Consider the following 229,515-nt stretch of genomic DNA (forward strand, 5'->3'; position numbering starts at 1 on the left):
AATCTCAGTTTATTGAGAAAAGGCCATTCGCTAGCTGTCATCCCTCCCCAAGCACCTCTGTGCTTGTGCTTGTGGAGTAGCAGGCGCCCCCTCCGAAAATAAATGGATATGCAGCTAATTGTTGTCATGATTCATTTGATAAATAAATCAAGCCGCCTGAAGGCGGCCTTGGATCGGCTCAGCCTGTACGGCGGCGCAGGCGCTGCCTGCCCAGCAGTGCAAGCAGCGCTCCCAGGCCGATGGTGGCCCAGGGCACCAGCGCTGGCACAGCCTGTGGCGTGAGGGGCGGTGGTGGTGGAGGGGGCGGCACGACCACCGCTTGCACGGTAAAGCTGCCCACGCTCGATTGAACGCCTGGCTGGTCGCTGAGGTGGGCAATGACCTCGTAGTGGCCGGGCGCCAGGCCAGCCGGCCAAGTCAGTGAATATGCGCCACCACTGCCGATGACGGTGGTGGTCTGGCTGGTGCTAAATGGTGCTAAATCCATCAGGGCCGGAGAGTTGCAAGGTGAAGGTGGTGCCCGGAGGCAAGGGCGTGGATGCGCTGCCGCCTGGTGCCGCCGACGTTGCGATGCCGCTCAGGTCCTGCGTCTGCGCGGTGGTGATGCGCGGTGCCTGCACGGCCAGCGTCACGGCCAGGGTTTGCAGAATGCAGGCAGGCTCGGTGGCGCCGCCCACGACCCATATTGGATCTCTTCAGCCAGGAGCTCCTTGCAAAACACCTTGGTTTTGTCTAAACATCGACTTCGGGAGTTCTCCGTGACTGCGCCCTGCTGCGGAAGAAATTCTGTAGCGCCGCTTGCCATGAGGCGCACAAAAAAGGGAGCTAGGCTCCCTTTTGGACGCGGTGGTCTGGATGGCCGGTGCCTAGCCCTGGTGCCGCTTGCGTGCAAAGAGCGCGCCTGCAGCTGCCAGCAGCATGCCCATCAAAGCCAGTGCCCATGCGCTCAAAGTAGGCACACGCTTGGCATCGCCGACATCGATAGGCAGGTCGTCGTCGTTGACTTGCACGCTGGCCTGGCTGTCGGGCCCGAGCGTATAACCGGGCCCGGCCAACAGCTGTAACAACGCGCTGACGCTGCCATCGCCTATGACGGTATTGGGCGTTGCGGTGATCGTGCAGTTGCTCTGCGTCGCCCCTGCTGCGACGAGCACGGGAGAGGTGCAACTGCTGGTGTAGCGGCTGCTGCCGGGTGGCGGGCTGAGGCTGATGCTGCTACCGCCGGCGGGTGCGGGCGCGCTCAGATTGATGATGCAGGTAGAGACCTGGCCTGCAGCGTCCACCAAGCTGCTGGGTGTGCAGCTGAGGTTGACCACGGGCGTAATGGGGATGTCAACGTCGTCGTTGCGGATGCGGACCTCGGCCCCTGACGGGGTGCCCAGCACATAGTCATCTGTTGCGGCAGGTGTGGCCAACGCCAGCGCTGCGGTCACATCGCCATCACCGGGCGTGGTGTTGGGCGTGGCGGTGATCGAGCAACTGGCCGTTGTCTGCCCGGCTGCTACCACGATGGAGCTGCCGCAGCTGCTGGTGTAGCGTGGGTTGGCTGCTGGTGGGGTCAGAGCAATGGCCATGCCGCCCGCCGGCGCAGCCTGGTCCAAGGTGACTGTGCAGTTGGAGATATTGCCCGCCGCATCGACCAGCGCATCGGGGGTGCAGACCAGGGTCGCGGTCAGCTTGGGCAGGCAGGCGGCGGCATCGCCACTGGTGGCGCCTGCGGTGCTCTGGCTGGGTCCTACGGTGCCTGCAGGGATGCTCATGATGCGTGTGCCCAGGCCATAAAAGGCCAGCTTGTCAGTTGCATTGGGCAGCCGTGCTGCTGCACCATACGGGCTGTTGAACGGGGCTGGTGATACAGCTGCCAACGTCTCAACGGCACCGGAAGACAGGTTGAATCGGTAACTCACCGATGTTCCCGTGATCACATTCCCCGTCGTTGCGATGCCATAGGCCCATTGCCCGCTGGCGTCAATCGCAAAGTCGCCCGATTGCGCGCCGGGAATATTGCTGGCCAGGTTCAAGGTGCCCACATAGAGCGGCGGGGTCTGCGTCACATCGATCTTGAAGACGCGGTTGAGTGCGCCGCCGGTCTGGAAGTTCGCCAGGTACATGATGCCGGTGACCGGGTCAATATCGGCGGCGTTGAAATTGGGCCCCAGGCGCAGGTCAATCGCACCGCTGACCAAGGTGCTGGGATCGGTGGGGTCGGTCTGGTAGGTTCCCAGTCCGCTCACGATGCCCAGGTTGTCCACGCCATTGCGGCCATAGCGCAGCATCTCGTAATAACGAGTATGGCTGCGCCATCCACCGCCCGCTGCACTGCCCCAACCCGCTGCCGGGCTGGTATCCCAGTTGTTGTCCCCGTCGACGGCGCGCATCGTATAGATATAGCCATCCTTGCCCATGCCGCCGGCGACGGAGGCGCCCGCCGGCAATGGCGGATTGGGCGGCGTCAGTCCAATTTCGCGCGCGGACACGGTGGGCGCTGCGGCACCACTCCAGATGGGAGCAATGGCAACCGCGCCGGTGGCGGGGGCGGTCGCCAGATCCAGGATCGCCGTGGGCGGTGTTCCGGTGGCGGCCGGGCCGGTGTAGCGGGTCAGATAGAACGATTGCCCGCTGGCATCGCAGCGCGGAAGCGGAGCGCCCGATGCTGCCATGGCCACCGGGGCCAGAGAGGCCGCAGCTATTGTGACTAATCCTGTTTTGAGTATTTTTATTTTGTTATTTAACAACATGGACAATCTCCTTTTTCAAGGATTACATCGTAAACAGCCTTTCTGTGAATGCCAGTGGCGTATTGTCAATGAATGTTTAAACACCCTTGCTGGTGATTTTTATTAATATTAAAGTAATCTATTCTGATAGTTGTCTGGTAAATCTCTGAATAGAGTTTGTAGTATACCTTTTGATTTGCAAGCCTGCGATGCTATGTTTTTTATGGCTTTAAATGTCAAATGCAATCTATAAATAATAAACATTTGTTCAAAACTATTGAATTTATTTGCAATTGTTTAAATTAGGAGCATCGTGCCCCGGAAAAATGCTTACCCTTGCATGAAAATAAACACTGAAAATCACTAGATGCTTACATGGTCATAAACCCTGGGCAGAAATGAAACGACCCGATGGACCAGGTCGGGTCCATCGGGTTGGAGGGTCCAGATCGGCTGAGTGGCGGGCTCAGGACTTGACCAGGGGACACTTGCCCTCGGACAGCGGCCGGAAGGCCTGGTCGCCCGGGATGGTGGCGATGATCTTGTAGTAGTCCCAGGGTGCCTTGGATTCCTCGGGCTTCTTGACCTGCACCAGGTACATGTCATGCACCATGCGGCCGTCCTCGCGGATCTTGCCGTCGTCGCTGAAAAAGTCCTTGATTGGCATCTTCTTCATCGCGGTCATCACTGCGGCGGTCTCGTCGGTGCCGGCCGCTTCGACTGCCTTGAGGTAGTGCATCACTGCCGAGTAGGTGCCGGCCTGGGCCATGGTCGGCATCTTGTTCATGACCTTGAAGTACTTTTGCGACCAGGCGCGGCTCTCGGGCGTGCGGTCCCAGTAGAAGGCGGTCGTCGCATACATGCCCTGGGCGGTCTTCAGGCCCAGCGCATGCACGTCCGAGATGAACATCAGCGCAGCGGCCACCTTTTGCTTGTCGGTGATGCCGAACTGGCGGGCGCTCTTGATGGAGTTGATGGTGTCGTTCACGCCATTGGCCAGCGCAATCACATCGGACTTGGAGGCCTGCGCCGTCAGCATGTAGGACGAGAAATCGGGCGCATTGAGCGGGTGCTTGACCGTGCCGATCACCTTGCCGCCGTTCTTGTCGACGGCGGCCGTGATGTCGTTCGACAGCGCCTGGCCAAAGGCATAGTCCACCGCCACGATGTACCAGCTCTTGGCGCCGCCTTCGGTTACCGCTTTGACGGTGCTGTTGGCCGTGGCATAGGTGTCGTAGGTGTAGTGCACGATGTTGGCCGCGCAGTTCTCACCGGTGATCGAGCTCGAGCCCGCCTCGGTGTTGATCAGCACCTTGTTCTTTTCCTTGGCCACGGTGGCGACTGCGTTGTGCACGGCGGTGTTGCCCAGGCCGATGACCATGTCCACGTTCTCGCGGTCAAACCATTCGCGGGCGCGGGTGGCGCCAATGTCGGCCTTGTTCTGATGGTCCACCGACAGCAGCTCGATGGGCTTGCCCAGCACCGTGCCGCCAAAATCCTTGATCGCCATCGTGGCCGCCGCGACCGTGCCCTTGCCGCCAATATCGGCGTAGGCGCTGGAGGTATCGCTGATCACGCCAATGCGCACGGCGTTGTCGGATATGCCCTGCGCCCATGCGCCAGAGGCCAGGCCAACAGATGCAAGCAGGGTCGTCAAACAAGTGGTTCTGAACTTCATGGAAATGGTCTCCTGGTATTTTTATCGTTGGCCCCGGCCAGGTGGGTTTGCCCCGCAGTCAAAGGGTTCAGGGCAAGGGGTTGGGCCTGGTGGGCACGGCGTAGCGGGTCGCACAAAGAGGGGGCAAAGGGGTTGGCGCAAAGCCAGGTGGGGCAGGGCGGAGGTGTCAGGTCATGCGGCGCTCCTTGGTGGGTGGTGTCTCGTTGGCATGCTGGCCCTGCAGCTCGGCCAGGATCATCGCCTTGAGCTTGAACTTCTCGATCTTTTGCGTCAGCGTGCGCGGGAACTGCTCGACCACGCGGATATGGCGCGGGCGCATGAACTTGGGCATCTTGCGCTCGCACCAGTCGTGCAGCGCCTGGCGGTCGATCAGCTGCTGCTCGCGCGCCACGACATAGACGACGACATCGTCCTCATCGCCCTCGTGCGCGGGGATCGCAAAGGCGGCCGTCATTTCGACGGCCGGGTACTGGTTGACCATGTCCTCGATATGGAAGGATGAGATGTTCTCGCCCCGCACCCGGATGCGGTCACCCATGCGGTCGACAAAGCTCAGGCTGCCATCGGCATGGCGCAGCGCCGAGTCGCCGGTGTGGAACCAGAGATTGCGAAAGGCCTTGGCGGTGGCCTGGGGCTTGCCCAGGTATTCGACCAGCAGGTAATAGGGAAGCTTGGACCGAAAAGCCAGCTGCCCGGCCACGCCCACGGCGCATTCACCATCGCGCTCGTCCAGCACCGCTGCCTCTACAAAGAGGCTCGGATGGCCCAGGTAGCCCTTGCCCACCTGGCCGGCCTGCGCCGGGCCCAGCCGCTCCAGGCCCAGGGCGGCCGCCTGCGCGCGGATGGCCTCGCGCGTCTGCCCGCGCCGGTAGGCGGGCGGGGATTCGCAGCTGGCGTCTGTCTCTTCGATGATGGTGAAGCAGGACATGCCCGACTCCGTCTGGCCAAAGCCGGCGGTCACAAAGTCAAAGCCAAAGCGGCGCGCAATCTCCGCATGGCGCTGGGGCAGTGGCTGCATGTAGACCTTGTTGAGGCTGTTGTGGTGGTCGGTGGCCGCTGGCGGCGCCTTGGCCAGCCAGGAGATCATCGTGTCCACCAGCACCGCGCTGGTGGCGCCACTGAGCGCAATGCGGCGCCAGAAGTCATTGGGGCTGAAGCGGTCCCAGCAGGCCAGGCCACTGCCGGCCCACACCGCCCGCACCACATTGAACACCGCGCCGCCCACGTGGTACATCGGCAGGTCGTTGTAGACCACGTCGTGGCCGTTGAGCATCTGGCGGAACAAATAGGTGTACTGGTTCATCCAGCGGTGGCTTTGCACCACGCCTTTCGATGGCCCGGTCGTGCCCGAGGTGTAGATGATGTTGCACAGGTCGTCATAGGCCAGGGCCACATCCGGTTTGGCTGCGGGCTGCAGCAGCGCGGCCCAGTCCGTCTCCAACTGCGGGCCGCGGTAGGCAAGGCCGCCCGTCACCGCATCATGGCTGCCGGCGGGCGGCTCGTAGACCACCACATGGGCCAAGGGCGCGACCTGGCTGAGCTCTTCGCTAATGGCATTGAGGGCCGGCACCAGCGCGCGTTCGGCCAGCAGCATCACCGGCTGGGTGTCGCCAATCTGGTAGGCCAGCAGGCGCTCGGTCAGCCCAAAGTTGATCGGTGCAAAGATGGCGCCGGCCTTCCAGATGCCAAACATGGCCAAGGCGCTGATGAGCTGGTTGCGCATGAACACCGACACCGGCATGCCCCGGCCGATACCGGCAGCGGCCAGGTTGCCGGCGATGGCATCGGTGATGCGGTCAAACTCGGCATAGCTCAGGCGCACATCGTCTTCGCCATACAGGTAGAAGAGCTGCTCGCCCTTGGTACGCGCCCAGTGCGCCAGGCGCTCGGTGACCAGTTCGCCATCGCGCTGCAAGAGTTCCAAAAGCGCCTGGTTATCCAGCGCCGCAACGGGGTGGGCTTGCGCGTTCATGCGGCGCTCGCTTTCTGCGGGTCCTTCAACAGGCGCCGCAGCACCTTGCCGGTACCCGTCGTCGGCAGCGCCTCCCGAAACTCGATCTCGCGCGGTGCCTTGTAGACCGACATCTGCTCGCGGCACCAGTCGATCAGCTGCTGCGCGCTCACCGCCGGCGCGCCCTTGCGGGCAATCACCACCGCCTTGACAGCCTGGCCTTTGCTTGGGTCATCGATGCCGATCACTGCCACCTGCGCGACCGAGGGGTGCTTGATCATGATGGACTCGACCTCCTCGGGGAAGACGCTGTAGCCCGAGACCTTGATCATCTCCTTGAAGCGGCCGGCAAAGGTCAGGTAGCCATCGCTGTCGATCTTGGCCATGTCGCCCGTGTGCACCCAGCCGTCCTTCAAGGTGCTGGCCGTCGCCTCGGGCTTGTTCCAGTAGCCCTTGAAGTTACCCGGGCTGCGCAAGACCAGCTCGCCGACCTGGCCGACGGGCAGGTCCTGGCCGGTGCCCGCGTCGATCACGCGGCATTCCACCCCGTCGATCGGAATGCCGTGCGCGCCCCATTTGATGGCATCGACGGGCATCGAGGTGTCCCAAGTATGGGTTTCGGACATGCCATAGGTCACCTCGAACAGTTGGCAGTTGGGCGCAAAGCCGCGCCACTGCTCGGCCAGCGCCTGGTTGATGGTGATGCCAAAGCTGGTGCTGGGGTTGATGCGCAGCGCGCTGAGGTCGTAGCTGTGTGCAGCGTCAACCTGCATCACCGCTGCATTCATGCTCGCCACGCTGTACCACCAGGTCACCCGGTAGCGCGCCAGCGCCTGCAGCACCTGCACGGGGTCAAAGCGGTACAGCAGCACGCAGCGGATGCCGGTGTAGAGCGTGACATTGAGGCCGATCAGCATGCCCGCGATGTGGTTGAGCGGCGCGACGGCCAGCATGGTGTCGTCATCGCGGATCGGGTTGTTGTCGGCCGCGGCATGCGCCTTGAACAGGGCGTTGCGGTAGCTCAGCATCGCCCCCTTGGGCAGGCCGGTCGTTCCCGAGGTATAGGTCATCAGCGCCACATCGTCCATGTCCAGCGGGCCCACATCGGGCGCGCGCAGAGGCGTGCGCAGGCAGTCCACAAAGTCGGTCGTGCCATCGACATGGCGCTTGGGCGTGCCGATCTCGGCGGGCAGGTCGATCGTCGGCTGGGCCGGCAGCAGGTCGGCGTAGTGGGTGAGGAACACATGTTCAATCGCCGTCTTGGGGCGCGCCGCCTGCACGATCTCGTAGAGCACATCGGCCGCGACGATCACCTTGGCGCCCAAGTCGGAGAGCTGGTACTCCAGCTCATGGCCCTTGAACAGCGGGCTGCAGGGCCCCACCACCGCGCCCAGCTTTTGGATGCCGATATGCGCAATCACATACTGCGGGCAGTTCTGCATGAACAGGGCCACCCGGTCCCCCTTGCCCACACCGCGCTGCTGCAGCTGGTGCGCAAAGGTGTCGCTCATCTGGTCCAGCTGCGCCCAGCTGATGGAGGCTCCGTACCAGATAAAGGCCGGCTTGTCGGGCTGGGTGCGCGCATGCTGGCGCAGGTACTCATGCAAGGGCTTTTCTTGTTGCCGGTATGCGATGGGGCTCATGGTGTCTCCTACGGTCCTGGTGTTTTTGGGGATCTCGGTCGCAGTGTTTGGGTGAGGCGGGGGCGGGTTGGCTACCAGGGCGATACACCCGATGCCGCCCGCCCCGGGCTGGCCGCTGGCAGGCTGGCGAGCATGCTGGCCAGCCAGTTGCGGGTCTGCGCCGGGTCGATCACATCGTCGATCTCGTTGTAGCTGGCCACATTCAGCGCCTTGCCCTGGGCATAGATCTCATCGGTCTTGGCCTGGAAATAGGCGGCCTTCTCGGCGGCGTCCTCCAGTGCTTCCAACTCGCGCCGGTAGGCCAGGCGTACCGAGCCTTCAATGCCCATGGGCCCCAGCTCGCCGGTGGGCCAGGCCACGGTGGCCACCGGCACAAACAGGTTGCCGCCCAGCATGGCCTGCGCGCCCAGCCCATAGGCCTTGCGCAGCACAATGGCCAGCACGGGTACCTTGATATGGCTGGCCGTCACAAAGATGCGGGCAAAGTGCCGCACGGCTGCAGCCTTCTCGCTCTCTGGCCCCACCATAAAGCCCGGCGTATCGCACAGCGACACGACCGGCAACCCGTAGTTGTCGCACAGCTCCAGAAAGCGCGATATTTTGTCTGCGCTGTTGGCATCGAGCGCGCCGCCCAGGTGGCTGCCATCGTTGGCCAGCACGCCCACGGCCTGGCCTTCCAGCCGGGCAAAGCCGGTGACGACGCTGCGGCCAAAGTGCTCGCGCAATTCCAGAAAACTGCCGCTGTCAAACAAGGTCTGCACCACCGCGCGGATGTCGTAGCCCTTGACCCGGTTCTCGGGCACCAGCGCGCGCAGCAGGCGCTGGTCGGCACATGCGCCTGGTGGCAGCTTGCCCTGCACAAAGCCCAGGTAGGTCTGGGCCAGCGTCACCGCCTCGGTCTCGTCGCGTGCCAGCAGGTCGATCACGCCATTGCGGGTCTGCACGCTCACTGGCCCAACGTCATCGGCCGCCACCACGCCCAAGCCGCCGCCCTCGATCATCGCCGGCCCCGCCATGCCGATGCTGGCATCCTGCGTCGCGATGATCACATCGCAGCAGCCCAGCAGGGCGGCATTGCCGGCAAAGCAGCGGCCCGAGACCACGCCAATGGTGGGGACCTTGCCCGACAGCCGCGCCATGTGCGTGAAGGTCGTGAACTCCAGCCCCGACACGCCCACATAGTCGGTGTCGCCGGGCCTCCCGCCGCCGCCTTCGGCAAACAGCACAAAGGGCAGGCCCAGGCGTTCGCTGGTGTGCACGATGCGGTCCATCTTGCGGTGGGCCATAAAGCCCTGGGTGCCGGCAAACACCGTGTAGTCATAGGCCATCACCGCGCAGCGCGCCTGCTCGGGTCCAAACTGCTGGCCGTTGATACGGCCCAGGCCGGTGATGGTGCCGTCGGCGGGGCTGACGCGAATCAGCTCTTCCTCGCTGCGACGGCCGCGTTGCATGGCCAAGGTCAGGCCGCCGTATTCCACAAAGCTGCCGGCATCGAGCAATTGGTCGAGGTTCTCGCGTGCGGTGTTCTTGCCGTGGCGCCGGCGCTTGGCCACCGCTTCAGGGCGGGCCGCATCCATCAGGCCCTGCTGGCGCTGCAGCACCTTGGCCAGGTCGGGGCGTATCGCATCGAGGTCGGCCTGTTGCTGCTCTGCGGCCATCGCATTGGCCGATGCATCGGGCAGCACCCAGCCGAGCAGGGTGCCCGCCGCCACCACCTCGCCCAGCAGCGCCGCGCGCGCCACAAAGCGGCCGCCTTGGGCCAGGTACACGCTGTGCTCGAGCTTCATCGCCTCCAGCACTGCCACCGAGGCACCCCTGGCCTGCACGGTATCGGCATCCCGCTCTAGCGCAATCAGCCGCCCGCGCATCGCAGCGCGCACCGCATGGGCGCCTTCTGGCAAAGCGGGCTCGTCGTTGGTGCCGGTCTGCGCGGCGTTCTCGCTGGTGCGCTGCGGATCAGGCTGGCGCTGTGCTGCCAGCACCGTGGCAGCCGCATGCAACGCCGGGCCTTGGCGTTCCACATAGGTGGTATCGATCTCGCCGCGTAGCACCTGCGCATCGCGCAGCAGCGCACGCAGGTAGTCCAGGTTGGTCTCCAGGCCCTGGATATGGAACTCGGCCAGCGCCCGGTCGGCCTTGGCGCAGAGCACCTCAAACTGGCTGGGACCGCTGACGATCACCTTGGCGAGCAGGGAGTCATAGTTGCCCGAGGTCTCGTAGCCGGTATAGCCAAAGCTGTCCACGCGCACGCCCGGGCCGGTGGGCGGTTCAAAGCGCGCCAGGGTGCCGCCCGTGGGCAGGGCCTGGGCATCGGGCTGCATGCTTTCCATGTTCACACGCGCCTGCAGCGCAAACTGGCAGGGCAGCGGCCGTGCCTGGTCCAGGCCCAGGTCTTGCAGGCTGGCGCCATCGGCCAGCGCAAACTGCAGCGCCACCAGGTCCAGGCCGGTGATGGCCTCGGTGATGGTGTGCTCCACCTGCAGGCGCGGATTGCATTCGATAAAGATGTACTGGCCGCTGCGGCTGTCGACGAGGAACTCCACCGTGCCCAGGCCTTGGTAGTGCATCGCGGCGCCCAGGCGGCAGGCATGCTGCAGCAGCTGCGCGCGCAGCGCGGCGCTGATGAAGGGGCTGGGTGCAATCTCCAGCAGCTTCTGGTGGCGGCGCTGTAAAGTGCAATCGCGCTCAAACAGGTGCTGCACCGCGCCGCTGCCGTCGCCCACGATCTGCACCTCGATATGGCGGGCGCCGCCGATGAGCTGCTCCACATACAAATCGCTGCGGCCAAAGGCGCTGAGCGCTTCGGAGCTGCAGCGGTCAAAGGCTGCGCCCAGGTCTTCCACGGCCATCACCGCGCGCATGCCCCGCCCGCCGCCGCCTGCCAGCGCCTTGAGCATCACCGGCCCGCCCAGCTGCTGCATGAAGGCCTGGGCCTGTGCCAGGCTGGTGGCGCTGTGCGTGCCTTGCGCCACCGGCACCTGCACGCGCTCAGCCAGTGCGCGCGCCTGGGCCTTGTCGCCGAAGGTCTCCAGCGCCTGGGCCGAGGGGCCGATAAAGCGCAGGCCCGCTGCCCTGCAGGCTTGCGCAAAGGCCGCGTTCTCGCTCAAAAAGCCGTAGCCGGGGTGGACGGCGTCGCAGCCCTCCTGCCGGGCAATCTCGATCAGATGCGCGCCGTTCAGATAGGCGGCTGCGCCCTGGGCGCCCAGCGCGCGGGCGTGGTCGGCCGCGCGCCGGTGCAGGCTGGCTGCATCGTCGCTGGCGTAGACTGCAACGCTTGCGATGCCCCGGTCTGCGGCCGTGCGCGCAATGCGCACCGCAATCTCCCCCCGGTTGGCGATCAATACCTTGTGCATGGAACTCCTTTGTCTCTTCAATCGCGGTGCGCCGCGCAAGGGGCCCGCAGGCTGCGGGCCCGCGCGCTCAGATGGTCTGGCTGACAAACTTGCTGCTGAGGTAGAAGGCCAGCGCATCGGCGCCGCCTTCGCTGGCGTAGCCCGAATCCTTGACGCCGCCAAACGGCTGCTCGGGGTAGCCCAGCGCGATCGAGTTGATGCCGACCAGGCCGCTTTCGATTGCGTTCTTGAACCACTCGCCGCGTGTAGCCGAGCCGGTGAACACATAGGCCGCCAGGCCCCAGGGCAGGCGGTTGGCCTCTTGCAGCGCCTGCGCATCGCTGTCAAAGCGGGCAAAGGCGGCAATCGGGCCAAAGGGCTCTTCGTTGAAGATGCGCGCGTCCTGCGGCACATCGGCCAGCACGGTGGGCGCAAAAAAGTAGCCTTGGCCATCCGGCGCCTTGCCGCCCGTCACCACACGGGCGCCCTTGGCCACCGCGTCATCCACCAGCGCCTGCATGGCGGCCACACGGCGCGGGTTGGCCAGCGGGCCCATGCGGGTGGCCTTGTCCAGGCCATTGCCCAGCACATAGCCCTCGGCAATGCGCTGAAAGCCGGCAATGGCATCGTCATACAGGGGTGCCTGCACCAGAAAGCGCGACGGCGAGATGCAGGCCTGGCCGGCGTTCCAGAACTTCTGCACGCCCAGGAGCTTGAGGCTGCGCGCCAGGTCGGCGTCGTCGCAAATGATGGCGGGCGCATGGCCGCCCAGCTCCATCGACACGCGCTTCATCGCCGCGCCCGCTTGCGCGCTCAAGAGTTTGCCCACCGAGGTGGAGCCGGTGAACGAGATCTTGCGCACCACGGGTGAGGCAATCAGGTGCTCGGAGATATCACCGGGCACGCCATAGACCAGGCCGAGCACGCCTGCGGGCAGGCCGGCCTGCTCCAGCACCTGGACAAAGCGGGCGAGGGCCACCGGCGTCTCTTCCGAGCCTTTGACGATGATCGAGCAACCGGCCGCCAGCGCGGCCGCGATCTTGCGCACGGCCTGGTTGATCGGGAAGTTCCAGGGCGTGAACGCTGCGACCGGGCCCACCGGCTCATACTGCACATACTGGCGCAGCTCGGGTGAGCGCGGCGGGATCATGCTGCCATAGCAGCGGCGCGCCTCTTCTGCAAACCATTCCAGCACCTCGCTGGCGCCTGAGAGCTCGATGCGCGCCTCGGTCAGGCGCTTGCCTTGCTCGTGCACCAGCATCAGCGCCATTTCCTCGGCATGCTCGCGCACCAGCGCGGCGGCCTTGCGCAGATAGGTCGAGCGCTCCATCACCGAGGTTGTGCGCCAGGCGGCAAAGGCGGTCTGGGCGGCGGCCAGCGCGGCATCCAGGTCGGCGCGGCTGGCCTTGGCCACGCGGCCAATCGTGCTTTCATCGGCGGGGTTGGTGATGTCCAGCCATTCCTGGCTGCTGCTGTCGCGCCACTGGCCGTTGATCAGCAATTGGACTTGGTAGTACATGCGGTGCTCCTTATTCTTTCTGGCTTCAGCTTTGCAAAATGGCGCGGCCGGTGACCTTGCCGGCACGCAGCTCGTCCAGCACGGTCTGCACATCGCCCAGCGGGCGGCTGCTGAGCGGCAGGGACGGCAGTACCCCTTGCTGGGCCAGCGCCACCAACTCGCGCAGCTCGGCCAGCGATCCCACATAGGAGCCGCCGATGGAGATGGCGCGCATGGGGATCAGCGGAAGCTGGATGCTGGCGCTGCCGCCAAAGAGGCCTACGATCAGGATCTTGCCGCCCTTGCCGACGACGGCATTGGCAAACTCGAACGTGCGCGTGGAGCCGACAAAATCGAGCACAGCCGACACGCCTTCGGCGCTGGAGCGCGCCAGGGTCTTGGCGGCATCCGCCTCGGCTGGGTCCACCACACGGCTGGCGCCGGCATCCAGCGCAGCCTGGCGCTTGGCCAGGTCGATATCGACAACGATGGGCCCCAGGCCATGCAAGGCCTTGGCCAGCGCCACGGCCGCCAGGCCCACGCCGCCCGCGCCGATGATGACCAGTGGTGCCTGCTCGGTCGCTGGTGCCACTTTTTTCAGGGCCGAGTAGGCCGTCAGCCCCGAGCAGGCCAAGGTGGCGGCAAAGGCGGCATCAATGCCGGCATGGTCGATCAGGTAGCGCGGATGGGGCACGCGCACATGGGTGCTAAAGCCCCCATCGCGCGTGGTGCCCAGGCTCTCGGGGCGGGCGCACATGTGTTCATCGCCCCGGGCGCACAGCGCGCACTGGCCGCAGCCAATCCAGGGGAAGACGATGACCGAGCGGCCCAGCGTGCCTTGGGCATCAGGCCCGTTGGCGGCCACGCTGCCGACGATTTCGTGGCCCAGGGTGCGCGGCGGCTTGAGCACTTTTTCCAGCCCGAAGTGGCGGCCATCGCCCAGGTCAAAAAAGCCCTCGGCCATGTGCAGATCGCTGTGGCAGACGCCGCAGGCGCTGATGCGCACCAGCACCTCGCTGCGCTGGAGCGGGGCAATGGCGCGGCGCGCCAGTTGCAGCGGTTGGCCAAAATCGACGACCTGGTAACTCAGCTGTTCGCCAGGGCTGGCGGTTGCGTTCGACATGCGCTTGTCTCCTGTATTCAAAGGGCTCGGTGGCTGCAGGCGCGGCGCGTCGGCAGGGGCCTGGCGCGAGCTCAGCGTTGGAAAAGTCCAAAGATACTGATCAGTATCGTTTGGTACTATTGGGGATTTCACGCATGGATGCTGCTTGGCATCTTGTGCAAAACCGCCCGCCTTTCCACTATGCTGGGGCCATGCGTACAGCGTGCCGGCGCGCGTCACCACCGCAGCCCCCACGCCCACCAGGAGATATTCAGCAGTGCAGCTTCAACCCACCGACACCAACGCAGGCGATGCCAAAAACCAGATCCAGGAATACAAGGACACCTTGATCATCAATGCCGCCGCCGAGCTGTTCTACAAACGCGGCTTCAAGAGCGCGACGCTCGACGAGATAGCGGCCTCGATCGGCGTGACCAAGCCCTTTATCTACAAGCGCTTCAAGTCCAAGCACGAGCTGCTCGAGCGCCTGTTTGACAAGGTGTTTGCTGGCCTTTACGAGGCGGTGAGCCAGTGCGAGCAATTGGAGGACAAGGACCCGGTGCGGCGCTTCGAGTTTTTTATCGACACCTACACGCGCCGCAAGATCGAACTGAGCACCTTCTCGGTCATCCTGCTCGAAGAGGAAAAAAGCCTGAGCCCGGAAAAAATCAGCGATATCCGCAGCAAGTACCACGGTTTTGATGCGCTGGTGACGCGGCTCATCGTCAACGGCGTGGAGGCCGGTGTTTTCCAGGTCGGCAACCCCAAGGTGACCGCCTTTGCGATCAGCGGCATGGTGCAGTGGACGCACCGCTGGTACCAGCCCAATGGCAAGCTGTCCATCGAGGCGCTGTGCCAGGAGATGACGCAGATGGCGCTGCGCCTGGTCGGCTGGACGGGGCAGTATGTGCTGCCGGTGCCGCCTATTGCGCAGCGCTGATCTACCCGCGCCACTGGCGCGCCAGGCAGCCGCCAATGTCCTGCGTAAAGACGGTCTTTACATTTGAATATAATTGAGATTCATTCTCAACTATTCACTGTGGCACCAGGGCGCGGACATCGCATGGCATCTCCCGGATACTCGGCTTCGCCCATCGAAGCGCTCTACAAGAACCACCATGCCTGGCTGCAGTCCTGGCTGCGGCGCCGTCTGGGCAATGCAGGCGATGCGGCAGACCTGGCCCATGACACCTTTTTGCGGCTGATGCTCTCGCCCCGCCACCTGGGCGCTGCTGACGAGCCGCGCGCCTTCCTGACCCATGTGGCCAAGGGCCTGGTCGTCGATCTGTGGCGCCGGCGCGAGATCGAGCGCGCCTACCTGGAGACCTTGCAGGCCTTGCCCGAGCCGCATGCGCCATCGCCCGAGACCCAGCTGCAGGTCATCGAAGCCTTGGTGCAGATCGACCGGCTGCTGGCAGGCCTGGCGCCCAAGACGCGCCAGGTTTTTTTGCTGGCGCAGCTCGAAGGCCTGAGCCTGCAGCAGATCTCCGACCAGGTCGCGATGCCGGTGATCACCGTGCGCCGCCATATCCACAAGGCCTTGCTGCTGTGCCTGGAGGCCGCGTGATGGCCGGTGTTGCCGCACAAAATACCTTGCTGAGCGAAGCGGCCGACTGGCTCATCGTGCTGCGCTACGAAACGCCCACGGCCAAGGAGCAGGCGCGTTTTGAGCAATGGCGCCGCCAAAGCCCCGCGCATGAGGCCGCCTGGCACAAGGCCGAAGCCATGCTGGGCATGTTTGCCCAAGTGCCAGCCGAGGTCTGCCAGCAAACCTTGCACGCCGTGCAACGGCCCGACCGGCGCAAAAGCCTGGCCTGGCTGGGTGGCTTGCTGGTGGCGGCCCCGGCCGGCTGGCTGGCCTGGCGCGAGCTGTCCTGGCGGGACTGGATGGCCGACCAGGCCACCGCCGTGGGGCAATCGCGCTCCATGCTGCTGCCCGATGGCTCCACCTTGACGCTCAACACCGCCAGCGCGGTGGCGATCCATTTCAACGCGAAGGAGCGCCTGGTGCGGCTGCTCGGAGGCGAGATTTTGGTGACCACGCAGGCCGACCCTTCGCCTAGCTACCGCCCCTTTGTTGTGGAGACACGGCAAGGCACCGTGCGGGCGCTGGGCACACGCTTTAGCGTGCGCCGTGTGGATGCGGGCACCAGCCGCGTGGCGGTCTTTAGCCACGCCGTCGCCATCACCAACCAGCAGGGCGCCACCCAAGTGCTGCAAGAAGGGCACACCGCCGATTTCAGCAGCAGCGCCATCGGCCCGCAGACCGATGTGCAAGCCAGCGCCGCGCTGTGGGAGCACGGCATGCTGCTGGCCAAGAACATGCTGTTGGCCGATGTCGTGGCCGAGATCGCCCGCTACCGTGCGGGCCCGCTGCAGTGTGATCCTGCGGTTGCCCAGCTGCGGCTATCGGGCGCCTTGTCGCTCAAAGATACGGACGCCAGCCTGGCGCTGCTGGCGCAGTCGCTGCCGGTGCGGATCGAGCGGTTGGCGCATGGGGTGGTGAGGGTGGTGAGGCGTTAATCGGGGTGCTGGGTGCGCCATCCATCGCTTTGAATCGGCGCACCCACAGGGCCGCCAAACGTCGGTATCGCTTATCTGCAACCGGCGATTTGTGCTGGTGTTTGTGTGCTTGCGAAGGCATCAGCGCTGTTTGATGGGGTCCTGAATCACGGGATTTTGCAGTGGCTCATAACCATTGCCTTTACCACTGAGCCAGCTCAGTTCAGTTTTACCTGCCTGCCTTAAATAGGCCTGTGCTTCCAGGAAAAGTGGTGCGCCTAAATCCTTGGTCGTCAATGGTCGTGATCGACCGGCTTTTTCCGCGTTGAGAAAGTGCGCCCTATGGGGCTCATCGGTATAGCTGCGCGCAAAGAAACTTTCTTCGCCTTCAGAGAATTGGAAGATGTAATACTCATAAGGGTATTCATGGAATCCAGCTTCGTCCGCATCGCTGGCATCCAGGTGATAAGTACAAATGACGTGCATCTGAAAATGATTCAATCCAGGGAGATAAAGTGGCACACCAAACGCGCATTCCAAAGCTGGCATCCATTCTCGCAGTATCTGCACTGGGTCTGTCCCTATCTCCCAGCTGGGCAGCACGCAGTTTTACGCCACAGGCAGGCACCTGGGTCATCAGCGATGAAGTAGACGGCAAACCCGGCCGAGGTTTAGCCATTGATGTGCAGGGCAATACTTTCTTTATGCAGGTCTTCGCTTACGAGAAAAATGGCGATGCGACCTTTTACACCGCGACAGGCCAGATGGAGGGCAATAGCGTTACCGCTCCGCTGATGCGCTACAAGAATGGCCGTAGTCTGGGCGGTCCGATGCAGGATGCCGTCGAAGACCAGAGCATGGGGCAGGTGACCGTCAGCTTTCGCAATGGCTTGAAGGGAACGCTACAGTTCCCGGGCGAATCAGCGGTGGCTATTGAGCGCTTTATGGTGACCAGTGATGCATTGAGCGTCACCAACCCACTGGCGCAACAAGGCGGTCGCTCGTTGCGGCTGTTTACGCTGGATGCACAAGGGCAGCCTGATTACACGACCCAGGCGCAGCTTTGGCGAACCGATGATGGCATCACCCATATGGGATGGATCAAGCCCAGCATCATTGGGATGGTTGACTACCAACCCCGACTCCAATGTGATGTGCTGCTAGGAACGGCTCGCATGCAATGCACGCCAAAGGACGCTGAAAGACCTGCCGATATCGCTGATATTGAGAGCATGGAGTTGCAGTTTGCGGGCTTTGATATCCAAGGCGTGTTGCGCATTGGCGGCAGCCATCCCCATACCAAGACCATCACTGGTTTTGACCTGGGCGCTGCCTTGAATGAAGCCCCCTACGTTGACGGCCGCACCACGATCACTCCGGTACAGCACCATAGCTATTTAGCTTCCAATTTCGGATACGGCCCCGCCTGCCAGGTGACCTGTTACTCGTCCGTCACGACCAACATCCTGATGCCGATGAATGGCACCTGGGTGGTGGAAGATGAATTGACGGGTAAGCCCGGTCGTGGCATTGCGCTGGATGTGCAAGGCGACACCGTCATCCTGCAGCTGTTCCATTACCGTGCAGATGGCCAGCCCACTTTCCATATGGGCAGCGCCATTTACCAGAGCAAAGGTCCGGGCAGCCGCGCCAGCGCGGCAACGATTCCGTTGCGGCAATACCGGGGCGGGCGCAGCCTGGGCGGCGCTGCAAGTACGGCGGAGCTGGAGGCCGAGGCGGGCAATGCCATGGTGGAGTTCTACAGCCCCCCATTGGAGAGCGGAGCCATAGACCGCAACGTCTGGTGGTCGCAAGGGCTGTTGCAACTGCCCGGTGAGCCACCCGTCAAGATTCGGCGTCTGCAAACCGATATGCCAGCCAGTTTTGCTGAGCGCATGTTTGGTGACTGGTATGCCCGAAGCGGCGAAGTCGTTACCCGGTTTGACCGTGTACAAGGCGAGGGTGTCATCACTGCGGATGGCAAACTGCTTTGTCTGCCTGTGGGCTTGACACCCGGATCCAACATGAGTTGTGGAGAGCCTGATGGTGTTCGTTGGCGTTCGCACTATTCCACCTACTTGCCAGATATGGGGCGTTCAGGACCATTCTTGCGGCTGCGCGATCGATTTGGCAATGCGATGGGTCTGGGCGTGCTCGATTGATGGAGCCTGTGGCGCGTGCAGCTTGCATGCCTTGCGCGTGGCCCAATACGCCGTCGTCAGCCCGCTGCCCCAAATCGCAGCACCGTGCGCCCACTCGTCGCCCCCTCCAGCTGCCGCGCCGCATGCCCCAGCAGGTCGTCCAGCCCGATAAAGTGCACATCGGATTGCAGCGCGGCAAAGTCCGGCTTCCAGTCGCCCGCCAGCTTATCCCACAGCCTGCGTCGCTGCGGCCAAGGGGCGTTGGCGACGATGCCGAACATCTGGGCGCGGCGCATGATAAAGGGCAGTACGCTGCCGTCAAAGCTGTTGCCCGAGGCATTGCCCACGCTGGCCAGCAGGCCGCCATCGGCCAGAGACCGCAGCATCCATGACAGCACCGCGCCGCCCACGTTGTCGATGCCGGCAGCGAACTGCGGCTTTTCGATGGGGCGCTTGGAATCCACCACCTGGCTGATGTCGATCACTTGGCTGGCGCCCAGCGCGCGCAGTGCCGTTTCGTTGGCAAGGTTGCGGGTCAGCGCGGCGGTGCGGTAACCGGCCCGGTGCAGCATATGGATGGCCAGCCGGCCCACGGCGCCGCCGGCGCCGGAGATGGCGACCAGGCCGCTGTCAGGCTGGAGGCCCAGCTCCTCAAAGCGCTCCAGCGCCATCGCCGCAGTAAAGCCGGGCACGCCGAGGATGGCGACCTGCTCAGCGCTCAGGCCTGCGGGCAGCGCTTGCAGGTGCTCGGCGGGGGCCTGCACCAGCTCCGCAAAACCACCATCGACATCCATGCCGCGCCCGAAACCATGGCTGAGCACCATGTCCCCGGGCCGGAACTGCTCGCTGCGCGATTCAAGCACTTCACCCACCACCTCGATCCCTGCCACCCGGGGAAACTGCGTGATGATCCTGGCGGCCCCATGCAGCGACAAACAGTCCTTGTAGTTGACGCCCGCATAGTGGGCCTGGACCAGCACTTCGCCGGGCGCGAGTTCGCCGCGCTGCAGGGTCTCTATCTGGGAGTGGATGGCTTGGTCCGCGCTGCGCGTGACCATGGCCTGGTAGCGGTTCATGCAGTTCTCCTGAAGAGTCGCTAACACAACCCTTGATACGTCGTTGCCGAACCTTGTCGTACTACTGTACTGCCTGCGGCTCGACGCCTAGTCTCAATCGCAAACCTTCGGTTTGCGGGGTCGTGTTAGCGACTCTAATGAGGTATACGGTCAGACCACGCCTTGCGCGCGCAGCTGTGCCAGTTCATCGGCCGAGATGCCGAAGGCGGCATAGACCTCGGCGTTGTGCTCGCCCAGTGCCGGGCCGCTTCGGGGCACCGGCATGTCGCGGCCGATGATGCGCGGAACAATGCAGGGCGCAGGCAGGCTGCCATGGTCGGCATCGGCCAGGCGGATGATGGCCTCGCGCGCCTGAAAATGCGGGTCCGCCTCGATATCGGCGATGTCATAGACCTTGCTGAACGGAATCTCGCAGGCCTCCAGCTTCTGGCTGATCTGCACAAAGCCATGCTCGGCAAACCAGCCGCTGACGATGGCATCGAGCGCATGCACATGGGCCACGCGCTGGGGCAGGCTGCCAAAGCGCGGGTCGTCTGCCAGCTGGGGCTTGTCCATGGCCTTGCACAGCCGCAGCCAGACGGCCTGCGATGACGCCACCATCGAGAAGAACACGCCATCGGCACTGCGGTACATGTTGGACGGCGCAGTGTAGGTGGCCAGATTGCCTTCGCCGCGCCGGGCCAGGCCCAGCTGTTCATGCTCGACGGGCAGTGGGTCCAGAATGCGGAACAGCGCCTCGGTGGCTGACAGGTCCACCTCCACGCCCAGCGCCTCGGGGTCGGCACGCAGGCGGGCCATTTCTGCGGCGATCGAGAACGCGCAAAAGATGCCGGCCACCGCATCGCCGATCGGGTAGTTGCTGTGCATGGGCGCGCCGCCTGCAGGGGCGGTCAGGTTGGTGAAGCCGCTCATCGCCTCAAACACCCGTGCAAAGCCGGCACGGGCGCTGTAGGGGCCCGTCTGGCCAAAGCCGGTCAGCCGCACCACGATGAGGCGCGGGTTGGCGCGGTGCAGGGTGGCAATGTCCAGGCCCCAGCGGTCCAGGCTGCCGGTGCGAAAGTTCTCCACCAGCACATCGAACTGCGCCAGCATGGCCAGCAGCAGCTCGCGCCCCTGCGGCTTGCGCACATCCAAGGTGATGCCGCGCTTGCCCCGGTTGGCCACCTTCCACCACAGCGGCGAGCCATCCTTGATGGGCTGCATGTGGCGCAGCGCATCGTTGCCATCGGGCAGCTCCAGCTTGACGACATCGGCGCCATGGTCGGCGCACATGGTCGCGCCACTGGGCGCAGCCAGCACCGTGGCCATGTCCAGAATGCGTACGCCGGCCAGCGAGCCCGGGTTGGTCTTGGTCTTGTGGTGGGTCATGAAAACTCTTCGTGCAGTAAGCGCAATAGCCGCTTTGTCCCACAGCAGATGGGCAGCTGCAATAGCATGTTTCGCTTAGCGAAACACTCGGCTCAAACGATTGACCTGGAAAGGCCGCCGCCCAATCATGACCACACGAACCACCGCCAAACCTGCCGTGCACACCATCCCTCTGCCCGGGCTTGTCAGCCCCCATGACCTCACGCAAGACCGCCAGTTCTCGATGAACCTGGCGCGCGGTCTGGAGGTGCTGCGCGCGTTCACACCGGCCAGCCCGGTGCTGGGCAACCGGGAGATTGCCGACCGCACCGGCCTGCCCAAGCCCACCGTTTCAAGGCTGACCTACACGCTCACCTTGCTGGGCTATCTGAGCCGCGACGGCCAGCTGCAAAAGTACCGGCTAGGCCCGGGCGTGCTGTCGCTGGGCCACCCGCTGCTGGCCAGCATGGCCGTGCGCCAGGCGGCCAAACCGCTGATGGAGTCGCTGGCCCGCAGCACCGGCTGCACCGTCAACATGGGGGTGCGCGACCGCGACCAGGTGGTCTATATCGACTCGGTGCGGGCCGATTCCACCAACCAGCACCTGCCCGATATCGGCTCCACCCGCCCGCTGCTGTCCAGCGCCATCGGCCGGGCGCTGATCCTGGCCTGCCCGGCGGCCGAGCAGCGCGCCATCGTCAATTACCTCAAGGTCAAGGACCGCGCCGAGTACGAGGCCCAACTGCCCCACTGGCAGTCCGATGTAGTGCGCTTCCAAGAAGAGGGCTACTGCCACTCCAAGGGCGACTGGCGCAAGGAGATCCATGCGATTGCCGTGCCGGTGCGCACCCACCTGGGCGGCTTGCCCGTCGCGCTGAACTGCACCTTGTCCACCCACCGGGCGTCCAGGAACCTGCTTAGCCGCGAGGTGGCACCGCTGCTGAAAGATGCCGTTTTTCAACTGGAGCTGGCGCTGGGCATGCGCTAGGGCAGCACAGCCCGAGCCTTGCAGCCAGCCCCGGCCAACCACTCCCCCAGAAAGAAGCCTGATGATCCGAGACCCCCAGACGTTTGAAGCCATGCTGGCCGAACTGCGCAGCTTTCTGCGCACCGAATGCCAGCCCATCGAGGTACAGGTCGATGCGCAGGACCTGATCCCCGAGCCGGTGGTGCAGCGCATGCGCGATCTGGGCCTGTTTGGCCACAGCATCCCCGAGGCCTATGGCGGCGCGGGCCTGACGACCGAGGAGCTGGCGCTGGTCAATATCGAGGTCTCGCAGGTAGCGACCGCTTTCCGGGCGCGCTTTGGCGGCAACACCGGCATTGCGTCGGAGTCGCTGGTGGTCGATGGCACCGAAGCGCAGAAACGCCAATACCTGCCGCTGCTGGCCAGCGGCGAAGTGACCGGCTGCTTTGCGCTGACCGAGCCCGAAGCTGGCTCGGACGCCACCGCGCTGCGGACCACCGCTGTGCGCGATGGTGCGCATTTTGTGATCAGCGGGCGCAAGTGCTTTATCACCAATGCGCCGATTGCCAACCTGTTCACCGTGTTTGCCCGGTCCGAGCCCGGCAGCAAGGGCGCCAACGGCATCAGCGCCTTTCTGATCGAGCGCGGCACGCCCGGGCTGTCCACACCACCTGCGATGCGCAAGATGGGCCAGCATGGCTCGCCCGTCGGTGAGGTGGTGCTGGACCAGGTGCGCGTGCATGAAAGCGCCATCGTTGGTGGTCTGGAGGGCAAGGGCTTTCGCACAGCGATGCGCGCCCTCAACAAGCAGCGCATCAACCTGGCCGGTCTCTGCGTGGGCCCCGCCATCCGCCTGGTGCAGGAGATGGCCCTGCAAGCGCAGCGCCGCCAGCAGTTTGGCCAGCCGATCAGCGAGTTCCAGTTGGTGCAGCAGCTGATTGCCGAAAGCAATACCGAGGTACATGCCGCCCGCGCATTGGTGCTGGAGACCGCCCGCAAGCGCGACGATGGCCAGGACGTGACCATGGAAGCCTCCATGTGCAAGCTCTTTGCCTCCGAGACCTGCGGCCGTGTGGCCGACCGGGCCGTGCAGATCTTTGGCGGCAGCGGCTATGTGGCCGGCAATGTGGCCGAGCGCTTCTACCGCGATGTGCGCCTGTTCCGGCTCTATGAAGGCACGAGCCAGGTCCACATCACCAATATCGCCAAACGCACGATGGCAGCGCTGACCCCATAGCAAACCGCCACCAACGCGCGCCGAGACAAGAACAAGCGCAGACAGACCACAGCGGAATCCACCCTTCTCAGGAGACAAAGCCATGCAGACCATCCCATCCCTCGCCCCTGCGGCGCGCGCCTTGCTGGCGTGCAGTCTGGCCGTCACTGCGCTTGCGCAGGCGCAGCCCCAGGCAGAAGGCTATCCCAGCAAGCCGGTCAAGGTCATCGTGCCGTTCTCGGCGGGCGGGGTGGTCGATTCGGTTGCGCGCATCATCAGCGACAAGCTCTCAACCCAGTATGGCAAGCCCTTTATCGTCGAGAACAAGACGGGCGCGGGCGGGTCGATTGGCACCGACTATGTCGCCAAATCAGCGCCTGATGGCTACACCCTGCTGGCGGTCAGCCCCAGCCATGCGGTGTCGCCCGCACTGCAAAAGAGCATCAGCTGGAGCCCCGTGCGCGACTTCAAGGCGATTGCTGGCTTTGGCTATGTGCCCAACATCATCGTGGTGCACCCCAGCCTGCCGGCCAAGACCATGGCCGAGTTCGTCGCGCTGGCCAAGAAGAGCGATCCGCCTTTGACCTATGCCACTGCCGGCCTCGGCACCTCCAACCACCTGTCGGGCGAGCTGCTGGCGCAAGAGGCCCAAATCTCGCTCGCGCATGTGCCCTACAAAGGCCAGTCGGAGGCCTTGAACGATTTGCTGTCCGGCAGGGTCAACATGATGCCGCTGACCTCGGCACTCGCGATCCCGCATGTCAAAAGCGGCAAGCTGCGCGCGCTGGCCGTCACCACCGCCAAGCGCTCCAGCGCTTCGCCCGATCTGCCGACTGTGGCCGAAGCGGCGCAACTGCCCCACTACAACGTGGGCACCTGGTTTGGCTTGGTGGCGCCGGCCAAGACGCCGGCGCCTGTGCGGCACAAGCTGTCGGCCGATGTTGCGCAGATCCTCGCGCAGCCCGATGTCAGGACCAAGCTGAAATCGCTGGGCATGGAGCTGGCACCACAGAGCGCCGAGCAGTTCGATAGCTTTATCGCGCAGGAGAGCGAGAAGTGGGGCAACGTCATCAAGCAGGCCGGCATTGAGCCCAACTGAACATGCCGCAGTTTCAAACACCTCTTTGCCAGCGCCTGGGCATCCAGCATCCCATCTTTGGCTTCTCGCATGAGCCCGATGTCGTGGTCGCCATTGCCCAGGCCGGCGGCTTTCCCGTGCTGGGGCTGGCGCGTGATGCGCCGCAGGATATTCCGGCCATCGTGCGCGATGTGGAGCAGCGCCTGGCAGGTCTGCCCTATGGCATTGACCTGATGCTGCCCGCCCATGTGCCAGAGCAGGCTGATCCGCAAAGCCTGCAGGCGGCGCTGCCACCCGCGCATGTGGCGTTTGTCGCCGGGCTGCGCGAGCGCTTTGCGATCCAGCCGCCCAGACAGCCGAGCTTTTTTACCGCCCATGCGCGCTCCGAAGCCCTGTTTCAGGCGCAGATCGATGCGGTGCTGAACTCCCAGGCTTGCGCGGTGGCAACGGCCATCGGCCTGCGCGCCGAGCTGATTGCCGAGGCCAAGCGCAGAGGCAAGCTCACGTTCTCGCTGATCGGCTCGCTGCGCCACGCGCGCAAGGCGCTGGACATGGGGGTGGATGTGCTCGTCGCCCAGGGCTACGACGCGGGCGGCCACACCGGCACCGTGGGCACCATGTCGCTGCTACCGCAGATTGTCGAAGTGGCGCAGAACATCCCGGTGCTGGCCGCTGGCGGCATCGCCACCGGCGCACAGGTGCTGGGCAGCATCTGCAGCGGCGCGCAGGGCGCCTGGCTGGGCACCTTGTGGATGGCCGCGCAAGAGAACCACACGCCGCCCGCGTTGCTGGACCGGCTGATCGCCAGCGGCAGCGAGGAAACCGTTATCTCGCGCGCGCACAGCGGCAAGCCTTGCCGGGTGGTGCGCAGTGCCTGGATCGATGCCTGGGACGAGGCCGATGCCCCCGCGCCGCTGGGCATGCCCCAGCAGCAGGCGCTTACCGGTGATGTGTTCGCCTCGATCCACGAACATAACGATGCCCAGTTGATCTACGAGGCCGCCGGGCAGAGTGTGTTTGGCATCAAGGCGCGCACGACGGTTGCCGCGCAGATGACCCTGCTGGTGGCCGAGATGAACCAGGCCTGGGGGCGGGTGAGCGGGTTTGTGCAGTAGCGGACCGGGTCACGCAGACCGGGTCGCGCAGACCGGGTCACGCCGACCGGGTCACGCCGACCGGGTCAGACTGGTGCATAAGCCTGGCGTATCAAGCAGGCGTATCAAGCAGCAGCCAGCCGCTCCTTGGCCAGCTGGGTGCCCGCTGCCAGTGCCTTGAGCTTGCCCCAGGCCACATCGCGCGACATCGGTGCCAGGCCGCAGTTGGTGCAGGGGAAGAGGCGGTCTGCGGGCACAAACTCCAGCGCGCGGGCAATGGTGTCGGCCACTTCCTCGGGCGTCTCGATGGTGTCGCTCGCCACATCGATCACCCCCACCATGACATCCTTGCCGGCCAGCAGCTTCATCAGGTCGGGCGGCACATGGGAGTGGATGCACTCCAGGCTCACCTGGTCGATGCTGCTGCGCGCCAGCGCCGGGAACACCGTCTCGTACTGGCGCCATTCGTCGCCCAGGGTGCTCTTCCAGTCGGTATTGGCCTTGATGCCGTAGCCGTAGCAGATGTGCACGGCAGTGGTGCAGGTGAGGCCCTGCGCTGCGCGCTCGAGCGCCTGCACGCCCCAGTCCGCTGCGTCCTTCATGTAGACGTTAAAGGCCGGTTCATCAAACTGGATGATGTCCACGCCATCGGCCTGCAGGGCCAGCGCTTCCTGGTTCAGCAGCTCGGCAAAGGCCATGGCCATCTTCACCTTGTCGCCATAGAAGCGGTCCGCCACGGTGTCCACAATCGTCATCGGTCCGGGCAGGGTGAACTTGAGCTTTTTCTTCGTGTGGGCGCGCGTCAGCTGCGCTTCAAACGCATGCACGCGGCCCTTGAGGCGCAGGGCGGACACCACCTGCGGCACCATGGCGTCGTAGCGGTTGTCGCGGATGCCCATCTTCACCTTGTTGTCGAAGTCGATGCCTTCGACCTGCTCCAGAAAGCCATGCACAAAGTGCTGGCGCGCCTGCTCGCCGTCGCCAACGATGTCCAGACCGGCATCTTCCTGGGCCTTGATCCACAGCAAGGTGGCATCGGCCTTGGCTTGGCGCAGTGCATCGCCTTCTGCCATCCACTGGGGCCAGAGCTTGTTGGTTTCGGCCAGCCAGGCGGGTTTGGGCAGACTGCCGGCAATGGAGGTTTCAAACATCAGAGATTTCCTTTTTCAAATATGGGGGGGCAGGTTGGCGTGCAAGGCATTGTGCGCACGCCGCTGCACAAGGGGGTTGCGTAGGTGACATGCGCGCAAGCAGCAATGCCAGTCTGGAAGAGGTCAAACGCTGGCCTGGGCCGCCCAGGCTTGCAGCACACCCTGGTAGGGCTTGATGAAGTGCTCCTCGGCAAACCGGCCTTGTTGGATGGCCAGCTGGCTGCGCTCTTCGCGGTCGTAGACGATCTGCGTCAGCGAGTAATCCTCGTGCTTCAGGCTCGGCTGGTAACGCGCGCCGGCGGCCGCATTGGCGTTGTAGATCTCCGGGCGGTAGATCTTCTGGAAGGTCTCCATCGTGCTGATGGTGGCGATCAGCTCCAGGCTGCTGTAGTCGCCCAGCAAGTCGCCATCAAAGTAAAAGGCCAGCGGCGCAACGCTGTTGGCGGGCATGAAAAAGCGCACCTGCATTCCCATCTTGGCAAAGTACTGGTCGGTCGACGAGCGCTCGTTTTGCTGGTACTCGATGCCCAGCACCGGGTGCTGGTTGCCGCTGCGCTGGTAGACCTTGCTGGTCGATGCACTGATGCAGATCACCGGCGGCTTGCTGAAGTTGGCTCGGTAGGTGCTGGAGGCGGTGAAGGCCTGGAACAGCTTGCCATGCAGATCGCCAAAATGCGCTGGGGTACTGAAGCCCGCCCGGTCCAGGTTGTGCGCTGGCAGCAGCACGCTGAAGTCATAGTCGCGCACATAGGACGAGAAGTTGTTGCCCACAATGCCGGCACTGCGCTGGCCCGTCTGCTTGTCGAGGATATGCGTCTGCAGCATCTCGATCAGTGGAAAGGCCTCCTGGTTGCGCTGCGCGCCCAGTTGCATCGCTACCGTGACGATGTCCAGCTCCACCGCATAGCGGTCAGCGCTGGGGTTGTCCCAATGGGCCAGCTCGTTGAAGCGGTTGTCGATCATCCGCAAGGTGTTGCGCAGGTTCTGCTTCCGGCTCTGGCCCCGGGCCAGGTTGGCAAAGTTGGTGGTGATGCGTGTGCTGTCGGAGGGCTGGTAGTGCTCGTCAAAGCGCAGGCGCTGGAGGGTGAAGCTGATGTCGCTGCTCATGGGGGTCCGATCATTGAATGCAGGGGACCTGAGCTGTCTTGGGCACAGCGCGCCGCTCAGGTCCATGGGCAGGATGTTAGAGCGGGTTATTCATGAAGTAAAATGGTTTTATCTCATAAATCCATGAATGTGGTTCATCTGAATGTTGGAACGTATCCACCTCAGCATCGTCCGGCAGGTCGAAAAGCAGGGCTCGCTCACCGCCGCTGCCAGCGTGCTCCATCTCAGCCAATCGGCGCTGAGCCACAGTATGAAAAAGCTGGAGCACCAGCTGGGCACGGATGTCTGGCTGCGCGAAGGCCGCAGCCTGCGGCTGACGCAGGCCGGCCAGTACCTGCTGGCGGTGGCCAACCGCGTGCTGCCACAGCTGGACCTGGCCGAAGAGCGCCTGGGCCAGTATGCCCAGGGCGAGCGCGGCGCGCTGCGCATTGGCATGGAATGCCACCCCTGCTACCAGTGGCTGCTCAAGGTCGTCTCGCCCTACCTGGCCGCCTGGCCCGATGTCGAGGTGGATGTGAAGCAAAAATTCCAGTTCGGCGGCATTGGCGCGCTGTTTGGCTATGAGATCGACCTGCTGGTCACGCCCGACCCGCTGTTCAAACCCGGGCTGCAGTTTGAGCCGGTGTTTGACTACGAGCAGGTGCTGGTCGTGTCCCGGGGCCATGCGCTGGCATCTGCCGCCTATGTGAAGCCCCAGCAGCTCGCGCAAGAGGTGCTGATCAGCTACCCGGTCGATATCGAGCGGCTCGACATCTACAACCAGTTCCTGCTGCCCGCCGGCATCACGCCCCGGCGCCACAAGGCCATCGAGACCACCGACATCATGGTGCAGATGGTCGCCAGCGGCCGGGGCGTGGCGGCGCTGCCGCGCTGGCTGGTGGAGGAGTACGCCGCCAAGATGGACGTGGTGCCCGTGCGGCTGGGCCCGCGCGGCATTGCCAAGCAGATCTTTCTGGGGGCGCGCGAATCGGATACGGCCATCGACTATGTGCGCGCCTTTATCGCGCTGGCGCGCCAGCCTGGTGCTGCCACACCGGCCGCCACACTCGCCACGACACCTCTCCAGGCTTAGTCCTGGCCTGCCGTTCGCGCAAAACGCACGCTGATGCGCAGGCCCGGGCCAAAGGGTGGCGTACAGCGCTGCTGGGCATCGGCCAGTTGCAGGTGGGCGCCCGTTGCGCGTGCCACCTCCTGCACAATCGCCAGCCCCAGGCCGGTGCCAGGCGTGTCGTTGGTCAGGCGGTAAAAACGCTCCAGCACCCGATCGCGGCTTTGCGCGGGTATGCCCGGGCCATTGTCTTGCACCCACAACAGCAGGCTGTCGGCGCTGGCCTCCAGGCCCAAGGTCACCTGGCCTTGCGGCGGCGTGTAGCGGATCGCGTTGTCCACCAGGTTGGCAATCAGCTCGGGCAACAGACGGCTGCTGGTATACAGCGAAAACGCATATGCATCGGCTGAGGGCTTGGCAGCATCTGCTGCTGCAACAGCAGGCGCTTCGCTTTCCTCCCAGCCCAGGTCGATCTGCTTGAGGTCGGCCGCTGGCGCCAAGGCTTCCAGGCACTGCAGGCACAGTGCGCGCAGGTCCAGCCACTGCGGCGCTTGGGCGGCATGCGCGGCGCTGCCAGCCTCGGCCTGCGCCAGGGTGAGCAGCTGGTTGGCGACATTCAGCAATTGCTGGTTGCTGCGCTGCAGCCGCTGCAGCACGGCCAGGCGCTGCGCGACCGAGAGGGCGGCCAGCTCGGCAGGCGTCTGGCCCAGCGCCTGCTCCAAGGTATGGGCCTGGATGGCCAGCGGCGTGCGCAGCTGGTGCGCTGCATCCGAGATGAACTGGCGCTGGCGCGCGACCTGGGCGCGGATGGTGCGGGCGAACTGGTTGACGGTATCGGTCAGGGGCCGCAGCTCCTGGTGAATCTGGCGCGATTCGAGGTGAAAATCCAGATCCCGGGCCGGGCGCTCGGCCAGCTGGCGCGCCATGCGCAGCAGCGCGCGCAACTCCAGCGTCAACGCGGTGGCGCTCACCAGCACGGCCACGGCCAGCGCCCAGAGCAGGTATTCCATCGTCGGCCACCACAAGGTCTGCACCATGTTGTCGCGGCTGTGCGTGGTTTTGCCGACCAGGATGGTGATCTCGCGCGCGCCCGCCACGTCATACATCGCCCGGCGCGTGATGACGGCGCGGATCGGCTGGCCTTGCCACACCGCGTCATACCACTGGGCGTTGTCGCTGCCGCTCAGCTGCAGCTTTGGCGGCTGCGGAAAATTCTGCTGGCCCGCCAGCAGCTGGCCTTGCGCATCCATCACGCTCAGGTAGACATGGTCGCGTGCGGGCGACATGAACAGGCTGAGCGCCGAGGGCGGCACGCTGGCGCGCACATCGCCGTCTTCCCAGATCAGGCGGTCAGCCAGGATCTTGGCCGAGGACAGCAGGTCATGGTCCTGCACATAGTCGGCCGCGTCCTCGGCATGCTCATGGGCAAACCAGCCGCACAGGCCCACCAGCACCGCCAGCGGCAGCAGCAGCCACAGGGCCAGGCGTGCGCGCAGGCTGTGCAGCATTCAGTCCCCGCCGGCCAGTTTTTGCTTGAGCAGGTAGCCCACGCCCCGCAAGGTCATGATGGTGGTGTCGCTGGCCTGCAGCTTCTTGCGCAGGCGGTGCACATACAGGTCCACCGCATCGGCACTGGCCTCTTCGTCCATACCGTAGATCACATCCATCAGCCGCTGCTTGGGCAGGGCGCTGCCGTTTTGCAGCATCAGCGCTTCGAGCACGCTGCGCTCGCGCGGGGGCAGGGCCAGCTCTTCGCCCGCTACGCTGAACAGGCGCGTGCGCAAGTCCAGCTGCAGGTTGCCGCAGCGCACCTGGTTCTCGCGCCCGGGTATCTGGCGCCGCGCAATGGCCTGCATGCGCGCGAGCAACTCGCGCACCTCCACCGGTTTGACCAGGTAGTCATCTGCGCCAATTTCCAGGCACAGCACCTTCTGGTCGAGCGAATCGCTGGCCGTCAGCACAATCACCGGCAGGCTGTCCCCCCGCTCACGCAGGCGGCGCAGCAAGGCCTTGCCGCTCAGTTGGGGCAGGTTCAGGTCCAGCAGCAGCAAGTCGTAGTGCGATTGGCTCAGCAGCTGGTCAGCCGCATCGCCACGGTCCACATGGTCCACCACAAAAGCATGCTGGCGCAGCAGCTCGGCCAGGGACTGGGCCAGTTCCAGGTTGTCTTCGACCAGAAGGATCTTCATCGGAGGAGGTGGGACGCCGGGCGCCCGCAAATAGATCAGGGATAACCACTAAAAATGCTGCAGTGCAGCGAAAGCGCACTGAAAGGGTGCAGTTTCTAGACTCTGTTCCTATCCGGTGCATTATGCGGTCGCCCAGCTCGGGGAGCCACCACTGCAGATGCCAGGACCACAACTTCAAGGAGACACTGCATGACCAAGTTCCACGCTACCCGCCGCCATGCCCTGGCTGCCATCGCCGCAGCTGCTGTCTGCTGCATGGCCAGCACGGCTGCCCAGGCGGCAGACGACACCGTCACCATCATGGTGGGCGGTATCAACAAGATCATCTACCTGCCCGCCAAGCTGGCCGAGTCGCTGGGCTACTTCAAGGAAGAGGGCCTGAAGGTCGAGCTGCAATCGCAGCCCGCCGGCGTGGATGCAGAAAACCAGCTGATTGCCGGTGCCGTGCAAGGCGTGGTGGGTTTCTACGACCACACCATCGATCTGCAGGCCAAGGGCAAGGAGATCCAGGCCATTGCGGTGTTCTGCAAGGTGCCGGGGGAGGTCGAGCTGGTGTCCACCAAGGCAGCGGCAGGCGGCTTCAAGTCGATGGCCGATGCCAAGGGCAAGACCCTGGGCGTCACCGGCCTGGGCTCGTCCACCGAGTTCCTGACCCGCTACCTGGTCGACAAGCAGGGCGTGGCCAGCAAGGACTACTCGCTGCTGCCCGTGGGCGCAGGCAACTCCTTTATCGCCGGCATGAAGCAGGACCGCATCCAGGCGGGCATGACCACCGAGCCGACCGTCTCGCAAATGCTCAAGACGGGGGATGCCAAGGTGCTCGTCGACATGCGCAGCGAAGAGGGCACCCAGGCGGCGCTCGGCGGCCTCTACCCTGCCGCCAGCCTGTATGTGCGCAACGAATGGGCCGCCAGCCACAAGGACCAGGCGGCCAAGCTGGCGCGCGCCTTTGGCAAGACCATGCAGTACATCAGCAGCCACAGCGCCGAAGAGATTGCCGAGAAGATGCCCAAGGACTACTACGGCAACGACAAGGAGCTGTATGTGGCGGCGCTGAAGGCTTCGCTGCCGATGTACACCAAGGACGGCAAGATGCCCGAAGGCGGCCCCGAGACCGTGCTCAAGGTTTTGTCGGCCTACAAGCCCAATGTGAAGAGCGCGCACATTGACCTGGCCAAGACCTATTCCAACGCCTACTTGAGCGCCAAGTAAAAGCAGCGCAACCCGGCCAGCAGCGCGGCCAGGCCGTGCTGCCCGCAATTCACACCCACAGGGAAGACCACCATGTCCTATGCCACCCAGGCGGTTGCCAGCCAGGCGCCGTCCAGTTCTCTGCAGCCCAAAAATGCTGCAACCTCTGCACCCCCAGCCGATGCGGCCATTGAATTCGACAAGGTGTCGCTGCGCTTTATTGCGCCAGATGGCACAGCGACCCTCGCGCTGCGCAATTTTTCGATGTCGGTGGCCAGGGGCGAATTCATCGCCATCGTCGGCCCCACCGGCAGCGGCAAATCCACCACCTTGAACCTGATCACCAGCCTGCTGCAGCCGACAGTGGGTGAGGTGCGCGTGATGGGCAAGAAGGTAGAGCAGATCGATCCGCGCATCGGCTTTGTGTTCCAGGCCGATGCCGTCTTCCCCTGGAAATCGGTGCGCGACAACGTGGCCGCCGGCCCCATCTTTCGCGGCACGCCGCGTGCGCAGGCGCTCAAGCTCGCCGATGAGTGGATCCACCGCGTGGGCCTGGCCAACTTTGGCAACCACTACCCGCACCAGCTCTCGGGCGGCATGCGCAAGCGCGTGGCGCTGGCGCAGACCTTTATCAACCAGCCAGAAATCCTGCTGATGGACGAGCCCTTCTCGGCGTTGGACATGCAGACCCGCACCCTGATGCAGGACGAGCTGCTGCGCCTGTGGTCGGCGTCCGGCGGCTCGGTGGTGTTTGTGACCCATGATTTGGAGGAAGCCATTGCGCTGGCCGACCGCGTGTTTGTGCTGACAGCCCGCCCTGCCACCTTGAAGCGCGTCTACGAGATCGACCTGCCGCGCCCCCGCGTGATGAGCGAGGTGCGCTACGACCCGCAGTTCATCGACCTGTCCAAGCGCATCTGGGATGACCTGCGCGAAGAAGTCCATATCCAGTAAACCAAGGCAAGGAACACACCATGTCTGAACTCACCCTGAACCCCAACGCCGCGCGCAGTTCGGTACCCGCATCGGCCGCAGCAGACCACACCCCCGCTGCCGTAAGCGATGCTGCGCTCGCGCAGGAATCAGTCGCCGCGCAGGCGGCCATCAAGCGCCGCAAGGCCGTCATCATCGGCCTGCGCCTCTTGGTGCTGGTGCTGGTCCTCGGCGGCTGGGAAGTCTCGGCCCGTATGCAGTGGATCGACCCCTTCTTCTACTCGATGCCTTCGATGATCTGGAACCAGATTGTCGAATGGATGCGCGATGGCACATCGCAAGGCCCGCTGTGGCAGCAGGTGCTGGTCACCTTGGAAGAAACGGTCATCGGCTTTCTGATCGGCTCGATTGCCGGTGTGATCTGCGGCATTGTGCTGGGCCGCAACAAGCTGCTGTCCGATGTGTTCTCCCTCTACATCCAGATCGCCAACTCCATCCCCCGCGTGGTGCTGGGCTCGGTGTTCGTGATTGCGCTGGGCCTGGGCATGGCGTCCAAGGTGGCGCTGGCCGTCGTGATGGTCTTCTTTGTGGTGTTTGCCAATGCCTTCCAGGGCGTGCGTGAAGCCGACAAGTACATGATCGCCAATGCGCAGATTCTGGGTGCATCGCCGCGCCAGGTCACCCTGTCGGTGGTCATCCCATCGGCTATGTCCTGGATTCTGGCCAGCCTGCATGTGAGCTTTGGTTTTGCGCTGGTCGGCGCCGTGGTGGGCGAGTTCCTTGGCGCCAAGGAAGGCATCGGCCTGCTGATTTCCACCGCGCAGGGCGCGTTCAACGCCAGTGGCGTGTTCGCTGCAATGATCGTGCTGGCGGTGGTGGCCCTGGGCGCCGACTTTTTGCTGACCCGCCTGGAAAAACGCCTGCTCAAATGGCGCCCCGCCGCCTTCTGATGTTCTGACCTTTGATCCATACGCAAGCGAGCCCTGTGCCCGCTTGCCCGTCTCCTCGCCGGTGGACCAACCGGCCCTAGAACCTGTTCAAAGTCTCTACGCAGCCGCGTTGGAGTGCAATCGGGATGAGTTCGAAGGGATGGAACGCAGCTTGCACCGGGGTGCAAGCAAGGGCCAGCGCGCAGAAATCGCCCGATTTCACTCCAACCCATAGGGACTGTGGCTTTGCGCTGCCCGGGAAGGGGCGCCCGGCTAGGGCCGCCCGGGGAGGGGCGGTCTGCGTCGTTGCAAATCCTCGCAATAGCTGGGCTATTGCTGCGGTGTTGCGCGGCTGGGCGCCCCCCTCGCATCCCATCTCGCAAAGACAGTCGCGGCGCGAGGAGACTTTGAACAGGTTCTTAAGCCAGCTCAGCCAACCGAGCTGGCTTTTTTTGTGTATCAACCAGGTCTGGATAATTGACAATTTGGTTAAAAAATCTACTTTACATGCGTTGTTCAAGAAGGTTTCTATCTTGGAGAAAAGGTTGATTGTTATTGTTTTTATTGAAAAAAATGAATTGATATAGGTCAATTTTTGCCATAACGGTGCTGGGTCCGCTGTTAACATATTGGTTCCTAGTGCAACTGTATGTATCAGTATGTTCTCCACTTTTCGTTTGGCTTCTGCAGTACTTCTCAGCCTCGGCACGCTCCATGCAGCCCATGCCGCTCAACAGTGTTTTGTCAGTGGCAGCGGTGGCGCTACCACCTATGGCGCCGTCACCGCTACCGTGAGCGGAACCTGCCAAGACAACACGATCACTCAAGGGCCTTTTGAGCCAGGTACAGCCCAGCTCACAGGTGGCGCGCAGTCGTGCACCTACACCTTTGACAAGCCATTGCAGACCAGCACAGTAAGCATCAAGGCCCACGGAATCCGGACCCTGGGCTCGTCGCTGCGTGTGCGCCTCAACGGCGATCTGTACCAATCCGTTGCTGCAGACATTGGCGAGCCGCTGGCGGGCAGTAGCGCAACCAACCCACTGGTGATCAAGGACACCGGATACACCGGAACGGCATCACCCTTCTCGTCCGGCACTTTGACGCTGACCAACAATCCCCCAGCCACCGTCAACAGCATCACCGTGGCGATGAGCGGGGGCTGGCCGGGCTGGGTCCAGGTCTGTGCCGACGATGGTGCAGTGACCACACCGGTCGCTCCCGCGGTATCGGTGCCCGTGCCCACGCTGTCCGAATGGAACCTGGTCCTGACCTCGGGCCTGCTCGCTGGTGTGGGCTTCTTTGCCTTTATGCGCAAAAAGCGCGCTGGCCGCTCAGCCGCCTAAGCCTTTTCGCTGCCAAGACGAGGCCCGCGCATGCGGGCCTTTTTATGCGGCTGGGCGCTGCCTGCGGTCCTTGCGGGCGATGGGCAGTTCGCTGCGCTTGCAACCCACTGCTTTGCGCCTGCGCCCCATGCCTCAAACCTGCGCCATCCCCCCATCAACAAACAGCTCGGTGCCGGCAATGAACTGGGCCTGCGGCGAAGACAGGAACAGCACCGCGTCTGCGATTTCATCGACCTCACCGACGCGGCCGATCGGCACCTGGCTGGCCATATAGTCCAGCAGGCCTTGCTGCTGCGCGGCATCGTTGCCGGCCAGCTCGACCAGGCCAGGGGTGCGGATGGGGCCGGGGCTGACGACATTGACGCGGATGCCGCGCTCCTTCAGATCCAGGGTCCAGCTGCGGGCGAGGTTGCGCACGGCAGCTTTCGAGGCGCTGTAGATGCTGAAGGCGGGGGTACCGGTGGAGCCGACGACCGAGCCGGTCAGCACGACGGAGGCGCCATCGCGCAGCAGCGGCAAAGCCTTTTGCACGGTAAACACGAGGCCCTTCACATTCGTGCCAAAGGTGGCATCAAAGTGTTCCTCGGTGATGGCGCCCAGGGGCAGCATCGAGCCGCCGCCGGCATTGGCATACAGCACATCGATTTGCGCATGGCTTTGCTGCACGGCGTCGTAGAGGCGGTCAATGTCGGCCAGTTGGGACATGTCGGCCTGCACACCGGTGGCGCGTGGGCCAATCGCCTTGACGGCTTTGTCCAGTTCTTGCTGGCGGCGGCCGGTGACAAACACATAGGCGCCTTCGCTGGCAAATTTCTTGGCAGTGGCCAGGCCAATACCGCTGGTGCCACCGGTGACTACCACGACCTTGTTGTCAAACTTGCGTTCCATTTTTCCTACTCCTTGAGGTGTGCGCCGAACTGTTCGTCGCAGTGATGTAATGATGCAGGTGGAACAAAGTTTTGAGTAGAAGGTCGAAATGGATATCATTGTTCCAATATTGAGACAAAAAACGGGGATCAGGCCCATGCGAGATATCAACGACTACGCGTTGTTTGCCGAGGTGGTGCTGCACAGCGGCTTTGCCGCAGCGGGCCGTGCACTGGGCATGCCCAAGTCCACCTTGAGCCGGCGCATTGCGGCATTGGAGTCGCGCTTGGGTGTGCGCTTGATCGAGCGCTCCACCCGGCGCTTTCGGGTGACCGAGGTGGGCCAGGCGTTTTACGAGCGCTGCCGCACCATCGTGCTCGATGTGCAGGAGGCCGATGCCGTCGTGTCCGATGCGCTGGGCGAACCCCATGGTGTCGTGCGCTGCAGCTGCCCCTTGGGGCTGATGGAAATCCTCTCGCCCACCCTGACCGATTTTTTGCAGACCTACCCCAAGGCACAGCTGCAGATGGTGGCCGCCGATCGGCCCGTCAACCTGATCGACGAGCGCATCGATGTGGCCATCCGCGTGCGCACCAGCTTGACGACCGACGCCGCCCTGGTGATGCGCACGCTGGGCCATTCAAACCGCATTCTGGTGGCTGCGCCCAGCCTGGCCAAGCAGTGCCAAAAAGGCGATCTGCAGCTGCTGGGCGAGCTACCCACCTTGGCCAGCACCGAGCAGACCGGCACCATCAGCTGGGAGTTCTGGGATGGCGATGGCCAGCCCAGCGTCATCAGCCACACGCCCCGCATGACCTGCGCCGATTTTGGCGCGTTGCGCTCAGCGGCCTTGGCTGGCCTGGGCATTGCGCTGTTGCCCGAGCACTTTTGCAGCAAGGAGCTCGAGCGCGGCAGCCTCGTCCATGTGTTTCCGCAATGGCGCACGGAGACAGGCATTGTGCATATCGTGTTCACCACCAGGCGGGGCTTGCCACCGGTGGTGCGGGCGTTTATCGAGCACCTGGCGGGGCGCTTCAAAGGCGAGCTGGCCGATAGCGCGACGGCCAACTAGCGGCGCTGCTGCAGCCCAGCCTTTCAGCGCTTTTCTGCAGAAGGCGCAAACTCCCCCAGCCGCGCGCGCAGCTGCTCAGCCAAATGCTCAACCAGGGTCGACACCCGCACCGTGCCATGGTGCTTGCTCGGGTAGACCAGGGACAGCGGGCGAGGCGCGGGGGCGTGGCCTGGCAAGATGCGGACCAGCTCGCCGCGCGCAATCGCATCCATCACCTGGTAGTGCAGAAAGCGGCCAAAGCCCTGGCCGGCAATGCAGCCGGCGATATTGCCGCCAACGGTATTGCAGCGCATGCGGCCCTTTACCTTGACGCGCTCGGGCTGGCCCTTGCTGACAAACTCCCAGAGGTTGGCGTCGCCCACACCGCCAAACTCGATGCAGGGCAGGGCGGCCAGGTCTTGCGGCTGCTGGGGCATGCCGCAGGCGGCAACCAACGCAGGGCTGGCGGCAATCACCTGGTGGATGTCCACAACATGGCGCGCCACCAGACTGGAATCGGGCAGCGGCGCAATGCGCACGGCCAGGTCCAGACCTTCTTCCACCAGGTTGACCACGCGGTCGAGCAGCAAGAGCTGCACCTCCACCTGCGGGTAGCGCTGCAGGTAGCTGGCCACTAGCGGGGCCACATGCAGCTCGCCAAATTTGACGGACGCTGTCAGGCTGATGCTGCCCGAGGGCTCGGCCTGCGCCCGGCTCATGGCCTGCTCCGACTCGGCGACTGCGGCGCGGATGGCCAGCGCATGCACCCGGTAGGCGCGGCCTTCGTCGGTGATGGCCAGGCGCCGCGTGTTGCGGTTGAACAGGCGCACGCCCAGGTGCTTCTCCAGCGCGGCCAGCGTGCGCACCACGCTGGGCAGGGACAGCTCCAGCGCCTCGGCAGCGCGGGTCAGGCTGCCCTGCTCGGCAATTGCCAAAAAGACATCAATGGCGTGGAGGCGGTCCATGGTGGGGTAATTGCTGCAAAAAGTGGAAGAATCAAATCAATTCTCTGGCATTTATCACGTTTGAGTAAATAGATAAATTTGCTTCCGAGACGGCAACTCCAGTTTTGTCACTACGCCGTCCTCGAAAGGACTATTTATGAAAACCGTCATCGTTGTTTTTTCCGATCCCCAATCCGGCACGCAAGAAGCGCTGGGCCGTGTCGTGAACGCGCTGTTCCTGGCCTATGAGCTCAAGGAAAAGAACCGGGACTTTGACCTGGTGTTCCAAGGCACGGGCGTGCGCTGGCCTGCCGAACTGGTCAAGCCAGAACACCCCGGCCATGCACTGTATGAAGCGGTGCTGGACCACATCGTTGCCTGCGGCGGTTGCGCCGACGTGTTTGGTGCGGGCGCAGGCCTGGCACCCACCGGCATTGCGCTGGTGCGCGACAAGACCATCCCTGGCACCACCGGCGTGCTGGATCTGTCGCGCCACCTGGACGCGGGCCACACCTTGGTGACCTTTTAAGCCGCCTGGCTGACAGCTTTTGCGACCCTGCCGCCACCAAGGAGCCGTTATGGATGACCACATCTTTCACACTGGCGAACGCCTGGTGCAGCAGCGCACGGGCGAGCGCGGCACTGCGCTCATCAACAGCCGCAATATCAGCCCCGGCATTCCGGCGGCAGCGCGCAACTTTGTCGGCCAGCAGCGCTGGTGCGTGCTGGGCGCAGCCGATGCGGAAGGCGCCATGTGGGCTTGCATGCTGAGTGGCGAGCCCGGCTTTGTGCAGGCCAGCGATGACCTGCGCAGCCTGCAGGTGGCCAGCAGCGACCCGCAGAGCGTGCTGGCCCGCATAGCCCCCATCGCCGATCTGCAGCCCGCGCAATCCATCGCCGTGCTGCTGATCGAGCTGCAGACCCGCAGGCGCCTGCGCATCAATGGCCATGTCAGCCAGGTAACAGCGCAGGCATCGGCGCAGGCACTGGCGGTGGCGGTGGGCCAGGCCTTTCCGGTCTGCCCCCGCTATATCCAAAAGCGCGAGCTGCTGCCACTGGAGGCAGAAGCGGCAGCCGAGCACCGCACCAGTACCGCTGTCACCTCGGGCACGCTGCTGGACGAGGCCACCTCGGCCTGGATCGCGGGCGCCGACACCTTGTTCATCGCCAGCCTGGGCCCCAGCGGCGAGGCCGATGTATCGCACCGGGGAGGCCGGCCCGGCTTTGTGCAACAACAGGGCCGGGTGCTGCGCATCCCCGATTTCAACGGCAACAGCATGTTCAACACCTTGGGCAATCTGGAGCTGGAGTCGCGCTGCGGCCTGGTCTTTCCAGATTTTGAAGGCGCGCGCCAGTTGCAGCTGACCGGCCATGCGCGCGCCCATTTTGGGGTCGATGCCGACATCGACCAGACAGGAGGAACCGGGCGCTGGATCGAGTTCCAGGTGGACAGCTGGCGCAGCACGCCGCTGAACCTGCCCCAGCGCTGGCGCCTGCTGGAAGCCTCGCCCTACAACCCTTGAGAATGCCCATGGAACCCCTGACAAGCCTGGACCTGGTGGTTGCTGACAAGCAAGCCATCGCCACCGACATCGTGCGTCTGGTGCTGCGCCACGCCGCAGGCCAGATGCTGCCCGGTGCAGAACCCGGCGCGCATATCGCCCTGGATATGGACGGCCGCGTGCGGCGCTACTCCTTGCTGCACACCGGCCCGGCACTGGACCACTACAGCATCGCCGTGCTGCGCACCGCGCAGAGCCAGGGCGGATCGCAGTTCATCCACGACCAGCTGGCCGTAGGGGACCCGGTGCGTGTGCTGGAGCTGGCCCATGAATTCGCGCTGCAGCCCGATGCACCGTACACGCTTTTGATCGGCGGCGGCATCGGCATCACGCCGTTGCTCAGCATGGCCGAGCATCTGCAGCAAGCAGGGCAGCGCTTTGCCTTGCACCAGATCGTGCACGACGCCACCCGGCAGTATCCGCTGGCACCCGGCCTGCCTGGCCAGACCCATATCGGCCGCAGCAGCCTGGACCTGCCCGGCTTGCTGGCCGCGCAAGTGCCCGGCAGCCAGGTCTATGTCTGCGGTCCTGCCGGTTTGGTGGGCGCCGTGCGCGCCGCTGCAGCGCAACTGGGCTGGGCGCCCGAGCGCATCCACAGCGAGAGCTTTGGTGCGGCTGCCGATGCCAGCGACGGTCCATTGCGGGTCACGCTGGTGCAGTCGGGCCAGCGCATCGATGTGGCGCCCGGCCAATCGCTGCTCGATGCCTTGCTGGCCTCAGGTGCCTGGACGGGCTATGAGTGCCGGCGCGGTGTCTGCGGCGCTTGTTTGACCGAGGTGGTCAGTGGCACCCCCATCCACCGCGACAGCATTGCGCCTGCCTTGCGCGGCCATGCGATGTGTACCTGTGTCTCCTGGGCAGAGGGGCCGGAGTTGGCGTTGAATCTTTGAGAGACCGCCGTGCAAAGTAGCAGTTGGCCGTGTCTGCCGCAGCGGGCGCTTAGCAGTTCAGATCATTGAAGCGGTTGCGCGCCTTGTACAGATCGACCTCGGCCTGGGCCAGGTCACTCGCCGCTGCTGCTTGCACCGCTTGCTTGAGCGCTGGCAGGCGGTTGTCCAGCCGTGCGCATTCAAGCTTGTCGGCGGGGCTGAGCTTGAAACGGTGCTGGTACACCCGGTACTCATCGGCGTTCATCCCTGACAGGGGCTGGATGGCTTCTGCAAAGGCAGCGTTGCGTTCGGCACGCTGCACGTCATTGCCTTTGCGGCTCTTGCCCGTCATCTTGTCCATGCCCTGGGTAGGCGTGGTGTCGATTTCCGTAGCGCCCACACAAGGCGCATCCGAGTAGCTCACGCGCCCAGCCGTTTCGCAGCGGTACACGGACTTTTGCGCAAAGGCAGGCGCGGCGCAGCAGACCAGGGCCAGCAGTATCAGCGAGCGCTGCAGGTTGCGACCGCCTGCATTGCGAGAGGTGGACAACAAGCGCATGGAAAAACCTTCATGCAGCCATTACGCCGCCGCAAGCGTGCCACGGCAACCCGGGAAGGTCGAGCAGCCCCAGAAGGACTTGCCGGCATGGGCGCCCTGGCGTGCGGTGCGCAGCTCCATCGCGGCGCTGCAGCGCGGGCAGCTGGGTTGGGCAGGGGCAGGGCTGGCTGCAACGGGGGCGGCAGCCGAGGCCGTCGCAACGTTGGTGCGCGCGGTTGATGCAGCCGAGGTGCCGCTGGCTTGCGTAGCCTTGGGGCCATTCACCAGCGATTGCCGCGCCCGCTGCACCATCGCCAACAGCTGGGGGCCATCGACCAAGGTGATATTGCGACCCCGTGCAAAGGCCTGGGCGTCGTTGCTGAAGCGGCCGGAGGTGACCACAAAGCCGCCCGTCGCGCCCCTGGCGGCCATCACGCCATAGAGTTCACGCACAGTGGCAACGCCCACACGCTGGGCCTTCCACTGCTTGCACTGCACGAGGAATTTTTCGCCGCCCTTGAGCAGCACCAGGTCCACGCCGCCATCGGGCCCGTTGCCGCCCAGCTCGATGATGCGAAAGCCCTGCAGCCGGTAGGCCTCGCCCACCAGAAGTTCAAACTCGCGCCAGCTGATGTCGCCCAGCACAGCCACATCCTGCGCCTGCACCACGCCTTTGACGAGGGCCTGGCGCTGCTTTCGGCGCCAGGCCGACATGGCAGCGGCCACCAAGCACATCAAGGGCAGCAGGTATTGGCCGATGGACGCCAGCCCAAAGATGAGCCCCTTCTGGACCACGGCTGCCATCATGTCGGCGGGGCGGCCTGCCAGGTCAGCCGTTGGCGGCACGACCGCCAGCCGGTGCAGGAACACATAGCTCGCTCCCGCCAGTGCCACACAGATCCACCAGGGGAGCAGCGCCAAGAGGTCCAGCATGTCTTCCAATCCACTGCTTTTCTTGCGTCTTGCCATGGTCTCCCCCTGTCCTGGTTTGCTGATGGATGCCTGTCTTTGTGCGGCTGGCTGATGGCGGCGCAGTGCTGCTGGAAGCGCCACGCACAGACCGTTTGCTGCTTTGTATTACAAAATCTATCTGCGTGATCTTACGCTTTGCTGACGGGCGTATTGGGGGCATCACCAGAGCGACAGGGGCGTTGCTGGGGTGTGCATGGCTGGCCACCACAGCCGCAGGTTCTGCAGCCACCGCTGCTTGTCTTGCGGCCACCGCTGCTTGTTTTGCAGCCCGCTGCAGCCGGATTTTGCCACCGCGAAAATTTTCCCCACTATTTTTCGCTTCAGGTGATCACTTTTTGGATCTCGTTCGGTGTACAGGGCAATGGCGCTATGCAGTGCCGCTCTTTTCTTTCCAGATCACCAGGACGACGAACCATGACTCTCTCTTCCCATCGCCGCAGCCGGCACCGCGAGCGCTTTGCCCTGGCTTTGCTGCATGGCGCCATCCGTGCCACCTTGGTTGGCGGCAGTGCCGCAGGCCTGGCGCTGGCAGCACCTTGGGCCCTGGCGGCAGAGCCGGCCGCCGGCGCCAAAAGCTATGCGATTGCAGCGGGCCCGCTGTCGGATGTGCTGGCGCAGTACGCGGCAACGGCAGGAGTGCAGCTGGTGTTTGAGCAGTCCACCTTGGCGGGGCTGCGCAGCGGTGGCTTGCAAGGCAGCTATGGCGAGGCGGAGGGCTTTGCCCAGCTGCTGCGCGGCAGCGGCTTTGAGGTGGTCAAGCAAGGGGGCGCCACCTATGTGCTGCGCAAGCTGCCGGCGGCCAACCCTGCGGCAGCGGGCAGTGCGGCTGGGGCATCGGACATGACCTTGAACACGGTCACCGTGACGGCCGCGGTCCAGCGCAGTGGCACCACCGAGGGCAGTGGCAGCTATGCGGCGGCGCATTCGAGCACCAGCTCCAAGCTGAACCTGAGCCAGCGCGAAACACCGCAGACCTTGACGGTCATCACCCGCCAGCAGATGGACGACGCCGGCATGACCTCGGTCGATGATGCGCTGCGCGCAGTGAGTGGCGTGTTTGCGGTCGATGGCGGCAGCATTGGCGCCAACTACTACAGCCGGGGCTTTAGCATGCAGGCCCAGGTCGATGGCATGGCCACGCCTTCGGGCATCGACAGCGGCAACCGCTCGCCCAAGTTCGACAGCGCCTTTGTCGACCGGGTCGAGGTGCTGCAAGGCGCGGCCGGCCTGATGGCCGGTGCTGGCAGCCCGGGCGGCACGGTCAACATGGTGCTCAAGCGCCCGACCGACACTTTCCAGGCCCAGGGCGAGGTGCAGCTGGGCTCCTGGAAAGAGCGGCGCCTGGTGGGCGATGTGTCGGGCCCGCTGATCGACTCGGGCGTGATCCGGGGCCGCCTGGTGGCCGTGGCCGATAACAGCGAGTCGTTTACCGACTATGTCTACCGCGACCGCTATGCGGGCTACGGCATTGTCGAGGCCGACCTGGGCCCCACGACCACCTTGAGCGCCAGCGTGCAGCTGCAAAAGGACACGAGCCGGGGCCATTTTGGCGTGCCGCTGGCGGCCGATGGCAGCGATGCCGGGCTGCCCCGCTCGTCCTTCTGGGGCGATGCCGACCACCGCTCGGTGCGCGACTACAACATCTACACCGTGGGCCTGGCCCAGCAGCTGGCCGGCGCCTGGAGCCTGAAGGCCAACTACGCCTGGCAAAAGACCAACAACGATATCGAGAACTTCAGCAGTCTCTCGGGCAACCTGAACCCTGTGACCGGCGATGGCCTCTTCATCGGCAGCCGCCAGCGCAACTACACCTCGGTGATGCACGCCAATGTGGTCGATGTCTATGCGACGGGGCCGTTTGATTTTCTGGGCCGCCGCCATGAGCTGACCTTGGGCGTCAACGGCACCAGCTACCGTGATGAGAATGCCGGCACCGGCTACTCGTCCACCACCCCAATCAATGTCTACACCTTTGATCCCGAAGGCCTGGGCCCCATCCCCGATGGCCTGCGCGCATCGACCAGCAAGACCAAGACCAGCAATATGGGTGTCTATGGCGTCGCGCGCTGGAGCCTGACCGACGCGCTCAAGCTGATCACCGGCACCCGCATCAGCAACTACGAGCGCAAGAACAGCTTGACCGGTGTTGTGGCGCCCAAGGAGAAGGGCGTGGTCACGCCCTATGCGGGGCTGGTGTATGACATCAACGCCCAGTACTCGGCCTATGCCAGCTACTCGGACATCTTCAACCCCCAGACCAACCGCAGCCAGGATGGCAATGTGCTCGACCCGGTGGTGGGCGCCAACTACGAAGTGGGTATCAAGGGCGAGCTGCTGAACAAGCGCCTCAATGTCTCGGCCGCCGTGTTCCGCCTGGCGCAGTCCAACCTGGCGGTGCTCGATTCCTCCGTGCCCAACAACCCCAGCAATGTCTGCGGCGGCGCCTGCTACACGGCAGCGGGCAAGGTCGTCAGCCAGGGCTTTGACCTGGGCGTAAACGGCCAGGTGAGCCGCGAGCTGAACCTGGCTGCGGGCTACACCTATACCAGTGCCGAGTATGTGGCCGGCCCGCAAAAGGACCAGCGCTTCCGCACCGAGCAGCCGCGCCACAGCATGCGCCTGGCCGCCAACTACCAGCTGCCGGGCACGCAGTGGTCGCTGGGTGGCAATGTGGCTGCCACCAACAAGGCCTATAAAAACGGCGGCTCGGGTGCCAATGCCTGGACCATCGAGCAGGGCGCGCTGGTGCTGGTGGGCCTGAACGCCAAATACCGTATTACCCCCAAGACCCAGCTGAACCTGGTCGTCAGCAACCTGACCGACCGCAGCTACCGCCACCTGTATGGCCGCGAGTACGCGCCGTTTGGCGAGCCGCGCAAGTTCAGTGCTAACCTGCGCCATGATTTCTAAGCCACCCATGCGCTTGTCCACCCTCTACCCAAGCGCCTGCGCGGCGCTGCTGGCCGGCTTGCTGGCCACGGCACCGCAGGCGGGGGCCCAAACCGCCCCGCAGGGCGCTGCAGACGATGCACCTGCTACGGCCACGCCCAGCACCGCAGCCACCCCCGCCAGCCCCTATGTGATGCCGGCCACCCAGGTCTGGGACATGGCATCGGACGGTGGCGAGATCTACCGCATCTTTGTCTCCGCACCCGACAAGGGCGAGCCCCCCAAGGGCGGATACCCGGTGCTCTATGTGCTCGATGGCAATGCCTACTTTGGCTCCTTCGCGCAGGCGCGCTGGGTGCAGGACTACCTGCCCGTGGGCAAGGCGATCATTGTGGGCGTCGGCTACCCGGGTGACAAGCCCTGGGATGTGCGCCGCATGGCCGACTACACGGCCCAGCTGCGCGAGCCGCAGTCGCCCGAGGTGCGGGCCTTTGCCAAGTACAAGAGCGGTGCGCGCGCGCCGTTTCTGGATTTTCTGACCGGCAAGCTGCGCGGCGAGATCGCCCAGCGCTACCCCGTCAACCTGGAGCGCCAGTCGCTGTTTGGCCATTCCTTTGGCGGGCTGTTTGCGCTTTACGCGCTGTACGAGCGCCCCCAGGCCTTTGAGGCGATTGTGGCCGCCAGCCCCTCGATGGAGTGGAACGGCCAGCATATTCTGGAGGAGGAGCGCGTGTTCCGCGACAAGGTGCAGGCCGGCAAGGTGGGCGCCACCAGCCGCCTGATGGTAGTCGTGGGCGACCGCGACGCCGATGGCGATCCGGAATCGGCCCGCATGCTGGCCGAGCGGCTGGAAGCGCTCTCCGGCTGGGGCCTGCGCGTGCGGCTGCAGCGCTACCCGAATGAGGTGCATGCCAGCGTGCCGGCGCAGGCGGCCAATGACACGCTGCGCTTTGCGTTTACGCTGCGCTAGGTACGCTCTGCCAAAGCTGTGCCTAATGGGATGGGCGCGGATCGGGATGAGACGCAAGGCGTCTTTTGCAGTCCATAGCAAGCTATGGACAAGAAAGACAACACAGCGGATCGCCCGAGACCGCGTTCAGACCCCTTGGTGAATTGGCATGCCTGGCGTGGCCATGCTGGTCGTCAAAATGCGGCCATAGGTCGAATCGGTGACAAACAGCTGCTTTCGCTCTGCGCCGCCAAAGGCCAGGTTGGTGGTGGAGCTGCCCTTGATGCCGCACAGCACCTGCACCGGCTCGGCCAGGTGGTTCAGCACCCAGACATAGCCCAAGCCCGGGTTGGCCACCAGCACATGGCCCTGGGCATCGACAGCCAGGCCATCGGGGCCGCTGGGCCCGTACGAGGTGAAGAACTGGCTCACCTTGGCGACGCTGCCATCGGGCAGCAGGGGCACGCGCCAGACGCAGTTGCCACGCGTCACTGCCAAATACAGCACGCGGCCATCGGGTGACAGCGCCACGCCATTGGGGCTGGGCACATTGCTGAGCAGCAGATCAAGCTGGCCATGGGGCCGCAGGCGGTAGAGGCGCCCGCTCGGGTCATGCAGGCCGCTTTGGCCCTGGTCGGTAAAGTACAGGTTGCCTTCCGCATCAAAAATCAGGTCGTTCACGCCCTTGAAGCTCTCGCTGTTGCGGCGCTCCAGGTAAGGGCTTACCGCGCCGCTGGCCGTATCCAGCTGCATCAGGCCGTTCTTGTAGTCGGTGACCAAGAGCTTGCCGGGGGCCAGAAACTTCAGGCCATTGGGCTCGCCGTCGTACTCTGCGACCAGGCTCCACTGGCCCTGCGCATCAATGCGGAAAATGCGGCCCCAGGGGATATCGCTGACATAGAGGTTACCGGCCTCGTCAAACACCGGGCCTTCCAAAAACGAATCTGTTATCGCGCCGCCCCGGTTGGCATCAGCCCAGGCGCTGCGCTCACGGCGGCGAAAGGACTCGGGCATCGCGCTGAAGGTGTCCAGGGTGCGGACTTCAGGGGATTGCAGCAAAAACATGGGGCGGCCTTTTTGGCATCAAAAACGGTAGGGGTGTGCAGGATCTTGCCAGGGTTTAGCAAGACCGAAAGCCATAAAGCTGGGCGGGGTTGTCCACCAGAATGCGGTCCATCACCGCATCGCTCACCGACCAGGCCTGCAGCAGATGGACCAGGTCGGTATCGTTGACGGTGCCCGGCCGCTCGGTGGTGTGCGGCCAGTCAGAGCCCCACACCAGACGCTCGGGCGCGGCCTGCACAAGCGCGCGGCCCAGCGGCACGGTATCGGCATAGCTGGGGCCATGCACCTGGGAGCGCATATAGGCGCCCGAGAGCTTGACCCAGCAATGGCCGCCATCAAGCAGACGGCGCAGCACGCCATAGGCCTTGGCCGATGCGCCTTCGGCCGGGTCCATGCGGCCCAGATGGTCGATCACCAAGGGCACCGGCAACTGCTGCAGCACTGGCTGCAGTGCGATGATCTGCGCGGGCTCGGCAAACACCTGGATATGCCAGCCAGCGCAGTCCGGGTGGCGTGCCAGCTTCTGCGCCAGGGTCTGCAGCATCTCGGGCGTGGTCGTGCCCCAGGACTGGGGCGAGACAAAGTTCACCCGCAGCCCGCACACGCGCCGCGCCGCCAGGCGCGCCAGCTCGGCATCGCTCACCGCCGCATCCACCACCGCCACGCCGCGTGCGCTGTTGCCCAGTTGGTCAAGCGCATCCAGGGTGCAGGCATTGTCGGTGCCATAGGTCGATGGCGTAACCACCACCGTGCGTGAGGTGCCCAGGCGCTGCTGCAGCTGCCGGTAGGCCGCCACCGGCGCATGGGGTGGCGTACGCGGCCAGTGTGCCGACGGCGCAAAGCGCTTGTCGAAGACATGCATATGGCTGTCGCAGGCCAGCGCAGGCAAGGTGCGCGTGGGTCGGTCCAGGCCAACCGAATGCGGGACAGGGGTCGTGAGATCAGGCAAGGTCATCTCGGTGGGGGCGTTTTATGGTGCGGGGCTGGCCGCTGCAGCAGCGGCGGCCAGCGGGAAGGAATCAGTCCAGTTTGATATTGCCTTTTTTCACCACCTCGCCCCATTTGGCATCTTCCTTTTTCAGAAAGGCGCTGAACTCTGCCGGTGTCGAGCCCACGGCCTGCGCGCCCAGGTCCGACAGGCGTTGCTGCACTTCAGGCTCCTTGAGCACCTCAGCAATCGCCTGGTACAGTTGCTGGGAGATAGCATCTGGCGTACCAGCGGGCAACAGCACGCCATTCCATTCATAGGCTTCGTAGCCGGGGATGACGGTCTCGGCCACCGTGGGCACCTCCGGCAGGCGCGCCGAGCGCTGGGGCGAAGACACGGCCAGCGCACGCAGTTTGCCGCCGCTCACCAGCGGGTAGGAAGCAGCCACGGTGGCGAACATGAAGTCCACCTGCCCGCCCATCACATCGGCAATCGCCGGGCCACCGCTCTTGTAGGGCACATGCACCATGTCCAGGCCCAGCTTCTGGCGGAACAGCTCGGCCGCCAGGCGCTGCACGGTGCCGCTGCCGCCCGATGCAAAGTTGATCTTGCCCGGTTCGGCCTTGGCCTTGGCGATCAGGTCGTTCACATTCTTCAGCGGCGACTCTGCCTTGACCACCAGCGCATTGGGGGCCAGCAGCACCAGCGACAGCGGTTGCAGCGCATTGGCTGCATAGGGCATCTTGGCAAACAGATGCGGGTTGATCGAGTAGGGTGTCGCGTCGTAGAGCATGGTGTAGCCATCGGCCTTGGCCTTGGCCACAAAGCTTGCGCCAATGGTGCCGCTGGCGCCAGCCTTGTTCTCCACGATCACGCTGGTGCCCAGCTTGGCGCCCATGCGCGTGGCCAGCACACGGGCCACCGCATCGGCCGCGCCGCCCGGGGCGTAGGGCACGACGATGGTGATGGGGCGCTCGGGGAAGGCGGCATGCGCGATGCTGGCGGCCAGCGCGCAAGCGGCGATCAGGGGTTGGATAAAGCGGGGCATGGTGTCTCCTGAAGATAGGTATAGGTATGGGGTTGGATGCAGTGGCCGGATCAATCGGCTTTGAGATCCAGCTCGCGCGCAATCTGGGTATAGGTCATCACCTCGCGCGCCACCTGGCTGCCAAAGGCCGGGCCGCAGGTCGAGTCGGCGTCCAGCCCCAGGCTGTGCAGCTTGTCCACGGTAGCGGCGTTGCCGGCAAAGTCGCGGGCGGCTTTCTCCAGCTGCTGCGCAATTGCGGCGGGCAGGCCGGCGGGCGCCATCACGCCATACCAGGCATCGGCCGAGTACTTGCCGCCACCAGCCTCGGCAAAGGTGGGCACCTCGGGCAGCAGCGACGAGCGCTTGGGCGAGGCGACAGCCAGGGCTGTGAGCTTGCCGCTCTTGATCTGCGGCAGCACCGAGCCCAAGGTGGCGAACGAGCTGTCGAGCTGACCGCCCATCAGATCAGTGACCACCGGGGCCGCGCCTTTGTAGGGCACATGGTTCAGCTGCAGGCCATTGGCGCGCGCAAACATCTCGGTCGCAAAGTGGCCGGAGCTGCCCATGCCGGCGGTGCCGGCCGTTGTGCGCCCGGGCTCCTTGCGGGCACGCGCCATGTAATCGGCCAGGCTCTTGACCGGCAGGCCCGGCTGCACCACCAGTACCGTGGGGCTGGTCGCGACCGTGCACAGCGGCTGGAAGGACTTGAGCGCATCAAACTTGACCCGGCCGCTGTAGAGGCCCGGAATCATCGTGTGGTTGGTGGCGGCAAACAGCAAGGTATAGCCATCGGCCGGTGCACTGGCCACCGCTTGCGCAGCCAGGATGGTGTTGGCGCCGGGCTTGTTGTCGACCACAAAAGGCTGGCCCAGGGTGCGGCCTGCGTAGTCGGCAAAGGCGCGTGCCACCACATCGGTGGGGCCGCCTGCGGCAAAGCCCACAATCAACCGCACCGGTTTGGCGGGGTAGGCGGGAGCCTGTGCAAAGCTGGCGCTGGCCGCCAGCGCTGCTGCTGCCACCAGCGTTTGCACGGCCAGTGCTGGCAGATTTTTCTTCTTGAACATGTGCTTGTCTCTTTCTCAATCCATGCGAATGCCGCTGGCGCGGATCACGCCGGCCCATTTGGCGGTTTCGGCCTGCACAAAGCTCGAGAAGGCCTGCGCGCTGGAGCCTACGCCTTGTACACCCAGTTCGGCAAAGCGTTTCTGCATCTCGGGGCTGGCCACGATGGCGCGGGTTTCGGCCTCCAGCCGCTGCAGCACGGGCTGCGGTGTGCCCGCCGGGGCAAAGAGGCCATTCCACTCGTTCACCTCAAAACCGGCCAGGCCCGATTCGGCCATAGTCGGCAGCTGCTCCCAGCCATCGCTGCGCTGGGCGGAGGTGATCGCCAGCGCGCGCAGCTTGCCGCCTTTGACAAAGGGGCCACTGGCCGTGGTGGCGCTGAACATCACATCCACCTGGCCGCCGATCAGATCGGTCAGCGCCGGCGCGCCACCGCGATAGGGGATATGCGTCATCTCCAGCTTGGCGCCTTGCTTGTACAGCTCCGCCGCCAGATGCTGCGCGCCGCCGTTGCCGGCCGAGGCATAGCTGAGCTTGCCCGGCGCGGCCTGCGCGGCACGGCTCAGGTCGGCCACCGTATGCAGTGCCGAGCTGGCGGGCACCACCAGCAGCAAGGGCACCTGGTTGATCAGCGAGATCGGCGCGAAATCCTTGGCCGGCTGGTAGGGCAGTTTGGCAAACAGGCTGGGGTTGACGGTAAAGGCCGTCGCATCGAGCAGCAGCGTATAGCCGTCGGGCGCAGCCTTGGCCACCGCCGCCGCGCCAATCGTGCCGCTGCCGCCGGGGCGGTTGTCTACGATCACTTGCTGGCCTAGCCGGCTGCCCAGCTGGGTGGCCAAAAGTCGCGCGGTGTTGTCGGCATTGCCGCCGGGCGGGTAGGGCACGACGAGCTTGATGGGCTTGTCGGGCCAGGGGCTTTGCGCCTGGGCGGGCAGCGCGCCTGCCATGCCTGCTGCCAAGGCGATGCTGCCCAGCGCTTGGGCCGCAAGCGCCATCGGCCAGCGGCGGTTAAAAACCTGCTTCATCTTTGTCTCCTGTCTTTCAGGCGTTCCTTAACGGGTCGCATGCTTGCAGCCTCTTAGTGTTTGCTGGGGCCGGGTGCATGCCCGGCCCGTTGTTAGGCAAGGGCAAGCAACGCTGGCTTGCCCGTGATCCAGCCAGTGCCTCAGGCCGTGGCTGGCGCCTTGGCCAGCACGGCCAGCAGGTTCTGGGCTGCGCCCACGCCCATGTTCACGTAGGCATCGCTGGTCACGCCGCCGATGTGGGGGCTGAGGACAAAGTGCGGCTCGCGCTGGAAGGGGTGGCCGGCGGCCATCGGCTCCACCGCAAAGCTGTCCAGGCCCGCAGCCATCACCTGGCGCGCGCGCACGGCATCGAGCAAGGCAGCCTCGTCGATCAACCCGCCGCGCGCGGTGTTGACAACGATGACGCCACGCTTGCACTGCGCCAGGCTGCTGGCATTGAGCATGCCCCGGTTCTCTTCCGTCAGCGGGCAGTGCAGCGAGATCGCATCGGCCTCGCGCCAGAGGGTGTCCAGGTCCACGCTCTGCACATAGGCTGGCAGGTTCTTGGCAAAGGGGTCAAAGCCGATCACGCGCATGCCCAGCGCATCGGCCATCTTGGCAAAGCGCAGGCCGATGGCGCCCAGCCCTACCAGGCCAATGGTGCGGCCGCCCAGCTCCAGGCTCTTGTGCGTGGCCTTGTCCCAGTGGCCGGCATGCATGCGTGCATCGAGCGCCACGACGGACTTGGCGCAAGCCAGCAGCAGCGCCAAGGCCTGCTCGGCCACGGCCGCAGCATTGGCGCCCACGGCGGCCACGACCTCGATGCCACGTGCCTTGGCGGCCACCTTGTCGATGGTGTCGGTACCGCTGCCGTGCTTGGAGATGACCTTGAGCGACGGGGCCGCATCCATGACCGTTGCGCCGACCTTGCCGTAGCGCACGATGATGGCCACCGGGTCATATTGCCTCGCCAGCGCGACCAGGTCGTCTTCGGTCGGTGTCTTGCCGGCGTAGATGACTTCGTAGCCGCCAAGCAGGTTCAGTGCTTGCTGCGCCAGATCGGCGCCGGTGACGATGATGGCGGGTTTCACAGCGATTCTCCTTCCTGGAGCACGCCGGCCGCACGCAGTGCAGCAGGCAGCCATTTCGATGCCGTGTCGCCACGGGCAATGGCGTCGATACGGGCGGCTTCATCGGCCACCTTCTTGTCGGCCAGGGCCATCAACGCAGGCGCCTTGGCGCGCTCGATCACGACCACGCCATCGGCGTCGCCCACGACCAGGTCACCCGGGTTGACCGTGGTGCCACCGGCCGAGATCGGGTGGTTGATGCGGCCGGGCACAAACTTGGTGGGGCCAGCGGGGTTGAAGCCGGCGCTGAACACGGGGAAGTCCAGCTCCAGGATTTCGAGCTTGTCGCGGATCGCGCCGTCGACGATCACCCCTGCCAGGCCCCGCTTCTTGCAGGCGCTGAGCATCAAGGTGCCCATCAGCGCGGCCGTCTGGTCGCCCTTGCCATCGATCACCAGCACATCGCCGGGCTCGGCCAGCGCGATGGCGGCATGGATCATCAGGTTGTCGCCGGGGCGCACCTCGACCGTGAAGGCCGGGCCTGCGACCTGCATGTTTTGGTGGACGGGTGCCACCCGTGCATGCATGGTGCCGCGGCGGCCGGCCACGTCGGCCAGAATGGCGGCCTGGAAGCTGCTGGCCTTGGCAACGACGTCGGCGCTGACGCGCTCGATGTCACGGATGATGTCGGGAAGTTGGCTCATGGTGTTGGTCCGTTGGGAGGGATAAAAAAAATGGGGTGTCGGGAATGGCTGGCGCCTTATCGGCTTTGGTTACTCGGCCTTGATGTTTCCGTCTTTGATGACCTGGGCCCACTTGGCCGAATCGGCCTTTTGCAGCGCGCCCAGCTGCTGGGGTGTGCCACCCACCAGGCTGATGCCCAGCTTGTCGGCCAGTGCCACGACGGCGGGGTCTTTCAATGCCTGGTTGATGTCCTGGTTCAGGCGCTGCACAACGGCCTGGGGCGTCTTGGCCGGCGCAAACACGGCCTGCCATTGCTCGACGACAAAGTCCTTCATGCCCACTTCGCCCATCGTCGGCACATCAGGTAGCGCAGGCAGGCGCTTGGCAGAGGTAACGGCCAGCGCACGCAGCTTGCCGGCCTGCACATGGGGCAGTGCAGCGGCTACGGGCGCGAACATGAACTGCACCTGCTCGCCCAGGGTGTCCTGCAAGGCCGGGGTGTCGCCCTTGTAGGGGATGTGGATAAAGCGGGCGCCGGTCTGCTGCTGCAGCAGCTCGCCCTGCATCTGCAAGATGGTGCCGTTGCCGCCCGAGGCATAGGCCAGCTTGCCGGGCTGGGCCTTGCCGGCAGCGACCAGATCGGCCACCGTTTTGAAGGGCTGCTTGGCGCCCACGACCAGCATGTGCGGGATGGTGCCGAGGATGGCCACGGGCTCGAAGGCCGCAATGTGGTCATAGGGTAGCTTGCCCATCAGGTGCGGCGCAATCGCCTGCGGGCCGATCGAGGTGCCCAGCAAGGTGTAGCCATCGGGCGCGGCCTTGGCGACCCAGGCCGCACCGATGGTGCCGGTGGCGCCCGCCTTGTTTTCCACAATCACGTTGGTGCCCAGCGCCGTGCCAATGCGCTGCGCCACATTGCGGCCCAGCACATCGGTGCTGCCACCGGGCGGGTAGGGCACGACCCAGGTGATGACCTTGCCGGCAGGCCAGTCGCCTTGGGCCAACGCGGGCGTGGCGCCCAGGCTGGCCAGCAGCGCTGCGCCTGCAGCGGCAAGCAGGCCGCGGCGTGCGCGCTGTAGGGAGGGGGTAGTTGCTAGGAATGTGGTCATGTCAGTCTCCGAAGTGTTTTATGAATCGGCCAAGGGGCCAAAGCCGTAGAGCGCGGCCGGGTTGTCGACCAGCACGCGCTGCAGGGTGCCGCTGCCTGCGCTGTGCTGCGCCCAGTCGGCCAGGCGGTCGATCTGGCGCGCGTCATCGGGCATGGCTTGCACACCGGCGGAGGCAGTGGCATGGGGCCAGTCACTGCCCCATAGCACACGCTGGGGCGCTGCGCGCAGGTAGCTGGCGGCCAGCGCATCCAGCGCCGGGTCTTCCACGCTGTGCTGGTCGCTGACGATGTAGCCGCCCGACAGCTTGATCCAGGCCTGGCCGCGCTGCAGCAGCTCCAGCAGCAGACCGTGCGCAGCGCTGCCCGCCATGGCCGGCGCGATGCGGCCAAAGTGGTCAAACACTAACGGCACCGGCAGCTCGCGCAGCACGGCCGCCTGGCCCAGCAGCAGATCGGGCGCCATCAACAGCTGCAGGTGCCAGCCCAGCGGAGCAATGCGCTGGGCCAGCGGCCTGAGCGCCGCCACCGTGCCCGCCACGCCCAGCGACAGGTTGAGCCGCACGCCGCGCACGCCCAGGCGGTGCAGGCGCTGCAGCTGGGCATCGCTCTCCGTGCCGTCGATCACCGCCACACCCCGGGCCTGGCTGCCCAGCGCTGCCAGGCCTTCGAGCATGCAGCGGTTGTCCGTGCCATAGGTGGAGGGGGTGACCAGCACGGCACGCGTGGTGCCGATGCGCTGCTGCAGCGCGCGGTAGTCCTGCGCCGAGGCGTCGGGTGGCAGCAGCCTGGCGCCCGCTGCGCTGGGATAACGGCTGTCATACACATGGATATGGCAGTCGCAGGCGCCGTCGGGCAGCGGGGTGGAGGGTACGGCGGTACCTGCCGAGAAACGGACGGGCACAGCCAAGCTATCGCGGTGCATGGCGCGGGCTCTGGGTGAACGGGGTGGTGTTGGGGGAGGGGGGCTGGGCGCGGGCCGGTGTGCTTGCGGCCTTAGTTCAGGCTGGCGCCTGAGTCCTTGACGATCTTGGCCCAGCGGGGCACTTCGGCATGCATCAGCTTGCCAAAATCTTGCGCGCTGCCGCCCAGGATATCGCCGCCTTCGGAGCGCAGCTTCTCGACCACATCGGGCTCGGCCAGCGCGGCATTGATGGCTTTGTTGAGCTTTTGCACGATCGCATCTGGCGTGCCGGCCGGGGCCAGGATGCCAAACCAGGTAATGGCTTCAAAGCCCTTGCTGCCGGACTCGGCCATCGTTGGCGTGGAGGGCAACTCGCCCGAGCGCTGCTTGGAGGTCACCACCAGCGGCTGGAGCTTGTCATTGCGCACCTGGCCGATCAGGGAGGGGATCGATCCAACAAAGAGGTCGATCTGGCCGCCGGACAGGTCGGTGATCGCTTGCGCAATGCCTTTGTAGGGCACATGGCGCAGCTTGACGCCAGTGGCTTGCTCGATCTGGGTGACGGCCAGGTGGGCGACGGTGCCATTGCCGGCATAGCCCACGGTGACGGTATCGGGCTTGGCTTTTGCAGCCTTCAACACCTCGGCGATTGAATGCAGCGGGGTGCCTGCGCCACTCACCATCAGGATTGGCGACGAGGAGACGAGCGCGACCGGGGTCAGGTTCTTGAGCGGGTCGTAGGGCAGCTTTTTGTACAGCGCCGGGTTGATGGCCAGGTTGCTGGTCTGGCCCATCACCAGGGTGTAGCCATCGGGCGCGGCCTTGGCGGCGGCGTCCACCCCCAGGTTGCCACCGGCGCCGGGGCGGTTGTCCACGACGATGTTCCAGCCATTCTTCTCGGTAACCTTTTGCGCCACGGCGCGGGCAATCATGTCGGTGCCGCCGCCGGGCGGAAAGGGCACAAACAGGCGAATGGGCTTGGCCGGGTAGTTGCTTTGGGCGTAGGCACCGGTGGCTGCTGCCGCCAGTACCGCCGTGCCCAGCGCCAGGCGGCACAGGCGCGCCGAGATCGAAATCGCTCGTGTCGTGATCGTCATACGTTGTCTCCGTATCGTTGTGTTGGTGTGGCCTTTTGGTCTGGTGCCAATCGGTGCGCTACTTTAAAAAAAAGTTTCAAGGGGTACAATGCCGTTTCAACCAATGAAACACATTGCACCATGGGCAACCCGTATCAGCGCAAACCCGCAGCCCGATCCAAGGCGAAACCCGGCCCCGTTGTCACGCAGCTGGTGGAGGACGACCTAGTCGGTGCCGAGGCCGTTGCAAATGCGGGGCAAGAGGAGGGCGCATCGTCGACCAGCACCGTCACTGCGGTGTTGCGGGCGATGCAATTGATCGATGCCTTTGCGTTGGGCGAATCGCATCTGCCGCTGGCCGAGCTGAGCCGGCGCTGCGGCCTGCACAAGACCACGGCGCTGCGCATTGCGCGCACCCTGGCGCAGTCGGGCTACCTGGTGCAGCGGGAAGATGGCGATTGGCGCCTAGGCCCGGCAGCGGGCTGGCTGGGCGCGCGTTACCAAGCCGGTTTTGATGTGCAAAACGTGCTGGAGCCGGCGCTGCGCGCGCTGACGGTGGCCAGCGGCGAGAGCGCCGCCTTTTATGTGCGCGAAGGCCATGTGCGCACCTGCCTGGTGCGGGTGGAAGGCCCGCAGGCCTTGCGCCACCATGCGCGCATGGGCGAGGGGCTGCCGCTGGACAAGGGCTCGCCAGGGCGGGTGATTCTGGCGTTTTCGGGCGAGCCGGGCGACTTGTACGAAGCCATCCGCCAGCGCGGTTTTCACTGGTCGATTGGCGAGCGCGAGCAGGGCGTGGCCACCATCTCCGCGCCGGTGTTTGGCAAGCACTGGCGGCTTCTGGGCTCCGTCTGCGTCTCCGGCCCCGCCTCGCGCCTGCCACAGCAAAAGCTCGAAGAGATGTCCACGACGGTCATCGCAGCTGCCAACCAGCTGTCCTATGCGTTGGCGGGCAATACGGGGCCGTCTGCGACCCTGGTGCGGGCCAGCCACTGGCACCCCTGAGTCCTGCGCGGATGTGGCTGCGGCGTCCCTCGCGCGGCACGTCGAACGGGGGACTGCTGCAGCGGCTTAGCGCACCATGCAAGGGCGCTTGTTGTCAAAGCGCCAGCCCGGAACCAGGTACTGCATGGCAATCGCATCATCGCGGGCGCCCAGGCCGTGCTGCAGGTAGAGCTGGTGCGCGCGCTCGACGGCGTCCATGTCCAGCTCGATGCCCAGGCCGCCCTGTTGCGGCAGCTCGATATAGCCGCCCTTGATCTGCAGCGGCTGCTTGGTGAGGCCCTGGCCGTCTTGCCAGATCCAGTGCGTGTCGATGGCGGTGACCTTGCCGGGCGCGGCAGCGCCCACATGGGTGAACATGGCCAGCGACACATCGAAATGGTTGTTCGAGTGCGAGCCCCAGGTCAGGCCAAAGGCCTGGCAGAGCTGGGCCACGCGCACCGAGCCTGACAGCGTCCAGAAGTGCGGATCGGCCAGCGGAATATCGACCGATTGCAGCGACAGCGAATGCGCCATCTGGCGCCAGTCGGTGGCGACCATATTGGTGGCCGTGGGCAGTCCGGTCGCGCGGCGGAACTCGGCCATCACTTCACGGCCGGAGAAGCCCTCTTCTGCGCCGCAAGGGTCTTCGGCATAGGCGAGGATGCCGTGCAGATCGCGGGTGATGCGCACCGCATCCTTGAGCAACCAGCCGCCATTGGGGTCCAGGGTGATGCGGGCCTTCGGAAAGCGCTCATGCAATGCGCGGATGGCTTCGACCTCGTCCTCACCGCGCAGCACGCCACCCTTGAGCTTGAAATCCTCAAAGCCATAGCGCGCATAGGCGGCCTCGGCCAGGCGCACGATGGCCTGCGGGTCCATGGCTTTTTCATGGCGCAGGCGCTTCCAGTCATCGGCCTCGTCGGGAAAGCTTTGGTAGGGCAGGTCGGTCAGTTCGCGGTCGCCCACATAGAAGAGATAGCCCAGCATCTGCACCGAGGTGCGCTGCACGCCTTCGCCCAGCAGCGCAGCGACTGGCACGCCCAGGTGCTGGCCCAGCAGATCGAGCAGTGCCGATTCTGCTGCCGTCACCGCATGGATGGTGGTGCGCAGGTCAAAGGTCTGCAGCCCACGGCCTGCGCTGTCGCGGCCCGCAAAGTTGCTGCGCATCGCGTTGAGCATGGCGTTGTAGTTGCCCACCGGCTGGCCGAGGATCAGCTCGCGCGCGTCTTCCAGGGTATTGCGAATGCTCTCGCCACCCGGCACCTCGCCCACCCCTGTGCGGCCTGCGCTGTCGGTCAGGATCAGCAGGTTGCGGGTGAAGAACGGCGCATGGGCGCCGCTCAGGTTGAGCAGCATGCTGTCATGCCCGGCCACGGGCACCACGCGGTAGCCGGTGATGCGGGGGGTGGAAGAGGGCGACGCGGATGTGGTGGCTTGCATGGTGGGCTAAGGGTCAATGTTGGAGGTTGTGCAGCGGGCGTGTTGGGCTCGGGGGGCTGTTGCTTTGAGCCGCTAACACGGCCCAGCAAACCGCAGGTTTGCGGTTGAGACGAGGCGCCAAGTCGCAGACAGTACGGTAGTACGGCAAGGCTTGGCGCGGCCGGCCAGGCAACGACGTATCAAGGGTTGTGTTAGTGGCTCTTATTGTGCGGTGATGTTGCCGGTGGTGATGACCTGCTTCCAACGCGCAAACTCCTTGCGCTGGAACTCGGTAAAGGCCTCGGGGCTGTTGCCGACAATCTCCAGCCCCATGTCGGTGAACTGCTTGCTCACAGCTGGGTCGTGCAGCGCTTTGACAATGCCGTCGTGCAGCTTGGTTCGGACATCGGCGGGCAGGTTCTTCGGTGCGGCAAAGGCTTGCCAGGCATAGACGTCCATGCCATCGATGCCGGCTTCTGCCATCGTCGGCACATCGGGCAGCACGGCAGAGCGCTTGTTGCCCGTGACCGCAATGGCCTTGAGCTTGCCCGACTTGATATGGGGGAAGACGCTGTTGACGTTCTGGAAGGACATGTCCACCTGGCTGCCCAGCAAATCAGCGGTGGCCGGCGCGCCGCCCTTGTAGGGCACGTGCAGGCCCTTGGTGCCCGTCTTCTGCCAGAACAGCTCGGCAGTCAGGTGGTCCGACGATCCCGCGCCCGAGGTCGCAAAGCTGACCGTGTCGGGCTTGGCCTTGAGCATCGCGATGACATCCTGCACGTTGTTGACCTTGGGGGCGAGCTGGGGATTGACCACCAGCACATTGGCTGTTTGTACCGCCACCGTGATGTAGCTGAAGTCCCGCGTCGGGTCATAGGGCAGGCCCTTGATCAGATGGGGCGCCACCACGAGCGGTGCCAGCGACGAGACCAGCAAGGTATAGCCATCGGCCGGGGCGCGCGCCACCTGGGCGGCGCCAATGCTGCCGGTGGCGCCGGCCTTGTTTTCCACCACCACCGACTGGCCCCACTGCTGGCCCAGGTTGTTGCCAATTGCGCGCGCCACCGTGTCGGTCGCGCCGCCCGCAGGGAAGGGCACGATGATCGTGACTGGCTTGTCCGGCCAAGCCCAGGCACTGGGGCTGGCGGCCAAGGCCGCAGCGCTGGCGCAGACGAGGGCCGCTATCTTTTTCCATCCTGGTTTTGGGGTGGTGGTCATGCTTGTCTCCTGCATTTAAGACGTTGCTGAAATCTGGCTGAGCGATGCTTCGCTTCGAATAGTTAACGTTAACATTGCAATTTGTCGTATTGTTAACGTTAACTTTGGCTGAGAAATCAGTAATTACCCGACATTGCCAGGATGGCGGGGGTGTGAATTTCTACCGAGACAGCGCTGTTTAGCCGCTGCTGCGCTGGGTAATGGAAAAGCCGATATCGACACGCTGCGCATCGACGGGCTGGTCCAGGGTGCGGGCCACAATCATGTCGGCGGCCAACTGGCCAATGCGGGTGCCATCCAGCCGCACGGTGGTGAGGGGCGGGGCGGTGTCTTTGGCAAACTCCTGGTCGCCCAGACCGACAACAGCCAGGTCCTCGGGCACGCGCAGGCCCTGGTGCTGCGCCTCGACCAAGGCACCTAATGCCAAGGTATCAGAGCTGCAGAAAACGGCGGTCACCTCGGGCCGCTGGGCCAGTATCTCCACCAGGCCACGCCGGCCGCCACCCAAGGTGCTGGGCGCGGGCGTATAGGCCACCTTCACTTCGGGCAGGCCTGCCGCTTGCGCCGCTTGTGCATAGGCCGCCACGCGCACCCGGGCACGCGCATCATCGCCGCTGACCATGCCCAGTTGCCGGTGGCCCTTGGCGATGAAATGCGCCGCTACCGCCTGGCCAATGGCACTGTGCGAAAAGCCCACCAGCATGTCGATCGCCGTGTCGCTCAGGTCCCAGGTCTCGACCACCGGAATGCGCGAGGCCTGCAGCAGCGCCCGCCCTTCTTCGGAGGCGGCCATACCGATCATCACAATGCCATCGGGCCGGCGCTGGATGATGGCGCGGATCAAGTCCGCCTCTTGCGCGGCGTCATAGCCGGTGCGGCCAATCATCAGCTGGTAGCCGTGCTGGTTGAGCGCATGGTCGAGCGACTGGATCAGCTCTTGGAACACGGGCCCCACCAAGGTCGGCAGCAAGGCCGCCACCAGCCGCGCCCGCGACAGCCGCAGGCCACTGGCCAGCGCATTGGGCACATAGCGCATGCTGGCGATGGCATCGCGCACGCGCTGCAAGGTTTCGGGATTGAGCCGTTCGGGGTGGTTGATGGCCCGCGACACCGTCATCGCAGACACGCCCGCAGCGCGGGCTACATCTTGGATCTTGGACGGTCGGTCAGTGGGTTGCACGGGCAGGGATGATGGCGGCTGAAAGTGCCGCTATCGTAGTCCATGCTGGTGCTGCGGGGCGGTGCAGTGGGATTGGGATGGTATTTGAGCCAGCTTTGGCGGGCGGTAGTCGCCCCCTGCCAACCATACGCACTCAGAGGTTTAATGGCCGAGGATCCATTCACTTGCACTCCAGGATCTACCTATGAAGACTGCCACCATCCCATCCATCTGCGTCGAGCCCGCTTTCATGGACGAGGTGGCGCGTGCCTTGGCGCAGAACGAAAGCCTGGCGTCTTTTGTCGAGACCGCTGTCCGCCGCGAGATCCAGCAGCGGCAAGCACAGGCGGGATTGCTGCAGCGGGGATTGGCCGCCACGCGGCACAACAGTGCTGCTGCTGGCATCCCTGCACAGGTCGTGATTGCCCGCCTGGAGGCCAAGCTGGCCGCAGCCAGGCAGCGCAAATGAACCTCTCAATGTCAGACAGCTGGATCTCAACCCACCCGCCTTACCTCCAGCGCTGATACCGGCGCACGCGCAGGCCACAGCGCGACCAGCACCAGCAGCACCGCCACCAGCAGATAAGGCGCGCCCGGGTGCAGGTCATAGACCAGGGTGCCCACCAGGGGCCCCAGGATCATGCCCAGGCCATGGGCTGCGGCAACGGTACCGGCAGTGGCGCCTTGCTCATGCGCGCCCACGGCATTGGCGGCCAGTGCCATGACGGAGGGGAAGACCCAGCCCATGCCGGCGGCGCCTAAAAGGTAGCCGGCCCACAGCGCCCAGGGCGTGCTGGCCAGCAGCAGCGACGCAAAGCCCAGCGCAGACAGGGCGCAGCCGGCGCGGATCAGGCGCTGCGGGGTCCAGCCCAGTTTGCGCACGGCCAGCTGGGCGAGGATCAGGCCCACACCGACAACGGCCAGCGCTATGCCGGCGGCGCGGGCAGCGGCGCTGGCGTCCAGCTGCAGCCGGTCCAGCGCAAAAAAACCCACAACGACCTGGGCAATGGTCACGCTGAACATCGCGCAAAAGGCCACGGCCATCGGGCGGCGCAGGCGCGGGTCGCTGATCTTGAGGGGGCCGGTGGGCGGGTTGGCGTGCTGCTCGCTGCGCGGCAGCCAGCGCCACAGTACCAACAAGGCCAGGGCGGGCAGCACGGCGGTGATCAGCAGCGGCAGCTCCAGGCTGTGCGCGACCAACAGGCCGGTGACGCCGGGGCCCGCCACCATGCCGATGCCGCTGGCGGCGCCCAAGGTGGCCATGGCCGCCGCACGCTGCGGGCCGGGCACATGGTCGGCCACTAGCTGTGAAGGTTCAATAGGTTGTATCCGGTGTTCATCCGGGTTGGATTTGAGAGACTGGAAGTCGCCAAACACCCAACCCACTCAGGACAGCCAACCGGATGAACACTCATAAGCATGCCCGACTTACCTTTGCCCGGAGACTGGAGATGGTCAAACAGATGACCTTGCAAGGCCTGGATGCCTCTCAGGCCGGAGCCCTTCAAGGCGTCACCGCACAGACCGCTCGCAAGTGGCTGGGCCGCTACCTCTCGGGCGGCGAAGCAGCCCTGGCCGATGCTTCCTCCAGGCCCATTTGCTCTCCCAAAGCCATCTGCGAGTCCAAGGCCTTACTCATTGTTGAGCTACGCAAACGCCGCATGCTGCAGTCGCGCATTGCCAGCTACGCAGGCGTCTCGGCGTCCACCGTGAGCCGGGTATTGGCCCGTGCGGGCCTGTCTCGACTCAGCGATCTGCAGCCGTCCGAGCCCGTGGTTCGCTATGAGCACGATGCGCCTGGAGACATGCTGCACATCGATACCAAGAAGCTCGGGCGCATCGTTCGGCCCAGCCACCGCGTCACAGGCAATCGGCGCGATTCGGTCGATGGTGCGGGATGGGAGACACTGTTCGTGGCCATTGACGACCACGCACGCATTGCCTTTACCGCTATGCATCCGGACGAGAAAACGCCGCAAGCCGTCGCCTTTCTGCGCAACGCCGTGGCGTACTACGCGGGGCTTGGAGTGAGCATCAAACGCCTGCTGACCGACAACGGTGCGGCATTCCGCTCAAGGGAGTTCGCTGCGGCCTGCAACGCCTTGGGCGTGCAGCACAAGTTCACCAGGCCGTACCGGCCACAGACCAACGGCAAGGCCGAGCGATTCATCCAATCGGCGCTGCGCGAGTGGGCCTATGGTTGGACATACCAGAATTCAGCTGAGCGAACACAAGCCTTACATCGCTGGCAGCATTACTACAACTGGCACAGGCCTCACAGCGGCATTGGTCGAATTACCCCGATGGCCAGGCTCAAATCTGCAAACAACCTCTTGACAGTTCACAACTAGCGCTGCACCGGTGGCGGGCACGGCGGCATAAAAGCCCCCGGCCATGCCGCGCAGCAGCACCAGCCCGGCAAAGGCCAGCCACACGGGCGGCCGGCTGCGCAAGGCAAACACGATAAAGCTGCACAGCAATGCATAGCAGACCACAAAGCCGCCCAGGCCCCGCAGCAGGATGGGGCGCCGGCCCCAGCGGTCACTGGCCGCCCCCCAGCGCCGTGCCAGCAGTACCCAGGCCAGGCCCCCCACGGTCACCGCCATGCCGGCCTGCCAGGGCGCCAGCCCCAGCAGCCTGGCGATGGGGCCGATCAGCGCCACAAAGGACATCATCGACAAGGTGCAGACAAAGTTCTCGAACATCAGCGGCCGCATGCTGAAGCTGCGCACGGGCGCCGTGGACGGGGCCGCATCGGATGGGCGGGCGGGGCTCGCCGAGGTAGACGGGACGGGCATCAGACTCCTTCAATAACATGGTCTTTAAATGATAATCAATCTCATTTAATGATAAACTCGGTTCCTGTGATTTGCCCCTCTTGTGATGAACGTCATCCCGCCATGCGCGCCGTTTGCGGCGCTGCCAACGCCCTGGCGTTGTGGGGGCCAACGGGCAGCGGTGCCGCGTGCTTCTGCTGCTTTTCTTCCCTCCTTCGGGTGCAGCTGTCTGCATCTGCCTGACCATCCACCAACCCGCCATGAGCGCCACCATGACCACTTTGCATGCCGCGACCAGCGCCCGCCGTACCTTGCAACTCCGCCGCCCAGCTGTGCCACAGCCGCAGGACGCAGCCGATACGCCCGCTGCCTGCGAGGCCGAGTCCCATGCTGGCGAGCCACTCACCATTGCGCTGCAGCCCCGGCCGCTGAACGATGCCAACCTGCAGGTGCGCAGCGTGGACAGCGCCAGCCTGCTGGCCGGCCACAAGACCGTGCAGATCGCCCATAACGGCTCCGTCTACACCTTGCAGGCCACCAAGCTGGGCAAGCTGATCCTGACGAAGTAAAGCGCTCCACACCGCTGATAAAACACAGCCCGCTGGCATGCAATGGCCAGCGGGCTGTGGTGTTTGTGGGCTCTGGCAATGGCCAGAGCCTTTGTGGTGATCAGAACGACACGGTGGCCGACAAGCGGTAGGTGCGCGGCGCGCCCGGCATCACAAAGCCATCGTTGAACATGCCGATCCAGTAGTTCTTGTTGGTCAGGTTCTCCACGCTGGCGTTAAAGCGCACGGGCGTAGCGCCGAACTTGGTGGCATAGCGGGCCATCGCGTCGATGCGGTTCCACGAAGGCACCTTCAGGCGGTTGCCCGAGTCCGCCCATTGCGAGCCGGTATGGAACAGGCGCCCGCCCACCGACAGGCCTTGCACGGGGGTGTCCCAATCGAGGCCAATGCGGGTGCGCAGCTTGGGCACGCCATAGTTCTCCAGGCCGGTGTTGGTCTGCTTGGATTGGATGTACTCCACACCGCCCAGCAGCGCCGCGCTCTCGCTCAGCTTGCCAAACGCGCTCCACTCCAGCCCGCGCAGGCGCTGCTCGCCATCGAGCACCTGGAAGTTCGCGCTGTTGGTGACGATGGAGGGCTTCTTGATCTGGAAGGCGCTGATGGTGTGCGTGGTCTGACCGGCCTGCAGTTTCACACCCACTTCGCCTTGCTTGGTCTGCATCGGCGCGAGCGTGTCGCCCTGGTTGGCAAAGCCGGTGCCCACGGTGCGGCCGGGCTCCAGGCCTTCGGTGTAGTTGGCAAACAGCGCGATGTTCTCACCCCAGGGGCGTAGCACGCCGGCAACCATTGGCGAGGTGCGGCTTTCGCTGTAGTTGGAGGCCACGCCATTGACCAGCGGGGTCTTCACCGTCTGGTGGCGCAGGCCCAGGGTCAGCAACAGCTTTTCATCCCAAAAGCCCATGGTGTTGGCAATCGCCACCGAGCGGAATTCGTTCTCCGTCGTGTAGTCCTTGAAGGTGGGTGCTGCGGGGAAGGCGGGCTCCGTCGGCCGGTACATATTGGTCGTGTAGCAGTAGTTGCAGGCCGTGTTGACCGTGCCTTCCTTGTGCTTGAGGATGTTGAACGACAGCTGCAGGCGGTGCTGCACGCTGCCGGTGTCGAACTTGCCGATGACGCCCGCCTCGGCCGTGCGGCGCTCGGACTTGGTGTGCACGTTGTAGATCGCGCCGCGCGTGGTGCCGTCTGCGCCGGTCACAATGGCGCGCGTGCCAAACAGCAGGCCCTGGCCTTCGGCCTCCGACCCGCCCGCTGCCACATAGCCCTGCCAGTTTTTGCTGAAGTCAAACTCGGCCCGGGCCAGCAAGCCGCTGTTGTCGTACTTGCCATGCGTACCCTTGAACAGGTTCACATCCCCATCTGGCGGTGAGAGCAGGGTGCCCACACCGGGGATGGCTGCGCTGCCCAAAAAGCTGAACATGCCGGGGCTGCCGCCATCGATCTTGTTGACGCTGTTGTACAGATCCAGGTAGAGGCGGAAGTTGTCGCCCAGGTAATCGAGGCCCAGCGCGCCCACATTGCGCTTTTGCTTTTCGTCCTCGGCGCCCATATCGCCCGATCCATAGACGCCATTGAAGCGCAGGCCCAGGCGCTGCTCGGGCCCAAAGCGCTTGCCCACGTCGGCATGCAGCTGGTAGTACGAGTCCGACACATAGGTGGCGGTCAGGTCGGCAATCGGCTGGGCCAGCGCGCGCTTGGTCACCATATTGACCGAGCCGGCCACGCTGGCGAGCGGCGGCATGCCCGAGAGCAGCACATTGGGGCCGCGCATCACCTCGACCCGCTCGAACATCTCGATCGGCACCGAGTTGGCCGGCGCAATGCCGTAGAGGCCATTGGTCGCTATGTCCATCGCCGTCACATCGAGCCCGCGCAGGTTGAAGTTCTGCAGCAAATGGCCCTTGTTGGTGGTAAAGACCACCGCCGCATCGTTTTCCAGCACATCCTGCAGCGACAGCGCCGACCAGTCCTCGGCCAGCTCGCGTGTGTAGGCATTGACGTGCACGGGCGCCTCCATGATCGAGGTCGCCCCCAGAATGCCCAGCCGTGCCCCCTTGGCTGCCTTGCGCCCGGGCGCGAGCGCAGGGAGGTCTTCACGCTCATAGCGGTCGCGCACGGTGACCTGGGGCAGGTTGACGGGTGCGCTGGCCTCTGTGCTGGCGCCCGCCTCCTGCGCGGGTGCTGCTGATTGCGCTGGCTGGGCCTGCTGGGCCGATGCCCCAGCGCTGGCGGCAGCGGCCATCAAGGCCAGGACGATCAGGTTGGGTTGGTGTCTGAGTTGGGTTGTATGTGACATGAGAATGACGTTGCTATGACTTTAATGAACAAGAATCATTCTCAATCGTATTCATCAGATGTCATGTTTGCAACTTTTTGTTGTATTTATGGGATCACCCGCCGCTGAATTTGGTGCGAGCCCTGCGTCTGGAGACTCAGGTTCCGCTGTAAGCACGGGGCGAGGAAAGGTCCATATACTGATATGAATATCAGGAGATAAATTTGAATAAAGCCATGGGTATCCGTTCTACCGTTGTTGCTAGCGTGCTGGCGCTCGCAAGCAGCATGGGTTGGGCTGCTCGCAGTTTTACCCCCCAGGCCGGCACCTGGGCCATTACCGAAGAATTGGATGGAAAACCGGGCCGGGGCCTGGCGATTGATGTGCAAGGCAATACCTTCTTTATGCAGGTATTTGGCTATGAGACGAATGGCGACGCCACTTTCTACACGGCTACCGGGCAGATGGATGGCGACACCGTTACTGCACCGCTGATGCAGTACCAAGGGGGGCGCAGCTTTGGCAGTGATGCAAGGGATGCGGTCGCGTTGGAATCGCCGGGGAAAGTGACGGTGAGTTTTGCCAACGGGCTACAGGGGACGGTGCAGTTTCCTGGCGAGCCCGGGCGCGCGATTCAACGCTTTGAGATGAGAAGTGATGACTATGTGGCCCGCTATTGGAGCGCAGGTGAAACGCGGAGTTTTCTTGGGACGACGCTGGACTCCAATGCGCTTGCACACCGGCAAGTCCATATCAACATCGGCAAGCCGGCCCAAGATTTGCAGTGGCGGGTATGGATGCGTGGTTTTCATGGCGTTCCATGGAATACGTTCATCTGCACAAAGGCCGCAGACCAAGACATTTTCCGTTGCACCAACAGTGAACCTCAGCCCGCCGATGGCAATGAGCCCTATGTGCAGTCCATTGCGCTGCGTATTGTGAATGTGGATCTTGTTGCTGAGCTTGTCGTACTGGAACAAGGAGCAGTGCTTACTTATCCAGTCATGGGTACAGCTATAGGAGGGGGCTCCGGCTCCACCATCACTGGGTGCGCCTTCTGGCTGGATCTGTACATTGGCGATCAAATCAACTGCAACCTTTCAATCACCCCCAGCAGTGGCACTTGGTTGGTGGAGGATGAATGGACCTTCAAGCCAGGGCGTGGAATGGCCATCGATGTTCAAAATGGCATGGCCTTGGCGCAGGTATTTAACTATCTGCCAAGCGGGCGGCCGACCTTTCACATGGGAAGCGGAAGTTTCCAGAAAGCCCAGACCCAGTTAGCGCTGAATCGCTACCAAGGAGGCCGTGCACTGGGGGGACCACTCCAAAGTGCGGAACTGGCGGAGGCTGCCGGAGACTTGTCGCTGGCGTTCTTGTACGGCGGTACAAGCTCGAGGGCACTCAGTCGCGTACGCGGAACGGTAGCGCTGCCGAACGAGCCTCAAAAGCAGATGGTGCGGATGGCATTGGAGCCGGGTGCCGCAGACGCGCAAGGCTTGCTGGGGCAATGGTGGCTCAAATTCTCCACCTTGATTGCCCCGCAAGACACGGTCGCCGTGACTTTGTCGCGTGTGGAGGGTCTAGAAGCGGTGAGTGACGATGGCGCCATTCGATGCACCCGCGCTGATCCCGCCGTTCCGCGCAGGGCCACCTGTACCTGGATCCGTGATGGTGTGACTTCTACCGGTTATCTCTTTCAAGAGCCTGGCAACCGAAGTGGAACCGTGCTGCAGGTCCGCGACCGCCACGGCAACCTGATGGGTCTGGGCGCCGTCCCCTTGGAGTGATGCCAGCGATGGGGGATGGGGCAACCAGCCCTCTGCGCCCGATGCCGGGTGCACATCCCATTCTTAGGGGCGCTTCTTCCGCGTATCCGGCAAGAACGCGGTCGCCAGCCCCAGCAGCGGCAGGAACGAGGTCAGGCCATACACCCAGACGATGCCATGCACATCGGCCAGCTCTCCCAGGCCCGCGGCACCGACGCCGCCGATGCCGAACATCAATCCAAACATCAAACCCGAGACCAGGCCCACGCGGCCGGGCACGGCCTCTTGCGCATACACCACCAGTGCGGCAAAGGCGGACGACATCACCAGGCCGATGGCGATGGCGAGCACGGCGGTCCACACCAGGCCCACATAGGGCAGAGCCAGCGCAAACGGCGCCACGCCCAAAAACGAGATCCAGATAACGGCCTTGCGGCCGATGCGGTCACCGACCGGGCCGCCGGCAAAGGTGCCCGCTGCCACAGCGGCCAGGAACATGAAGAGAAACAGCTGGCTGCTTTGCACGCTCAGGTTAAAGCGCTCGATCAGGTAGAAGGTGAAGTAGTTCGTGAACGATGCGATATAGACAAACTTGGCGAACATCAAAATGCAGATCACCATGACGGCGCGGATGACGCCCACGCGGTTGAGGCCTTCACCCGCATGGTTCTTGGCCAGGCTCTGGGCCTTGGCGCTGCCGTTGTGGCGCACCCAGATGGTCAGGCGGTACAGCACAAAGATGGCGACCAGGGCGACCACCATGAACCAGGCCACCGCTGGCTGGCCATGGGGGATGACGATGGCCGCCGTCAGCAGCGGCCCAATGGCAGAGCCAGTATTGCCGCCCACCTGGAAGCTGGACTGCGCCGTGCCAAAGCGGCCGCCCGATGCCAGGCGCGCAATGCGCGAGGCCTCGGGATGGAAGGTGGCCGAGCCCACGCCCACCACGGCGGCGGCCACCAGCAGCATCTCGTAGCTCTGCGCGGTGGCCAACAGGCCAATGCCGATCAAGGTCATGCCCATGCCGGAGGGCAGCAGGTAGGGCTTGGGGTGCTTGTCGGTGTACATGCCAATCCATGGCTGCAACAGCGATGCGGTGACCTGGTAGACCAGCGCAATCACGCCAATCTGCCCAAAGCTGAGCGAAAAGCTCGCCTTGAGCATCGGAAAGATCGACGGCAGCATCGCCTGGATCATGTCGTTGAGCAGGTGGGCGAGCGCGGCGCCGCCCACAATCGGCAATAAAAAGCCGTGCTGCTGAGTATCTGCAGGTGCTGCAGCCAGTGCAGGCGAGGGGTTGAGGGTGGCGGTATCAGCGGTCATGGCGTCGGGCGGGCAAACCTGGGCAGGCAAAAAAATCAGGCAAGCGGCAAGCCTACGGGAAGATGCGCTGGCGCAATCGCGCAAGCAGGACAAGAAATATCGAATTTGTGCCAGTTGAGCGAATGACAGTCATTCGCGGGCAGGGTAGATGCGTGGCCGGCCGCCGCTTATGATGGCCATTCACTTCAACGCAAGGACGGCCCCCATGACACAGATTGCCCATCTTCGTGACGCGATAGCCGCGAGCCAGCTTTTGAACGACGTGCAAGCCGACGACGGCTTTGTGGTGGGCAGCGTGCGGTTCCATGCCGCAGGGGCCGATATCCATGTCAATGTCGACCCGGAGCTGGCCGACAACCCGGACATGGATGTCGATGCCCTTATCGCCAATACCCAGCGCTTTTTGGCGATGCCAGCCGATCAGTGGACGGCGCTGGTCCACGACATTGCGCTGGAGGTAGAAGAAGCCGTTGAAGACGATGAGGTGCAAGAGCCCACCGATCTGCGCAATGACCTGCGCCTGCATTCGGTGGCCGTTTTTGCCGATGCCGTGCTGCTGTCATTTGTCGCACCCAAGCAGTTTCCGCAGTGCTGGGTGCGGGCCCAGCTGTGCGAGGAGCTGCTGCTGGAAGACATCTCCATTGACGAGAACGATGGTGTGGACACCATCGAATTCAAGTCGCTCGATGATCTGCTGGACAACCTGAGCGCCAACAACGACAAGTAGCGCCCCGGCGCACCGGCGCACTGCAGCCCTCGTCCCAGGGCTGCGTGTGGGTTGCGCATCGCGCATCAGGCGGCCGAAGGCGCCGGCCCAAAATATTGCGGCACCCGCTGGACCAGTTCCTCGGCCGCTTCCCAGAACTGCTCGTCCAGTTCTTCAATCTGCTCAGACAAGTCACCGGCCACTGCGCGGTACACATCATCAATGGTGTTGACCTCGTCCGACTGGGCAATGGGGCCCACCAGGCGCCAGAACGCGGTGACTACCGCGAGCGTGGCGCTGGCCCGGATCTGGGCAAGCGCAGCCAGCGCCGCATCCATCTCGGCCATGCCCCAGTTGCCCAGAAACTGCAGCAGGCCGCCGTTGTAGCCATCGGCCACCAGGCGCCACAAGGCCACCAGCGCCCGGCTGCGGTGATTGAGCTGGTCCGCCTTCCAGTCCAAGGCCTTTAGCTCGGCCAACGCCGCTTCAAACAGCGCATCCTGCTCCAGTGTCCAGACATTGAGTGCGCCGTCAGCCGAGGTCTGACCGGCGCTGGGCCAGTTGACGCCGCGCCCGTCCGCGGTAGCCACCCATTGCGATCGCTCTTGCGCGTTCATCGCAAGCACCTTGGGCCCCACCCAGGACAGCGGAGCGGCCAGCTGGCGGCCGTCATCGAGCAGCAGCAAAACGCGCTTTTCTTCAAAGATGACGTCGGTGATCGGAGATCCGACGACGGCATGCCCGTCGTGCTTCATGCATGGCCTTTCCGGGGCGCAAACCTGCCCCCAACAGCGGATGAGTTTAAGGGAGATCCCGTTTCGGCGAGGGTGCTGCCCGCGCCTTATCTTGAGCGCCCTCCTACCCGTAAAGGCCCAACTGTAAACAACATGTAAACCTGGTGGTTTCAAATCATTGTTGCGTAACAGGTAAATCAAATTTTGATATTTGTTTTAATCCAAACTTCTTTGCTTAATGCAGAAATGAATATCATTTTTCATTTATATATTTCATTATTACAAGTCGCTGATTGTAATTTTTAAAAGAGAATGTTTGGAGTGTCTCTCGTACTATATTTGCCGTAAATTTCTGCATCCACGCCACCTTGCTTGCCGCCCACCCTTGCTGCCATTGGCGCAGGTGCGCGCTGCTGGCTGGGCTGGCCACGCCAGGCCGCTTTCAAGATCCCCGTGCATTTGCAAGCGCAGAAAAATCCACGGAAACCTGGCGTCCGATATGGAAAGGGATTTGTGCGCAATATATGATTAATAGTGAGATTAAAGTCCCACATGTAATGATCGTCGATCGCGATCTACAGCAACTTCGTCTTCTGGTCACCGCACTGCGCAGCCGCTCTTACACCGTCAGCGTCATTGAGAATGAGAGCCAGGTCTACACCCGCATTCTTTTAAAGCCTCCTGATCTGGTATTGATGGATGTGCGCTTGCCTGACCGCAGTAATATCAAGGTGGCCAGATTGCTCCAAGAGAATGCATCCACCCGCTATATACCCATCCTATTTATCTCTGCGCTGTCTGATAAAGAAGACCGGCTGCTTGGGCTTCGTGCTGGAGCTGTCGACTATATATTGAAGCCCTATTATGTGGATGAGGTGCTGGAGAGGGTTCGCATTCACATTGCGCTGGCGCGTAAAAGAACCGGATTGGAGCAGCATACAGCGGATGCGGTGAGGGCATGGCATATACCTTCGGGAATCCTGTCGGCCAATATGAGCATCAAGCAGGTAGCGACCGAATTCATAATCCATCACCTCAGTGACTCGACGCTAAAAGGCGGTAATGTGGCTGCCAGCCTGGGTTTGTCCACCCACCGCCTAAATATGGTATTTGAGGCCACCGTGGGCATGACGGTCTTTGAATATATTCGCAAAGAGCGAATGTCCAGGGCCGCAATGATGCTGGAGACCGGCTCACTGGGGGTCGCCGACATTGCGACCGAAGTCGGCTATGCCAACTCCGGCAACTTTTCCACCGAGTTCAAGAAGTTCTGGAAAAGGTCGCCCAAGCAGTACCGCATGGCATTCCAGGCGCAGGGGGCACCGGTGCCAAGCCAGCCGTCAGAAGATAAACCGGAGTAGCAACCGGTGTGCCGCACGTCTTGACGTTCAAGTGCTCAATCTGCGGATGAATCGCGAGATAAACCTATGCGGATCACCGCACTCCACCGAGCCCCTCTTCGCCGCGTGACTCCGCATACGAAAGTCTGGACAAGCACTACCGACACGACCAAAAAAATGCCAGTCAGCATGTCACTGACTGGCACCGGTTTGAAGGCCGATCAGCGATCAGGCACTGTGCTTGCGTGCACGCCCCATGCCGAGCATGGCCAGGCCTGTGGCAAGTACCAGCAGTGCCCAGGTGGACAGCGACGGAACCGCAGTGGGCACGGGGACCGCGCGAATCGTGATCTCGTGGCTCAGCTTGCTGTCAACGCCCGAAGCGCTGACGGCAGACGATCCCACTTCCGTTGGCTTGCCCTCGACCACACAGGTGACCACAGCCCCTTCTGGGATGGTGGAGGGCGATGTCCAGCCGGTGGCAGCCGGGGCAGCGGGCGTGACGATGGTGCAAGCGCCAGGCCCTTGGGTGATGCCGGCAGGCAGGCCGGAGACGGCGCAGTTGGCCCCCGCCTGGTCTGCACTGCCCCGGTTGCTGCAGCTGTAGCTGCCTTGGTAGGGAGTGCCGACCGTTCCCGTCGACGGCAATCCGCTCAGATCGACCACGACATCCGCAGCGCCCACGACGGTGATGTCCTGGGTCGCCGTGTTGTTGCTCAGGTCGCGGTCTCCCGTCGTGCCGGTGGTGCCCGTCGTTGTCGTCGTTTTCTTCACATTGGCGGGTGTGCCGCCCACCTCACAAGTGACGACCGCGCCTTGCGCGATGAGGTTCCCTGCGGTCCAGGCTGCGCTGTCGGGGCTTACCGTGCAAGCCTGGATGCTGAGCCCATCTGGCAGCGGGCCGGTGGTGCAAGCCGTCGCAGACAATGCATCGGCATCGCCCAGGTTGCTGCAGCGCAATTGCCCTTGGTAAGGCACGCCGACCGTCGCGGTGGCCGGCAGTCCGGACAGGTCGATGGCCAGATCGGGTGCCGTGACCGTCATCGTGACCTCAGCCGTTGCGCACTTGGTCTGGTTGGGCGCTGGCAAGCAAACGTCGTAGCTAAAGGTATCGACGCCCACGAAACCAATGGCAGGCGTGTAAATAAACTTCCCAGGATTTGCCGGATCGGCCGCAATCGTTCCGCCGTTGGCCGACGTGGTCTGCGCGGTGACCGAGCTGCCCTCCAGCACATGGGGATCGTTGTCCGTCAGATCCAATGAGCCCGAGGGCGTGTTGATCCGCGTAGTACCCGAATCGTTGACCGTAGCCGGCGGATCCTCAAAAGTATTGGTGATCTTGGTGGGCACCCAGGTTTGGGGCAACTCCGTTTCTGCAGGCAGTCCTGGCAGCTTCTCTTCGCGCACTGCGATGTTGTCCAGCTCAAAGCCGGCACCCCAAAAGCGTATCTTCTTGATGGTGGTGGAGCCGAAAGCGGTAGTGTCCTTGAGCACATAGTTCAGATACACATAGGGCTCAGCGTTGTTCCCCTCGATAAAGGGATTGCCGTTGTATTGCGCTCTGCTGTAGGTGATGTTCTGGTCCAAGGCCTTCATCGTGAGGTTGGAGGGCGAATTCAAAAACGCCATCAGATCGTCGGTGGTCATCGCCGTCAGCACGTTGTCGTTCTCATCGAGCAACTCCACGTTGTTGCCGTTGGAGCCTGCGGACCACCAGAAGCCGACATAGCGCGCAGGGTTGGTCAAGGTCACCGTGACGCCTACCGGTGTGCCGGTTGTCCCTGCATTGAGAAAGTTGGAACCACCACTGCCCATTACCGTGCCGGTGCCTGCGCCGCCATACACATTGGCAGCGGCCACATTGGTATTGCCGCCGGCGCCCACCTGGTACGTTCCGATAGCCCAGTTGCCGGATGTTTTAGTGCCCAGGGTCTCGCCGTTGAATGTTTCGATGGTGTACGACTGCTTGTAAGCGTCGGACCAAGGCAGAGCGCCTTCGGGCACCGCTGCGTTGAGAGCCGCATTGCGGACGGGTTCAGAGATATAAAGCGTCAGCTCACTGGCCTGGGCATTCCAGGCGCTCATTCCAGCCAGGCAGGCAAGGGCCAAAGCCGCAGAAGTTTTTGTCATAGACCTTGTGAATAATTTAGAAAACAAAATCTTCGATATGAATCGCCTTTGTCTTTTTTCGGGACGAGTCATTTCCCTCGCACATCGAAAGGCGAGTCGCGGTGGTTCGGGCTTTAGATCCGTGGATACGCCCAGCTGGCAGAGAGCAGGGGGCGGTTGAGGAGATCCATGGCCTGGGTTCGGCTTGCCGTCAGCGGATGCTGCTGTGCAGCGCGAGGGAGATTCGAAGCGATGGATTGTAGAACAAAAGGAACATTTACTGACAAAATTTACAATTGGGCGAAATGCTGCAGAAGGTGCTGCCCAGCGGCCATCTGCCTTGCGCCACGGTTGCGCAGGGCGCAAACGCCGCCCACCGCAGGCCCCATCAACGGGGCACCGATGCCTGAGGACTGCCTTGCATCCACACCACAAAGGCCCCCAAGCGCGCATCGAACCCTGCCGCAGATGCGTTGGGCGCTTAGAACAGGTTCTTTGGCCTGCTGCACAAAGAAATGGGCTTGGCTGGCCATATCTGGAAAGCGCTCCGAGAACTACCGCGCATAGTCATCCAGCGACCGGGGCTAGTACCCGCCTGGACTGCCCATAGCCACGGGGCAGTCCATAGATAGGCTGATTTCGGCTACCTGGCCAAGGGCAGTCCAAGCAAAAGGCCCATGCAGGCCATGAAGCAGTGGCATCCAACGCATCCTGAACGGTTCAATAGGCGGCCCTATGAGGGTCAGGGATGCACCAGCTAGCCCGAATAGGTGGGCCGATGGCATTGCATTCCTGAGGCAGGCGAATGGCAAAAAGGCGCGCGTTTCAGCCATCCGTACACCGGCAAGAGATCAAAACTCGTCACCGCTTGATACGCATACCACGCTAACAAGGGATGACGTTCTATCTATGACCTAAGCGTGCGAGCAGGGAAGTTGCAAATTCAGCTAACTGAAGCCAGATGGCAGTTATGTTTTGAGAGTATCTATCGCGATTTTTGGCTAGTTCGTGGTGTTAGTAAATGCTGGAATCAGTAAATCTTCAATTCTAAAGTCGCTCTTAATTATTACCAGATGTAGCTGATCTTGCGCGTATATGCCCACTGCGACTCAGTATGCATCAGGGCAATGAGAATTTGTGCAACAGCATAAATTTATCTCAGAATTCATTTGAGTCGATCACCTGATTAATTGTTTACAAATCCATATTGAGAATTCAATGTCGGTATTTAAGTTTTTAATCGGCTAATACTCATAGTTAATAATTATTGAGTGTTTGACGTTGGTTAAAAATAGGTTTAAATTTTTGGTCAGAGGGTTGATAAAAAACCTTGAAAAGTTCTCGCCAGAATGTACGTCAAACAACCCATTGGGCTTGGGGCGCCACCACTTGCAGCCGTTGCGCACATGAGCAAAGGATGTGGTACGCAATGCTTAAAGTAACTGCGGATAGATAAAAAAGAGATTTGATGGCTGGAAAATGATATCGCCATAGCGTGTTTGCATTGATAGTGGCATACGCCCACACCGGCTTTTCTCAAGAAGTCATGCTTGATTTGTTCGAAGATCCCAGATCTGTATCTCAGTCGTGATTATATTGATAAAAACGGCAGTCGAAATATTGATCCATTTAATGGATTTCTGCAATGCCAATACGGGGAGCTCCATCGTCCCAGAAATGATGGTTTTGATCTTCAGGTGAGAAGGACTGCCGACGGTTCTTCTATTGAGTCGCTGAAACCTGCAGCCTGCGACTAATCATCAGGTGCGGGCATCGGGTGGAGTATTTATTTCGATCGCGTTTTAAAAAAGAACAAGCCGTTAGTTAAACACACATACACAGGCAGTGGCAGATAATCCCATTTTGGTGCTGGCTGGCGGTAGTCAACAATACTTTGTATTTGCTGGCAGCTCTTAGCCTTTCGTGTTGATGAACCAGCAGTGTAGAGACGACCGTATAAATAGCTGCGGGTTGAAAGTATTTTCTCCTGATGGCGGCCACTGGAGCTCTCATTGTGCACCTGGCAGCCGCAACACCTATGAGGGCTGCCAAAAGGGAAGGCGCAGTCAGCCGATATTCAGGCTGCAACCGCGTGTGTCGTGAGGTTATCTGTGCAAGTCGGCTGGGGCTCAGGTGTTGCACTTCAAATTTGAGGTAGCGAGGATAGATGCCTATGAATTCATATGATTACTCCATTTAAAAATGCCATCTTCCATCAGGAATATTTCTTTGGGCTTTAGCAGGCGTTCTATAGGCTGCGCTAAATGAGCTTTATATTTTTTGAAAATATGAGAGGATTAAATGATGAAAAATCACATTAAATTTATTATCTCACCTCTTTTTATGTCGATTGGCTGTATTTGTAATCTTCCCGCTGTGGCCGCACCAGGCGTACCAGCTGATCCGTTAGTGGTATGGAGCGAGGATTTTCAAAATTTACCAACCCCGACTCTAATGTCGGATGTCACTGATTTGCTTGGCTATGCAGGCTTGAATCCTGTCAACCAGGCTTACACGGCTGACCCGCCTTGGACAAGTCCGTCGAAAATGTGCAATGGAATTTTGGCTGCATACAATCAAAATCCTAACTCAACAGTAGGAATAGCTGCCTGTACAGGTAACAAAGGCAGTTGGAACTTCTCACAGCAGCTGAGTCAAGCACTAGGGATTTTGAGAGGCCAAGACATAAATACAACTTCTCGCAACAATTATGCAGTAACTGCATTTACGACTGGAGATCCCGGTTCTGACTTAATAATTCTCAGAACAGAAGGTAATATCCCCTTGGTTGCGAGTAAACGATTTCTATTGACTTCAATAGATGCGGCTGCACTCAACTGTCAATCAGGGCGTCCATTATTGCGCTTTTCATTTGTTGATCAGGATGGTATAGAGGAGAATATTTCACCTGATGCTGTGGATGTCTGTGCTAATGGTTCTAGAGTGCCAGTGAGTGCACTAGAAAGTAATCTTGCCGGTACTGCAGTCGCCGGAATTTTAAATTCTCCCGCAGCATTTAAATTTGCTGGAAGATCAGTTGGATATATTATTCGTAATGCCCAGGGGTCTGGAAATGGCAATGATTTCGCATTCGATAATCCAAAAATTTTGGATGCCACTCCTCAACTTGACAATGCATTCGATCCGCCGTTGGTAGCGATGGGTAATTCGATCAATATAGTCTTCACGATCACGAATACCAGTGATTTGCTGGCAAAGGAAGGTTGGGTTTTCACGGATACACTCTCCCCGGGTCTCACTGTTTCAGGAGTTCCGATCACTACCTGCCCCACAGCTTCGACAGATGTTTTAGCGCCAATAGGAGCTAATTCCATCTCGATTACCAGCAGCTTGTCTAATGGGATGGCATCATGCACAATAACAGTGCCCGTGATGGCCTCTACTGCTGGCATTTATCAGAATAACGAGAATAATATTAGCCTGCACGAATTTATTAACCCCCCACTTCCAAATACATCGAATCATCTAGAAGTCACGCCCGCTGCCGACATGCAAGCAAGTTCTTCGCTGCCTGCGAATGTCATTGCTGGGCAAACAGTTGCTGGCACCATTGCTTGCCTGAATGCAGGACCCAGTGCAGCGGACTCTGCAACATGTGATATTTCTGGGCTTCCAGCGGGTGCAACGACGAGCTGTACACCCGCCGTCCCCACGGCGACGCCACTCACTGTATCCGGCGCGATCTCTTGCGACGTGAGCTTTGTAGCTCCTGCTACGGGCTCTATAACAGCAACGATCACTGCGGGCAGCGCAACTGCAGATCCACTTACCTCAAATAATGCAGTCTCCTATAACGCAGTGATCACGCCCGCTGCCGATATGCAGGCAAGTTCTTTGCTGCCTGCTAATGTCACTGCCGGGCAAACAGTTACTGGCACCATTGCTTGCCTGAATGCCGGACCCAGTGCAGCGGACTCTGCAACATGTGATATTTCTGGGCTTCCAGCAGGTGCAACGACGAGCTGTACACCCGCCGTCCCCACGGCGACGCCACTCACCGCATCCAGCGCGATCTCTTGCGACGTGAGCTTTGTAGCTCCTGCTACGGGCTCTATGACAGCAACGATCACTGCGGGCAGTGCAACTGCAGATCCACTTCCTGCCAACAATGCAGTCTCCTATAACGCAGTGATCACGCCCGCTGCCGATATGCAGGCAAGTTCTTTGCTGCCTGCGAATGTCACTGCTGGGCAAACAGTTGCTGGCACCATTGCTTGCCTGAATGCAGGACCCAGTGCAGCGGACTCTGCAACATGTGGAATTTCCGGACTTCCAGCAGGTGCAACGACGAGCTGTACACCCGCCGTCCCCACTGCGACGCCACTCACTGTATCCGGCGCAATCTCTTGCGACGTGAGCTTTGTAGCTCCTGCTACGGGCTCTATGACAGCAACGATCACTGCGGGTAGCGCAACTGCAGATCCACTTACCTCAAATAATGCAGTCTCCTATAACGCAGTGATCACGCCCGCTGCCGACATGCAGGCAAGTTCTTCGCTGCCTGCGAATGTCACTGCTGGGCAAACAGTTGCTGGCATCATGACTTGCCTGAATGCAGGACCCAGTGCAGCTGACTCTGCAACATGTGGAATTTCTGGACTTCCAGCGGGTGCAACGACTAGCTGTACACCAACCGTCCCCACTGCTACTCCACTACCTGCATCCAGCGCGATCTCTTGCAACGTGAGCTTTGTAGCTCCTGCTACGGGCTCTATGACAGCAACGATCACTGCAGGCAGCGCAACTCCAGATCCGGAATCAGCAAATAATGCCATTTCTTATGAGGCTTCAATTAATACACAACCTATTATAAAACGCGTGCCTGCATTGAATCATTGGATGATTTTTACACTTTCGTTCATCCTTGGTGTAGCTATTTTGGTTGGATTCAGGAAAAAAATGAAGTGTTGAATACTAAGTCTAAGCATATTGTCGCGCTAGGGAAACTCTGCAAGCTTCCAGTCGGCAAGTGAGGTGGTACATTGCCGTGGGCAAAGGCCTGCGTAAGAAGCTCGATGTAAGCACCCCGCTGGTATTGTTGAAAGAGAAATACGAGCAAACCAAACCCAGCATGTGAGCCAAAGTGGGATACCCGTTTCGTGTGATCAAGCAGCAGTTTAGATTTAACAAGCTGCGCTACCCGGTCATCGCCAAGAACGACAACAAGCTGCAGACGATGTTGGCGCTGGCCAATCTGTGGTTGGTGCGAAGGAAGTTGAAGGGGGTGCCGGCATGGGTGCGCCTGCAGGTGCTCCACACGGGTTAAAAGCCGTCAATGCGGTTTGAAATCTGGCGATAAAGCTGCGTCATGGCAGGCAAATCGGCATCGAGCTGACAGGCCGATCTGAATGCCGTGGTTTTGCAGACCTTCCCCAGCGGTGGATCTGCTGATCCCATGGCTTGTCAGCCGCGCCCAGCAAGCATGGCCTCAGTCACCGCCTATCAGCTCGCAAACTCGGCGCTCCACTGGGCGAGCTGGCGCGCGGTAATGCCGACGCCGCCGCAGAGAATGACCACCACGGACTGGGCTTGCTGCAGCAGGGGCGACGCGCTGTGCAGCGCCGCCACCGATGCGCCGCAGGCGGGCTCGACCAGCATGCGGTGCTCCAGCAGCACCTCTTCGCAGGCGGCTACGGCGGCAGCATCTGGTACGACCACGCTCTCGATGCGGTGCTCCCGGGTCAGCGCCAATGCGCGGTCGCAGACCTGGCGTGCGCCCAGCGAGGTGGCAATGGAGGTGATGCCGGGCAGCAAGGTGGGCGCGCCGGCTTCCATCGCCTTGGCCAATGACTCAGCGCCTGCTGTCTCGGCGGCAAGGACTGGCACGGCGCCCCAGCCATTGCGCTGCAGTCCCTCCACCACACCGCATAGCAGTCCGCCGCCGCCCACCGAACAGATCACCAGGTCCGGGCGCTCGCCTTGCCGTGCCAGCTCGTCGATCATCGTAGCGTGGCCGGTCCAGAGCAAAGGGTCATCAAAGGGGTGCAAAAAGGCATCGCTGGCCGTCATCAGCTGCTGGGCATGGGCATGGGCCTCCATCCACGATGCGCCGTGCACGATGACCTCGGCCCCTTCGGAGCGGATCAGGTCCTGGGCGCGCTGCGATGTGGAGGCAGGTACCACCACGGTCACCGGGGTCTGCAGCATGCGGCCGGCATAGGCCACGGCATACCCGGCATTGCCGCCCGATGAGGATATGAAGCGCTTGGCACCGCGCGATCGGTAGATCTCACAGGCGTGGCCGATGCCACGCGTCTTGAACGAGCCGCTGGGCTGCAAGGTCTCCAGTTTCAGGCGCACGTCTTTGCCTGTGCGCAACGACAGTGCCCGCGATGCGATAACGGGGGTTTCAATATGGATGGCCATAGTGTATTTCCTTGTGTTCTGAACGGTGCCGCCTGGCTGCCTGCCGATGAAGGTGAGCCACGCGGCCGCTGCAACTCAGCTGTTGGTGGCCAGAACTTTGCAGTCGTGCCGATCCGCGAACCGGCGATAGGCGATAACGGGCAAAGCCGCCCACAACGGCCTGGGCGCAGGCTGGCCATGGAGATGCTGGTACGCGGCGTGCAGCGGGCAAGTCATGCCACCAGGCCGCAATGGCCCAGTAGCAGGCCCTCAGTGTAGGGCGCAATCAGCGCACGCTGACCAAAAGTCCCGGAGCTTGGGCGACAAGGCGGTGATGCGGCGACCTGGTGAAAAAAGGCAGCAGGCCGCACTGCTGGCTCGGGAGGGTGGGCGCGCCACACCAGGCTGCGCTGCCGCTGGCGCCTTGCCGCTACTGCGCAGACGATGTACCCGCGCTGCATACGCGCCCACAAAAGCCAACGCCACCCGAAGGTGGCGTGCAGAGGCGGCTGTGACGCGCGAAGGACAGGCGATCAGCTGATCAGACCATTCTTTAACGCGTAGTAGGTCAGATCGCTGTTGGAGTTCAGGGTCATCTTCTCCATCAAGCGGGTGCGATAGGTACTCACGGTCTTGACGCTCAGCGACAGCTGCTCGGCCACATTGCTCGCGGTCTCGCCCTGGGCGAGTTTGAGGAAGACCTGGAACTCGCGCTCGGACAGGTGCTCATGCGGCGGGGCATCGTCCTTGCGGCCCAGCTGCTGGGCCAGCAGATTGGCAACCATCGGGGTCAGGTAGCGCTTGCCCAGCGAGATGGTGCGAATCGCCTCGACAATCTCACTCGGGTCGCACTCCTTGTTCAGGTAGCCGTTGACCCCTTGGCGGATCAGGTTGATCGCATAGTGCTCAGCCGGGTAGCCGCTCAGGATCAGGATGCCCATGTCGGGCTCCTTGGCGCGCAGCATGGTCAGCGCGTCGATACCGCTTTGGCCGGGCATGGACAGGTCCATCACCAGCACGTCCACGGATTCATTGCGCACCAGGTCAATGGCTTCACGGCCATTGGATGCTTCTCCCACGACGCGGATATCTACGAAATCCGCGAGAAATTGCTTCAGGCCGGAGCGAACGATGGCGTGGTCATCGACAAGTCCTACGTTGATCATTGGTCTTCCTTGTTAGCGGCAGCGCAGCTTTGGCTGACTGGCTCGCGGTCTTTTTTGAAACTGCGCAACCGGATCGGATAACCACAGATGACAGCACAAGCGGCCGTGATTATCAAAAAATGCAGATAATAACTATATTATTCACTGCGAGAATATCCAGAGCCGTATCGCTAAATTATAAATTTGATACCGGGTATTGACCTGCCTCAATGGTCGGGTAAATACCTTTTTCAAAAACCTCAATGGCTAGAGCCTTAGTTTAACCATGGTTTGCAAACGCGTTGTGGGTGCGTGCAAACGGACGCTGTCAGTGTAGGACTACAAGTACTGAGACCGATTTTTCAGGGCCTTGTTCTAGCATGGAAATTTTGCTGATTCAGCCAATGTGGTATATTGCAGCGGCATTAAAAGAAAATGTCCTACAAGGATAAATTCCTTGGTTCAAAACACCGTCTGCAATAGTTTTATTGCAATAATCTTTTGTTATTGGATTTGCAATGAAAATAGTCTATATCGAAGACAATGAGGAACTGCGCGAGACGATCGGCTGCCTCATGGAAGGGCCGGGCCGCAGCATCACCTGTTGCGCCAATGCGGAAGAAGCGCTGCAGCTCGACGCGCAGGCGCCGTTTGACCTGGTGGTGACCGATGTCAGCCTGCCCGGCCAATCGGGCACTGAGCTGGCCCAGTCGTTGCTCAAGCAAGCGCCGCTGCGCTGGATCGTGCTGTGCACCGGCTACGACCTGGGCCACTACCCCGCGCAGTGGGGCCCGAACGTGCGCACCTTGCTCAAGCCTTTTGAGATTGAAGAGCTCGAAGCGCTGCTCGGCCAGATCGAGGCCCAGCGCCCCAATGCCATGCTGCAGTAAGCGCTGAACCCAGGCGCTGCAATGCCAAGAAGGACGGCTGTGCCGTCCTTCTGCTTTTGGGGGATGGACGCAGCAGGCCGCCACTTTGATCCATAAAACCTATAGCGTGCGGCCGGTCGGTGGGCCTTCACAGCACCGCCTGGCGGTTCGGCGCCAGTGGCTGGCGCGGCAGCCGGATCTCAAAGCGGGTCTGGCCTTCGGCCGATTGCACCTGGATGGCGCCACCATGCGCCTGGGCAATCTGCTGGGCAATGTAGAGCCCCAGGCCCAGTCCTTCGCTTTGTCCGGGTTGGCGCTCGCCACCCCGAAACGGCTTGAACAGATCGGGCAGCAAAGCCGCGGGAATGCTTCCCCCGTTCTCGATCACCAGCAATACCTCTGCGGGCTGGCTGCCATCCAGGCGCACGCGGATCGGCGCATCAGCCGCGCCGTGCTTTAAGGCATTGCCCAGAATATTGCTCACCACCTGGGCCAAGCGCTCGCTGTCCCAGCGGCCCTGGGTGTCGCCCTGGGCCTGGTAGTGCAACTGGCGCTCTGCGCTGCACTGGCGAGCATCTTCCACCGCGGCCTCGCACAGGCGGGCCAGGTCCATGTCGGCCAGGCTCAGGCGCAGGCCGCCGGCCTGGCGGATGCGCGTCACATCGAGCAAATCGTCCACCATGCGGGCCATGCGCTGGCTGTTGCCCAGCAGGCGCTCGGCCAGCTCTTCGTTCTTGCTCGCATCGGCCTGGCGCTTGAGCAGGCTCGCCGTCATCTTGATGGTCTGCAAGGGGTTGCGCAGGTCGTGGCTCAGCACCGCCATGAACATCTCGTTGACGCGCAGCGCCTCGGTGCGCTCTTGCAATTGCTGGGCCAGCTCCTGCTTGCGGCGGTGCAGCTCAAAGAAGATGTTCACCTTGGCGCTGAGCATGTCCGGGTCGATGGGCTTGTACAGGAAATCCACCGCGCCGCTCTCATAGCCCTGGAACTGCCAGTTCTGCTCGTGCGTGCCCGCGGTCATGAAGATCAGCGGAATATGGCGCGTGCGCTCGCTGCCCCGGATCAGCGCGGCCAGGTCAAAGCCGTTCATCTCCGGCATCTGCACATCCAAGAGGGCCAGCGCCACATCGTTGTGCTGCAGCAGCAGCTCAAGCGCCTCTCGCGCCGAATGGGCTTTGAGAAACTGCACACCCTCGCGCTGGAGCAGCGCTTCGAGGGCCACCAGGTTCTGCGGGATGTCATCAACAATCAGGCATTTGATGCCGTCTATGGTCTTCATGGCGCTACAAGTCAAAAGCTAGGGCCCATGGTGTGCGACTGCATTACCATCTGCTGGGCGGGTATTTTTAAACTAATCAATGCTGGGTTTCTTCTGGTATATCTTCTCAACCACCGCCACATCTTCAAATGCCGGCGCCTGGTTGGAAAATCGCAGCGATTCTTTCATGCCCAAACCCAAAAAGCCGCGATGGCATAATGACTGCCGGAAAAGATCCAGCGCGCGGTTTTGCAAGTCGGTATCAAAGTAAATCAGTACATTGCGGCACGATATCAAATGCATCTCGGCAAATACGCTGTCGGTCGCCAGGCTGTGGTCGGCAAATACCACGTTCTTGCGCAGCTCTTTGTCCAGCACGATATGGCCGTAATGCGCGGTGTAATAATCGGCGAGCGATCGTTTGCCACCGGATTTCAAATAATTGGCGGAGAACGACTCGGCCCGCTCAATGCCAAAAATGCCTTGTTCGGCCACACGCAGCGCCTGCGAGTTGATGTCGGTCGCATAGATCAGGCTGCGCTCGAGCAGGCCTTCTTCGTGCAGCAAGATGGCCAGCGAGAACACCTCTTCGCCGGTGCTGCAGCCGGCCACCCAGATCTTGAGCGAGGGGTAGGTGCGCAACAGCGGCACCACCTCGCGGCGCAGCGCCGCAAAATAGGCTGGGTCGCGGAACATATCGCTGACCTGTACCGTCAGGTACCCCAACAGCGCGGTAAACGCCGAGGGGTCATGCATGATCCGGTCCTGCAACTGCGACAGTGTTTTGCAGCCAAAGGCGGCGAGTGCCGCCTCCAGCCCGCGTTTGATCGATCCCTGCGCATAACCGCGAAAATCATAGTGGTAACGGTAATAAATACCGTCTAGCAGCAAGCGCTGCTCAATCTCGGCAATCTCGGCCTTTTTGCGTAACGGCATGGGGCTTTATTTGGGCATCCAGACGCGCACCAGGGACAGCAGTTTCTCCACGTCCAGTGGTTTGGCGATGTAATCGTTGGCACCGGCGGCCAGGCATTTTTCCTGGTCGTCCTTCATGGCCTTGGCAGTCAGCGCAATGATGGGCAGGCGCCTCAAATGCGCGCGGCTGCGAATCTCGCGCATGGCGGTATAGCCATCCATCTCGGGCATCATGATGTCCATCAAGACCAGGTCCACCGCACTGTCCTCGCGGTCCAGCACCTCGAGCGCCTCGCGGCCATTGCGGGCAATGTCCACGGCAATGCCGGTGGGCTCCAGAATGCTGGTCAGCGCAAACACATTGCGCACATCGTCCTCCACCACCAGCACCTTGCGCCCTTCCAGCGCGGCCTCGCGGCTGCGGGCCTGGGCCAGCATCTGCTGGTGCTCGGGCGACAGGCGAGACTCCACCTGGTGCAGGAACAAGGTGACCTCATCGAGCAGGCGCTCGGGCGAGCGCGCATCCTTGATGATGATCGAGTGTGAGAAGCGGCGCAGCTGCAACTCTTCATCGCGCGACAGCGCCCGGCCCGTGTAGACGATCACCGGCGGGAAGGACACGCCGTCCTGCTCGGACATGCGCTCGAGCAGCGCAAAGCCGCTCATGTCGGGCAGGTTCAGGTCCATGATCATGCAGTCATAGGTGCCCTGGGCCAGGTACTCCAGCGCCTGGGTGGCGGTGGCGGCGCAGACCACATCGACCTCGCTGTTGCCCAGCAGGCTGTGCACGCTGTCGCGCTGGCGCTCGTCGTCTTCGACCAGCAGCACGCGGTGGATGTTCTGGGTGAACTTGGCCTCCAGCCGCTTCAAGGCCTGGGCCAGCTCCTCGCGCTGCACCGGCTTCAACGCGTAGCCCAGCGCGCCGCGCACCAGCGCCTCTTGCGAGTAATCGGCCACCGAGACGATGTGCACCGGAATATGGCGCGTGCTCGGGTTGCGCTTGAGCTGGTCCAGCACGCCCAGGCCCGAGAAGTCGGGCAGGTTGATGTCCAGCACAATCGCATTGGGCAAAAACTGCAGCGCGGCCGACAGGCCATCGGCCGCATTGCGCGCCACCTGGCAGCTAAAGCCCATCTCGCGCGCCAGCTCTTGCAGAATGTCGGCAAAACGCGGGTCGTCCTCCACCACCAGCAGATGGCGGCCCTGGATGATGGTGGGCAGGGCCAGCTCAGCCGCCGTAGCAGAGGCAGCCGTTGTTGCGCTGGGGGTGACAACGGCCGTGGCGGCATTGGCCGTGGCGACGGCCGTGTTGGACGGCATTGGCGCCATGGCGCGGGGCGCAGCAGCCGGTGCGATCGTCTTGACCGGTGCGCTCAGCGGCGGCTGCACAGCGCGTAGCGCATCGGCAGCCTTGGGCGGCACTGGCACCTCGGCGGCGGGCGCAGCCGCTGCCACCAGCGGCATATGAAAGCTGAACACGCTGCCTTGCCCCGGCGTGCTTTGCACGGTCACCTGGCCGCCCAGCAGCTGCGCCAGGTCACGGGCAATTGACAGACCCAGGCCCGTGCCGCCGTACTTGCGGTGGGTGCTGCCATCGGCCTGCTGGAATGCCTCAAAAATCAGCTGCTGCTGGTGCTCGGGGATGCCGATGCCCGTGTCCTGCACCGCAAAGCTCAAGGTGCCCGGCTGGCTTTGCGACAGCTGCAGGCTCACGCTGCCCCGGTCGGTGAACTTGATCGCGTTGGACAGCAGGTTTTTCAGAATCTGGCCCAGGCGCAGACTGTCGGTCTGCGCATAGGCAGGCACACCCGGGGCAATATGGCAGCTCAGCGCCAGCCCCTTTTGCTGGGCCAGCGGGCGCAGCGGCTCGATGAGCGACTGCATCGCGGTGCCCAGGTTCACGGGCTCGAGCACCACATTGGCCTGGCCAGCTTCAATCTTGGCCAGGTCCAGAATATCGTTGATCAGCGCCAGCAAATCATTGCCGGCCGCATAGATGGTCTGTGCGTACTTGACTTGCTCGCCGGTCAGGTTGCCCAGCTTGTTGTCGCCCAGCAGTTTGGCCAGGATCAGGGTCGAGTTCAGCGGCGTGCGCAGCTCATGGCTCATATTGGCCAAAAACTCGCTCTTGTACTGGCTGGCCACTTCGAGCTCGCGCGCCTTGTCGGTCAGCGCATCCTTGGCGCGCAGCAGCTGCTCGCGCTGGTGCTCGAGCTTTTGCGTCTGCTCTTCCAGGTATACATTGGTCTGCTCGAGCTCTGACTGCTGCTGCTCCATCTGCGCCTGCGAGCGCTGCAGCGCCTGGCTTTGCTGCTCCAGCTCCTCGTTGCTGGCGCGCATCTCCTCTTGCTGCACCAGCAGCTCTTCGGCCTGCTGGCGGGTTTCTTCCAGCAGGTTCTCCAGGCGCGATCGGTCGATGGCCGAGCGCACTGCCACCGCCAGGATGGACGATGCGCCTGCCAGCAGGTCCAGCTCCGCCTGTTGCACTGGGCGGGCAAAGCCCAGCTCGATCAAGGCATGGACCTTGCCATTCTCCACCGCAGGGGCCAGCACCAGTTCCAAAGGCTGCGACTGGCCCAGGCTCGAGGTGATCTTGAGGTGGCTCTGGTCCAGACCCCCCACCTTCAGCAGTTTGCCGCTGCGCAGCACCTGGCCGGCCAGGCCTTCTCCGGCCAGCAAGTGGGCCTGCAGTACATCGGGGGGCAGCGCGTAGCCGCCAAACAGCTGGTAGCGGTCGTCCATGCCGTGGCGGGCATAGCCAGCGCCCACGCGTGCGCCCAGGTAGCTGGCCAAAAACTCCAGCGCGCGTGCGCCCACTTCTTCGAGCCGGTGGTCGCCTTGCAGGCTCTGGTTCAGGCCTGCCAGGCCATCGGCCACCCAGGCCTGGCGCGCCTTGGTGCGGAATTCCCGCATCGACACCGCAGCGGACGCCAGCACCAGCAGCAGCATCACCACCGATCCACCCCAGGAGATGTAGGTGGAGGTGATGGCCGCCTGCTCCCAGGCGCGGCGGCGCAGATCGAGCTCGTTGTTCTGCAGCAGGTACAGGCTGCTGACCTCGTTGTTGAGGCTGTCCATCACCAGCTTGCCCTTGTCGGTGCGCACCATCGCCAGCGCCTCATCGCCCCGGCCCGCCTGCTTGAGCTCGATCGTGGTCTCCAGCTCGGCCAGCTTTTGGTGGGCCAGCGCATCAATGGCCTGCACCCGTTCCTGGCGCAGCGGCGCGCTGTTATTGCTGGCCGCCAGGCCCTTGAGCTGCGCCTCCAGTGCATCTTGCGCGCGCTGGTAGGGCTGCAGGTAGGCCGGGTCGCCGGTCAGCAAAAAGCCGCGCTGCCCCGTTTCCGCATCCTTGAGCGACGCCGAGAATTCATTGAGCTGGCGCATCGCCGCTGTCATGCGGTCAATGCTGGTGACAGCCCGGGCGCGCACATCGGCTGAGTAGACATTGACGATGGCGATAACCAGCGCAGCGATGGCTGCAGCGGCAAACCCCAGCAGCATGGGCAGCGGCAGAGGGAACAGGCTGCGCGGCTGTGAGGAAGGAGATTGGGGCATGGAGGGGGCAGAGGTGGGGTGCGGCAACTGGCGCAAAAATCAGCCACAAATTGTACTTGTACCTTTGTTAACAAATCTGTAGGCATGTTCCTACGGGCCGGCATGGCTGGCCGTGGCACGCCAGATCCATTTTCGTCCACCCTGGGCGGCCTCGCGCAAACCCCGAGGCTCACAGGTGTTACCGGTCGTTTGTGCAGCGCCGGGCGCAAAAAAAGGGCCCGCACAAGGCGGGCCCAAGGGTCGTCTTCCTGAGAAGCGCTTTTCCTCCCTCCAGAGGAATGCTGATCATAAATTAAAAGTATTAAAAAACTGGTGTGATAGCTATGTATTATGTAAGTTTTTTGTAAGTCTTGGCCGGGGGCGCGCTAGGTGGGCTGCTTCGTACGGGCTCGCCTTATGCCTGGCGGCGTTCCTCTGCCTCCATGCTTTTCAATCTGCTCCAGCCGGCAACCAAAAGGCCGGCAGCCACCCGGCGGGGTTGGCTGCCGGCCTATTGAGAGATTGACTGCGCGCCGCTGCCCGGGATGCCAGGGGGCACGCAGAATGTGCCCCTGGGGTGGGTCGCGCTCAGCGGCGGTGATCCCGTGGGTTGCGCACCGTGGGCTGTGGCCTGCAGCGAGGGCCTTGCAGCGCCATCAGCCTAGCCACGCTTTCCTGCCTCTATATAGAGAGGGCCGCCTAACGCCCCACCCATGGCCATTGCGCCCAGGCTGGCAGTTCGGGCATGCGCAGGGCCCCTGCGGGCCAGTCGCTGTCCTTGTCGCTGCCCATGTCGCGGTCAGTGCCTTGATGGGCTATCGCTGTCACTGCCATGCGCACCACCGGTGTCACCGTGCCGTCCTTGCTCCAATTGGTGCCGCCATCGAGGGTTCGCAGATAGCCAGTGGCTGCGCCCGAGAAGCCGCCCCCAAAGCGATAGGCGTTGGCGGGTCCTCGGTTGTCATACAGCTCCAGCGGGCAACCGTCCTTGCTGGCAAGCACCAATGCGTATTTTTTAAACGCCTGAAGCGGGGTGCGGGCAACGCTGCCCAGCTGCACCGCCGTGTAGGTGTTGAGGCGCGCGTCATTGGGCGCGAAGACGGCAACATCGATGGTCGTGCTGGCCAGCGCCGCACCCTGGGGCAGCTCCGTGCTGTCATCGAGCTGGTAGAGCCGCAATACCGCCACCATGGTCTGCGTGCCCCAGGCCCAAGACGCTGCACGTGGATGGGCGCGTGCTGGCATACATCTTTTAAAGCCCATCGTTGTGGTCACGACCGATGACGATGCCGCCACAGCAGATGGCCAGCGGTCACGCTCCGACCTGGGCCACCAGTTTTGCAAGGGGTGTGGCATCCACTCCGGTCGCTGCATGCCCAGCGAAAGTTCGCTGATCTGTGTCGCTACCGCCCCGGTATGGAATGCCGGGCCCATCCATTGCTGGGTATCGACGGTATGGCCTTGTTGGCGGCTGAGGGCCGTGCTGTCCATCACCACCACGGGCAGCGTCACATTCTGGGCGCTGGCAGGCGCCCCGCAGAATGCGGCGCCTAGCACGCCGGCGGCTGCGCCAGCGCAACAGGTTTTGAGGTGTTTTTTCATGCTGTTTTTAGGTGGAACCGCAGCGCCTGCCAAGCCGATGGTCACAAGGCCATGCAGGCGGGTTGGCTGCGTAGGGCGTAGCTCTGGCAATGGATATGGCGAGGGCAGCCTGTATGGCACCGTCGGGCAGCAGTCGCCTTGCCGGTCGGCAGCGCACCATGTGGCGCCTCATGCGCGGCGGCGGCATCTGTGCAGCGCTGGCAGGCTGCGGCCATCTACTGCCCATCAGCCAGCACCAAGCACTGCCGGGCAAAAAGCGCCTGGTGCCATCCGCCGGTTGCTCAGTGGGCTTGGGCAAAAGCCGTTGGTCGCCTCCGCTTACACGCACTGCGCGCCAGCCGCCAGAGCCCTGCGCCAGCAGGGCAGCGCCACCTCATGGGCGGGTGCTGCGTCAATATGGAAAGGGCTGCTTTGCGCCTGTGCCATGCCGGGCAGCCGGCCGCTAGCGCGCAAGATGTGGGCGAGGGAGGGAGGTATTGCTTTTGCATAGTGGTTATCAATTATATGTTTGAGAAAAGCTATTTGTAAAGCGAGGTAAATGGCTGAGCCAACACAGCACCAGCGTCCCCGCTCCCGCCCCCGTACACAACGGTTGGCTGCTGCCAGCGCCCGCTGTGTCCTGCGCCGTTTACAGTGTTCTGCGGTGGCGGCGCAGGCCCACAGCCGCCATCAGCGTGGCCATCACGGCCATGCCCAGCGCGCCCAGCGTGGGCACTGGCGTAGGCGCTGTGGTTGGCTTGGGGGTCTGGTCAGGGTCGGGGCCGGCTGTTTCCGCCTGCTGGTCCGACTGCAAATACCAGTGCTTGCCCACCTTGGCCAGCATGTAGCGCCATCTACCTGCCTCCATATAACCAGGTGCGGGCAGGCGGAATGTGCCGTTCGAAGCCCCAGCGACCTGCACCACCATGATCCCGTCACCCGTGGTGGCAGCCCCCGCGCCGCCCAGGTTATTGATGTGCAAGATGCTGTCGCCGCTGGTGTCGCCCCGCACCACCAGCTGCGCGCTAGGCGATGCATCGGCGCCCAATGCCGTGTGCATCTCCACCACACCGCCATGGCCGGTGTAGTTCCGCATGACGGTCAGTACACTGCGGGTGCCGCCGGCAGCCAGGGTGACCCGTCCGCCGTTGTTCAGGCTCTGCACCGTGGGGCTGTAGCTGCTGGTATCGAGCGTGCCGCCAGAGACCACGACAAAGTCGGAGGCCGGGCTCAAGCTGTTGGCCCCGCCTGCGCGCAGCACACCCGCGTTGATGCGCGTGCTGCCCTGGTAGCTGTTGTTGCCCGTCAGCACCGTGGTGCCCGAGCCGTTGACCTGCACCTGACCGGTGCCATATATATCTGGCCCGAGCTGGTACTGCCCAGAGGTATCGCTGTGGTACAGGTTCAGCACGCTCGCGTCCGCATTGCCCAGTACCAGGGTGTTCACGCTCAGTACGCCTGGGCGGGCGCTGCCTTCAATCGTCAGCGCAGCGCGGCCGGCGGCGCCTGGCGCCGGGGATGACAGCCACAGGATATCGCGCACATTGACGGCTGCGCCTTCGCCGATGGTCAAAGCGGTATCGGCCTGGCCGGCAAAGGTACCGATTTCCAAATGGGTGCCCACCCGCCATTCGGACCCCGAGCCACGCAACGACAGCGAGCCAAAGTACAAGAGGGCGTTGACCTCGCAGTCGAGCAAGCCCCCATCGCGGATCTGCACCGCCGACATGCCTTCTCCCGCGAAAAGGCATTCCTCACCCCGCAGTGTGGAGTTGGCGCCCTCGACGTCGATCAGCGCGCTGGAGCCGGGCAGTGTTGCTGATTCCAAGGTCTGCAGGCTTGACACCCTGCCGCCATTGCGCACCTGCAGCGTGGCCGACCCGGCTTGGCCCAGCAGCAGATCGCCCGCCACTGTCCAGGACGATTGCGCGCCCTCCACACGCACCGTCCCTGCGCTGCCGGCCTGCGCGCTGACCATTCCGCTGTCAGACTCCAGCTGGCCACCGGCGAGAATCGCCAGAGCGCTCGTGCCGCTGTGGCCCACTGTCACGTCGGTAGCGCGGTGGCTGGCCCCCATATCGCCCAGGGGGCTTGCATCACCGCTGAAGTGGACACTCTGGGCCTGTGCTCCTGCTGGCAGCAGGCCGCCCAAGAGCGAGGCGCCCACGAGCAGGGCGCTCAACAGCGGCGTGTGCTGGGCCGATGAGGTGTATTGCTTTTTGGTCATCATTCTCCATGGGTTGGGTTGTAAGAAGCTATCAACTAGCGAAGGCATGGAACAGGCGCTGGCGGGGTGGCTTGCGCAGTGCGGTCGCCTGTTCTGCGCGCTGCTGCCCTGCGCCGCAGGCATGGTGCCATCAGCCTCCCATGATTGATAGTTTTACACAATCAAAAAATGAAAAGGCCTGTATTTTTGGTGGTTAGGGGCCACGGCGCTGGGCAGCACCAGCACGGCATGCCTGCCCCAGAGACCTGCGAACCTTCCCCATGCCTGCGCCCAAACAAAACAGCCCCAGGTGGTGGCACCTGGGGCTGTTATCTCAGTGCTAGGGCAGGCTTAGCGCATGCGTGCTTTTACACCGTCTTGCGGCTGCGGCGCAGGCCCACAGCACCCATCAGCGCCGCCAACGCAGCCAGGCCCAAGCTGCCTAGCGTGGGCACGGGGGTAGGGGTTCCCGTTACAGGTGGGAGGGTGGTGTCACCCGCGTCCTTGATCAGCACCTGCGCGGCAGGGCCGGCGGGCGTGTAGGCGTCGGCGGTAGTAGGCGGTGCAATGGCCAGCTCCAGGCTCACATCGCCGTCACCCGCCGTGGTGTTGGGCGTGGCAGTAATCGTGCAACTGGCCTGGGTGGCATAGGCTGCAACCACTATCGGCGATGTGCAGGTCGTCGTGTAGCGCGGGTTGGCCGCCGGCAGCACCAGGTTGATGGGCAGGTCGGCCGTGGGCGCTGCTGTCAGCGTGACGGTGCAGGTGGCGACCTGGTTGGCCGTATCGCTCAGCTCGGCGGGCGTGCAAACCATGCTGGCCTCGGGGCCGCTTGCTTCTACATGCACGTCCGACTGCAGAAACCAGTTATTGCCCACTTTGGCAAGCATATAGCGGAATCCACCGGCCACCACATAGCCAGGCGCGGGCAGGCTAAAGGTGCCGTTCGATGAACCATCCACCTGCACCACCATAATGCCGTCGCCGGTGGTGGCAGCTCCCGTGCCGCCCAGGTTGGTGATGTTCAAGGTGGTGTTGCCGCTGGTGTCGCCTTGTACCACCAGTTTTTCGGTTGGCGAGCTGTCTGCGCCCAAGGCGGTGTTTATCGCAATCACACCGCCATTGCCGCTGTAGTTTTGGGTGACGGTCAGCACATTGCTGGTGCCTCCTGCCGCCATCGTTACCAATCCACCGTTATCCAGGCTTTTGAATGTGGCGCTGAAGGTATTGGTATCGAGCGTTCCGCCGCTGGTCACCAGATAATCAGAGGCCGGGCTCAGGCCGGTGGCTGTGCCTGCGCGTAGAACACCTGCATTGATATGCGTGTTGCCGCTATAGCTGTTGTTCCCGGTCAAGCTCGTTATTCCCAATGCATTGGTTTCAATGGTGCCTGGGCCGCTAATGGGTGTGGCAAACAGATAATGTCCAGAGGCATCGGTGTGGTTAAAGTTAATACGGCCTAGGCCGTTCAAGCCAAATACAATGCCTGCAGCGCTGAACGTACCTGGACTGGTTGCACCTTCGATGTTAAGCACGCCTTTGCTCAATGCTGCCGTGTTGTTGGCAACGTTGGGCAGTCGCAACTGGTTGGTCACCTCTACGGTGCTACCTTCTCCAATGGTCAATGCAGCATCGCTCATGCGACTCTGAGTCCCTATATTGAGCGATCGGCCCAATTGCCATTTTGACCCAGCGCCGCTGAGTGAAACACTGCCAAAGCCCAGGTCCGCAATGGTTCCACATTTAAAAGTGCCTCCATTGGTTATTTGCACGGTGGCCGAGACTGCAATCCCCAAATTGCATTGCCGTGTCCCTTCTAGCCTTGAGTTGGATCCGTCTACTTCAATAAAACTTGCGGAGCCTGGAGCGGTAGAGGTGAAAAGACTCCCGAATGGTGCCGTGGCACCATTGATAACCCGCAGAGAGCCTGATCCGCCATCACGGCCTACCCAAAATTGGTCGTTATACGTCCCAGTGTTGGTAAAAGATGATCCTGGGCCATCAACAATGACCGATCCCTGGCCTCCAGCGAGAAAGCCAATATAAACATAATCGCTGGCGGTAACTTTTGCGTTGTTTTTAATATGGACGATACCCGTACTTGCGGTGCCAATCAACACGCGTTTAGTATCCCATTGTGAACCGTCAGAAATGGTGACCGTACCAAATGCACCAGCACTGCGCCCAACGTCCATTCGGATGGTGGTGGTCAGTGCCGCACCGGATAACACGTCCAGGCTTCCGACCCCGGTAATGCCCACGGTCACATCTGTTCCACTGTAGCTGGCGCCCATATTGCCGGTGGGATTCGTATCACCCGTAAAGTTGATGCTCTGCGCCTGGGCAAAGGCTGTGAGCAGGCAGGCGGTGAGCAACGCATAGCGGGCGGGAGGAAGGATTTGTTTTTTCATATCAATTTTCTATTTGTAAGTTGTATGAAGCTATTGTCATAGCCAACGAAAGGAGCCGATAGCGCACAGCCAGGCACCTAGCATGGAGCGTTGGGGGAAAGGTTAAGCCCGCTTTCGGCTGCGACGCATGCCCAGCAACCCCAGCGCGGATGCCAGGGATACCAAGCCCAGGATGCCCAGGGAGGGCACGGGGGTGGGCGCGGCGGGGGGGAGCACAGGATCCACGATCACCGGAGGTACGGATTCCGGCACAACGGTCAGGCGAAAGCCGGGAGTGACCAATCCGAGCTTCTCCCAGGTGCTGCCGCTGTCGGGGGTGTGCAGATAGCCGTCGGCTGCAATCGAAAAACCACCGGCAAAGGTATAGCTGGTGTCGCTCAGGCCGTTGTAGTCCGACAGGGCCAGGGTGCCGCCGGAGGTGTTGGAGACGATCAGCGCATATTTTTTGTGAGGCTGCAGCAGCGTGCCCGCGATGCTGCCCAACTGGGCTGCGGTGTAGGTATTGGGGTTGAGGTTGGCATCATCATTGGGGACGACCACTGGCAGGCTGGCAGTGCCCAATGCTGCGCCTGTGGGCAGTTCAGTCGTGTCGTCCAGCAGGTACAACTGCACGATGGCTTGCACGGAAGGGTCGCCATTGGACAGCCCCAGCGTGATTTCTGAGATATACACGGGCTCCGCCCCGGTGGTAAAGGCCGGGCCACGCCACTCGGTGGCGCTGACGTCGTACGTGGAGTAGTAATCCCATCCGGTGCTGTCGACCACCACGATGGGGGTGGGGGAGGTTTGTGCCGAGGCCAGGGGACTCCAGGCAGCGGTGCAGGCCAACAAGGCGATAGCGGCGAGTTGTCGGCGAGGGAGGAGAGGCATTTTCATATTTCTACTCTTCAGTGAATGGGTGGGTTGCTTTCTTGCATTCAAAGGTGGTATGCAATAAAGCACGTTCCAATAGCATAAAACAAATATAAATTTATGATTCATAACAAATGTCTAAATAGACATCAGTGGCCACAGGTGTGGCGGAGGGCTTTATCCACTCAATGCGAATCAGATGCATGAATGGTGATGACCTCCTAACAGGGCGTTGGCATGCGCCTTCTGAGAGTTCACAGAATGTGTGCAAGAAATGTATGCAAGATTGATCTAACACATAGCCTAGCACAGTCAATTCATATGAACTATAAAAACTAGCCTATCAATAGGTTTTTGCCATATCCTTGGGGCTGCCTGGCCCAGGGCTTATAGCTGCCAGCAATGGCGTTATTGCGGAGGCGTTTTGCACTGCAGCAGCGCACATGCAGCGCCGCTGCGCATAGGGGCGCTGCCAGAGGGGCCAACTGGGCGTGGCTGCACGGCGAGCGGCCGTGAAAAATGGTCATGCCGCGCGACTAAGCCCACATCTGTGTGAGCCTCTCTATGTCATTGTTATGACAAAAGAAAAGGCATGTAAAAGCGGGAACGCTGGCTGGCAGCCGCATGGGTGAGACAGGGTGGCGCATGTCTGCAGCCGCTGCAGCGGCTTGGCACTGCCCCTGTCGGGTGGGGGGACGGAGCCAAGGCTATCGCCGTGCAGGGCCGATGCCAATTGCCTTGTGCCGGGCTGCACAGACGGCGCCGATGGTGGCGGTGGGCCATCACCCCATCTGTTGTCCATCTCTAGCCGAATGAACCGTTGCCCCGGCTGATCCCGTGGCGCGGTCGCGCCCCGCGCCCTGTCCATTGCGGCAAATAAGGGGCAGCGCCGGCCGGGCGCCGCCCCGGGTGCCGATTTAGACGGCGGACTTGCGGCTGCGGCGCAGGCCCACCCAGCCCACCACGGAGACCAGCGAGACCAGGCCCACGGCGCCCAGCGTGGGCACCGGGGTGGGGGCAGCCGGGGGCACCACAATCGGGTCGTCGACGGGCACCACGGTCAGTTTGATCGCAGGGGTGACCTGGTTGTTCTGGGTCCAGGTGGTCCCGCTGTCCAGCGTCTCCACATAGCCCGCAGCTGATGTCGAAAAACCGCCCGCATACGTATAAGCATTGCTAGGCCCGTCGTTATCGGACAAACCGACATAGCCGCCGGACGGGCTTGACAAAATCAAGGCGTATTTTTTGCCTGCCAGCAGCGTGGTGCTGGGGATGCTGCCCAACTGTGCCGCGGTATAGGTGTTGGCGTTGAGGTTGGCGCCGTCATTGGGCGTCACGATGGGCAACGTGGCGGTGGCCAGCGCGGCGCCGGTGGGCAATTCGCTGCTGTCATCGAGCTGGAATAGGCGCAGTTGGGCTGTGGTTGTCGGGTCCCCACTCGACAAACCGAAGGTGATCTCCGTGATCCGGGTTGGAACCGCACCGGTGGTAAAGGTCGGGCCACGCCATTCGTTCGCGCCCACGGTGTAGGCCGAGTAGAAATCAAAGCCTGTGCTGTCGATGACCACCACCGGTGGCTGGCTCTGTGCGGATGCCAACGGCCCCCAGGATGCGGCATAGGCCAAGAGCCCGATGGCTGCATAGCGGCGTAAAACATGGCGGCGGATCGTTGGCATGGAGCTTCCTTTGTAAAAAGTTAAAAAACTATCCGAGGACGAAAACAGCTTTGCTATTGCAATGCGCAGGGGGCACTAAACGCGTTGGTTATTGAATGGATGCGTTGACATTAATTAATGATTAATGACCAATGTAATTTTCAATGCCAATTCTGTGAAAAAAGAAATTAATGAATGTTTGCAATTCCATAGCGATGTTTGGTTTTCGTTTATGAGGCGTGCGCTGATCAGCCGCGGAGTTTGAACGCTGCAGCTGGCTCGGACTTGCCGGATTGGCGCTCGCAGCAAGCCACCCAGGCCTAGGCGCTGGGTCAAGCAACAGCGCACCCCGCGCAGCTATCGGCATGGATTGAGGGGCATGCCGCCCGCCGATGTTTGGCGGTGGTTGGCGGGCGAGTGGGTGCGTGCGTTAACGCCCAATTGGCAATGCTGCCAATGGCTGGCGCAACCCGTGCACAGCCACGCCCGGCCGTTGCAGTCAGGCGACAGCAGCAGGTGTTAGCAGTGACCCGCCAAGCCGCAGGGGTTTAGGTGCTGCGCACTAGCAGCGTCATTCGTGACGGACGTTAGCCCGGCGCATCCAGGCAGCCCATAAGTGCTCTGGGCCAGTGCTGTGCATTACGGTGCGGTGGGCGCGTTGCACTGCCAATTGCCGCCCATGCTTTGGCAGCGGATGCCATTGGGCCCCACCAGGTGCTGGGGGCCTGAGCGGGTGAGAAAGTGGCCCTGGTTGTCAGTACAGCCGCTGGCATTGCAGCTGATGATAAAGACCGGCTGCTGGGGGGCAGATGGCGTTGTTTCCGCACTGGCGGGCGGAGAGGAGAGCGGGCGCCGGGGCTTTTGGTCTCCATCGGGGCGCTCATCAGAATCACTGTCACGGTCGCTGCTGCTGCCGATGTCGCTGGCACGGACATTGGCGGTGGGTTTAGATGTATTGGCGGTGGCGGTCGCTGGTGGGTGCTCGCTGCGTGCGGCCTGGGGCACGGCTACCGCAGTGCCCGCCGCTGCCCATGCCGGTGCCAGGCCCAGCAGCACCATTGCCAAAGTCATCGAACCACGCATACTGTTTTCCTCTATCCCAACGTAGGGCCCATCTTTTGCTACCGACAAGCCCCGCGACTCAGCGCTGACCTGCTTTCTGTCCTTTGTCCGACGCGCGCGCGCCAGGCCAATGGATAGATTGTGAGCTATGAACCCACCTGACCCCAAACCTACCAAGCCCACCAATCCCAACACCCGCGCTGGGCGATTCGCCAACAAGCGTTTTGCCATCATCGGCGGGATTGTTTTGGTGTTTCTGCTGATCGCGATCTTTGTGCCCCATTGACGGCACGACCGCACCCCAACACCTTGAACCGGGCAGCCCATAGGGCTGCCCGTGTTGTTTGCGGCGTTTGGGGCGGGGCACGCAGCGGTGGTGCTCATATATAGGCGCATCTCGATCTGTGCCGGTTTGAGGGCGCGGCCGATTTGCAGCGCTGCCTGCTGCGTTGGCAATGTTGACCGATGGGAGGGCGTGCGCGATACCTTCCCTCTGCGCTTGGCCGCCTTGGATGAGGCGTGTTGGCACGCGGCGTGGGTGCAGGCCCTGCAGACTAGGGTGAGCGTGAGGACCAAGACGATGGCGACAAGGATTCGCAGCTGCGATGGAGCACGGCGCGACGCCGCAGCTTACTGCCGTTTTACGATGGGGATGTGGTAGATGTTGCCATCGTAGGAGCTGGCCAGAAATTGGGCGTTGTCGCTGTCAAAGCACAGCGATGAGATGCCCGCAGAGGTCGGGCGCACGGAGGGCTGCCATTGCCTTGTAGCAGGGTCATAGACGGCCACGTAGCCATGGTAGGAGCCCGTGGCAATCCATTGGCCATCAGGGCTGGCGGCAACACATTTGATGGAATGCCGGTGAGGGCTGTCCAAGTCGGTGGATGCAAAATTCTCCCAGATACGCAGCTTGCGATCCCGGCTGACGCTGACAAAGCGCTCGTTGGGCAAGGCGGCACAACCGTTGGCAATCCGGCTGTGGGCATCGCGTTTGGTGAACAGCTCGCGCAAGGTCGCAATCGACCACCAGGCGGCGCTGCCATCTGCGCACACGGAAAACAGCATATGGCTGGAGGCGGCGATCGATTTGACGGCGTTGTCATGCAGCTGCAGCGTTGCGACATGGTGTACAGCCCCATCTTGCGCAAGGGCAAACACCAGGCCTTCACCCGTGTAGCTGCCAATGACCATATGGTCAATGCCGTTACGCAGGAATGCAGCGCCGCAGTTCAAGGGTGATCGGTGTTGGTAAAGGGGCTCGCCCGTCGTGGCATCGAACAGCGTCCCTGTTTGGCCGCCAGTACATATCTTGTTGCCGATGGGAGTGAGGAAGTTGCACAGGCTGCGCAGGTCACGGAGGGCTTGGCCATTGGTTTTGAGAATTCCGGCGTCCCCTATCGATACCACGCCAGAGAAGTGGTGCAGGGCTGCGTTGATGCCGTCTGTGGCGCAGACCTTGTCGAGATTCCATTCGCCCGTTGGGATATGGAAGACCGCATAGGAGGAGCCAAAGGTGGCAAACACCAAGGTGTTCTCGTCTAAGAAGGCGCAGGACCTTGGCCATACCTCCGGTGGAATGGTGGATTGCGCGATGGGTGTGAGGGCGCTGGATGCCACCTTCCAGACACGCAGCAGCCGGTCGTAGCTCAAGCTCACCAGCAATTGCTCGCTGTCCTGGTAAACCAATCGCTTGATGCCAGCCTGGTGCGCAGCTGTTGCCTGGCGATGGCCGCCGTCGATGGTCAAAATCATGCCGGCATCATTGCCAGCATAGACGGTGCCATTGTTGGCGATGGCAATGGTGTCGGTCTCTACGCCGCCGAGGTCGATGTCCTGGAGCAGGTCCCCTGTTGCCAATGACCATTGTTTGAGCGTGCCGTCGTCGCTGGACGATAGCAGCGTCTGGCCGTTGGCGGACCAGGCGATAGAGATCACATCGGCCCTATGGCCTTTGAAGCATTGCCTGAGACAGCCTTTGAAGTCGTATACCCTGACGTGGTGGTCACGTGAGGCAGTGGCAATAAGCGCCTCGGCCGGGTGGAACTGGGCCATTTCTACATCGTCCCCATGGTCGGACAGCACGGAGATGAGCTTCATGCTGGGCACGGACCACAACCTGGCCGTGTGGTCGCTGGAGGCACTGATTAAATAGTTTCCGTCGCTGCTGAAGGACAGCTGGTTGGCCAAGTGGTCATGCCAGGTACGGGCCAGTGCGATTTTTTGGTGGGCATCCCACAAGATCACCTGGTTGTCGTATCCGGCGCTTGCAATGTAGCGACCGCCATGGGTGGCAACGCCGCTGATGGGCGATAGATGGGCAATCATGGGGTTTCCTTCCGGACGGGCGGGACGTCTATTGAATGGCGTGAATGTTTGACCTTGGTTTCTAGGTAGTGGCGATTATCGGCATCGACAAACACCCCGGTAGGGATGCGTGACTCCACGGTAATGCCGGCCATGGTGAGCTGTTTTTGTTTGTCGGGGTTATTGCTGAGCAAGCGGATGGTTTGGATGCCCAGCGCTTCGAGCATGTCAGCGGCGACCTGGTAACTGCGCTCGTCATCTTTATGGCCCAAGGCCCGATTGGCGGCATAGGTATCCAAGCCTTGATCTTGTAATAGGTAGGCTTCGAGTTTTCGATAAAGGCCAATGCCTCGGCCTTCTTGGCGTAAATACAAGAGCAGGCCACCTTCCCTATGCAGGTGTTGCAGTGCTTCCTGGAGCTGGGGGCCGCAGTCGCAGCGTGCGGAGGCCAGCGCGTCGCCCGTGATGCACTCTGAATGCAGGCGCACCAGCGGCGCTTTGGTGTCTGAGCCCTCAAACCGTACCGCGAAGTGCTCGCCGTGATCGCTCAGGTTGCCAAAGCTGATGATTTCGGATCTGGCCTTGTGTCCATTTCCCAGAATGATGGGCACCCGCACAATGCTGCGAACCCGGGGGGTGGCTAAGGCATTTTCTCTGTCTTTTGAAGCGCCGTTTATGCACTGATATGAGTCCATGGTGAATCCCCGTTGGCATCGTATTTGTATACAAGATTAAAGTGAATTTTTAACCGCCGAGGAAGAAAGATACTACGTGCTTATGCCTTAGTCACGGCTTCAGTTGTTTCTGCGGAGAGACAATATTGATAATTTGCTTTTTATTTTATTTTTAAATTATTTAATTGAAGTTATTAATGTTTTTAATTTTATGCGATAAGGCCAAATCTGCGAGTGACGGGTTTTCGTTGATTACTGGAAATTTTGAAGTATCTAGCGGGTTATAGGGTTCTGGCGGATATATTGGGGAGATTTTTGGGCTTGGTGGTGTTACATCCCCAGGCTGGGTTGTTTGCAAGCGTTGCTGCAATGGCTGGCGCTAACGCTGGGGCCGCGATGCATGCCGGCGCCACCCGCCGCCTGGTCCACCGCAGGCAGGGCGACGCGTGGCGGTTGTGGCGCAGCCTTGCCCATGCGGTGTGGCAGCTGCTCACCCATCCAAGACGGCGTGCAGGAGCTTCTGAGGTGAGCGAGCCCACGTGCGCAGGGGCTTACGGGAGGAGATACGCCCCGCAGAAATGGGCGCTTTTTCCAGTCCTGCAAAACCGGTGCGGCCCGTCCTACGGCTATCGGACGGCGATGACTACCCGGCTGGACCGCGCCGCTGTTTAGCATTGAACCCAAGGCCGAGACATGGCGGTAGTGCTCTCACCGGCACCCCGCATCGGCCCCTTTGCAATCCCGCTTTCCAACACAGGAGAACCCTATGAATACGATCAACACAGCATCGAGCGTGATCTCTTCGGACAAGGTGCAAGGCACCAAGGTGTACAACCCCAATGGCGACAAGCTGGGCTCGGTGGAAAGCCTGCTGCTGGACAAGCTCACGGGCAAAGTCCGCTATGCGGTGATGGAGTTTGGCGGCTTTTTGGGCATGGGCACCGATGTGTACCCGCTCCCTTGGGAAACGCTGAAGTACGACACCGGCCTGGGCGGTTATGTCGTGTCGCTCACCAAGGAGCAGCTGGAAGGCGCGCCGCGCTATGCGCGTGAGACGACGCAGGACTATAACGACGAGTACGGCCGCAAGGTGAACGAATACTACGGCGTCCCTTGGATCTAACGTGGCGGGGCTAATACAGGCCCTGATACTTCGTTGCGCAACCTTGCCGTACTTGCAGTACTGTCTGCGGTTGCGCGCCTCGTCTCAGAACCTGTCTTAGCCCCTTGAATGGGTCGGCTGTTGATTTAAGCCTCCAAGAAAGCAGCCCGCTGGTTCAGCGGGCTGCTTTTTTACTGGCTAATCGTTGGGGTTGTTCTATCAGCACTTCGAATGCATATGCGCATAGTTGGTGACGCCTGATTCGGGGCTGTCTTAGTCTCATTTTCGGTTTGCTGGTGCGTGTTACCGGCTCATCGACCTCGTGCTGTATCCAGCGCTTGGTTTATTTTTTCCGCTTACAGAACCACAGGCAGCCTCACAGTGAATGTGGTGCCGGAATCTGAACAAGATAGCACTGTCAGGCTTCCCTGGTGGGCTGCGACGATCTGCTTGCAGATGCTCAGGCCCAGCCCCATGCTGGTGGCGGCAGACTTGGGGCCCTGGAAGTAGGGATCGAACATCTGGGCCATCACGTCGTCCGGCACCAGAGGTCCTTGGTTGTTGACCAGAATGACGATGTCTTGTCCTTCCACGCTGCCTGTGATCCGTATCGGCAAGTCCGGTGCACCGTAGGCAACAGCGTTTCCTAGCAGGTTGGACAGGAGTTGTTGAATGCGTGGGGTGTCGACACGTACCGCCACTGGTAGCTGAAGCGATGCAATGATGTCATGGCGGGGATGCGCTTCTACGAACTCATTGATCACTGTTTGTAAAGCCGCCGAGAGGCTTTCCGTGGGTTCAGTGGCAATGGATATTTCGTGGCCGGCCCGGCCTTTGGCGTAATCGACCAGATCATCTATGAGCTTGCTCATGCGGCGAGCGCTGGTAGCGATGCGCTCTCCGAGCTTCGCCGCTTTGGGCTCGTCGCCCCGTGAGAGCATCTTTGCGCCCATCGTGATCGCCTGCAAAGGGTTGCGTAGATCGTGGGCGACAACGGCCAGGAACACCTCGCGGGCGTTGCCCGTCTCTTTAAAGCTCTGAATCTCGTTGCTCAGCTGCTGGGATATCAGCTGGTCTTGAAGAAGCTTGCCGAGAATACCGGCGCACGCGGTACAAATCGCTCGGTTTTTCTCGCTCGTGATGGGCCTGGGCTCTGCGTCCAAGGCAAACAAATTGCCGAAATAGCTGCCATCTGTGAGCAGAATCGGTTCGCTGATGTAGGCGCGAAATCCGTAGAGCTTGGGCGTTCTATGGTCGCGAAAAACAGGGTGGTCCAGGGCATCATCAAATGCAATCCCGAGCTGGGATTGCATGACGTCCTTGCACAGGGTGCTGTACACATCCAGTTCATCACCGGCCTTCATGCCGAGCCCCATGTCGTCCACCACAGCGCATGCACGCCACATGTTGGAGCGAACCCAGGCCATGCCGACCAGACCCATGCCAGTCTGGGCTTTCACGATTTCAAGAATGTAGTGTGCGGCCCTGGAATTCGTCGCAGTGAGGACGCTCTGGTCGATGTCAGCTGGGGTGTTGATGGCGTCTCTCCTGCCTGTGCGCGGCAGTATAGCAAAAGGCCTGGGCCCGCGAGAGCCCGATATCGAATGACCGCAATGGGGTGAATTCACTGTCGCGAGCTGCCATCGCAGCCATGGCGGCTCCTCTGTTCAGGTCTTGGCGATCTTTTCAAGGGCCTGGCAATGCTGCGATGCACTGCGCTCACTGATGCTGCCGATGCCATCGGTCTTCCAGGGCGCCAATTTGCCAGATCCATGACACGAAGCAAGGGGTAGCGCAGATGTTCTCAGACCCCCTCGACAAAGCAGCCCGCTGGTTATTCAGCGGGCTTTGTGGTTGTGCGCTTAGAAATCGTACTTGGCGGTCAGCGTGAACTTGCGCGGCGCGCCGTAGTAGATCTGGCTGCCGGCAAAGTCGAAGTAGGTTTTGTCGAACAGGTTGTTGATGTTGAGCTGCAGCGACAGCTGGCGCGAGATGTCGTAGCTGGCCATCAGGCTGGCGACGGTGATGGAGCCCTGGTCGCGGCGCGCCTCCACATCGGTGGAGGTGGTCGTGGTCGCATAGGTGGCGTCGCGCCAGGTCAGGCCCCCGCCGACCTTGAGGGCGCTCCAGTTGCCCCGCAGGCGGTAGCTGGTGTAGAGGTGTGCCATGTTGTTGGGGCGCTGCGACTGCAGGCGCGCGTCATCGGCCGCGCGGGCATCGGCCCGGGCAAAGCCGGCGATCAGCTGCCAGCCCCGGGCCAGCTCGCCGGAGACCTCGGCCTCAAAGCCCTTGCTGGTGACACCTTTCTCGCCCCGGTAGGCGGGGTTGCCGGTGCCGCCAATCATGTTGTCGCCGTCTTGCACGGCAACATTGTCCTGGGCGATGCGGAACACGGCCAGGGACGCATTGACCTTGCCATCGAGAAACGCGGCCTTGATGCCGGCCTCGTAGGCTTTGCCAGTCACAGGGTCCAGGTAGCGGCCCTGCGTGTCCTGGTAGTTTTGCGGCTGGAAGATATCGGTATAGCTGGCGTAGACGGTGTAGGTAGCGTTCAGGTCATACAGCAACCCAGCGTAGGGCGTGAAGACCTTGTGCTTGCGCGTTTCCGTCAGGCTCTGGCTTTCCCAGCGGGATTCGCGCCCGCCTACGATGAGCTTGAGGTCATCGGCCAGCGACAGGCGCAGCGCGCCGTAGACGGCGGTCTGGCGCGTGCGGTCATCGCCCAGCGGGCGGAAGGCGCCCCAGACCGGCTCGGGGTAGGAGCCATCCCAGTCAAAGATATTGCCCACGGGGGTGGCGGTGTAGGCATGGTTGCCGTAGGCGTAGTTGGACTGGCTGCCGGTCAAGCCCAGCACCGCCTCATGCTTGCGGCCGAGCAGCTCAAAAGGCCCGGTGGCCTGCAGGCTGCCGCTGTTTTGCGCAAAGCTCTGGCGCGAGTAATTGGGGTAGGGGCCCAGGCCCAGGCCGGTGTTCCTGTCGGGCTCGCTCAGCAGGTAAAAGAGCTTGGAGGTGTAGTCGGCATCGAGGCGGCTGGCGTTGGCCTTGATGGACCAGCCATTGTCAAAGCGGTGCTCGAGCCCGGCGTAGGTGGTGCGGCTGGTAGTGTTCCACTCGGTCCAATCGGCGCCAATGCTGAACGAGCGCGGCCAGTGCGTGGCGCTGCCATCCTGGTAGACCATGGGCAGGCCGCCCCAGGTGACGCCGGTGGGGCGCTTGGCCTGGTGCTCCAGGCCGATCCAGGCGGTGGTGTTAGGCGTCAAATCGGCCTCGGCGGTGGCGAGCAACGCGCGGTTGCGCGTGTGGTAGCGGTCCAGGTGCGAGTCGCGCTCATCGGCCATTGCGGCCACACGGGCGCGGATGCGGCCGTCGTCGGTCAGCGGCGTGCTCAGGTCCAGGGTGGCGCGGCGCTCGTTCCAGGAGCCCAGGCTGGCGCTGGCCGAGCCAGTGAAGGTCTTGCTGCTGGCGCGTTTGCGCACCAGGTTGACGGAAGCACCGGGGTTGCCAGCGCCGGTCATCAGGCCCGTTGCTCCACGCACCACCTCGATGCGGTCGTACAGAATCGGGTCGAGCATCGAGGCGCCAAAAAAATCATTGGCGACATAGGTGGGCACGCCGTCGTACTGGTAGTTGTCGATGTAGAAGCCCCGGGCGTCCAGATCGGTGCGGTCGCTGTCCGAGCTGATCGCCGAGATGCCGGTGATATGGCGCGCGGCCTCGCCAATGCTGGTGATGCCCTGGTCCTCGATCTGCTGGCGCGTGAGCACGCTGACCGATTGCGGCGTCTCGCGCGGCGACAGCTGCAGGCCGGTGGCGGCTGCCGTGCTGCGGATGGTGTAGCTGCCGGTGCCTTCGGTGGTGGCACTGCGCTCGGCTTGGGCGGTCACGCGCAGCTCCGGCAAGGTGATGCTGGGCGCGCCTTGTGCAGCGGCAGCCGGAGCTGCGGCAGCCGCTGCTGCGGTGGGTGCCACACGGCGCACCACATAGCTGCCACTGGCATCGCGCTGGGCCTGCAGCGGCAAGCCCGCCAGCAGGCTGCCCAGCGCCTGGCCCACATCGGCGGCGCGCTGCACGCCGGGGCTGCGCAGGCCGGCAACGGTATCGGGCGCGAACGAGATCAAGGTGCCCGATTCCTGCCCCAGGCGGTTGAGCGCCGCAGCCAGCGGGCCGGCGGGGATGGAGTAGCTGCGCGCTGCGGGGGGGCTGGCCGGCTGCTGCGCCTGCGCATGCGCAGAGCTGGGTGCCAGCGCGGCAAGGCTGGTGCAGGCGGCCAGGCCCAGGCACAGCAGATGGGCGCAAAGCGCGGTGCCACGGGGCGTGGCGGGGGCAGAGAAGCGAGTGCGGTACATGCGAATAGGTCCCGAGTTTGACAAGCTGGTGGCAGCGCGCCGCCATGGTTTATGCGGCGCTTGTGCAGGGCTTGACACGCGGGCTGGGCCAATTGGCCACCTTTTTTTGGAATGCGTTGCGGGGGGGCCTGGCAGATCAGCTTTTATCCACCGTGACCCACCAGCGCGTGCGGGTGGTAATGCGCAGCGGCAAGCTGCGGCTGAGCGCGGCCAACACGCGGTCCGTATCCAGCAGCGGGTAGCTGCCCGATATGCGCAGCGCGGCGGCCTCTGGGGTGCAGTGCAAGCGGCCGGGGCGGTAGCGGGCCAGCTCGGCGATAAAGTCGCCCAGGCGCATATCGTTGGCCACCAGCATGCCCTGGGTCCAGGCCAGGTCGGCAGCGGTGGCGGCGGCCTCGCGCCGCAATTGGTGGGCGGCGATGCGGCCTTGCTCGCCTGCAGCCAGGCGCAGGGTCTGGCTCGTATCGTTGCGCAATTGCAGCTCTACCTGGCCTTCTTGCACCTGCACCAGCGTGTCGTCCGCGTACTGGCGTACGCTAAAGCGCGTGCCAATGGCACGGGCCCAGCCCTGGCTGCTGCGCACACGCAAGGGGCGGGCCTGGCCGGTCGCAGGGTCGGGGCTGGGGTCGGCAGCGCTCTCGATCTGGATCTCCCCGGCGCGCAGCACAATCAGCCGCTCGCTGCTGCTGTAGCGCAAGTCCACGGCCGTAGCGGTATTGAGCAGCAGTCGCGTGCCATCGGCCAAAACCGTGCGCTGCTGCTCACCGGTGGCGGTTGAAAGATCGGCGCTGGCGCTGAGCCAGGCCTGTTCACCCAGCGGGCTGTGGCCCAGGGCCAGCAGGCCGCCGGCACCGGCGCCCAGCATCACCGCCAGGCGCACCGCGTGGCGGCGCGACAGCGCGGGGGAGGCGAGGGTCTGCACTGCCACTGCCGTGGGCACGCCACGCAACTGGCCATCGATCTGCGCCATGCGCTGCCAGGCCTGGGCATGGAGCGGGTCGGCATCGAGCCAGCTTTGCCACTGCTGGCGCTTGCGGCGGGCAGCGGCGCTGTCGCCGGGCTCCAGATCGAGCAGCCAGCGCACGGCGGCTTGGGCAACGGCGGGGGGGATGGCAGCGGGCAGCGCGCCTGGCATGGCCTGCGCGCCTAGCGGCAGGCCGCTGGGCAGGGGATCGGGCGCGGCCATCTCAGGGCTGGTCCGCAAAATAGCAGCGCTCGGCCGCTGCGGCCAGGTGGCGGCGCACGCTGGTGCGCGATATGCCCAGCTGCTGGGCAATCTCTTCTTGTGTCAGGTCCTCCAGCCGCCACAGCAAAAAGGCCTTGCGGGCGACCACGGGCAGGCCGCCGAGCAGGCGGTCAATGGCGACCAGGGTCTCGAGCACCATCAGCTGTGCGTCGGGCGGCGGGGCCACCGGCTCGGGCAGCAGCGCAAGCGCATCGAGGTAGGCGCGCTCGATCTGGCGGCGGCGCAGGTGGTTGGACAGCAGGCGCTGCGCAATGGTGGTGAGGTAGGCGCGCGGCTCCAGCAGTGCCTGGAGTTGCGGGCGCTGGGTGCCCAGCACCCGCACAAAGGTGTTTTGCGCCAGATCGGCCGCATCCCAGGCGCAGCCGAGCTTGCGCCGCAGCCGGGCGACCAGCCAGCTGTGGTGCGCCTCGTACAGGGCATGCACCGGGTCGACAGAGGGTGAGGGCGGAATGCCGGGGCCTGGGTGCATGGTGTGGGAAGTGAGGCGATGAGAATGGTTCTTATTATATGTAAACAGTAGTCAAATATGGATAATGCGATTCATTCGCGTTATTGCATTGCGCCATTGCTGCACCATCGCTGCGATCCCTGTCTGGCCGCTGCCGTGCTGGCGCTGGTGGGCGGCGGTTGGCTGGGCTGGTCGCACTGGCGCAGCCAGCCGCTGTTTAGCGAGCACTACGCCACCGTGCGTGGCCAAGCGCTGCAGGTGCGGCTGCCCGATGGCTCGCAGATGCTGCTCGACGCCGCATCGCAGGCGCAGGTGCAGCTGTTCCGGGGCCGGCGCGAAGTGCGCTTGCTCGAGGGCCAGGCGCTGTTCCATGCCAGTGCCGATGCGCAGCGCCCGTTTGAGGTGCGGGCGGGGCACACGCTGGTAACGGTGCTGGGCACCAGATTCTCGGTACGCCATACCCGCGCCGGGCTGGATGCGGGCCAGACGGTGGTCGAGGTCGAATCAGGCCGGGTGCGGGTGGGCGCAAGCGGGTGACGTTGACAAGGGCGGCCAGACCCTGGCCGGGCCGGCAGCGGTGGAGCTGGTCGCCGGCCAGCGGGTGACCGCGCAGGCCGAGGGCAGTCTGGCAGCGCCGCAGACCTTGGCAGTGGGCAATGTCGCTGCCTGGCGCAATGGTCGGGTGAATTTTCAGGACGCACCGCTGGCGCAGGCACTGGCCGAGTTTGAGCGCTATGGCGATACCCGCCTGGTGGTGCGCGACCCGGCCGTCGCTGCGATGCGCATGGGCGGCAGCTTTAAGCTGCGCGAGGCGACCAGCTTTGCCCAGGCGCTGCCGCTGCTGCTGCCGGTGCGGCTCAAGACCGAGGGCGGGGTGACGGAGATTGTGAAGGCGCGTTGAGGTGGGAGCGCAGGGCTAGCTTGCAAGGCCATGGGCTGGTTCCGCGGCAACAGAACAAGCGGTACCGTGGTTTTCCCAAGCATGGCCAACATGCGATCGGCACCGCCCCCCAAGGCGCCTCACTTCAGTTCGACCGTGCGGGCGTCCGGTGGGCCGCCACCCGGTGGACCCCCACCCGATGGACCGCCACCTGGCGGGCTTGCCCCATCGCATGTTGGCGATCCAGGTCGCAGGCGCTGCCAACCATTGTCTCGGCCTTCCCGCGCGGCATGCAGCGCGCGCGAAGCGTTGAAAAATTCGCCATAGGTGACGGCAAGGTGCGCTGCGCAGACATGGAAAAAGCCCACCGAGGTGGGCTTTGAGCGCGATCTACATCGCAGCTGGGGTTGCTGCAACCGTGGTCACTTGGGCTGGGTGTTGGGTTGCTTGCTGTCCTGCTGCTTCTGGCCAGGATTTTGTTGTTCCTGCTGACCAGGTTTTTTTTGGTCTTGGCCCGGTTGCTTCTGGCCCGAGTTGGGTTGTTGCTGAGACATGGTGATTCCTTCAATCAAATGGTTGACAAGGTGCTTCTGTCGCTAGCGGGAGCGCCTCTCGTTTTCAGTGTTTTGACGATGCATTGCACTGGTCATCAGTGTGGGTGGTCCAGTTCTCTCCAGACGTAGGACGGTGAGGCTCTTACATCGTGATTTGTACACGCCACATCTGTCACAACAAAAGGGGGGTGAGCGATGTTATTTCCTGCGGCGTGCTGTTTAAGGCCATTAAAAGGAGTAGCTTGTTTACAGGCGACTCAACCTGAATTGCCCTTATGAGACCGGAGGTCTATATGTTTTCACTTGTCCGTCACCAGCGAAACATGGAATTTTGGCGTGATATGCGCAACTTCTTTCTGTTGCCGCAGGACCCATTTTCCTCGTTGTCGGTGGAAGTAAAAAGCCCACAAAAACAGCAGCCAAAAGACGAGCGCGCTCGGAGCAAAAAACGCAAGTAGGCCTGCTTGTCGTTTCAGAAATCGCCATTGAGGCGGTTTTGATGTCCGAGCAATCGGCGAGCACCCTGGCGAAAACGGGGTAAATCAAAGCACCGCTAGTCGGTGCTTTGTTTTTTGCGGCAATCCCCGCCCCGGCGGGCGGGGGCACTGCCGGCAAAGACCTGAGCTGTGTCGCAGATACCGGGACGGCCCCTTCGCTTCAAACGTAAGTGTTTGCTGTTTGCGGTTTAAGGTCTTTAAAAGCGGTAGTGTGGCAATAGGCGATCCATCCTGATTAGCCACCATAGACCGGAGGTCTATATGTCTTTTATAGATAAAACCATTTTCAATATACGCGCAAGAACGCAAGTGCCTGTTGCCGACGTAGATAGCCGTGATGCCTCTGATGACGACTACATATTCCACCAGCCCTTTCGCACCATGGCTGAGCCGCCAGAGCCATTGACCAAAAAAATCTATATCACCAAAGTCGTGCGCCTTTTGCAGCAGGCGGCTGTCAATAAGCCAGCGGCCTGATCACTGAAGGAGATCACTATGTTTGTATTTCCACTGTGGGTTAAGGGGTCATTTTGGTCCAGCTTGAAAAGCTGGGCTTTTCCATGGATACCCATTCCGCTGCCGATCGAGAAAGCAGAAACGCATCTGCATACGCAAAATGTGCAAGAGCAGGAGCAAGAACAAAAAATTAACCGAGATGCCTAAGCTTTCAGAAATGGTGTTCGCGAGCCATGAATGGCAAGCCATTTGAACCTCACCCCATAGGTTGGCCCGCTCTGACTTGATGGGGTGCTTCTTTTGCGCGAAGTATGACTTTTAGCATCGCTTGCATACATCAAAAGCCGGTGAGGGCGGGGCCAGAATGCATCCACGGTGCTGCCTGACCTACCGCTCGCTTCGGCCAATCCGCCTGCCCGCCAGCCTGCGTAGCCACACACTCCTGGGCTTTGAGCGTGCATACCGTGCGCATATCTGCAAGGTCGATGAGAACCTGCAGACCTCAAGGCGCTGCCGCCCCACAAAAAATAATCCAAATTTTTTCCCGACCGACCTGAGGGTTCTGCCCACCCGTGCGACTCCATGGGTAGTGCTGGCTATTTCCAGGCAGTTGGAGACCTTGTTTATGCGGCAGTCGCGCAGTGTTTTTGCACCCCGGGCCTTGGCCCTGTCTTTGTTCGTGGCGGAGGCCATTCCCGCTGGGGCGCAGGCCCAGGCCGATGCCCCGGCCCAGGTGGCCATTGCCGCCCAGCCTTTGGGGCAGGCGCTCCATACCTTGGCCCAGCAAACGGGGCTGCAGCTGTTGTATGCCCCGGCCGTGGTGGCGGGCAAGCACGGGCCGGCGGTATCGGGCAGCATGGCGCCACGCCAGGCGCTGGCGCAATTGCTGGCAGGCAGTGGCTTGGTGGTGGTGCCCCAGGGGCGGGCCCTGGTGATCAAACCGGCCGAGGCGGCCGTGCCGCAGAGCGGGGCCGAGACCACGTTGGTGCCGGTGACAGTGCAGGCCGATGCGCTGCGCGAGAGCGCCTCGGGGCCCGTGGGCGGTTTGGTGGCCCGGCGCAGTGCGACGGCGACCAAGACCGATACGCCGCTGTCGGAGACGCCCATGTCGGTGACGGTGGTGCCGCGCGAGCAGATCGTGGCCCCGGGGCGCTGATTCGCTGGACCAGGCGCTAGAGTACTCGGCGGGCATCATGCCGCTGCAGGGCGGGGCGATGCGCCATATCGGCACGGGCTTTACCGTGCGCGGCTTCAATGTGACCGGGGCGGCGCCACTGTACCTGAACGGCGCGCGCTTTCCCATCAACTCGCTGAGCGGGGCAGTGGAGCCCTATGCCTATGAGCGGGTGGAGGTGCTCAAGGGCCCGGCCTCGATCCTCTATGGGCAGGCAGCGCCGGGCGGCGTCTTCAACCTGGTGAGCAAGCGCCCCACCGATGCGCCGCTGCGCGAGGTGGAGCTGGAGCTGGGCAGCTGGAACAAGAAGCAGATCGCGGCCGATGTGAGCGACCAACTGACCGAGGACGGGCGCATGCGCTACCGTCTGACCGCGCTGGCGCGCGATGCGGACGGCATGATCGACGAGATGCGCAATGACCGCCTGTCGCTGCCGGGCCTGAGCCTGGGCGCCGGTGTGCGCCATGTCGGCTGGCAAGAGATAGACCGCATGCGCATGCCCACCTACACCTTGCTGGATGCTGCTGTGCGCTACCAGTACCAGCAGTGGCAGTTGGCGTTGAATGTGAAGAACCTGGCCAACAAGACCTACCTGTCGGCCTGCACCGGCGTCTGCCTGTACGGCGATGCGCGCAATGTGACGTTGACGGCGCGGGTGAATTGGTAAATGGGAGGAGGGCAGCGGCGCGGGCATGGCGCTGCTGCAGCTGCCGACTGCTGTAGCCCCAGCCCAAAGACAAAAGGCGTGGACCCGAGGGTACCACGCCTTTTTTATCGCTGCCACCGCCCATCTGCTGCGGCATCTGCTTCAGTACACATCGCGCCGGTACCGCCCCTCGTCGATCAAGGCGTTCAGCCCTTCTTCGCCGAGCAGCTCGGTCAGCGCCTCATCCACACCGGTGGCCATGCCGTCATAGCTGCCGCAGACGTAGATGACGGCGCCCCGGGCCAGCCAGGCCTGGAGCGGCTCGGCGGCGGCACGCAAAGCATCTTGCACATAGCGGTGCGGGCCTTGGCCGGGGGCCAGGTTGCTGGCATCGCGGGCGTCGCGCGAGTAGGCGTAGTCGGCGCGTGCGATCTGGCCATGGGCCTGCCAGACGCAGATCTCGTCTTCGGCATAGGAGTCGTGCGCGCGGCGGCGTTCACCAAAGATCAGCCAGTTGTCAAACTGGCCCTGGGCGATGCGCTGGCACAGATGGCCGCGCAGGCCGGCGTAACCCGAGCCATTGCCCATAAAGATGGCGGGCCGCGCATCACCGACCAGCGGCGCAAAGCCGGGGTTGTCGACCAGGCGCAGTGCAATGCTGCTGCCCAGCGCCGCATGTGCGGTGAGCCAGCCCGAGGCCAAGCCCAGCTGCGGAGCGGCGCCTGGCTGCTCGCGCAGCGTTTGGCGTACATAGAGGCGCATGCGGCCATCGGCGGGCAACGAGGCCAGCGAGTAGCTGCGCGGGGCGAGCGGGTGGAGCTGGTCGGCCACGGCCTGGGCCGATGTGGCGGGGGCCGAGAGCGTGGGCAGCTCGCAGGCGCTCAGTGCATCGCGCAAGCTGCTGGCGCTGCCGCGCCACTGCACGGCGGCGCTGCCATCGAGCTGATGCGCCTGCAGCCAGGCATCGACCTGGGCGGGCGCCTGCTGGGCCTTGACCTCGACCAGGCCACCGGCCTGCCACTGCAGCGCTTGCTCAGGCGCAAAGCCCAGCTCCACCTGGTAGAGCGGCTGGCCGCTGCTGCCGGGGTTGAGGTGGTGGCGGCTGAGCAACTGAGCGGGTGCAAAGACGGCGTCGGGTGCGTCGGAATCGGCCACGCTGGCAGCGGTGTTGACTGCCACAGTGGCGGGTTCCGCGTTCACGCCCCAGTGCGCAGCCAGTGCCTTCAGCCAGGCTTGCCATGCGGCGTCGTCCTCGGCATCCATGGTGATGGGGGCAAACACGGGCTGGGCCCCCAGGCGCTCGAGCTGCGCGGCCAGCGCCAGGCCAAAGCCGCAGAACTGGCCGTACTGGCGGTCACCCAGCGCCAGCATGCCAAAGCGCTGGTGGGCCAGCGGCGTGCCTTGCGTTTGCTGCAACAGGCGCGCCAGGCGGCGGGCGCTGTCGGGCGGCTGGCCTTCGCCAAAGGTGCTGGCCACCCACAGCAGCTGCCTATGCGGCTGCAGCTGGACCATATCCAGGCTGGCGGCGGGCAGCAGCTGTGCGGCCAGGCCCGCGCTGCGCAGGCGCGCGACGGTGCGCACCGCCAGCTGCTGGGCATGGCCGGCCTGGCTGGCGTAGACCACGGCCATGCTGGCGCCGGTGTTGGCGCCCCTAGTTGGTCCTGCCTGCGGGCCATCGCCCGCCAGCAGCGCGCGCTGGGCCTTGGCGGCGGCGCGGGAGCTGCGGCGCCTCTCCAGGTAGAGCAGCCAGCCGGTAATCGCAAACAGCGGCATCATCAGTGCCGCGACGGTGATGATGATGCGGCCCGTCAGCCCAAAATAGGTGCCGGTGTGCAGCGGGTAGATGGCAGCCAGCGCGCGGCGGCCGGCGGGCAGATCGGCAAAGCGGTCGTCGCGCTGCACGCTGCCATCGAGGCTCAGGCTGAGCTGGTTGCGCGCGCGGTCATGCGGGGCGCCGGCGCCCCACCAGCTGAACTGCACAGGCTGGTCGGCGCGCTGGGGCAGGCGCATTTGCGCAAACTGCCAGCCGCTGGCCAGCTGTGTAAAGCTTTGCCAGGCCGGCTCCAGCGTAGCGGGCTCGATCTGCAGCGGCGGCGCCTTGCGGGCGGCCTCTTGCGCGGCCGATTGCTCGGCCCGGGCCGCTGCGCGGGAGGGCGCGCCCATCCAGCGGTCCACCGGGGCGCGCACCGCATCAAAGGCCCAGTACATGCCGGTCAGGGTCAGCATCACATAGACGACCAGCACCCAGGTGCCAGCCACCGAGTGCAGGCCCCACAAAAACGGCCGGCCCTTGCGCCGCACATTGAAGGTGAGCCAGCTGCGCCAGGACAGCGGCTTGGCCGGCCAGCGCAGGTACAGGCCCGAGATGGACAGCAGCAGCAGGCACAGCGAGAGGCTGCCCGTTATTGGCTTGCCATCGTCGCGCGGCAGCAGCAGCCAGCGGTGCAGGCGCTCGTTCCATTCAAAAAACTCGCGGCCGCTTTGCGCCGGCAGCTGGGCGCCGGTGTAGGGGTGGAGGTAGACGCTCTGGCCCCGGCGCTCACCTTTTTCGGGCGCAAAGGCCAACTGGGCGCTGCGCCCGGGCTCGGCATACAAGGTGATGCGGTCGATACGGCGCTGCTCACCGCTGGCCCGCACTGCCGCCAGCAACTGGGGCGGTGTCAGCGCCGGGCTTGGCTGCACCGGCACGCTGGCGGTCCCCGGGTTGGCCCAGTCCAGCACCTCGTCCTGGAAGGAATAGGTGGCGCCGGTGAGGCCAATGACGATCAGCACGGTGCCCGCAGTAATGCCGATCAGCCAATGGATCTGGAACCAGATATTTTTAAAACTCCACATGCTTGTCTTTGTTGTCTTTTGATACTGTCGGACTGCTCAAGCTTAAAAATCCACGACCGCGCGCAGCACGGCCTGGCGGCGCTCACCCAGCGACACATAGACGGGGCTGCCCGAGGAGCTGACATAGTTCTTGTCGAACAGGTTCTTGATGTTGAGCTGCAGCTTGACCATGCGGCCGCTCCAGGGGCGCTCCCAGCTGACAAAGCTGTCGGCGACGGTGTAGCCGGCGTTATTGAAGCTGTTGGCGGCATCGCCTGCGCGGAGGCCCACATGGCGCAGGCCGGCGCCGACACGCCAGCGGCCACTGCTGCTGGCTGCAAAATCATAGGCGGCAAAGAGCGAGGCGGTGTGGCGCGCCACATTGGCCAGGCGGTTGTCCTGGTATTGCGGGTCGTCGGTCACCGCGGCATCGGTGTAGGCATAGGTGCCAATCAGCTGCCACTGCTTGCCCAGGCGGCCAGCGGCATCGAGCTCCAGGCCGCGCGAGCGGGCACCGCCCACGGCGCGGGCATAGCTTTGGCCGTCGATGGTCTCGTTCACCACCACATTGCGCTTGCGGATGTCGTAGAGCGCAGCGGTGGCGGTGATGCCGGCCGGCGACTCCCACTTGGTGCCCAGCTCCCAGGCCTTGGCGGTCTCGGGCGGCAGGGTGCCGATGACGCTGCCAATGCTGCTTTGCGGCTTGAAGGATTCGCTGTAGCTGCCGTAGATGGACCATTCGGTACTGGGCTGCCAGACCAGGCCAGCGCGCGGCACGAACTTGCTGCCATCCGATTCGCTGCCCACCACAAAGGGCCGGCCCTTGCCCGCGATCTGGTCGTAGTGCTGCCAGCGCCCGGCCAGCTGCAGCAGCCACTGGGGCGAGAGGCGGATCGAATCCTGCGCAAACAGCGCCTGCTGGCGGATCTTGTCGCTCTGGGCGCTTTGCGCCTCGTCGATCGTGGTGGCATTGGGCAGGTTGCCGTAAACCGGGTCGTAGACATTGAAGCCGCCGCTGTTGCTGCCCCGAATGATGTCGCGGCGGAAGATATTGCTGTCTTCGGCGTCGAACCCGGCCAGGATCTCATGCGTCATGCCGCCCGCCTGCAGCTTGCCTTCCAGGTTGATCTGGCCGACATGCTGCTGGCTCAATGCCCCGCGCGTGCCATCGGGCCGGCGCGTGAGGATGCCGGTTGTGGGGTTGAGCGACACCGGCCGGGCCTGGTAGTCGTCATAGCGGTTGCGGTTGTAGCTGTAGGCGGCGTTGAGCTTCAACTGGCTATTGAGGCTGTGCTGGGCCTGCACGGTGAAAAAATCCGAATCGCCCAAGGTGCGGTTGTAGGCCTCGTCCAGGCGCTCGCGGCGGTCGATGGCCACAGGCCGGCCGGTGCGGCTGTCGATCACGGTGCCCCGGTCAAAGGGCTGCTCGTAGTTGGTGTGCTCGTAGGACATGCGCACATAGGTGTCGCGCCCATACCAGGCCAGCGACGGGGCGATGACGGTCTGGCGGTTCTTGCCAAAGTTGCGCCAGTAGTCGACATCGCTGGTATCGGCGATGAAGCGGTAGGCCAGGCCCTGCTCGCCGATGGGGCCTGTCAGATCGAGCGAGGCACCGCCGCCGCCATAGCTCGACAGCGAGGCGCCCACCTGGCCGGCAAAGCTGAGCTGGGGCTTTTTGGTGACCATATTGATCACGCCGCCCGGGTCCATTGTGCCGTAGAGCACCGAGCTGGGGCCCTTGAGCACCTCGACCCGCTCGGTCGTGAAGGTGAGGTTGCGCGCCAGCACGGTGCGGATGCCATCGCGCAGGATGGAGCCATCGCGGTTGAAGCCAAAGCCGCGCTTGATCACCGCATCCTGCGTGCCGCCCAGGGTATTGGCCTGGGTGATGCCGCTGACGTTGTAGAGCGCCTCGTCGATGGAGCGCACCTGCTGGTCCTGCAGCACCTGGGCGGGCACCACGGCAATGGCCTGGGGCACATCGCGCAGCGCGGCATCGCTGCGGGTGGCGGTGGTGGCGCGCTTGGGCTGGTAGCCCACTTCCTGCGCTTTTTCTTGCACGATGACCTGGGGCAGCACGGCTTCAGCGGCCGGAGCGGTGGTGGCGCTGGTGGCCGTATCCGACGCGGTTTGTGCCACGGCGGGCCAGGCGGCAATCGCCAGCGCGATGCTGCTCAGGCAGGTCAGCGGGTGGAAGGGGGCGGAGCGGGCGGAGCGGGCGGTGGTGCGAGAAGGGGTCATCAGAGGGTCACAAAACAGGCGAAGCCATCGGCAAAAAAGACCCGCATCAGGTGTTGCGGGTCTTGTGTTACGAAGGCGGGTAATAGGTGGATCAGAACGCGTAGCGGCCCTGGACGTAGAAGGTGCGCGGCGCGCCCACCATGCGGCCGGGGTTGCCGTCGACATTGCGCGTGTAGTAGCGGTGGTCGGCGATATTGTTCACGCCGACCATGATTTCGCTGCCCTTGTACTGCGGCACCTTCCAGTTGACCTGGGCGTTCCACAGGCGAAAGCCCGGGATGCGGCCCACATTGGCATTGGCCGATTCGGCCTCGGTGTTGGCCAGGTCCGAGTACTGCTTGCTCTGGTGCGTGCTCGACAGGTTAAAGCCCCAGGCATTGCGCTCATAGCGCACACCCACGGTGTCGGTGTTGCGCGCGTAGAAAGGCACATCGAGCCCGGCGGTGGTGCCGGATTTCTGGATCGCCTTGGTGTAGGTGTAGTTGCCATACACCGTGGTGCCTGCCAGAGCGCTGGCCTTGTCAAAGCTGTACTCCAGCGCCAGCTCCAGGCCCTGGTGCTTGGTGGCACCAATATTGGCAAAGGTGACGGGCACGACGCCGGGCGTCTGCAGGATCTGGTTGTCAAAGCGCAGGTCAAACACCGTGGCCTCGGCGCGCCACTGCTTGTCTTGCCAGCGGGCGCCGAGCTCCTTGGTCTTGGCCACTTCGGGGCGCAGTGGGTTGGCCGCCGTTTGCGAGTTCAGCTGGATGTTCTGCACCGGGCCGAACGAGGTGGTGTAGTTGGCAAACAGCGTGAGGGCCGGGTTGACCAGGTAGGACACGCTGACCGAGGGCAGCCACTTGTTGTTGCGCGTGTCAAAGCTTTGCGCGCCACTCCGGTCATCGCGCTCGGATTGGATGTGCTCAAAGCGCACGCCCGGGGTGATGCGCCAGGCGCCGATGGCGATGCGGTCGTCGATATAGCCGGCATGGGCATCGGTGGCGTTGTCGAACGAGGTAGTAGCGCCCATCACATTGGTGGACAGGTTCAGCAGGCTGCTGTTGTCGTCACCGCGCTCGCGGATATAGCGGTAGCCCACGGTCACATCGTGGGTGCTGCTGCCCAGCGCAAAACGCTGGGTGTAGCGCGGCTCGATGCCTAAGGTCTGGTAGTTGCGCGGCTGGTAGTTGATCTGGGTCTGCGCGGCATTGATCAGGCGGCTCGAGCGCGCGCTGTCGTTGTAGTAGGCGCGGATCTCGAACTCCTGCGTGTCCGAGATGGTGTTGATATAGCCCAGGTCCAGGCCCTTGCGCTCGCCGTCCCAGCTATCGGTGGGGCGGGTGTTCTGGAAGGGGTTGGCGTTGTACTGGGCGACCGTGAGGCCCCCGGGCGTGTTGGAGCGCACATCGTAGTAAGACAGCTTGCCGTAGACCTCGGAGCTGCCCGACAGCGCGTAGCGGAACTTCAGCGCCAGATCGTTCAAACGCTCATCGCTGTCCTTGCGCCATTCGGAGCCCGTCATGCCCGAGTACAGCAGCGCCCAGCCCAGGCCGTTGTCCAGCTGCGAGCCCAGGAAAGTGCTGTAGAGCGTGTTGTTCTCTCCGCCCTTGCCAAAGCCGTTGTAGCGCAGGGTCACGTCGCCGGTGATGTCCTTGCTGGTGGGGATGGCGCGGGTGTTGAAGTTGATGATGCCGCCGACGTTTTGCGGGCCGTAGCGCACCGCGCCGCCGCTGCGCACCACATCGATGGATTCGATATTGGCCAGGCTCACCGGCGCAAACGACAGCTGGGGCTGGCCGTAGGGCGCCACGGCCAGCGGCACGCCATCGAGCAGCACGGTCGAGCGCGGCGAGTAGCGGCCGGTCAGACCGCGCACCCCGATATTGAGCGACACCGCGCTGCCGGCGGTGCCGGAGTTGTCGCTGCTTTGCACGCCGGGGATGCGGCGCATCACATCGCCAATGCTCGACGCACCGCTGTTCTCGATCACGTCCTTGTCGACGATGGTGCGAGCCCCGGCAAAGGTCTTGAGCTGGTTTTGCAGACCGCTGCCCAGCAGATCGCCCGAGACCTGGATGGTCTCCAGGGTGCTCTCTGCCACTGGCGCGTCATCGGCAGCAGGCGCGGCTGCCGTCTGGGCCAGCGCGCTGGCCGCTGGCGCCAGGCTGATCAGGACGGCTGCTGTGATCTGGCTCAGGGCCGGGCGGGGGCCCGATGGCTTGCGCGAAGTGCGGGTGGATGCGGACATGGTGAGGGCAGCAAAAAACGAGGCGGGCACAGCACAACGGCGCCAGTCAGGGGCGCCGCAGCGTGGTTGGCCAGGGGATGAGTGTTAGGAATGAGAACGAATTGTATTTAAAAGCGTGGCGGCTCCTGCAGCTATCGCAGCGCCTGCGGCCTAAAAAGCGGTGATCCAGTGTGAATACCTACTTGTGGGGTGTGTATGTATGTTGCTTTGGGGCAACTACGCGGGGCATCTCCCTACTCGTAGCAGGGTGCCGGGCAGCGCTGGGATGGGGAAACCGCACTGCATCAAACTTGCGTTTAAGCCCGCCATCAGATGGCGGCGGCAGCTGGCTTATGCGGGCATCCAATCGGCCTGCCAGCGCGCCGCCAGGCGCTGGCTCAGCTGCAAGGGGAGGCCACCCTGGTCAAAACCGACGACGGTGATCTGCTCGGCGCAACGGGGGCGCTCGGGCACCTGGGCAAAGCGGCCATCGGTCAGCAGCCAGACATAGGCATGCACGGGGCCCTGGCGGCGGGCGCGCTGCAGCAGGCGCTCGAGCAAGGCAATGGCGCTGGCCAAAGGGCTGCCGCCGCCGCCGCCAATGGGCCGGATCCAGCCCTCGTTCCAGGCCTGGGCCTTGGCCCCTGCCTGGATCACATAGGCGCTGTCGCCGCTAAAGCCCAGCACGCAGAGCCGGTCGCGCTGGCGGTAGGCCTGGTCAGCCAAGGCCTGCAGGTAGCCCTTGGCGCGGGCGAGTTGCTGGCCGCGCAGCATGGAGGCCGAGGTATCAAGCAGCACGCAGTGCATGAGCTGCGCGCCGGCGGGCTGCTTGCGGTAGCGCAGGTGCGGGCGCGCCAACTTGGCCTGGCCTTTGGCGGCCAGGCTGCGGGGCCAGTCAATGCGCTGGCTGGCCGTTGCCAGCAGGCGGCCGGCGCGCTGCGTGCTCTGCGCGCGCCCCAGCTTGGCCTTGCCGGCCAGGCTGGGGCGCGTCAGGCTTTTTTTGCGGTAAAGGGCCGCAGGGCCTTGACGGGCTCGATACCGGTATGGCGCGGCGCGGCCATGCCGCCCCAGCCATCGGGCTGGTTGCGCTCGGCGTTGGGGCTGCTGCTGGCGGTGTCGGCATGGCCGTTTTGGGGCTTGGTCTGTGCCTGGTTTGGCTGTTGCCGCTGCGGTTGTTGATGTAGGTCTTGTTGATCGTTGGCCTGGCCACTGGGCGATGGTGGCTGCGCCGCATCGGCACTGCGGCGGTGGGCCAGCGCCAGCTCGGCCACGGCCTGCACATCGGCCAGGCTGACCTCGGCGTGGCCCGCCAGCGCCGCCTGGGCGCGCGCGGCGCGCAGCATCACCAGGTCGGCGCGCACGCCTTCGGCGCCCGATTGCTGGCACAGCTGCGCCACGGCATCTAAGATGGCCTCGGGCCAGGCCACCTGGGCCAGGTGTTCGCGCGCGGCGGCAATCTGCTCGCGCAACTGGGCTTGGGCCTGTTCATGGCGGGCGCAGAACTGGGCGGGGTCCGCATCAAAGGCCATGCGGGCGCGCACAATGCGCTTGCGCGTGTCCACATCAGGCACATTGGGCAGGCGCACAAACAGGCCAAAGCGGTCCAGCAGCTGCGGGCGCAGCTGGCCTTCTTCGGGGTTCATCGTGCCGATCAGTGCAATGCGCGCGGCATGCTGGTGCGAGACGCCATCGCGCTCGATGCGGTTGGTGCCGCTGGCGCTGACATCGAGCAGCAAGTCCACCAGGCCATCGGGCAGCAGGTTGACCTCGTCCACATACAGGATGCCCTGGTGCGCCTGGGCCAGCAGGCCGGGGCGGAACTGTACGGCTGAGGACTGTAGTGCAGCTTCCAGATCCAGCGCGCCTTGCAGTTGTTCTTCCGTGGTGCCCAGCGGCAGATTGACAAAATGGCCGCTGGGCAGCAGCTCGGCCAGCGCGCGGGCGCTGGTGGATTTGGCGGTGCCGCGCGGGCCTTCCACCAGCACGCCACCCAGTTGCGGATCGACCGCCAGCAGCAGCAAGGCCTGCTGCAGCGCGGCTTGGCCCTCAATGGCGCTGAAGGGAAAATGCAGATCGGTGGGGGCGCTCATCGCATCTCCAGCAGGTGTTCGGTGTCGAGCAAATGGGTCTCCAGCAATTGGGGGTAGTCGCCAGGCGCTTGCCACAGGCCGCGCTGTATGGCTTCGAGCAGGCGCTCACACATGCCGTGGAAGGCCTGCGGATTGTGCTGCTGCATAAAGGCGCGCGTGGTGTCATCGGCGACAAAGGCATCGGTCACGCGGGCGTATTGGTCGTCGCGCACCACACGGGCCGTGGCATCAAAGGCAAAGAGGTAGTCCACGGTCGCGGCAATCTCGAACGCGCCCTTGTAGCCATGGCGCTGCACGCCCTCGATCCACTTGGGGTTGGTGGCGCGCGCGCGCACCACGCGGCTGATCTCTTCTTGCAGGCTGCGCATGCGCGGCGAATCAGGGTTGCTGTGGTCGCCAAAGTACAGGGCCGGTTGCTGGCCGCTGTAGTGGCGCACGGCAGCGGCCATGCCGCCCTGGAACTGGTAGTAGTCGCCCGAGTCGAGCACATCGTGCTCGCGGTTGTCCTGGTTGTGCAGCACCAGCTGCATCTCAGACAGGCGCCGCACAAAGGTCTCGGGCACCTGGCTGCCATCGTCGTGCTGGCCGTAGGCATAGGCGCCCCAGTTGCGGTAGGCGGTGGCCAGGTCTTCGTCGCTTTGCCACTGGCCGCTGTCGATCAGGCCCTGCAGGCCGGCGCCATAGCTGCCGGGCTTGGCGCCAAACACGCGCAGGCCCGCCTGGTGGCGCGCCTCCTTGGCATTCATCCCTTGCTGTTGCAGCTGCGCGGCCTCGGCCAGCACGCGGGCGCGGATCGGGTTTTGCGCGGCGTCCTCGTCGTCGAGCGCCGCCACCTTTTGTACCGCGGCATCAAACAGGCGGATCACATTGCTGAATGCATCCCGAAAAAAGCCCGAGACGCGCAAGGTCACATCGACCCGGGGCCGCCCCAGCACATGCAGCGGCAGCACCTCAAAATCGCTGACGCGCCAGCTGCCATCGGCCCAGGTGGGGCGCACGCCCATCAGCGCAAAGGCCTGCGAGATATCGTCGCCACCAGTGCGCATCGTCGCCGTGCCCCACACAGACAGGCCAATGGTGACGGGGTACTCGCCATGCTCTTGCGTGTAGCGCTCGACCAGCAACTGGGCAGATTTGAATCCCATGCCCCAGCTGGTTTGCGTGGGGATGGCCCGGGTATCGACCGAGAAGAAATTGCGGCCGGTGGGCAGCACATCGGGCCGGCCGCGCGTGGGCGCGCCGCTCGGGCCCGCCGGCACAAAGCGGCCCGCCAGGCCGCGCAGCAGCTGCAGCAGCTCTTGCGGGCCACAGGCAGCCAGGCGCGGGCGCAGATCCTGCTGCACGCGGGCCAGCACGGCCTGGGTGTGGCCTTCTAAGAGTTCGGCAAGTTCAGGAGGCAGCGCTGCACCGGGTACCAGGATTTGCAAGGCCAGCAGCTCCAGCCGCTCGCGCGTGTCGCCGTGGTGGCGCCAGGGCTGCTCGTGCAGATCTTGCAGCAATGCGGGGCGCGGGCCGGTCCAGGGCTCGGCCCAGTTGGCATCGAGTGGGTCAAAGTCCAGGCCCAGATCACGGGCGATGGCGCGCACCAGGCTTTGGTTGGCGCCCTTGCCACCACCGACGGGGTGGCGCGCCAAGGCGAGCAGGGTGTCCATCTCCAGCCGGCCGGCGGGCGAGACGCCGAAGATATGCAGGCCGTCGCGGATCTGGCTTTCCTTGAGCTCACACAGGTAGGCATCGGTGCGGTTGAGCAGCTGCTGCTCTTCCTCGTCGCTGGCGGGGGCCTGCAGGCCCAGGTCCTGGTGCAGGTCGTGCTGCACGATGTGGGCAAGGATCTGCTGGCGCAGGATTTGCGCGCGCTTGTGGTCCAGCGTGGCGGCCTCGTAGTACTCGTCCACCATGCGCTCCAGATCGCGCGTGGGCCCATAGCTCTCGGCGCGGGTGAGCGGGGGCATCAGGTGGTCAATGATCACGGCCTGGGCGCGGCGCTTGGCCTGCGTGCCTTCGCCGGGGTCATTGACGATAAAGGGGTAGAGGTGGGGCAGGGGGCCCAGCACCAGATCGGGCCAGCAGTTGGCCGACAGCGCGACGCTCTTGCCGGGCAGCCATTCGAGGTTGCCGTGCTTGCCCACATGCACCATCGCATCGGCCTGCCACTGGCTGCGCAGCCAGTGGTAGAAGGCCAGGTAGTAGTGCGGCGGCACGAGATCCGGGTCATGGTAGGCAGCCAGTGCATCGAGCTGGTAGCCGCGTGCCGGCTGCACGCCGACAAAGATCTGGCCCAGGCGCAGCCCTGCCACCATAAAGCGGCCGTCGCGCAGCATCGGGTCTTGTGCGGGCGCGCCCCAGCGCGCGGTGATGGCCTGCTGATTTTCGGCGGGCAGGCTGTCAAAGTACTGCAGGTAGTCGGCCAGGCTCAGGCTTTGCCAGGCGGCGCGTGTGGCCCAGGAGTCGGGCGCATTGGTGATGCCTTGCTGCAGCAAGTCCATCAGCGCCTGGCTGTCTGCGGGCATCGCATCGACGGCATAGCCATCGGCCGCCAGCGCACGCAGGATCTCGATGACCGACGCTGGTGTATCCAGCCCCACGCCATTGCCAATGCGGCCTTCGCTGCTGGGATAGTTGGCCAACACCAGGGCCAGGCGCTTGTCGGCATTGGGCTTGCGGCGCAGCTGGCACCAGCGCTGGGCGAGTTCGACCACAAAGCCCATGCGCTCGGGGTGGGCCTGGTACTGCACCACATCGGACTGCGTCAGATCGCTGCGGTGCGACAGGCCCTTGAAGCTGATGGCCCGCGTGATGATGCGGCCATCGACCTCGGGCATCGCCACATGCATCGCGATGTCACGCGGCTGCAGGCCATGGGTGCTGTCCAGCCAGGTTTGCTCGTTGCTGCCCGACAGGATCAGCTGCAGCACGGGGATATCGCCTGCCAGCGCATGGTCGCCGGGGGTATCGAGCGAGGCCTGCGAGAACGCGGTGGTGTTGAGGATCAACGCTACGTCTTCGCTGGCGCACAGCGCCTGCAAGGCAGCCAGGCACCCGGCGTCCTTGAGCGATTGCAAGGCCAGCGGCAGCGGGTTCATGCCCTTGGCAAGCAGCGCCTGGCACAGGTCGGCAAACACCTGGGTGTTGCCCGACTGCAGATGGGCCTTGTAGAACAGCAGCATGACCACCGGCGCGCCGGGCTGCCACTGCAGCGGGCCGGGTTGCTGCCAGGTGACGACCGTGGCCTCATCACTCGCGGGGTGGTACACGGCCACCGCCGGCAAGGGCCGCGGGGGCAGCGCCGCATGCGGGCCGCCCAGCAGGCCGTGCCAGACAAAGCGGAACAGCTCGCGCGCATTGGCCAGGCCGCCTTCGCGCAGGTAGCGCCACAAGGTACGGCAGTCTTGCTGCGGCACCGTGCTTTTTTGCAGCAGGTTCAAATCCTCGCTGCTGTCGCCCGAGAACATGGCCAGCGCAATCTGGTTGGCGCGGCACAGCGCCATGACGCGCTCGGTGCCATAGGGCCAGTAGCTCTCGCCGCCCAGGTGGTCGATGATGATGACTTTGGCATGCTGCAGCACCTCATCGGCATACAGATCGACCGATGCGGGCTGGCGCAGGTACATCAGATTGGCCAGCCGGACGCTGGGCAGTTGCTCGCCATCTATGCCGGCCCGCAGCTGCTCATAGGCTTGCGCCAGCAGGGCCAAGGTGGTGTCTGCGGCGCTCAGGATCACGATGTCGGCCGGGCTTTGGCCCAGGCTGGAGACAAAGGCCTCGTCGTCGACAAAACCACCGGGCTGGACCGCGAGCAAATGCATCAGAGCGCTCCGACCGGGCTGGCAGCGAGCTGGGCGCGGATGGCCGCCTCGTCCAGGTCATGGCCGATAAAGACCAGGTGGCTTGCGCGCTTTTCATCGGCGCGCCATGGGCGGTCAAAGTAGCTGTCAAAGCGCTTGCCCACGCCATGCACCACCAGGCGCATCGGCTTGCCGGGCAGGGCCACAAAGCCCTTGATGCGGTAGACGGTCTGCTGCGCCACGACCTCGGCCAGCTGGGCCAGCAGCGCTTCGCGCTCCACCTCGCCCAGCTGCACGACGACCGAGTCGAAATCGTCATGGTCGTGCTCGTCATGCACATGGCCGGCTTCGTGCTCGTGGTGGCCCTTGCGCGATTCGATGCTTTCCTCGGACGCGCTGGACAGGCCCAGCACCACATCCAGGTCGATGCGGCCATGGTCGGCGGCAACAATCTTGACGGCAGGCGGAATGTCTTCGCGCACCAGGGCCTCGACGGCAGCGCGGTCGGCGGCGCTGGCCTGGTCGAGCTTGCTCAGCACCACCAGGTCTGCCGAAATGAGCTGGTCTTCAAACAGCTCGTGCAGCGGCGACTCGTGGTCGAGGTTGGGGTCCTGCTTGCGCTGCAGATCGACCGCAGCGGGGTTGGCGGCAAACTGGCCGGCGGCAGCGGCGGGCACATCGACCACGGTGATCACCGCATCGACCGTGCAGGCGTTCTTGATCTCGGGCCAGTTGAAGGCCTGCACCAGGGGCTTGGGCAGGGCCAGGCCGCTGGTCTCGATAAGGATATGGTCGATATTGTCCCGGCGCTCGATCAGCTTGCGCATCACGGGGTAGAACTCTTCCTGCACGGTGCAGCACATGCAGCCATTGGCCAGCTCATAGAGCTGGCCGGCCTGCTCTACGCCTTCGTCATCGCAGCCAATGCCGCAGCCGCGCAGAATCTCGCCATCAATGCCCAGCTCGCCAAACTCATTGACGATCACCGCAATGCGGCGGCCGTTGGCGTTGGACAGGATATGGCGCAGCAAGGTGGTTTTGCCGCTGCCCAGAAAGCCGGTGACGATGGTGGCTGGAATCTTCTGGCTGGTGCGCATGGGGGTGTCTCCAAATAAAAAGGGGCGGGGCTGCCGGGCAAGCCTGGGGCTGGGCCGCAAGGCGCGTTGCGCGCGGCAGTCTGAAACAAAAAGGGGGAGGCGGGGCGGGCCGGGGCCGGGTGCTGGGCGAGTGCAGGCCGCCTAGCGGCCGCATCCCGCCAACGGCCAGGCCAGGCCTGTGCGCCATAGCGCCGGGTGCAAGGGCAGCGCCAAGCGGCGGCTGGGGGCAGGTGTCTGCATGGGAACTCCAGGAAAAGCGCGTCCTAGGCAAACCAGCGGGCTTGATGCCGGTTGCAGCTGGTTCGGGGGTGGCTTGGCACAAAGGTCTGACTTGGCAGCGCAAGGCGCGGGGCGAGCCCGGGGCCTGCGGCAGCGATACAGTGGCGCGACCGTGCCGGATTGTCACCGGCTTCTTTGCGAACAAGTGCGGGCCATTCTACTGCCTTTGCCTTGGGGGACGAGGCCACAAGCATATGAGTGGCTCGTCTACCTGAAATATGCAACCCAGTCTACTTGGAGTTATTGCTTCTTGTGCATTAAGCAACGGCGGATTTCGCCTCCTTAGGGGAATACTGTATTCCTTATTGAAATACTTTTAGGCTCTTCCTTGCACAAGCTTTAAAGCTCCTCGGTATATAAAGGGTATCCAATACGAGGTGGTGCCTTTTCGATCTCGTTTTTCAAAAAATCCGACCGAAACTAAGCGTTCCGCCGCCTCGTTTGCCGTCTCTTTTGTCACCTGCCAGAGAGTCTGTAGAGACTGCAAGGATTGCTCTGCTTTTTGCCCTTCCAAACGGTCCATGTAGATTTTGAGGTCAGGATATTCTGCAACCATCGTCTGGTTGTATCTGACTTTAGAGACTTCCTTAAGAGCTTCTTTAAAAACGGCACGATCAAAAAGTTGCTTATCGGGTAACTCAGGCTCGCCTCTTTCTAGGCGTTTGATTTGCAAGTCTTTGATCCACTCGAAAAGGTGTATTAATTCGCGAGGGGCACTCACGCCTAGACCATCTTTCACTCGGGTAACCATCCATTCAAAGGTATCCGGGTTTTTCCCTGTGTCTACTTTATCTGGTAGTATTTCTTTAAGAAGTTTGGCTTGCTCTTCGAAATCGTCCTTTACGGTCTGAGGGGTTACTCCCAGCCATTGGGTCAGTTCTTTGCTGTTGAGTAAGCGCAGAACAATCAGATTCAGAAGTCCTTGGTCTGACCATACGATACTAGTAGTTCTGGTGATATGGCTTGCTTCGGTAAACCCCCCGGATGAAATGCGTTTCCAGATGTCGTCGCGAACGAAGATCTTTAGAACTATATTGTTAAGTGATCTTAAATCGTTATATGCACGAAACAGAGCTCGAAGAGCGTTTCTCTCTAATTCGGGAGAGTCAACAAATGCGACGTCTAGTCGATCAAATAAAATCCAAAAATTAATTCCCGAGATTTGAAAGGCTTGGTCAGCCGTTTCAAGCAGAGCATCTACTGGAACGTCATCAAGACTTTGTTGCTGCGTTGATGATCGAAACTCTGTTTTCCGAGTTGCGATCGGTAGGCCACTTGCAGGATCAATGGATAATCCATATTCGACTGCGCTAACATCTTTATTTAGTAATCCTTTGAAATAGTTTTGGACAGATCGAAATGCAGATGCGATTGTGGCTTCGGGAACAAGCAGCTTTGCATTTTGAAGTGCAGAGATAAGTGCCGTTGCTTGCGGGCTATTTATTTTTCTATCCTTAAGCGTTTTTCCGGCTAGAACAAGGCAATATAATTTCCACAGGAAGATAAATGAACTTTCTGAAGGTGGTGGAGAAGCCACAAGGCCCTTGAAAACTGTTGCGCCACGAACATTTTCTGCCGAAGCTAAAACAACTCCACTTTTTTGTAATTCCTTGGTCTGAGTGCTTAACAACCCATAAAGAGCACTTTTTCCGGTTCCTTTCGGGCCGTATACTACGTCTTTACGCCCTTCGAGCATTTCAGTCCATTGGCTTGTCTCAACAAAGTACTGAGTAAGATCCGACAACTCGTCTTCCGCAACACGCTGACCTAAGTTCAGACTTTTCAAAATCTGCAATTTGGTAATCATAGTACTCCTGTGCATTGTGTCTGAGTCAATATTTTTGGGGTGGCACTGTTGTAATCGGCAAATCTAACGGCCTACATCATACTGCGAGGCTAGGTCGGCATGATGGACTTTACCAGCCCGCCAAGCCGGTCATTCAACAAATCTCGAGGGATTTTTGGGGAGGTCATCGTTCTTTTTCCTACCATTCAATTTGCAAGGATGGCAAAATTATCTTCGAATTCCATGACCAAAAATCGCTACCGCCTGCTCGTTATCGCCACCGTCCTGCTGTTGGTGCTGTCGATCCGCATGGATTTCAGGACCGAGCTGCTGTCCTCGCAGCATCCGCTGCGGTTTCCCATCGCGCTGGAGGGGGAGATGGTCGTGCTGCTGTGCTTCATCATCCTGGGCTGGAGCGCCGGCTTTTATGGCTGCATGCGCTTTCGTCCCTGGGCGCCTGCGCTCAACCTGGTCACCACCGCCTGCGGGCTGCTGTTTATCGTCGGCAACAACTGGCTCTCCGTCGAATCGTCCTGGGCCCAGGTGCTGGATTTTCTGGCCAATGCCTCGGGCGGTTTGACCTTGATGCTGCCTTACTTCAACGACCAGGTCCGAAAGATGTTTTGGCCGGAGCCGGATGGATGCTGAGCTGCGCACCAAGTCTTTGTGGGGATAGCATGTATGAGGCTCGAAGGAGCCGTTGTACAGCTCCCTGGCATTTGGCACAGACAAGCGGCGCTGCAATCTAATAAACGGCGCTACCTGCGCCAGATAGCATCACCCCTACAAGATAAAAGGCAAGCTTCCCGTGGCATCTCAACAAGAAAGCAGCGATCGCGTTTTAAAGGCCGTCGCCGAGTTTGTCTCCTCCCTGTATGCAGGACGCAGCGTCTGTCCTGATATGTCGGCGCTGATCCAAGCGACCTCGTCACTGCGATTGTCAAGTTTTGACGACTGGGAGCAACTGGTCAGAGCTGGCATTGATTGGGCAGAAAACAAGCACAAGCCATCAAAGTGGCGTTTCTGGGCCGCACCAACGCCATTCCCTACCTGGATTGATCTGTGCAGTTGGGATGGTTACAAGCGCGAGCGAACGCTGCGAGCATTGGCAGGAGCCGCTCCAAACGCCTTCTTCCTGGCGCTTGCGGCGCGGCGGCTCAATGATTGGGTGCCAGAGGTACGTGCAGCAGCACGTGAGACATTGCCGCCCATCGCGGCAGCATCTGACCCTGCCGACGTGGCGTCCATGCTATGCGCCGTCCTTCCTCACTGGAACTCCTGGGGCCGCATGGAGGCACACGACAAACAAGTCATTTTGGACATCGCATCCATCGAGGCTGTTGTTCGCGAACTCAAAGCGCAAATCATCTCTACGCCAGCGGGTCCGATGGCTGAGATCCTGGCGCAAGTGGGGCGAGCTCCTGCTTTGGATGCAAGCCTGCAGGAGATTGCCAGCCAGGCTGTGCAGCCAGCCGTGAGAGCCAAAGCCTACCGCGCGATGCTCGACGGCAAGATGGTCTGGTTGGAAGGCAGAGCGTGGGAATGGACAGATAGAAGTCGCTTCACAGGTTATCGCCGTGCGATTCATGGCCATCGCCTGCTGTCAGACCATGTTCCAAGCGCTGCGCTATTGAAGGCCGCCATTGCCGATCCATCCAATGTCGTTCGCAGGGTGGTAGGCGATGTGTTGATACGAGAAACCGAGCCTTTGGATGGCCTGAGCTGGGAGCTGGCAATGCGACTCGCCTCCGACAAACATCCATCGTTATCCGCCCGAGGGCAGTTTTTGCTGAAGAACCTGGCGCAGGCGGGCTGAGTACCAACAGGCCCTTGTCTATTGCTATAAAAGAGGCTTGTGCTGTTGCAGGGCCGTCTGCCTTTTGCAAGGTCTCTGTTTTGCCACCATTCTTCTGCACGTCCATGTCCACACGCCTGCGCGCCGTCCAATCCGATATCACCAAGCTCCATGTGGGAGCGATCGTGAATGCCGCCAACTCGTCGCTGCTGGGCGGTGGTGGTGTGGATGGTGCCATCCACCGTGCAGCAGGCCCGGACCTGGTACATGAATGCAGGCTGTTGGGTGGTTGCAAAACAGGGGATGCCAAGCTGACCCAGGCCTACCGGCTGCATGCGGACTACATCATCCACACCGTGGGGCCCGTGTGGCGAGGCGGGAACAAGGGCGAGCCGGAGCTGCTGGCTGCTTGCTACCGGCGCTGTATGGCGCTGGCTGAGGAGAAGTCGGTGGCATCCATCGCTTTTCCCAGCATCAGCACGGGCATCTTTGGCTATCCCATGGCGTTGGCTGTGCAGTTGGCAGTGCGCACGGTTCGAGAGAGCTTGTCTGCACACACCCCCAATTGAAGAGGTGGTCTTCTGCTGCTTTTCCCAAGCGGATCTGCTTGCGTATGAAGCGGTCTTGAACGCACCCACGGCCTGATTCATGGGCCAGCCGGCTCTATCTGCTCGATACCCCGTGACCCAACCTCGCTACCGGCTGCCAGGGCTCCATGGGCTTTTCGGGCGCGTTGCTGGCAAACACTAATTTTTTCGGTGCTTTATTTCAATATTTCAAGTATCATTGAAATATGAATGAAGACCATGTCATCAAATCCCTGGCCGCACTGGCCCACCAGGTCCGCTTGCGGGTGTTTCGTGCGCTGGTGGTGGCCGGGGCTGACGGGCTCACGCCCTCGGTGTTGGCGGAGGCGCTGGGCGTTGCGGCCACGGCGCTGTCTTTTCACCTCAAGGAGCTGGTCCATGCGGGCCTGGTCACGCAGGAGCGCGTGAGCCGCAACCTGGTCTACCGCGCAGACTTTGCGCGCATGGACGGCGTTCTGCGCTATTTGACCGAGAACTGCTGCGCGGGCGCCCGCTGCGAGGTGACCGCTCCCCAGTGCTGCCCTGCCAGCGACAAAGGCTGCTGACGATGACCACCCATGTTTTGGTGCTTTGCACCCACAATTCGGCCCGCAGCGTGCTGGCCGAAGCCATGTTCAACCACTGGGCGCAGACACTGGGCATCGATGCCAAAGCCTTCAGCGCCGGCGCTGCACCCAGTGGCCGTGTCCACCCGCAGGCGCTGGCGGCGTTGCGTGCTGCAGGCGTGGACACATCGGCGCTGTCGAGCAAGAGCATGGACCGGTTTGCGCATCCCGGCGTGCCAGAGATGCGCGTGGTCATCACCGTTTGCGACAGCGCCGCTGCCCAGCCTTGTCCCTTGTGGCCGGGCGCGCCAGTGCGTGCCCATTGGAGCTACCCGGACCCTTCCGAGGCCCCCAGCGTGGAGCAAGCCCAGCGTTTTGAGCTCACCCGCCAGGCGCTGGCCTACCGCATGCTGCAGCTGCTGCAATTGCCGTTTGACAAGCTCGGCAACCAGGCGCTGCAAGCGGCAGTGCAGCGGATTGCGGAGTCATGAACATGCCCGTGACTGAGACCAAGCCGGTGATCGGTGGGTTTGAGCGCTACCTCACGCTCTGGGTGCTGCTGTGCATCTGCGCTGGCGTGGGCCTGGGTTATGCCGTGCCGGGCCTGACCGAGGCAGTGGCTGCGATGGAGGTGGCCAAGGTGAACCTGCCGGTGGGCGTGCTCATCTGGGTGATGGTGATTCCCATGCTGCTCAAGATTGACTTTTCTGCGCTGTCGCAGCTGCGCCGCCATGCCCGTGGCATAGGGGTGACCTTGTTCATCAACTGGGGCCTCAAGCCGTTTTCGATGGCCTTGCTGGCCTGGCTGTTTTTGCGCCATGTGTTTGTGCAGTGGCTCGATCCTGCGCAGATCGACAGCTATGTCGCCGGTTTGATTTTGCTCGCCGCAGCGCCGTGCACGGCGATGGTCTTTGTCTGGAGCCAGCTGTGCAAGGGGGACCCGTACTTCACGCTGTCGCAGGTGGCCTTGAATGACGCCATCATGCTGGTGGCCTTTGCGCCGATCGTGGCCTTGCTGCTGGGCATCTCCTCGATCACGGTGCCCTGGGACACCTTGCTGGTTTCGGTCGTGCTCTACATCCTGGTGCCGGTGGCGCTGGCCCAGATGCTGCGCAAATACCTGCTCAGGCGCGGCAGCCAGGCACTGGGCCGGGCGGCCGAGTTGATGGGGCCGGTGTCCATCCTGGCCTTGCTCGCCACGCTGGTGCTGCTGTTTGCGTTCCAGGGCCAGTCGATCCTGGCGCAGCCCTTGGTGATTGCGCTCTTGGCCGTGCCCATCCTGGTGCAAGTGATGCTCAATGCCGGGCTGGCGTACTGGCTCAACCAGAAGCTGGGGGTGGCCCATTGCGTGGCCGGGCCCTCGGCGCTGATTGGCGCCAGCAACTTCTTTGAACTGGCCGTCGCCACCGCGATCAGCCTGTTTGGCCTGAACTCGGGCGCAGCACTGGCCACCGTGGTCGGTGTGCTGATCGAGGTGCCGGTGATGCTGGCCGTCGTGGCCGTTGTCAACCGATCCAAGCGCTGGTATGAAAGTGCCCTGCCAGCTGCATCCACCCAAGGACACTGATGTCTGCTGATGCCATCTCCCGCCATATCGACGCCCGCAGCTTCCAGGCCCCTGGCCTGCAGCAGCTGCAGCCTCGCCAGTTGTCTGCCCATGCTCCCCGCATTCTGATGCTGTATGGCTCGCTGCGTGAGCGCTCCTACAGCCGGCTCCTGACCCAGGAGGCAGCCCGGCTGCTGGAAGGCATGGGGGCCGAGGTCCGCATCTACGACCCCGACGGCTTGCCGCAGCCCGATAGCGTGCCGGAGGACCACCCCAAGGTGGCGGAGCTGCGCGCGCTGGTGCGGTGGTGCGAAGGCATGGTCTGGACGTCACCGGAGCGCCACGGCGCGATGACCGGCATCATGAAGACCCAGGTGGACTGGATACCGCTGTCCGAAGGCGCTGTGCGGCCCACGCAAGGAAAGACGCTGGCGGTTATGCAGGTGAGCGGCGGCTCGCAGTCCTTCAATGCCGTGAACCAGCTGCGCATTCTGGGCCGCTGGATGCGCCTGTTGACCATTCCCAACCAAAGCTCGGTCGCCAAGGCCTACCAGGAGTTTGATGACGAGGGGCGCATGAAGCCATCGCCTTTTTATGACCGTGTGGTGGATGTGATGGAGGAGCTGCTGAAGTTCACCCTGCTGACCAGGGATATCGCGCCCTATCTGGTGGACCGCTACAGCGAGCGCAAGGAGGAGCGCGCAAAGATGCATGCCCAGACCTTGGCGAGCCTGTGAGCGCTGCGCGGGATACGAAAGGGGCGACACAGTCCAGAGGGCCCAGATGGCCCAGAGGGGAAGGCCGCCGGCGGCAGGCGATTTGCTAGCATGGCGCAACTTGCCCCAGACCCATGACCAAAAATCGCTACCGCCTGCTCGTTATCGCCACCGTCCTCCTGTTAGTGCTGTCCATCCGCATGGATTTCAGGACCGAGCTGCTGTCCTCGCAGCATCCGCTGCGGTTTCCCATCGCGCTGGAGGGGGAGATGGTTGTGCTGCTGTGCTTGATCATCCTGGGCTGGAGCGCCGGTTTTTATGGCTGCATGCGCTTTCGCCCCTGGGCGCCCGCGCTCAACCTGGTCACCACCGCCTGCGGCCTGCTGTTTATCGTCGGCAACAACTGGCTCTCCGTCGAATCGTCCTGGGCCCAGGTGCTGGACTTTCTGGCCAATGCCTCGGGTGGTTTGACCTTGATGCTGCCTTACTTCAACGACCAGGTCCGAAAGATGTTTTGGCCGGAGCCGGATTAAGGTCCGGCCCTCCGCAGAGCACTGCCCGCGCATCAGCGCTGCAGGGGCTGGCCAAACCAGCGCTGGATAGCGGTTGCGACTGGCGCTTGCGATGCCTTACCGTCACCCACCCAGGCGACGATGCCATCCGGGCGGACCAGTAGCGATTGCAAGCCAAGTTCATCCGCCGTGCTGCGGGCGATATAGCGGAGGTGCCCCTGCCACCCTGCCGACAAGTCACGCAACGGCGCGGCGCAGCCAAAGTCCAGCAATAAGCCCTGGCCGGTCTGCAGATGGCCAGCGAGGGTCGAGCCATCGGCCAGCGCAAAGTCGGGCGCGCTGCGACCGACCAAGGGGTGGGGGGGCCTGCCAGGCCGGCGCGCATGCTGCAGCCAATGGGGGCGCAATGCGGTGGGCGCGCCACCATGTAGGGGTGCGGTGACGGCCTCCAGCAAGCCCCGGCGCCGCAGCGCCTCCAGCGAGGGGATAGTGAGGCCGCGAATGCCAAAGTGCGCTTGCTTGAGCGGGGAGTGCGGGTCGCCGGCTTGCTCGAGCACCAGCACAGAGCACTGGGCCAGCCGCAGCTCGCAGCTGAGCAGCAGGCCGACGGGGCCTGCTCCAACAATGATGACGTCGTAAGGGGAGATCGTAGGCATGGACATGTCCTCTCTCGTTTGACCGTTCGGCCGGAGTGATTCTTTGTCTTGAGAACCCCTGGGACGAACCGATGGCCGCATGCAGATGCGGTGCAAGTTCGTCGTGGGGACCCATGCGCGGGCAGAGTCAGCGCTTCCGTGTGGAAGGACCTGGGATTACCAAACCAAGTCTGCCTTTTTCGACGGGCCGACTATAGCGCTGGCGGTGCAGAGGCGATTTACTGAGGGCGCCGGCCCAGCTGATGGATCCGTTTAACAGCAAGCTTTCCCGCCCGAGCAACCTGTGGATGTGCATGCGCTGCGGCCAGCTGGGCCATGGTTAGCAGTGCTTGGTCAGGGCGCTTTTGGATGGCCATCGCGACGGCCTCACCGAGAAAGAAGTCGTCATCGGCCACCAGTCTGTGCAACAGGTCCTTGTCTTCTAGGCTGAGCGAAGGAATGAGTGCGACCACGACATCGTTCCATTCCTGATCATCCAGCAGCCCGTGTATGCATGCACCCAAGGCATCCTGGTCCTGTGCAAGAGGGGATAGCGCGGGATGCAGATCGGAGACTTCCTGGTCGCTGGCTTGCGCCTGTTGCAGCGCCACCAAAAAGCTTGTTGCCGAATCGAAAACGGCGCGCGTATCGCCATCGTGGCTGAGGAAAAGCACGCAGCCTGCGAGCGGCGAGCGGGTGGCCAGAAGGTGGTGGTCGCTGGTGTTCGCATCATCGAGCACATAGCAGCCCAGCTGTTGGACCAGCGGGTGGTAGGCGAATTGCGCGGTGTGTTCCAGCACTTCACGGGGTGCAAGCAGCTGTGGATGGAGCGCGAGAAAGGGCGCAGCGGCCTCGACGTAGTGCTCAAGCAGATCGCGCTCTTCTTCTGCTGCGGGCATGGCTGTGTCCTTGGGTAAAGCGGTCTTCAAACCACGGCAGCCGTGAACGCATCGGGCCGCCGCGCCAGCAGCGCCGACAAGCGCTGCAGCCCCGCCTGCAAGCGCCCCCGGTCCTTGATGCTGCCCAGCGAGATGCGGATGGCATTGACCTGGGCAGTGTCTGCCGCGCCGCTGGCAAAGGCCTCTGCCGGGGTGACGGCGATGCCTTCGCGCTGGGCGGCTTGCGCGAGTTGGGCGGGGCTCCAATACCCTGGCAGTTCCAACCAGACATGCAGGCCATCGCCCGCGCCGCTGTAGCGGCCGGCCAGCAGATCGCGCGCCATGCGGTGGCGCAGGCGGGCCTCCTTGCGCACGCCCTCCATCAGCCCATAGGCCGAGCCGCCCAAAATCCATTGCGTGGCCAGTGCTGCAGACAGTGGCGAGACCATCAGCGCAAAGGAGCGCAGGGCAGTCTGGAAGCGCTCGCGCAAGGCAGGATCGCGCACCCGCACAAAGGCCACGCGCAGGCCGGGCGTCAGGCATTTGGACAGGGTGGAGATATAGAGCACCTGCTCGGGCGCCAGGCTGGCCAGCGGCGGCGGTGGTGTCTCGGCCAGCAGCCAGTAGGGGTCATCCTCGACGATGCGGACATGGTTGCGCTGGGCAATGCGCACGAGCGCCTGGCGCCGTTCCAGCGGCATCGTGGTGGCGGTCGGGTTCTGCAGGGTGGGGTTGAGGTAGAGTAGTGCCGGCTGGTGCAGGCGGCAGGCCTGCTCCAGGTCGTCGGGCAGCATGCCATGCGGGTCGCTGGGCACGGCGATGATCTGCCGGCCCAACTGCGTGGCCGCAGTGCGCAGGCCGGGGTAGCCCATCGGCTCGGCCAGGATCACGTCGCCCGGTTCCGTCAGCGCCAGGATGGAGGCGGCAATTGCTGCCTGCGCGCCCGGGCAGACAACGAGCTGCTCGGCATCGACCGGCCCCAACATGGGCCTGAGCCATTGGGCGCCGGCTTGGCGGTCCACATCGCTGCCGCCACCCAGATGGTAGGTCATCAGCAGCGCAGAATCCGCCCCCATCAGCACCTGCGACAGGCCTTGCTTGAGCAGATCGTCAAAATCCAGACCCGCCGGCGGCGGCGGCGTGTTCATGCCCAGGTCGAGCACCGCGGTCAGCGCCACCTTGGGCGCTGCCACATAGGTGCCCCGCGCGCCGCGCCCTTCGAGCAGGTGACGGCGCCGGGCCTCGTCGTAGGCACGGGTGACGGTCGTCAGGTCCACGTCCAGCAAGGCCGCCAGATGGCGCTGCGGCGGCAGGCGATCGCCGGGCTGTAGCAGGCCGTCTGCCACGGCCGCTTGCAAGGCATCGGCAATCTGCAAAAAACGCGGCCCGCCCCACGCGGTCAGTCGCGGCAACCAGGGGAGGGCGTTGTCTTCTTGCATGCTTGTATCTGGAGATGTATGGATGGGCCGAGGGGGCCTCTGCAAAACGCACTGCCGTGGTCTGGACGCCCACTCGGGCGATCCACTCCTTGCCATTGGGCGACGGTTTTGCAGACGGCCCCTGGGACAATTTGTCCGCATGTATGGAAATTGCTTTTGCGTACTATGCACCAGAACGCAGAGCGGCCCATGCTGGTATGGCAATCGCTGGCGTTGCGGCCTCATGCCTTGCTGGGGCTCGGACAGTGCCAAGTCATTGGCTGGAAATTTGCAAAATGATCGATTGGATCCCCGTAGTCTTTGTCATCTTCAAGCTGAGCATGTTCAGCACCTGCATGTTCTTTGCCATCAAATGGCATTACGACCAGGGCAAAAAAGGCGGCAACCCCCGCGCCGTGCTGCGCGCAGGCGGCAAGGTGGCGGCGATTTTTTTGGCGGCGCTGTTGCTGCTGGGGCTGCTGACCTTCACCTTGGTCAGGACGATGGGCTTGGATTTGACGTTCTCTTGATGGGTCGCCATCCGTCCAGTCCCGCCGATCGCTGGGTCGGGGCTGGGCACCGCATGCTTAGAACAGGTTCTTAGGCGGCGCCGCTAGTTTTGCTGGCTGGCGGCCAAGGCTCGGCAGCGCTGAGCTGTTTCAGTACCGCATGCAGCGCATCGATGAATTGCTGGCCCGTTGCCGGGCATGGCTGCCGCGCAGACGTTATCGTCCAGATGTTGGAATACACCTCCGTTGTCAAAGGCCTGACGACGATGTCATCGCGGGGAATATGCCGGATACAGGAGGCATCCACAATGGCAGCGCCCAAGCCCGTCTGAACGCAACTGAGGGCAATGGCCGGCGAGCGCACCTGGATGCTCGCCGAGCTGGCATCCATCGCCAGCGCTGAGGCGCATAGGCGTCCCAGCGGGGTGTCCGGCGGGTATCCGATCCATGCGGTGTCGCACAACGCAAGCGGATCCACCACGGCCCGGTCCGCCAGCGGGTGTTGCGGGGGCAGTACGCACAGCAGGCGCTGGCGGCCCAGCAAGCGTGATTTCAAGCCCGGGTGGTTCGACTCCACCAAAGAAACGCCCACATCGGCTTGACCCGACAGCAGGTACTCTGGCAACTCGTCATAGGTCGCCGTGCGAAAGTCGACACGCAATTGCGGGCTGTAGCGCATCAGTTGCTGCAGTGCCTGCGGAATCAAGGTGTTGGCAAACGTGGCACTGCAGGCCAGGTGCAAGGTGTCCACGCCCGCATGGCCGATGCGCTGGGCCAGGCTGTTGAGCCGGTCCAGGCCTCGGTACACGTCGCGCGCCTCTTCGTGCAGGCGCTGGGCTTCGGGCGTGGGCTGCAGCCTTCTGCCCAGCCGCTCAAACAACAAATAGCCCAGGCGGGCTTCGCAGTGCGCCAGTGCCCGGCTCAGTGCCGGCTGCGATACATGCAGGGCCAAGGCCGCGCCGCTGATGGTGCCGGTGGTCATGATGGCATGGAACACCTCCAGCTGCCGCATGTTCAGTGCGCGGGGGTGAATGGCGTGGCTGCTGGTTTCAGGCAATTGGCTTGGCATGTGGTGTTAACCCCTGGTCGATATAACTTTGTTTGTGAATGCACCGACATTTTTCAATTTGGGTGAGTTCGGCTTGTCCTTTACGCTGCAAGCAATATTCAGACCCATGAAAGAGTCAAGCCATGAACCGCCGTCTTCTGAACCGTTTTGCCCTCCTGTTGCCCCTTGTCATGCTGGCCGCGCAGTCGGGCCCGGCTGCTGCCCAGGGCAACGCCAACCAGCCGATCAGCTTTGTCGTGCCCTCTGCGGCCGGCGGATCTCCGGACGTGCTCAGCCGCATCATTACCAACCAATGGTCGCTGAACGCCCATCGTCCGGTGATTGTAGAAAACAAGCCCGGAGCGGCAGGCAATATCGGTGTGGTGCAGGTGATCAGGGGCAACGAGCTCACCGTGGGCTATGGAAATATCAACACCCTGGCGGTCAACCGCGCGCTGTTCTCCACGCTGCCTTACGACGTGGACAAGGACCTGGTTCCGGTGTCGCACCTGTTCAACCTCTACAACGTGCTGATCGTTCCGGTGGCATCGAACGTCCAATCCGTGCAGGACTTGCTGGCCCAAGCGCGCAAGAACCCCGGCAAGCTGTCCTATGGGGCTTCGGGCGTCGGCACCACCGGCCATATGAGTGGGGAGCTGCTCAACCATCTGGAAAAGCTCGATACCGTTTTCGTTCCCTACCAGGGCGGGCCGGCCGCGTTGCAGGACCTGATGGGCGGGCGCTTGGACTATATGTTCATCAACAGCTCCGAAGCGGTGCCGCTTATCAAGTCGGGCAAGGTGCGTGCGCTGGCCGTGACCCAGCTGGGCAAGCGGATCGAGCAGCTGCCCACTGTTCCGACGATGGACGAGGCGGGCGTCAAGGGCTATGAGATCGTCTCGTGGGGGGGCGTGGTGGGCAATCGCAAGATGACGCCTGAGCAGGCCAAGGCACTGGCCGCCGATCTGGACAAGGTGTTGAAGATGCCTAACGTGCGCGAAAGTCTTCAAGGCCTGGGCGCCCAGCCGGTGGGCGGCACGCCGGAGGATTTCAAGCAATTGATTGCCCGTGAGACGAAAAAATGGACCGAGATCATCCAGTCCAGCAAGATCGCGAAGCTCAACTGATCGGCCCCGGAAAGAGAAGACGAAAGTGCTGATATTCAAGAATGCGATGCTGATCGACGGCTCTGGCGGGCAGGCTTACAGCGGCGATGTGGCGGTGGAGGGCGAGCGGATTGCCCAGGTGGGCGCGGTGCAGGCGCAGGCCGGTGATACCGTCATCGACCTGCAGGGCCTGGCCCTTGCACCGGGCTTTATCGATTCGCACACCCACGATGATGGCTACCTGCTGGTGCACCGCGATATGGTGCCCAAAGTCTCCCAGGGTATAACCACGGTGGTTACCGGCAACTGCGGCATCAGTCTGGCGCCGCTGGTGCCGCAAAACCTGCCGCAGCCCCTGGACCTGCTGGGGCCGCCCGAGTTGTTTCGCTTTGGGCGCTTTGGCGAGTGGCTGCAAGCCTTGCAGACGCAGCCAGCGGCGGTCAATGTCATCCCGCTGGTGGGCCATACCACCTTGCGCGTCAAGGTGATGGCGGACCACCAGCGTGAAGCCACCGATGACGAGTGCGCGCAGATGCGGGATTTGCTGACCGAAGCGCTGGACGAAGGGGCCTTCGGCATCTCGACCGGCACCTTCTACCCGCCTGCACGCCATGCCACAACCTGGGAACTGCTCGAAGTCTGCAGGCCACTGCGCGGCCGCCAGGCCGTGTATGCCACCCATCTGCGGGATGAGGCCGATGACATTGTCCCAGCGATGCAAGAGGCATTGGCCGTGGGGCGCGACGCAGACTGCCGGGTGGTTTTCTCCCACCACAAGCTCGCTGGCGAGCGCAACCATGGCCGCTCGGAAGAGACGCTGGCGCTGATCCGGGAGGCCAGTAGCAAGCAGCCCGTTTGTGTGGACTGCCACCCTTATCCCGCCACGTCCACGATGCTGCGGCTCGACCGGGTTCGCCTGGCAAGCCGCACCATGATCACCTGGTCCAGCGCTTGCCCAGAAGCCAAAGGACGGGATTTTGCCGACCTGCAGCAGCAATGGGGCCTGGACGATGAAGCGCTGCTGGCGCGCCTGTCACCGGCCGGCGCCATTTACTTCTTGATGGATCAGCACGATGTGGACCGCATCTTTGCGTTTCCTTTGACGATGGTGGGGTCCGATGGCCTGCCTTTTGATCCACACCCCCATCCACGCCAGTGGGGCACCTTCACACGCGTGCTGCGGCGCATGGTGCGCGAATGCGGCTTGCTGTCGCTGGAAGAGGGCATCCACCGGATGACGGGGCTGGCTGCGCAGCAGTATGGGCTGGAGCAGCGTGGGCGTTTGGAGCCCGGCTGCTTTGCCGACCTGGTGGTGTTTGACCCCCAACGGGTTTCGGACAAGGCCACGTTTGAGGAGCCAGTGCAGGCCAGCGAGGGAATCGAACAAGTCTGGGTCAATGGGCAGCAGGTGTGGGATGGCCACCAGCCTACCGGCGCGCGGCCAGGACAAGTGCTGCGCCGGGCAGAGCCCGAGCAGACAACGCAAAAGGAGTGCGGGAAATGACAACACGAAAACTTGGTTTGGCCGTGGCCCAGATGGGGCCTGTTCATTTATCGGATAGCCGGGGCTCGGTGGTTCGGCGCTTGGTGGCCATGCTGCGCGAGGCCAAGGCCCGGGGCGCCGAGATGGTCGTTTTTCCGGAGTTGGCACTGACGACGTTCTTCCCGCGCTATTGGATGGAAGAAGCGCAAGCACAAGCGCGGTTCTTCGAAGCACAGATGCCCAATGCCGATGTGCAGCCTCTGTTTGATGCCGCGCGTGAGCTGGGCGTGGGCTTCTACCTGGGCTATGCCGAACTGGCCGAAGACGGGCGACCCTACAACACCGCCGTACTGGTCAACTCCAGGGGAGAAATTGCGGGCAAGTACCGCAAGATCCACCTGCCCGGCCATGTGGAACATAAGCCAGAAGCTCCGTTCCAGCATCTGGAGAAGAAGTACTTCGATGTCGGCAACCTGGGGTTCAGGGTGTTCGATTCAGGCGCTGTCAAATACGGCATGTGCCTGTGCAACGACCGCCGCTGGCCGGAAACCTACCGCGTGATGGCCTTGCAAAGTGCCGAGGTGGTCATGCTGGGCTACAACACGCCGTCGCTCAATATCCATTGGAATGAGCCGGTGCATCTGCGCACGACCACCCACCTGATCTCATTGCAGGCCAATGCCTACCAAAATGGAATCTGGGTGGCGGCAGCGGCGAAATGCGGTTCCGAAGATGGCCACCACATGATTGGCAGCTCCGTCATTGTTGCGCCCACCGGAGAGATCGTGGCGCGCACGCTGACCGAGGACGATGAGGTCATCTGCGTCAGCGCCGATCTGTCGCTGGGTGAACATTTCCGCCAGCATGTCTTCAATTTCGCCAAGCACCGCAGGCCTGAGCACTACCGCTTGATTGTGGACCGGGTGGGCGCGGGCGATCCGCTGCCCTGAAGGGATCTCACATGTTGCGGATGCCTGGATTGGTGGACTGCACCAAGCCAGGCTGCGCTTTCCCAGGACCCAGCTGCCCCTGCCCATAAGCCCGAGGAATATGCGTCATGAGCGAATGGCTGAAACCGCCATCGACCACCAGATCCGCGCCATGGACATAGCTGGCCCGGGGGCTGGCGAGGAAGACCACCGCCTGGGCGAGTTCTTCGCTCTGGCCGATGCGGCGCAGGGGGACGACCTGCTCGCGGCGGGCGCGGTCGTCCGGGTTGCGGTAGAAGCGCTCGCTCAGCGGGGTCACAAACAGGCCGGGGCTGACGGTGTTGCAGCGGATGCCTGCGGGGCCCCATTCCAGGCACATCTGGTTAGTCAGCATGCGGATGGCGGCCTTGCTCATGCTGTAGCCGCCGCTCAGCGGTTGGGCGTTCTGGGCCGAGATCGAAGCGATATTGACAATGGCGCGCGGCAGGCTGGCGTCGGAATGGCGGTAGAAGGCCTGGCCCATGCGCAGGTAGCCGCCCAGGTTGATCTGCAGTTGGCGCTCCCAGATGCCAGGGTCCAGCTCGGCCAGCGGCGCGGCGCTGGTGATGGCGGCGTTGTTGACCAGCACGCTGGGCCCGGCGCCCCAGTGCTGTTGCAGTGTTTGAAACGCAGCCTCTACCGCAGCGGGTGATGAGACATCGGCGCTCAGCGGCAGCAGACGCTGGCCATCGGGATGGGTGGCGGTGAGCTGCGCCAGCGCATCGCTGTCGTGGTCGAGCACCGCCACGCGGCAGCCGCTCGCCAGCAGTGCTTGCACAATGCCGGCGCCCAGTCCCTTGGCGCCGCCGGTGACGACGCAGATGCGTTGGTCCAATTGCAGCCAGTCCATGCTTGAAGCCCTTTTCTGGTCTGCGATCAGGCCGCCAAGGGCACCAGCTTGTGCGTGCTGGCATTGAAGTTCACCACGGGGCTGGCGCTGTTGCAGGAGGACTTGCGGATCTTGCCGACCACCAGCTTGTGCGTGCCCAGGGTGTGGGTGCAGACAATGTCGCATTCCATGCTGGCCAGCGCGTCGCTCAGCACGGGCAGCTGGTGTTCGCTGCTGTGCCAGCGGCCTTCCTTGAAGCGGGCCTCGCCTTGGGGCTGACTCAGAAAGCTGGCGATGATCTGGCTGTGTTCCTCACCCAGCACATTGGCGACAAACTTGCCCGTTTGCAGCAAGGTATCACCCATCGACGAGGCGCTGTGGGCAAAAAAGCCGACCATCGGGGGCTCGGCCGAGATGGAGGTGAGGCTGGAGACGATCATGCCGGCGACGTCCTTGCCCTGGCCGGTGGTCACGGCGCTGATGCCGGCGGGCAGGGCGCGCATCGCGGCCTTGAAGTCGGCCACCGAGACGACCTGGTCTTCCGCGGCCAAGGTGATATGGGCACGCACCTGGCCTTGGGTATTGACCCAGCCGTGCTGCTGCGCATAGGCCAGCATGGCGGCAAAGCCCGTGTCCCATTCGCTGTCTGCGGCCTGGCAGGCCAGAAAGCGCAGCACCTGGGGAAACAGCCAGACATGGCTGTCGCCGTCGCGCGTGCCAATACGGGTCAGGGCCTGCGCGAGCTGGGGCTCGGGCTGGGGCTCGATCAGCACGTCGAGTGCCCGAAAATTGTGGGCATCCATCAGGCTGATGGAGCCGCAGTTGCTGAGGTGAACGCGCATGGCCCTGTCTCCTTTACGCCAGCGCTACGGCCTGGCCCACTTCTTTTTTCACGGCGGGAATGATCTTGTCGCCCCACAGCTCGATCTGCTTGAGCATGGTCTTCTGGTCGAAATCGCCCAGCTGGGTTTGCAGCGCAATGTGCTTGGGCTTGAGGATGCTGATCTCTTCGAGCAGCTTGTCGATCACTTCGTTGACCGAGCCGACGGGCAGGTTCTTGCGCAGCTGCTCGAAGGTCGGGTCGGTCTCGGTCGGCACTTCTTTGACCATGTAGCCGTCTTCGGACTGAGCGCGGCGGAACTTGAGGCTCTCGGAGATGCGGCGCTGAAAGCGGGCGCAGTCCAGGTAGGCATTGATTTCGGATTCGTTGTCCGAGGCATAGCCGCAGCGCAGAAAGCCGAACTTCACATCACTGTCCAGGTCCTTGCCTTCGGCCGAGGCAATGTTTTCCAGCTTGGTGCGTAGGCCGGCAATCGCTTCGTTGCCGTTGAGCAGCGCGGTGACAAACAGGTTGTGGCCTTCGCGCACGCCACGGCCCAGGGTAACGGGGTTGCCCGAGGTGACCCAGAGCGGGGGCATCGGGTCTTGCACGCAGCGCACAGCGATGGAGCTGGGGGGGATATTCAGGAATTCGCCCTGGTATTCGAATATTTTCTGGGTCAGGGCCTTGGGAATAATGTCGAGAAACTCATTGAAGATCGCGCCGGAATTGGCGATCTCGACGCCAAAGCGTTCAAACTCAAACTGCTGGTAGCCCGAGCCCACGCCCAGCTCGAGTCGCCCATTGGACACGGTGTCGACAAAGCCGACCTCGGCCAGGAAGCGGGCGGGGTGGTAGAGTGGCAAAATGCACACCGCCGTGCCCAGGCGAATGGTTTTGGTTTTGGCCGCGGCATGGGCCACGGTCATTAATGGCGATGGCGACAGCGAGTAATTGTTGAAATGGTGTTCGGCATACCAGGCGGTATTGAAACCCGCTTGCTCTGCCACCACGGTTTGTTCGATGGAGTTGTTGATAACGTCCTGAGAGCGCTGGTGGTAGCCGCGCTGCTGCGCCAGAATGAATACGCCAAATTCCATGATGTCTCCTTGATGATGGGCAATATGGAATCATTCTAGGGGTGGGGTCAGGAGATCTGTATGCGTGAAAATCGAGATTCAGTACTGCGCAAACTGGAGGAATCATGGACCGTCTGAGAGCGATGGAGCTGTTCCTGTCGGTGTCGCAGACCCGCAGTTTTTCAGAGACGGCGCGGCTGTTTGGCATCTCGGCTACCGCCGTGTCGAGAATGATCACCGAGTTTGAAGACGGGCTGCAGGTCAAGCTGCTGCTGCGCTCCACGCGCCAGGTGTCGCTGACCGAATCAGGTCAGGAGTATGCGGCCCAGTTGGAGGGCATTCTCTGGACCATCAACCAGGCGCACACCAGCATCACCGCCATCAGCTCTGCCCCGCAGGGGCGCCTGCGCGTGCACGCACGCACCATGTTCGGCCAGCGCGTGCTGCCCGGCCTCATCGCGCGCTTTCGCCAGGCCCACCCCGAGATACTGGTGGAGCTGCTGCTGTCCGAGACCAAGGTGGACCTGGTCAAGAACAATATCGATATTGATTTCCGAATATCGCCGCCGGTGGAAGCGGGCGTCAAGCGGCGCATGCTGTTTCACAGTCAGCGTTATTTGGTGGCGTCACCCGCTTATGCCGAGAAAATGCCTGCTATCCATCAACCCGCTGATTTATTGCAGGCCCAATGTCTGGCCTATTATTTGCCAGGCAAAGACCATATCTGGCATTTCAAGAATGATGCAGGGGTTGAAGATATTCGATTTTCTCCGCGTCATTTGACCAACAATGGCATTGCTTTATTGGAGTTGGCAAAATTGGGCGAGGGTATTGCGCTGCTCGATGATTACACGGTTTACCCCGATCTGGCGGCGGGCAATCTGGTGCGGCTGTTGCCAGATTATGTGGTGAGCAATACCACGTTCGAAGAAGGCATGTTTGCGACGATTGTCGATTCGGCGATTATCCCCGCCAAGGTCAAGCTATTTCTGGATTTTGTCGCCAGCCAGGTGGCGGGGGAGGCGCAGCGCTTTGCGCTGCCCAAGTGACTAGTCGGTAATAAGGATGCGCGCCTTGGGCTTGGCCAGCCCCCGGTAGCCCAGGCCGGTGATGCGCACAATGGCACCATCGAGCGGGCCGCTGGCGCGCAGGCGGCCGCTGTCCGAGATGCTGGTCACATACAAGTCTGCCAGATCCGGCCCGCCAAAGCAGAGCGCACTGGGGTGGGCCATGGGCAGGCGGATCAACTGGCTCAGCGCCCCTTGGGCATCGTAGCGGGCGAGCTGGCCGGTGCGTACCAAGGCGGTCCAGAGGCCTCCCTCGCTGTCCCAGCAGCAGCCGTCGGGCGCAGATTGTTGGGGCTGGGTGCTGACGAACAGCTGCTGGTCCTGCGCCTGGCCGCTGCTGATATCAAAGGAATAAATGCTTTGCGCGGCGCTGTCGGCAATAAAGAGGCGGCCGCTTCTGGGGTGGATCAGCGGGCCATTGGCGGTTGTAAGGGCCGGGCCTATGCGCTGCAACTGCCCATCCCGCTCCAACACATAGATGCCGCCCCTGGGTGCTTCGCCTGCTTCCAGGTGCAGGTGCATGCTGCCGACCAGAAAGCGGCCATCGGGCAGCGCGCAGCCATCGTTCAAGCGCAGATGGGGCAGGTGCTCATCCAGCTCGGCGAGGGTCTGCAACTGGCGGCCGGCAGGGTCATACAGGCCCAGCGCCTCCTTCATTGCGATGACGATCCTGCCGTCCGCATTCAGCGCGAATGAGCCCGTGGGCGCTGGCAGCAGGTGCTGCTCCGTTTGGCCACTGGCCGGGTCGATGCGCAGCAGCAGGCCGCGCCGGCAGTCCATGGCCCAGAGCTGGCCGGTGCTGGCATCCCAGTGGGGGCATTCACCCAGGGCCAGGCGTTGCGGGATCAGGGGCTGGATATGCATGGGGGGCTTGAGGTTGGGGCTCCTGAGGTGGAGCCGAGCTGCACGTAGGTTGCTGTCCATCATAGGGTTGCCCCAGGGCGCCACTACCCCGGGGAACGCAGAACAGATTCAACCAATCGGGGGGAAATCATTTGCAGGGTTCCTTCCTAGAATCAAACACAGATTCGAAACAGGCGCTCGCCATGAGCGGCCAAGATCCAAGGAGACAACATGCAAGTGATAGCGCCTATTGCGCAGGCTGCGCGCTGCGCCGCCATCCACCCCCTGGCCACCGCGGTAGCAATCCACACCCGGGGAGGCCGCCATGTCTGAGCCCTCCGTTTTGCTGGAAGTCGCCGATGGCGTGGCCCTGGTCACGCTCAACCGCCCACCGGTAAATGCCCTCAACCGGGCGATGCGGCGCGAGCTGGTGGCGATTTTTGATGCGATCTCCGAACGCGACGATGTGCGCTGCGCGGTGCTGACCGGTTCCGGCTCGGTGTTCTGCGCCGGCGCCGATCTGAAGGACCGGCCCAATGCCGAGGTGGCCGGTGACTTTCTGGAGCACAACCGCGTCACCCGCGAAACCGGCAATGCGATCAAGGAATGCGCCAAGCCGGTGATTGCGGCGGTGAACGGCACGGCTCTGGGCGCAGGCATGGGCCTGGCTGCGGCCTGCGACATTCTCTATGCCTCGTCGAACGCGAGCTTTGGCATGCCCGAGATCAATGTGGGCCTGGCGGGCGGGGCCTCGATGCTCAAGACCTTGCTGGGACGCTCGACGATGCGCCGCATGTTTTTTACCGGCCAGCGCCTGACGGCCCAGGAGATGCTGCAGCGCAATGTGGTCGAAGAAGTGCTGGCGCCCGAAGCGCTGCTGCCCAAGGCCATGGAGATGGCGCGCGAGATTGCGTCCAAGGCACCGCTGGCGGTGATCTATGCCAAACGCGCCGCCAATATGGTGGACCTGATGCCCCAGCGCGATGCCTACCGTTTTGAGCAGGAGTTCACGATGGCGCTGGCCAAGACCGAAGACGCCAAGGAAGCGCGCATGGCCTTCCTGGAAAAGCGCGCCCCCGTTTTCAAAGGACGCTGAGCATGCTGCAGACAACCCGCCTGCAGCCCGGTGCAGGTCTTGATCCGTTTTTCAATGCACGCGCGATCGCCATCATTGGTGCCTCTGACGACCCCACCAAGATTGGTGGGCGGCCGCTGCATCTGCTCCAAAAGCATGGTTATGCCGGCGCGGTGTTCCCCATCAACCCCAAGGGCGGCAGCATCCAGTCGCTGCCCGCTTACACCAGCGTGCGCGATGTGCCGCAGGTGCCCGAGCTGGCCATCATCGCGGTGCCGGCAGCGATGGCGCCCGCTGCGCTGCGCGACTGCGCAGACAAAGGCGTGCAGGCAGCGATTGTGCTGTCGTCCGGATTCATAGAAGCGGGCGAGGAGGGCGCTGCGCTGCAGCGGCAGCTGAGCCAGATTGCGCGGGAGCGCCAGATCCGCGTGCTGGGGCCCAACTGCCTGGGCGCGGTGGGGATCGAGGCGCGGGTGATTGGCTCGTTCTCGGTGGCGCTGGAAGACAAGCTGCCAGCCGCCGGCCAGGTGGGCATCGTCTCGCAGTCGGGCAACCTGGGCAGCTTCACGATGCAATCGGTGGTGCGCCGGGGCTTGGGCATCAGCCGCTTCATGGCGACCGGCAACGAGGCCGATGTGGACATTGCCGACGGCATTGCCGCGCTGGCCGGCGACCGCCAGACCCGCATCATCCTGTGCTGCATGGAAACCTGCCGCGATGGCAGCAAGCTGCTGCAGGCGCTGGACGCGGCGCGCGCCGCCGGCAAGGTGGTGGTGGTGCTCAAGATTGGCGCGACCGAGCAAGGCCAGGCGGCCGCCGCCTCGCACACCGGCGCGCTGACGGGGTCCAACGCCGTGATCGAAGCGGCGCTGACCCGCGCGGGGGCGCTGACGGTGCAGTCGATCGAAGACATGGTGGAGCTGACGGCCGCGCTGTCCGTGCTGCCGCAGGCGCTGCTGCCGCGCAACCGGGGTGTGACCCTGGTGGCAGCATCGGGCGGCTTTGGCGTGATGATGGCCGATGCCATGGTTCAGGCCGGCCTGGACCTGCCCGAGCTGTCGGATGCGACGCGTGCCCGTATCCAGGAAGCGGTGCCGGTGGCCGGCACCCGCAACCCGGTCGATGCGACGGCGCAGATGTCCAGCCGGCCCGATATCTTGTACAAGCTGCTGACGGCCTTGCTGGAAGACGCATCGCGCAGCACCCTGGTGCTGCTGCTGTCGCTGTCCTTGCACAACCCGCGTTTGAGCGGGGTGTACCAGGAGGCGCTGGCGCAGATCCGGCGCGACTACCCCGAGCGCCTGATCGTGCTGATTGGCCAGGGCCCGGCTGAGGTGACCGAGCGCATTGCCAACGCGGGCATTGCGATCTTCCCGACCATTGATGCGGCAGCCCGTGGGCTGGCCGGACTGGTGCGCCTGGGCCAGACGCTGGGCCAGCCGCCAGCTGCGCCCGCTGCCGCGCAGCACTGGGAGCCGCTCGATGCCCAGGTCTTCCGCAACGAGTTCCATGCCAAGGCCTTTTTGGCGCGCGCCGGTGTGCCAGTGACGCAGGAGCAGGTGGTGCAGTCCGCCGATGCGGCGGTGGCGGCGGCCGAGCAGATCGGTTTTCCGGTGGTGTTCAAGATTGTCTCGCCCGACATTGCCCACAAGACCGAGGTCGGCGGCGTGGAGCTCAACATCCGCAGCGCCGCGCAGGCCCGCACGGCCCATGCACAGCTGCTGGCGCGGGTGGCAGAGCGCGCGCCGCAGGCGCAGATCGATGGCGTGCTGGTCGCCCCGATGGTGGGCGGCGGTGTGGAGATGATCACCGGCGTCTCAGACGACGCGGCCTTTGGCCCGGTGGTGATGGTGGGCATGGGCGGCATCTATGCCGAGGTGCTGAAAGACGTGGCGGTGCAGGTGGCGCCGGTGACGCAGGCCGAGGCGCTGCAGATGATTGCGTCGCTCAAGCTCTACCCGCTGCTGCAAGGGGTGCGCGGCCAGCCCGCTGCCGATGTGCAGGCCATGGCCGCCACGGTGGCGCGCCTGTCGGAGCTGGCGCTGGCCTATGCCGGCGAGATCGCCGAGATCGACCTGAACCCGGTGCTGGTCCAGCCTGCCGGCGAGGGCGTGATTGCGGTCGATGCGCTGATGGTGGCGGCCCCGCCGCAGGCCTGATGCGCAGCGCCATGCAGACTTTGATCGGAACTATGCGATGAAACAGGAAGAGAATTTCGCCCGCCCCGATGCCGCATCGGGCCCGGGTGCCTACCGGCAATATGCGCGTGACTGGCTGCACAGCCATTTGCCCGCCCACATGCGCGCCGACTGCGTGGACTACCGCACGCCCAGCCTGGACGAGTGCCGCGATTGGGAAGCGCGCATGTACCAGGCGGGCCTGGCCGGCATGACCTGGCCGACCGCGTACGGCGGCCATGGCCTGAGCCTGCGCGAGCACCTGGCGGTGAACAAGGAAGTGGGCGCGCTGGCCATGCCCGAGAGCGTCAGCTCAATTGGTAAGGAGCTGGCCGGTCCCATCATCATGGCCGTGGGCACCGAGGCGCAAAAGCAGGCCTTTCTGCCCGCCATTTTGGAGATGCGCGAGTACTGGTGCCAGGGCTTTTCCGAGCCCGAGGCCGGGTCGGACCTCGCGCGGCTGCGCACCAAGGCCACGCCCGATGGCGATGACTGGCTCATCCAGGGCCAGAAGATCTGGACCAGCGGCGCGGCCAAGGCCCATTACTGCCTGCTGCTGACCCGCACCGGTACGGTGGCCGACAAGCACCGGGGCCTGCTGATGTTTGCGGTACCGATGGACACGCCCGGCATTCGCGTGGTGCCGATCCGCTCCATCGACAACAAGCAGTCGTTTGCCGAGGTGTTTTTTGACCAGGTGCGCGTGCCCGATTCGGCCCGCCTGGGCGCTGCCGATGAAGGCTGGAGTGCGGCGATTCGGGTGCTGTCGATCGAGCGCGCCACCAACCGCATGTACCGCGCCTGGCGCTTTGCGTGCGAGCTGCGCCAGCTGGTGCGGGCCTACCAGTCCGAGCCCGCGCTGCGCGCTCGCTTGCAAGAGCCCGGCCTGCGCCAGGCCATCGGCCAGGTGGCGAGCCAGATTGACGGGCTCAAGGGCCTGGTCGAGCGCAGTGTGGAGCAGCTGCAGGCCGGTGAGCCCATTGGTGCGCGCGGCTCGCTCACCAAGCTGTACTGGTCTGAATGCCACCAGGCCTTTGCGTCGCTGGCGCTGGCGATGGTGGCCGATATCCACCCTGGCCACAGCGCGCTGGCGCAGCGCGCCAAGGCCCATTTCACGCAGGCCTATCTGTTCTCGCGCGCCGAGAGCATCTACGCCGGAACCACCGAAGTGCAGCTGGATGTCATTGCCCAGCGCATTCAACAGCTGACCAAGGACTAAAGGGATGACGATGCAAACTGAAGAGCTGCACCCCGAGGAGTTTGGGCAGGCGGCGCAGGCGGTCATCGCGGCGCTGCAAGGGCAAGGCCCGGCCGAGGCGGCCACCGCCATGGCCGATGCCGGCCTGTTTGGCATCTGCGCCGATGAAGCGCAGGGCGGCCTGGGCCTGCCGCTGGCATTTGCGATGCCGGTGGTGCGGGTGGCAGGGCAGATGCAACTGTCCTACCCCCTGCCCGAGCAGATTGCCGCCAGCAAGGCGCTGCAAGGCACGGATGTGGGCGGCGAGCTGCTGCGCGGCGAGAAATCGCTGTGCGTGGTGATGGCCGCGCAGGCCGCTGGCGATTGGAGTGGGGTGGCGCGCAATGGCCTGCAGGCCGACTATGCGCTGGTGCAGACCGATGCCGGTTTTGCGCTCTACGACAAGGCGGACTTGCGCTGCCAGGCCGAAGAAATGCTGGACCCGGAGGTGCCCCAGCTGTGGGTATCGGCCGCCGGTGCCACGCCGCTCTTGAGCCTGGACGCGCAGCAGTCGCAGGATTTTTGCGCCGATACCAAGCTGCTCTGGGCCGAGTATCTGAACGGGCTTTGCGCCGGCGCGCTGGAGCGCACTGCTGATTACCTGCAGGCGCGCGTGCAGTTTGGCCGGCCGCTGTCGGCCAAGCAGGCGGTGCGCCACCACCTGGCGCGCATGCGCCTGCTGCTGGAGGCATCGAGCGCCCAGGCCTGGCGCGCGCTGCGCCCCGATGAGTGGGGCAATCCCCGCCAGGCGGACAGCGCCTTGGCCGCTGCACTGAGCCAGGGCGCCTGGGTGCTGGAAAAGGCCATCCACTTACATGGCGGCATGGGCTTTACCTGGGAGCTGGGGCTGCACCGCAGCCTGCGTGAGCTCAAGAAGCTCGACGCCTGCCTGGGGGCGGGGGCTGTGATGCGCGCCGTGGGCGCTGACTTTATCGACCGTTGTGAGGTGACGCAATGACAGGCGCAATAGCAAGAGATATGGAAGGCCGCGTGGCCCTGGTCACCGGCGCAGGTGCCGGCATTGGCCGCGCCACAGCGCTGCAACTGGCCGCGCGCGGCGCCGTGGTGGCGGTCAATGACCTGAAGGAGGCGCTGGTCGAAGAGACGGTGGCTGCCATCACCGCCCAGGGCGGCCAGGCCTTTGGCGTGGTGAAGAACGTGGCCACGCGCGAAGAGATGACCGCCGCCGTGGACGAGGCCTATGCCCGCCACCAGCGGCTCGATATTTTGGTCAACAACGCCGCCTGGGTGCGCTACCAATCGGTGAGCGAGATCATGCCCGAGACGGTGGACCGCATGCTGGACATCGGCTTCAAGGCGGTGCTCTGGGGCATCCAGGCCGCCGCTGCCCGCATGGATGCCGAGCGCGGTGGCAGCATCATCAATGTGGCCTCGGTCGCGGCGCTGCGCTCGGCCGGCAGCTCGATGGTGTATTCGGGCATCAAGGCTGGTGTGCTGGGTATTACCCGAGCTGCGGCGGCGGAGCTGGGCGAGCGCTATATCCGCGTCAATGCGGTCTGCCCGTCTGCCGTACCGACCGAGGGCACCCAGCGCAACCGCAATGCCGAGCGCGATGCCGGCCGCGTGGCCAAGACACCGATGGGGCGCCTGGGCACGGTGGACGATATTGCCGGCACCATCTGCTTTTTGGCCAGCGATGCCTCGCAGTTCACCACCGCGCAGGCGCTGGTGGTGGATGGCGGCATTACCTTCACCAACATCTGAAGCCTATGCCCGCTGTCTTGATCACTGGTGCTGCCTCCGGCATTGGCCGCGCTGCCGCGCTGCAGTTTGCGCAGCAGGGCTGGGACTGCCTGCTGGCCGACATCAGCCCCGCGATTGCCGAGCTGCCCCAGCAGTGCCTGGCGCAAGGCGCGGCCAGTGCGCAGGCCTTTGCGCTGGATCTGACCGATGCGCAGGCGCTGGTCCAGCTGGGCCGCCAACTGGCTGCGCTGCCAGCACTCGATGCGCTGGTCAACAACGCCGGTATCTCGGACAGCAGCGGCCGGCCGCTGGCCGAGCAGGCGCCCGCGCAGTGGCAGCGCCTGCTACGGCTGAACCTGCAGGCACCGCAGGCCTTGTTCGAGACCTGTCTGCCCCGTTTGAAGGCCGATGCGCGCCTTGTCAATGTGTCCTCCGGCGCGGGGCACAAGGCCATTCCCTGGCGCGGGCTCTACAGCCCCAGCAAGGCCGGTCTGATCGCCTGGTCGCAAAGCCTGGCGCGGCGCTACCCGCAGCTGAGCGTGACCACCTTGTGCCCCGGCTTTGTGCGCACCGAGCTGGTGCAGGGCCTGATGGATGCCGGGCGCCTGGCGTTGGCCGATGCTGTTGCCAAGATCCCGCTGGGCCGCTTGGCCGAGCCCGAAGAAATGGCCGCAGCGCTGGTGTTTTTGGCGCAGCCCCAGGCCCGGGTGCTGTCGGGCCAGGTCCTGTCGGTCGATGGCGGATCGGGCATTTACGGCGGCAGCAGCCGCTGCGCGCTGAGCACCGCCGTGCCCGCACCGTTGCAGACCCCGCTGCATCTGCAGCTGCAAGCGGGCAGCGATGCCGCAGGTGATAGCGCCTGTGATGGCGCCTGGTTGCAAGCGCTGCAGGCAGCGGACGGCGAGCAGGTAGCGGCAACGGCCGCGCCTTGCCAAGGCCTGGTCAGCACCCAGGCGCTGGCCCCTGCTGGTGGTGATCTTGTGGAAGCCGTGCTGAGCGCCGCCCAGCAGTTTGCAGCCACCCATGCGCGCGATGCCAGCCTGGTGCTCTTGCTGCCCGCGACTGCCCCCGAAGGCGTGCCCGCCTGGCAGCACCAGACGGCACTGGCTGCCGCACGCATGCTGGTGGCAACCCTGGCCTGTGAATGGGCCACACAAGGCTTGCGCATCAATGCACTGCTGCTGTCGCCCCAGCAGGCCCGTGGCCCAGCGGTGGCGCAGCTGCTGCCGCTGGTCCGTTTTCTGGCCGGGGCACAGGCGCAGTTTGTCACCGGACAGTGCCCCAATATCTCGGGCTCCGAGGAGAGCGCCCATGGCTGAACTGGACACCGCCGCCGTCGAGGCGCTGTACCGCCAGGAGCGCGGCTACTGGCGGCCCTGGAATGCCCAGCTGCTGGCGCGCCGCCCGGCGTTTTTGCAGGCCTATGCCCACTATGCCGGCTACCCGGCGCGCAGCGGGGCCTTAAGCGAGCGCATGGTGGAACTGGTCTATGTGGCACTCGACGCATCGGCCAGCCATTTGTTTGCCAGCGGCCTGAAGCTGCACATGCAAAAGGCGCTGGCCTGCGGCGCCAGTGATGACGACCTGCTCGATGTGCTGACCTTGGTTTGCCTGCAAGGCGCAGGCGCGACAGCGGCAGCGCTAGGGGAGGTGACCCAGGTGTATGGTCTGCCACCCAAGGCGGAGGCCACGGTGGACGGCCAGCAGCCAGACCTGTGGGCGCGGCTGCAGGCCATCGACCCGGCCTACTTTGGCCATCTGCAGGCGCTAGCCAGCACGGCCGAAAGCGGCAAGGGCCTGAGCGCCGGCGAGCGCTGCCTGATCACGGTTGCGCTGCATGCCTGCTTTACAGCGATGCAGCCCGAGGCCTTGCGCGCAGCCTTGCAGCAGGCCCAGGGCCTGGGCGTGGCGCGCGAAGCGGTGGTGCAGGTCATCCAGATGGGCGCGCACCTGGCGGTGCATGGCACGGCGCTGGGCATCACGGTGCTGGCTGAGCTCGACGCCGCATGACATCGAACGACAAGGAGACAAACATGAACCAGCTGCGTACCGAACGCCGCACCCTGCTGATGGCGGCCATGGCCGCCGCACTGCCTGCAGCCCTTCCTCTGGCACGGGCAGCCACGCCCTGGCCCAGCAAGCCGGTGCGCCTGGTGGTGACCAGCTCGCCCGGATCGGGCGGCGATGTGTTTGCCCGCTTGCTGGCGCCCGGCCTGCAGGCAGCGCTGGGCCAGCCCTTCTATGTGGAAAACAAGGTGGGCGCCAACGGCATCATCGCCAATGACTTTGTCGTCAAAAGCAGCGATGCGCACACGGTGCTGTTTGCGCCGTCATCAGCCATCGTGATCAACCCCTTTATCCAGCCCAAGCTGCCCTATGACACGCAACGCGATCTGCTGCCCGTCGGCCAGATCGGGCTGTCCGGTATTTTTCTGGTCGCCAACCCGGAGACCGGCATTGCATCCTTGCCCGATCTGGTGCGCTATGCCAAGGCCAACCCGGGCAAGCTGTCCTGCGGCTCCTGGGGCAATGGCTCGTCGGGCCATCTGGCGCTGGAGGGCCTCAAGGCCCATTACGGCATCGACATCCACCATGTGCCCTACAAGGCGCTGTCCACCGAGCTGTCCGACATCATCGGCAACAACATTGCCATGGGCTTTATGGATATCGCGTCACCCGTGCCGCATATCCGCAGCGGCAAGCTGCTGGCAGTCGGCGTGACGGGCACGCAGCGCGCGCCGGCCACACCGCAGGTGCCCACCTTTACCGAGCAGGGCTTCAAGTTTGATGCCGACGGCTGGTATGGCGTGTTTTTGCCCGCCGGCAGCTCCAACCCCCAGATGGTGGAGCGCCTGAACCACGCCCTGGCGCAGGTGGCGCAAAGCGCCGATATCCGCAAAAAGTTTGAAGACCAGAACATGGCCCTGCCTGCCGTCAAACCGGCGGCAGAGTTTGCCCGCTCCATCCAGTCCGATATGAAGATCTGGGGTGGGCTGGCCAAGCTGGCCGATCTGAAGATGTCGTAACGAGCGCGCTGGCGGCTGCACCGGGCGCTACAAGCCCGGGCCGCTGCTCACAGCAAACCCAAGAACCAGGTGGTCGCCGCAAGGCCGGCCACCGGCAATCCACAGGAGACAAAAATGACCGATTCATGCGCAAGCTTCAACCGCCGGCAGATGCTGCTGGGCCTGCTGGCCGCAGCGGGCACCGGCACGGCCTGGGCCAATACGGCCTGGCCCAACAAGGCGATCCGGATGATCGTGCCGGGGCCAGCGGGCTCGGGCGGCGACATCTTTGCGCGCCTGCTGCTGCCTCCGCTGCAGTCGACGCTCAAGGAAAGCCTCTATGTCGAGAACAAGGCCGGTGCCAACGGCATCATCGGCAATGACCATGTGGCCAAGGCCCAGGCCGATGGCTATACCTTGCTGTTCTCGCCGTCGTCGTCGATTGCGATCAACCCCATCATCCAGCCCAAGATGCCCTATGACGCGATGCGCGACCTGGCACCGGTGGCGCAGGTGGGGGCTGCGGGCATTTTGCTGGTGGCCAACCCAGCCACTGGCCTCAAGACGCTGGCCGACATGGTGCAGTACGCCAAGGCCAACCCGGGCCGCCTGGCCTATGGTTCCTGGGGCAGCGGCTCGACGGGCCACCTGGTGATGGAGGGCATCAAGGCCCACTACGGCCTGGACATGCCCCATGTGCCCTACAAGGGCACTGCCGTGGAGCTGGGCGATCTGCTGGCCAACACGATTGGCGTGGGCTTTATGGACATTGCCTCGCCCATTCCCCATATCCGCAGCGGCAAGCTGCGTGCGCTGGGCGCCACCGGATCGGCGCGCGGCCCGGCGCTACAGGATGTGCCCACACTGACCGAGCAGGGCTACAGCTTTGATGCCGATGGCTGGTACGGCGTGTTTGCGCCCGCCAAGACGGACCCCAAGATCATCGACCGCATCAATGCCGATCTGGGCCAGGTGCTGGGCAGCGCCGAGATGAAGGCCAAGTTTGCCGAGCAGAACATGCTGATCCCTGCGCACAAGTCGGCCGCCGAGTTCAGCCAGGTCGTCAAGAACGACATGGCGCTGTGGCAGCAGCTGGCCAAGGTGGCCAAGCTCAAGGTCGATTGAGCGACGCCCCGGGGCAGGCAGCGGGGCTGAAGGCTCTTCAGCCCTGCCCCGGGACCCTCTGTGCCGTATTGGCACAGCCAACTCTTGCGATGGTATGGCGATTGCCCGGCAGACAGGCTGGGCAAGGGATCCTCTGCAAGACCCTCGCTAAGCGGGATGGGCGCGGATCGGGATGAGGCGCAAGGCGTCTTTCGCAGTCAATAGCCGTAGCTATTGACAAGGAAGACAACGCAGCGAACCGCCCGAGCCCGCATTCAGACCACGGCAGGGAGTCTTGCAGAGTATCCCTAAGGAGGTCTTATGTCGATCAGGATTTTTTGGCGCGCTACCGCGCTGGGGCTGGGCCTGGCTTGCTGCGCGGCCACTGCACCGGCCGCTGAGGTTCAGGCCGCTTTCCCCAACAAGCGCGTGACCATCGTGGTGCCTTATTCTGCCGGCGGGCTGACCGATACGCTGGCCCGGTCGCTGGCGGCGAAGCTGGCGACGCTCTGGGGCCGGCCGGTGGTGGTGGAGAACCGCGATGGCGCAGGCACCATCATCGGCACGAGCGCCGTGGCCCGTACGCCAGCCGATGGCTACACGCTGCTGTTCACCAGCTATGCCTACACCTCCAACCCGGTGCTGCGCCGGCAGCTGCCCTATGGGCCCGACGCTTTCCGGCCTGTGGGCCTGCTGGGCTCCAGCCACAATGTGCTGCTGGTCACCAACCGCTTGCGTGGCCAGTCGCTGCAAAACCTGATCGACCGCGCCAAGGCCGAGCCGGGCAGCTTCAAGCTGGCCTCGTCCGGACCAGGGTCGAGCCCGCACCTGGCGGCCGAGCTGTTTGCGACCAAGGCGGGCATCCGCTTTACCCATGTACCCTACAAGGGCCAGGGGCCGTCGATGACCGATCTGATGGCGGGCGTCGTCGATGGCATGTTTGACGGCATGTCGTCGTACGCGCTGGTCAAGTCGGGCAAGGTGGCAGCCGTGGCCATCGCTGCCGAGCAGCGCCACCCCGGCGCGCCCGAGATCCCGACCTTCAAGGAGCTGGGCATGGATTTTGTCAGTGGCAGCTGGTTTGGCATGCTGGCGCCGGCTGCAACGCCCGATGCGGTGGTGCGGCAGATCAATGCCGACCTGCACCGCGCCCTTGAAGACCCTGCCGTGCGCGCCCAGATTGCCAAGACCGGCTTGCTGGTGTCGCTGTCCACGCCCGAGGCCTTTGGCCAGTTTCTGCAGGCCGAAACCCGCAAGCTGCAGGCGCTCCTCCAGAGCGGCGTGCGCATTGATCTGGATTGAGCCGGGGCGGGTGGGGGGCCTGACGCATAATGGGCTTTTTGCCACCTGTCTGGATTGCCCATGCCCTACGCCCGCCATACCCTCGCTGCCGGATTGCTCGCGGCAGCGTCTTTGCTGAGCGCACCGGCCTGGGCCATCAACAAATGCGTCGATGCCCAGGGCCGCACCAGCTTTCAGGATGAGCCCTGCGCAGCCGGGCAGAAGGCCGAGGCGATCACCGTGACGCCCTCCAGCCAGGGCATCAACCCGCGCGAGCATGACCGCCCGGTGACCAGCCGTCCAACGGATAACCCACCGCCGTCCGTACCAGCAGCTGCACCCGCCGATGCGCCAGAACCCCGCCCGGCCGATTGCCCCGACCCGGAGCGCATGAAGAGCATGCAGATCGAGGCCGAATCGATTGCGCTGCCGCTGCCGATCCGCAAGCAAAAGCGGGCGTCGTTTGAAGCGCTGAAAGAGCGCTGCGGCGGCTAAAGACCCCCTCTCAGCAAAACGCCCGCGATTGCGGGCGTTTTTGTTTACACGGCCATCGGCGCCGTCAACGGCGCATGGTGCTGGTAGCCTTCCAGCCAGAAGTCCGAAGGCTCCACCTTCTCCAGCCACTCCGGCTCGTATTGGCCGGTCACCGCATAGTCGGGGATGCGGTCCGACAGCACCAGCTGGGGCGACTCAAAAGGCTCGCGCTTGAGCTGCTCTTGCAGCATGTCCAGGTGGTTCTCGTAGATGTGGGCATCACCGATGAAATAGGTAAACCAGCGCGGGGTGTAGCCACTCAGGCGCCCCATCAGGTGCAGCAGCGCGGCGCCTTCGGTGAGGTTGAAGGGGGTGCCCAGGCCCACATCATTGCTGCGGATGTACAGGCACAGCGAGATCTCCCGCTTGCTCTGGTCAACCAGGAACTGGTAGAGCAGGTGGCAGGGCGGCAGGGCCATTTCTTCGAGCTGGGCCCAGTTCCAGCCGTGGAAGAGAATGCGGCGGCTGCCCGGGTCGGTCATGACGGTGTCCAGGCACTGGCGCAGCTGGTCGATGGCCTTGTAGAGCACGATCTGGCGCTTGCCGTCTTCGGCCACTTCCCCGATCTGGGTGTAGCCCTTGGCCAGCGCGTCGGCCACCTGGGCGGCGCCTTGGGGCTGGGCCTGGTCGATCAGCTTGTAGGCCGGCCATTGGCGCCATTGCACGCCGTAGACGGGGCCCAGGTCGTCGGCCTCCAGGCGGTAGGGGTTGGCCAGCCAGGCCTGGTTTTCATTGGCGTTCTGGTCCCAGACCTTGCAGCCCAACGCGCGGAAATCGGCAGCGCTGCGCGCCGCACGCAGAAAACCCACCATCTCGCCGATGGCCGATTTGAAGGCCAGCTTCTTCGTGGTGACAGCCGGAAAGCCTTGCTGCAGATCAAACTTGAGCATGGCGCCGGGCATGCTGAGCGTGCGGATGCCTGTGCGGTTGGACTGCCAGGAGCCTTGGTCCAGAATGCTCTGGACGAGTTGGAGGTATTGCTTCATGTTCTTCTGGCCTGATCGAGAGTGGGGCCTGGCCGCCCCTGGAGCGCCGAGGCGCTGCCTGGCCCGGTGCGATATGGGCGCACTGCGAGGGCGGGGCTGGGGCCAAGGCCCAAAGGGCCTACTGTACGATGCCTGCGTTTTTTGCGTAGGCCGTAAGGATAAGCCCACGTGGGTGATGGCGGCGGCCGCCCTTGCGGCCCAAAAATTGGTGTAGGGTGTCGGCTTTGGCGCCCGGGCCCACCGGGGCCGGCGGTGCATGGCCGTGGCAAGCACAGGTGGGCAGCGGGACATCGACAGTTTGCCTGGCGCAGGAGAGGGCGCGGCAAACGCACCAAGGACACCTGACTATGTGGATGATGACGAAAAAATGGGGCCTGGCCCTGGGCGCTGCTGCGGCGCTGGCACTGGCGGGTTGCCAGACCATGCCCGCTGGCGGCAACCCCAGCGGCCAGCAGGCCTGGAACCAGCTGCAGGCCCAGGTGGGCCAGTACCCGCAGGATGCCGCTTTCTTGCAGCAAGGCGTGATGGCTGCGCGCATGCAGCACCTGCTGGGCGAGCACCGCGCCGCCTTCATGCAGAACCTGCAGGTGAGCGGGCCGCTGAGCAAACAGGGCTCCGTTTACTACATCACCGGCAACCGCCAGCACGATGGTGGCCACAATGCCGCCGCCGTGGCGCTGGATGCCAAGAGCAACACCATGCGCATCTGGTGGCTGCAGGACGGCCAGCCGCGTGTGGTGCAGGACCCGGGCGCAGCGTTTTCCTGGCCCAAGGATGTGAACCAGATGATCAGCAACGCGGTGGGCACGCCGGCGTCGTGATGCTTCCATAAACAAAACAGGGCGGCACCTCTGCGAGGGCCGCCCTGTTTTGTTTTGGCGCTGGGTTTTAGGAGCTGCTAACACGACCCAGCAAACCGAAGGTTTGCGGTTGAGACGAGGCGTCAAGCTGCAGGCAGTACAGTAGTACGACAAGGCTTGGCGCGGCCGGCGAGGCAACGACGTATCAAGGGTTGTGCTAGTGGCTCTAAGCGCGTGTGATCATGGCATGCGGGTTCATAATGTTCTGCGGGTCCAGCGCAGCCTTCACCGCCCGCATCATCGACAGGGCCACTGGCGACTGGTACTGCGGCAAGGTGTCTACCTTGAGCGTGCCAATGCCGTGCTCGGCCGAGATGGAGCCGCCAAAGGCGGCCACTGCGTCATAGACGATGTGGTTGACCTCGTGCTCGCGCTCGTCGAGAAATTGCTTGGCGTCTCCGCCCTCGGGTGCCTGCACATTGAAGTGCAGATTGCCGTCGCCCAGGTGGCCGAAATTGACCAGGCGCATGCCCGGCACCTTGTCGTTCAGCACCTGGGTGGCATGCTCGACAAACTCCGGGATGCGCGAGATGGGCACGGAGATGTCGTGCTTGATGTTGAGGCCTTCCTCGACCTGGGCGAGCGGAATGCTCTCGCGGATATGCCAGAGGTTGTGGGCCTGGCCCAGGTTCTCGGCGACCACGGCATCGAGCACGATCTCTTGCTCGAATGCCGCTTCCATCAAGGCTTCAAAGCGGCTGCGGGCATGCTCTTCCGATTCGCTGTCGGAGTTCTCCAACACCACGGCATAGGGGAAGGCGGGGTTGTCGATAAAGGGCACGCGCAGCTGGGGCATGTGCTTGTCGACCAGGGTGAGCGCAAAGCGGTTCATCACCTCAAAGCCGGTCAGACCCGCGCCCAGGTACTGGTGCGCCAGCGCCAGCAGGCGCACGGCAGCATCGAACGACGGCAGCGCCGCCCAGGCGGTGAGCTGGCTCGCGGGCAAGGGGTAGATCTTCATCGTCGCTGCCGTGATCACGCCCAGGGTGCCTTCGCTGCCGATGAAGAGGTTGCGCAGGTCGTAGCCGGTGTTGTCCTTGCGCAGGCCCTTGAGGCCGTTCCAGATCTCGCCCTGGGCGTTGACCACTTCGAGGCCCAGGCACAGTTCGCGCGTATTGCCATAGCGCACCACCTGGGTGCCGCCGGCATTGGTGCCCAGGTTGCCGCCAATGGTGCAGCTGCCTTCGGCGGCCAGCGACAGCGGGAACAGATAGCCCTGGCTCTCGCAGCGCTCCTGCAGGGTCTGCAGGATGCAGCCGGCCTCGACGGTGACGGTCAGGTTGTCCTTGTCGATCGCGCGGATCGCCTGCATGCGCCCCAGGTTCAGCACCACCTGCTGGCCCGAGGTATCAGGCGTGGAGCCCACGACCAGGCCGGTGTTGCCGCCCTGGGGCACGATGGAGGTGCCGTTGGCCGCGCAGGCCTTGACGACGGCGGCCACTTGCTCGGTCGTGGCGGGGCGCACCACCGCCAGCGCCTTGCCGTGGACGCGGCGGCGCCAGTCCTGCTCATAGGCCGTCAGGTCGCCCTCGGTAAGCACATGGGCATCGCCCACAATCTGGCGCAAGCTCGCAATCAGGTCGGTCATCGGAAGTCTCAGCAAATAAAAAGAAATCGGTTCTAGGAAGCGGCTGCGGGCTGGGCGGCCGGGGATGCGGCGCGCAGGCGGCCCCGGATATGCAGCACGCAGGCGGCAAACAGCAGCAGGCACAGTGCGATCTCGGCCAGCGCGCACCAGCGGCTGGGCGGCGCATCACCCCAGGCGCGCACCACGCCCTCAATAAAATACAGCCACACCAGAAGGCTCAGCCAGCGGTAGGTATACATGCGGCGCTTGAGCAGGCCGGCGAGCGGAATGCACAGCGGCAAGGCCTTGAGCACCAGCCAGGAGCCGCCCGGCCGCAGCGGGGCCAGCCACAGCTCCCAGGCCAGGCACAACAGCACCAGGCCCAGCAGGGACGCCACGGCCAGCCAGCGCGAAAACTGCGCCGCTGCCCTGGCCGGGGCAGGCGTTACCAAATCAGGCAGATTTGCGGCGGGTTCAGGGGTCGATGCAGGCATGGAAATGGCATCATATCGGTATGTACGTCAGTGATGAGAAAAACGCAGCATCTTTGCAGGTGCAACCGCGCCAGGGATGGGCTTTGTGGTGGCAGCAATTTGCTGCGTTTCCCTGGCGCAATACCGTCAATACCTTGCGCACGCGCTTTGGCGAGGACCGCCTGGGCCTGACGGCCAGCAGCCTGACCTTTACCACCATGCTGGCACTGGTGCCTTTCTTCACGGTGGCGTTGGCGCTGCTCACCGCTTTCCCGATGTTTGCCACGGTCGAGGCGCAACTGCAGCGCTGGCTGATCGAGAGCCTGATCCCCAGCACCATCGCCAGCCAGGTGCTGGGCTACATCACGCAGTTTGCCTCCAAGGCCAGCCGCCTGGGCCTGGCGGGCCTGAGCTTTTTGCTGGTGACGGCGCTGGCGCTGATATTGACGATGGACCGCACGCTCAACAACATCTGGCGCGTGCGCCAGCTGCGGCCACTGGGCCAGCGGGTGCTGATCTACTGGGCGGCCATGTCGCTGGGCCCGCTGGTGCTGGCCTCCAGCCTGGTGCTGACCTCGTCGGTGGTGGCCGCTTCGCGCAGCGCGATGGGCGAGCTGCCCTACCTCATTCGCCTGGCCTTTGATTCGCTGGAGTTTGTGCTGCTGGCATCGGGTGTGACCGCCATGTACCGCTATGTGCCCAACACCCATGTGCGCTGGCGCGATGCACTGGCCGGCGGGCTGTTTGTGGCCGTGGGCATCGAGGTGGCCAAGAAGGTGCTGACCCTGTACCTCGTGCATGTGCCGACCTATTCCACCATCTACGGCACCTTTGCCACCTTGCCGATCTTGCTGATCTGGATCTACGTGGCCTGGGTGATTGTGCTGCTGGGTGCCGTGGTGGCCGCCTACCTGCCCAGCCTGCTGGCCGGCGTGGCGCGGCTGCCGCTGGCGCAGAGCTGGGATTTTCAGCTGGCGCTCGAATGCCTACGCGCGCTCAACCTGATGCGCTACCAGCCCGAGAAGGGCCTCTACCTGCACCAGCTTGCCACCCGAATGCAGGTGGAGGATGTGCAGCTGCACCGCGCGCTCGATGTGCTGTGCCAGCTCGACTGGGTGGGCGCCGTCGTCGATGTGGATGAGCGCCGGACCAGCACGGGAGCCACCGAGAGCCAGCATGACATGCGCTATGTGCTGCTGATCGAGCCCGCGCAGACCCTGGCTGCGCCGCTGGTCAGTGCACTGATGCTGGACCGCAACGAGGCCACCGAGCCCTTGTGGTGGCACAGCGGTCTCGACCAGATCGCGCTCATTGCACTGCTGGAGCGCCGCCAGTGGCTGCCGGAGGAGGTGCCTGCGCAAGAGGTGGAAGCAGTAGCGCAGGAGTTGGAGCCTGTGCTGGGTGATGAGACCCAAGCCCTGCAGCCCAGGGCTTGAGGGCAGTTTGATCGCTGAGAGGGGCTGCCCATCAGCGGCCTACCTGATGGCGATGCGCAGAGATCGCTGAAGCCGCTCAGTGGGCGGCGAAGCTTGCCTCATTGAAGGCCAGGCGCTGGCGCGCCAGCGCCACCATGTCGGCGGGGTAGCTGCTGTAGGCGGTCAGGGTGCTGTCGTCCAGCTCGTACAGCACCACCAGGGCGGCGACTTCCCAGGCCCAGCGCGGGTGGTGCTCGCCCATGCCAATGAGCCGGCCAATGGCGGCCAGCGCAGGGTGCAGCTGGCTGCTGTAGTTCTCGTCCAGATAGGCTTGCAAGGGCTCGGTGCCCAGCTCGGACTGCTCGAAGAAGGCGGTCAGATCGGCATAGGGCTTGGGGCAGAAGACCTGGGCGGAGGCTTCGTCCTTTTCGCAGGCGACGGCGCTCAGGTAGTCGAGCAGGCAGTCACAGCGGTTGCCCAATAGACGCTCGACAATGCCGGGAATCAGCTCCTGGCGCTCGAGCAATACCGGCAGCGCCAGCAGTTGCACGGCAGCCGGGTAGCTGTTGGAGGCGGGGTTGATGGGTTGGCGCGCTTGCGCCGGCGCTGCGGCATCGTTGCGCATGAAGACCGCATACTCATTGCACCAGTGCAGCACATGCTCGAACAGGCTTTCCATCGCGCGGGGCGGCAGGCCCCGGCTGTAGGCCAGATCCAACAGCGCCAGCGATTGCAGCGCCGCGCGGCACCAGCCCGCCCGGGCAGCGCGTTGGCTGTCGGCGTCCAGATCCTGCACATCCAGACCATAGTAGCCATGGCTGGAGAATTCATGCAGGCTTGACAACTGGTCCGCCCAGGTCTCTGCCCATCGCTCCAGGTCCATGTCCACGCGTGGCCGCAGCAGATGCCAGGGTTGCGCCTGGCAGTGTTGCAGCAAACAGGGAAGGGCCTTGTATTGCATAAGTCGTATGTATCGGGTCTGCAGCTTTTCGGATGCAGCTGTCTGGGCCTCCATCGGCCTGGCAGATAGGCTAACGCATTTGATGCCCGCATTGCGGCATTTTTTGCGGTGGCTTACGCCTTCTTACGCCAGATACATACTTGATATTCTGCTATAAAAACAAAAGCAATATCGCAATTGCAAAGCTGATAGCGGGACGGATCGCTGCGGCAGGCCCTCAGGCGGGAAGCTGCGGCGCTGCGGCCTGTGCCTGCAGAAAATGGTGGATCGCAAACAGGGTCGCGTCGGGTGACTCGGTCATCTGGTTGTGGCCGCTGGGCACCATCTGGACCTGCACTTGCTTGCCAGCGGCTTTGGCGGCGTCCACCAGGCTGCGCGCGGCGCGGGCAGGCGTCATCTGGTCTTGCTCGCCCAGCACAAACAACACCGGGCAGGCGAGGGCGGCCATCGCAGCCTGGCCATTGCGGTAGCTATCGCAGGCCACAAAGCCGGTGTGCAGCAGGTTGGTGTCGCCGTTGCTGGCCTGCACGCGGCGGGCCAGCGCCATGCCGGCACCAAATACCCAGCTGCCCGCGCCTGAGGGTGGGGCCAGGGTTGCGCGCGAGAAGGTCTGCACCATGGCAATCGCCTGGTCGGTAGCGCTGAGCGCTTGCTCGAGCAGAGCGGGGGCGACCTTCATCGGGTCGGCCGTGCCGACCAGCACCAGGTGGCTGATACGCGCGCCCAGGCGTGCGGCCGCTTCCATCGCTATCAGGCTGCCCCAGCTGTGGCCGATAAGGGCCGCCTGCTGCAGGCCTGCGGCATCGAGCAGCTGCGCGATGGTCTCGGCCGCTTCTTCCACCGTGCGCGGCGCGGCGCCGGCACTTTTGCAGTGGCCGGGCAGATCGATGGCCAGCACGTTCCAGCCATGGTTGGCCAGGTAGCGGCTTTGCAGCGCCCAGACGCTGTGGTCGCACAGCACGCCGTGGATAAAGATGGCAGTGGGCTGGTTCGCATCCAGCGCCTTGCCGCCGGTGTAGGCATACAGGTCGGCACCTTGTACTTGGATTTGCATGTCTGTGCTCCGATGGTGTGGCTGAGGCTAGATGTCGGCAATCAGGCGTTTGCCCAGGCTCACGGTCTGGTCGTTGGCATAGCCCAGGCTTTCGTAGAAGGCGATCACCGCCTCGTTGCCGGCGCGCACCTGCAAGTTGAGCTTGGGGCAGCCCAGCGCCGTGAGCTCGGCTTCGGCCCGCTGCATCAGCTGGCGCGCATGGCCCTGGCGCTGGTGCCGGGGGTGCACGGCCAGGTAGTTGATCCAGCCGCGGTGGCCGTCGTAGCCGACCATGATGCTGGCGATCACCGCGCCTTGTTCATCGACACCGACCCAGAACAACTCGGGCGAGACGCTCTGCTTGCGCGCAATGTCCTTGTGCGGGTCGTTCCAGGGGCGGGTCAGGCCGCAGTCGTTCCACAGCTGAACGACGGCAGGCGCATCTTGCGGTGCAAAGACACGGATTTCCATCATGCGGCCTTCTCTGCGGCCTTGAGCGCGCGCTTCAAGTCATCGATCAGGTCGTCGGCGTCTTCTAGGCCGATGGACAGGCGGATCGTGCCCTGGCTGATGCCCGCTTGCGCCAAGGCGTCGTCGTGCATGCGGAAATGCGTGGTGCTGGCCGGGTGGATGACCAGCGAGCGGCAGTCGCCGACATTGGCCAGGTGGCTGAAGACCTTGAGCGTCTCGATGAACTTCTTGCCCTGGTTGCGGTTGCCGGCAATGTCAAAGCTGAACACCGAACCTGCGCCGCGCGGCAGCAGCTTTTGCGCCAGCGCGTAGGAGCTGTGGCTCTCCAGCATCGGGTGGCCCACGCGGCTGACCATCGGGTGGCTGGCGAGGAACTGCACCACTTTTTCGGTGTTGCGCATATGGCGCTCCATGCGCAGCGGCAAGGTCTCGATGCCTTGCAAGATCAGCCAGGCGCTGTGCGGGCTCATGCAGGCGCCAAAGTCGCGCAGGCCTTCGCGCCGCGCGCGCAGCAAGAAGGCGCCGGTGGTCGATTCCTCGCTGAACACCATGTTGTGAAAGCCGTCATAGGGCTCGGTCAGCTCGGGGAAGCGGCCCGACTTTTCCCAGTCAAAACTGCCGCCGTCGACCACGATGCCGCCAATGACGGTGCCGTGGCCGGAGAGAAACTTGGTGGCCGAGTGGTAGACGATGTCGGCGCCATGCGCAAAGGGCTTGATGAGCCAGGGCGAGGTCAAGGTGGAGTCGACCAGCAAGGGCACGCCGGCCTCATGGGCCATGGCCGAGACGGTGGGGATGTCCAGCACATCGAGGCCGGGGTTGCCGACGGTCTCGCCAAAAAACAGCTTGGTGTTGGGCCGCACCGCAGCGCGCCAGCCGTCGATATCGCCGGGTTGGACAAAGGTGGTCTCGATGCCAAAGCGGGCCAGGGTGTAGTGCAGCAGGTTCTGGCTGCCGCCATAGAGCGCGGTGCTGGCAACGATATGGCTGCCCGCGCCCATCAAGGTGGCAACCGACAGGTGCAGCGCGGCCTGGCCGCTGGCCACCGCGATCGCGCCCACACCGCCTTCAAGTGCCGAGACGCGCTGCTCCAGCACCGCATTGGTGGGGTTGCTGATGCGGCTGTAGACATGGCCGGGCCGCTCCAGATTGAAGAGGCTGGCTGCGTGGTCGCTCGACTCGAAGACGAAGGAGGTGGTCAGGTGGATGGGGACGGCGCGAGCCCCGGTGGCCGGGTCCGGCTGGGCGCCAGCGTGCAGACTCAGGGTGTCAAAGCCGGGGTCGGTGTAACCGGGCATGGCGTATCTCCGCGATGTTGTCGTTCTGGACGGGCATTGTCGGCTATATTTAGCAGACCTGGGCGGGCAGGCCTGTCGCCGATGCGTGTGCACGCAGGTGGGCCCCGCCAGCATCGGAGAACGGTACAAGGAGACACCCATGAAAGTCAGCGATATCCTCCGCCTCAAAGGCAACACTCTCTACACGGCCAGCGTCAACGACCCTCTGGGCGACGCGATCCAGACCATGGCGGAGAAGGACATTGGCTCACTGGTGGTGATGGAGCACGGCGATGTGGTGGGCATGTTGACGTTCCGCGAGGTGATCGTGGCCATCGTCAACAACGGCGGCACTGCAGGCAATATCCTTGTGCGCAGCGTGATGGACGACGCACCGCTTACCTGCACGATGGAAACCGACATGGACGAGGTGCGCCGCATGATGCTCGACCGCCATGCCCGCTACATGCCGGTGATGGACAAGAAGATGCTGATGGGCGTGATCAGCTTCTACGACGTGGCCAAGGCCGTCGTCGACAGCCAGAATTTCGAGAACAAGATGCTCAAGGCCTATATCCGCGATTGGCCGGTGGAAGGCGAGACGGATTCTTGATGGGGGACCGGCGCAGCTTGGCGGCTGAGCCGGCGACTTCCACAACCGCTACTGCAGCGGCCCGCGAGGCCGCTTTTTTGCGCCTTTGCTTTGGAACAGATGCTGGGTATTGGTCAGAAACGGATGATGCGCCCGGGGATGCGGCCGACCGTGTTATCGGTGGAGGCTGGGTTCTCAGCCTGAGCATCTGTTTGCGCTGGCAGGCCCACATACTGGGCGCGGGGGCGGATCAATTGGCCGCTGTCGCGCTGCTCCAGCGCATGGGCCAGCCAGCCTGCCGTGCGGCCCAGTGCAAACAGCACAAAGGCAGCGCCCGCGGGCAGGCCCAGGCCGCGCTGGATGGCGACCAGCGCATAGTCCAGGCTGGGGTGCAGGCCGGTTTGGCGGTGCACTGTTGCCAGCAAGGCATTGCGGTGCGCATCGGCCGGCAGCAGGCTGATGAGGCGCTGGCTGCGCGGGTCGCCTGCCGGGTAGAGCGGGTGGCCAAAGCCTGCGCAGTAATGCGGGCTGCCATGGGTGCGGGTGTCGGCCAGCAGCTGGGTGAGCGATGGGTGCAGTGCATCGCCAGCCCGTGGCGCCGCATGCCAGTCGTCCCAGTGCTGGTCGATCACCGCCGTCATCCCCCCGTGCAGTGGGCCGGTCAGCGCGGCGAGACCTGCGCCCAGACTGGCATGCAGGCTGGCGCCGGTTGATGCGACCACCCGGGCTGCAAAGCTGGAGGCATTGAGCTCATGGTCGGCGCACAGCACCAGCGCCTGGCGCAGGGTGCTTTCGCCGGCGGCATCCACACGCCAGAGTGCAGCGAGCTGCTGGTGGACCAGCCGTTCGGCCTGGGGCGGCGCAGCACCAGGAGGCGGCGGCAGCCCCGTCAGCACCCACAGCATCTGCTGGAGCAGCGGCCGGGGCCAGCCGGGGCTGGCCAGCGTGGGCTCGCTGGTGGGCAGGCTGTGCCAGGCGCTGAGCGCCTGGTCGGGTGACCGGGGTTGTGGCACGGGCGATGCTGCGGACGCCTTGGTCGGGGCCATGCGGGCGCTGCTGGACTGCGCCGCGATGGGCTGGCCCAGCAGCAGCGCGGCGGTGTCTTCCAGGCTGGCGTGCTGCGCCCATTGCAGGGCATCGCGCCCCCGGTAGTACAGCTGGCCTTGGGCCACCTGTGTGATGGCCGAGCGCAGCACGGGTGTGCCCCAGTCGAGGGTGGAGCGGGCGAGCTGCGCGGGGTTGCGCACGGTGTGCCGCTGGCGCGCGAGGCGCTGCACATCGATGCGGGCATAGACATGGCCGCGCAGGCCCGGTTGGCGGTGCGCCTGTAGCAGGCCCCGGCTGACATAGGCGTAGAGGCTGGCGCGCTGCACACCCAGCATCGCGGCGGCCTGCTGGCTGCTGAGCCAGGGGCTGTCGTCTTCGGAAGGTGGGGTGGGAGAGGGACGTGAAGCAACCATGGGCCATGCTACTGCAAGGCGAGTTGAATGGTATGTGTATCGGCCCAATCAAGATTGACCCCGGGGTGCGGCAGGTATGCAATGGCGGCCATGTGCCAACCAGGAGAACGTCTTGCCAACTACTAACAACCACAGCCCCACCAGCCACCACCTGGCGCAGCAATCGCTGCATGCGGCCATACAGGCCAGCGTGCACATGCTCTGGCAGCAAGCGGGCCTGCCAGCGCAGGCTTTGGAGCAGGGCGCTTTGGCGCTCAGCGGCGATGGCGCTGCCTACCCCTCGAGTTTTTGCCTGGATGTGGCAGCGCCTGCGGCCGTGGCGGCCAGCGGCCTGGCCAGTGCCTTGTTGTACCAGCGCCGCCAGCAGCGGGCCATGCCCCAGTTCCAGGTGGATGTGGGCCATGTGCTGGCCGAGTGCAGTGGCTATTTCACCTTGGACGGCGAGCAGCCCAACCTGTGGGCGCCCATCTCGGGCCTCTATGCCTGCGGCGCCGATGTGGGCGAGCCGGGCTGGCTGCGCATCCATGCCAATTTTGACCACCACCGCGATGGCGTGTTGCGGCTCCTGGGCCTGCCCACGGGCGCTGCCACCACGCGGCAGCAGGTGGCGGACGCGCTCCAAGGCTGGACGGCGCAGGCAGCGGAGGAGCGCGCCGCAGCGCTGGGCCTCGTGGTGGCAGCTGCGCGCAGCCCTGAGGCCTGGCAGGCCCATCCCCAAAGTGCGGCGGTGGCCGCGCAGCCCTTGCTGTCGATCACGCAGTTGGACAGCGACCAGCCCGCCGCGCCCCGCGATGGGCCCGCGCCTGCCCAGCACCGGCCGCTTGCTGGCCTGCGCGTGCTGGACCTGACCCGCATTCTGGCGGGGCCCGTGGCAGCCCGCAGCCTGGCGGCGCAAGGGGCCGATGTGCTGATGCTCAATGGGCCGGGTCTGCCCAATATCGAGGCCATTGCCGATATGAGCCGGGGCAAGCGCTCGGCCTTGCTGGATCTGAAAACCCCGGCAGGCCAGCAAAAGATGGCCGCGTTGCTGGATCAGGCCCATGTGCTGCTGCAAGGCTACCGGCCGGGCGCGCTGGATGCGCTGGGGCTGGATCCGCAGTCTGCCGCCCGGCAGCGGCCGGGCATCGTCTATGCCAGCCTGTCAGCCTATGGCCGCAGCGGCCCCTGGGCCGACCGGCGCGGCTTTGATTCGCTGGTGCAGACCGTCTGCGGCATCAACTGGGCCGAAGGCCAGGCGTTTGGCAGCGCGGGGCTGCGGGCGCTGCCGCTGCAGATTCTCGATTACAGCGCGGGCTTTTTGCTGGCCTTTGGCATCCAGGCTGCGCTCTACCGCCAGGCAAAGCAGGGCGGCAGCTGGCATGTGCAGGTGTCGCTGGCGCGCGTCGCACAGTGGTTGCAGTCCATGGGCCAGCGGCCGGTAGCCGCTGCGGCGGCTACGGCACCCAGCGGCGCGCCGCCCGACGCCTATCTGGAAGAGATGGACACTGGCTTTGGCCGCCTGCGTGCGGTGCGCCACAGTGCGGTGCTGCAGGGCCTGCCAGGCGGCTGGCCCCATGCCGGCCAGCCGCCTGGCGGTGACCCGCCCCGCTGGTGAGCCCTGTGGGGCTGCGTGGGGCACCGGCATCAGTGATAATGGCGGGCTATGAGCGGCAATACCTTCGGCACCTTATTTACTGTTACCAACTTTGGCGAATCCCATGGCCCCGCAATTGGCTGCGTGATTGACGGCTGCCCACCGGGCATGGCGTTGAGCGAGGCAGATATCCAGCAGGACCTGGACCGCCGCCGCCCCGGCACCAGCAAGTTTGTCACCCAGCGCAATGAGCCCGACAGCGTGGAGATCCTCTCGGGCGTCTACGAGGGCAAGACGACGGGCACGCCGATTGCGCTGCTGATCCGCAATACCGACCAGCGCAGCAAGGACTACTCCAATATTGCGCAGAGCTTTCGCCCCGGCCATGCCGACTATGCCTACTGGCACAAGTACGGCATCCGCGACCCGCGTGGTGGTGGCCGCTCCTCGGCCCGCCTGACCGCGCCCACCGTGGCCGCTGGCGCCGTGGCCAAAAAGTGGCTCAAAGAGAAGTTCGGTACCGAGTTCCGCGCCTGCATGCTGCAGGTGGGCGAGGTGGCCCTGCCTTTTGAGGACTGGTCGCATGTGCCTAACAACCCGTTTTTTGCGCCGGTGGCCGATGTGACCCGCTATGAAGACTATATGGATGCGCTGCGCAAGGCGGGCGACTCCTGCGGCGCGCTGATCCGCGTGCAGGCCAGCGGCGTGCCGGTGGGGCTGGGCGAGCCGCTGTATGACAAGCTCGACGCCGACATCGCCTACGCAATGATGGGCCTCAACGCCGTCAAGGCGGTCGAGATTGGTGCCGGTTTTGACAGCGTGGCCCAGCGCGGCACTACGCATGGCGACTCGCTCAGCCCCCAGGGCTTTCGCAGCAACAATGCCGGCGGCATTCTGGGCGGCATCAGCACCGGCCAGGACATCGAGATCCGCATCGCCATCAAGCCCACCAGCTCGATCATCAGCCCGCGCGAGTCCATCGATACCGAGGGCAAGAGTACCGAGGTCATCACCAAGGGCCGGCATGACCCCTGCGTGGGCATCCGCGCCGCACCGATTGCCGAGGCCTTGCTGGCCATGGTGCTGATGGACCATGCGCTGCGCCACCGCGCCCAGAACAGCGATGTGGTGCAGGCGGTGGGGCCGATTGCCGCCGAGGCGCCGCAAGACTGACAAGGCGCAGCCCGGGCCGGCTCCGTGGCTGGTCTCCAAAGAAAAATGCGAACCCAGGGTTCGCATTTTTTTGTGCCTCAGTCCTTTTTACGGGCGCTGTCTTTCCTGGGCTCGGGCGGCGGGGTCGTTACCTCGTCGACGATGGACTTGAACTGGTCAATGTCCTCGAAGCTTCGGTAGACGCTGGCATAGCGGATGTAGGCCACCTTGTCGAGCTTTTGCAGCTCGGCCATGACCAGCTCGCCGATCAAATGCGTCTGTACCTCACGCGCACCCAAGGTGCGCAGCTTGTCCTCGACATGCTCGAGCGCCAGGTCCACCTTGTCGATGGGGACCGGGCGCTTGCGCAGCGCCAGGCTGAACGAGCCGCGCAGCTTGCTGCGGTCGTAGTCGATGCGCCGGCCGTCCTTTTTGACGATGACCGGCAGGCTGACCTCAGGCCGCTCATAGGTGGTAAAGCGCTTTTCGCAGTTGCCGCACTGGCGCCTGCGCCGTACAAAGCCGCCGTCTTCTGCAACACGGGTCTCCACCACCTGGGTATCGGGATGGCTGCAGAAGGGGCATTTCATAGGCGCGGGCGCAGGTCAGATCAGCGGTAGACGGGGAAGCGTGCGGTCAGGGCGTTGACCTTTGCGCGCACGGCAGCAATGTTGGCCCCGTCCCGTGGGTTGTCCAGCACGTCGGCGATCAGGTTGGCCGTGAGGCGCGCTTCTTCGTCCTTGAAACCACGGGTGGTCATCGCGGGCGTACCGATACGGATACCGCTGGTGACCATCGGCTTTTCCGGGTCGTTGGGGATGGAGTTCTTGTTGATCGTCATGTGGGCAGCGCCCAGCACGGCTTCGGCTTCCTTGCCGGTGATGCCCTTGGCGCGCAGGTCCACCAGCATCACGTGGCTTTGGGTGCCGCCAGAGATGATGCGCAGGCCGCGCTGGGTCAGGGTCTCGGCCACGATGCGGGCGTTGGTCTTGACCTGCTGGGCATACTGCTTGAACTCAGGCGTCAGCGCCTCCTTGAAGGCCACGGCCTTGGCTGCGATCACGTGCATCAGCGGGCCGCCTTGCAGGCCGGGGAACACGGCCGAGTTGATGGCCTTCTCGTGCTCAGCCTTCATCAGGATGACGCCACCGCGCGGGCCGCGCAGGCTCTTGTGGGTGGTGGTGGTCACCACGTCGGCGTGGGGCACGGGGTTGGGGTATTGGCCAGCGGCGATCAGACCGGCATAGTGGGCCATGTCCACCATGAAGATCGCGCCCACATCCTTGGCCACCTTGGCAAAGCGGGCAAAGTCGATTTCCAGCGAGTAAGCGGATGCGCCAGCGATGATCAGCTTGGGCTTGGTCGCGTGCGCCTTCTTTTCCATGGCGTCGTAGTCCAGCTCTTCCTTTTCGTTCAGGCCGTAGGAGACGACGTTGAACCACTTGCCGGAGATGTTCAGTGGCATGCCATGGGTCAGGTGACCGCCTTCGGCCAGGCTCATGCCCATGATGGTGTCGCCGGGCTTGAGGAAAGCCAGGAAAACCGCTTCATTGGCCGATGCGCCGCAATGGGGTTGCACATTGGCAGCATCTGCGCCAAACAGTTGCTTGACGCGGTCGATGGCCAGCTGCTCGGCGATATCGACAAATTCGCAGCCGCCGTAGTAGCGCTTGCCGGGGTAGCCTTCGGCGTACTTGTTGGTCAGCTGGGTGCCTTGGGCCCACATCACGGCAGGGGAGGCATAGTTTTCGCTGGCGATCAGCTCGATGTGCTGCTCTTGGCGCTGGTTTTCGGCCTGGATGGCCGCAAAGAGTTCTGCGTCGGTCTGTTCGACAAGGATGTTACGTTGGTACATGGCGGTCGTTGGAGTCAGAAGTGAGCCCTGCCTGCCAACAGTGAGGTTGGCGAAAACAGGGGCTGCCCAGGCGCACGGCTAACACGTGGCGGGTGCGGGGGGCGATGCGCTCGCCCTGGCACTGCACGGTACGCTCCCCGGTGGTTGCTGCAGGCCGGGCCTGCATTCCACGTCAACAATCCGGTCATACAGATGTCTATCGCCAGTCGCGTACCCGGCTAGTGTAGCCGAGGCTGCACAGGCCTGGGGCAATGGGTTTATCGCCACGTCTGGATAAAAACCGGTTCAGGGAAGCTGTGCCAAGGCCAGAAAAAACAAAAGCACCCCGCAGGGTGCTTGTGCTAACAGGGCGACGAGCCGGAGGGGCAGATCAGGAACCCATGGCCACGGCGGTGGCCTCGGCCTTGGCCGCTGCTGGCAGCGCGGCTTGCTTGTCAGCCAGGGCCACGGTTTCAGAAGCGTTGCCTGCAGCTGCGCTGTTGCTGGCGGCCTTGGCCTTGTCGGCCACGGTACCGGCTGCGGCGGGCGTATCCGCCTGGGCCGACAGTGAAGGCTTGGCAGCGGGGGCCACCGGTGCCTTGGGCGTGTTGCTGCGGCCTTCGGCCACTTGCTTGATGCGGAAGTGCTCGGCCATCACCTTGGCGGCGTAGCCCCCGTCGGTCGGCAGGTTGGCTGCGCCCACATAGTATTTGAGGCCGCCTTCGAGCGAGCCGGCGCGCTCGATGCACTCCTGCAGCACCTTGACGCCCACGCGCAGATTGGTCACCGGGTCAAAGGCTGCAAAGTGGCCGCCGAAGTGCTCGTACTTGTCGGTGTGAATCTTGGTCATCACCTGCATCAGGCCTTGCGCACCCACCGAGCTTTGGGCAAAGGGGTTGAAGCTTGACTCCACGGCCATGATCGCCAGGATCAAGGTGGGATCCAGCTTGGTTTCCTTGCCCACGAGGTAGGCTTCGGAGACGAGCACGGCCAGGGGCTCAGGCGCCACGCGGTATTTCTTGGCCAGCCAATAGGCCACATTGGCCTGGTTGCGGGGCAATTGCTGGGGGTTGCTGGCGGTGGCACGGTCCACGGCCGCCACCATGGCGGCATCGTCGCCATTGGATGCGTCCGCATCGGCACCTGCCAGGTCAACGGCTGGCGCATGCGTGCGGGCCTGCAGCCAGCTGCGCAATTGCGCCTCGCCGGCGTGGCGCAGGTCATCACGCGACACCAGGGTGAGGGCGCAAAACGCCACTACCAGACCGATCAAAGCAAAACTGTTGTGTGCCATGGTCATCAGACCACGGCTGATGGTGGCGCTCAATGAGCGCGCACCGGCATCCACTTGCGCGGGAGCCGTCATAGGGATTTTTCCTTTCTAAGTCCTGCCACCTCCAACAAAGAGCCCGGCGGATAGTGCACCGGGCTGGGGTCTGGCAGGGTGGAGCCGCACTGTCCTGTGCGGTCTCCGGCAGGCTGTCTGCGTTGCAGACGGCCCTTGTCGTTTCAAGCACGCTCTTGCGTGTCAGGGGCTACGATCAAAACACCGTGAGGGGTGTTGACTAAAAAATCAGCAATCAATGCAATGGGCTGAATTCTAGAAGCTTGCTTAATACTCAGTCAACACTATTGAATTGAAAAATGAGAAAAAAAAGTAATAAAAAAACGTGTATAGCGGTTCACCGCAGGGCCGTATCCGGGCTGGGGCGGCAGCCATCCCTGCACCTAGGATGGCAGGCAGAAAAAGCACCGGATCGGGGGCCTGTTGGGGACCCCGTTTTATGGGTTCAATAGCTTATATTTAATCTTTTAAATACATTGATTGATATAAAGGATGCAGCAAAAAGTCAATCTTTATCAAATGCTGCGCGGCTGTTGTGCTCTGTTTTTGGTGTAGCGAGTCGCTCCATTTGCGTTTTTTCAGCCTAGGAGGGAGCCCGGGTGCCGCCTGCCAATAGCTGCAAGGAACCGTTGCGGGCCGCGCAAAACACTGGCCTGATTTGGGCGGGCAGGTCTTGGTCATCATGCGGTCATCTGCGCACGCACAAATTTCACATCAAAAGGCCAAAAAACTGTATAAAAACCAGGATAAAACAGCCAATAACCCATGGCTACTTCAGGTTTTTGGCATTTATACCTGGGTGAAAAATAGATGGACGCAAAAAAGCAGGGCCTGGCGTGTGTTTTTACGGCTCCGCGCTGCGGTTTGGCATGCCGCAGTGTGAAAAGCACGGCGGTGTTCAGGGCGGGCGGACGGGCGGATGCCCGATCCGGCTGTTGGATCCGTGCATCGCGGCAGCGCCCCCTGCTGCTCTCTCGACCCTGGCCGTGGTGCTACCACAGGGCGCGCCGCCATAGAAACTGCGTCTGTCCTCTATATATATAGAGAGGCACACCGTTTCCTGGGGCAGTCTGCAAGACTTGAACGATTGTGAACGAGCTACCGATGCCGCTTTTGTGTGCTAAGCCAGCGCCGCTACAGCGGCTTATTTGTGCACAATGGATCTTGGGCCTGCCATGGCTGCCATGGGGTGGGCCGTACTGACTCAGAGTGAGGATCATCGCCGTGAGCGAAACGCAAGAAACAAACAAGAAAAAGGTCGTCGCGATGCGCTGGTTGCGCCGGCTGGGATGGTGCCTGCTGGCGCTGCTGCTGCTGTGGGCGCTGTCGTGGCTGCTGCTGCCCTGGCTGCTGCGCACCCAGGGCGAGAAGCTGGGCACGGAAAAACTTGGGCGGGCGGTGCATATCGGGGCGGTGGAGTTCAAGCCCTGGTCGCTGGAGCTGACCGTGCGCGACCTGCAGATCGCCGGGCCCCAGGCGGACAGCGCGGCAATGCTGGCGGTCGAGCGCATCTATGTGGATGCCGATATCCAGTCGGTGTTCAGGCTCGCACCGGTGCTCGATGCCATCCAGGTGGACAAGCCGGTGCTGCGCATCGCGCAGACCGCCCCCGGAAAATTTGATTTTGACGACATACTGCAAAAGCTGCGCAGCCCTGAGCCCAAAGCCGATGACGGCAAGACGGCGCACTTTGCGCTCTACAACATCGAGCTCAAAGACGGGCAGGTGGCCTTGCGCGATGACACGGTGGGCCAGACCCATGAACTCCAGGGTCTGCAGCTGGGCATTCCCTTTCTGAGCAACCTCGAATCCAAGCGCGAGATCAAGGTGCTGCCCCAGCTGGCCTTTGTGCTCAATGGCAGCCAGTTTGCCAGCCATGCCGAGGCCACGCCTTTTGCCGATGACCGCAAGGCCGAGGCCAAGTTTGCGATCAAGGACCTCGACCTCCAGCCCTATCTGGCCTATATCCCCGCGTCCTTGCCCGTCAAGCTGGTGGCCGGCGTGCTCAATGCCGACCTGGCTCTGGCCTTTGAACAACGTGAAAAGACACAGGTGCGCCTGAGCGGCGAGGTGCATGCCAGCGCTGTGCAGCTGCACGACGCGGCCAACGGCGAATTGCTGGGCTGGGAGCGGCTCGATGTGCAACTGGCCGATGTGCAGCCCTTGCTGGGGCAGGTGCATATCGCCCAGCTGGCGCTCGATGGGGCGCAGCTGTCGCTCAAGCGGGGCAAGAATGGCCAGCTGAGCCTGCTCGATGCCCAGGGCCAGGCACTGCCGCGCCGGGCTGAGGATGCCCCGCAGGCCGCCAAGTCCACAGAAACCGCTGCCGCCGCAGACAAGGCAGAGCCTGCAACCTCCGTGGCCAGTGCAGATGGTGCAAGCCCCGAAGCGAAGGCTGACAAGGCCGACAACGCGGACTCTCAGGCAGTCGCTGCAGAAGCTGGCGCATCCGCAGGCAAAGCCAGCAGCGGCCAACCTGCCTGGTCGGTGCGGGTCGATGCGCTCAAGCTCAGCCGCCTCAAGGGAGTCTGGGTCGATGAAAGCGTGCCACTGCCCGCGCGCGTGCAGCTCGATGACTTCAGCATGGAGGCGCAGCAGATTGCCTGGCCCTTCAAGCAGCCTTTCAGTTTTGAGGGTTCGTCGGGGCTCTCGGGTGCGCAGGGCGTGCCGTCTACCGGCCGCCTGGTGTTCTCGGGCAAGGCGACCGACCAGATGGCCGAGGTGGATGTGACCACCACGGGCCTGCCGCTGCAGTTGGGGGCTTCTTATTTGACCGGCGTGATTGAGCCGGGCCTGCTGGGCACGATAGACAGCGAGATGCACCTGAGCCGCCTGGGCGCGGCGCTGAAGCTGACGCTGGCGCAGATGCGCGTATCGGACGTGGCCCTGCAGTGCAACAGCAAGGCCAACTGCGCGCCCCATGGCCCGGCCATCGGCCTCAAGGGCAAGAACAACCTGCTGGAGCTGCGCCAGCTGCTAGTCAAGGATGCCGTGCTGGACACCGAAGCCCAGCAGGTCAAGCTCGGCTCGGTGCAACTGGTTGAGCCGGTGCTGGGCGTCTCGCGCGCCAAGGACGGCCGCATGATGTTTGAAGACTGGCTCGTGGCATCGCAGGCCCGCCAGAGCGAGGCCAAGGCGCCCGCAAAGCCTGCTACTTCTAGCAAGGCCGCAGCCAGCAAACCCTGGGATGTGCAGCTGGATGTGATCGCCATCAAGGGCGCCCAACTCGCCTTCCAGGATGAATCGACCGCACGCAAGGTCGCCTTTCGCCTGACCGGCTGGGATCTGGAGCTGCGCGACTATGCGCCGCTGGCGGCCAAGTCCAAGCCCTCGCCGCTCAAGCTCTCGGGCCGGATTGGCAGCGGCCGCGCCGAGCCCGGCCGCATCGCCTATGACGGCAGCCTGGGTCTGGCGCCAGTGTCGGCCGTGGGGCGTCTGAATGTGAGCCAGCTGCCCGTTCACGCCTTTGAGCCCTATGCGGCGGCTCTGTTGCCGGTGCGCCTCGTGCGCGCGGATGCCAACTTCCGGGGCACGGTGGACTTCAGCCAATCGGACAAGGGGCCGGTGCTGCATATCAAGGGCGATGCTGGGCTGGATGATGTGCGCGTGCGCCCCCTGGTGGCCGCCGCAGCGCTGGTCAGCGGTGATGATGCCAGTGATGACGATGGCAATGGCGCCAGCGAGACCGGCCGCAAAGCGGCTGCACCTGTTGCCAACCGGGGTACAGGTACCTTGGGCATTGGGTTGATGGGGGCGGGCGATGACCTGCTGAACTGGAAGCTGCTGAGCCTGCGCGCCCTGGCCGTGGACATGGTGCCGGGCCAGCGCATGAAGGTGCAGGTCGGCGAGACGGCCTTGACCGACTTTTATGCGCGCCTCGTGGTGCAGGAGAACGGCAAGCTCAATCTGCAGGACCTGGGCGGCAGCAGTGCTGCGGGCGCTGGCAATGCGGCGGCGCCATCCGAAGGCGTGGTGGTCGAGGCCTCGGGCGGCGCGGCAGTCAGCCCACCGGCCTCGCCTGCCAGCCCCGAGCCAGCCACCGGCCCGATCATCGACATGGGGCCGATCACGCTGGCCGGCGGTACCGTCAAGTTCAGCGACCAGTTTGTGCGGCCCAACTACTCGGCCGACCTGTCCGAGCTGGCCGGGCGCATGGGCGCGTTTTCGTCCGAGCCGACGGCCGGCCAGTTGCAGCTGGCCGAGCTAGAGCTGCGCGGCAAGGCAGAAGGCACCGCGTCGCTGGAGATCACCGGCAAGCTCAACCCGCTGGTCAAGCCGCTGGCGCTCAATATCCATGGCAAGGTGCGCGATCTGGAGCTGTCTCCGCTGACGCCCTACAGCATCAAGTACGCCGGCCATGGCATCGAGCGCGGCAAGATGAGCGTGGACGTGCAGTACGACGTGACGCCCGAGGGCATGCTGACGGCCAGCAACAAGCTGGTGCTCAACCAGTTGACCTTTGGCGATGCGGTGCAGGGCGCGCCAGCGAGCCTGCCGGTCAAGCTGGCTGTGGCCTTGCTGGCCGACCGCAATGGCGTGATCGACCTGGACCTGCCCATCAGCGGCTCGCTCAATGATCCGCAGTTCCGCCTGGCGCCGATCATCTTCAAGGTGATTGGCAACCTGATCATGAAGGCGGTGACCTCGCCCTTTGCGCTGCTCTCGGGCGCCTTTGGTGGCGGCAGCGAAGCCAGCCATGTGCCCTTTGCCCCTGGCAGTGCGGTGCTGGATGCGGACAGCAAGCAAAGCCTGGATAAGGTGGCCAAGGCGCTGGAAGACCGCCCGGCGCTGCAGCTGACCGTTGCCGGCCAGGCCGATCTGGAGCGTGAGAAGGACGGCTGGCGCAAGGCCCGCATCGATGACCTGGTGCTGGCGCAAAAGCGCCGCAGCGCTGTGCGCGCCGGTGGCAAGCCTGAAGACGTGCAGGCCGTGAGCGCTGCCGAGTACCCCGCCTTGCTCAAGGAGGTGTACAAACGTGCCGATATCCAGAAGCCGCGCAACCTGGTGGGCATGGCCAGCGACATCCCGGTGGCCGAGATGGAAACCCTGCTGCTGACCAGCATCAGCGTGCCCGACAATGCGATGCGCGAGCTGGCGCTGGCCCGGGGCGTGACGGTGCGTGACTACCTGGCCAGCAAGGGCGTCAAGTTGGAGCGCCTCTTCCTGGGCAATGCCAAGACCGAGGGCTTTGGTGAGGACAAGGACTGGACGCCGCATGCCGAGCTCAGTCTGGCGCCGCGCTGAGCGCTGACACGCCATTGAACAAGGGCTTGGCCGCAGGGCGCCAGCCCTTTGTTTTTGGCCATGCTGCGGCCGAATTACCTGATAGCGATGCCCGTGTGCTTGGAGTCCTTGCCAAACCGGGTCAAAATAGCACCCTGGATGCAGGCTAGGCAGTTTCGCAGAGACTCCCTTGGGCCGGCTTCCCTCTTTTTTATGTGCCAATGGCTGCATTGCGCTGCGATGCAGGCCGTATTTACGACTGAACTGACTCCATGTTCCCCTTTATCTCGCGCAACAAGACGCCCGAAACCCCTGAGCCCGCACCCGCACCCGCCAAGGCGGCCGCTGCCCCCCATCCCCTCGATGGCGTCACCGGTGGTGCTTTCTCGGCTGCCACCTCGGGCGAGCGTGCAGCCAAGGTGCGCGAATGGCTGGCGACCAACCCGGGTGCCGAGCAGCTGCAGGAAGTGTTCAAGGAGCTGTCTGCCCGCGACAAGGGCGCTGCCAAGGCTATCCGTGAGCGCATGGAAGAGATGCGCCGCGCCAAGGGCCAGGAGGCCATCGCCGCGGAATGGGCCGAGAAGGCCGAGAAGCTGCTGGGCGCCTCCAAGCTGAACATTGCCGATGCCCTGGCCTGGCAGCGTGACGCCGCCAAGGCTGGCGCGCCGCTGTCGCGCGAGCCGCTGGCCGCGCTCAAGATCCAGCTGGCCGACCGCATCAAGACGATTGAAGACCTGCAGCACCGCGTGCAGGTGCAGCGCGAGGCCGCCGTGCTGCTGGCCCAGCGCGTCGAAGTGCTCTCCACCAAGTCCTACAAGGATGCCCAGGCTGCCCAGGCGGCACTGGCCACCGATGTGCAGCACTGGCAGGACCAAGCTGCCGTGCTCGAAGGCGATGCCAGCTGGGGCAGCGTCGAAGCGCGCTACCCGAGCATGCTCGACGCCTCCAAGTCGCAGCTGCTGCTGGTCTGGGATGCGTTCCAGTCCGCCCTCAAGCAAACCCTGGCTGCCGCTGAAGATGCGCAAGCGCCGCTGCCCACGGTGCCGGTCTGGGCCGACGAGATCCGCGCCGGGCGCGGCCTGCCCACCGAAGTGGAGCAAGCTGCCGCCCGTGCCGCTGCTGCCAAGCCCGCTGCCGACCCGCAGGAAGCCAAACGCGCCAAGCATGCGGTGCAAGAAGCGCTGAAAGCCTTGCAGGCCCATACGGCCGAAGGCCATGGCAAGGGCGCATCCAGCGCGGCGCAGCAGCTGCGCGCTGCCCTCAAGCAGCACGGCAAGCTGATCGACCAGGACCTGGAATCGCAGGTCAACACCGCGCTGATCGCCGCCGGTGAACTCGAAGGCTGGCAGCGCTGGAGCGCCGACAAGGTGCGCGAGGAGCTGCTGGCCAAGGCCCAGGGCTTGCTCGCCCGCCCCGAAGGCCAGGAGCTGGGCGGCCGCAAGCTGCAAGAGGCGCTGCGCCAGCTGCGCGAGGACTGGAAGAAGGCCGACCAAAGCGGCCCCACCAACCATGCGCTGTGGAAGAAGTTTGATGAGGCCTGCAACGCTGCTTACAAGCATGTCGAGGTCTGGCTGTCCAAGGTGCGCGAAGAGGGCGCCAAGCACCGCGCCGAGCGCGAGGCCCTGATTGCCGAGCTCAAGGGCTGGGTCGAGGCGCACAAGCCATCGACCGATTGGAAGCGCATTCAGCGCGACCTGTTCCAGTTTGGTGACCGCTGGCGCGCCAGTGGCCATGTGGGCGAAAAGGCCTATGCCGAGCTGCAAGAGGCCTGGAAGACCGCGCTGCACGAGGCCTCTGCGCCTTTGCATGCAGCCCAGAAGCAGAGCATTGCGCGCCGCGAAGCCATGGTGGCCCAGGCCGTGGAGCTGGCCGCTGCGCCCAACCTGAACATTGACGCCGTGCGTGAGCTGCAGCGCCAGTGGCAGACCGAAGCCCAGTCCGTGCCGATGGACCGCCGCCATGAGCAAAAGCTCTGGGATGCGTTCCGCAAGCCACTCGATGAAGCCTTTGCCCGCAAGACCCAGCAGCGCGAACGTGTGCAGCACCAGCTGAGCGCCCGCGACCAGGCCGTGCTCGACGCCTCCAAGGCGCTCGAAGCGGCCAACCACAGTGGCGATGCTGCCCAGATCCAGGCCGCGCTCGATGGTTTGCAGCAAGCGCTGCAGGCCCAGCAAGCCCCAGTGGCGGCCGAGCCTGTTGCCGCTGCACCAAAGGCAGCGGCGCCAGAAGCGGTTGCAGCAAATGCGGCTGCTGTAGATGCGGCAGCACCAGTGGATGCGGAGCAGCCAGCAGAACCTGCAGCCCAGGAGGGTGCCGATGCAGAGGCCGCTGCTGCTCCGGCACCAGCGCCAACACCTGTGGCCCCCAAGCCCGTGATTGCCCAGCGCAGCGGCGATGACCGCCCTGGCATGCGCCGTGATGCGCCCGCAGCCGCTGGCCGCCCCGGCAAGCCTGGTGGCGATCGCCGTGACAGCCGCGATGGCCGCGACAGCCGTGGCCCGCGCAGCGACCGTGGCCAGGAACGTCGTGGTGGAGATGACCGCTTTGGCCGGGGTGAGCGCATGGACCGCGCGCCGCGCGAAGACCGGGGCCCCCGTCTGGGCGATGCCGCCTTCCGCGCCCAACGCGATGCGGTGGAGCATGCCCAGGCTGCGCTGCGCAAGCTCGCCACCCAGGCCCATGGCCAGGCACTGACGCAGATGATGGATGCATGGAGCAAGCGCGATGCCGCGCTGCTGCCCCAGGCCCAGGATCTGGGACGCCTTGCCAGCGGCTCGCGCAACAGCTGGAGCCAGGCCATTGCCGCGCCTGCTGCCGGTGATGGCCGCGAAGCCATGCTGCGCCTGGAGATGGCAGCGGAAGTGCCCACCCCTGCCGAGCACATCAATGCCCGCCGTGCACTGCAATTGCAGCTGCTGACGCGCCGCAATGATCCTTCGCCGCAAGAGACCTGGCAGCAGGATGTTGCCAAGGTACTGGCCACCAGCAGCGACGAGGCCTCGGCCCGCCGCCTGCAAAATGCCTTGAAGGCTTTGCTGAAGAAGTAAGCCTTCTACAGCGCCGCCCTCACAACGCCCTGTGCTTGAACGCCAGGGCGTTTTTTATGGGCCTGGTGCTGGGCTTACCTGGTGGAGAGGGGAGTGAAGGGCGGGTCCTGTGGTGGCTGCGGGCTGGCAGCTTGCGTGCAAGCAGACAACAAAAAAGCCATTGCACATGGGTGCAATGGCTTGATGTTTGGTGCCCAGGAGAGGACTCGAACCTCCACGATGTTACTCGCTAGTACCTGAAACTAGTGCGTCTACCAATTCCGCCACCTGGGCTTTCAGGATGGAGCAATTATAGGAGGGTGTTGGTGGCGGTTTTAGAAAAACTGCAAAATTTTTCTCAAAAAAGATAGCGTGAGACTGCGGGTGGCTGTGCGCTGCCGCAAAGCATGCCCGGCCCAAAGCAAAAAAGCTGCTGCACATCGTGTGTGCAGCAGCTTTTGCTGTTTGGTGCCCAGGAGAGGACTCGAACCTCCACGGAGTTACCCGCTAGTACCTGAAACTAGTGCGTCTACCAATTCCGCCACCTGGGCTTTCAGGGAAGCCGCAATTATAGGGGTGATTTTTGACCGCTTCGGGGCAAATTCGGAAAATTTTTCAGAGCGCCGGGTGGGGGTGCCATTTCGCTCAGCGGCTGCCCCAGTTCCAAGGTGCTGCGAGCGGTTGCAGTGGCTGGTGCCGGCCAGGTTTGGCAAGTGATGCAAGCTGGCATGGCGCCCAAGAGAATACGGCATCACTGTACAGAGGAGTGTGGCGAGGGGGGGGGTCTGCCACCTCTGCAGCTGATGGTGTGGTGCCTGCCGAGCGCAGGCTATATCGGGAGCGCAAAGATGCGGTTTGCGCCGTCGATGCCCATCGCAGACAAAGAAAAAGCCGCTGCACGAAAGTGCAACGGCTTATGTCTGGTGCCCAGGAGAGGACTCGAACCTCCACGATGTTACTCGCTAGTACCTGAAACTAGTGCGTCTACCAATTCCGCCACCTGGGCTGATGATGCAGGGCAGTGCCCCTTATCGACTTTCCTAAAAAACCACTGTTGAACCAGCCCGTTAAGACTGATTTTTCACCGTTTTCACAAAACAAGTTGTACTTGTCGTTAAACTTGGTGCCCAGGAGAGGACTCGAACCTCCACGGAGTTACCCGCTAGTACCTGAAACTAGTGCGTCTACCAATTCCGCCACCTGGGCATTTCAGGAAAGAATCAGATTGTATATCAAAAAAACGGCTTCCAAAACAGGAGCAGATAATTTGTCAGAAGAAATTGAAGGTGTAGTCCAAGGCCACCGTGAAGGCCACGGCTTTGTGATCCGGGATGACAACGAAAGCGACATGTACATTCCGGCCAATGAAATGCGCGCCGTACTGCACCGTGATCGGGTCCGCGCCCGCATCGTGCGCACCGACCGCCGCGGCCGCCCCGAGGGCCGCATTGTTGAAATCATCGAGCGCTCCGCGCAGCCCATCATTGGCCGGCTGCTGCAGGAAAGCGGCGTCTGGCTGGTAGCGCCCGAGGACAAGCGCTATGGCCAGGATGTGCTGATCCCCAATGGGGCGATTGGCGCGGCCAAGACCGGCCAGGTTGTCGTGGTGGAGTTGACCGAGCCCCCAGCCTTGTTTGGCCAGCCGGTGGGCCGCGTTGTCGAGGTGCTGGGCGAGATCGACGACCCCGGCATGGAAATCGAGATTGCGGTGCGCAAATATGGCGTGCCCCATGAGTTCTCGGACGAGTGCCTGGCGCTGGCCAAGAAGCTGCCGGACAAGGTGCGCCTGGCCGACCGCAAGGCCCGCATCGACCTCACCGATATCCCGCTGGTCACCATCGATGGTGAAGATGCGCGTGATTTTGACGATGCGGTGTACTGCGAGCCCGCCAAGATTGGCCGCACCAAGGGCTGGCGCCTGCTGGTGGCGATTGCCGATGTGAGCCACTATGTGCAGAACGGCAATGCCATCGACGTTGATGCCTACGACCGTGCCACCAGCGTCTACTTTCCGCGCCGCGTGATCCCCATGTTGCCGGAGAAGCTCTCCAACGGCCTGTGTTCGCTCAATCCCAACGTGGACCGCCTGTGCATGGTGGCCGATATGCTGGTCACCGCCGATGGTGAGCTGCAGGCCTACCAGTTCTACCCTGCGGTGATGCACAGCCATGCGCGCTTTACCTATACCGAGGTGGCGGCCATTCTGGCCAACACCCGGGGCCAGGAAGCGATCAAGCGCAAGGAGCGTGTGGCTGACCTGCTCAACCTGCACGATGTGTACAAGGCTTTGCTGTCGGCGCGTGGCCGTCGCGGCGCGGTGGATTTCGAGACCACCGAGACGCAGATCATCTGTGACGAGAACGGCCGCATCGAGAAAATCGTGCCCCGCACCCGCACCGAGGCCCACCGCCTGATTGAAGAGGCGATGCTGGCAGCCAATGTCTGCGCGGCAGATTTCATCCAGCAAAGCGGCCAGCCCGGGCTCTTCCGGGTGCACGAAGGCCCGACGCCCGAGAAGCAGGACATCCTGCGCGGCTACCTCAAGGCCATGGGGGTGGGCTTGTCGATCAGCGACGACCCGAGTCCGGCTGAGTTCCAGGCCATTGCCCAGGCCACCAAGGACCGGCCCGATGCCCAGCAGATCCACACCATGCTGCTGCGCTCGATGCAGCAGGCGATCTACACGCCGATCAACAGCGGCCACTTTGGCCTGGGCTACGAGGCGTATACCCACTTCACCAGCCCGATCCGCCGTTACCCTGATTTGCTGGTGCACCGCGTTATCAAGGCCGCCCTGCTGGGCAAGCGCTACCAGCTGCCGCTGCTGCCCACGCCTGGAGAGGCCGAGGCCAAGCTGGCCAAGCGGCTGGCCAGCCGGGTGGCTGCCCCCAAGCAAAAGCTGCAGGCCGAGCGTGTGCAACGCGTATCGCGCGAAGTGCAGGCCTGGGAAGCGGCGGGCCTGCATTGCAGTGCCAATGAGCGCCGTGCCGATGAGGCCAGCCGCGATGTCGAAGCCTGGCTCAAGTGCAAGTACATGCGCGAGCACCTGGGCGAGGAGTACAGCGGCATGGTCTCGGCCGTCACCTCGTTTGGCCTGTTCGTGACCTTGGACCAGCTCTATGTCGAAGGCCTGATCCACATCACCGAGCTGGGGGGTGATTACTTCCGCTTTGACGAGATGCGCCAGGAGCTGCGCGGCGAGCGCACCGGCATCCGCTACACGATTGGCACCCGCCTGCAGATCCAGGTCAGCCGCGTGGATCTGGATGCGCGCAAGATCGACTTCCGCCTGGTGCGCGAGGGTGAGGATGCAGCCCGCGCACCGGCCTCCAACGGCCGTGCGGCCAAGGTGGCGTCGTCGCCGTCCAGCCGCCAGCGCGAGGGGCGCGATGAGGCCTATGACGCCCAGCGCGCCAGCCTCAAGCGCAAGGCCAAGGGTGCTGCGCATGCTGCCGGCAAGCCGCGTGGCAATGACCGGGGCGCCGGCGCGAGCAAACAACCGGGACAGAAGACACCGCGCAAACGCCGCTGATCGGCTGTGAATTCACTATGATCGAAGCTAGGCCATCCCCGGGATGGCCTGGCTTTTTTCGTTCACAGAGCTGAGAACTATCGAAGGAGTACGGATGACCGAGAAGACGCGCAAGATTGCAGTGGTGACCGGTGCGGGCACCGGGATTGGCCGCGCAGCGGCGCTGGCCTTGATGAAGGACGGCTGGTCGGTGGTGCTGGCCGGCCGCCGCGCGCAGCCTTTGCAGGAAGTGGCCAGCCATGTGGCAGACGCCGGCCAGGCCCTGGTGGTGCCCACCGATGTGGCCGACCCGGTGGCGGTCAAGGCCTTGTTCGATGCGGCCGTGGCCCAGTTTGGCCGCGTGGACATGCTGTTCAACAACGCCGGGCGCGGCGCGCCTGCGGTGCCGATCGATGAGCTGCCGGTCGAGACCTGGCAGGATGTTGTCAATGTCAACCTCAACGGCATGTTCTATTGCTTGCAGCAGGCTTTTCGCGTGATGCGCCAGCAGTCGCCGATGGGCGGGCGCATCATCAACAACGGCTCCATCTCGGCCCATGCGCCCCGGCCCATGTCGATTGCCTATACCGCCACCAAGCATGCGGTGATGGGCCTGACCAAGACCGCCGCGCTCGATGGCCGCAAGTGGAACATCGCTGTCGGCCAGATCGATGTGGGCAATGCCGGCACCGAGCTGGCGATGCGCATGACCCAGGGCGTCATGCAGGCGCATGGCGAGATTGCGCCCGAGCCACTGATGGATGTGGATGTTGTGGGCCAGTCGGTGCTCTATATGGCCAATCTGCCGCTGGAATGCAATGTGCTGTTCCACACGGTGATGGCCACCAAGATGCCGTTTGTGGGGCGCGGCTAAGTCCGAGTCTGATTGTCAGCCTGGCCGTTGCAGGCTGCGCGCCAGGCGCGATGCCGTCAGCATGCGTGCCGGCGGCCAGATATCGGCCGCATGGCCATGCAGCCAGACGGCATGGAGCAGCGGCTGCCAGGCCTCCGCCCAGCTGCTGCCGGGCGGCAACGCTGCCAGGTGCGCGCCGATGCAGCCCGCCAGCACATCGCCGGTGCCGCCAATCGACAGGCGGGCATTGCCGCTGTGGTTGATGGCATAGCGCCCATCTGGCGCGGCAATGACCGAGCCGCTGCCCTTGAGCACTACCAGGCACTGCCATTGCTGCGCCGCCTGGCGCGCGGCGCCTATGCGGTCGCGCTGGATCTGCGCAGTGCTGCTGCCCAAGAGGCGCGCCAGCTCCAGTGGGTGGGGGGTGAGCACCGTGGGCCCAGTCGCACTGGCTTGGGCTGCCCGCTGCAGCAGCGCTGTTTGTACAGCGGCTTGGGCGGCGATGGCGTTGAGCGCATCGGCATCGAGCACCAGGCTGCCTGCATGCGGCAAGGCCTGAGGAATCACATCGCTGACCAGGCTGCCACCGCCGCAACCACAGACCAGGCTGCCGCGCAGTGCGCGCATGGCCTCCAGCGATCGGAGCATGATGTCGGCCGCGATGCCGCCAGGCCTGGGCGATGTGCAGCTGCTGCCCAGCAGATGTAGCATGACCCGGCCGGCCCCGGCATGCAGCGCCGCGCTGGCGGCCAGCATGGCGGCGCCTTCCATGCCCTGGCCATCGTGGCTGGCGCTTTGGCCGCCGATGACACCGACATCGCCAAACAGGCCTTTGTGGCTGTTGTGGGTGGGCAGAGGGTTTTGGGCGCGGATGACCAACTGGCCGGTGCCTGAGGAGGTATCCATATCGGCGGCAGGAATCCGGTCACAGCGCCAGACCGGGTTGTGGGCCGACAGCGGTGCCAGCCAGACCTCGCCGGCCCAGTCGCGCCCCTGCAGGGTAAAAAGCCCGGGCTTGAGGGCCAGCATGCTGAGCGTGAAGCGGCGGCCTCTGGGGGCTTGTGGCACCAGGGGTTCTAGCCATGGCAGCCAGGCGCCGGTATCGGCCAGCAGGCCCGAGGGCGTGTCGATGCACAGCACATCGCGATCGGTTTCCAGCAGCTGCTGCAGCCAGGCCAGCGCGGGGCCTTCGGTGGGGGCGCTGCGGCCGGCGCTCAGGCCAATGCCCCAGACTGCATCGATGGCCAGGTCGAAATGGGCGGGCGGTTGCGCGCTGATCGCCAGGCCTGCGGCCTGGGCGCGTTGCAGCGCATGGGCGGCATCGGCGGGCAGGGCCTTGCCGGCGCTGGGCTGCAGGCTGATATGCACGGTCTTGCCGGCGGCTCGCAGATGGATGGCGGCTTCGAGGCCATCGCCGCCGTTGTTGCCGGCGCCGCAGGCCACCCAGATATGCCGGGCATGCGGCGCAATCGCCAGGGCCAGGCGGGCTGTGGCTTCGCCAGCGCGGGCCATCAGGCGGTAGTGGGGCAGCGTGGCCGCCAGCGATTGCTCGCGCGCGCGAACCTGGTCGCTGGAGAGCAGGGCGGGATAGGGCAGAGTGGCAGAAGCGGGCATGGCACCATCGTAGCGCAGGCCCTGGCCTGGGTGGCTGGTACAGCTGGTTAGCGCAGGCGGTGAAGATCCAGCGCTTCGGGGGCGGTGCTGGTGCTCTGGCCCATGACCAGCTGGCGCACATGGTGGGCGCAGCCCATCGACAGCCCCCAGCCATAGCCGCCGTGGGCGGTGTTGAGCCAGACGCCCGGGATGCCGGAGGCGCCCACAACCGGCAGGCCATCGGGCACCGTCAGGCGCGCGCCGCGCCACATCTGCAGGATCGATTGGCTCGGCTGGATGCAGCCGGGGAACCACTCGAGCAGCACGCTGATCAGGGCGTGGCGGGCGTCATCGCTGCGCTCGGGGCTGTCGGCGTAGCCCAGCTCGGCGCCGCCGCTGATGCGCAGGCGCGAGCCCTGGCGCGTCAGGATCATGTTGTTTTCCAGATCGATGATTGCGCGGCGCGGGGCCAGCGACTCTTCGCTGATCTGGATGCTCGCGCTATAGCTATAGATAGGCGCGCTGGGCAGCTGCACATGGTGCGGGCGCAGCAGCTGGTTGGTGTGGGCGCCGGCGCAGAGCACCACCGCATCGAAATCCTGCGTGCCGGCGGTCAGCTGCACGCGCACGCCCTGGCCTGCACTCTGGATGCCGCTGACGGGCTGCTGGGTATGGAGCTGCAGGCCATGCGCTTGCAGCGCCTGCAGCAGCCCCTGCGAAAACAAGCGCCCATTGCCCGACCAAGCTTCCGGCAGGTGCAGGGCGCCGGCGATCTGGATCTCGGTGGCCAGGCCCGGCTCGATGGCGCGGGTTTGGGCTTCGTCGCAGCGCTGGTAGTCAATATGCGCGGCCGACAGGCGCCGGGTCAGTTCATACAGCGCAGCGGCGCTGGGCTCCTTGCGCAGCGGCAGCAGCAGGCCCTGGCTGAACTGGCCGTTGATCTCCAGCATTTCCTGCACATGCTGCATGCGCTGCATGGCCAGCAGCTCCAGCGACTGCAGCGCAGGCAGGGTTTCGCGGTCGCGCAGCTTTTTGGCAATGCCTTGCTGGCGGCGCGCCCAGCGGCGGGGAGAGGAGAGCACGCTGCCCTGGACCTGCAGCTCGGCAAACGCCGGGCGCGACATGCCCAGCTGCAAGGCTTGCTGGAAGGCGGTGGCACCCCAGGGATTGATCGCGCAAGGCCACATCAGCCCTGAGGGGGCAAAGCTGGCCTCCTCGCCAGCTGCGCGGTGCTGCTCGAAGATACTGACCTCGTTGCCGGCCTCCATCAGCTCGAAGGCCGTTGCTATACCTGCAATGCCTGCTCCAACGATCGCAATCTTCATAACAACAAAAACAGGGGGCCGTTCATAGGATGGGGCGCGGCCGGTGCAAGCATTTGCAAAAGCCGTGCGTTCGAGTGCCAGATTGTGCCTAGTTTTTTGCGCTTGCCGTGGTAAGGCGCGCCACTGTGGTTCAAAAAACGCAAGCAATCGTCAAGGTGGGGGTTGGTGCAACTTCTTCGCGACCCATGCCGGACTATGTTAGAATCCTAGGGTTTTGCCGAGTGTGGCTTGCCGCATCGGTTCAAAACGAAATCGCAAACCTGCCTACCTAAGGTGTTGCGGCATGCGGTGCACAGGCACGGCTGCCGTGATAGTGGGGCAGAATTTTAGACCTAACCTTCGGAGAAGATATATGTCCGTTACGATGCGCGAGATGCTGGAAGCCGGCGTCCACTTTGGCCACCAAACCCGTTTCTGGAACCCCAAGATGGGCCAGTACATTTTCGGTAGCCGCAACAAGATTCACATCATCAACCTGGAAAAGACCCTGCCTCTGTTCCAGGACGCACAAAAGTTCATCAAGCAGCTGTCGGCCAACCGTGGCACCATCTTGATGGTGGGCACCAAGCGCCAAGCGCGCGAAATCCTGGCCACCGAAGCACAACGTGCTGGCGTGCCTTACGTCGACCAACGCTGGTTGGGTGGCATGCTGACCAACTTCAAGACCGTCAAGACCTCGATCAAGCGTCTGAAGGACATGAAGGCCCAGCAAGAAGCAGGTCTGGAATCGATGAGCAAGAAAGAGCAACTGATGTTTGCTCGTGAGCTGGAAAAGCTGGAAAAGGACATCGGCGGCATTCAAGACATGAACGCACTGCCAGATGCCATTTTCGTGATCGATGTGGGCTACCACAAGATTGCCATCGCTGAAGCCAAGAAGCTGGGCATTCCTCTGATCGGCGTGGTTGACACCAACCACAACCCAGAAGGTATCGACTACGTGATCCCTGGTAACGATGACTCGGCCAAGGCTGTGGAGCTGTATGCTCGCGGTATCGCCGACGCGATCCTGGAAGGCCGTGCCAACGCCGTGAACGACGTGGTCAAGGCTGCTGCCGGCGAAGAAGGCGACGAGTTTGTGGAAGTGGAAAACACCGCTGCTTAATCCACAGGGCTGCCCATTGGGCCGCGAATGAAAAGCGGGGCTCCAGATTAGCCCCGTTTTTTTTACCTACGTTTCCACAATCACCCCAACTGAACTGAATACGGAGAGAGAAAAATGGCAATTACCGCAAGCATGGTGGCAGAACTGCGCGCAAAGACCGACGCGCCCATGATGGAATGCAAGAAGGCTCTGACCGAGGCTGATGGCGACATGGCCAAGGCCGAAGAGCTGCTGCGCGTCAAGCTGGGCACCAAGGCCGGCAAGGCAGCATCGCGTATTGCCGCTGAAGGCGTGATCGCCGCTGTGGTTGAAGGCAACAACGGCGCGATCATCGAAGTCAACAGCGAAACCGACTTCGTCTCCAAGAACGACAGCTTCATCGCCCTGGCCAATGCAGCGGCCAAGCTGGTCTCCGAAAAGAACCCTGCCGACGTGGCGGCCCTGAGCGCACTGGCTTACGAGCAAGACGGCTTTGGCCCCACCCTGGAAGACGTGCGCAAGGGCCTGGTCGGCAAGATCGGCGAGAACATGTCGTTCCGCCGCTTCAAGCGCTTCGAAGGCAGCAACCTGGCGCTGTACCTGCACGGCACCCGCATCGGTGTGGTGGTCGAGTTCGAAGGCGACGCGCAAGCGGCCAAGGACGTGGCCATGCACGTGGCTGCGATGAAGCCCGTGGCGCTGACCAGCGCTGACGTGCCTGCCGAGCTGATCGAGAAGGAACGCACCGTCGCTGCCGCCAAGGCGGAAGAGTCGGGCAAGCCCGCTGACATCGCCGCCAAGATGGTGGACGGCGCTGTGCAGAAGTACCTCAAGGAAGTCTCGCTGTTCAACCAGGTCTTCGTGAAGGCCGCTGACGGCAAGCAAACCGTCGAGCAAATGCTCAAGGCCGCCAACACCTCGATCAAGAGCTTCACGCTCTACGTGGTGGGTGAGGGCATTGAGAAGAAGGTGGATGACTTCGCTGCCGAGGTCGCCGCGCAGGTTGCGGCCGCCAAGGGCCAGTAATCATCCTGACAAAGGGGCTACGGCCCCTTTGTTTCACCTATCGTTTTTTCACCCATCCCCCACACCTGGAGCTCTCCACCATGTCCCAAAGCCCTGCCCACAAGCGCATTCTTCTCAAACTCTCCGGTGAAGCTCTGATGGGGGATGATGCTTTTGGCATCAACCGCGCAACCATTGTGCGGATGGTCGAGGAGATTGCCGAGGTGACTCGGCTGGGCGTTCAGGTCGCTGTCGTGATCGGTGGCGGCAATATCTTCCGCGGCGTGGCCGGCGGCTCGGTCGGCATGGACCGTGCCACTGCCGATTACATGGGCATGCTCGCGACGGTGATGAATGCACTGGCGCTGGCCGATGCGATGGACAAGCAGGGCCTGACAGCCCGCGTGATGTCGGCCATCGGCATCGAGCAGGTGGTCGAGCCCTATGTGCGCCCCAAGGCGCTGCAGTACCTTGAAGAGGGCAAGGTTGTGGTGTTTGCCGCAGGCACGGGCAACCCCTTCTTCACCACCGATACCGCAGCGGCGCTGCGCGGTGCTGAAATTGGCGCAGAATTGGTGCTCAAGGCCACCAAGGTCGACGGTGTCTACACGGCCGATCCGATGAAGGATCCCAATGCCACGCTCTACACCAAGCTGAGTTTTGATGAGGCGATGAGCCGCAACCTGGGCATCATGGATGCGACGGCCTTCGCCCTGTGCCGTGATCAGAAACTGCCCATCCGTGTATTCTCCATCGTCAAGAGTGGCGCGCTCAAGCGCGTGGTGATGGGTGAAGATGAGGGCACGCTGGTCTACGCCTGATGGGCGGCTGGCGTGTGCAAGTGCAGAATGTGGTAGTTAGGAGTTGACAATGACAGTCGCTGAAATCAAGAAGAATCTCGAAGGCAAGATGGACCAATCGATTGCCGCGTTCAAAAACAACCTGACCAAGATCCGCACCGGCCGCGCCAATCCCGCGCTGCTGGACACCATCCAGGTTGACTACTACGGCTCGATGATGCCGCTGTCGCAAGTGGCTAACGTGGCCTTGATAGACAGCCGCACCATCAGCGTGACGCCTTGGGAAAAGGCCATGGCGGCCAAGGTCGAAAAGGCCATCCGCGAAAGCGACCTGGGCCTGAACCCCGCCTCGATGGGCGACCTGATCCGCGTGCCGATGCCGCCGATGAGCGAAGAGCGCCGCAAGGAAATGACCAAGCTGGTCAAGGCCGAAGGCGAGAACGCCAAGATCGCCATCCGCAACCTGCGCCGCGATGCCAACGAAGGCGTCAAGAAGCTGGTCAAGGACAAGGAAGCGTCGGAAGACGACCAAAAGCGCTCGGAAGCCGAGGTGCAGAAGATCACCGACAAGCACATCCAGCTGATCGACCAGTTGGTGGTCGAGAAAGAAAAAGACATCATGGCGGTCTGATCCAGGTCTGGATCTGTTTTTCCGCGCATGACTGCTGCTGCAATACCGCACCACATTGCCATCGTGATGGATGGCAATGGCCGGTGGGCCAAACGCCGTTTTCTGCCACGCCTGGCAGGCCACAAGCAAGGGGTGGACTCGCTGCGCCGCTGCGCCAAGGCCTGTGCCGAGCGCGGCGTCAAGGTGCTCACCGTGTTTGCCTTTTCTTCCGAGAACTGGAACCGGCCAACCGACGAGGTCGATGGCCTGATGAACCTGCTGGCCGGCGCACTGGCCAAGGAGGTGCCATCGCTGGCCCGTGATGGCATCCGTTTGTTCTTTGTCGGTGACCGCGCTTCCTTGTCTGCCAAGGTGCAGGCGGGCCTGGCGCAAGCCGAGCAGGCTACGGCCCACAACGACCGCATGGTGCTCAATGTCTGCTTTAACTATGGCGGCCGCTGGGATATTGCTCAGGCGGCGGCCAAGCTGGCCGCTGCGGGCCAGGCCATCAACGAAGTGGCCCTCAACGATGCCATGGCGCTGGCCCATGTGCCGGACCCCGATCTGCTGATCCGAACCGGTGGCGAGATGCGCATCAGCAATTTTCTGCTGTGGCAATCGGCCTATTCGGAGCTGTATTTCAGTGACAAGTGGTGGCCTGATTTTGACGAGCAGGCTCTGGACGAGGCGATGGCCGAATTCCAGCGGCGCGAGCGCCGCTTTGGCAAGACGTCCGAGCAACTGGTCCAGTCCCCCTCGTAGTGCACCTGCCCGCTGATGCCTGCTACTGTAGGCATCAGTTTTGTTTTTTCAGGAGATCCATTTGCTCAAACAACGCATCATCACGGCCATTGTTCTCCTGCTGATTCTGGTGCCCGCCATCGCTGCGGCCAATCCGGTTCCCTTTGCTGCGTTGATGCTGTTGGCCGTGGTCGCCGCGGCCTGGGAGTGGGGGCGCCTCAATGGCCTGCAAGGCATGGCCGCGTACGGCCTGGGGGCTGTCGCGTTGCTGCTGTGCGGCGCTGCCTGGGCCATGGGCTGGACGCAGGCGGCGCTGCCCACTGTGTGGCTGGTGGCTGGTGCCGCCTGGGTGCTGCTGGCCGCCTTCTTGCTCAAGGGTGGCGTGCCTGGCTGGGCGCCCATTCCGCGTGCGCTGCGCCTGGTCGTGGGTGTGCTGGCGCTGTGGGTGGCCTGGCTGGCCATTGCACAGGCCAAGTGGATGGGTGTGAATTTTCTGCTGTCGGTCTTTGCCCTGGTGTGGATGGCCGACATTGGCGCTTATTTTGCAGGCCGCCAGTTCGGTCTGCGTTTTACCAAGAACAAGCTCGCGCCGGCCATCAGCCCGGGCAAAAGCTGGGAAGGCGTATGGGGCGGCGCGCTGGGCGTGCTGCTGATGGCCTTGGTGTGGAGCTGGGCAGATCGCCATTTTGGCGCGCAGGTGCCTAGCTTCTACAGCCGGCTCTGGGATTTTTCGCCCTGGCTGATGGTGCTGTCCTGCGTGTTTCTGGCTGGCATGAGCGTGGCCGGTGACCTGGTAGAGTCCCTCGTCAAGCGCAGCGCCGGCATGAAGGACAGCAGCCATCTGCTGCCCGGCCATGGTGGCGTGCTCGACCGCATCGATGCCATCTTGCCGACCGTGCCGCTTGCGCTGATGCTGCTGCAATTTTTGGATAAGTGAACCTCGCGATGACCATGCAAGTTACCGTGCTCGGATCGACGGGCTCGATTGGAACCAACACGCTCGATGTGGTGGCGCGCCACCCCGACCTCTACCGCGTTTTTGCGCTGAGCGCGCATTCGCGCGTGGACCTGATGCTCGCGCAGTGCCTGCAGTTCCAGCCGCGCTACGCGGTGATGACCAGTGCCACCGCCGCCACCGCTTTGCGCGAAGGCCTGCAAGCGGCAGGCAGCCGGGTCGAAGTGCTCGAAGGCGAGGCGGCGCTGGAGATGGTGGCTTCCCACAGCGATGTACATGCGGTGATGGCGGCCATTGTGGGCGCCGCTGGCCTGCGCCCGGCGATGGCTGCGGCCAAGGCCGGCAAGCGCTTGATGCTGGCCAACAAGGAAGCGCTGGTCGTCGGTGGCCAGCTCTTTATGGATGCGGTCGCTGACGGCGGCGCGACCTTGCTGCCGATCGACAGCGAGCATTCGGCCATCTTCCAGTGCCTGCCCGAAGACCCCGCGGTCTGGCCCCAGCGCGTGGACCACATCATCCTCACGGCCTCGGGCGGGCCCTTCCGCACCCGTGAGCCAGCGAGCTTGCGCGATGTGACGCCGCAGCAGGCCGGCAACCATCCCAACTTTGCGATGGGCCGCAAGATCTCGATCGACTCGGCCACGATGATGAACAAGGCGCTGGAGGTGATCGAGGCGCGCTGGCTGTTCAACCTGCAGCCCGAGCAGATCAAGGTGGTGATCCATCCGCAGCAGATCGTGCATTCGATGGTGCAGTTGCGCGATGCCTCGGTGCTGGCCCAGCTGGGCACGCCCGATATGCGCGTGCCGATTGCCTGTGGCCTGGCCTGGCCCGAGCGCGTGGCCAGTGGCGCCGCGCCACTGGATTTCGCCAAGCTCTCGGCACTGACCTTTGAAGAGGCCGATGCAACACGCTTTCCCGGCCTGCACCTGTCCTGGCAGGCGCTGCGTGCGCCCCATGGCACGAGCACGGTGCTCAATGCCGCCAACGAAGTGGCCGTCGCCGCTTTTCTGGATGGCCGCATGCGCTTTGACCAGATCTACCAGGTCAATGCGCAGGCGCTCGAAGGCGTGCAGCCGCAGGCGCCCGACAGCATCGATGCGCTGCTGGCGCTCGATGCCGAGGTGCGCGCCTACGCCCAAGGCCTTATTTCGGAGCTGGCCGTTTGACAGGGCTATTGTCCGGCTCAGTAGAATCGCGTTTTTCATAGCAAGGGCTTGAGCAATGTTGACCGTTGTTGCATTTGTCGTTGCGCTGGCCGTTTTGATCGCCGTGCACGAATATGGCCACTACCGCGTGGCCGTGGCTTGCGGCGTGAAAGTGCTGCGTTTCTCGCTGGGGTTCGGCCGCCCCCTGTTGCGCTGGAAGAAAAAGGGCGCAGACACCGAATTCGTCATCAGCGCCATTCCGCTGGGCGGCTATGTGCGCATGCTCGATGAGCGCGAGGCGCCGGTCGCCGCGCATGAGCGCCATCTGGCCTTCAATGTGCAGCCGCTGCGCGCGCGCGCCGCCATCGTCGCCGCCGGGCCGCTGGCCAACCTGCTGCTGGCCGTGCTGCTCTATGCCTGCGTGAACTGGGTGGGCGTGCGCGAGCCCGCCGCCATTGTTGGCACGCCGCCGGCTGCCAGCTTGCTCGCGCAGGCAGGCCTGCAAGGCGGTGAAGAAATTGTGTCCATGGGTTTCCCCGATGCGGAACCTGAAGCGGTGCGCTCGCTCGACGACCTGCGCTGGTTTGTGGCGCAGGCCGCGCTGGGTGGCAAGGATGTGGTGCTGAGCGCCCGCCCCGGTGCCGGCGCGGCAGAGCGCAGCTACCGCTTGCCGCTGTCCACCATCGATGCCCGCGAGGCCGATGCCAAGCTGGTCGACAAAATTGGTTTGACCCACGCCTGGACTGATGCCATGCTCGGCGACTTTGAGGCGGGCAGTGCCGCAGCCCAGTCGGCGCTGCGCAAGGGCGACAAGGTGCTGTCCATCGATGGCCAGCGCGTGGGCGATGGCGGCGAGCTGCGCCGCATGATCCGCGCATCGGGCGAGCAGGGCGTGCCTGCTCTGCAGGACTGGCTGGTGTCGCGCAACGGCGCGCAGCTGCATGTGCCGGTGCAGCTCGCGCAAAGCGAGGACAAGGGCAGCAAGATCGGGCGCCTGGGCGCGTTCATCGGCGCGCCGCCTGCGATGGTGGATGTGCGCTATGGCCCCTGGGAAGGCCTTGCCCGGGGTGCGCAAAAGACCTGGGAAGTCTCGGCGCTGACGGTCAAGATGATGGCCAAGATGGTTATCGGCCAAGCCTCGCTGCAGAACATCAGCGGGCCGCTGACGATTGCCGAATACGCGGGCAAATCTGCCGAGGTCGGCCTCACCCAATACCTGGCCTTTTTGGCCCTGATCAGCGTCAGTCTGGGCGTGCTCAATCTGCTGCCGCTACCGGTGCTCGATGGCGGTCACCTGATGTATTATCTTTGGGAGGCTGTCACTGGCAAGCCACCCACCCTGCAATGGATGGAGCGCTTGCAAAAAGGCGGTATAGCCGTTTTGCTGCTCATGATGTGCATTGCGTTCTTTAACGATTTGTCTCGGCTCTTGGGCTGACTTTCTTGCCCCTGCTGCATAATGAGCGGCTCTGGTTGCTATCACAAATGACATATTCCATCCCTTCTTCGCTTCTTCGCAAGACCACGGCTGCAGCTGCGTTGATGCTGCTTGCCAAGCTGTCGTGGGCTTTGGACCCATTCACTATCCAAGACATTCGTGTGGAAGGCCTGCAGCGCGTAGAGCCGGGCACCATCTTTGCGTCCATGCCTTTGCATGTGGGCGATGACTACAACGACGAAAAGGGATCGGCAGCCATTCGCTCCTTGTTCGCGCTGGGCCTGTTCAAGGACGTGCGCCTGGAAGCCAATGGCAATGTGCTGGTTGTGGTGGTGGAAGAGCGCCCCACGATCGCCAACGTCGACTTCCTGGGCACCAAGGAGTTCGACAAGGACGCGATGAAAAAGGCCATGCGGGATGTGGGCCTGACCGAAGGCCGTCCTTACGACAAGGCCCTGACCGACCGCGCCGAGCAAGAGCTCAAGCGCCAGTACATCAACAAGAGCCTGTATGCCGCCGAAGTGGTGACCACGGTCACGCCTATCGAACGCAACCGCGTGAACCTGACCTTCACCGTGACCGAAGGGGATGCGGCCAAGATCAAGGAAATCCACATCAGCGGAAACAAGGACTTCAAGGAATCGACCTTGACCGACCTGTTCGACCAGGACACCGGCGGCTGGCTCAGCTGGTACACCAAGAGCGACCGCTACTCCAGCTCCAAGTTCAATGCCGACCTGGAGACGCTCAAGTCCTACTACCTCTCGCGTGGCTACCTGGAGTTCCGCATCGAGTCTACCGAAGTGTCGATCTCGCCGGACAAGGAGCGCATCTCGATCAATCTGCAGATCCATGAAGGCCCCAAGTACGTGGTCTCGGGCGTCAAGCTCGAAGGCAATTACCTGGAGCGCGATGACGAGTTCAAGTCGCTGATCTCGATCAAGCCCGGTGAGCCCTACAACGCCGACCGCGTGACCGAAACCACCAAGCGCTTTACCGACCACTTCGGCAGCTTTGGCTACGCGTTCTCCCGCGTGGAAGCGGTGCCCGAGATCGACCGCGAGAACAACCGCGTCGAGCTGGTGCTCAAGGCCGAACCCTCGCGCCGTGCCTATGTGCGCCGCGTGAACGTGGCCGGCAACAACCGCACACGTGATGAGGTGGTGCGCCGCGAAGTGCGCCAGTACGAAGCGTCCTGGTATGACTCGGACAAGATCAAGCTCTCGCGCGACCGCGTGGACCGCCTGGGCTTCTTCAACGATGTCGCGATCGACACGCAAGAGGTGCCCGGCGCGCCCGACCAGGTTGACGTCAACGTCACCGTGCAGGAAAAGCCCACCGGCTCGCTGCAGCTGGGTGCCGGTTACTCCAGCGCTGAAAAGGTCTCGCTGACCTTTGGTATCAAGCAGGAAAACGTCTTTGGCTCGGGCAACTACCTGGGTATCGATGTCAACACCAGCAAGTACCACCGTACCTTGGTGGTGAGCACCACCGACCCGTACTTCACGCCGGACGGTATCTCGCGTACCTATGACATGTACTACCGCACCGACCGTCCGTATGACGAGCAGGGCGGCAACTACCAGATCGTGACCACCGGTGCCAGCGTGCGCTTTGGCATTCCATTCAGCGAGCTCGACACCATCTATGTCGGCGGTGGTCTGGAAAACACCCGCATCAAGCTGGGCACCAACATGCCTGCGGCCTACCTGGACTACGCCACCCGCTACGGCGACACCAGCCTGAACTTCCCGCTGACGCTGGGTTGGTCGCGCGACAGCCGAGACAGCGCATTGGCGCCCAATTCGGGCCGCTTCCAGAAGCTGAACTCAGAATGGTCGCTGTTTGGTGATGCCCGCTATCTGAAGGGTAACTACCAGATTCAGCAGTACCTGCCTTTGAACAAGCGCTACACCATTGCGCTGAACGGCGAGGCTGGCTGGGGCAAGGGTATGGGCGGCAAGGTCTTCCCCGTGTTCAAGAACTACTTCTCCGGTGGTCTGGGCTCGGTGCGCGGCTTTGAGCAAAATACCCTGGGTCCCCGTGATGTGACCGGCGCCACGCTGGGTGGTGCCAAGAAGGTCACGTTGAATGCCGAGTTCATCGGCCCCATGCCCGGCACCGGCAATGACCGCACCTTCCGCTGGTTTGCGTTTGTGGACGCGGGCAATGTCTGGGGTGATGGACAGGATTTGAAACTGAATGAAATGCGTGCGTCTGCAGGTATCGGGTTGAGCTGGATTTCCCCACTGGGACCGCTGCGTTTGGCTTATGCTCAGCCATTTCGCAAATTCACAGGCGATAAAATCCAGAAATTGCAATTCCAAATCGGAACATCTTTCTAATGAAAACCGTATCTCGTTCTTTCCCATTGCTGGTATTGGCAGCAGCGCTGTCTTTTGGCGCTGCAGCGCAGGCCCAAGAGTTCAAGGCAGGTTTCGTCAATACAGATCGCATCTTCCGCGAAGCCAACGCCGCCAAGGCTGCGCAAACCAAGCTGGAGGCCGAGTTCTCCAAGCGTGAAAAGGACCTGCTGGACCAGGGCAATGCCTTGAAGACCGCTGGCGAGAAGTTCGAGCGCGACGCGCCGACGCTGTCCGAGAGCCAGCGCGTGACGCGCCAGCGCCAGCTGGTGGACCAGGACCGTGAATTCCAGCGCAAGCGCCGTGAATTCCAGGAAGACCTCAGCGCCCGCAAGAGCGAAGAGCTGTCCCAGGTGCTCGAGCGCGCCAACAAGGTCGTCAAGCAAGTGGCCGAGCAGGAAAAATACGATGTGGTGCTGCAAGAAGCGGTCTACATCAACCCCAAGTTCGACATCACCGAAAAGGTTCTGAAGGCACTGAACGCTTCTGCCCCTGCCAAGTAAGACAGAGGTACGCGTGAGCCTGCAGCTAGTTCAGATCATGGAGGCCCTGGGAGGGACGCTTGAGCAAGGGGATCCAGCGATGGAGATCCAGGCCATCGCCTCGCTCGAAGATGCCGGCCCGCAGGACTTCAGTTTTCTCAGCAACCCCAAGCTGCAAGCCCAGATGCTGGCCTCCAAGGCCGGCTGCATCGCCGTCAGTGCGCAGATGCAGGAGCAGGCCCGCCAGCGTGGCGGCGCCTACCTGGTGGTGGACAACCCCTATCTCTACTTTGCGCGGCTGACGCAGCTGTGGCGCAAGCACCATGCGATACGTCCGGTGCCCGCCGGTATCCATCCCTCTGCGGTGGTGGAAGAGGGTGCCATCGTGCACCCTTCTGCGTCCATTGGGCCGCTGTGCCATGTCGCCAGCGGTGCCGTCATCGGTGCCGATTCGGTGCTGACCTCACGGGTGACCGTCGGGGCCGACTGCGTGCTGGGCGAGCGTGTGCTGGTGCAGCCCGGTGCGGTCATCGGCGGCGACGGCTTTGGCTTTGCCAATGAGGGCGGGCGCTGGATCAAGATTGAGCAATTGGGTGGTGTGCAGATCGGCGATGATGTCGAGATCGGCTCCAACAGCTGCATCGATCGCGGAGCGCTGCGCGACACCCTCATTGCCAATGGCGTGAAGATCGACAACCAGGTGCAGATCGGCCATAACGTCGAGATTGGTGAGCATTCGGCCATGGCCGGCTGCGTCGGCATCGCCGGAAGCGCCAAAATCGGACGCCATTGCACGATCGGAGGCGCTGGAATGATTCTGGGCCACCTGGAAATCGCCGACAATGTACATATTTCGGCGGCCACCGTGGTCAGTCGCTCGATCAGGCAGCCGGGTCAGTACACCGGCTTCTTCCCCATCGACGACAATGGCAGCTGGGAAAAGAACGCCGCTACCCTAAAACATCTCCATGCGTTGAGGGACCGAATCAAGGCCTTGGAGCAAACTCAGAAAAACGGCTAAGCCGAGTTCACAATGATGGATATTCAAGCAATTCTCAAGCAGCTGCCTCACCGCTACCCCTTCTTGCTGGTGGATCGCGTGCAAGAGCTTGAGCGCAACACCCGCATCAAGGCGATCAAGAACGTCACCTTCAACGAGCCGTTCTTTACCGGTCACTTCCCGGGCCGCCCTGTGATGCCTGGTGTGCTGATCCTGGAAGCCTTGGCGCAGGCCGCGGGCCTGCTGGCCTTTGATGCCATGGGCCAGGTGCCCGATGAAAACAATATCTACTACTTCGTCGGTATCGACTCGGCGCGCTTCAAGCGCCCGGTGGTGCCGGGAGACCAGCTGGTGCTGGAGATCACCATTGACCGCGTGCGCGGCGGTATCTGGAAGTTCAATGCCGTGGCCAGCGTGGAAGGCGAAGTCGCTGCAGAAGCACAGCTGATGTGCACCATGCGCCACGTGGAATAACGGTAGATGACGGCGGTCAGTCCCATCCACCCTTCGGCGATCGTTGACCCTGCGGCCCAGTTGCACCCCACGGTGTCAGTTGGGCCGTACGCAGTTATTGGCCCCCAGGTTTGCATTGGCGCCCACACCCAGGTGGGTGCGCACTGTGTGATCGAGGGCATCACCACGATCGGTGAATCCAATGTGATCCATTCGCATGCTGCGCTGGGCGGCGTGCCGCAAGACAAGAAATACGCGGGTGAGCCGACCCGGCTGGAGATCGGTGACCGCAACACCATTCGCGAGTTCTGCACCTTCAACACCGGCACCGCCCAGGATGGCGGCGTGACCCGTGTCGGCGACGACAACTGGATCATGGCCTATGTGCATATTGCCCATGACTGCCAGGTCGGCAACCAGACCATCTTGGCCAACAATGCCACCTTGGCGGGCCATGTGCATGTGGCCGACTGGGCCATCATCGGCGGTCTGTCGGGCGTGCACCAGTTCACCAAGGTGGGCGCCCATGTGATGGCCGGGTTTGCCAGCCATATCAGCCAGGATGTCCCCCCGTTCTGCATGGTCGAAGGCCACCCGCTGGCGGTGCGTGGTCTCAACCTGGAAGGCCTGCGCCGGCGCGGTTTCAGCGCCGAGCGCCTGGCGGTCATCAAGCAGGCCTACCGGCTGCTGTACCGCAGCGGCCTGACCTTGCAGGCGGCCGTTGAAGCGCTGGACAACCTGCAGGGCAGCTGTGAGGCAGAAGCCCAGGCCGATGTGCAGCTGATGCTCGACTTTCTGCAGCAATCCAAGCGCGGCATTGTGCGCTGATGGCTGCGCCTGCCGTCATGGATCCACAGCAAGAGATGTTCTTGGCCATGGTGGCCGGCGAGACCTCGGGCGACCTGCTGGCCGGCTTGGTACTGCAGGGGCTGGCTGAGGATTTTCCCGGCCTGCGCTCTGCCGGTATTGGCGGGCCGCGCATGGCCCAGGCTGGGTTTGAGGCCTGGTGGCCCAGCGAGCGCCTGGCCGTGCATGGCTACAGCGCCGAGCTGGTACGGCGCATCTGGGGTATTTTGCGCATCCGCAAGCAACTGGTGCAGCGTTTGACGGCGCAGCCGCCCCGGCTATTCGTCGGTGTCGATGCGCCCGATTTCAACCTCGGTGTCGAAGAGCGCCTGCGCGCCCAGGGCATCAAGACCGTGCATTTTGTCTGCCCCTCGATCTGGGCCTGGCGCCCTGAGCGGGTCGAGAAGATCCGCCGCTCGGCCGACCATGTGCTGTGCATTTTCCCGTTTGAGCCAGCGTTGCTCGCCCAGCACGGCATTGCTGGCACCTATGTGGGCCATCCGCTGGCCAATGTGATCCCGCTGCAACCCAACCGTGCAGCGGCACGCCAGCAGCTGGGCTTGCCGCTGGAGGGTGAAGTGCTGGCCGTACTGCCGGGCAGCCGCGCCTCGGAAGTGAGCTACATCGCCAAGCCATTTTTTCTGGCCGCCGCGCGCCTTTTGCAGGCGCGACCTTCGCTTACAATCGTCGTCCCTGCCGTTCCGGCTTTGCGCGCACGCATTGATGCGCTGGCTGCTGAATGCGGGATATTGGAGCGCATCCGAGTGCTGGGTGGCCAGTCGCACCTGGCGCTGGAGGCCTGTGACTGCACCTTGATCGCCAGCGGTACCGCCACCTTGGAGGCGGCGCTGTTCAAGCGGCCCATGGTCATCAGCTACCACATGCATGCCATCAGCTGGCGCTTGATGCGCCGCAAGCAGCTGCAGCCCTGGGTGGGCCTGCCCAATATCCTGTGTCAAGACTTTGTCGTGCCCGAGCTTTTGCAAGAGGCGGCGACGCCCGAGGCCTTGGCCGAGGCAGTGGCGCAATGGTTGGACGCGCCACGCCTTGATCCAGCACGCCTGGCCCAGTTGGAGCAGCGTTTTCATGACCTGCACCTGGAACTGCGCAGGGATACCCCAAAGCTTGCTGCCGATGCCATCCAAAAAATTCTCTCTGCCTGACCAGGCCTCCTTGCCTTGGCATCCGCCGGGCTTGGTTGCGGGTGTGGATGAGGCAGGTCGGGGACCCTTGGCGGGTCCGGTGGTGGCGGCAGCGGTCATTCTGGATGAGCGCTCGCCCATTGCCGGGCTGGCCGATTCCAAGAAGCTCACGGCGCGCGCACGCGAGCGCCTCTACGACGAGATCTGCGGCAAGGCGCTGTGCTGCTCGATTGCGCAGGCCTCCGTTGAAGAAGTCGATGGCCTCAATATCCTGCAAGCCACGATGCTGGCCATGCAGCGCGCGGTCAACGGCCTGCGTCTCAAGCCCGTGCGCGTGCTGGTCGATGGCAACCGCATTCCGCGCCTGGAGGTGCCTGCCGAGGCCATCGTCAAAGGCGATGCGCTGGTGCAAGCCATCTCGGCGGCATCGATTCTGGCCAAGGTGCACCGGGACCGCTGGTGCCAGGATATCGACCGGCTCTACCCGCAGTACGGCTTTGCCGCGCACAAGGGCTACGGCACCGCGGTGCACCTGGCGGCGCTGCAGAGCTTTGGCGCCTGCCCGGAGCACCGGCGCTCGTTCTCTCCGGTGGCCCAGGCGCTGGCCTTGGTCAAGACGGGCGCCTAAATCTCCGCCCTCGCTGTTTGCAGGCGCCAAGCCTGCGCAAAGGAATCATCTGTGTCCCCTGCTGCGCATCCTCCCGTTTTTATCCAGTCGCGTGACAATGCCTTGGTCAAGGATTTGCGCCGTTTGATGGAAGAGGGCGCGGCCTACCGCAAGCAGGGGCGCTACTGGATCGAGGGCGACCACCTCTGCCGCGCAGCGCTGACGCGTGGCGTCAAGCCGGCAGTGGCCGTGTTCTCCGAGAAATTCTGGCAGTCGCCCGAGAACGTCTATGCGCATGCGGCCGCCCGCAATATCGTCATCGACACGGCCTTGTTGGCCAGCCTCAGCCCACTGCCGTCGCCTGCGCCTTTTGGCTTTTTGATGGACTTGCCGCTGCAGCAGGCGGGCATCCAGCCCGGTGTGGCCGCCGTGGTGCTTGACCGTGTGCAGGATGCCGGCAATGTGGGCTCCATCTTGCGCAGTGCTTCGGCCTTTGGTTTTGGCCAGGTGATTGCGCTCAAGGGATCGGCTGCGCTGTGGAGTGGCAAGGTGCTGCGCGCCGGCATGGGCGCGCATTTTGCGCTGCACCTGGTCGAGAATGCATCGCAGGACGATGTGCTGGCCTTGCAGCAGCCGCTGCTGGTCACCAGCTCGCACCAGGGAGATTGGCTGCACCGCGCCGCCTTGCCCTGGCCTTGCAGCTGGGTCATGGGGCATGAGGGGCAGGGTGTGTCCGAGGCCTTGCAGGCGGCCGCACACCAGCATATTCGCATCAGCCAGCCCGGCGGTGAGGAATCACTGAACGTGGGCGCGGCCGCGGCCATTTGCCTGCATGCCAGCGCAGCGGCACGTGCAGATTGATGCGGCGATAGGGTGGTGCTGAGGCGCAGGTGATTTAGTGATAACGAGTATGCGCTTTGCGTATTTTCTCCGTTACTACTACGCTCTGTGTTACTGCAATGCTGCGCAGAGTGTGTAATTTTTAGCGATTTGACCCTCAAATCATCCCCTGCCTCCACTCAGATTGCAGCTTGCACGCTACAATGGGTGGCTTTCAAGTAATCACGTCGCCCGGCTGCACTCAAAGCAATCTCTCATAAGCACAGTCTTCGCGGTGATCCTCCGGGACACCTCAGACTCCGGGCGACCCGTAACCATCCGGAGAACCCAGTGTTTTTGTCTCAACAGAGCGCGTTTCCTCCCGCCATTCTGGCGCTCGCAGACGGCACGGTCTTTATTGGCAACTCAATCGGTGCGCAAGGCACCACGACCGGCGAAGTGGTGTTCAACACCGCGATGACCGGTTACCAGGAAATCCTCACCGACCCCAGCTATTGCCAGCAGATCGTGACACTCACGTATCCGCACATCGGCAACTACGGGATCAATGCGGAAGATATTGAGTCCGACAAAGTCTTTGCTGCTGGCCTGATCATCAAGAATCTGCCCCTGCTGGCCAGCAATTTCCGAAGCACGGAAACCTTGTCGGAATACCTGGTCCGCAGCAAGACGGTCTCCATCGCCAACATCGATACCCGCAAGCTCACGCGCCTGCTGCGCGACAAGGGTGCGCAAAACGGCGCCATCGTTGGCCTGGCCGCTGGCGAGCAGGTCTCGCAAGCGCGCATCGACGAAGCCATCGCCGCCGCCCAGGCTGCGCCCAGCATGAAGGGTCTGGACCTGGCCAAGGTGGTCAGCGTCTCGCAGTCCTACGAATGGGTGCAGACCGAATGGCAACTGGCGCGCGCCGATGGCACGCCCGGCTACGGCAAGCTGCAGGACCATGCCTTCCACGTGGTCGCCTTTGACTACGGCGTCAAGAAGAACATTCTGCGCATGCTGGCCGAGCGCGGCTGCCGCGTGACGGTGGTGCCAGCGCAGACGCCTGCGGTCGAAGTGCTCAAGTACCAGCCCGATGGCGTGTTCCTGTCCAACGGCCCTGGCGACCCGGAGCCCTGCGACTACGCGATCGAGGCTGCGCGCACCATCATGGACAGTGGCGTGCCGACCTTTGGCATCTGCCTGGGCCACCAGATCATGGCGCTGGCCTGCGGTGCCAAGACCTTCAAGATGCAAAACAGCCACCACGGTGCCAACCATCCGGTCAAGGATCTGGACTCGGGCCGCGTCTGCATCACCAGCCAGAACCATGGCTTTGCCGTGGACCTGGAGACGCTGCCGGCCAACACCCGTGCCACGCATGTGAGCCTGTTCGATGGCACCTTGCAAGGCATGGAGCGCACCGACCGCCCGGCCTTCTGCTTCCAGGGCCACCCCGAAGCTTCGCCAGGCCCGCATGACGTGTCGTACCTGTTCGACCGTTTTGTGAACCTGATGCGCGAGCACAAGAAGGCCTGATGCCAGGCGCCTGTTGCCCGCGCCCGAACCTGCGCACGATGAACCCAAGGAATATGCTGCCGTGAAACTGTTTTCTTTTCCTGTCGCCACCTTAGAGAAAGCGATCAGCAAGCGCATCATGACCTTGCCTGCCGAGCACAAGGAATGGTTTATGGCGCGCTGGCAGCAAAAGCCCTACAAGAAATCGTTCCTCGACAACAAGGCCTTGCCGCTGGTGACCATCGTGTCCAAGTGCAAGACCATGACGGACGAGGAATTCGACCAGGTGATGGCCGAGTGGGACGCCAAGTTCTACGAAGCCGAGGCGCAGGTTCTGCGCCCCATGGTGCAAGGGGATGGTCTGCTGCAGCTGATGCAAAAGAGCCTGCCCGAGGCCCGTGTCCTGGCCATTTTGAACAAATTAGATACCGACCGCGTATAAACCCAGCGCTGGGCGGCTGCCCACCAGGACAGCCAGCCAGCGCGCGCGACTGCAAGGCGAGCCTCATGTCTAAACGCACCGATCTCAAAAGCATTCTCATCATTGGCGCTGGCCCGATCATCATCGGCCAGGCCTGCGAATTCGACTACTCCGGCGTGCAAGCCTGCAAGGCGCTGCGCGAGGAGGGCTACAAGGTCATCCTGATCAACAGCAACCCTGCGACGATCATGACCGACCCGGCCACAGCCGATGTCACCTATATCGAGCCCATCACCTGGCAGACGGTCGAGAAGATCATCGCCAAGGAGCGCCCCGACGCCATCCTGCCGACCATGGGTGGCCAGACCGCGCTGAACTGCGCGCTGGACCTGTGGAAGAACGGCGTGCTCGACAAGTACAAGGTCGAGCTGATCGGCGCCAAGCCCGAGGCCATCGACAAGGCCGAAGACCGTCTCAAGTTCAAGGACGCGATGACCAAGATCGGGCTGGGTTCGGCCCGCTCGGGCATTGCGCACAGCATGGAAGAGGCCTGGGACGTGCAGCGCCAGGTGGGCTTCCCCACCGTGATCCGCCCCAGCTTCACCTTGGGCGGCACCGGCGGCGGCATTGCCTACAACCCCGAAGAGTTCGAAGTCATCTGCAAGCGCGGTCTGGAGGCGTCGCCCACCAACGAGCTGCTGATCGAAGAGTCGCTGTTGGGTTGGAAAGAGTACGAGATGGAAGTGGTGCGCGACACCGCCGACAACTGCATCATCGTCTGCTCAATCGAGAACTTGGACCCGATGGGCGTGCACACCGGTGACTCGATCACCGTGGCCCCTGCCCAGACCCTGACCGACAAGGAATACCAGATCCTGCGCAATGCCTCGCTGGCCGTGCTGCGCGAGATCGGTGTGGACACCGGTGGCTCCAATGTGCAGTTCTCGATCAACCCCAAGGACGGCCGCATGGTCGTCATCGAGATGAACCCCCGTGTCTCGCGTTCGTCGGCACTGGCCTCCAAGGCTACGGGTTTCCCGATTGCCAAGATCGCGGCCAAGCTGGCCGTGGGCTTCACCTTGGATGAGCTCAAGAACGACATCACCGGCGGCAAGACCCCCGCGTCGTTCGAGCCGACCATCGACTACGTGGTCACCAAGATCCCGCGTTTTGCCTTCGAGAAATTCCCGACGGCCGACAACCGCCTGACCACGCAGATGAAGTCCGTGGGTGAAGTGATGGCCATGGGCCGCACCTTCCAGGAGTCCTTCCAGAAAGCGCTGCGCGGCCTGGAAGTGGGCGTGGACGGCATGAACGAAAAGACCCAGGACCGCGAGATCCTGGAAAAGGAGCTGGGCGAGCCCGGTCCCGACCGTATCTGGTATGTGGGCGATGCCTTTGCCGCCGGCTGGTCGCTCGATGAAGTGCACAACATCACCAAGATCGACAAGTGGTTCCTGGTGCAGATCGAAGAGATCGTCAAGCTCGAGCTGGCACTGGACAAGCACACCGAAGCACAGGGCGACGACAAGGCGCTGGCCGCACTGTCGGCCGATGATCTGCGCAGCCTCAAGCAAAAGGGCTTCTCCGACCGCCGTCTGGCCAAGCTGCTGCACACCAGCGACAAGGCCGTGCGCGAAGCGCGCCATGCGCTGAATGTGCGCCCCGTGTTCAAGCGGGTGGACACCTGCGCGGCCGAGTTCTCGACCAACACGGCCTATATGTACTCGACCTACGACGAAGAGTGCGAAGCCCAGCCCAGCGACAAGAAAAAGATCATGGTGCTCGGTGGCGGCCCCAACCGCATCGGTCAGGGCATCGAGTTCGACTACTGCTGCGTGCACGCGGCGCTCGCGATGCGCGAAGATGGTTATGAAACCATCATGGTCAACTGCAACCCCGAGACCGTCTCGACCGACTACGACACCTCGGACCGCCTCTACTTCGAGCCCGTGACCCTGGAAGACGTGCTGGAGATCGTGGCCGTTGAAAAGCCCGTGGGCGTGATCGTGCAGTACGGCGGCCAGACGCCGCTGAAGCTGGCCCTGGCGCTGGAAGAGGCCGGTGTGCCCATCGTCGGCACCACGCCGGACATGATCGACGCGGCCGAAGACCGCGAGCGTTTCCAGCAGATGCTGCAGACGCTGAACCTGCGCCAACCGCCCAACGCCACCGCGCGTACCGAGGCGCAGGCGATGGAACACGCCCGCGAACTGGGCTACCCGCTGGTGGTGCGTCCCAGCTATGTGCTGGGCGGCCGCGCGATGGAGATCGTGCACGAAGAGCGTGACCTGGAGCGCTACATGCGTGAAGCGGTCAAGGTCTCCAACGACTCGCCCGTGCTGCTGGACCACTTCCTGTCCAACGCCATCGAGTGCGATGTGGACTGCGTGCGTGACCGCACCGGCAAGGTGTTCATCGGCGGCGTGATGGAGCACATCGAGCAAGCGGGCGTGCATTCCGGTGACTCGGCCTGCTCGCTGCCGCCTTACTACCTGAGCAAGGCGACGGTCGATGAGATCAAGCGCCAGACCGCGGCCATGGCCGAAGGCCTGAACGTGGTGGGCCTGATGAATGTGCAGTTCGCGATCCAGGAGCGCGATGGTAAGGACATCATCTATGTGCTGGAAGTGAATCCTCGCGCTTCGCGTACCGTGCCTTTTGTCTCCAAGGCCACCGGCATCCAGCTGGCCAAGGTGGCCGCACGCTGCATGGTAGGCGACACGCTCGAAGAGCAGGGCATCATCCAGGAAGTGACGCCACCGTACTTCAGCGTCAAGGAAGCCGTGTTCCCGTTTGTCAAGTTCCCCGGTGTGGACACCATCCTCGGCCCCGAGATGAAGTCCACTGGTGAGGTGATGGGCGTGGGCAAGACCTTTGGCGAAGCCTATGTCAAGAGCCAGCTGGGTGCAGGCACCAAGCTGCCCCGCTCGGGCAAGGTGTTCCTGACCGTGAAGAATGCCGACAAGCCACGCGCCGTGCAGATTGCCAAGGAGCTGGCGAGCATGGGCTTCCAGCTCTGCGCCACCCGTGGCACTGCGGCTGCGATTGCCGATGCCGGTATCGAGGTGCAAACGGTCAACAAGGTGACCGAGGGCCGCCCCCACATCGTGGACATGATCAAGAACAATGAAATTGCGATGGTCATCAACACTGTGGAAGAGCGCCGCAACGCCATTGCCGACTCGCGTGCGATCCGTACCAGCGCTTTGCTCGCCCGCGTGACCACCTTCACGACCATCTTTGGTGCCGAGGCCGCTGTCGAAGGCCTGCGCAACATGGATGACCTGGAGGTGTACTCGGTGCAGGAGCTGCACGCCAGCTTGCAGCACTGATCGCATCGCCGTTGGCCGATTTTTGTTGCAAGGCTCAAAAATCGGCATAATAGAGACTGCCTCGCAACCGCCGCGCTCCCCAGCGCGGCGGTTTGCTTTTGAACCCCCGCCGCATAGCAGGCGGATGATGTCTATCAGATGCCAGCCACAGCGCTGGCATCGCGACTGTTTGTGGAGACCGAGATGGCCACTATCCCCATTACCAAGCGCGGTGCAGAAAAGCTCAAAGAAGAGCTGCAACGCCTCAAGACCGTGGATCGTCCCGGCGTCATCGCGGCCATTGCGGAAGCTCGCTCGCATGGCGATCTGAGCGAAAACGCCGAATACGATGCGGCCAAAGACCGCCAAGGCTTTATCGAAGGCCGTATCCAGGAAGTGGAGGCCAAGCTGTCGGCCGCCCAGATCATCGACCCCTCGCAGCTCGATGCGGGCGGCAAGGTGGTGTTTGGCGCGACCGTGGACCTGGCCGATGAGGACAGCGGCGATCCGGTGACCTACCAGATCGTCGGCGAGGACGAGGCCGACCTCAAGCAAGGCCTGATCAATGTCTCCAGCCCCATTGCCCGCGCGCTGATCGGCAAGGAAGAGGGCGACACCGCCGTCGTGCAGGCCCCCGGTGGCGAGCGCCGCTACGAAGTCGTGGCCGTGCGCTACCTCTAAAGCCATCGGCCACTGCGCACCGAGCCCGCGATGAAGCACCGCCTGCCCGTTTTCGCAGCCGCCCTGTGGTGGGGCAGCCTGTCGGCCATTGGCTTCATGGCCGTGCCCATGCTGTTTGCCAACCTGCCACAGGCATCGATGGCGGGCTTTATGGCTGCCAAGCTGTTTGCAGCGCAGACCTGGGTGTCGCTGGCCTGCGGCCTGGTGCTGCTGGTGCTGGCCAAGGACAAGGCCAGCAACACCATCGAGCCCTGGGCGCGTGCGGCACTGGGCTTTGTGCTGGCCGGCATGCTGATGGCGCTGGTCGTGCAGTACGGCATCTCGCCCAAGATCGTGCAGCGCGAGAACTTCAAGTTCTGGCACGGCCTGGGCACCTTGCTGTATGCGCTGCAGTGGCTGTGCGCGGCCCTCGTGCTGTGGCGGGCATCCGCACCCGCATCGCGGCCTTGATCTGGCCCAAGGCAATCGCCCGCCGCCGCGCTACACTGGGCGGGCCATGCAATCTCCCATCGTTTCCATCGACGCCAATGACTGGCGCAACACACCGGGCCGTCCGGAATGGACGGCCGCCGTTGAATCGGGCAAGGTGCTTTATTTCCCCCAACTCGCATTTGCGCTCTCCGAGCAGGAAAAGACGCTGCTGCGCCCCGATGTGCGCGACCCCAAGTCGCGCAACATCAGCCTGAATGTGGATGGCAGCATCAAGGGCGTGGCCGGTGATGCCGCAACGCAGGCCGCCGTGGCGGCCATGGTCACGCGTTTTCGCGCGCAGGCCACCGCGCTGATTGCCGGTCTGTTCCCCGACTACATGCCGCTGGTGCGCATGGCGCCAACGAGCTACCGGCCCTCGCAGGTCGAGACCCGTGCCCAGTCCTGGCGTGCCGACGACAAGCGCATGCATGTCGACGCCTTTCCCTCGCGGCCCAACTACGGCGAGCGCATCCTGCGCGTGTTCAGCAATGTCAATCCCGATGGCCAGCCCCGGGTCTGGCGCGTGGGTGAGCCTTTCGAGGATGTGGCGCGCAAGTTTTTGCCACGCGCCAAGCCTTATGTGCCTTGGCAGGCCAAGGTCTTGGCGATGCTGCATGTGACCAAGTCGCTTCGCAGCGAGTATGACCACCTGATGCTGCAGCTGCACGATGGCATGAAGGGCGACATGGACTACCAGCGCAATGCGCCGCAGGAGACCGTGCCCTTTGCCGCCGGCTCCAGCTGGGTCTGCTTTTCGGACCAGGCGGTGCATGCGGTGATGTCGGGCCAGTACATGCTGGAGCAGACCTTCTTCCTGCCCCCCGGCAAGGAATACAACCCCGACGCAAGCCCGCTGGCGATCTTGACGCGCATGCAAGGCCATGCGCTGATGGCGGCAGACCAGCGCTAGACCAGCTGCGCCAAAGCCCACTGCGGGCCACAAAAAAGGCGTTGATCGCAGGGATCAACGCCTTTGGTTTTTATGCGCAGTGCGGCTCAGCCCCAGGCCTTTTCAATCCAGCGGGCCGGCTGGATATGGTGGAAGCGCTTGTTGCGCAGGCCTTGCAGCGCGTCGGGCGGGTTGACCTCGCCGTGGAAGATGACGATGCGCGCATCGGCAGGCGGCACCGGCTCCTTCCAGTAGTTGCTCGGCCAGGTGGGGATGCAGTAGTACTTGAAGCTCGGGCACCAGGCAGCCGGCCAGTAATCGAGCTTGCCCTGCTGGTGCAGAAAGTGTGACAGGTACTCCTGCTCGTTGCGGTACTGGGCGCGCAGCTGCTCGGTGTTGGCACGGAAGTTGGCCAGCACATCGGCGTGGGCGCCCAAGGTAAAGCGGTAGACCGAGGAGTTGCCGACAATGCGCTCACCAAAGCGCCAAAAACGCGGGTAGTCATGGATGATGCGAAATTCACCCGGCAGGGTGAAGAACTCATCGATGCTGCCGACGATCACCACATCCAGGTCCAGGAACAGCGCCTGGCCTTGCAGACCATACAGGTCCTGCTCGAAGGTGGTGAGCTTTTTCCAGGCGCCATCCCGCTGGCCGGGGGCCAGATGGATGTTCAGGTCTGGAATCGGGTGGCATTCCACTTCGCTGCGAATCCCTTGCGTGTCATCGGTCAGGCAGACAAAGCGAAAATCGCCACTCAGATGGCGGCGAACCATGGCGTACAGCCGATTGACATAGTCGGGGCCATATTTGGTACCCCATTTCATGCAAAGGATGTGGCGATCGGTCACACTAGCTGCCCTGCTGCTTTTTGATCGACTTTTGCTTGGGCTTGGCGCGCTTGACCTGGCCGCCGGCCGTCAGGCGCTGGTTACCCAGGATGCGGATCTGCTTGACTTCGGGCTTTTGCCAGACGTTCTTGCTGAACTTGAGCACCTTGACTTCGCGCGGGCCGGCCTTGCGGTCTTCGTCGAGTTGCTTTTCCTTCTCGGGCATCGGGCGCCACAGGACCAGCAGCTTGCCGATGTGCTGGATAGGCGCTGCATTGAGCGAGTCGGTCAGCTTCAGGAAGATGGCCTCGCGGTTGGCGCGGTCATCGGAGAAAACACGGATTTTGATCAGGCCATGGGCATTCAGGGCCAGGTCGACCTCTTTTTCGACGGCTTCGGTCAAGCCGTCACCGCCAATCAGAACCACGGGGTCGAGGTGGTGGGCTTCGGCGCGGTGCTCGCGACGTTGGGCGGGAGTGAGTTGTATTTGGGGCATAGCCCGTATTATCGGGGCTCCGGGGAGAAAACATGAAAGTAAGTACTAAAACCAAGAAGGTCAACAAGACTTGGCTCAATCAGCACATCAACGACCCCTATGTGCGGGCCGCGCAAAAAGACGGCTACCGCGCCCGCGCGGTCTACAAGCTCAAGGAAATCGATGAGCATTTCAAGCTGATCCGGCCGGGCGATGTGGTGGTCGATCTGGGCTCCACGCCTGGCGCCTGGAGCCAGTATGTGCGCCGCCGCCTCTCGCCCGATGGCGCGGCGGTGGGCGAGCTCAACGGCGCAATCATCGGCCTGGACATGCTGCCGATGGAGCCCATCGAGGGCGTGGACTTCATCCTGGGCGATTTTCGCGAGCAGGAGGTGCTGGACCAGCTGGAGCAGACGCTGGCCAAGCGCCGCGTTGATGTGGTGATCTCGGACATGGCGCCCAACCTCTCAGGGGTGGAGAACGTGGATGCTGCCCGTATCGCGCATCTGATCGAGCTGGCGGTGGACTTCACCTGCCAGCACATGAAGCCCGAGGGCACCTTGGTGGTCAAGCTGTTCCATGGCAGTGGTTACTCGCAGCTGGTGGACTTGTTCAAGCAGACCTTCCAGGTGGTCAAGCCCTACAAACCCAAGGCTTCGCGCGATAAATCGTCCGAGACCTATTTGGTTGGTATTCGCCTCAAACCCGAAGCGCAGCGTTGAGCACCCCTTGCCAATGCCTGCTTTGCCTGGCGCATGCTCCAAGCTTGCTGAAACACTGAGACAATGGCCTTTACTGAGCAATCCTGCGTGCCACCAAGGGGAAAGCGCAAGCATTGGCCCTTGAAAGTCCTAAAATAGTGCATATCTGACATAACAGATTCTGTGTCTTTCCCGATTTCCTACTACTGGAGCCCCCTTGAACAATCAGTGGTTTTCTAAGATCGCCGTATGGCTTGTCATTGCCATGGTGCTGTTCACCGTGTTCAAGCAATTGGACAACCGTACAGGCGCCAGCGCGAACAAGATCCCGTATTCCGAGTTTTTGCAAGACGTCCGCAATGGCCGCATCAAGACTGCGACCTTGCAGGAAAGCCCTGCCGGTACGGTGATCACGGCGACCACGGGTGACGATCGCAAGCTCCAGACCACCGCGACCTACATGGACCGTGGCCTGATTGGCGACCTGATCAACAACAACGTCAAGTTTGACGTGAAGGAGCGCGAAGAAGGCTCGCTGCTGATGAGCCTGCTGATCAGCTGGGGCCCGATGCTGCTGCTGATCGGCGTCTGGGTCTACTTCATGCGCCAGATGCAAGGCGGCGGCAAGGGCGGTGCGTTCAGCTTTGGCAAGTCCAAGGCGCGCATGCTCGACGAAAACAACAACAGCGTCACCTTTGCCGATGTGGCCGGTTGCGACGAGGCCAAGGAAGAAGTCAAGGAAGTTGTCGACTTCCTCAAAGACCCCAACAAGTTCCAAAAGCTCGGCGGCCGCATTCCCCGTGGTCTGCTGCTGGTCGGCCCTCCCGGTACCGGTAAGACCTTGCTGGCCAAGTCCATTGCCGGCGAAGCCAAGGTGCCGTTCTTCTCGATCTCGGGCTCCGACTTCGTCGAAATGTTTGTCGGCGTGGGCGCGGCCCGCGTGCGCGACATGTTCGAGAACGCCAAGAAGAATGCGCCTTGCATCATCTTCATCGACGAAATCGATGCCGTCGGCCGCCAGCGTGGCGCCGGCATGGGCGGTGGCAATGACGAGCGCGAGCAGACCCTGAACCAGATGCTGGTCGAGATGGATGGTTTCGAGACCAATATGGGCGTGATCGTGGTGGCTGCCACCAACCGCCCCGACATTCTCGATGCCGCCTTGCTGCGCCCTGGCCGTTTTGACCGCCAGGTCTACGTGACCCTGCCCGATGTGCGTGGCCGCGAGCAGATCCTGAATGTGCACATGCGCAAGATCCCGGTGGGCCAGGATGTGAACCCCAACATCATCGCCCGCGGCACGCCCGGCATGTCCGGTGCCGATCTGGCCAACCTCTGCAACGAAGCTGCGCTGATGGCCGCGCGCCGCAATGCGCGCACTGTGGAGATGCAGGACTTCGAAAAGGCCAAGGACAAGATCTTCATGGGCCCCGAGCGCAAGTCTGCGGTGATGGACCCCGAAGAGCTGAAGAACACCGCTTACCATGAAGCCGGCCACGCGCTGATCGGCAAGCTGCTGCCCAAGTGCGACCCGGTGCACAAGGTCACCATCGTGCCGCGCGGCCGCGCGCTGGGTGTGACATTCACGCTGCCCGAGAAGGACCGCTACGGTTACGACAAGGAATGGGCACTGAGCCGTATCGCTATGCTGTTTGGCGGCCGGATTGCCGAAGAAGTGTTCATGAACCAGATGACGACTGGCGCATCGGACGACTTCAACAAGGCGACCCAGCTGGCGCGCGACATGGTGACCCGCTACGGCATGACCGATGCGCTGGGCCCGATGGTCTATGCCGAGCAGGAAGGCGAGCCTTTCCTGGGCCGCTCGATGAGCAAGCCCAGCAACATCAGCGAAGAGACCATGCAGAAGGTGGACGCCGAGGTTCGCCGCATCATCGATGAGCAGTATGGTCTGGCACGCCGCCTGATCGAAGAGCACAGCGACAAGATGCATGCGATGGCCAAGGCCATGCTGGAGTGGGAAACCATCGATTCCGAGCAGCTGGACGACATCATGGCGGGCAAGGCACCGCGCCCGCCCAAGGACTGGACGCCACGCAACCCACCGTCGAGCAGCAATGACGGCGGCGCAGGCGGCAGCCCCACCGTGGTGACGGAGCCGGCACACAATCCGGTCTGATCACGACAGACCCTGGCGAAAAGCGCTCTGCCCGAGCGCTTTTCTTATTTTTAAAGGACACCTCTGATGCGCCACTGGCAAACCACCCGCTTTCGTATTGACCTGACCGCGCCGCAAGTGATGGGCATCGTCAACGTCACGCCGGACTCGTTCTCGGACGGAGGCAGCCACGAAGGCGTCTCGGCCGCGATGATCCATGCGGAAAAGCTGCTGGCCGATGGCGCGCATATCCTGGACATTGGCGGTGAGTCCACCCGCCCGGGCAGCCCTGCGGTGCCGCTGGACGAAGAGCTGCGCCGGGTGCTGCCGGTGCTCAAGGCGGCCGTGGCCTTGCAGGTGCCGATCTCGGTCGATACCTACAAGCCCGAGGTGATGCAGGCGGTGCTGGATCTGGGCGCGGACATCATCAACGACATCTGGGCGCTGCGCCAGCCCGGCGCGCAGGCCGTGGTGGCGGCCCACCCGCAATGCGGCGTCTGCCTGATGCACATGCATGCCGATCCGCAGACCATGCACCAAGAGCACATGGCCACCCAGAGCGATGTGGCGGCCGAGGTGCTGGACTTTTTGCAGGCCCATACCCGCAGCCTGCAAGCGCTGGGCGTGCAGGCCGAGCGCATCGTCTGGGATGCCGGCACCGGCTTTGGCAAAAGCCCGAGCCAGAACTTTGCGCTGCTGCAGCAGCAGCCCCGGCTGGCGGCAGCTGGCTACCCGCTGCTGGCGGGCTGGTCGCGCAAGGGCTCGCTGGGCAAGGTCACAGGGCGGGTGGTGGCCGAGCGCATGCCCGCCAGCATTGCGGCGGCCCTGCTGTCGGTGGAGCATGGCGCAGCCATTGTGCGCGTGCACGATGTGCGCGAGACCTGCGATGCGTTGGCCGTGCTGCAGGCGATGCGCGCCCCGCAATCTTTGGATACGCAGGGCTGACGCGGTTTGCGCCTGGCATCGTTGGTCAGGCGCTACACTGCTACTGCGCCATAAACCACCGATGGCGCCTTTTCACTTTCTCTCAGGCCCCCAACAAGCAAGAACACTATGGCACGACAGTATTTTGGAACCGATGGCATCCGTGGCACGGTAGGCAAGCCACCGATCACCCCTGACTTTGTGCTTCGCCTGGGCCATGCCGTGGGCCGGGTGCTGCGCCGTGAGCAGGAGCGCCCGACGGTGCTGATCGGCAAGGACACGCGCATCTCGGGTTATATGCTCGAAAGCGCACTGGAGTCGGGCCTCAATTCGGCCGGTGTCGATGTGGTGCTGCTGGGCCCCTTGCCGACCCCCGGCGTGGCCTACCTCACGCGCGCCCAGCGCGCCAGTCTGGGCGTGGTCATCAGCGCCAGCCACAACCCTTTTGACGACAACGGCATCAAGTTCTTCAGCGCCGAGGGCGCCAAGCTGCCCGACAGTTGGGAAGAGTCGGTGGAAGCGGCGTTGATGGAGGGCTTTGACTGGGTGCCGTCCGCAGCACTGGGCAAGGCCCGCCGCCTCGACGATGCCGCAGGCCGCTATATCGAATTTTGCAAGAGCACCTTTGACCACCGGCTGACCTTGCGCGGACTCAAGATCGTGGTCGATGCGGCCCACGGCGCGGCCTACCATATTGCGCCCAAGGTCTTCCATGAGCTGGGCGCCGAGGTCATCACCATTGGCTGCAATCCGGACGGCCTCAATATCAACCAGGATGTGGGGGCCACCCACCCCGATGCGCTGGTGCGCTCGGTGCGCTCCAACGGCGCCGATCTGGGCGTGGCGCTCGATGGTGATGCTGATCGGCTGCAGCTGGTCGATGCCAAGGGCCGGCTCTACAACGGCGATGAGCTGCTCTACCTGATGGCCATGGACCGGCTGCGCCGGGGCAAGAAGCTGCCCGGTGTGGTGGGCACCTTGATGACCAACCTGGCTGTTGAAGCGGCCTTGCAAAAGCAGGGCGTGGAGCTGGTGCGCGCCAAGGTCGGTGACCGCTATGTGCTCGAAGAGCTGCAGCGCCGCAACTGGGTGCTGGGCGGTGAGGGCTCGGGGCACCTGCTGGCGCTGGACAAGCACACCACGGGTGACGGCCTGGTGAGTGCCCTGCAGGTGCTGCAGGCCTGCGTGAGCCGCAACCAGAGCGTGGCCGAGCAGCTCGACGGCGTGGATCTGTGCCCCCAGGTGCTGCTCAATGTGCGCCTGCAGCCCGGGCAGGACTGGCGCAACAATCACCAGCTGTTTGAGTTGGAGCGCAGCATCACCGACGACTTTGCCGGCCAGGGCCGTGTGCTGATCCGGCCCAGCGGCACCGAGCCGCTGCTGCGCGTGATGGTCGAGGCCTTTGATGCAGCCCAGGCCAGCCGCTGCGCCGAGCAACTGGCCGAAGTGGCCCGCCAATCCTGACGAGCGGCTGCGTGCGCGCAGCCCATTGAGGGTGCTGTGGTAGGCACACAGCGTCATGCAACTGTCATGTTTTGCACATGGCACTGTCATCTGCGCGCAGGACACTGAAGGCGCTCTGTATCAGCCCGTCGAGCAGCCGGGGCCGCACGGCGGTCTGGCACCATGCAAGGGCGGCAGGGCGCTACAGGAGCTCTGCCATGCACAACAAACACAGCTTTTTCAGCGCATCCGAGACCGCCATTGTCACGACCTCGGCGCCGAAACAGCAGGCCAGCCTGCCTGCAACCGCCGCGGCGGCCAACCCGCTGGACATCGAGGTCTCCTGGGCCTGCCACCTCGACGAGGTGCGCGAAGCCCAGCGTCTGCGCCACCAGATTTTTGCCGGCGAGATGGGCGCGCAGCTGCAAACCAGCCTGGAAGGCCATGATGTCGACGGCTTTGATGACTACTGCGAGCACCTGCTGGTGCGCCAGGGCCAGAGCAAGCAGGTGATCGGCACCTACCGCCTGCTGACCCCCGCGCAGGCCCTGCGCGCCGGCCGCACCTATTCTGACGGAGAGTTTGACCTGAGCGCCATTGATGCATTGCGCCCGCGCATGGTGGAACTCGGCCGCAGCTGCGTGCATCCGGACTACCGCCAGGGCGGGGTGATCATGGCGCTGTGGGGCGCGCTGGCCAGCTTCATGCTGCGTAACAAGCTCGATGTGATGATGGGCTGCGCGAGCATCCCCATGTGGCACAACGGCATTGTCAGTGGCGATGCCGCTGCCAGCATCTGGCGCCAGCTGCTGGCCAAGGGCCAGATCTCCCAGGAATACAGCGTCGTGCCGCACCTGCCGCTGCCGCTGGGGCAACTCAATGACCAGGTCGATGTAGAGCCGCCTGCGCTCATCAAGGGCTATCTGCGGGTCGGCACCGAGGTGATCGGCGCGCCGGCCTGGGATCCGGACTTCAACACCGCTGATCTGCCGATGCTGATGCAGCTCGACCGCCTGCCTGCGCGCTACCGCAAGCACTTTCTGGGTTGATGGCGCAAGCCGCTTGCTAGCGCTGCGCATCCCCTTCTGAAGGATGCCGGACGCAAGTGACGGTTCACCTCTCGGATCCATTCCAAGGCGGCAACGTAGGCATACAGAATGGATGCATATAGGCCTAGTGGAAAGTCCTCATAATCAAAACACTGCTTGTGCTGCAAGCAGTGTTTTTTGCTATCCAAAGGACCTATGGTGAGCTCTCTCTCGCAATCCCCACAACCGCCGATTACCTTGCTGGTGTTCAACCCCATGGCCGAGCCGCTGCTCGACCAGATCCGCGCGCATGCTGACGTGGTGTATGCACCCACCCCCGAGCTGCGCGCCAGCGCGGTGGCCTCGCACGGCGCCCAGGCACAGGCCGTGTTGACCATTGGCTCGATTGGCCTCACGGCCGAGGAAATCGCCCAGATGCCGCAGCTGCGCCTGGCCTGCACCTTGGGTGCCGGCTATGAAGGCTTGGCGCTCGATGCACTGCGCGCACGCGGCATTGTGCTGGCGACCGGGGCGGGCACCAACGACACCAGCGTGGCCGACCACAGCTTTGGCCTGATTCTGGCGTCGATGCGCAACTTCCGCACCCTGGACCAGCAGGCCCGCGCCGGTGTCGACCGCTACAGCCTGGCCCATCCGCCCAGCGTGTCGGGCAAGAAGCTGGGCATTCTGGGCCTGGGCCATATCGGCCTGAAGATTGCCAGGCGTGCTGAAGGCTTTGACATGCCGGTGGGCTACCACAACCGCCAGCCCAAGGCAGGGGTGGGCCACCGCTATTTCGATTCGCTGCATGCGCTGGCCAGCTGGGCCGACATCCTGGTCTGCGCCACGCCGGGCGGACCGGGCACCAAGCACCTGGTCAATGCAGAGATTCTGCAGGCGCTGGGCCCCCAGGGTTACCTGATCAATATCGCGCGGGGCTCGGTGGTCGATACGCTGGCGCTGGCGGCCGCCTTGAAGGACGGCACCATTGCCGGTGCCGGCATTGATGTCTATGAGAGTGAGCCGCATCGCCCCGAGCCGCTGATCGACCTGCCCAACATCCTCATCACGCCCCATGTGGCGGGCTGGTCGCCAGAGGCCACCCAGGCGAGCCTGACGCAGTTCATCGGCAACCTGACGGGTGTGTTCTCGGGCAAGGGCGCCGTCGCGCCCGTGAATCTGGGCGCTTAAGGCTCGGCAGAAAAAACACCCATGCGGTCACCGGCCTGGGTGTGCCGCGCCTTATTTGGCGGTGATGCCCAGCGCCTGCTTGAACTGGAAGGGGTAGGGCGTCTTCTGCCAGGCCAGCACCTCCTCGCCCAGCAGGTAGGCCGATTGCGGAAACTGCTCGGCCCAGCCGGGGGCTACCTTGAGCGACCACTTTTCGGTCTTGTCGCGCAGGCAGATCTGGTCGAGCGCCGGGTCGCGGCGCGCATGGCACAGCAGGGTCGCGAGGCGCAGGCACAGCAGCTCCAGCGCAAAATCGCGGTCCTGCAAGAAGGCATCGACCTTGCGCAGCTTGCCTCTCTGCGCCAGCACCAGGGCTGCCAGGTGGGACAGCTCGGTTTGCGTAAAGCCGGGCACATCGCTGTGGCCCAGCACATAGGCGCCGTGGTGGTGGTGGTCGGTGTGGGAGATGAGGCAGCCGATCTCATGGAGCTGGCTGGCCCAGTCGAGCATCGGCGACTGCAGCTCGGCCGGCGCGGTCGAACCCGCATAGCGGCGTGCCTGCTCGTACAAGGTGGCGGCAGTGCGCTGCACGAGGCCCGCTTGTGTGCGATCGACCTGGTAGCGCTCCTTGAGCGCGGCGATAGTGCGGTGGCGGATATCGCTGAACTCCTCGTGCTGCACCATGTCGCGCAGCAGGCCCTGGCGCAGCGCGCCGCTGGCAATGCGCAGCTCCCCGATCTGCAGCAGATCAAACACCGCGCAAAGCACGGTCACGCCGCCGCCAATCACCGCCCGGCGCTCTTCCTTGAGGCCTTCGAGCCGCAGCTCGCTGGCATTGCCGGCGGCCAGCAATTGGTCGCAGAGCCAGTGCAGTTGCTCGCGCGTGACCACGTCGGGCTGGCCGCCGTGCAGCGCCAGCACATCGGCAATCGCGTTGGCCGTGCCCGAGGTGCCATAGGCGCAGTCCCAGCTGCCGGGCACAAAATGGTGGGCTGCTTCTTCCATCACCGCCTGGGCGGCGATCTGCGCGGTTTTCAGCGCCGATTTGCTGAACTCACCCTGGGGGAAATAGCGCAGTGACCAGGCCACGCTGCCCACGGGGAAGGAGGCCACGCGCTGCGAGCTGTAGCGCTGGCCCAGGATCAGCTCGGTGGAGCGGCCGCCGATATCGACCACCAGGCGGCGCTCGTCCGATGGGGGCAGCGAGTGGGCCGCGCCCTGGTAGATCAGGCGCGCTTCTTCCGGCCCGGAGATGATGCTGATCGGGTAACCCAGAATCTGGTTGGCGCGCTGGATGAAGACATCGCTGTTGCGCGCTTCGCGCAAGGTCTGGGTGGCTACGGCGCGCACATGGGCGGCAGGAAAGCCCTGCAGGCGCTCGGCAAAGCGCGCCAGGCAATCCCAGCCGCGCTGCATGGCCTCGGCCGTCAGCAGGCCTTGCTCATCGAGACCGGCCCCCTGGCGGACCATCTCCTTGAAATATTGCACGCGTTCAATATGGCCCGCGGCATAGCGGCCAACTTCCAGGCGGAAACTATTGGATCCCAGATCCACCGCGGCAAGCAAGGTGCCATCAAGCATAAGTGTCGTCATCTATCGGTTCTGCAGTCTAGGCAGGCAGCATAGCACCTGAGCACCCTGTGCAAAGCTCCCTGCCGTGGGCTGTGCGCGGTCTTAGACTGTCCGCGTTCTTCCGCTTGGCGAGGGCTTTGCACAGGATCCCTCGTCTCCTGTGTACGTCCGCTATACAGCGGCATGCTGACAAAACTTAAAAGTAAGTCTTTCCCGTGAATCTAATATGACAATCTTATGCGCTGTTGTTGTGTGACATCGATCCCCTTCAGAGGCAAATGGGGTGAAAAATGTCATGCCAGTGTCATATACATTTTTTACAGTTCACTCCATTGCGTTTCATCACCAACAGGAGTTTTCATGAAAGTGTCCGCGATTCGAGTGCTGGTTGCTGGTCTGGTTGCCGCCGGTGCGTTTGCCCAGGTGCAGGCCGAAGAGGCTACGGGTGCCGGTGCAAGCTTCCCAGCTCCACTGTATTCCAAGTGGGCTGCCGACTACAACAAGGCCACTGGCGTCAAGATCAACTACCAATCGGTGGGTTCGAGCGCCGGCATCAAGCAAATCGATGCCAAGACCGTGGACTTCGGTGCCTCCGACATGCCTTTGAAGGATGAAGAGCTGGCACAAAAGGGTCTGGTGCAGTTCCCCACCGTGATCGGCGGCATTGTGCCCGTGGTCAACATCAAGGGCATCACCCCCGGTCAACTCAAGCTCAACGGCCAAGTGCTGGGCGACATCTACCTGGGCAAGATCACCAAGTGGAATGACCCAGCGATCACCAAGCTGAACCCCGGCGTGGCGCTGCCAGATGCCACCATCGCTCCGGTGCGCCGCGCTGACGGCTCGGGCACGACCTTCGGCTTCACCAACTACCTCTCCAAGGTCAATACCGAGTGGAAGGAAAAAGTGGGTGAGGGCGCTGCCGTGAACTGGCCTACCGGTGCCGGTGGCAAGGGCAACGAAGGCGTGGCCGCCTATGTGGGCCGCCTGCCCAACTCCATCGGCTACGTGGAATACGCCTACGTCAAGCAAAACAAGATGGTCTTCGCCCAGCTGCAAAACGCCGATGGCAACTTTGTCAGCCCGGAAAGCGCCAACTTCAAGGCCGCTGCTGCCGGTGCCGACTGGAACAAGAGCTTCTACCAGATCCTGAACAACCAGCCTGGCAAGGATGCATGGCCTATCACCTCGGCCACCTTCATCCTGATGCGCAAGCTGCAGGAAAAGCCAGCCCAGGGCACCACCTCGCTGAAGTTCTTCGAGTGGGCTTACACCTCTGGTGATGGCACTGCTGACGGCCTGGACTATGTGCCCATGCCAGCCAGCGTCAAGGACATCATCTACAAGTCCTGGGGCGAGATCAAGGACGGCAGCGGCAAGGCTGTGTTCGCCAAGTAAGTCGAAAATGATGGGTCGCTCGGGTAGCGGCCCTTTTCCACACTGAATGGAATCAAACGTGTCGACATCCTTTCCTGTTCAAAACAAAACGGTTGCCGCCGGCAAAGCGCAGATGCAATCCAGCCAACCGCCAACGCGCAAGCCTTGGCTCTCCAACTCCGTCGCTGACGGCTTTTTTGCGTTCCTCGCCCGTGGCGCTGCGGTGCTGACGCTGGCCCTGCTGTTGGCCATCATGGGCTCGCTGATCGTCGGCGCCTGGCCTGCCATCCGTGAATACGGCATCGGATTTTTCTTCAACAGCGAATGGGATCCCGTCCAGAACCGCTACGGCGGTCTGGTGATGATCTATGGCACCTTGGCCACCTCGTTCATCGCGATGCTGATCGCCGTGCCCGTGAGCTTTGGCATTGCGCTGTTCCTCACCGAACTCTCCCCCGTCTGGCTCAAGCGCCCGCTGGGTACCGCCGTGGAACTGCTCGCTGCCGTGCCTTCCATCGTCTACGGTATGTGGGGCTTGATGGTGTTTGGCCCCTTGCTGGCCACCTATGTGCAGCAGCCGCTGCAGAACCTGTTCCAAGGCGTTCCTTATATGGAAGCCTTCTTCTCCGGCCCACCCGTGGGTATCGGTATTTTCTCGGCCGGCGTGATCCTGGCCATCATGGTCATCCCCTTCATCGCATCGGTGATGCGTGATGTGTTCGAAGTCACCCCCGCTCTTCTCAAGGAATCGGCGTACGGCCTGGGCTCGACCACCTGGGAAGTGATGTGGAAAGTCGTGCTGCCCTACACCAAGACTGGCGTGTTCGGTGGCGTGATGCTGGGCCTGGGCCGCGCACTGGGCGAGACCATGGCCGTCACCTTCGTGATCGGTAATATGAACCAGCTCAACTCGCTGTCCATCTTTGAAGCGGCCAACAGCATTACCTCGGCGTTGGCCAATGAGTTCGCCGAAGCCGGTGAAGGCCTGCACCAGGCATCGCTGATCTACCTGGGCCTGGCCTTGTTTTTCATCACGTTCATCGTCCTGGCCTGCTCCAAATTTATGCTGAGCCGCCTGCAAAAGAATGAAGGAGCCCGTTCATGACCACCGGAGAAAGCTTGATCCAGGCATCCGATCTGGCCAGCCAGCGCGCTGCCAAGTACCGTGCACGCAACCGCGTCAACCAGGTCGCGATTGCCCTGTCCCTCGCAGCCATGGCCTTTGGCGTGTTCTGGCTGATCTGGATTCTGTGGGAAACCCTGCGCCTGGGCGTGGGCGGTCTGAGTGTGGCCCTGGTCACCCAGATGACCCCGGCTCCCAATGAAATTGGCGGTATCGCCAACGCCATCTGGGGCTCGCTGGTGATGGTGACCCTGGCCACCTTCGTGGGCACGCCCATCGGTGTGATGGCCGGTATCTACCTGGCCGAATATAACAAGACCGGCTGGCTAGCATCGGTGACCCGCTTTGTCAACGACATTCTGCTGTCGGCTCCGTCGATCGTGATCGGTCTGTTCGTCTACTCGATGATCGTGATCCGCTTCAAGAGCTTCTCGGGCTATGCCGGTGTGGTTGCGCTGGCGCTGATCGTGATTCCGGTGGTCATCCGTACCACCGAGAACATGCTGATCCTGGTGCCTTCGAGCCTGCGTGAAGCGGCCTACGCACTGGGCACGCCCAAGTGGAAGGTGATCAGCATGGTGACCTTGCGTGCCGCCCGTGCCGGTGTCATCACCGGTGTGCTGCTGGCCGTGGCCCGTATCGCTGGCGAAACCGCTCCGCTGCTGTTCACCGCACTGAACAACCAGTTCTGGAACACCGACTTGTCCAAGCCGATGGCGAGCCTGCCGGTCACCATCTTCAAGTTTGCGATGAGCCCTTATGAAAACTGGCAGCAACTGGCCTGGGCAGGTGTCTTCCTGATCACGCTGGCCGTGCTGGGTCTGAACATTCTTGCGCGCAGCATGGCGCGCCAAAAATAAGTATTCACAGGTGAACCCTATGTTGACAAAAACCAATGCGGCTAACGCCAGTGCACTGAACTCCAAGATCTCGGTGCGCGACCTGAACTTCTACTACGGCAAGTTCCACGCGCTCAAGAACATCAACCTGGAAATACCGGAAAACAAGGTCACGGCCTTCATCGGTCCCTCGGGCTGCGGCAAGTCCACCTTGCTGCGCACCTTCAACCGCATGTACGAGCTCTATCCCGAGCAGCGCGCCGAAGGCCATATTGGTCTGGATGGTGAAAACCTGCTGACCAGCAAGCAGGATGTGGCCCTGATCCGCGCCAAGGTTGGCATGGTCTTCCAAAAGCCCACGCCGTTCCCGATGTCCATCTACGACAACATCGCCTTTGGTGTGAAGCTGTTCGAGGACCTGAGCAAGAGCGACATGGAAGAGCGCGTGGAATGGGCGCTGCGCAAGGCCGCGCTGTGGACCGAAGTCAAGGACAAGCTGGGCCAAAGCGGCTCGGGCCTGTCCGGTGGTCAGCAGCAGCGCCTGTGCATTGCCCGCGGTATCGCGATCAAGCCCGAAGTGCTGCTGCTCGACGAGCCTTGCTCTGCGCTGGACCCCATCTCCACGGCCAAGATCGAAGAGCTGATCGCTGAGCTGAAAGACGACTACACCGTGGTGATCGTGACCCACAACATGCAGCAGGCCGCGCGCTGCAGCGATTTCACCGCCTACATGTACCTGGGCAGCCTGATGGAGTTCGGTGCCACTGAGCAGATGTTCTTCAAGCCCCAGCGCAAAGAGACCGAAGACTACATTACCGGTCGTTTCGGCTAAGCCGGCGCGGTCACGCCCTCCACTACAACGAAAAGAGCCTGATATGACGGAAAAACATCTCTCATCACAGTTCGACAGCGAGCTCAACAGCATCTCCTCCCGGGTGATGGAGTTGGGCGGCCTGGTCGAATCCCAGATCCAGCAGGCCATCTACGCGCTGTCGCAGTTCAGCACCGAGGCCGTCGCCAGGGTCGAAGAGCAGGAAAAGCGCGTCAACCAGCTGGAAGTGGACATCGACTACGAACTCTCGACCATCATTGCGCGCCGCCAGCCCACGGCCCGTGATCTGCGCCTGCTGATCGCGTTCTCCAAGGCCACGGCGAACCTGGAGCGCATGGGTGACGAGGCGCACAAGATGGCCCGCATGGTCGGCTCCATCATCGACAGCGGCGCCGCCCGCTCGCTGCCCACGTCGGACCTGCGTGTGGCTGCCGAGCTCGCCTCGGGCCTGCTGCGCAAGACCTTGGACGCCTTTGCCCGCCTGGACACCACGGCGGCCGTGTCGATCCTCAAGGAAGACGACCTGATCGATGCCGAGTTCGACGGTTTTGTGCGCAAGCTCATCACCTACATGATGGAAGATCCGCGCAAGATCTCCCCGAGC

Annotated in this window: 192 protein-coding genes, 4 tRNA genes, 1 pseudogene and 1 riboswitch (1 of these 198 cut by a window edge); of the genes and pseudogenes, 103 read left to right on the forward strand and 94 right to left on the reverse strand. The window is 63.3% G+C overall.

Going from position 1 to position 229,515, the window contains the following annotated elements:
- Nucleotides 1-178: 178 nt before the first annotated feature.
- The 9 genes from ACPEE1_RS09225 to ACPEE1_RS09265 form a co-directional block, all read right to left on the reverse strand.
- A complete protein-coding gene (locus tag ACPEE1_RS09225) occupies nt 179-487 on the reverse strand; it encodes a hypothetical protein (protein ID WP_116924332.1) in 309 nt (102 codons plus the stop codon).
- Nucleotides 468-677: a hypothetical protein gene (locus ACPEE1_RS09230; RefSeq protein WP_423936079.1), complete on the reverse strand. Its 210-nt coding sequence runs from the start codon at nt 675-677 to the stop codon at nt 468-470. The genes ACPEE1_RS09225 and ACPEE1_RS09230 overlap by 20 nt, the downstream gene beginning before the upstream one ends.
- A 189-nt stretch (nt 678-866) precedes the next feature.
- Nucleotides 867-2,660, reverse strand: coding sequence for an IPTL-CTERM sorting domain-containing protein (locus tag ACPEE1_RS09235; protein WP_182342433.1), 1,794 nt, complete (start codon nt 2,658-2,660; stop codon nt 867-869).
- Nucleotides 2,661-3,183: 523 nt separating this feature from the next.
- Nucleotides 3,184-4,395: an ABC transporter substrate-binding protein gene (locus tag ACPEE1_RS09240; RefSeq protein WP_423936081.1), complete on the reverse strand. Its 1,212-nt coding sequence runs from the start codon at nt 4,393-4,395 to the stop codon at nt 3,184-3,186.
- Nucleotides 4,396-4,561: 166 nt separating this feature from the next.
- Nucleotides 4,562-6,367 (reverse strand): class I adenylate-forming enzyme family protein, encoded by a 1,806-nt coding sequence (locus ACPEE1_RS09245; RefSeq protein ID WP_423936083.1) that lies wholly within the window; start codon nt 6,365-6,367, stop codon nt 4,562-4,564.
- Nucleotides 6,364-7,989 (reverse strand): AMP-binding protein, encoded by a 1,626-nt coding sequence (locus ACPEE1_RS09250; protein WP_423936085.1) that lies wholly within the window; start codon nt 7,987-7,989, stop codon nt 6,364-6,366. The genes ACPEE1_RS09245 and ACPEE1_RS09250 overlap by 4 nt, the downstream gene beginning before the upstream one ends.
- A gap of 71 nt (nt 7,990-8,060) precedes the next feature.
- Nucleotides 8,061-11,342, reverse strand: a complete 3,282-nt coding sequence (locus tag ACPEE1_RS09255; protein WP_423936087.1) for a carboxyl transferase domain-containing protein — start codon at nt 11,340-11,342, stop codon at nt 8,061-8,063.
- Nucleotides 11,343-11,409: 67 nt separating this feature from the next.
- Complete coding sequence (locus ACPEE1_RS09260; protein WP_423936089.1) at nt 11,410-12,840, reverse strand: NAD-dependent succinate-semialdehyde dehydrogenase; 1,431 nt, start codon at nt 12,838-12,840, stop codon at nt 11,410-11,412.
- Nucleotides 12,841-12,865: 25 nt separating this feature from the next.
- Nucleotides 12,866-13,942: an alcohol dehydrogenase gene (locus ACPEE1_RS09265; RefSeq protein WP_423936091.1), complete on the reverse strand. Its 1,077-nt coding sequence runs from the start codon at nt 13,940-13,942 to the stop codon at nt 12,866-12,868.
- A 256-nt stretch (nt 13,943-14,198) separates the two neighbouring features.
- Between ACPEE1_RS09265 and ACPEE1_RS09270 the strand changes: the two genes are divergently transcribed.
- The 3 genes from ACPEE1_RS09270 (at nt 14,199) to ACPEE1_RS09280 (ending at nt 16,444) form a co-directional block, all read left to right on the forward strand.
- A complete protein-coding gene (locus tag ACPEE1_RS09270; protein ID WP_165841101.1) occupies nt 14,199-14,861 on the forward strand; it encodes a TetR/AcrR family transcriptional regulator in 663 nt (220 codons plus the stop codon).
- 123 nt (nt 14,862-14,984) lie between these two features.
- Nucleotides 14,985-15,488 carry a sigma-70 family RNA polymerase sigma factor gene (locus ACPEE1_RS09275; RefSeq protein ID WP_116924322.1) on the forward strand — a complete coding sequence of 168 codons (504 nt, stop codon included), beginning with the start codon at nt 14,985-14,987 and terminating at the stop codon, nt 15,486-15,488.
- Nucleotides 15,488-16,444 (forward strand): FecR domain-containing protein, encoded by a 957-nt coding sequence (locus tag ACPEE1_RS09280; RefSeq protein WP_423936094.1) that lies wholly within the window; start codon nt 15,488-15,490, stop codon nt 16,442-16,444. Before ACPEE1_RS09275 ends, ACPEE1_RS09280 begins: the two co-directional genes overlap by 1 nt.
- 120 nt (nt 16,445-16,564) lie before the next feature.
- On the opposite strand, the gene ACPEE1_RS09285 is transcribed toward ACPEE1_RS09280, so the two are convergent.
- Complete coding sequence (locus ACPEE1_RS09285; protein WP_423936096.1) at nt 16,565-16,924, reverse strand: hypothetical protein; 360 nt, start codon at nt 16,922-16,924, stop codon at nt 16,565-16,567.
- Between the two features lie 14 nt (nt 16,925-16,938).
- Here ACPEE1_RS09285 and ACPEE1_RS09290 point away from each other — a divergent pair, with 14 nt between their 5' ends.
- Nucleotides 16,939-18,585, forward strand: a complete 1,647-nt coding sequence (locus tag ACPEE1_RS09290) for a hypothetical protein (RefSeq protein ID WP_423936098.1) — start codon at nt 16,939-16,941, stop codon at nt 18,583-18,585.
- A gap of 56 nt (nt 18,586-18,641) precedes the next feature.
- On the opposite strand, the gene ACPEE1_RS09295 is transcribed toward ACPEE1_RS09290, so the two are convergent.
- Together ACPEE1_RS09295 and ACPEE1_RS09300 are read right to left on the reverse strand one after the other, a co-directional pair.
- Nucleotides 18,642-19,640, reverse strand: a complete 999-nt coding sequence (locus ACPEE1_RS09295; RefSeq protein WP_423936100.1) for a YhdH/YhfP family quinone oxidoreductase — start codon at nt 19,638-19,640, stop codon at nt 18,642-18,644.
- Nucleotides 19,641-19,790: 150 nt separating this feature from the next.
- A complete protein-coding gene (locus ACPEE1_RS09300; RefSeq protein ID WP_423936102.1) occupies nt 19,791-21,008 on the reverse strand; it encodes a CaiB/BaiF CoA transferase family protein in 1,218 nt (405 codons plus the stop codon).
- A 127-nt stretch (nt 21,009-21,135) separates the two neighbouring features.
- Between ACPEE1_RS09300 and ACPEE1_RS09305 the strand changes: the two genes are divergently transcribed.
- From ACPEE1_RS09305 to ACPEE1_RS09320, 4 genes are all read left to right on the forward strand, one after another.
- Nucleotides 21,136-21,975 (forward strand): IclR family transcriptional regulator, encoded by an 840-nt coding sequence (locus ACPEE1_RS09305; protein WP_423936104.1) that lies wholly within the window; start codon nt 21,136-21,138, stop codon nt 21,973-21,975.
- A gap of 61 nt (nt 21,976-22,036) precedes the next feature.
- Nucleotides 22,037-23,191, forward strand: a complete 1,155-nt coding sequence (locus tag ACPEE1_RS09310; RefSeq protein WP_423936106.1) for an acyl-CoA dehydrogenase family protein — start codon at nt 22,037-22,039, stop codon at nt 23,189-23,191.
- Nucleotides 23,192-23,273: 82 nt separating this feature from the next.
- Nucleotides 23,274-24,269 (forward strand): tripartite tricarboxylate transporter substrate binding protein, encoded by a 996-nt coding sequence (locus ACPEE1_RS09315; protein ID WP_423936108.1) that lies wholly within the window; start codon nt 23,274-23,276, stop codon nt 24,267-24,269.
- Between the two features lie 2 nt (nt 24,270-24,271).
- Nucleotides 24,272-25,363, forward strand: a complete 1,092-nt coding sequence (locus tag ACPEE1_RS09320; RefSeq protein ID WP_423936110.1) for an NAD(P)H-dependent flavin oxidoreductase — start codon at nt 24,272-24,274, stop codon at nt 25,361-25,363.
- A 104-nt stretch (nt 25,364-25,467) separates the two neighbouring features.
- Here ACPEE1_RS09320 and ACPEE1_RS09325 read toward each other — a convergent pair whose 3' ends face one another.
- Both ACPEE1_RS09325 and ACPEE1_RS09330 read right to left on the reverse strand, forming a co-directional pair.
- The gene (locus ACPEE1_RS09325) at nt 25,468-26,493 is read right to left on the reverse strand and encodes a methionine synthase (RefSeq protein WP_423936112.1); all 1,026 of its coding nucleotides are present in this window, start codon (nt 26,491-26,493) and stop codon (nt 25,468-25,470) included.
- A 123-nt stretch (nt 26,494-26,616) separates the two neighbouring features.
- Nucleotides 26,617-27,600, reverse strand: a complete 984-nt coding sequence (locus ACPEE1_RS09330) for a DUF1852 domain-containing protein (protein ID WP_423936114.1) — start codon at nt 27,598-27,600, stop codon at nt 26,617-26,619.
- A 142-nt stretch (nt 27,601-27,742) separates the two neighbouring features.
- On the opposite strand from ACPEE1_RS09330, the gene ACPEE1_RS09335 reads away from it, so the two are divergent.
- Entirely contained in the window at nt 27,743-28,672 is a 930-nt protein-coding gene (locus ACPEE1_RS09335; protein ID WP_423936116.1) for a LysR family transcriptional regulator, read from the forward strand.
- On the opposite strand, the gene ACPEE1_RS09340 is transcribed toward ACPEE1_RS09335, so the two are convergent.
- Both ACPEE1_RS09340 and ACPEE1_RS09345 read right to left on the reverse strand, forming a co-directional pair.
- Nucleotides 28,669-30,156: a sensor histidine kinase gene (locus tag ACPEE1_RS09340; protein ID WP_423936118.1), complete on the reverse strand. Its 1,488-nt coding sequence runs from the start codon at nt 30,154-30,156 to the stop codon at nt 28,669-28,671. The genes ACPEE1_RS09335 and ACPEE1_RS09340 overlap by 4 nt on opposite strands.
- Nucleotides 30,157-30,837: a response regulator transcription factor gene (locus tag ACPEE1_RS09345; RefSeq protein WP_116924308.1), complete on the reverse strand. Its 681-nt coding sequence runs from the start codon at nt 30,835-30,837 to the stop codon at nt 30,157-30,159. It abuts the gene before it with no gap.
- A gap of 255 nt (nt 30,838-31,092) precedes the next feature.
- Between ACPEE1_RS09345 and ACPEE1_RS09350 the strand changes: the two genes are divergently transcribed.
- The 3 genes from ACPEE1_RS09350 to ACPEE1_RS09360 all read left to right on the forward strand — a co-directional run bounded on the left by ACPEE1_RS09350 (nt 31,093) and on the right by ACPEE1_RS09360 (nt 33,911).
- Nucleotides 31,093-32,049 (forward strand): ABC transporter substrate-binding protein, encoded by a 957-nt coding sequence (locus ACPEE1_RS09350; protein WP_116924489.1) that lies wholly within the window; start codon nt 31,093-31,095, stop codon nt 32,047-32,049.
- Between the two features lie 72 nt (nt 32,050-32,121).
- Complete coding sequence (locus ACPEE1_RS09355) at nt 32,122-32,982, forward strand: ABC transporter ATP-binding protein (RefSeq protein ID WP_116924307.1); 861 nt, start codon at nt 32,122-32,124, stop codon at nt 32,980-32,982.
- Nucleotides 32,983-33,002: 20 nt separating this feature from the next.
- Nucleotides 33,003-33,911, forward strand: coding sequence for an ABC transporter permease (locus ACPEE1_RS09360; RefSeq protein ID WP_116924306.1), 909 nt, complete (start codon nt 33,003-33,005; stop codon nt 33,909-33,911).
- Between the two features lie 76 nt (nt 33,912-33,987).
- On the opposite strand, the gene ACPEE1_RS09365 is transcribed toward ACPEE1_RS09360, so the two are convergent.
- Entirely contained in the window at nt 33,988-34,518 is a 531-nt protein-coding gene (locus ACPEE1_RS09365; RefSeq protein WP_423936121.1) for a hypothetical protein, read from the reverse strand.
- Between the two features lie 271 nt (nt 34,519-34,789).
- On the opposite strand from ACPEE1_RS09365, the gene ACPEE1_RS09370 reads away from it, so the two are divergent.
- A complete protein-coding gene (locus ACPEE1_RS09370) occupies nt 34,790-35,236 on the forward strand; it encodes an IPTL-CTERM sorting domain-containing protein (protein WP_423936123.1) in 447 nt (148 codons plus the stop codon).
- 132 nt (nt 35,237-35,368) lie between these two features.
- Here the strand turns inward: ACPEE1_RS09370 and ACPEE1_RS09375 are convergent, their stop codons facing one another.
- Complete coding sequence (locus ACPEE1_RS09375; protein ID WP_423936125.1) at nt 35,369-36,124, reverse strand: SDR family oxidoreductase; 756 nt, start codon at nt 36,122-36,124, stop codon at nt 35,369-35,371.
- Nucleotides 36,125-36,260: 136 nt separating this feature from the next.
- Here ACPEE1_RS09375 and ACPEE1_RS09380 point away from each other — a divergent pair, with 136 nt between their 5' ends.
- Nucleotides 36,261-37,175, forward strand: a complete 915-nt coding sequence (locus ACPEE1_RS09380) for a LysR family transcriptional regulator (protein WP_423936127.1) — start codon at nt 36,261-36,263, stop codon at nt 37,173-37,175.
- Between the two features lie 23 nt (nt 37,176-37,198).
- On the opposite strand, the gene ACPEE1_RS09385 is transcribed toward ACPEE1_RS09380, so the two are convergent.
- Nucleotides 37,199-38,119 carry a LysR substrate-binding domain-containing protein gene (locus tag ACPEE1_RS09385; protein ID WP_423936129.1) on the reverse strand — a complete coding sequence of 307 codons (921 nt, stop codon included), beginning with the start codon at nt 38,117-38,119 and terminating at the stop codon, nt 37,199-37,201.
- Nucleotides 38,120-38,255: 136 nt separating this feature from the next.
- On the opposite strand from ACPEE1_RS09385, the gene ACPEE1_RS09390 reads away from it, so the two are divergent.
- The 3 genes from ACPEE1_RS09390 to ACPEE1_RS09400 are packed head-to-tail and all read left to right on the forward strand — an operon-like array spanning nt 38,256 to nt 40,550.
- Nucleotides 38,256-38,627 (forward strand): DsrE family protein, encoded by a 372-nt coding sequence (locus ACPEE1_RS09390; RefSeq protein ID WP_021026377.1) that lies wholly within the window; start codon nt 38,256-38,258, stop codon nt 38,625-38,627.
- A 49-nt stretch (nt 38,628-38,676) separates the two neighbouring features.
- Nucleotides 38,677-39,621, forward strand: coding sequence for a pyridoxamine 5'-phosphate oxidase family protein (locus tag ACPEE1_RS09395; RefSeq protein ID WP_423936131.1), 945 nt, complete (start codon nt 38,677-38,679; stop codon nt 39,619-39,621).
- Nucleotides 39,622-39,629: 8 nt separating this feature from the next.
- Nucleotides 39,630-40,550: a PDR/VanB family oxidoreductase gene (locus ACPEE1_RS09400; protein ID WP_182342380.1), complete on the forward strand. Its 921-nt coding sequence runs from the start codon at nt 39,630-39,632 to the stop codon at nt 40,548-40,550.
- A 49-nt stretch (nt 40,551-40,599) separates the two neighbouring features.
- Here the strand turns inward: ACPEE1_RS09400 and ACPEE1_RS09405 are convergent, their stop codons facing one another.
- Nucleotides 40,600-41,088 (reverse strand): DUF4124 domain-containing protein, encoded by a 489-nt coding sequence (locus ACPEE1_RS09405; protein WP_182342377.1) that lies wholly within the window; start codon nt 41,086-41,088, stop codon nt 40,600-40,602.
- Between the two features lie 21 nt (nt 41,089-41,109).
- Nucleotides 41,110-42,036: a restriction endonuclease gene (locus ACPEE1_RS09410; protein ID WP_260719787.1), complete on the reverse strand. Its 927-nt coding sequence runs from the start codon at nt 42,034-42,036 to the stop codon at nt 41,110-41,112.
- Between the two features lie 417 nt (nt 42,037-42,453).
- Here ACPEE1_RS09410 and ACPEE1_RS09415 point away from each other — a divergent pair, with 417 nt between their 5' ends.
- On the forward strand, nt 42,454-44,949 hold the full coding sequence (locus tag ACPEE1_RS09415) for a TonB-dependent siderophore receptor (protein ID WP_165841100.1): 2,496 nt from the start codon (nt 42,454-42,456) through the stop codon (nt 44,947-44,949).
- A gap of 7 nt (nt 44,950-44,956) precedes the next feature.
- Entirely contained in the window at nt 44,957-45,898 is a 942-nt protein-coding gene (locus tag ACPEE1_RS09420) for an alpha/beta hydrolase (RefSeq protein ID WP_165841099.1), read from the forward strand.
- A gap of 126 nt (nt 45,899-46,024) precedes the next feature.
- On the opposite strand, the gene ACPEE1_RS09425 is transcribed toward ACPEE1_RS09420, so the two are convergent.
- From ACPEE1_RS09425 to ACPEE1_RS09470, 10 genes are all read right to left on the reverse strand, one after another.
- The gene (locus tag ACPEE1_RS09425) at nt 46,025-46,942 is read right to left on the reverse strand and encodes an SMP-30/gluconolactonase/LRE family protein (RefSeq protein WP_116924295.1); all 918 of its coding nucleotides are present in this window, start codon (nt 46,940-46,942) and stop codon (nt 46,025-46,027) included.
- 55 nt (nt 46,943-46,997) lie between these two features.
- The gene (locus ACPEE1_RS09430) at nt 46,998-47,897 is read right to left on the reverse strand and encodes an amidohydrolase family protein (RefSeq protein ID WP_182342366.1); all 900 of its coding nucleotides are present in this window, start codon (nt 47,895-47,897) and stop codon (nt 46,998-47,000) included.
- A gap of 64 nt (nt 47,898-47,961) precedes the next feature.
- Nucleotides 47,962-48,918, reverse strand: coding sequence for a tripartite tricarboxylate transporter substrate binding protein (locus tag ACPEE1_RS09435; protein WP_260719785.1), 957 nt, complete (start codon nt 48,916-48,918; stop codon nt 47,962-47,964).
- Between the two features lie 50 nt (nt 48,919-48,968).
- Nucleotides 48,969-49,961, reverse strand: coding sequence for a tripartite tricarboxylate transporter substrate binding protein (locus ACPEE1_RS09440; RefSeq protein ID WP_116924292.1), 993 nt, complete (start codon nt 49,959-49,961; stop codon nt 48,969-48,971).
- Nucleotides 49,962-49,976: 15 nt separating this feature from the next.
- Nucleotides 49,977-50,954, reverse strand: a complete 978-nt coding sequence (locus ACPEE1_RS09445; protein WP_207788040.1) for a tripartite tricarboxylate transporter substrate binding protein — start codon at nt 50,952-50,954, stop codon at nt 49,977-49,979.
- Nucleotides 50,955-51,124: 170 nt separating this feature from the next.
- Nucleotides 51,125-52,054, reverse strand: coding sequence for an NAD(P)-dependent oxidoreductase (locus ACPEE1_RS09450; RefSeq protein WP_116924290.1), 930 nt, complete (start codon nt 52,052-52,054; stop codon nt 51,125-51,127).
- Nucleotides 52,051-52,737 carry an RraA family protein gene (locus tag ACPEE1_RS09455; protein WP_260719784.1) on the reverse strand — a complete coding sequence of 229 codons (687 nt, stop codon included), beginning with the start codon at nt 52,735-52,737 and terminating at the stop codon, nt 52,051-52,053. The genes ACPEE1_RS09450 and ACPEE1_RS09455 overlap by 4 nt, the downstream gene beginning before the upstream one ends.
- A gap of 69 nt (nt 52,738-52,806) precedes the next feature.
- Nucleotides 52,807-53,826, reverse strand: coding sequence for a Bug family tripartite tricarboxylate transporter substrate binding protein (locus ACPEE1_RS09460; protein ID WP_182342351.1), 1,020 nt, complete (start codon nt 53,824-53,826; stop codon nt 52,807-52,809).
- Nucleotides 53,827-53,844: 18 nt separating this feature from the next.
- A complete protein-coding gene (locus tag ACPEE1_RS09465; protein ID WP_260719783.1) occupies nt 53,845-54,747 on the reverse strand; it encodes an amidohydrolase family protein in 903 nt (300 codons plus the stop codon).
- Between the two features lie 71 nt (nt 54,748-54,818).
- Entirely contained in the window at nt 54,819-55,823 is a 1,005-nt protein-coding gene (locus tag ACPEE1_RS09470; RefSeq protein WP_260719782.1) for a tripartite tricarboxylate transporter substrate binding protein, read from the reverse strand.
- A 120-nt stretch (nt 55,824-55,943) separates the two neighbouring features.
- Here ACPEE1_RS09470 and ACPEE1_RS09475 point away from each other — a divergent pair, with 120 nt between their 5' ends.
- Nucleotides 55,944-56,804 carry an IclR family transcriptional regulator gene (locus ACPEE1_RS09475; RefSeq protein ID WP_260719781.1) on the forward strand — a complete coding sequence of 287 codons (861 nt, stop codon included), beginning with the start codon at nt 55,944-55,946 and terminating at the stop codon, nt 56,802-56,804.
- A 66-nt stretch (nt 56,805-56,870) separates the two neighbouring features.
- Here ACPEE1_RS09475 and gudD read toward each other — a convergent pair whose 3' ends face one another.
- From gudD to ACPEE1_RS09490, 3 genes are all read right to left on the reverse strand, one after another.
- Complete coding sequence (gene gudD, locus ACPEE1_RS09480; protein ID WP_116924285.1) at nt 56,871-58,223, reverse strand: glucarate dehydratase; 1,353 nt, start codon at nt 58,221-58,223, stop codon at nt 56,871-56,873.
- A 201-nt stretch (nt 58,224-58,424) separates the two neighbouring features.
- Nucleotides 58,425-59,420, reverse strand: a complete 996-nt coding sequence (locus tag ACPEE1_RS09485) for a Bug family tripartite tricarboxylate transporter substrate binding protein (protein ID WP_260719780.1) — start codon at nt 59,418-59,420, stop codon at nt 58,425-58,427.
- Between the two features lie 178 nt (nt 59,421-59,598).
- Entirely contained in the window at nt 59,599-60,600 is a 1,002-nt protein-coding gene (locus tag ACPEE1_RS09490) for a LacI family DNA-binding transcriptional regulator (RefSeq protein ID WP_232539383.1), read from the reverse strand.
- 184 nt (nt 60,601-60,784) lie between these two features.
- Between ACPEE1_RS09490 and ACPEE1_RS09495 the strand changes: the two genes are divergently transcribed.
- Nucleotides 60,785-61,048: a YlcI/YnfO family protein gene (locus ACPEE1_RS09495; RefSeq protein ID WP_182342337.1), complete on the forward strand. Its 264-nt coding sequence runs from the start codon at nt 60,785-60,787 to the stop codon at nt 61,046-61,048.
- A 26-nt stretch (nt 61,049-61,074) separates the two neighbouring features.
- Here ACPEE1_RS09495 and ACPEE1_RS09500 read toward each other — a convergent pair whose 3' ends face one another.
- Complete coding sequence (locus tag ACPEE1_RS09500) at nt 61,075-61,881, reverse strand: MFS transporter (RefSeq protein ID WP_423936140.1); 807 nt, start codon at nt 61,879-61,881, stop codon at nt 61,075-61,077.
- A gap of 101 nt (nt 61,882-61,982) precedes the next feature.
- On the opposite strand from ACPEE1_RS09500, the gene ACPEE1_RS09505 reads away from it, so the two are divergent.
- On the forward strand, nt 61,983-62,930 hold the full coding sequence (locus tag ACPEE1_RS09505) for an IS481 family transposase (RefSeq protein WP_423936142.1): 948 nt from the start codon (nt 61,983-61,985) through the stop codon (nt 62,928-62,930).
- On the opposite strand, the gene ACPEE1_RS09510 is transcribed toward ACPEE1_RS09505, so the two are convergent.
- The gene (locus ACPEE1_RS09510; protein ID WP_423936144.1) at nt 62,817-63,377 is read right to left on the reverse strand and encodes an MFS transporter; all 561 of its coding nucleotides are present in this window, start codon (nt 63,375-63,377) and stop codon (nt 62,817-62,819) included. The genes ACPEE1_RS09505 and ACPEE1_RS09510 overlap by 114 nt on opposite strands.
- Before the next feature lie 251 nt (nt 63,378-63,628).
- Between ACPEE1_RS09510 and ACPEE1_RS09515 the strand changes: the two genes are divergently transcribed.
- The gene (locus tag ACPEE1_RS09515; RefSeq protein WP_232539382.1) at nt 63,629-63,925 is read left to right on the forward strand and encodes a hemin uptake protein HemP; all 297 of its coding nucleotides are present in this window, start codon (nt 63,629-63,631) and stop codon (nt 63,923-63,925) included.
- 100 nt (nt 63,926-64,025) lie between these two features.
- On the opposite strand, the gene ACPEE1_RS09520 is transcribed toward ACPEE1_RS09515, so the two are convergent.
- On the reverse strand, nt 64,026-66,218 hold the full coding sequence (locus ACPEE1_RS09520; RefSeq protein WP_182342330.1) for a TonB-dependent receptor: 2,193 nt from the start codon (nt 66,216-66,218) through the stop codon (nt 64,026-64,028).
- Between the two features lie 203 nt (nt 66,219-66,421).
- Between ACPEE1_RS09520 and ACPEE1_RS09525 the strand changes: the two genes are divergently transcribed.
- Nucleotides 66,422-67,987, forward strand: a complete 1,566-nt coding sequence (locus ACPEE1_RS09525) for a hypothetical protein (RefSeq protein WP_182342327.1) — start codon at nt 66,422-66,424, stop codon at nt 67,985-67,987.
- A gap of 63 nt (nt 67,988-68,050) precedes the next feature.
- Here the strand turns inward: ACPEE1_RS09525 and ACPEE1_RS09530 are convergent, their stop codons facing one another.
- On the reverse strand, nt 68,051-69,289 hold the full coding sequence (locus ACPEE1_RS09530) for an MFS transporter (RefSeq protein ID WP_182342324.1): 1,239 nt from the start codon (nt 69,287-69,289) through the stop codon (nt 68,051-68,053).
- Nucleotides 69,290-69,494: 205 nt separating this feature from the next.
- On the opposite strand from ACPEE1_RS09530, the gene ACPEE1_RS09535 reads away from it, so the two are divergent.
- Entirely contained in the window at nt 69,495-70,016 is a 522-nt protein-coding gene (locus tag ACPEE1_RS09535) for a hypothetical protein (RefSeq protein WP_260719777.1), read from the forward strand.
- A gap of 65 nt (nt 70,017-70,081) precedes the next feature.
- On the opposite strand, the gene ACPEE1_RS09540 is transcribed toward ACPEE1_RS09535, so the two are convergent.
- Nucleotides 70,082-70,750: a DMP19 family protein gene (locus ACPEE1_RS09540; RefSeq protein WP_116924277.1), complete on the reverse strand. Its 669-nt coding sequence runs from the start codon at nt 70,748-70,750 to the stop codon at nt 70,082-70,084.
- Between the two features lie 347 nt (nt 70,751-71,097).
- Between ACPEE1_RS09540 and ACPEE1_RS09545 the strand changes: the two genes are divergently transcribed.
- Complete coding sequence (locus ACPEE1_RS09545) at nt 71,098-72,090, forward strand: helix-turn-helix domain-containing protein (protein WP_182342315.1); 993 nt, start codon at nt 71,098-71,100, stop codon at nt 72,088-72,090.
- Between the two features lie 207 nt (nt 72,091-72,297).
- On the opposite strand, the gene ACPEE1_RS09550 is transcribed toward ACPEE1_RS09545, so the two are convergent.
- Nucleotides 72,298-74,154: an Ig-like domain-containing protein gene (locus ACPEE1_RS09550; RefSeq protein ID WP_423936148.1), complete on the reverse strand. Its 1,857-nt coding sequence runs from the start codon at nt 74,152-74,154 to the stop codon at nt 72,298-72,300.
- 2,328 nt (nt 74,155-76,482) lie between these two features.
- On the opposite strand from ACPEE1_RS09550, the gene ACPEE1_RS09555 reads away from it, so the two are divergent.
- Both ACPEE1_RS09555 and ACPEE1_RS09560 read left to right on the forward strand, forming a co-directional pair.
- Entirely contained in the window at nt 76,483-79,110 is a 2,628-nt protein-coding gene (locus tag ACPEE1_RS09555) for a hypothetical protein (protein WP_423936150.1), read from the forward strand.
- Nucleotides 79,111-79,300: 190 nt separating this feature from the next.
- A complete protein-coding gene (locus tag ACPEE1_RS09560) occupies nt 79,301-79,465 on the forward strand; it encodes a hypothetical protein (RefSeq protein ID WP_423936152.1) in 165 nt (54 codons plus the stop codon).
- 176 nt (nt 79,466-79,641) lie between these two features.
- Here the strand turns inward: ACPEE1_RS09560 and ACPEE1_RS09565 are convergent, their stop codons facing one another.
- Complete coding sequence (locus tag ACPEE1_RS09565; protein WP_423936154.1) at nt 79,642-80,565, reverse strand: pyridoxal-phosphate dependent enzyme; 924 nt, start codon at nt 80,563-80,565, stop codon at nt 79,642-79,644.
- A gap of 512 nt (nt 80,566-81,077) precedes the next feature.
- Complete coding sequence (locus ACPEE1_RS09570) at nt 81,078-81,710, reverse strand: response regulator (RefSeq protein ID WP_116924272.1); 633 nt, start codon at nt 81,708-81,710, stop codon at nt 81,078-81,080.
- A gap of 497 nt (nt 81,711-82,207) precedes the next feature.
- Here ACPEE1_RS09570 and ACPEE1_RS09575 point away from each other — a divergent pair, with 497 nt between their 5' ends.
- Nucleotides 82,208-82,579, forward strand: a complete 372-nt coding sequence (locus ACPEE1_RS09575; RefSeq protein ID WP_116924271.1) for a response regulator — start codon at nt 82,208-82,210, stop codon at nt 82,577-82,579.
- A gap of 127 nt (nt 82,580-82,706) precedes the next feature.
- Here ACPEE1_RS09575 and ACPEE1_RS09580 read toward each other — a convergent pair whose 3' ends face one another.
- The 9 genes from ACPEE1_RS09580 to ACPEE1_RS09620 form a co-directional block, all read right to left on the reverse strand.
- Complete coding sequence (locus ACPEE1_RS09580; protein WP_423936157.1) at nt 82,707-83,837, reverse strand: hybrid sensor histidine kinase/response regulator; 1,131 nt, start codon at nt 83,835-83,837, stop codon at nt 82,707-82,709.
- Between the two features lie 72 nt (nt 83,838-83,909).
- Nucleotides 83,910-84,752, reverse strand: a complete 843-nt coding sequence (locus tag ACPEE1_RS09585; protein WP_423936159.1) for a CheR family methyltransferase — start codon at nt 84,750-84,752, stop codon at nt 83,910-83,912.
- A gap of 6 nt (nt 84,753-84,758) precedes the next feature.
- Nucleotides 84,759-88,286 (reverse strand): response regulator, encoded by a 3,528-nt coding sequence (locus tag ACPEE1_RS09590; protein ID WP_423936161.1) that lies wholly within the window; start codon nt 88,284-88,286, stop codon nt 84,759-84,761.
- A gap of 678 nt (nt 88,287-88,964) precedes the next feature.
- Nucleotides 88,965-89,867 carry a hypothetical protein gene (locus ACPEE1_RS09595; protein ID WP_423936163.1) on the reverse strand — a complete coding sequence of 301 codons (903 nt, stop codon included), beginning with the start codon at nt 89,865-89,867 and terminating at the stop codon, nt 88,965-88,967.
- A 628-nt stretch (nt 89,868-90,495) separates the two neighbouring features.
- Nucleotides 90,496-92,073, reverse strand: a complete 1,578-nt coding sequence (locus ACPEE1_RS09600; protein WP_423936165.1) for an IPTL-CTERM sorting domain-containing protein — start codon at nt 92,071-92,073, stop codon at nt 90,496-90,498.
- 347 nt (nt 92,074-92,420) lie between these two features.
- Nucleotides 92,421-94,463: an IPTL-CTERM sorting domain-containing protein gene (locus tag ACPEE1_RS09605; RefSeq protein WP_423936167.1), complete on the reverse strand. Its 2,043-nt coding sequence runs from the start codon at nt 94,461-94,463 to the stop codon at nt 92,421-92,423.
- A 102-nt stretch (nt 94,464-94,565) separates the two neighbouring features.
- On the reverse strand, nt 94,566-95,339 hold the full coding sequence (locus tag ACPEE1_RS09610; RefSeq protein WP_260719770.1) for a choice-of-anchor R domain-containing protein: 774 nt from the start codon (nt 95,337-95,339) through the stop codon (nt 94,566-94,568).
- An 893-nt stretch (nt 95,340-96,232) separates the two neighbouring features.
- Complete coding sequence (locus tag ACPEE1_RS09615) at nt 96,233-96,991, reverse strand: hypothetical protein (protein ID WP_260719769.1); 759 nt, start codon at nt 96,989-96,991, stop codon at nt 96,233-96,235.
- 618 nt (nt 96,992-97,609) lie between these two features.
- Nucleotides 97,610-98,041: a hypothetical protein gene (locus ACPEE1_RS09620; protein WP_133247983.1), complete on the reverse strand. Its 432-nt coding sequence runs from the start codon at nt 98,039-98,041 to the stop codon at nt 97,610-97,612.
- Nucleotides 98,042-98,180: 139 nt separating this feature from the next.
- Here ACPEE1_RS09620 and ACPEE1_RS09625 point away from each other — a divergent pair, with 139 nt between their 5' ends.
- On the forward strand, nt 98,181-98,318 hold the full coding sequence (locus ACPEE1_RS09625) for a hypothetical protein (protein ID WP_165841096.1): 138 nt from the start codon (nt 98,181-98,183) through the stop codon (nt 98,316-98,318).
- A 344-nt stretch (nt 98,319-98,662) separates the two neighbouring features.
- Here ACPEE1_RS09625 and ACPEE1_RS09630 read toward each other — a convergent pair whose 3' ends face one another.
- Both ACPEE1_RS09630 and ACPEE1_RS09635 read right to left on the reverse strand, forming a co-directional pair.
- Nucleotides 98,663-100,357, reverse strand: a complete 1,695-nt coding sequence (locus ACPEE1_RS09630) for a WD40 repeat domain-containing protein (protein ID WP_182342276.1) — start codon at nt 100,355-100,357, stop codon at nt 98,663-98,665.
- Nucleotides 100,354-101,031 carry a GTP cyclohydrolase II gene (locus ACPEE1_RS09635; RefSeq protein ID WP_423936171.1) on the reverse strand — a complete coding sequence of 226 codons (678 nt, stop codon included), beginning with the start codon at nt 101,029-101,031 and terminating at the stop codon, nt 100,354-100,356. The genes ACPEE1_RS09630 and ACPEE1_RS09635 overlap by 4 nt, the downstream gene beginning before the upstream one ends.
- 745 nt (nt 101,032-101,776) lie before the next feature.
- On the opposite strand from ACPEE1_RS09635, the gene ACPEE1_RS09640 reads away from it, so the two are divergent.
- Entirely contained in the window at nt 101,777-102,133 is a 357-nt protein-coding gene (locus ACPEE1_RS09640; RefSeq protein ID WP_021028025.1) for a PRC-barrel domain-containing protein, read from the forward strand.
- A gap of 335 nt (nt 102,134-102,468) precedes the next feature.
- Here the strand turns inward: ACPEE1_RS09640 and ACPEE1_RS09645 are convergent, their stop codons facing one another.
- The 4 genes from ACPEE1_RS09645 to ACPEE1_RS09660 form a co-directional block, all read right to left on the reverse strand.
- A complete protein-coding gene (locus ACPEE1_RS09645) occupies nt 102,469-103,572 on the reverse strand; it encodes a sensor histidine kinase (protein ID WP_423936173.1) in 1,104 nt (367 codons plus the stop codon).
- 402 nt (nt 103,573-103,974) lie between these two features.
- Nucleotides 103,975-106,458, reverse strand: a complete 2,484-nt coding sequence (locus ACPEE1_RS09650) for a TonB-dependent siderophore receptor (protein ID WP_182342267.1) — start codon at nt 106,456-106,458, stop codon at nt 103,975-103,977.
- A gap of 136 nt (nt 106,459-106,594) precedes the next feature.
- Nucleotides 106,595-107,644 (reverse strand): FecR domain-containing protein, encoded by a 1,050-nt coding sequence (locus ACPEE1_RS09655; protein ID WP_182342264.1) that lies wholly within the window; start codon nt 107,642-107,644, stop codon nt 106,595-106,597.
- 1 nt (nt 107,645) lies between these two features.
- Entirely contained in the window at nt 107,646-108,173 is a 528-nt protein-coding gene (locus ACPEE1_RS09660) for a sigma-70 family RNA polymerase sigma factor (protein ID WP_116924256.1), read from the reverse strand.
- A gap of 57 nt (nt 108,174-108,230) precedes the next feature.
- Here ACPEE1_RS09660 and ACPEE1_RS09665 point away from each other — a divergent pair, with 57 nt between their 5' ends.
- Nucleotides 108,231-108,689 carry a FecR family protein gene (locus ACPEE1_RS09665; protein ID WP_232539381.1) on the forward strand — a complete coding sequence of 153 codons (459 nt, stop codon included), beginning with the start codon at nt 108,231-108,233 and terminating at the stop codon, nt 108,687-108,689.
- Between the two features lie 40 nt (nt 108,690-108,729).
- Nucleotides 108,730-109,053 (forward strand): hypothetical protein, encoded by a 324-nt coding sequence (locus ACPEE1_RS09670; RefSeq protein ID WP_232539380.1) that lies wholly within the window; start codon nt 108,730-108,732, stop codon nt 109,051-109,053.
- Nucleotides 109,054-109,454: 401 nt separating this feature from the next.
- On the opposite strand, the gene ACPEE1_RS09675 is transcribed toward ACPEE1_RS09670, so the two are convergent.
- Nucleotides 109,455-109,586 carry a hypothetical protein gene (locus tag ACPEE1_RS09675; protein ID WP_260719762.1) on the reverse strand — a complete coding sequence of 44 codons (132 nt, stop codon included), beginning with the start codon at nt 109,584-109,586 and terminating at the stop codon, nt 109,455-109,457.
- A gap of 758 nt (nt 109,587-110,344) precedes the next feature.
- On the opposite strand from ACPEE1_RS09675, the gene ACPEE1_RS09680 reads away from it, so the two are divergent.
- The 4 genes from ACPEE1_RS09680 (at nt 110,345) to ACPEE1_RS09695 (ending at nt 112,380) form a co-directional block, all read left to right on the forward strand.
- Nucleotides 110,345-110,560 carry a hypothetical protein gene (locus ACPEE1_RS09680; RefSeq protein WP_182342261.1) on the forward strand — a complete coding sequence of 72 codons (216 nt, stop codon included), beginning with the start codon at nt 110,345-110,347 and terminating at the stop codon, nt 110,558-110,560.
- An 18-nt stretch (nt 110,561-110,578) separates the two neighbouring features.
- Complete coding sequence (locus ACPEE1_RS09685) at nt 110,579-110,746, forward strand: hypothetical protein (RefSeq protein WP_182342259.1); 168 nt, start codon at nt 110,579-110,581, stop codon at nt 110,744-110,746.
- 454 nt (nt 110,747-111,200) lie between these two features.
- A complete protein-coding gene (locus ACPEE1_RS09690; protein WP_423936178.1) occupies nt 111,201-111,695 on the forward strand; it encodes a secretin and TonB N-terminal domain-containing protein in 495 nt (164 codons plus the stop codon).
- 37 nt (nt 111,696-111,732) lie between these two features.
- Entirely contained in the window at nt 111,733-112,380 is a 648-nt protein-coding gene (locus tag ACPEE1_RS09695; protein WP_232539378.1) for a TonB-dependent receptor plug domain-containing protein, read from the forward strand.
- Between the two features lie 141 nt (nt 112,381-112,521).
- Here the strand turns inward: ACPEE1_RS09695 and ACPEE1_RS09700 are convergent, their stop codons facing one another.
- From ACPEE1_RS09700 to ACPEE1_RS09735, 8 genes are all read right to left on the reverse strand, one after another.
- Entirely contained in the window at nt 112,522-115,194 is a 2,673-nt protein-coding gene (locus ACPEE1_RS09700) for a PepSY domain-containing protein (protein WP_423936180.1), read from the reverse strand.
- A 42-nt stretch (nt 115,195-115,236) separates the two neighbouring features.
- The gene (locus tag ACPEE1_RS09705; RefSeq protein ID WP_423936182.1) at nt 115,237-117,414 is read right to left on the reverse strand and encodes a TonB-dependent siderophore receptor; all 2,178 of its coding nucleotides are present in this window, start codon (nt 117,412-117,414) and stop codon (nt 115,237-115,239) included.
- A gap of 91 nt (nt 117,415-117,505) precedes the next feature.
- Nucleotides 117,506-119,644, reverse strand: coding sequence for a TonB-dependent receptor family protein (locus tag ACPEE1_RS09710; protein ID WP_423936184.1), 2,139 nt, complete (start codon nt 119,642-119,644; stop codon nt 117,506-117,508).
- Between the two features lie 330 nt (nt 119,645-119,974).
- A complete protein-coding gene (locus ACPEE1_RS09715; RefSeq protein WP_260719756.1) occupies nt 119,975-120,481 on the reverse strand; it encodes a vWA domain-containing protein in 507 nt (168 codons plus the stop codon).
- 131 nt (nt 120,482-120,612) lie between these two features.
- Nucleotides 120,613-121,713 (reverse strand): ATP-binding protein, encoded by a 1,101-nt coding sequence (locus ACPEE1_RS09720; RefSeq protein WP_260719755.1) that lies wholly within the window; start codon nt 121,711-121,713, stop codon nt 120,613-120,615.
- On the reverse strand, nt 121,710-125,519 hold the full coding sequence (gene cobN, locus ACPEE1_RS09725; RefSeq protein ID WP_423936187.1) for a cobaltochelatase subunit CobN: 3,810 nt from the start codon (nt 125,517-125,519) through the stop codon (nt 121,710-121,712). The genes ACPEE1_RS09720 and cobN overlap by 4 nt, the downstream gene beginning before the upstream one ends.
- The gene (gene cobW, locus ACPEE1_RS09730; RefSeq protein ID WP_423936189.1) at nt 125,519-126,595 is read right to left on the reverse strand and encodes a cobalamin biosynthesis protein CobW; all 1,077 of its coding nucleotides are present in this window, start codon (nt 126,593-126,595) and stop codon (nt 125,519-125,521) included. Before cobW ends, cobN begins: the two co-directional genes overlap by 1 nt.
- A gap of 595 nt (nt 126,596-127,190) precedes the next feature.
- Nucleotides 127,191-128,681, reverse strand: a complete 1,491-nt coding sequence (locus ACPEE1_RS09735) for a P-loop ATPase, Sll1717 family (protein ID WP_423936191.1) — start codon at nt 128,679-128,681, stop codon at nt 127,191-127,193.
- A gap of 222 nt (nt 128,682-128,903) precedes the next feature.
- Between ACPEE1_RS09735 and ACPEE1_RS09740 the strand changes: the two genes are divergently transcribed.
- The 8 genes and pseudogenes from ACPEE1_RS09740 to ACPEE1_RS09775 all read left to right on the forward strand — a co-directional run bounded on the left by ACPEE1_RS09740 (nt 128,904) and on the right by ACPEE1_RS09775 (nt 134,382).
- The gene (locus ACPEE1_RS09740) at nt 128,904-129,308 is read left to right on the forward strand and encodes a hypothetical protein (protein WP_423936193.1); all 405 of its coding nucleotides are present in this window, start codon (nt 128,904-128,906) and stop codon (nt 129,306-129,308) included.
- Between the two features lie 160 nt (nt 129,309-129,468).
- Nucleotides 129,469-130,476 (forward strand): hypothetical protein, encoded by a 1,008-nt coding sequence (locus tag ACPEE1_RS09745; protein WP_423936195.1) that lies wholly within the window; start codon nt 129,469-129,471, stop codon nt 130,474-130,476.
- 104 nt (nt 130,477-130,580) lie between these two features.
- Nucleotides 130,581-131,100, forward strand: a pseudogene (locus ACPEE1_RS09750) (O-acetyl-ADP-ribose deacetylase).
- A 148-nt stretch (nt 131,101-131,248) separates the two neighbouring features.
- Nucleotides 131,249-131,587 carry an ArsR/SmtB family transcription factor gene (locus ACPEE1_RS09755; protein ID WP_021028683.1) on the forward strand — a complete coding sequence of 113 codons (339 nt, stop codon included), beginning with the start codon at nt 131,249-131,251 and terminating at the stop codon, nt 131,585-131,587.
- Between the two features lie 2 nt (nt 131,588-131,589).
- Complete coding sequence (locus ACPEE1_RS09760) at nt 131,590-132,078, forward strand: arsenate reductase ArsC (protein ID WP_423936197.1); 489 nt, start codon at nt 131,590-131,592, stop codon at nt 132,076-132,078.
- Between the two features lie 2 nt (nt 132,079-132,080).
- On the forward strand, nt 132,081-133,154 hold the full coding sequence (arsB, locus tag ACPEE1_RS09765) for an ACR3 family arsenite efflux transporter (RefSeq protein ID WP_260719751.1): 1,074 nt from the start codon (nt 132,081-132,083) through the stop codon (nt 133,152-133,154).
- Nucleotides 133,154-133,870 (forward strand): arsenical resistance protein ArsH, encoded by a 717-nt coding sequence (gene arsH, locus ACPEE1_RS09770; protein ID WP_423936200.1) that lies wholly within the window; start codon nt 133,154-133,156, stop codon nt 133,868-133,870. Before arsB ends, arsH begins: the two co-directional genes overlap by 1 nt.
- A 113-nt stretch (nt 133,871-133,983) precedes the next feature.
- Nucleotides 133,984-134,382, forward strand: a complete 399-nt coding sequence (locus ACPEE1_RS09775) for a hypothetical protein (RefSeq protein WP_116924241.1) — start codon at nt 133,984-133,986, stop codon at nt 134,380-134,382.
- 32 nt (nt 134,383-134,414) lie between these two features.
- Here the strand turns inward: ACPEE1_RS09775 and ACPEE1_RS09780 are convergent, their stop codons facing one another.
- The 3 genes from ACPEE1_RS09780 to ACPEE1_RS09790 form a co-directional block, all read right to left on the reverse strand.
- On the reverse strand, nt 134,415-135,017 hold the full coding sequence (locus ACPEE1_RS09780; protein WP_260719749.1) for an FAD-dependent oxidoreductase: 603 nt from the start codon (nt 135,015-135,017) through the stop codon (nt 134,415-134,417).
- A 218-nt stretch (nt 135,018-135,235) separates the two neighbouring features.
- Nucleotides 135,236-135,895: a hypothetical protein gene (locus ACPEE1_RS09785; RefSeq protein ID WP_423936202.1), complete on the reverse strand. Its 660-nt coding sequence runs from the start codon at nt 135,893-135,895 to the stop codon at nt 135,236-135,238.
- A gap of 26 nt (nt 135,896-135,921) precedes the next feature.
- Nucleotides 135,922-137,313, reverse strand: coding sequence for a PLP-dependent aminotransferase family protein (locus ACPEE1_RS09790; RefSeq protein WP_423936204.1), 1,392 nt, complete (start codon nt 137,311-137,313; stop codon nt 135,922-135,924).
- A 275-nt stretch (nt 137,314-137,588) separates the two neighbouring features.
- Here ACPEE1_RS09790 and ACPEE1_RS09795 point away from each other — a divergent pair, with 275 nt between their 5' ends.
- Complete coding sequence (locus ACPEE1_RS09795; RefSeq protein WP_116924237.1) at nt 137,589-137,822, forward strand: hypothetical protein; 234 nt, start codon at nt 137,589-137,591, stop codon at nt 137,820-137,822.
- A 70-nt stretch (nt 137,823-137,892) separates the two neighbouring features.
- On the opposite strand, the gene ACPEE1_RS09800 is transcribed toward ACPEE1_RS09795, so the two are convergent.
- Nucleotides 137,893-138,870 (reverse strand): LysR family transcriptional regulator, encoded by a 978-nt coding sequence (locus tag ACPEE1_RS09800; RefSeq protein WP_423936206.1) that lies wholly within the window; start codon nt 138,868-138,870, stop codon nt 137,893-137,895.
- 122 nt (nt 138,871-138,992) lie between these two features.
- Between ACPEE1_RS09800 and ACPEE1_RS09805 the strand changes: the two genes are divergently transcribed.
- Genes ACPEE1_RS09805 through ACPEE1_RS09815 form a run of 3 tightly spaced genes read left to right on the forward strand, consistent with a single transcriptional unit; the run spans nt 138,993 to nt 142,388 of the window.
- On the forward strand, nt 138,993-139,976 hold the full coding sequence (locus tag ACPEE1_RS09805) for a Bug family tripartite tricarboxylate transporter substrate binding protein (RefSeq protein WP_423936208.1): 984 nt from the start codon (nt 138,993-138,995) through the stop codon (nt 139,974-139,976).
- A gap of 46 nt (nt 139,977-140,022) precedes the next feature.
- Nucleotides 140,023-141,459, forward strand: coding sequence for an N-acyl-D-amino-acid deacylase family protein (locus ACPEE1_RS09810; RefSeq protein ID WP_116924234.1), 1,437 nt, complete (start codon nt 140,023-140,025; stop codon nt 141,457-141,459).
- Entirely contained in the window at nt 141,456-142,388 is a 933-nt protein-coding gene (locus ACPEE1_RS09815; RefSeq protein WP_116924233.1) for an N-carbamoyl-D-amino-acid hydrolase, read from the forward strand. Before ACPEE1_RS09810 ends, ACPEE1_RS09815 begins: the two co-directional genes overlap by 4 nt.
- A 7-nt stretch (nt 142,389-142,395) precedes the next feature.
- Here the strand turns inward: ACPEE1_RS09815 and ACPEE1_RS09820 are convergent, their stop codons facing one another.
- From ACPEE1_RS09820 to ACPEE1_RS09830, 3 genes are read right to left on the reverse strand one after another with little or no spacing between them, the layout of a single operon-like run.
- Nucleotides 142,396-143,256, reverse strand: coding sequence for an SDR family NAD(P)-dependent oxidoreductase (locus ACPEE1_RS09820; RefSeq protein ID WP_423936211.1), 861 nt, complete (start codon nt 143,254-143,256; stop codon nt 142,396-142,398).
- A 26-nt stretch (nt 143,257-143,282) separates the two neighbouring features.
- Complete coding sequence (locus ACPEE1_RS09825) at nt 143,283-144,077, reverse strand: flavin reductase family protein (protein ID WP_116924231.1); 795 nt, start codon at nt 144,075-144,077, stop codon at nt 143,283-143,285.
- Nucleotides 144,078-144,090: 13 nt separating this feature from the next.
- Nucleotides 144,091-145,155 (reverse strand): LLM class flavin-dependent oxidoreductase, encoded by a 1,065-nt coding sequence (locus tag ACPEE1_RS09830; RefSeq protein ID WP_116924230.1) that lies wholly within the window; start codon nt 145,153-145,155, stop codon nt 144,091-144,093.
- Nucleotides 145,156-145,277: 122 nt separating this feature from the next.
- Here ACPEE1_RS09830 and ACPEE1_RS09835 point away from each other — a divergent pair, with 122 nt between their 5' ends.
- Nucleotides 145,278-146,183, forward strand: a complete 906-nt coding sequence (locus ACPEE1_RS09835) for a LysR family transcriptional regulator (protein WP_232539377.1) — start codon at nt 145,278-145,280, stop codon at nt 146,181-146,183.
- Here ACPEE1_RS09835 and ACPEE1_RS09840 read toward each other — a convergent pair whose 3' ends face one another.
- A complete protein-coding gene (locus tag ACPEE1_RS09840; protein ID WP_182342221.1) occupies nt 146,184-147,065 on the reverse strand; it encodes an SMP-30/gluconolactonase/LRE family protein in 882 nt (293 codons plus the stop codon).
- Nucleotides 147,066-147,369: 304 nt separating this feature from the next.
- On the opposite strand from ACPEE1_RS09840, the gene ACPEE1_RS09845 reads away from it, so the two are divergent.
- The 11 genes from ACPEE1_RS09845 to ACPEE1_RS09895 all read left to right on the forward strand — a co-directional run bounded on the left by ACPEE1_RS09845 (nt 147,370) and on the right by ACPEE1_RS09895 (nt 159,122).
- On the forward strand, nt 147,370-148,140 hold the full coding sequence (locus tag ACPEE1_RS09845) for an enoyl-CoA hydratase/isomerase family protein (RefSeq protein WP_116924227.1): 771 nt from the start codon (nt 147,370-147,372) through the stop codon (nt 148,138-148,140).
- A 2-nt stretch (nt 148,141-148,142) separates the two neighbouring features.
- On the forward strand, nt 148,143-150,278 hold the full coding sequence (locus tag ACPEE1_RS09850) for an acetate--CoA ligase family protein (protein WP_423936215.1): 2,136 nt from the start codon (nt 148,143-148,145) through the stop codon (nt 150,276-150,278).
- 37 nt (nt 150,279-150,315) lie between these two features.
- Entirely contained in the window at nt 150,316-151,515 is a 1,200-nt protein-coding gene (locus ACPEE1_RS09855) for an acyl-CoA dehydrogenase family protein (protein ID WP_423936217.1), read from the forward strand.
- Nucleotides 151,516-151,519: 4 nt separating this feature from the next.
- Entirely contained in the window at nt 151,520-152,491 is a 972-nt protein-coding gene (locus ACPEE1_RS09860) for an acyl-CoA dehydrogenase family protein (RefSeq protein WP_232539376.1), read from the forward strand.
- Entirely contained in the window at nt 152,488-153,258 is a 771-nt protein-coding gene (locus ACPEE1_RS09865; protein WP_232539375.1) for an SDR family NAD(P)-dependent oxidoreductase, read from the forward strand. Before ACPEE1_RS09860 ends, ACPEE1_RS09865 begins: the two co-directional genes overlap by 4 nt.
- 5 nt (nt 153,259-153,263) lie before the next feature.
- A complete protein-coding gene (locus ACPEE1_RS09870) occupies nt 153,264-154,556 on the forward strand; it encodes an SDR family oxidoreductase (protein WP_116924223.1) in 1,293 nt (430 codons plus the stop codon).
- On the forward strand, nt 154,549-155,247 hold the full coding sequence (locus tag ACPEE1_RS09875) for a carboxymuconolactone decarboxylase family protein (protein WP_116924222.1): 699 nt from the start codon (nt 154,549-154,551) through the stop codon (nt 155,245-155,247). The genes ACPEE1_RS09870 and ACPEE1_RS09875 overlap by 8 nt, the downstream gene beginning before the upstream one ends.
- Before the next feature lie 23 nt (nt 155,248-155,270).
- Complete coding sequence (locus ACPEE1_RS09880) at nt 155,271-156,263, forward strand: Bug family tripartite tricarboxylate transporter substrate binding protein (RefSeq protein ID WP_423936220.1); 993 nt, start codon at nt 155,271-155,273, stop codon at nt 156,261-156,263.
- A 114-nt stretch (nt 156,264-156,377) separates the two neighbouring features.
- Nucleotides 156,378-157,367, forward strand: a complete 990-nt coding sequence (locus ACPEE1_RS09885) for a Bug family tripartite tricarboxylate transporter substrate binding protein (RefSeq protein WP_116924221.1) — start codon at nt 156,378-156,380, stop codon at nt 157,365-157,367.
- Between the two features lie 300 nt (nt 157,368-157,667).
- A complete protein-coding gene (locus ACPEE1_RS09890; protein ID WP_182342210.1) occupies nt 157,668-158,648 on the forward strand; it encodes a tripartite tricarboxylate transporter substrate binding protein in 981 nt (326 codons plus the stop codon).
- 60 nt (nt 158,649-158,708) lie between these two features.
- Nucleotides 158,709-159,122 (forward strand): DUF4124 domain-containing protein, encoded by a 414-nt coding sequence (locus tag ACPEE1_RS09895; protein WP_116924219.1) that lies wholly within the window; start codon nt 158,709-158,711, stop codon nt 159,120-159,122.
- Nucleotides 159,123-159,166: 44 nt separating this feature from the next.
- Here ACPEE1_RS09895 and ACPEE1_RS09900 read toward each other — a convergent pair whose 3' ends face one another.
- Complete coding sequence (locus tag ACPEE1_RS09900; protein WP_423936223.1) at nt 159,167-160,147, reverse strand: thymidylate synthase; 981 nt, start codon at nt 160,145-160,147, stop codon at nt 159,167-159,169.
- Between the two features lie 347 nt (nt 160,148-160,494).
- On the opposite strand from ACPEE1_RS09900, the gene ACPEE1_RS09905 reads away from it, so the two are divergent.
- Nucleotides 160,495-160,968: a hypothetical protein gene (locus ACPEE1_RS09905; protein WP_182342206.1), complete on the forward strand. Its 474-nt coding sequence runs from the start codon at nt 160,495-160,497 to the stop codon at nt 160,966-160,968.
- A gap of 205 nt (nt 160,969-161,173) precedes the next feature.
- On the opposite strand, the gene ACPEE1_RS09910 is transcribed toward ACPEE1_RS09905, so the two are convergent.
- Both ACPEE1_RS09910 and ACPEE1_RS09915 read right to left on the reverse strand, forming a co-directional pair.
- Nucleotides 161,174-162,595, reverse strand: a complete 1,422-nt coding sequence (locus tag ACPEE1_RS09910) for an FAD-binding oxidoreductase (protein ID WP_182342203.1) — start codon at nt 162,593-162,595, stop codon at nt 161,174-161,176.
- Between the two features lie 32 nt (nt 162,596-162,627).
- Nucleotides 162,628-163,068 carry a DUF2069 domain-containing protein gene (locus ACPEE1_RS09915; RefSeq protein ID WP_182342200.1) on the reverse strand — a complete coding sequence of 147 codons (441 nt, stop codon included), beginning with the start codon at nt 163,066-163,068 and terminating at the stop codon, nt 162,628-162,630.
- Between the two features lie 20 nt (nt 163,069-163,088).
- Here ACPEE1_RS09915 and ACPEE1_RS09920 point away from each other — a divergent pair, with 20 nt between their 5' ends.
- Entirely contained in the window at nt 163,089-164,483 is a 1,395-nt protein-coding gene (locus tag ACPEE1_RS09920; RefSeq protein WP_423936226.1) for a YihY family inner membrane protein, read from the forward strand.
- A 76-nt stretch (nt 164,484-164,559) separates the two neighbouring features.
- Here ACPEE1_RS09920 and ACPEE1_RS09925 read toward each other — a convergent pair whose 3' ends face one another.
- From ACPEE1_RS09925 to ACPEE1_RS09940, 4 genes are all read right to left on the reverse strand, one after another.
- A complete protein-coding gene (locus tag ACPEE1_RS09925) occupies nt 164,560-165,423 on the reverse strand; it encodes a PoNe immunity protein domain-containing protein (RefSeq protein ID WP_423936228.1) in 864 nt (287 codons plus the stop codon).
- Nucleotides 165,424-165,640: 217 nt separating this feature from the next.
- Nucleotides 165,641-166,477 carry an alpha/beta fold hydrolase gene (locus tag ACPEE1_RS09930; RefSeq protein ID WP_116924213.1) on the reverse strand — a complete coding sequence of 279 codons (837 nt, stop codon included), beginning with the start codon at nt 166,475-166,477 and terminating at the stop codon, nt 165,641-165,643.
- Between the two features lie 27 nt (nt 166,478-166,504).
- Nucleotides 166,505-166,927 carry a GNAT family acetyltransferase gene (locus ACPEE1_RS09935; protein WP_260719740.1) on the reverse strand — a complete coding sequence of 141 codons (423 nt, stop codon included), beginning with the start codon at nt 166,925-166,927 and terminating at the stop codon, nt 166,505-166,507.
- The gene (locus ACPEE1_RS09940) at nt 166,927-168,225 is read right to left on the reverse strand and encodes an O-acetylhomoserine aminocarboxypropyltransferase (RefSeq protein WP_182342189.1); all 1,299 of its coding nucleotides are present in this window, start codon (nt 168,223-168,225) and stop codon (nt 166,927-166,929) included. Before ACPEE1_RS09940 ends, ACPEE1_RS09935 begins: the two co-directional genes overlap by 1 nt.
- Before the next feature lie 139 nt (nt 168,226-168,364).
- Between ACPEE1_RS09940 and ACPEE1_RS09945 the strand changes: the two genes are divergently transcribed.
- Nucleotides 168,365-168,817: a CBS domain-containing protein gene (locus ACPEE1_RS09945; RefSeq protein WP_021028721.1), complete on the forward strand. Its 453-nt coding sequence runs from the start codon at nt 168,365-168,367 to the stop codon at nt 168,815-168,817.
- 113 nt (nt 168,818-168,930) lie between these two features.
- Here the strand turns inward: ACPEE1_RS09945 and ACPEE1_RS09950 are convergent, their stop codons facing one another.
- Nucleotides 168,931-170,256 (reverse strand): citrate synthase family protein, encoded by a 1,326-nt coding sequence (locus tag ACPEE1_RS09950; protein WP_182342186.1) that lies wholly within the window; start codon nt 170,254-170,256, stop codon nt 168,931-168,933.
- 196 nt (nt 170,257-170,452) lie between these two features.
- Between ACPEE1_RS09950 and ACPEE1_RS09955 the strand changes: the two genes are divergently transcribed.
- Nucleotides 170,453-171,850: a CoA transferase gene (locus ACPEE1_RS09955; RefSeq protein WP_182345746.1), complete on the forward strand. Its 1,398-nt coding sequence runs from the start codon at nt 170,453-170,455 to the stop codon at nt 171,848-171,850.
- Between the two features lie 48 nt (nt 171,851-171,898).
- The gene (gene aroC / locus ACPEE1_RS09960) at nt 171,899-173,002 is read left to right on the forward strand and encodes a chorismate synthase (protein WP_116924209.1); all 1,104 of its coding nucleotides are present in this window, start codon (nt 171,899-171,901) and stop codon (nt 173,000-173,002) included.
- 77 nt (nt 173,003-173,079) lie between these two features.
- Here aroC and nrdR read toward each other — a convergent pair whose 3' ends face one another.
- The 3 genes from nrdR to ACPEE1_RS09975 form a co-directional block, all read right to left on the reverse strand.
- Nucleotides 173,080-173,571 (reverse strand): transcriptional regulator NrdR, encoded by a 492-nt coding sequence (gene nrdR / locus ACPEE1_RS09965; RefSeq protein ID WP_116924208.1) that lies wholly within the window; start codon nt 173,569-173,571, stop codon nt 173,080-173,082.
- A gap of 20 nt (nt 173,572-173,591) precedes the next feature.
- Complete coding sequence (gene glyA / locus ACPEE1_RS09970) at nt 173,592-174,836, reverse strand: serine hydroxymethyltransferase (protein ID WP_423936233.1); 1,245 nt, start codon at nt 174,834-174,836, stop codon at nt 173,592-173,594.
- 57 nt (nt 174,837-174,893) lie between these two features.
- Nucleotides 174,894-175,056, reverse strand: a riboswitch (ZMP/ZTP riboswitch).
- A gap of 150 nt (nt 175,057-175,206) precedes the next feature.
- Nucleotides 175,207-176,181 carry a lytic transglycosylase domain-containing protein gene (locus ACPEE1_RS09975; protein WP_182342181.1) on the reverse strand — a complete coding sequence of 325 codons (975 nt, stop codon included), beginning with the start codon at nt 176,179-176,181 and terminating at the stop codon, nt 175,207-175,209.
- Nucleotides 176,182-177,384: 1,203 nt separating this feature from the next.
- Here ACPEE1_RS09975 and ACPEE1_RS09980 point away from each other — a divergent pair.
- Nucleotides 177,385-181,404 (forward strand): DUF748 domain-containing protein, encoded by a 4,020-nt coding sequence (locus ACPEE1_RS09980; RefSeq protein WP_423936235.1) that lies wholly within the window; start codon nt 177,385-177,387, stop codon nt 181,402-181,404.
- Nucleotides 181,405-181,655: 251 nt separating this feature from the next.
- Nucleotides 181,656-184,430, forward strand: a complete 2,775-nt coding sequence (locus ACPEE1_RS09985) for a DUF349 domain-containing protein (RefSeq protein WP_423936237.1) — start codon at nt 181,656-181,658, stop codon at nt 184,428-184,430.
- A gap of 188 nt (nt 184,431-184,618) precedes the next feature.
- On the opposite strand, the gene ACPEE1_RS09990 is transcribed toward ACPEE1_RS09985, so the two are convergent.
- The 4 genes from ACPEE1_RS09990 to ACPEE1_RS10005 all read right to left on the reverse strand — a co-directional run bounded on the left by ACPEE1_RS09990 (nt 184,619) and on the right by ACPEE1_RS10005 (nt 185,615).
- Nucleotides 184,619-184,703, reverse strand: a tRNA-Leu gene (locus tag ACPEE1_RS09990).
- 172 nt (nt 184,704-184,875) lie between these two features.
- A tRNA-Leu gene (locus ACPEE1_RS09995) sits at nt 184,876-184,960 on the reverse strand.
- A 370-nt stretch (nt 184,961-185,330) separates the two neighbouring features.
- Nucleotides 185,331-185,415 (reverse strand) — tRNA-Leu (locus ACPEE1_RS10000).
- A 115-nt stretch (nt 185,416-185,530) separates the two neighbouring features.
- Nucleotides 185,531-185,615, reverse strand: a tRNA-Leu gene (locus tag ACPEE1_RS10005).
- Nucleotides 185,616-185,634: 19 nt separating this feature from the next.
- Here ACPEE1_RS10005 and rnr point away from each other — a divergent pair.
- Nucleotides 185,635-187,941 (forward strand): ribonuclease R, encoded by a 2,307-nt coding sequence (gene rnr, locus ACPEE1_RS10010; RefSeq protein ID WP_423936239.1) that lies wholly within the window; start codon nt 185,635-185,637, stop codon nt 187,939-187,941.
- Nucleotides 187,942-188,035: 94 nt separating this feature from the next.
- Nucleotides 188,036-188,794: an SDR family oxidoreductase gene (locus tag ACPEE1_RS10015; protein ID WP_116924203.1), complete on the forward strand. Its 759-nt coding sequence runs from the start codon at nt 188,036-188,038 to the stop codon at nt 188,792-188,794.
- 15 nt (nt 188,795-188,809) lie between these two features.
- On the opposite strand, the gene ACPEE1_RS10020 is transcribed toward ACPEE1_RS10015, so the two are convergent.
- Both ACPEE1_RS10020 and ACPEE1_RS10025 read right to left on the reverse strand, forming a co-directional pair.
- Entirely contained in the window at nt 188,810-190,387 is a 1,578-nt protein-coding gene (locus ACPEE1_RS10020) for an NAD(P)H-hydrate dehydratase (protein ID WP_260719733.1), read from the reverse strand.
- A gap of 47 nt (nt 190,388-190,434) precedes the next feature.
- On the reverse strand, nt 190,435-191,691 hold the full coding sequence (locus tag ACPEE1_RS10025) for an NAD(P)/FAD-dependent oxidoreductase (protein WP_116924201.1): 1,257 nt from the start codon (nt 191,689-191,691) through the stop codon (nt 190,435-190,437).
- 352 nt (nt 191,692-192,043) lie between these two features.
- Here ACPEE1_RS10025 and rpsB point away from each other — a divergent pair, with 352 nt between their 5' ends.
- The 22 genes from rpsB (at nt 192,044) to ACPEE1_RS10135 (ending at nt 214,499) form a co-directional block, all read left to right on the forward strand.
- Nucleotides 192,044-192,796, forward strand: coding sequence for a 30S ribosomal protein S2 (gene rpsB / locus ACPEE1_RS10030; protein ID WP_116924200.1), 753 nt, complete (start codon nt 192,044-192,046; stop codon nt 192,794-192,796).
- Nucleotides 192,797-192,910: 114 nt separating this feature from the next.
- Complete coding sequence (gene tsf, locus ACPEE1_RS10035; protein WP_021026556.1) at nt 192,911-193,801, forward strand: translation elongation factor Ts; 891 nt, start codon at nt 192,911-192,913, stop codon at nt 193,799-193,801.
- A gap of 80 nt (nt 193,802-193,881) precedes the next feature.
- Nucleotides 193,882-194,601, forward strand: a complete 720-nt coding sequence (pyrH, locus tag ACPEE1_RS10040; protein WP_116924199.1) for a UMP kinase — start codon at nt 193,882-193,884, stop codon at nt 194,599-194,601.
- Nucleotides 194,602-194,650: 49 nt separating this feature from the next.
- Entirely contained in the window at nt 194,651-195,211 is a 561-nt protein-coding gene (gene frr / locus ACPEE1_RS10045) for a ribosome recycling factor (protein ID WP_021026558.1), read from the forward strand.
- A gap of 27 nt (nt 195,212-195,238) precedes the next feature.
- Nucleotides 195,239-195,952: a polyprenyl diphosphate synthase gene (gene uppS, locus ACPEE1_RS10050; RefSeq protein WP_116924198.1), complete on the forward strand. Its 714-nt coding sequence runs from the start codon at nt 195,239-195,241 to the stop codon at nt 195,950-195,952.
- A gap of 61 nt (nt 195,953-196,013) precedes the next feature.
- Entirely contained in the window at nt 196,014-196,868 is an 855-nt protein-coding gene (locus ACPEE1_RS10055; RefSeq protein ID WP_116924481.1) for a phosphatidate cytidylyltransferase, read from the forward strand.
- Between the two features lie 8 nt (nt 196,869-196,876).
- A complete protein-coding gene (ispC, locus tag ACPEE1_RS10060; protein ID WP_116924197.1) occupies nt 196,877-198,055 on the forward strand; it encodes a 1-deoxy-D-xylulose-5-phosphate reductoisomerase in 1,179 nt (392 codons plus the stop codon).
- A 55-nt stretch (nt 198,056-198,110) separates the two neighbouring features.
- Complete coding sequence (rseP, locus tag ACPEE1_RS10065) at nt 198,111-199,472, forward strand: RIP metalloprotease RseP (protein ID WP_116924196.1); 1,362 nt, start codon at nt 198,111-198,113, stop codon at nt 199,470-199,472.
- 104 nt (nt 199,473-199,576) lie between these two features.
- Nucleotides 199,577-201,817, forward strand: coding sequence for an outer membrane protein assembly factor BamA (gene bamA, locus ACPEE1_RS10070; protein ID WP_409935199.1), 2,241 nt, complete (start codon nt 199,577-199,579; stop codon nt 201,815-201,817).
- Nucleotides 201,817-202,338 carry an OmpH family outer membrane protein gene (locus ACPEE1_RS10075; protein ID WP_021026564.1) on the forward strand — a complete coding sequence of 174 codons (522 nt, stop codon included), beginning with the start codon at nt 201,817-201,819 and terminating at the stop codon, nt 202,336-202,338. Before bamA ends, ACPEE1_RS10075 begins: the two co-directional genes overlap by 1 nt.
- Before the next feature lie 13 nt (nt 202,339-202,351).
- Nucleotides 202,352-203,338, forward strand: coding sequence for a UDP-3-O-(3-hydroxymyristoyl)glucosamine N-acyltransferase (gene lpxD / locus ACPEE1_RS10080; RefSeq protein ID WP_116924194.1), 987 nt, complete (start codon nt 202,352-202,354; stop codon nt 203,336-203,338).
- 12 nt (nt 203,339-203,350) lie between these two features.
- Complete coding sequence (fabZ, locus tag ACPEE1_RS10085) at nt 203,351-203,791, forward strand: 3-hydroxyacyl-ACP dehydratase FabZ (protein WP_021026566.1); 441 nt, start codon at nt 203,351-203,353, stop codon at nt 203,789-203,791.
- A 6-nt stretch (nt 203,792-203,797) separates the two neighbouring features.
- Nucleotides 203,798-204,598, forward strand: coding sequence for an acyl-ACP--UDP-N-acetylglucosamine O-acyltransferase (lpxA, locus tag ACPEE1_RS10090; protein WP_116924193.1), 801 nt, complete (start codon nt 203,798-203,800; stop codon nt 204,596-204,598).
- 17 nt (nt 204,599-204,615) lie between these two features.
- Complete coding sequence (gene lpxB, locus ACPEE1_RS10095) at nt 204,616-205,779, forward strand: lipid-A-disaccharide synthase (protein WP_243419207.1); 1,164 nt, start codon at nt 204,616-204,618, stop codon at nt 205,777-205,779.
- Nucleotides 205,751-206,386: a ribonuclease HII gene (rnhB, locus tag ACPEE1_RS10100; RefSeq protein ID WP_116924192.1), complete on the forward strand. Its 636-nt coding sequence runs from the start codon at nt 205,751-205,753 to the stop codon at nt 206,384-206,386. Before lpxB ends, rnhB begins: the two co-directional genes overlap by 29 nt.
- A gap of 51 nt (nt 206,387-206,437) precedes the next feature.
- On the forward strand, nt 206,438-207,226 hold the full coding sequence (locus ACPEE1_RS10105; RefSeq protein ID WP_232539371.1) for a TrmH family RNA methyltransferase: 789 nt from the start codon (nt 206,438-206,440) through the stop codon (nt 207,224-207,226).
- A 309-nt stretch (nt 207,227-207,535) separates the two neighbouring features.
- Entirely contained in the window at nt 207,536-208,723 is a 1,188-nt protein-coding gene (carA, locus tag ACPEE1_RS10110; RefSeq protein WP_182342169.1) for a glutamine-hydrolyzing carbamoyl-phosphate synthase small subunit, read from the forward strand.
- 61 nt (nt 208,724-208,784) lie between these two features.
- Nucleotides 208,785-209,144 carry a hypothetical protein gene (locus ACPEE1_RS10115; RefSeq protein ID WP_027010823.1) on the forward strand — a complete coding sequence of 120 codons (360 nt, stop codon included), beginning with the start codon at nt 208,785-208,787 and terminating at the stop codon, nt 209,142-209,144.
- A gap of 65 nt (nt 209,145-209,209) precedes the next feature.
- The gene (carB, locus tag ACPEE1_RS10120; protein WP_116924191.1) at nt 209,210-212,458 is read left to right on the forward strand and encodes a carbamoyl-phosphate synthase large subunit; all 3,249 of its coding nucleotides are present in this window, start codon (nt 209,210-209,212) and stop codon (nt 212,456-212,458) included.
- A gap of 183 nt (nt 212,459-212,641) precedes the next feature.
- Nucleotides 212,642-213,118: a transcription elongation factor GreA gene (gene greA / locus ACPEE1_RS10125; RefSeq protein ID WP_027010824.1), complete on the forward strand. Its 477-nt coding sequence runs from the start codon at nt 212,642-212,644 to the stop codon at nt 213,116-213,118.
- A gap of 30 nt (nt 213,119-213,148) precedes the next feature.
- Entirely contained in the window at nt 213,149-213,568 is a 420-nt protein-coding gene (locus ACPEE1_RS10130; RefSeq protein WP_182342167.1) for a DUF4149 domain-containing protein, read from the forward strand.
- 46 nt (nt 213,569-213,614) lie between these two features.
- Nucleotides 213,615-214,499 (forward strand): Kdo hydroxylase family protein, encoded by an 885-nt coding sequence (locus tag ACPEE1_RS10135; RefSeq protein ID WP_423936248.1) that lies wholly within the window; start codon nt 213,615-213,617, stop codon nt 214,497-214,499.
- 86 nt (nt 214,500-214,585) lie between these two features.
- Here the strand turns inward: ACPEE1_RS10135 and ACPEE1_RS10140 are convergent, their stop codons facing one another.
- On the reverse strand, nt 214,586-215,305 hold the full coding sequence (locus ACPEE1_RS10140; protein WP_021026577.1) for a hypothetical protein: 720 nt from the start codon (nt 215,303-215,305) through the stop codon (nt 214,586-214,588).
- 25 nt (nt 215,306-215,330) lie between these two features.
- The gene (locus tag ACPEE1_RS10145; RefSeq protein ID WP_021026578.1) at nt 215,331-215,804 is read right to left on the reverse strand and encodes a YhbY family RNA-binding protein; all 474 of its coding nucleotides are present in this window, start codon (nt 215,802-215,804) and stop codon (nt 215,331-215,333) included.
- Nucleotides 215,805-215,836: 32 nt separating this feature from the next.
- Between ACPEE1_RS10145 and ACPEE1_RS10150 the strand changes: the two genes are divergently transcribed.
- The 6 genes from ACPEE1_RS10150 to ACPEE1_RS10175 all read left to right on the forward strand — a co-directional run bounded on the left by ACPEE1_RS10150 (nt 215,837) and on the right by ACPEE1_RS10175 (nt 223,189).
- Nucleotides 215,837-216,505, forward strand: coding sequence for an RlmE family RNA methyltransferase (locus tag ACPEE1_RS10150; protein ID WP_116924188.1), 669 nt, complete (start codon nt 215,837-215,839; stop codon nt 216,503-216,505).
- 196 nt (nt 216,506-216,701) lie between these two features.
- Complete coding sequence (ftsH, locus tag ACPEE1_RS10155; protein ID WP_423936251.1) at nt 216,702-218,624, forward strand: ATP-dependent zinc metalloprotease FtsH; 1,923 nt, start codon at nt 216,702-216,704, stop codon at nt 218,622-218,624.
- A gap of 66 nt (nt 218,625-218,690) precedes the next feature.
- Nucleotides 218,691-219,548: a dihydropteroate synthase gene (folP, locus tag ACPEE1_RS10160; RefSeq protein WP_423936253.1), complete on the forward strand. Its 858-nt coding sequence runs from the start codon at nt 218,691-218,693 to the stop codon at nt 219,546-219,548.
- A gap of 108 nt (nt 219,549-219,656) precedes the next feature.
- A complete protein-coding gene (gene glmM / locus ACPEE1_RS10165; RefSeq protein ID WP_116924185.1) occupies nt 219,657-220,991 on the forward strand; it encodes a phosphoglucosamine mutase in 1,335 nt (444 codons plus the stop codon).
- A gap of 197 nt (nt 220,992-221,188) precedes the next feature.
- On the forward strand, nt 221,189-222,019 hold the full coding sequence (locus ACPEE1_RS10170) for a GNAT family N-acetyltransferase (RefSeq protein ID WP_423936255.1): 831 nt from the start codon (nt 221,189-221,191) through the stop codon (nt 222,017-222,019).
- A gap of 198 nt (nt 222,020-222,217) precedes the next feature.
- Nucleotides 222,218-223,189 carry a 2-hydroxyacid dehydrogenase gene (locus tag ACPEE1_RS10175; RefSeq protein ID WP_409935161.1) on the forward strand — a complete coding sequence of 324 codons (972 nt, stop codon included), beginning with the start codon at nt 222,218-222,220 and terminating at the stop codon, nt 223,187-223,189.
- Between the two features lie 51 nt (nt 223,190-223,240).
- Here ACPEE1_RS10175 and ACPEE1_RS10180 read toward each other — a convergent pair whose 3' ends face one another.
- Nucleotides 223,241-224,761 (reverse strand): exopolyphosphatase, encoded by a 1,521-nt coding sequence (locus tag ACPEE1_RS10180; RefSeq protein ID WP_423936257.1) that lies wholly within the window; start codon nt 224,759-224,761, stop codon nt 223,241-223,243.
- A gap of 339 nt (nt 224,762-225,100) precedes the next feature.
- On the opposite strand from ACPEE1_RS10180, the gene pstS reads away from it, so the two are divergent.
- From pstS to phoU, 5 genes are all read left to right on the forward strand, one after another.
- Nucleotides 225,101-226,138 carry a phosphate ABC transporter substrate-binding protein PstS gene (gene pstS / locus ACPEE1_RS10185; protein ID WP_182342164.1) on the forward strand — a complete coding sequence of 346 codons (1,038 nt, stop codon included), beginning with the start codon at nt 225,101-225,103 and terminating at the stop codon, nt 226,136-226,138.
- A 112-nt stretch (nt 226,139-226,250) separates the two neighbouring features.
- Nucleotides 226,251-227,222 carry a phosphate ABC transporter permease subunit PstC gene (pstC, locus tag ACPEE1_RS10190; protein ID WP_043339725.1) on the forward strand — a complete coding sequence of 324 codons (972 nt, stop codon included), beginning with the start codon at nt 226,251-226,253 and terminating at the stop codon, nt 227,220-227,222.
- A complete protein-coding gene (gene pstA, locus ACPEE1_RS10195) occupies nt 227,219-228,100 on the forward strand; it encodes a phosphate ABC transporter permease PstA (RefSeq protein ID WP_182342158.1) in 882 nt (293 codons plus the stop codon). The genes pstC and pstA overlap by 4 nt, the downstream gene beginning before the upstream one ends.
- 19 nt (nt 228,101-228,119) lie before the next feature.
- Complete coding sequence (gene pstB / locus ACPEE1_RS10200; protein WP_116924179.1) at nt 228,120-228,911, forward strand: phosphate ABC transporter ATP-binding protein PstB; 792 nt, start codon at nt 228,120-228,122, stop codon at nt 228,909-228,911.
- 43 nt (nt 228,912-228,954) lie between these two features.
- Nucleotides 228,955-229,515, forward strand: partial view of a phosphate signaling complex protein PhoU gene (gene phoU, locus ACPEE1_RS10205; RefSeq protein WP_116924178.1) — the 5' portion only. Its footprint extends 141 nt past the window's final position; the window shows 561 of its 702 coding nt (coding positions 1-561); it begins with the start codon at nt 228,955-228,957; its stop codon lies beyond the right edge, outside the window.

The sequence above is a fragment of the Comamonas sp. 23 genome (assembly GCF_049601575.1).
In the GTDB taxonomy this organism is placed as follows: domain Bacteria; phylum Pseudomonadota; class Gammaproteobacteria; order Burkholderiales; family Burkholderiaceae_C; genus Comamonas; species Comamonas squillarum.

Coding starts and splice junctions, on each gene's coding strand:
- ACPEE1_RS09225 (WP_116924332.1), bottom strand. CDS start 487: ATGGATTTAGCACCATTTAGCACCAGCCAGACCACCACCGTCATCGGC.
- ACPEE1_RS09235 (WP_182342433.1), bottom strand. CDS start 2,660: ATGGCAGCATCGGGCGCTCCGCTTCCGCGCTGCGATGCCAGCGGGCAA.
- ACPEE1_RS09240 (WP_423936081.1), bottom strand. CDS start 4,395: ATGAAGTTCAGAACCACTTGTTTGACGACCCTGCTTGCATCTGTTGGC.
- ACPEE1_RS09245 (WP_423936083.1), bottom strand. CDS start 6,367: ATGAACGCGCAAGCCCACCCCGTTGCGGCGCTGGATAACCAGGCGCTT.
- ACPEE1_RS09250 (WP_423936085.1), bottom strand. CDS start 7,989: ATGAGCCCCATCGCATACCGGCAACAAGAAAAGCCCTTGCATGAGTAC.
- ACPEE1_RS09255 (WP_423936087.1), bottom strand. CDS start 11,342: ATGCACAAGGTATTGATCGCCAACCGGGGGGAGATTGCGGTGCGCATT.
- ACPEE1_RS09260 (WP_423936089.1), bottom strand. CDS start 12,840: ATGTACTACCAAGTCCAATTGCTGATCAACGGCCAGTGGCGCGACAGC.
- ACPEE1_RS09265 (WP_423936091.1), bottom strand. CDS start 13,942: ATGTCGAACGCAACCGCCAGCCCTGGCGAACAGCTGAGTTACCAGGTC.
- ACPEE1_RS09275 (WP_116924322.1), top strand. CDS start 14,985: ATGGCATCTCCCGGATACTCGGCTTCGCCCATCGAAGCGCTCTACAAG.
- ACPEE1_RS09280 (WP_423936094.1), top strand. CDS start 15,488: ATGGCCGGTGTTGCCGCACAAAATACCTTGCTGAGCGAAGCGGCCGAC.
- ACPEE1_RS09295 (WP_423936100.1), bottom strand. CDS start 19,640: ATGAACCGCTACCAGGCCATGGTCACGCGCAGCGCGGACCAAGCCATC.
- ACPEE1_RS09300 (WP_423936102.1), bottom strand. CDS start 21,008: ATGACCCACCACAAGACCAAGACCAACCCGGGCTCGCTGGCCGGCGTA.
- ACPEE1_RS09305 (WP_423936104.1), top strand. CDS start 21,136: ATGACCACACGAACCACCGCCAAACCTGCCGTGCACACCATCCCTCTG.
- ACPEE1_RS09310 (WP_423936106.1), top strand. CDS start 22,037: ATGATCCGAGACCCCCAGACGTTTGAAGCCATGCTGGCCGAACTGCGC.
- ACPEE1_RS09315 (WP_423936108.1), top strand. CDS start 23,274: ATGCAGACCATCCCATCCCTCGCCCCTGCGGCGCGCGCCTTGCTGGCG.
- ACPEE1_RS09320 (WP_423936110.1), top strand. CDS start 24,272: ATGCCGCAGTTTCAAACACCTCTTTGCCAGCGCCTGGGCATCCAGCAT.
- ACPEE1_RS09325 (WP_423936112.1), bottom strand. CDS start 26,493: ATGTTTGAAACCTCCATTGCCGGCAGTCTGCCCAAACCCGCCTGGCTG.
- ACPEE1_RS09330 (WP_423936114.1), bottom strand. CDS start 27,600: ATGAGCAGCGACATCAGCTTCACCCTCCAGCGCCTGCGCTTTGACGAG.
- ACPEE1_RS09335 (WP_423936116.1), top strand. CDS start 27,743: ATGTTGGAACGTATCCACCTCAGCATCGTCCGGCAGGTCGAAAAGCAG.
- ACPEE1_RS09340 (WP_423936118.1), bottom strand. CDS start 30,156: ATGCTGCACAGCCTGCGCGCACGCCTGGCCCTGTGGCTGCTGCTGCCG.
- ACPEE1_RS09345 (WP_116924308.1), bottom strand. CDS start 30,837: ATGAAGATCCTTCTGGTCGAAGACAACCTGGAACTGGCCCAGTCCCTG.
- ACPEE1_RS09350 (WP_116924489.1), top strand. CDS start 31,093: ATGGCCAGCACGGCTGCCCAGGCGGCAGACGACACCGTCACCATCATG.
- ACPEE1_RS09355 (WP_116924307.1), top strand. CDS start 32,122: ATGTCCTATGCCACCCAGGCGGTTGCCAGCCAGGCGCCGTCCAGTTCT.
- ACPEE1_RS09360 (WP_116924306.1), top strand. CDS start 33,003: ATGTCTGAACTCACCCTGAACCCCAACGCCGCGCGCAGTTCGGTACCC.
- ACPEE1_RS09365 (WP_423936121.1), bottom strand. CDS start 34,518: ATGTTAACAGCGGACCCAGCACCGTTATGGCAAAAATTGACCTATATC.
- ACPEE1_RS09375 (WP_423936125.1), bottom strand. CDS start 36,124: ATGGAACGCAAGTTTGACAACAAGGTCGTGGTAGTCACCGGTGGCACC.
- ACPEE1_RS09380 (WP_423936127.1), top strand. CDS start 36,261: ATGCGAGATATCAACGACTACGCGTTGTTTGCCGAGGTGGTGCTGCAC.
- ACPEE1_RS09385 (WP_423936129.1), bottom strand. CDS start 38,119: ATGGACCGCCTCCACGCCATTGATGTCTTTTTGGCAATTGCCGAGCAG.
- ACPEE1_RS09390 (WP_021026377.1), top strand. CDS start 38,256: ATGAAAACCGTCATCGTTGTTTTTTCCGATCCCCAATCCGGCACGCAA.
- ACPEE1_RS09395 (WP_423936131.1), top strand. CDS start 38,677: ATGGATGACCACATCTTTCACACTGGCGAACGCCTGGTGCAGCAGCGC.
- ACPEE1_RS09400 (WP_182342380.1), top strand. CDS start 39,630: ATGGAACCCCTGACAAGCCTGGACCTGGTGGTTGCTGACAAGCAAGCC.
- ACPEE1_RS09405 (WP_182342377.1), bottom strand. CDS start 41,088: ATGCGCTTGTTGTCCACCTCTCGCAATGCAGGCGGTCGCAACCTGCAG.
- ACPEE1_RS09410 (WP_260719787.1), bottom strand. CDS start 42,036: ATGGCAAGACGCAAGAAAAGCAGTGGATTGGAAGACATGCTGGACCTC.
- ACPEE1_RS09415 (WP_165841100.1), top strand. CDS start 42,454: ATGACTCTCTCTTCCCATCGCCGCAGCCGGCACCGCGAGCGCTTTGCC.
- ACPEE1_RS09420 (WP_165841099.1), top strand. CDS start 44,957: ATGCGCTTGTCCACCCTCTACCCAAGCGCCTGCGCGGCGCTGCTGGCC.
- ACPEE1_RS09425 (WP_116924295.1), bottom strand. CDS start 46,942: ATGTTTTTGCTGCAATCCCCTGAAGTCCGCACCCTGGACACCTTCAGC.
- ACPEE1_RS09430 (WP_182342366.1), bottom strand. CDS start 47,897: ATGACCTTGCCTGATCTCACGACCCCTGTCCCGCATTCGGTTGGCCTG.
- ACPEE1_RS09435 (WP_260719785.1), bottom strand. CDS start 48,918: ATGCCCCGCTTTATCCAACCCCTGATCGCCGCTTGCGCGCTGGCCGCC.
- ACPEE1_RS09440 (WP_116924292.1), bottom strand. CDS start 49,961: ATGTTCAAGAAGAAAAATCTGCCAGCACTGGCCGTGCAAACGCTGGTG.
- ACPEE1_RS09445 (WP_207788040.1), bottom strand. CDS start 50,954: ATGGCGCTTGCGGCCCAAGCGCTGGGCAGCATCGCCTTGGCAGCAGGC.
- ACPEE1_RS09455 (WP_260719784.1), bottom strand. CDS start 52,737: ATGAGCCAACTTCCCGACATCATCCGTGACATCGAGCGCGTCAGCGCC.
- ACPEE1_RS09460 (WP_182342351.1), bottom strand. CDS start 53,826: ATGACCACATTCCTAGCAACTACCCCCTCCCTACAGCGCGCACGCCGC.
- ACPEE1_RS09465 (WP_260719783.1), bottom strand. CDS start 54,747: ATGCACCGCGATAGCTTGGCTGTGCCCGTCCGTTTCTCGGCAGGTACC.
- ACPEE1_RS09470 (WP_260719782.1), bottom strand. CDS start 55,823: ATGACGATCACGACACGAGCGATTTCGATCTCGGCGCGCCTGTGCCGC.
- ACPEE1_RS09475 (WP_260719781.1), top strand. CDS start 55,944: ATGGGCAACCCGTATCAGCGCAAACCCGCAGCCCGATCCAAGGCGAAA.
- gudD (WP_116924285.1), bottom strand. CDS start 58,223: ATGCAAGCCACCACATCCGCGTCGCCCTCTTCCACCCCCCGCATCACC.
- ACPEE1_RS09485 (WP_260719780.1), bottom strand. CDS start 59,420: ATGACCACCACCCCAAAACCAGGATGGAAAAAGATAGCGGCCCTCGTC.
- ACPEE1_RS09495 (WP_182342337.1), top strand. CDS start 60,785: ATGAAGACTGCCACCATCCCATCCATCTGCGTCGAGCCCGCTTTCATG.
- ACPEE1_RS09505 (WP_423936142.1), top strand. CDS start 61,983: ATGAACACTCATAAGCATGCCCGACTTACCTTTGCCCGGAGACTGGAG.
- ACPEE1_RS09510 (WP_423936144.1), bottom strand. CDS start 63,377: ATGCCCGTCCCGTCTACCTCGGCGAGCCCCGCCCGCCCATCCGATGCG.
- ACPEE1_RS09515 (WP_232539382.1), top strand. CDS start 63,629: ATGACCACTTTGCATGCCGCGACCAGCGCCCGCCGTACCTTGCAACTC.
- ACPEE1_RS09520 (WP_182342330.1), bottom strand. CDS start 66,218: ATGTCACATACAACCCAACTCAGACACCAACCCAACCTGATCGTCCTG.
- ACPEE1_RS09530 (WP_182342324.1), bottom strand. CDS start 69,289: ATGACCGCTGATACCGCCACCCTCAACCCCTCGCCTGCACTGGCTGCA.
- ACPEE1_RS09535 (WP_260719777.1), top strand. CDS start 69,495: ATGACACAGATTGCCCATCTTCGTGACGCGATAGCCGCGAGCCAGCTT.
- ACPEE1_RS09540 (WP_116924277.1), bottom strand. CDS start 70,750: ATGAAGCACGACGGGCATGCCGTCGTCGGATCTCCGATCACCGACGTC.
- ACPEE1_RS09550 (WP_423936148.1), bottom strand. CDS start 74,154: ATGAGCGCCTGGAATGCCCAGGCCAGTGAGCTGACGCTTTATATCTCT.
- ACPEE1_RS09555 (WP_423936150.1), top strand. CDS start 76,483: ATGAAAAATCACATTAAATTTATTATCTCACCTCTTTTTATGTCGATT.
- ACPEE1_RS09565 (WP_423936154.1), bottom strand. CDS start 80,565: ATGGCCATCCATATTGAAACCCCCGTTATCGCATCGCGGGCACTGTCG.
- ACPEE1_RS09570 (WP_116924272.1), bottom strand. CDS start 81,710: ATGATCAACGTAGGACTTGTCGATGACCACGCCATCGTTCGCTCCGGC.
- ACPEE1_RS09575 (WP_116924271.1), top strand. CDS start 82,208: ATGAAAATAGTCTATATCGAAGACAATGAGGAACTGCGCGAGACGATC.
- ACPEE1_RS09580 (WP_423936157.1), bottom strand. CDS start 83,837: ATGAAGACCATAGACGGCATCAAATGCCTGATTGTTGATGACATCCCG.
- ACPEE1_RS09585 (WP_423936159.1), bottom strand. CDS start 84,752: ATGCCGTTACGCAAAAAGGCCGAGATTGCCGAGATTGAGCAGCGCTTG.
- ACPEE1_RS09590 (WP_423936161.1), bottom strand. CDS start 88,286: ATGCCCCAATCTCCTTCCTCACAGCCGCGCAGCCTGTTCCCTCTGCCG.
- ACPEE1_RS09595 (WP_423936163.1), bottom strand. CDS start 89,867: ATGAAAAAACACCTCAAAACCTGTTGCGCTGGCGCAGCCGCCGGCGTG.
- ACPEE1_RS09600 (WP_423936165.1), bottom strand. CDS start 92,073: ATGACCAAAAAGCAATACACCTCATCGGCCCAGCACACGCCGCTGTTG.
- ACPEE1_RS09605 (WP_423936167.1), bottom strand. CDS start 94,463: ATGAAAAAACAAATCCTTCCTCCCGCCCGCTATGCGTTGCTCACCGCC.
- ACPEE1_RS09610 (WP_260719770.1), bottom strand. CDS start 95,339: ATGAAAATGCCTCTCCTCCCTCGCCGACAACTCGCCGCTATCGCCTTG.
- ACPEE1_RS09615 (WP_260719769.1), bottom strand. CDS start 96,991: ATGCCAACGATCCGCCGCCATGTTTTACGCCGCTATGCAGCCATCGGG.
- ACPEE1_RS09620 (WP_133247983.1), bottom strand. CDS start 98,041: ATGACTTTGGCAATGGTGCTGCTGGGCCTGGCACCGGCATGGGCAGCG.
- ACPEE1_RS09625 (WP_165841096.1), top strand. CDS start 98,181: ATGAACCCACCTGACCCCAAACCTACCAAGCCCACCAATCCCAACACC.
- ACPEE1_RS09630 (WP_182342276.1), bottom strand. CDS start 100,357: ATGATTGCCCATCTATCGCCCATCAGCGGCGTTGCCACCCATGGCGGT.
- ACPEE1_RS09635 (WP_423936171.1), bottom strand. CDS start 101,031: ATGGACTCATATCAGTGCATAAACGGCGCTTCAAAAGACAGAGAAAAT.
- ACPEE1_RS09640 (WP_021028025.1), top strand. CDS start 101,777: ATGAATACGATCAACACAGCATCGAGCGTGATCTCTTCGGACAAGGTG.
- ACPEE1_RS09650 (WP_182342267.1), bottom strand. CDS start 106,458: ATGTACCGCACTCGCTTCTCTGCCCCCGCCACGCCCCGTGGCACCGCG.
- ACPEE1_RS09655 (WP_182342264.1), bottom strand. CDS start 107,644: ATGGCCGCGCCCGATCCCCTGCCCAGCGGCCTGCCGCTAGGCGCGCAG.
- ACPEE1_RS09660 (WP_116924256.1), bottom strand. CDS start 108,173: ATGCACCCAGGCCCCGGCATTCCGCCCTCACCCTCTGTCGACCCGGTG.
- ACPEE1_RS09665 (WP_232539381.1), top strand. CDS start 108,231: ATGGATAATGCGATTCATTCGCGTTATTGCATTGCGCCATTGCTGCAC.
- ACPEE1_RS09675 (WP_260719762.1), bottom strand. CDS start 109,586: ATGTCTCAGCAACAACCCAACTCGGGCCAGAAGCAACCGGGCCAAGAC.
- ACPEE1_RS09680 (WP_182342261.1), top strand. CDS start 110,345: ATGTCTTTTATAGATAAAACCATTTTCAATATACGCGCAAGAACGCAA.
- ACPEE1_RS09685 (WP_182342259.1), top strand. CDS start 110,579: ATGTTTGTATTTCCACTGTGGGTTAAGGGGTCATTTTGGTCCAGCTTG.
- ACPEE1_RS09695 (WP_232539378.1), top strand. CDS start 111,733: ATGCCGCTGCAGGGCGGGGCGATGCGCCATATCGGCACGGGCTTTACC.
- ACPEE1_RS09700 (WP_423936180.1), bottom strand. CDS start 115,194: ATGTGGAGTTTTAAAAATATCTGGTTCCAGATCCATTGGCTGATCGGC.
- ACPEE1_RS09705 (WP_423936182.1), bottom strand. CDS start 117,414: ATGACCCCTTCTCGCACCACCGCCCGCTCCGCCCGCTCCGCCCCCTTC.
- ACPEE1_RS09710 (WP_423936184.1), bottom strand. CDS start 119,644: ATGTCCGCATCCACCCGCACTTCGCGCAAGCCATCGGGCCCCCGCCCG.
- ACPEE1_RS09720 (WP_260719755.1), bottom strand. CDS start 121,713: ATGAGCGCCCCCACCGATCTGCATTTTCCCTTCAGCGCCATTGAGGGC.
- cobN (WP_423936187.1), bottom strand. CDS start 125,519: ATGCATTTGCTCGCGGTCCAGCCCGGTGGTTTTGTCGACGACGAGGCC.
- cobW (WP_423936189.1), bottom strand. CDS start 126,595: ATGCGCACCAGCCAGAAGATTCCAGCCACCATCGTCACCGGCTTTCTG.
- ACPEE1_RS09735 (WP_423936191.1), bottom strand. CDS start 128,681: ATGATTACCAAATTGCAGATTTTGAAAAGTCTGAACTTAGGTCAGCGT.
- ACPEE1_RS09740 (WP_423936193.1), top strand. CDS start 128,904: ATGACCAAAAATCGCTACCGCCTGCTCGTTATCGCCACCGTCCTGCTG.
- ACPEE1_RS09755 (WP_021028683.1), top strand. CDS start 131,249: ATGAATGAAGACCATGTCATCAAATCCCTGGCCGCACTGGCCCACCAG.
- ACPEE1_RS09760 (WP_423936197.1), top strand. CDS start 131,590: ATGACCACCCATGTTTTGGTGCTTTGCACCCACAATTCGGCCCGCAGC.
- arsB (WP_260719751.1), top strand. CDS start 132,081: ATGCCCGTGACTGAGACCAAGCCGGTGATCGGTGGGTTTGAGCGCTAC.
- arsH (WP_423936200.1), top strand. CDS start 133,154: ATGTCTGCTGATGCCATCTCCCGCCATATCGACGCCCGCAGCTTCCAG.
- ACPEE1_RS09775 (WP_116924241.1), top strand. CDS start 133,984: ATGACCAAAAATCGCTACCGCCTGCTCGTTATCGCCACCGTCCTCCTG.
- ACPEE1_RS09780 (WP_260719749.1), bottom strand. CDS start 135,017: ATGCCTACGATCTCCCCTTACGACGTCATCATTGTTGGAGCAGGCCCC.
- ACPEE1_RS09785 (WP_423936202.1), bottom strand. CDS start 135,895: ATGCCCGCAGCAGAAGAAGAGCGCGATCTGCTTGAGCACTACGTCGAG.
- ACPEE1_RS09790 (WP_423936204.1), bottom strand. CDS start 137,313: ATGCAAGAAGACAACGCCCTCCCCTGGTTGCCGCGACTGACCGCGTGG.
- ACPEE1_RS09795 (WP_116924237.1), top strand. CDS start 137,589: ATGATCGATTGGATCCCCGTAGTCTTTGTCATCTTCAAGCTGAGCATG.
- ACPEE1_RS09800 (WP_423936206.1), bottom strand. CDS start 138,870: ATGCCAAGCCAATTGCCTGAAACCAGCAGCCACGCCATTCACCCCCGC.
- ACPEE1_RS09805 (WP_423936208.1), top strand. CDS start 138,993: ATGAACCGCCGTCTTCTGAACCGTTTTGCCCTCCTGTTGCCCCTTGTC.
- ACPEE1_RS09810 (WP_116924234.1), top strand. CDS start 140,023: ATGCTGATCGACGGCTCTGGCGGGCAGGCTTACAGCGGCGATGTGGCG.
- ACPEE1_RS09815 (WP_116924233.1), top strand. CDS start 141,456: ATGACAACACGAAAACTTGGTTTGGCCGTGGCCCAGATGGGGCCTGTT.
- ACPEE1_RS09820 (WP_423936211.1), bottom strand. CDS start 143,256: ATGGACTGGCTGCAATTGGACCAACGCATCTGCGTCGTCACCGGCGGC.
- ACPEE1_RS09825 (WP_116924231.1), bottom strand. CDS start 144,077: ATGCGCGTTCACCTCAGCAACTGCGGCTCCATCAGCCTGATGGATGCC.
- ACPEE1_RS09830 (WP_116924230.1), bottom strand. CDS start 145,155: ATGGAATTTGGCGTATTCATTCTGGCGCAGCAGCGCGGCTACCACCAG.
- ACPEE1_RS09835 (WP_232539377.1), top strand. CDS start 145,278: ATGGAGCTGTTCCTGTCGGTGTCGCAGACCCGCAGTTTTTCAGAGACG.
- ACPEE1_RS09840 (WP_182342221.1), bottom strand. CDS start 147,065: ATGCATATCCAGCCCCTGATCCCGCAACGCCTGGCCCTGGGTGAATGC.
- ACPEE1_RS09845 (WP_116924227.1), top strand. CDS start 147,370: ATGTCTGAGCCCTCCGTTTTGCTGGAAGTCGCCGATGGCGTGGCCCTG.
- ACPEE1_RS09850 (WP_423936215.1), top strand. CDS start 148,143: ATGCTGCAGACAACCCGCCTGCAGCCCGGTGCAGGTCTTGATCCGTTT.
- ACPEE1_RS09855 (WP_423936217.1), top strand. CDS start 150,316: ATGAAACAGGAAGAGAATTTCGCCCGCCCCGATGCCGCATCGGGCCCG.
- ACPEE1_RS09860 (WP_232539376.1), top strand. CDS start 151,520: ATGACGATGCAAACTGAAGAGCTGCACCCCGAGGAGTTTGGGCAGGCG.
- ACPEE1_RS09865 (WP_232539375.1), top strand. CDS start 152,488: ATGACAGGCGCAATAGCAAGAGATATGGAAGGCCGCGTGGCCCTGGTC.
- ACPEE1_RS09870 (WP_116924223.1), top strand. CDS start 153,264: ATGCCCGCTGTCTTGATCACTGGTGCTGCCTCCGGCATTGGCCGCGCT.
- ACPEE1_RS09875 (WP_116924222.1), top strand. CDS start 154,549: ATGGCTGAACTGGACACCGCCGCCGTCGAGGCGCTGTACCGCCAGGAG.
- ACPEE1_RS09880 (WP_423936220.1), top strand. CDS start 155,271: ATGAACCAGCTGCGTACCGAACGCCGCACCCTGCTGATGGCGGCCATG.
- ACPEE1_RS09885 (WP_116924221.1), top strand. CDS start 156,378: ATGACCGATTCATGCGCAAGCTTCAACCGCCGGCAGATGCTGCTGGGC.
- ACPEE1_RS09890 (WP_182342210.1), top strand. CDS start 157,668: ATGTCGATCAGGATTTTTTGGCGCGCTACCGCGCTGGGGCTGGGCCTG.
- ACPEE1_RS09895 (WP_116924219.1), top strand. CDS start 158,709: ATGCCCTACGCCCGCCATACCCTCGCTGCCGGATTGCTCGCGGCAGCG.
- ACPEE1_RS09900 (WP_423936223.1), bottom strand. CDS start 160,147: ATGAAGCAATACCTCCAACTCGTCCAGAGCATTCTGGACCAAGGCTCC.
- ACPEE1_RS09905 (WP_182342206.1), top strand. CDS start 160,495: ATGTGGATGATGACGAAAAAATGGGGCCTGGCCCTGGGCGCTGCTGCG.
- ACPEE1_RS09910 (WP_182342203.1), bottom strand. CDS start 162,595: ATGACCGACCTGATTGCGAGCTTGCGCCAGATTGTGGGCGATGCCCAT.
- ACPEE1_RS09915 (WP_182342200.1), bottom strand. CDS start 163,068: ATGCCTGCATCGACCCCTGAACCCGCCGCAAATCTGCCTGATTTGGTA.
- ACPEE1_RS09920 (WP_423936226.1), top strand. CDS start 163,089: ATGTACGTCAGTGATGAGAAAAACGCAGCATCTTTGCAGGTGCAACCG.
- ACPEE1_RS09925 (WP_423936228.1), bottom strand. CDS start 165,423: ATGCAATACAAGGCCCTTCCCTGTTTGCTGCAACACTGCCAGGCGCAA.
- ACPEE1_RS09930 (WP_116924213.1), bottom strand. CDS start 166,477: ATGCAAATCCAAGTACAAGGTGCCGACCTGTATGCCTACACCGGCGGC.
- ACPEE1_RS09935 (WP_260719740.1), bottom strand. CDS start 166,927: ATGGAAATCCGTGTCTTTGCACCGCAAGATGCGCCTGCCGTCGTTCAG.
- ACPEE1_RS09940 (WP_182342189.1), bottom strand. CDS start 168,225: ATGCCCGGTTACACCGACCCCGGCTTTGACACCCTGAGTCTGCACGCT.
- ACPEE1_RS09945 (WP_021028721.1), top strand. CDS start 168,365: ATGAAAGTCAGCGATATCCTCCGCCTCAAAGGCAACACTCTCTACACG.
- ACPEE1_RS09950 (WP_182342186.1), bottom strand. CDS start 170,256: ATGGTTGCTTCACGTCCCTCTCCCACCCCACCTTCCGAAGACGACAGC.
- ACPEE1_RS09955 (WP_182345746.1), top strand. CDS start 170,453: ATGCTCTGGCAGCAAGCGGGCCTGCCAGCGCAGGCTTTGGAGCAGGGC.
- aroC (WP_116924209.1), top strand. CDS start 171,899: ATGAGCGGCAATACCTTCGGCACCTTATTTACTGTTACCAACTTTGGC.
- nrdR (WP_116924208.1), bottom strand. CDS start 173,571: ATGAAATGCCCCTTCTGCAGCCATCCCGATACCCAGGTGGTGGAGACC.
- glyA (WP_423936233.1), bottom strand. CDS start 174,836: ATGTACCAACGTAACATCCTTGTCGAACAGACCGACGCAGAACTCTTT.
- ACPEE1_RS09975 (WP_182342181.1), bottom strand. CDS start 176,181: ATGACGGCTCCCGCGCAAGTGGATGCCGGTGCGCGCTCATTGAGCGCC.
- ACPEE1_RS09985 (WP_423936237.1), top strand. CDS start 181,656: ATGTTCCCCTTTATCTCGCGCAACAAGACGCCCGAAACCCCTGAGCCC.
- ACPEE1_RS10015 (WP_116924203.1), top strand. CDS start 188,036: ATGACCGAGAAGACGCGCAAGATTGCAGTGGTGACCGGTGCGGGCACC.
- ACPEE1_RS10020 (WP_260719733.1), bottom strand. CDS start 190,387: ATGCCCGCTTCTGCCACTCTGCCCTATCCCGCCCTGCTCTCCAGCGAC.
- ACPEE1_RS10025 (WP_116924201.1), bottom strand. CDS start 191,691: ATGAAGATTGCGATCGTTGGAGCAGGCATTGCAGGTATAGCAACGGCC.
- rpsB (WP_116924200.1), top strand. CDS start 192,044: ATGTCCGTTACGATGCGCGAGATGCTGGAAGCCGGCGTCCACTTTGGC.
- tsf (WP_021026556.1), top strand. CDS start 192,911: ATGGCAATTACCGCAAGCATGGTGGCAGAACTGCGCGCAAAGACCGAC.
- pyrH (WP_116924199.1), top strand. CDS start 193,882: ATGTCCCAAAGCCCTGCCCACAAGCGCATTCTTCTCAAACTCTCCGGT.
- frr (WP_021026558.1), top strand. CDS start 194,651: ATGACAGTCGCTGAAATCAAGAAGAATCTCGAAGGCAAGATGGACCAA.
- uppS (WP_116924198.1), top strand. CDS start 195,239: ATGACTGCTGCTGCAATACCGCACCACATTGCCATCGTGATGGATGGC.
- ispC (WP_116924197.1), top strand. CDS start 196,877: ATGACCATGCAAGTTACCGTGCTCGGATCGACGGGCTCGATTGGAACC.
- rseP (WP_116924196.1), top strand. CDS start 198,111: ATGTTGACCGTTGTTGCATTTGTCGTTGCGCTGGCCGTTTTGATCGCC.
- bamA (WP_409935199.1), top strand. CDS start 199,577: ATGCTGCTTGCCAAGCTGTCGTGGGCTTTGGACCCATTCACTATCCAA.
- ACPEE1_RS10075 (WP_021026564.1), top strand. CDS start 201,817: ATGAAAACCGTATCTCGTTCTTTCCCATTGCTGGTATTGGCAGCAGCG.
- fabZ (WP_021026566.1), top strand. CDS start 203,351: ATGATGGATATTCAAGCAATTCTCAAGCAGCTGCCTCACCGCTACCCC.
- lpxA (WP_116924193.1), top strand. CDS start 203,798: ATGACGGCGGTCAGTCCCATCCACCCTTCGGCGATCGTTGACCCTGCG.
- lpxB (WP_243419207.1), top strand. CDS start 204,616: ATGGATCCACAGCAAGAGATGTTCTTGGCCATGGTGGCCGGCGAGACC.
- rnhB (WP_116924192.1), top strand. CDS start 205,751: ATGCCATCCAAAAAATTCTCTCTGCCTGACCAGGCCTCCTTGCCTTGG.
- carB (WP_116924191.1), top strand. CDS start 209,210: ATGTCTAAACGCACCGATCTCAAAAGCATTCTCATCATTGGCGCTGGC.
- greA (WP_027010824.1), top strand. CDS start 212,642: ATGGCCACTATCCCCATTACCAAGCGCGGTGCAGAAAAGCTCAAAGAA.
- ACPEE1_RS10130 (WP_182342167.1), top strand. CDS start 213,149: ATGAAGCACCGCCTGCCCGTTTTCGCAGCCGCCCTGTGGTGGGGCAGC.
- ACPEE1_RS10135 (WP_423936248.1), top strand. CDS start 213,615: ATGCAATCTCCCATCGTTTCCATCGACGCCAATGACTGGCGCAACACA.
- ACPEE1_RS10140 (WP_021026577.1), bottom strand. CDS start 215,305: ATGAAATGGGGTACCAAATATGGCCCCGACTATGTCAATCGGCTGTAC.
- ACPEE1_RS10145 (WP_021026578.1), bottom strand. CDS start 215,804: ATGCCCCAAATACAACTCACTCCCGCCCAACGTCGCGAGCACCGCGCC.
- ACPEE1_RS10150 (WP_116924188.1), top strand. CDS start 215,837: ATGAAAGTAAGTACTAAAACCAAGAAGGTCAACAAGACTTGGCTCAAT.
- folP (WP_423936253.1), top strand. CDS start 218,691: ATGCGCCACTGGCAAACCACCCGCTTTCGTATTGACCTGACCGCGCCG.
- glmM (WP_116924185.1), top strand. CDS start 219,657: ATGGCACGACAGTATTTTGGAACCGATGGCATCCGTGGCACGGTAGGC.
- ACPEE1_RS10170 (WP_423936255.1), top strand. CDS start 221,189: ATGCACAACAAACACAGCTTTTTCAGCGCATCCGAGACCGCCATTGTC.
- ACPEE1_RS10180 (WP_423936257.1), bottom strand. CDS start 224,761: ATGACGACACTTATGCTTGATGGCACCTTGCTTGCCGCGGTGGATCTG.
- pstS (WP_182342164.1), top strand. CDS start 225,101: ATGAAAGTGTCCGCGATTCGAGTGCTGGTTGCTGGTCTGGTTGCCGCC.
- pstC (WP_043339725.1), top strand. CDS start 226,251: ATGCAATCCAGCCAACCGCCAACGCGCAAGCCTTGGCTCTCCAACTCC.
- pstA (WP_182342158.1), top strand. CDS start 227,219: ATGACCACCGGAGAAAGCTTGATCCAGGCATCCGATCTGGCCAGCCAG.
- pstB (WP_116924179.1), top strand. CDS start 228,120: ATGTTGACAAAAACCAATGCGGCTAACGCCAGTGCACTGAACTCCAAG.